Below are 230,686 nucleotides of genomic sequence, written 5' to 3'. Positions count from 1 at the left end.
CATCGTCATCGAACATTACGATGCGATTGGCGAGCTGCCTCACTTTACTCCAGACCTCGATGCCGATCTTCCGCAGAGCATCGTTGACTTGCGCAGCCGCGTGTGTCAGGCGGACGGCCTCCTGATTGCCTGCCCCGAATACGCGCGCGGCATACCCGGATCGTTCAAGAACATGCTCGATTGGCTGGTAGGCAGTCCGGATTTCCCGGGAAAGCCCGTCGCGCTGTTCAATACCTCGCCGAGAGCATCCGCGGCGCAAGCCGCCTTGAAGCTGGTCCTGGAAACGATGTCGGCCACGATCATCCACGATGCTTGCGCCACGCTGCACTTGCCGGGCAAGCAGGCCGACCCGCTTGCCATCGCACATGATCCCGTGAGCAGTGCAACACTGCGGCAAGCGATTCAGGCAATCGTAGAACATCTTCAGGCCGCGGCGGCGCCAACTTGTACTCCATGGGCAGAGCAATAATACGCCACGTCAATTTTTCACTTTTGATCATGGGTTTAGATATCAGACTGTCGGCATTAACGCGTCAACTTCGTTGATGTCCGCTTCAGGTTCGACAGACGGGGCAAAACAAGCATGGAAAAGACCGACCGGCGTTCCACGATGCAGACATTCCCATATGGCGCGTCCGCCGACCGGCAAGCGGATCTGTACCTTCCCGCAACACCACGGCCGCCCGTTGTTTGCCTGCTGCACGGTGGGTTTTGGCGGATGCCTTATGGTCGTGATCAGATGACCGCCATCGCTAGCGACTTGGTGGCACACGGTCTTGCCGTCTGGAATATAGAATACCGCCGGCTGGGTACGCCTCAGTCCGGGTGACCGGCAACAATGGACGATGTTGCCGCTGGCATCGACTACCTGGCGGACCTTTGTGTCGGAGGCGTTGACGTCGATCTTGACCGCGTCATCGTGATCGGCCACTCTGCCGGTGGCCATCTCGCATTGTGGGGTGCTGGGCGCAGTCACGCTCGAAACACCTCATTGCCAGGAGTTCATATACGGGCTGTCGTCGGATTGGCACCTGTTGCTGACCTTGCCGAGGCTTACGTCCGAAAGGTTGGAGGTGAAGCAGTGGTAGAACTGCTTGGTGGCCCCCCGGGACAGTATCCGGACCGACTTCGTGCAGCATCGCCGATGGAGATGCTCCCCTTGCGCGTCAGACAGCTCATTCTTCATGGCACTGCCGATGATGCGGTCCCCATCGAGCTTTCACGAGGCTACGCAAGGGCAGCAGAGGCAGCAGGTGACACTGTAGAGATCCTCGAATTGCCGGGTACGGGTCACATGGAATACCTTGATCCAGATAGCGATGCCCATGCGATCCTTCGTCGCTGGCTGTTGGCGTCCATGAGCGAGGCCTGATCGCGGGTAAGCGCTGTCGAACAACAGCTTTCAGCGGACGGCGTCCACGCCGCCACTGAACAGGAACGTTAGACCTCATCTACGGATTTTCCGCGACTCTAGATTTATCCCCTGCGCTCGGACGGGAATTGGGCGAACACCCCATACGCAAGTTTAACGTACATTACAAGCCGAATTCTGAGACGCGCCCTGCCTAAATTGCTCGGCTAGCAGTTCTGCCGCCTCGGCAGCGAAAGCTGTCTTGAAGACTTGAGGGACAAGCAAATTGAATTCGACGTCGGGCATTATCGGCAATTCTTTACGACCACGAAAAGTCGTTACGTTCGCCGGCACTGCCGAAGCATTGAGGCACGCCACGCCAAGCCCCGCTGATAGCGCCGATTGGAGTCCTCCGACTCCTGATGTGGAATGCGCAACGAAATGGGTCACACTACTATCCCTAAGCTTCGCAAGCATGTACCGCTGAAGCGAACAGGTGTCAGGCAGCGCAATCAATGGCAGCGGCTCGGGTTCTCGCAATGCAAACGAAGGCGCCGCGACCCATGCCAGGCGCTCACGTCGAATCGGAATACATTTATAAGAACTATCGCGCCTAGCCGAATCGATCATCGGTTGCCCCACAATCCGCATCGACAGACCGATATCAAATTCCCCAGAACCCGATTCCTGTTCGATCTGCACGCTCTTACGTACTGAAACATGCAACCGCAACGCTGGATATTGATCATGGAGCCGCTTTAAAATCGTCGCGAGCCCTGCTGGTTCAAAATAATCGGTGATTGCCAACCTAAGCTCACCGGCTAGCGAGATGCCTTGCATGTCCAGGTAGGCGGCATCGCTTAGTGACAATATTCCGCGGGCATGACCGAGAAGGCGCTCCCCCACTGGGGTCAAGGTCGTACCATTTTTTCCGCGCAAGAAAAGTGTTAGCCCGCAGGATTCTTCGAGCTTGCGGATTTGTTCGCTCACTGCCGACTGTGAGCGGGACAAACGCACTGCAGCCGCGGATAAGCTCCTGGCTTCGGCAACCGTTGCCAAAGTGTGCAAAAGCTCGAGGTCAAAGCGGCGCATGTCTATCCATTTGTTTTATCGATGGATGCCATCATATCTTCCCGCTTTTCAGCTGGAAAGCTTTATTGCAAACTCAAGGTCCCTTCACAACAGCTTCGAGGTTGACATGCCAGGCATTATGCTCAGAGTATCAGGTCGTGAGAATCACGATCAAACCGGACGTTTCGCAGAAGAACTGACCAGCCTAACGTGCTCAGTGCTTGACAAGGAGCCAAGCCAGACGATGGTGATGATCCAGTACTTTCCTCACGAACATTGGTTTATCGGTCGGCGTTCATTGGCAGAACTGGGCAAAAATTCATTCCGGCTTGAAGTGACGATTACTGACGAAACCAACACAAAATCGCAGAAGGCCGTGTTCCATCGAGCTGCATTCGAGCTGTTGTCACGGATGATAGGAAACATTCACCCGCATTCCAATGTGCACATCATCGATTGCCGGGCCACTGCCTATGGGTATGGCGGCGTGACGCAAGAGTATCGGCATCAGCGTGCGATGATCGCTAGTGTCCGCGCCGATGCCAACGCCGGAGCCTTTCATGGCGCAGATAGCAACGCGAATGTCGATAGCGTCACAATGAGCGAAGCAGTCGCCGATCGGAGCGTTCAGCGATGATCACCGTACTCGTATCGTTTAACCTTGCGCCTGGTACGACTCGTGTCCGCGCGCTCGACATGTACCGCAGGAGCGCGAACAAATGGGCAAAAAATGTTGATCTTATCGAGAAGTATTATTACTTTGATGAGGAAAGCCTACTGGGTGGCGGCGTCTACATTTGGAAGAGTTTCGAGGCAGCGCATCGGTGGCATGGACCTGATTACGTGGCGATGGTCGAGTCGGTGTATGGCAATCCGCCACTGATCCAGATATTTGACACACTCATTCACATCGAGCCGGATACCAAGCGAATTGTCGATTTTTGAGACTGAAGCGAACACGCGGCCAACTGTCGCCATGAAAAGAGTGGCGTGCTTGAACTTAGATTTGAAGGCCCGCTTTCGGGGCGGACTGTGTGAGAACGCGCTCCCGATATCAAAGAGAGTTTTTCTGAAGCGTGAATACTTCATCAGGCGCGCCCGGGAGAACAAGGCTCTGCGTTGCCATAGTTGGCCGCATACAGTAGCGCCTTTGCTGGGTTTGTCTTCAACACGCTAAGAGAGAGTGTCGCAACTGCGGCAGTCGCCTCGGCGATCGTGCTGGCAAGAAGCTGGCTGCCAACGCCTTGACCTTGCAGGTCTGGACTAAGTTGAATTTGAATTAGTTGCCATTGAGTTCCATCGCGCAAGAGCTTAAGCAAACCAACCGGTGCCGCGCCTCGCAGCAACACGTCAGCGCAGTCAAATCGATACATGATGCGTACGCGATGATCGGCCTCACTGGCACTGAGGCCGGACGCAGCCAGGTGTTGATCCATCGTCTGACAGCGTGGCGTCAGCAGGAACGGGATGTCATCGAGACGGGCGCGACGGCGGACGATATGCATGACTTCAAAAATGATGATGGGACAACTTGCGTGTCCGCTCCATGGAAGAGTTGGGCGCCTATAGTAAACAAGATCTCGGAGCTGACACGTCAAGGCGCTCAGCGAGATGACGCGCCTCAGCTGCACTCTTGAAGTCGAGCACGACGATGACACGGCGACTCGGATTCATATGCTCTCCCATGAAAATCTGGCCTTCCCCCAACGTCCCCCATACTTCAGGGGGCAGCCAAGGTCCATGCCGGAGCGCAAATTGAAGCTCTGCCTCAGAAAAATAGCATCTTTCATAAGCGTTACCTTACCAAGCGCCCGTACCGACGACAATGCCATCGAGGCAGTGCCCGCAACAAGGATCGATGCACGCATCGCTGTCTTGGCGCTCTCTGCTGGTACATCCCTATCTCCAACTTCAGTCAGCGTGGACTATCTGCACTCCAATGGGGCGACTTTAAGAACCATTCATCCAAATTCCACAGATTCTCCATGATGCATCGTTATAGTCCACCGCTGATCCATCTCTCGTCAGCGCGTTCGTCCCATATGCAAGCCATGACAGTCATCGAGAGGCACGGTGCAGTCGGGATGCACCGGACATTACCTGAAAAATAGAGAAGACATGAAATCAGAAGCGATCACCGCATCGGAATCCCTAGACGAAACCACCCCCTCCACACTGAAGAAAATTTTCTCAATTGCCGTTTTGGCGCATGTGACCATCTGGATCATATTGCCGTTATTATTTCAACGCAATATTGCGCTCGACATGGCGGAGGGTTTGGCCTGGGGGAAAGAATGGCAACTTGGCTATGAGAAAGATCCACCATTATTTCCGTGGGTGATACAGACCATTACCTCTTGGTCAAACAGAGGGATATGGATCAGCTATCTTGCAGGGCAACTGTGCGTTGCCACTGTTTTCTTCGCCGTGTGGCAACTGGGGCGGCGAGTTGCCACTGAGATGCAGGCACTGGTCGGTGCGTTGTTGCTGGAAGGCATTTATTATCTCAGCCTTCCTGTTTTGGAATTGAATGACATCATATTGCAGATGCCATTTTCTGCCCTGTTTGCCTGGCTGCTACATAAGGCGATCCAGGATAATCAGCTGAGATACTGGATGCTGGCAGGACTGGTTTCCAGCTTGGGCTTGTTGTCGCGCTATTCTATGGGGGCATATATCGTACCCATTGCCATATTTGTTCTTATTCACCCGACTTCCCGCGACCGTCTAAGGTCGAAAGGACCGTGGTTGCTTGCATTGACATCCGCACTGGTATTTGCTCCACATGTATACTGGATCATTGAAAGCGACTTTATTTCAATAAAATATGTCGGGAAGCGGGCGCCTGAAATTCCACACGCATTTACTTTTATCAAAGAATACTTTTCATTCATCGGTGCGCAGTTTTTGGCACTGTCACCTATGCTGCTAGTGGCATCATTTTTTTGGAGGTGGCGCTCGTCCCGTATCTGTTTAAGGGCGCGATGGCACGACTTTGACTTTTGCTATATTGCTGTTCTAGCTCTGGGACCAATTATTTTTTCCTTGTTGCTGTCATTGCTTGCACAGCGGCCACTGCGGGCCATGTGGGGTGCACCGCTGTGGCTCTTTACGGGAATTTTTATTGTTCTTATTTTTCAGCCAATTTTAACAAAAAAACGTTTTCGCCATTTTATCCGTGCCTGGATTGTGCTATTGGTATTTCCCGCATCGTTCTTTGTCGCCGAGAAAATATATGGAACTGATATCACCGGGAATGAGCAGGCCGTTAACTTTCCTGGCGAAAATTTTGGCAGTTCGATAAATAACAGGTGGAGCACAATAACGAAAAAACCATTGAAATATGTCGTAGGAAGTACATGGAATGCAGGAAATGTGGCATTTTACGCAAAGGACCGCCCTTCCGTCATTTTCTCTCATGCGGATCTCCATGTAAGCCCCTGGGCAAAGGCCGAGGAAATCAAAAGGGCCGGAGCTGTCATCGTGTGGAATATGCGCGAGGAAGGTTTTGCGCTGCCTCACTATCTTGCCAGCAGATTTCCAGATGCAATTGTTCAGCCAGCGGTGACTGTGAAAGGAAAACGTTACCATCATTTTGGAGTCGCCTACATTTTGCCACAGTGACTTCTAAAAGGCTTGCGTACTCTGACCAGCTGGCAGGGTTCGTCCTTGACCTCTTTGCATGATGGTCAGGGTGCGGAATTTGCTGTCGCTGGCTAATTGGCCAGCGACAAAGAGCGTAGCGTACAGGCCCGCCGTAGAGTGCAGCTGCGGTGGTCGATAATGTACCGCACTACCTCGCGCTTCAGCGCGAGGCCGCCCCCACTTTTCAAGGTGCGCAAGCAAAATTCTCTGCTTTCTCGGGATCGCCATTGCCGCGGTAGCGCGCCACTTGCGGGTAAGGGCAAAGCGGACGGGTTCGGCCCGGCCATGGCGTGCCCGGTCCCGCGCTTGCCTCAAGACGGTCCGGCGCACGGCCGTGCTCCACCCAGTCCACCATCGCCGCCAGAGAATCGAACTCCGTCGTGGCCGGACCTCCCGAGCAGTGGCACATCCCGGGCACGGGAAACACCCGCGCGAACTCGCCGGCCCGGCCATGCTCGCGCCGGTTCAACTGGTCGTACCAGTCCAGCGTGTCCGCCAGCGAAAACACCGGATCGGATTCCCCGTGCGGGACCATCAGACGGCCGTGGCGCGCCTTGAAAGACGTCAGGTCAGTCGAGCGCGCGGAGATGTCTTCCCAAGCCGAGTGCCGGAATGGCGCCACCACCGCCTGAACCTTTGCCGCCGCACTGTCGAAGTCAAGTCCCATCTGAAAGTCCGCCAGAGCCTGCGGTCCCGGCGGCAACATCACGGGCGGCGTGCTGAACACCGAGGCCAGCGCCTGGCCGCCCAGCACCACGTTAAGCGGCGGCACCTGGCCATCCTCCGAGCCGATCTTCCATACGCGCCATGCCGGACTGTCGATCCCGGACGGCCAGAACCAGCGGTTGTAGAGGGCCTGGCCGGCGCTGCCCAACGGCCCGCGCATCGATTCAACCAGCGCATCGATCTGCGTCTGGCTCAGGCAGTCGCTCGTCGCGCCGCCGGCCGGACAGATCTTTCCGCGCAGCTGCGCCAGTACCTTCTGGTCGGTGCAGCGATCCACGTCGGCGACCATGCCGTCGCGCAGACCATCGTCGGCGTCGCAGGCATCGAGGATCGCCTCGCGCACCAGCTTGAGCTGCACACCGTTGAAGGCAGTGTGCAAGCGCGAAACGTCGAAGCCGGCGGCGCCGGGCGTCTGGATAACACGGCTGAAGGCGCGCGTATCCCAGGCCTCCGCCAAGGCCGCCTTGGGCAGCGCAAAGCCCGGCGCGGAAGCGATGATGCCGTCGAAAACTTCAGGGTAGCGCTGGGCGAACGCCATGCCCTCCTGCCCGCCCTTGGAACAGCCGACAAAATAGTTATAGCGCGGCTTCTGTCCGTAGTAATGGCGAACCAGCCAAAGACCGGCGTCGGCGCTGCGCTTGAGCGACGCGTGGCCGTAGTCACTGCGCGCGGTCGGGTCCGAACCGAACACCATTTGTCCGCCGCGCAGCGGGTCGTTGTTGCTGGCGTTGTCGTGGCCGGAGTCCTGGCTCAGCACCGCGTAACGCCGTTCGATGGCTGTGTCGTCGGCGCCGTACAGCTTGCCGGTGGCGTCGCCGATGTCGCCATTGCTGCCGCCGCCGCCCTGGAACAGGAAACGGTTGTTCCAGTCCGACGGTAGCCGCAGGCGGAAACGAATGGCGTAACGCTGGCCGTCAGCCTGGCGCGCCGGCGTCTCGGCGATCAATTCGCAGTGGGCCGGCAGTTTAGCCATGCGCGTGCCGCCCTGCTCCAGGCGGATTTCCTGGGGCTCGCCCTCGGGGTGATAGATGGCCTGCCGCACGCGGAAGGTGGTGGACGGCGGCGCCTTGTCGCCCATCGCCAGGCAGCGTTGCTCGAAGCTGGCGCCGTAGGACGGCGCGGTGGCGATGGCGCCCAGGCAGGCGAGCAGCACCGCGGCGGCAGGCGGGCATTGTTTATATCGAACGAAGCAGCGTGTCATGTTGTCATCCCGATTTGATTAACTTGATAAAAACGAAGCCGGACGGCGGACACACCATTCAGCGTGGTCCCTTCCACCGTGCCGACGTCAGTGCGCTTGATGGCGTGGCGTCAGGATTCGATGTGGCCGATTAAAAAAGCCACCGTCTTGGCGATGGCGCGCTGGGCTTCCGGGCTGGTGTCGGCCATCGTCTGGTGCACGTGCGGCATACCCTCGTACGCATCCAGCGTCACCGCGACGCCGCCAGCGGCCATTGCCTGGTACAAGCGCACAGAGTCCGACAGCAAGACCTCGCGCAAACCGCATTGCACCAGGGTCGGCGGGTAGCTTTTGCTGTAGTCGCCATACACCGGCGAGGCGTACGGATTGCGCCGCTCGCCAGCGTCGACATAGGCGTCACGGCTCGGCCGCAACGCCTCCGTCGAGACGATGGGATCGGCGGCGGCCAGGGTGAGCAGGGTGTCGCCCTGAAAGTCGAGATCGGTCCAAGGCGACCACAGCGCGGCGGCGGCCGGCAGTGGTATCTTGCGGTCGAGCATGCGCAGCAAGGCGCCCGCCAGCAGGCCGCCGCCGGCAGAGTCGCCGAAGCAGCCGATCCGGCGCGGCGCATAGCCATCGGCGTAGAGTGCGGAGAACACCTTGCCCACGTCGCCGGTCGTGCGCTCCCACTTCGCGCGCGGCGCCGTGGTGTAGTCGATCGAGACGACGCAAAAGCCCGTCGCCAGCGCCATTTGCGCCGGTGCCAGCAGCGTCGAGCCGGCAGTGCCGAGCGTGTAGGCACCACCGTGGGCATAGACGATCAGGCAGTCCCGGCGCCGCACATGCGGCGGTTCCAGCCATATCACCGGCACGCCGCCGAGCGTACCCTTGCGCGATCGCACGCCGGTGGCGGCGACGCGCTCGCGGCTCATCTCCTCGAACATCGCCGCCAGGCGCTGGCGCAAAGCGTCCCAGGCTTCCACATCGTCCGGCGACGGCAGCGCCGGTTTGGGGAAGGCCGCCAGGTCGGCGAACATCCTGGGCCAGCCATCCGACACGGTCGGGGGCAGCGGTATCGGCCCCGGCAGCGACGAGACTGGCGCCGCCGCCCGGGCAGCCCCGTGTGCCGCAACGGCGGCCGCCAGCGCGCCGCACGCGCTTAAAAAGGCGCGCCGTGGCGCGGTGTGCATGGACCTGGAATCGGACTTGAAATTAAACTCGCTCATTCTGTTACTCCTTGACGGTAGGTGTGGCGGCGCGCCCGTTTTGCGACCTCTTGTCGGGTAATTGGCCGAGCGCGGATTCCAGTACGCTTTTCATGCGCGCATAGCCCTGGTTGTTCGGATGGACGCCATCGTTCGAAAAGTCCGCGCGAAACGCGCCATCCGGCGCCGCCAGCACCGCATGGTAGTCGACGTAGACCAGGCCCTCGCTGAGCGCCAGCGCCTTGAGCCAGCGGTTTAACGCCTCGATACGCGCCGGCGTGCCGGGGGTGGGCCGCCAGGGCATGCTGGCCGCCGGCGGGATGCTCGCCAGCAGCACGGCTATCCCCTGACGCTTGGCGATCGCCACCATGGCCTCGATGTTGTCCTGATAGCGCCGCGCCGAAGTGGGACCGGTATTGCCGGCGATATCGTTAGTGCCTGCCATGAGATGGACGAAACGGGGACGCAGCGCCGCCACGTCGGCGGCAAAGCGCAACAGGATCTGCGGCGAAGTCTGCCCCGCGATGCCGCGATTGAGCCAGCGGTCGCCGAACACCCGGGCCGCCGACTCGGACCACAACTCGGTAATCGAGTCGCCCAGGAAAACGCCGTCGATGGCGGCGCCGGCCGCCGTCACGGCGGCGTTGGCGGCGGCGTAGCGGCACAGGTCCGGCCAGTCGAGCTGGCGCCGCATCTCCTCGGCCCGAGCCCGTTGCGCCATGATCGGTCCGGCGATCAGACGCTCCAGTTCCGCGGGACGCATGGCGCCGGGCTCGATGAACATGTCGACCAGCGCGCGCGGCACGTCGGGTAGCGCCGGCAAGCCGGCGCAAGGCGCCTCAAGCATGCCTTGCGTGTTCGGGGGTGGCGTCGCGGCGGCCGCCGGCAGCGCGCAGCACAGCGCGGCGACAGCGACAGCCAGGCGCCTACGCGCCAGAGTTGCAAAGTGAATCGTCATGATGATCCTTGTTAAATAATGTGCAGACAAAATCGATGAAATTGCGCCGCCAGACCCGCCATGCATGCGCGCCGTCGACTACTTGCCAAGTGTGCGCGACGCCGCGCGCGGCCAGCCAGTCGACGAAGCCACGCACGTCGTCGATCAAAAAGTCGTCGCGCCCACAACTGACTAGCAGGCGCGGCATCGCCGCCGGCGACGTCGCCTGCCTCAGGCAGGCCTCGAAATCGCCTTCGAACATGAAGGTGGCGGGACTGAACGCGCCCACATGGGAGAACCGGTGCGGTGCGTTCAGACCGACGAACAGCGCCTGCGCACCGCCCATCGACAACCCGCCAACCGCCCTGCCCCGTCGGTCGGCGTCGACCGAATAGCTACGCTCGACAACTGGCAACACCTCGTCGAGCAGACTTGCGCCCAGCAGCTCGATGTTGCGCAGCGCTGCGCCGGCTGACGGCGGCGGCAGGTCGCTGGCCATGCCTGGATCGCAATGCCCGGACGGACACACCACCAGCATGGGCCGGCAACGGCCGTCGTGGATCAGCGCATCGAGCATGACGTCGGCGCGTCCGACGCTGAACCAGGCACCTGCGGCATCGCCCAAGCCATGCAGCAAATACAGCACCGGGTAGGCGCGTCCGGAACGCCGGTCGTAACCGGGCGGGGTGTAGACGTAGAACTCGCGGTCGCCGCCGATGGCGGCGGAACGGTAACTGTGGCGCGCCACCAGCCCGCGCGGCACGTCCCCCTGCTGCCACGGCAACGCAGCGGCGTCGGGCCGGCCGGGCAGCAACACCATGCTCTCCCCCAGGCCCGTGCTGGACGGCTTGATCCACGGGTTGGCGGGATCGAGCACGGACACGCCGTCGATAACGAGCCGGTAGCAATACAGGTCTGGCGGCAGCGCCGGGCTGCTGCCGCGCCAGATGCCGTCGGCAGCGCGGTCCAGCGGCAGCGGCGCCGCCAGCGCGTCGAGCTCGACCCGCACTTGACGGGCCGCTGGTGCCTCCACCTGGAAAATCAGCGAGCCGTCGCCGCCCACCTCGGGCGAACGGATGGCTGGCCGAAAGACTTTACTTAGCATGCGCTGGACTCCGTTGGTTGGATATTGTTGAATGCGCGGTCACGTTCAATAGAAGGTGTAGCCGACACGCAGGCCGAAGGTGCGCCGCGGCATGTACGACGCGATACTGAGCGCCAGGATCTGCGTGTTGCTGGTGTAGACCTGGCGGTCCTCGGCGTTGTAGACGTGGGCGTTGACGTTCCAGCGCCTGTCCTGGCTTTGCCAGTCGAGGTTGAGGTCGGTCTTGCTGTAGGCCTTGCGGTAGCCGAGCAGCGGATCGGTGCTGGACAGGCTGTCGATGACCGAATGGCTGCCGCTCTGCCAATACGTCTGGATCGACGGCGTCCACTGCCCGTTGGCGCCCAGCTCGATAGTATGGGCGTAGCGCAGGCGCGCGCTGATCTTGGGCGCGTTGGGCAAGCGGCGGCCGCTGTTGTCGAGCGGGGCGGTGTTGATCGGCGTCGGCGCGAAGTTGTTGTACAACACGTCGACGGCGTTGGCGTTGTCGATACCCGGCGCAACGGTGCCAAACTTGGCGTCGAGCAGGGTAAGGAAGCCCTGCAGATGGTCCTGGCGCGTGACCCTCCAGTCCAGCTCGGCCTCGATGCCGCGCACGCGCGCCGTGGCGGCATTACCGGTCACGACGGTGTTGTTGCCCGACAGATTCTTGCCAATGGTGCTCACCTGCAGGTCCTTGTAATCCATACTGAAGGCCGTCAGGTTCAGGCCCAATGTGTCGCCGCGCAGCCGGCCACGCCAGCCCGCCTCGAAACTGGTCAGGGTCTCCGGCTTGTAGGTCAGGTACGGGGTCGCCACGTTTGGCGTGACGCCGCCGCCGCGATAGCCGGTCGACACGGTGGCGTACAACATGTCGGTTTTGCTCAGGTCGAACTCGGAGGTCACCTTGTAGCTGGTGTTGCGCGAGCTGGTGGTGCCGGAGGCGTTGACCGCCGGGCCGAACGGTACGCCGCACGGCAGGTTGGCCGCCAGCGCTTGCATGGTCCCGTACAGGCAAGCCTGGGTATCGGTGTCGGTCAGCGCCGTGTCGCGCGTGCCTCGCAGGCCCAGGGTCATGCGCCAGACATCGGAAACGCTGTAGGTGGCCTGGCCGAAGGCCGCCCTGGAGGTGTTCTTCAACGCGTTGTTGCGCACTGCCGCGTCGAGGTTGCCATAGCCGGACGGCAGGTTGCCGGCGCCAGGGGCGAAGGCGAGACCTGGCGGCAGCACGCTGGCCAGCGGCGCCGGCAGCGCGTTGCCGATACGCACCCCGTAGAGTCCGTTCTGCTCGTCGCGGTAGTCGTACAGGCCGCCGACCAGTTTGAGGCGGTCGCTCTCGTAATTGACATTCAGCTCGTGGCTACGGGTGATAGTCTTGTTGTCCTTGTTGTAGAGGCTGAAGATGCCGGAGTTGAGATCGACGCCGTTGTTGACCAGCTTGGTCAAGCCGGCCAGGTAGGTCACCGTCCAATCGTCGTTGACGGCCCACACCAGTGACGAGCGCAGCCCCGTCTGGGCCAGATCCTTGCGGATGCCGGTGCCGGCGCCACCGCCGCCGATGCCGCCAACGTTGGTGTCGACCGGCACGGTGACACGCTTGCCCAGAGTGCCGGCGGCGATGTTGGCGTCGGGGAAGTAGTTATAGGCGACGCTGTGGACCGCCGCGATCGTGCCCTTGTCCTCCAGCTTGCTCAACGACACATTCCATTTCAGGCTGTCACCCAATTGCCAGGCCGCCGCCAGGCGCGCGCTCGACAGGTCGACCTTGCCGTAGCGGCTGGAGACCGCCCTGCCCGGCTCGTCACCGTCACTGGTACGCCGCAGTACGGAAGCGCGCAGAAGCAGCGTCTCGGATACCGGCACGTTCACCACAGCGCGCGCGGTCACGTCGTTGTGGTCGCCATAGTTGACGTCGCCGAACAGTTGCGGGCGGGCGGTCGGGCGCGCGGTGATCACATTGACCACGCCGACGGTGGCGTTGCGGCCGTACACCGTACCCTGCGGGCCCCGCAGTGCCTCGATTCGGCCGACATCGTACAGCCCAAGGCTCAACACTTGATAGTTCGGTTCGTAGATGCCGTCGACGTGGACCGCGACCGTCGAGTAGCCGCCGAAGGAGGCGTTGCTGCCTATGCCCCGCATGGAGAAGCCGTTGCTGGCAACGGCCATGTTGGGCACCGACGAGGCGATGTCGGTCAGCGAAGTGATGCCCTGGGCGTCGAGCGCCTTCTGGCTGACCACGCTGACCGCGAGCGGCGCCTTCGACAGCACTTCCGAACGACGCTGGGCTGTGATGGTCACCGCTTCGAGTGTGCCGGTGTCGCTTGCCTTGTCGGCGGTGGCCTCCTGCGCGTGGACGCCAGCAGCGTGCACCAGCATGGCGCACGCCAGGGAAAGGGGGGTGAGTTGAAACTTCATCTGGTCTCCTTGATTTTTTTAGGTTCCGAGCTTGTCTTCATACTCGATGCGCCGTCGCCTCGGTCGTACCGGGCTTTGATGACTAGCAATCTGAACGTCGCTTTTGCGCAATCGATTGCTCACTATCGCATTTCTGTGGATTGGCTGCAATAACTTAATTATTTTTTGCCGAAAACTGACATTTTCAAGCATTTAAAGCTTTTCTAGTGACATTGCCGCTGAGAACGTGTATATAGACAGAGCCATTTTGCGCAATCGGTTGCTTTTTCATCGACCGGACGCGAGGTGAAGGTGGACGACGCCCGGTGTAAGATGCCCGGCGAGCAACCATCGCATTTTTTAAATAGTTATCGGGATTCACAATGACTGACAAGAAGCAGCCGGACGACAGCGTGGCCTCCCCTTTCCAGCGGCCGTCGCGCACACAGATGGAGGACATCGCGCGGATGGCCGGTGTGTCGCGCTCGACCGTGTCGCGGGTGTTGTCCGGGACCGGGCGCATCGGCGAGGAAACCCGCAAGCGCATCACCGAACTGGCCAAAACGAGCAATTACAGCATCGACGCCAGCGCCAGGAACCTGCGCTTGAATCAAAACCGCACCATCTCGGTGGTGGTGCCGTACGACCCGGTCGAGCAATTGCCGCTGTCGGAACCGTTCTTTCTCACATTGATCGGCAGCATCGCCGACGCCCTGACCGCGTGCGGCATGGACATGCTGCTGTCGCGGGTGTCGGCCGACCGGCTCGATCTGGCGGCGGAGGCGTACAAGGGTGGGCGGTGCCTCGGCTTTATCCTGATCGGCCAGTGGGGGCATCATGACCAATTGACGGCGATGGCCGTGCAAGGCCTGCCCTTCGTGGTGTGGGGCGCGCGGCTGCCCGGGCAATTGTACGGCTCGGTGGGCGGCGACGACGTGCAGGGGGGCTTCCTGGCGACGTCGCATTTGCTGGACGCGGGCGCGCGGCGCATCGCTTTCCTGGGCGACACGGCACTGCCCGAGATCAGCCAGCGCCACACCGGCTATCTGCAAGCTCACCACGCGCGCGGGCTGGTCCCCGCCGCCGACCTGACCCTGGCAGCCAACCAGTCGCGCGAATCGGTGGTCGCCGTGATTGCCGAGCGCTATCCCCGCGACGGCGGGTTCGACGGCATTTTCGCCTCCACCGACCCGATGGCGATGAACGCGATCGGTGCGCTGGCGGCGCTCGGCAAAAAAGTGCCGGACGACGTGCGCATCATCGGCTACGACGACATCATCACCGCCTCCAATTTTCAGCCTCCACTTAGCTCCGTGCGCACGCCGATGATCGACGCAGGCAAAGCGCTGGTCGACAGTTTGCTCGCGCAATTGTCGGGTGCGCCGCCGCGGCAGCGGCAGCTTGCATCGTCGCTGGTGATAAGGGAGAGCAGCGGCACTGGTCCCCCCGCTGCAAGGTAACCGTTCGCGGCCGCTTGCATCACGATTTTCCCGCAGCTTCGCTTGGGTTCTATCGCATTGGCGACGCGGCCGCTGCCTCGGGTAGCCGCGTCTTACCATCCATCGATGCCACCTGAGCTTAGGGTACCGGAGCAGTCCAAGGAACTGATTTACCGCCGTGTGGGGAAACTACTGGATCGACTGCTACTGGAGGTGTGCACTGAAAAGGCGCGAGCCACCATCCGGAATGAAGGAACTTCAGGCTCGGCTGCGGCGTTACATGCTTTTTTGACATCCGGAACCATAGAACTCAATCAGAGCAAGGAAACCACCTCTGCGTTCGGGGAAATCCGACGTTATGCGGACGGGAAGAAAATCTCAGGCACCCTGCAGGGAAAGTAGCTGCTCGCCAGCCACGATGATGGCCGATGCCGGCCAGAAGCAGACGTACAGAAAGTGAATCTATGGGAATAACTGAAATCGATGTGCTACGAGCGCTAGAGTCTGACGGCTCCGTATGGACTGAGTATTTCGTGCTGAACTCGCTAGTGATAGCGCGAAGAAACGCAAAAGGAGCGCTGATGGCAAGGCTCATCGACGACAACGAACTCTACGCCGCTACAAAAGCTTTTCTCGTCGCACGTGGGCACGCGGTCGCAAAGGCTGGGAACTTGCCGCCAGCTCTGGAGTAGTTGCGATGGTCTAGACTTCTTTCGGCCAAATGCAGGCCTTCACAAAAGTGAGCAGAACGCCCATCAAGATGTTGTACACTTTCCTAAAAACTATTAAACGCTATAGGCTTATATGATGACTCAGGCTCCCGTTGCACTTGTTACCGGCTCGACTTCGGGCATCGGTGTGGCAATTGCCCGCAGGCTTGCGAGCGAAGGATATTCAGTCGTATTGCATTCGCGCAATTCGGTAGAGGCCGGACAGCTACTAGCACTCGAACTCGGATCGGCAATTTATGTGCAAGCTGATTTGGCCGATGATGATGACAGAGTGCGACTGATCCGCGAAGCAATAGGGGCATGGGGGCGGCTGGATGTTCTGGTTAATAACGCAGGGATCTGCCGTGTTATTCCGCACGCAGATTTGGGTGCCGCGACGCCCGATGTGTGGCATGAACTCTACGAAGTGAACGTGGTTGCTCCTTTCCGTTTGATAGCTGAGGCTGAAGCAGCATTGCGTGATTCGAAACGCCACGGTCGTCCCGGCTGCATAGTCAACATCAGCTCACATGCTGGCGTCCGCCCGAAGGGCGCATCGATTCCATATTCAGCCACGAAGGCGGCCTTAAATCATATGACACGGCTACTCGCTGTTTCACTTGCGCCCGACATCCGAGTAAATGCCGTCGCCCCCGGGTTGGTCGATACACCACTTACCGCAGATTGGACTCAGGCGCAGCAACTTTGGAAGGATCGCTCGCCGATGCGACGAGCTGCTAGCCCAGCGGACATTGCGCAAGCCGTTGCGATGTTGGTTGCATCGGACTATCTCACTGGTGAAATCCTGCTATCAGATGGTGGATTGAATCTTACGTAGTGTGCTCGTTAGGAGTGCTCCGCCGTGTCAAGTTTAATTATTAGTCCGCTTTTAAGACGACAACAATCGGCTAGAAGAGGAAGTACAGTTCTTGAAAAATGCTGTTTGAACCTATACCCACAATGAACATTCGTAAAGCTGCAACCGACGACCTGGAACGTATCGTCGAGCTATTGGCACAACTAGGATATGCAAACGAAGTCGAGCAAGTCGAAAGATACTTACGTGAACTACGTCAAAGTTCGTCGGGCGAGGTATTTGTAGCGCAGGATGGCAGAAATGTTGTCGGAGTTGCGGTAGTGCATACCATAAAGCCGTTACATGTTCGAGGCACCTGGGGTCTCCTATCCGCTTTGGTAGTGGACGACGAACGCAGGAGTTCAGGCGTCGGAGCAAGCCTATTAATTGCTGCGGAAGCGTTTGCGTTGCAGCATGGTTGTTCACAGCTTGAATTGTCCAGCAGCAGTGCTCGTACCCGAGCGCATCTGTTTTATGAGCGTAACGGCTACCAAGAAAAACGCCTGCGTTTCGTTAAAATCTTGGTATAGCCTGCAATGGCCGCTTTGGGGCCAGGCTATGTGAAAACGCAGAAAAATTCTGGTCCTTCAAAAAAATCGGCCTCTCAAAACGCGCGCAACGCCGTTTTCTCGGTGCTGGGAATGGTAATCCTACCCACGAATATTTTAAGATTTGGAGTTTTCACACAGCCTGGGGCGATAGCGGTCGGCATCGGAGGTCTGGAGAGTCGTGCAGATTGTGTCAAACTTTATTGTTAGCCCACAGCAATCAAACTCGTCCGCATCCAAATCAACGTCATGCGCGCTTTCAACCTGATCCGATATGAATTGCACTGGGCCGCTCTCGTACGTTCTTGCGGCAAGTTGCCAGCCCTGCTGCAACGACTGCGTCAATCCGTTTAGCCGAGATCGCCAATGAAGAACGGTCTGATTGACATTTGGGATCGGGCCGTGCAGGTATTGCATCAACGTTTCGGTGTTCGAGTCTTGAAACGAAACTTTCGCTGAACGGCATTAGCCCAGAAAGGTGATTTTTCAGGTGTTTTTTTGCGGCACGGGGGATTCGCACTTTGCTGCCATTGAATCGAAGTCCGGTACCTAGAGGTAACATGCAGAGCGCTCGATGCCTGGCTGAAAAGTATCACGCTATGGACTTATGCAATAGACGCATTGTCCGTTGTCCGGCCTCGTCCAGGCAGGTCCGAAGCGGATTTTTCATACTTTTTTCATACCAAACAAAAAAGGCCTACACTAGATTAGTGTAAGCCTTTGATATCAAACGAATTCTTGGTGGGAAGTGCAAGTTTCGAACTTGCGACCCCTGCAGTGTGAATGCAGTTCCAGCACGTTTTTGCAGTGCTCTCATAGGGGGAATTTTCTGCTGGCCGCTATTAAATGGCACTGGATTGCACCCGATTACACCCGGAATTACACCCACTTTCTTATGATCCCAGAAGGACCTATGCGCTTGCGTAATATTGTGCCAGTAATAAAAGGGCATGCTGTCGCTAAAGTGGCAAACATCATACGGGCGTGGGATATGAACCTTCTATCGGCGGGGATTGTGGCTCTCACCTTGTGCTCATGCAGTACAGCAGGTCTGCGAGAACCTGCAGCTATTATCGGCGTGAACAGCTTCGCTATCGCCGCTCGCTACGGCACGCCCGCTAGGGTCTGTCTGACTGAACTTAATTAAGGTTGGATAGTCATAGGGCGATGAGCCGAACTGACCTTACTGAAAAGCAGTCGCGCAAACTTGCGCCCCATCTGCCATCCAACCCCCATCACGGTCACGTGTATGTCGAGCATCGGCACGTGATCAATGGCATCCTATGGCGCTTGCGCACAGGCGCCCCTTGGCGCGACATTCCGCCACGCTACGGTCCTTGGCAGACCTGCTATGAGCGCTTTGTTCGTTGGTCGAGGAATGGCACTTGGCAGCGACTTCTCCGGGTCATGCAGGCTGCAGCCGACGAGGCTGGCCTGGTGGACTGGGCTGGTGCTGCGCTCGACGCTACACACATCAAGGCCCAGCGCAGTGCTGTCGGGGCGCGAAAGACGCTGCCAGCAGCCGAAAAAAGGGGGCCATAACTGACGAGTGGCTGGGGCGTTCACGCGGGGGCATCACCAGCAAAATCCATGTCTGTGTCGATGGGCACGGTTTGCCGCTGTCCGCTCTTGTCACGGCCGGCCAGCGTAGCGACGCGGCCCACGTCGGACAGTTGCTCGGTGCGATTGATGTGCCTCGTCCGGGCCGTGGTCGCCCCCGGAAAAGGCCGTCGAGCGCGCAATTAACCGCCTGAAAGATTTCCGCGCCGTCGCAACTCGCTACGACAAACGCGGACACAACTATCTGGCAGTCGTGATTATCGCAACAATGATTCTATGGCTCCTCTGAAATCAGTCAGACAGACCCTAGCCGACACCGAGTAGAGATGAGAGCTGTTCTACAGTGCGAACTTGGGGCCGATATCAGACGAATTCTCTCAAATATGGAAATATAACTATTAGTTAAAATGCAATGACAAATTGGAAAGGTTGCTTGACAATATTTCGCCAATGCAAGATTGATTAAAAAAAATATTAAAAGATGAACTAATTTTTTTGACAACTAATTTGTATATTCAACTAAAAATATCCCCAAATTCCGCAAAAAACTGATCTTTCCTGCAAAGACTGCTTTTTAGCACTTTGCTTTTTAGCATCTAGGCTGACTCACATGCATATTCACAACAAAAAGTGTCGTTTTTTAGCATCAATGATGAAATATTTTTTAACTACTATTAGTTACAATTTAGAGCGAAACTCGCTAAAACGCAAGCTATTATCAGTATTATTTTCCCTGAAAATAATTAAAAAAAATTACATTTAATTATCACTATGGATATAGTTTACTAAGTCCAACTATTAGTTAGACGACATGTTATTACGTACTGATCCGGCACGTATGACCATCAAAAACTATCATCATAGGGAAGAAAATGAATCACTCTGCCTACCGTTTCACTTTATCTGGCGTCCATGCCGGTTCCTCATTCTACAAAAGTATGGCTAGCGCTGCGTTTTGCTCGTTGGCCGCTTTAGCTCCGGCTGCGCATGCCGATGTAATCGATTTCGAAGGACTCGGTAATGACTTGATTTTTAGTGGCGACAGCTTCGAACAACACGGCTTACGTCTCGGCGGTACCGATGCAAATGGTGCCAGCGGATCGCTGGTGGGCGCCATCATTGACGGTAGCGACAGCGATTTTTGCAGCAGGCTCGCTTGTCCAACCGGCAATGCCGGCAACTACTATGGCGGCTTGAACGATGGCATACTCGGCATTCATAGCATGCAAGGCGGTGGCACCTTCAAGGTGCAGAGCTTCGATGCCAGTTTTATCATCAGCGACATCAAAGCACCGGCCGGGCGCATGATAGTGCAGGGTTTCTATGGCAATGGCTCAACGCTGTCGCAAACTTTCGATTTGCCACAACCCACCGTTTTTTTGGGCACTCTCTTTCACCCTTTTCGACAATACTATTTTAATAGCGCCATGAGCGCGCTCGACTTCACCGGCATGCAAATATCCGCCCTCAGTTGCGACACGACGGGCGCGTGCGGTTTCGGCAATAACCAGGGACAGTTTGGCCTTGACAACCTTAACTTCAGCATCAGCGCGGTGCCGGAACCATCGACCTACGCAATGCTCTTGCTGGGTCTGGTAAGCATCGCCGCTGTCGCCCGCCGCCGCGCCTGATCCCGCCTCCCCCCATACACTGAGGATAATCCATGCAATTACGCCCTGTCTGCCTTGCCATCGTCATGCTGCTTTGCAGCATCTCCAGCGTCCAAGCCGCCCCGTTGGGCGGCGATGACGTGCGCCGTCCTTACATCGTGCAATTGAAAGCGGAACCACTAGCCACCTACACCGGAGACATCAATGGTTTGCCCGCCACCAAGCCTGCTCCCGGCGAACACCTAGATATCAATAGCAGCAATGCACAGCAATATACCCGCTACCTCGAAAGCAAACTCCAGGCAGTACAGGCCATCGTGGCCGACGCGCCTGTGCAATATCAATACGTGACCGTGCTGAACGGCTTTGCCGCCATGCTGACGGATGCCGAAGTACTGCAATTGAAAGCCAGCGCAGACGTGGCTAGCATCAAGGCCGATGCGGAGCACACGTCGCAAACGGTGAGCACGCCCACCTTCCTAGGACTGGACCAATCCGATGGCCTGTGGAGTAAGCTAGGCGGCCGCGCGCGCGCGGGGGAAGATATCGTTGTCGGCATAATCGATACTGGCGTCTGGCCGGAAAATCCCGCCTTTGCCGACCGCATCGACGCCAATGGCGCGCCGACCTTCGACCCAGCCGCTACCCTGACCTACGGCGCACCGCCAGTCAGCTGGAAAGGCATATGCCAGACGGGAGAGGGATTTACGGTCGAGCATTGCAATAACAAGCTAATAGGTGCGCGCTATTTCGACAGTACCTTCCGCGCGCGGATGCCTGCCATGCATTGGAGCGACTTCCGCTCTCCCCGAGATTCACTGAGCGGCCCGGTCGGCAACGGCGGCCACGGCACCCACACCGCCACCACTGCGGCCGGCAATAGCCTCGCTGGCAGCGGCCTTTTAAATCTTTCAGGCATGGCACCACGCGCGCGGATCGCTGCTTACAAGGTATGCTGGACTTACCCAACGGCGGCGGTTAGCGGCAAAAATACGTGCTATCAAGGCGACTCTGTCGCTGCAATCGAGCAAGCCATCATCGATGGCGTGCATGTACTAAACCTCTCGATCAGTGGTGGAGAAAAAATTGATGACATTGTGGAGCTGGCCTTCTTGCGTGCGGCTAGCGCTGGCGTGTTTGTCGCCGCTTCAGCCGGCAACAGCGGGCCGTCCAACGAAGTCGCGCATGTCAGCCCCTGGCTGATGACAGTGGCGGCATCCACGCATGATCGGAGTACTGGCAACGCCAGCGTGCTGCTTGCTGATGGCAAAAAATATCAGGGCGCATCCGGCAATGTCACCGCACTGCCCCGGCAAGCGCTGATACGCGCCGAAGACGCAGGCCTGCCTGGCGCCGATGCAGTCAAGCTGGCGTTCTGCTACAGTACCGCGGAAAATGCCGGGGTGGCCTTGCTCGACCCGGCCAAGGCGGCGGGGAAGGTGGTGGTCTGCGCGCGCGGCGGGAATGCCCGTCTGGACAAAAGTTATGCTGTTCGAGAAGCCAGCGGCGTGGGCATGGTGATGGTTGACAATGGCCTCGGTCTGGTGACGGAAGTGCATGCTGTTCCAACTGTGCACGTGACTGCCGCAGACGGCGCACTGATTCGCACTTATGCGGCGACCGCCAACGCCGCTGCGGCCATGTCGGTGGCCAGCTTCGGCAAAAACTTGTCGGCCTCGCCCGTTGTCGCCGATTTTTCTTCGCGGGGACCGAACCGGTACGACGGCAATGTGCTCAAGCCCGATCTCACTGCCCCCGGTGTTGATATACTGGCTGGCCACACGCCAGTCCTGACGAACGGCGAGCATGATGAGGTCGTTGCTGGCACCCTCGTGCCGCCAGCCAGCTGGCAGTTCTTACAAGGTACCTCCATGGCCAGTCCCCACGTAGCCGGCCTGGCCGCCTTGCTGCGCCAACAGCACCCTACCTGGTCTCCTGCTGCCATCAAGTCGGCATTGATGACCACAGCCAGCGCCACACAACCCGATACTCAAGAGCGCGACGCGCGCGGCATCCTCCCATTAGGCCAGGGTGCTGGTCACGTAGTGCCCAACCTGGCTTCGGATCCCGGCCTAGTGTATGACATCACACCAGCACAGTACGAAAAATATGTCTGCGACATGGGTGTCGGCCTTGGCTGCACCACTGTCGTCGCCAATGTGGGCTTGAACCTGAACTTGCCGTCGATTTCCGTGAATAATGTGTATATTCGGCAAACCGTCACGCGCACGGTGAGCAATGTGGGCGCGTCGGCGGCAATATACACGGCCAGCGCGGCATTGAGCGGCTATGACGTGGTGGTTGCACCGGCCAGTCTGAGTCTGCAGCCGGGCGAAAGTAAATCCTTCGATGTGACCCTGACGCGCACCAGCGCACCAACCGATGCCTGGCAATTCGGAGCACTGGAGTGGACCGACGGCCAACACAAGGTACGTAGCCCCTTGGTGGCCCGCTCGCGCTTGCTGGAAGTGCCGGCCTTGATCAGCTCGGACAAGCCGTCAGCCACGCGCCTGGTAGGGTTAACCAGCGCCATCAGCGGCCGGATGACGGCCGCCATTGCCGGATTCAGCGAAGTTAAACGCACTCGCCTGACTCTCACCCAGGGGGTTCAAGCTGACCTGAAGGAGGTCGACCATATTGTTAGCGCATGCGTCAATAAAAGCGCGGGAACGTTACTGGTGCCATTTTCCATCGGCGCCGACACGGCCGCAGTGCGCTTTGAAACGTTTGACCGCGATACTGGCCTCGGCTTTGGCAATAACGTCTACATATTTATTCTAGACAGCAATGGAGTGCGCCACAGCTTTAGTAGCAAGGCAGACAGCAATCAAAGTGTGACGATGAGCAATCCGGTGCCCGGCAACTACAACGTTTGCCTAGTTGGCAATATCATTTTTGATCGTGTCTCCACCAACCTGTTCCTGTCCCAGGCCATCGTCAAACGCGGTGATGCGGGCGGCAACCTGAAGGCGGGTGCACCGGGCCAGACTTACCCGGCTGGAAAAGCGACCGTGGGCCTGAGCTGGTCTGGCCTCGACGCTGGAAAACGATATATGGGCGCGGTGCAATGGCTGGACAACAAAGGCGTCGTGGCTGGCACCACCGTGCTGGCCGTCGAGCCTAAGAATGCGCCCATCATCCCTTAATCTCGATGCGCACCCCAATGCCTGACCGCCATCGCGATAGTTCGTCATGAAGTAGGCGGCACGCCATCGAAAGCGTGCCGCAGTTTTACGCTTTATCCATTCAATCGCTTTGCCACTGTCCAGTCCTAAAATAGGTTGACAGTATTGATTGCTGCACAAACGCCCGATGCACCGCATCGGGCGTTTTGTACTTCAAGGCCGTGTGTGGTCGTTCCTGGTTGTATATCCGCACCGATTGCGCCACCATTTTGCTCGCCTGTTTCAGGTCTGCAGGTCGATTCAGCAAGAACTCGCCTTTCAGAATGCCGTTGATACGTTCGGCCAGCGCATTCTGATAGCAGTCGTAGCCGTCGGTCATGGCGCAAGTCAGTCCATGACGACGATGAATTTCTTGATAGTAAGTAGAGCAGTACTGGATGCCCCTGTCTGAATGATGGATCAGCGGCGTCTTGCGCTGTCGTGCTCGCAGGGCCATCTTCAAGGCCTCGCTGACCTCTTCGGTTTGCAGGCTTGCGTGCACGTGATAGCCCACGATCTTGCGCGAATACGCATCCGTCACCAAGCTCAGATAGACGAATTTTCCGGCGGTCGGGAGATACGTGATATCGGCCACCCACACCTGCTCCGGCCGCGTGGCGAGCACTTGTCCCGGCCCCTCCTTGAGCAAATTGGGATGGCGCTGGAAGCGGTGATGGCTATTCGTGGTCTTATGATAGGCTCGCTGTGGTTGCACCAGCAGCCGCACCTGGCGCAAGATGTCAAAGAATCCATCGCGTCCCAATTTGATTTTTGCACCGGAAAAGGCTGCACCGAGCATGCTGTGCAGCTTGCGCGTGCCGATGCGTGGCTGGCGCAGGCGTATCGGCTGCACCAGCTTGACGACAGCTTGCGCCCTGTCCAGGCAATGTCGCTCGCGCTGACGGCGCTGGTAATACGCTTGGCGGCTGATGCCGACACAGCGGCAGGCCCGTTCGACGCTTAATCCTTCGACTTGCTTGCGCGCGATGACCTGCCCAAAGGCTTTTTTACCGGCACCCCGTATTCGTCACGCAGGACGTCGAGAACCGCCTCGAACAGCGCGGATTTCTGTTTTTCTTCCTTGAGCTGACGTTCCAGTTCCTTGATGCGTTGCTCTGGCGTCAGTGGCTTGCTCGGCTTGTCTGTCATGGTCGCTCTCCGTTGGCTTCGGCCCCTGGGATGCGTCCAATCCTGCAGGCCGTGTTTGCGACACCATACCAAAACTGTCGACCGACCCTGTATTCCGTAGCGCGTTTGCGCCTGCTTGTACGTCAGCTCGCCTTTTTCAACCTGCTCGACAACGCTCAATTTAAGTGTCAACTTATTTCAGGACGGTCACACCCATAAAAAAAGCCGCCTATCGATGATTGGCGGCTTTTTCTAAGTGCTTAAAATTAAAGCAAATTCTGGTGGGAAGTGCAAGTTTCGAACTTGCGACCCCTGCAGTGTGAATGCAGTGCTCTACCCCTGAGCTAACCTCCCGAAGCGAGGCGAATTATCGCATACGTGTTGCGGCATCTGCAAGGGCTGGCGACAGGAAATTTGCCACGCCCCCGTTTTTTCCTCAGGCGGCCGCTGGCGGCGACGTGACGGCGGTCCAGATGCACTGGCCTTTGGCGGCCTTGTCGAGGCCGGCGATGGTGGCTTCGTGGGCGGCCAGTTCGTCGGCCGTGGCGCTCTGGAAGATGACTTCGGCCAGGGGCACGATTTCCAGGGCGGCGCCGTCGGCGGCCACTTCCACTTCTTCTTCCATGCTCAGGCTGTTCTGCCCGCGCGTCATGGCCAGGTAGACGTCGGCCAGCAATTCGGAGTCGAGCAGCGCGCCGTGCAGTTTGCGGTGGGCGTTCGAGACGCCGTAGCGGTCGCACAGCGCGTCGAGCGAGTTGCGCTTGCCGGGATGCATTTCCTTCGCCTGCACGAGGGTGTCGATCACGCCATGCACTTGCTCGTGGACGGGCGGCAGGTTCAGGCGCTTGAATTCCGCGTTCAGGAAGCCGATATCGAACGGGGCGTTGTGGATGATCAGTTCGGCACCGGCGATAAACGCGCGGAATTCTTCCGCGATTTCCGCGAATTTCGGCTTGTCGCTGAGGAATTCCGTCGTCAAGCCGTGGACGGCCAACGCGCCCTCTTCCGAGTCGCGCTCGGGATTGATGTAATGGTGAAAATTATTACCCGTCAACATGCGGTTGTTCAGTTCGACCGCCCCGATCTCCAGGATGCGGTCGCCCGTGCGCGGGTTCAGGCCGGTGGTTTCAGTATCGAGAACAATTTGACGCATGGCAGATTCAGTCGTAAAGGCAAAAAGCGAAGGGCACAGTATAGCAAACCTGTGCCCTTCGATTACTCCCTGCCCGCTGTTTCGCTACAGGAATTTTAAACCATCAGGCGCGTACGGTTTCCACGCCCAGGTTGGCCAGCTGATCGGCGCGCTCGTTGCCCGGATGGCCATTGTGGCCGCGCACCCAGCGCCATTCCACTTCATGCACGGCCTGGGCCGTATCGAGCGCCTGCCACAGGTCGACGTTCTTTACGGGCGCCTTGGACGCCGTTTTCCAGCCGCGCGCCTTCCAGCCGTGGATCCATTCGCTGATGCCCTTCTGGACGTACTGGCTATCGGTATACATCACCACCTGGCAGGGACGTTTGAGCGCCGTCAAGGCTTCGATGACGGCCTTCAATTCCATACGGTTATTCGTCGTATTCAGTTCCCCGCCGTAAATTTCTTTCTTGGCGCCATCGGCCACCATCAGCGCACCCCAGCCGCCCGTGCCGGGATTGCCCTTGCATGCGCCATCGGCGTAAATTTCTACCTTATCCATCTTGCTGTTCCCGCCTTTTATTCGTGACCGGTGCGCCTGCGGGCGCCGTCGCCGGTTTCTTGGTCCACGCCGGACCGATCAAGCGCATCCCTTTGACGCGCTTGATCGCCTGCACTATATACACTGCGCCCAGATATGGCCACCAGCGCGCGCCGGCCTTGTCCATGAAGGCGTTGCGGCGCAGCCATTTTTCTGTCTTGCAGGCAGGCGCGTAGCAGCCGAAGTGACTTTGGCTGACGCCCATGTTCAGCAATTTTAACCAGTCTTTCATGCGCGGCATAGAGATCAGTTCGCCGGCTTGCGGCAGATAATGACGGCCCGTGACCCGTCCCAGGCCCTGGCGCATGCCCCACAGGCTGGCCGGATTGAAGCCGCAGACGATCACGCGCCCTTCCGGGATCAGCACGCGTTCGACTTCGCGCAAGACCTGGTGCGGCTCGGCGGCAAATTCGAGTACGTGCGGCAAGACCACCAGGTCCAGGCTTTGCGAGTCGAACGGCAGCTCGTCGAAGGCCGACACGAGGGTCAAACGGCTTTCCTGCGGCGGGCGCGACGGCAGGCGCGCATCGAGCAGCCATTTGTTCGGCATGCGGCTGGCCGCCAGCGCGTCGATCTGGGGCAAGCCGATCTGCACGGCGTTAAAACCGAAGATGTCGACGGTCAGGCTGTCGAGGCATTGCTGTTCCCAGGCGCGCACGTACAGACCGGCGGGCGTCTGCAGCCAGCCGTCAAGCGCTATAATGGATTTTTCGGATGCCGCACTGTCCATTCAGTTTTCTCTCTTGCTCATGACATATTCCCCTGAACACGCTTTATCGGTACTTGCCGTGCCTGCCTTTGCCGACAATTACCTGTGGCTGATCCATGACGGCCGTCACGCCGCCGTGGTCGACCCCGGCGATGCGACGGTCATCCTCGATGCGCTGCAAGCCCATCAGTTGACCTTGTCCGCCATTTTACTCACGCATCACCACGCCGACCACACGGGTGGCGTGCCTGAATTGTTGCAGCATTTCGCCGTGCCCGTCTTCGGCCCGCGCAATGAGGCTATCACAGCCATCACGGAACCGCTTGCCGAAGGCGATGTCGCCTACGTGCCCGAACTGGGCTTGCAACTGACCGTCATCGACGTGCCCGGCCATACGAAGGGGCATATCGCCTACGTGCGCCAGCGCGACGAGCGCAACGGCGCGCCGTGGCTGTTTTCCGGCGACACCTTGTTTGCGGGCGGCTGCGGCCGCCTGTTCGAAGGCACGCCGGGCCAGATGGCCGACTCGCTGGGCAAGCTGGCCGCTTTGCCCGGCGATACCGAGGTATTTTGCGCGCATGAGTACACCTTGTCCAATCTGCGCTTCGCCAACGCCGTCGAGCCAGGCAATCAGGCCTTGCAGGAACGCATCGCCATCGACACGGAAAAGCGCCAGCAGGGTTTGTCGACCGTGCCGTCGACCATTGCCCTGGAAAAGGCCACGAACCCCTTCCTGCGCTACCGCGAACCGGCGATTCTGACCAGCCTGAAAGTGGAAGGCAAGCTGACGGCGGACGCCTCGCCCGTGGAAGCGTTCGCCGCGCTACGGATGTGGAAAAACAGCTTTTAAGTCCACCCTTCCACCCAAAAAAAAATCCCGGCCGATGCTTGTATGCACCGCCGGGATTTTTTTTTGATCTATTTGACCAGGATCAGATTTCTTCGTACAGCGGCAAGGTCAGGAACTCGGCGAACGATTCCGACGTCGACATTTCCTCGAAAATCTGGCCGGCGCGCACATAGGTCGGGCCATTGCCGCCTGGCGCATCGCGCTGCACCTTGGCCAGCTCTTCCGGGATCATGGCGCGCACCATCTCGGCCGTCACCTTGCGGCCGTCTTCCAGCACGCCCTTGCTGGAACGAATCCACTGCCACACTTGCGAGCGGCTGATCTCGGCCGTGGCCGCGTCTTCCATCAGGTTGTGAATAGGTACGCAACCGTTGCCGGCCAGCCAGCTGCCCAGGTAATGGATGCCCACGTTGATGTTGTAGCGCAAGCCCGCTTCCGTGATCGGCGCTTCCGGCTGGAAGTTCAGCAGATCCGATGCTGTCACGTCGATGTCGGGACGCTGTTTCTCGATCTGATTCGGCTTGTCTCCCAGCACTTTGGTGAACTCGCCCATGGCCAGCTCGACCAGGCCCGGATGGGCAACCCAGCCGCCGTCGTAGCCGTCGGTGGCGTCGCGCGCCTTGTCGTTGCGCACGCCACCCATGGCGATGTCGTTCTTTTCCGGATCGTTCTTGATCGGGATCAAGGCCGCCATGCCGCCAATGGCTGGCGCACCGCGTTTATGGCAGGTTTTCAGCAGCAGCAAGGCGTAGGCGCGCATGAACGGCGCCGTCATCGTGACTTTCGCGCGGTCGGCCAGGCAGAAATCCTTGTCCAGCTTGAATTTCTTGATACACGAGAAGATGTAATCCCAGCGGCCCGCGTTCAGGCCGGAGCTGTGTTCTTTCAGTTCGTACAGGATTTCATCCATTTCAAATGCCGCCAGAATGGTTTCGATCAGGACCGTCGCCTTGATCGTGCCTTGTGGCAAGCCCAATTCGTTTTGCGTCATGACGAAGATATCGTTCCACAGGCGCGCTTCCAGGTGCGATTCCATCTTCGGCAGGTAGAAATACGGGCCGGCGCCACGTGCCAGCTGTTCCTTGGCGTTATGGAACATGAACAGGGCGAAATCGAAAATACCGCCGGAAATACGCTTGCCGTCGACCAGCACGTGCTTTTCATCGAGGTGCCAGCCGCGTGGACGCACGACGAGTGTCGCGATCTTGTCGTTCAGCTTGTACGACTTGCCATTTTGCTCCAGCGAAATCGTCTTGCGCACGGCGTCGAACATATTGATCTGGCCCGTCAGCTGGTTGTCCCAGTTCGGCGTGTTCGAGTCTTCGAAGTCCGTCATGTAGCTGTCCGCGCCGGAGTTGAAGGCGTTGATGACCATCTTGCGCTCGACGGGACCGGTGATTTCCACGCGGCGGCATTCCAGGGCCTTCGGGATCGGCGCGATCTTCCAGTCGCCGTCACGGATATGTGCAGTTTCTGGCAGGAAATCAGGACGCTCGCCCGCGTCGAGGCGCTTGGCCCGTTCCACGCGCACGGCAAGCAATTCCTGGCGGCGCGGCTCGAAGGCGCGCGTCAGTTTGGCCACCAGCGCCAGCGCTGCGGGCGTCAAGATCTGTTCGTAGCCGGGCTTGATTTCCCCCGTAATTTGCATGCCTTCGGGAAGGGCGATCGTGTTCTGCGTCATGAAGTTCTCCGGTTTTTAGTAAATATAAGCAAAGGTAATCTGGTGATCCAAGTATAAGCGGAACGACTGCGCTGGCAAGCCGGACAGAGGCGCAAAAACACTCTGCCAGACGGCTCGTTTGTTCTATAGTATTGCACTATAAGGCATGGAAACGAGATTAAAAATCACTTCATCTATGCGTTTTTATCACAAGTGATGGCATTGCGGGAGCACAACATGGGCCAGTTCAGACAAATATCAACTTTCGTGGAAGTCGTCGCCAAGGGCAGCCTGTCGGCCGCCGCGCGCGCGGAGGGGATCGCCCCGGCCATGATCGGCCGCCGCCTCGATGCGCTGGAGCAGCGCCTGGGCGTCAAATTACTGCAGCGCACGACGCGCAAGCTGGCCTTGACGAATGAAGGCGCCGCCTTCCTGGAAGATTGCCAGCGCATTCTGGGCGAACTGGAAGAGGCGGAAGCGGCCGTGGCCGAGCGCAGCGTGAAGGCCAGCGGCCATTTGCTCATTTCCGCGCCGGCCGGTTTCGGCCGTCAGCACGTGGCGCCCCTGATCCCCTCGTTCGTGGCCGAGCACCGCGACGTGACGGTGTCGCTGAACCTGAACGACCGCCTCGTCGACCTGATCGGCGAAGGCATCGACGTGGCCATCCGCATCGCCAGCCTGTCCGATTCGTCTCTGGTGAGCACCAAGCTGGCGGACAACCAGCGCGTGCTGGTCGGCTCGCCCGCCTACCTGAAACGGGCCGGCACGCCGCGCATCCCGGCCGACTTGACAAAGCACAATTGCCTGGCGATCAGCAGCGAAGGCAGCCAGCGAGGCTGGACCTTCCGCGAAAACGGCAAGAACGTGATTTTAAAGGTGGCCGGCAATATGGTTTGCAACGATGGCGAAGTGCTGCACGACTGGGCCCTGGCCGGCAAGGGCCTGGCCTGGCGCTCGATGTGGGAAGTGGGCGCGGAAATCGCTTCGGGCCAGCTGGTGACGGTGCTGGACCAGTTCGCCGCGCCAGGCAATGACATTTACGCCGTGTTCGCCCAGCGCCGCCACTTGCCGCTGCGCATACGGGCGTTCGTGGATTTTTTAAGGCACTCGTACTCACAGCCTGACTACTGGCGCGAAAGGGCAATCTAGTCACTGCCGGCTGGACTGGAAGAACGCGGCTGAGCATAGGTTTGTGTAGGTCGCTGTAGCTCGGCATAGGCGTAGATCGGCTTAGCGCAGCGTAAGCCGACCTACGCGGTGACGCGAAGCATGCCAAAAGAGCCACGTAGCCCACGCAAAACCGGTGCCTCACAGAAATTCAGGCGAAAAAAAATCCTCGGAGACCGAGGATTTCTTTATTTCGTTTGATCCAGCGTATTAGATTGGCTGAATGTTCGAAGCTTGCTTGCCTTTAGGGCCAGCGGTCACTTCAAAAGAAACGCGTTGGTTCTCTTGCAGGGACTTGAAGCCGTTCGACTGGATAGCCGAGAAGTGAGCGAACAGATCTTCGCCGCCTTCGTCAGGGGTAATAAAGCCGAAACCCTTCGAATCATTGAACCATTTTACGATGCCAGTTGCCATTACAATTTCCTATTTCAGTTAAGTTGGGCTTGCGCCCGTTATATCGTTTGAAGCAAGAAAGAAATGACAGACAAACTGCACTACTACCTCGAATCCAACGATGCCCAATTATACCAACAAAACTGAGAAAAACCATTCTTTCGCAAAATAAACTTGCGAACACTACTTTAATAGCCAAATCCCCGTCTTGCGGCGCCCTGTACCAGCGGCATGGAGACACTATATCCTAATCTGCGACGCGGGTGCTTTGCGTTGCATCAAATGAATCATTGCAACCACATCTCTATAGCGCTGTCGCTCACACGCTGAAATGGGTGGCGCCCACATCGCGCGCGGCCCAGTCCAGCAGCGCCGCCACCTGTGCCTGCACGGCGGGCCAATCCGCCACCGCCAGCTCAGGGGCATTGAGCATGGCGCGTACCAGCTGTTCGATGCGGCGGCACTCCTGGCCCAGCGCGGCAAAGCCGAAGGTGGCAGCCGAACCGGCCACCGCGTGCAGCGCGCGGTGCAGCTGCGTCAACGGCTCCAGACGGGGGCCTTCGCTGTCGCAGCGGCCGCTTGCCTGCGTGATCGCCAGCATCAGGGCCGGGATGCCGGCCGCATATTTTTCGTTCAGGGCGCGCAAACGCGCGCGAAAATCCGGGTCGATCAAGGTTGCCATCGCAATACTCGCCTGAGTGGCTTACTTGGTGCCGAAGATGCGGTCGCCGGCGTCGCCCAGGCCCGGCACGATGTAAGCGTGGTCATCCAGGTGCGAATCGAGCGCGGCGCAGAACATCTTGACGTTCGGATGCGCGTTCTGGAACACGGTCACGCCTTCCGGTGCGGCAACCAGGGCCAGGAAGATGATCTGTTCGTCCGTCACGCCGCGCTTTTTCAGCACGTCGACGGCGTACACGGCCGAATTGCCGGTCGCCACCATCGGGTCGCACAGGATGAAAGTACGCTCGTTCAAGTCCGGCAGGCGCACCAGATATTCCACGGGCATGTGCGTGGCCGGGTCGCGGTACACGCCGATGTGGCCCACGCGCGCCGATGGCACCAGGTTCAGCAGGCCATCGCTCATGCCGATGCCGGCGCGCAGGATGGGCACGATGGCCAGTTTCTTGCCTGCAATGACGGGCGCGTCGATGGTGACGAGCGGGGTCTTGATTTCGCGCGTGGTCAGCGGCAGGTCGCGCGTGATTTCATAGCCCATCAGCAAGGTGATTTCCTTGAGCAATTCACGGAAGGTGCGCGTCGACGTGTCGTGTTCGCGCATGTGGCTCAGTTTGTGCTGGATCAATGGGTGATCGGTAATGAACAAATTCGGGAAGCGTGGATCTTGTTTCATCTTGTTTTTCTTTCTCTGCTCTCTGGCGCGGCGGCAAGCATCGCCGCAGGCGCGCTGTGTATCGATAAAATGATGGATTGCAGCATTATCCCAGCCCCCAGCCCCCCTGTGGCCGGAATTTTCGAAATAATTGCGTGCCCAGGCTGGCGCGAACTCAGTACTCGCGCAAGGCGCGCGCCAGGATGGCCGCGCAATCGGTGCCTGCCGGCAAGCGCCCGTACGCCCCGCCCGGCGCCTGCGCCAGGCGCGAGTGCAGGAATGCCTGCGCGACAAACGGTGGCGCATGGCGCAGCAACAAGGCCGCCTGCACGGCCAGCACGATGCGTTCGGATAAGTGCCGGGCGCCAAACTCGTCCGTTTGCGGTCCGTCCAGGTCGGCCAGCAGGCGCGCCCGATAGTTGGCGAACATGGCATCGTCATCGCCGGCCAGCGCCAGCTCGGCCGCCAAGGCGTCGCGCGCGGCCGGCGACTTGCCGAAGGCGCGCAAGACGTCGAGACACATGACGTTGCCCGAACCTTCCCAGATCGAATTGACGGGCAGTTCGCGGTACAGGCGCGCCAGCGGCGCGTCTTCCACATAGCCGGTGCCGCCCAGCACCTCCATGGCCTCGAAGCCGAAGCCTGGCCCGCGCTTGCAGATCCAGTACTTGCCGGCCGGCGTGAGCACGCGCGCCAGCAGCGCTTGCCCTGGCTCGTCCTTTTCATCGAAACAGCGGGCCAGGCGCAGCGCGAAGGCCGTGGCGGCCTCGGATTCGAGCGCCAGGTCGGCCAGCACGTTTTGCATCAGGGGCTGCTCGGCCAGCGGCTTGCCGAACACGGCCCGCTGGCGCGCATGGTGCAGCGCCTGCGTCAAGGCGGCGCGCATGATGCCGGTACTGCCCAGCACGCAATCGAGGCGCGTGTGGCTGGCCATTTCCAGGATGGTGGGAATGCCCCGCCCCGCCTGTCCCACCAGCCAGCCGTAGGCATTCGTGAATTCCACTTCCGACGAGGCGTTCGAGCGATTGCCCAGCTTATCCTTCAGGCGCTGCACGCGGATGGCGTTGCGGCTGCCGTCGGGCAGGTAGCGGGGCAGGAAAAAGCACGACAATCCCCCCTCGTCCGCCTGCGCCAGGATCAGATGCGCGTCGCACTGGGGCGCCGAGAAAAACCATTTGTGGCCGACGATGCGCCAGGCGTCGCCCGCCTCGGCGCCGAACAGGGCTTGCGCCTCGTCCGGCGGCACGGGCACGGCGCGCGTGGTGTTGCTGCGCACGTCGGAACCACCCTGCTTTTCCGTCATGCCCATGCCGACCAGGGCGCCGCGTTTCTGCTCCACCGGCAGGGAGCGGGGATCGTAGTCGCGCGAGAGGATTTTCGGCAGCCAGCGCTGCGCGATCTGCGGCAGGTTCAACGCCTGGCGCAAGGCCGGCACCGAGGCATACGTCATCGTCACGGGACACTGCGTGCCGTTTTCCACCTGCCCCACTAATAGATAGGCCGCCGCGCGTGCCACCTGGGCACCGGGGCCGGGCGACGCCCAGGGCGACGCGTGCGCGCCCGCGCCGACGAGGATGGCCATCAGCTCATGCCAGGCAGGATGGAACAGCACCTCGTCGATGCGGCGCCCGGCCCGGTCGAACTGCTGCAGCTCGGGCGTGTGGAGATTGGCCAGGCGCGCCAGCGCATACGTCTCGGCGCGGCCCAGCCTGTCGCCCAGCGCGTCGAGCTCCTGCAGCGCCGCGCCGCCGCCCTCGCGCAACAGCGCCTCGATCAGCGCCGGGTCGCAGGCGAACAGATTGACGTTTTCAAACGGCGTGGCCTGGTTGAAAACTTCATGCGTGTCAAAGGCATTCATGGGCGTCACCTCCGATTTGTTATCATGGCGCCCTTGCCGTCGCTGGCGCACCGTCAACACCGTCTGCCAGCCAGACTAGCGCAAAGCGCATGGCGGGGCAAGCGCGCCAGTGGAAGCAAGCGCAGATAAATGTTTCCATGTGGAATGAAAATGCCTGCGCAGGTCGCGCGGCATGATTTTTTTCATACAAGGCAGGAATATTTACAAAACCTGAAGCAATGTTGCTCTATTTCATGTAATCGGGTGCTTTTCAATGATACATTTCGTGTGGATCGCGTTCCGATAGCCGCCCTTCCGGCCCCTATGGCACCCGTCACGCACGATGCACTCTTTCCGTTGGCGCCCTGCCCTGCAGCGAGCGCCGGCACTGATAACAAAAAGGTAAAAGCCAGCACGATGTTTTCCAGTACCCCATCCGCCGCCCACCGCGAGGCCCGCCACGAGTTGGACAACCTCATGGAAGAGGCAGGCGACGTCGTGTTCCGGCTCAATACGGACGGCCTGATCCTGTTCGCCAGCAGGCGCGCGGCCACCCTGTTTGGCGCACCCTCGGGTCTGTCCGGCCATTTGCTGCTGCCGCTGGCCACCGAAGCGTCGCGCGCGGCCCTGCAAGCGGCGCTGGAAGACGCCCTGGAAGAACCGGGTCGCCTGGAAGTGCGCCTGCAAACCCCGGACCAGGAAATCTGGTTCGAACTGCGCCTGTCCTCATATATGAACGCGGCCGGCATCGCCGAATTGCTGGTGGTCGGACGCGACACGTCGGCCCAGCACAATACGGAAGAACGGCTGCGCCACATGGCCACGCACGATGCGCTCACGGGCTTGCCGAACCGCTTGCTGCTGTCGGACCGCATCCGCATGGTGATCGCCCAAGCCGCCCGTTCGGGCCAGGGTTTTTCCGTCGCCACCATCGGCCTCGATGGCTTTAAAAAGGTCAACGATGGCCTGGGCCACCCGGTCGGCGACGCCGTGCTGCGCCTGGCCGCGGCGCGCCTGCGCAAGACCCTGCGCGACAGCGACACCCTGGCGCGCGTGGGCGGCGATGAATTCGTCGCCGTGCTGCCCGGCAGCGCCACCGACGCGCAGATCAAGCTGGTGACAGGCCGCCTGCTGGCCACCCTGCAGGCGCCGTTCGAAGTCGATGGCCACACGATCTACGTGGGCGCGTCCGTCGGCGTGGCGATCTATCCGCTGCACGCGGAAGATGAGGTGCGCCTGGTGGCGCTGGCCGATGCGGCCATGTCGCGCGCCAAGGAAACGGGCAAGGCCCGCTGCCTGGTCTACAGCCCGCGTTTGAACGGCCCGTCGGAACACGATATTTCGCTGGAAGCGGCCATGTTCCACGCCGTGCGCGAAGGCGAGTTTTTACTCTTTTACCAGCCCATCGTCGATGCGCACACGCGGCAGATCCAGGGCTTCGAAACCCTGATGCGCTGGAAGCACCCGACCCTGGGCCTGGTGCCGCCCGTGCGCTTCATCCCGATTGCCGAAGCCAATGGCCTGATCAACCTGCTGGGCGCCTGGGCGCTGAAGGCGGCCTGCGTGCAGCTCAAGCAGTTCCAGGAAGTGGCCAGGCGGCCGCTGTACATCTCCGTCAACATCAGCCCGCGCCAGTTCCGCAACGACAAATTCCTCGACGTGCTCGATGACGCCATCGCGTTTTCGGGACTCTCCGGCGAACACTTGGTGCTGGAAATCACGGAAGGCACCCTGATGATCGATCCCGTGCATGCGGAAACCATCCTCGTCAAGATGACGGAGCGCCGCGCGCGCATCGCCATCGACGATTTCGGCACCGGCTACTCCTCGCTCGCGTATCTGAAGCGCTTCCCGATTTCCGTGCTGAAGATCGACCGCACCTTCATCAAGGACTTGCCCGAATCGAGCAAGGATGCGGCCATCTGCAACACCATTCTCGACCTGGCCAAGCATTTGAACCTGTCCGTGGTGGCCGAGGGCGTGGAAACCGAGGAGCAGATGCACTTCATTGAGTCGCGCGGCTGCCAGTATGTGCAAGGCTACCTGACGGGCAAACCGATGCCGGCCCACGCCGCGCTATCGGCCTTGAGCGACAAAACCTATGCGGCGCTGGTGCCTGTGCCGTCTGCCAATGAACCGCGCGGAGGGGTGCAATGAATCCAGGTCATTTCACGGCGCCGACACAGCTCGGCAAAAACACCCTGGACCTGCTGTGGGCGCGCACGCGCCAGCAGGGCGACATGCCCGGCTTCGCCAAAGCCATCAGCGCCATCCTGGGCGCCATGCGCGGCGAGGATGACCACGAATTCGACATCACGCAAACGGTGTTGTCCGACCCTGTCCTCACGCACAAGGTGCTCAGGCTGGCCAACAGCGGCATGTATTCGGCCTTCGGCCAGCGCGTCAACACGGTGTCGAAGGCCGTGCTGGTGCTGGGCATCGACGCCATCGGCCACCTGGCGCTGGGCCTGAAACTGATCGAGGAGCTGTCACAGGCCTCGCCCGACTCCGTCAGCGCCCACGTGGAAATGGAAAAGGCCGTGCTGGCCGGGATGGTGGCGCAGCAGGTGGCCACCAGCGCCGGCAGCCTGCAGGCGGAGCAGGCCGTCGTCTGCTCGATGCTGCACACCCTGGGCCGCATGATGGTAACGTTCTATATGACGGATTTCTGGGCGCGCATGCAGGCGCACGCGGGCCCCGGCAACGAGGCCGCCGCCGCGCGCGAAATCCTCGGCCTGTCGCTGCCGGAGGTGGGCTATGCCACGGCCGCCCACTGGGGCTTGCCGCAGCATCTGATCAACGGCATGCGCCCGATGGAACCGTCGCCGGACGACTCGCCCGTCAGCGGCGCCGACTGGATGGCAGGCTTGTCGACCATGGCGGCGCGCTGCGCCGACTCGCTGTGGCATGACGACGCGGCCGGCGCGGCGCAGGTGCATGCACTGATCGACGACTACGCGGGCACCCTGGGCATCACCGCCACCGACCTGGTGGCGGCGGTCGACAAGGCGAAAGCCATGGCGGCGGCCGACCTGTCGATCGCCCCCCTGTCGAAACCGGCCGAACGGCGCGCGCGCCAGCTGGCATCGACGCGCATGCGCGCCGAAGGCAACCGCGTGCTGATCGGCGGCCTGGCCGACCTGCGCGGCGCCATCGGCAGCGCCAGTCCGGGCCAGATGGTGTCGATGGCCCTCGAAACGCTGCACCAGGGTTTTGATTTTTCACGCTCGGTGGCGTTCGTGCGCAACCACAGGGATCATCTGTATTCGGCGCGCATCAGCATGGGCGAAGGCATGGCCGACCTGCAGGATCTGATGGTATTTGGCGACGCGTATGAGCCAAACGTCTTCCATGCGGCCCTCAATAGCGACCGCGTGATCTTCATCGACAACGCGCGCGACCCGAAATTCGCCGCCAAGCTGCCGCAATGGTGGAAGGCCACGCTGTCGGAAGCGCGCAGCTTCGTCGTGCTGCCGCTGTCGGCCAACGGCCACCCCACGGGCTTTTTATATGGCGACTGGGACGACAGCTTCCCGCCGATTCAATTGAACCAGACGGAATTCAACCTGATCAACGATATCCGGGCGTTATTGGTGCAGTCGGTGGAGATGCGGCACCAATTGGAATTGGTGGCAAATAAAGTGGCTTGAGGCGCTTGCTACCGGATTGACGTGGCGCGGCCACGCCAATCCGGTAAGAGTCCATTATTTCAACTTCGGCGTCGATACCGACACATCGCCGCACTGCGCGCGGTGCATCAGGGCGTGGTCGATCAGCACCAGCGCCAGCATGGCTTCGGCGATCGGCGTGGCGCGGATGCCCACGCACGGGTCGTGGCGGCCGAACGTTTCCACCATCACGGGATTGCCCTCTTTATCGATCGAACGGCGCGGCGTGCGGATCGACGACGTCGGCTTGATGGCGATCGACACGCTGATATCCTGCCCCGTCGAGATGCCGCCCAGTACGCCGCCGGCGTTATTGCCGATAAAGCCTTCCGGCGTCAGCTCGTCGCCATGCTCGGAACCCTTTTGCGCCACCGAATCGAAACCGGCGCCGATTTCCACGCCCTTGACGGCATTGATGCCCATCATGGCGTAGGCGATGTCGGCGTCGAGCTTGTCGTAGATGGGCTGGCCCAGTCCCACCGGCACGTTTTGCGCGATCACGTCGATGCGCGCGCCGATGGAATCGCCGTCGCGGCGCAACTGGTCCATGGCCTCTTCCATGCGCGCGATCAGGTCCGCGTCGCCGCTGGCGGCAAAGAACGGGTTCGCATGCACGTGCTCCCACGACTGGAACGGCACGGCGATGTCGCCCAGCTGGCTCATGCAGCCCTTGAACGTGGTGCCGTACTGCTGCAGCAGCCATTTCTTGGCGATCGCCGCCGCGCCCACGACGGGCGCCGTCAGGCGCGCCGACGAGCGTCCGCCGCCGCGCGGATCGCGCACGCCGTATTTATGCCAGTAGGTATAGTCGGCGTGGCCGGGGCGGAAACTTTCCGCGATGTTGCCGTAATCCTTGCTGCGCTGGTCTTCATTGCGGATCAGCAGCGCGATGGGCGTCCCCGTCGTCACACCCTGGTACACGCCGGAGAGGATTTCCACCGTATCGGATTCCTGGCGCTGCGTCACGTGGCGCGAGGTGCCCGGCTTGCGGCGGTCCAGTTCGGGCTGGATATCGGCTTCCGACAGGACCAGGCCTGGAGGGCAGCCATCGATCACGCAGCCGATGGCCGGACCATGCGATTCGCCGAAAGTGGTAACAGTAAACAGCTTGCCAAAAGAATTGCCGGACATAGTAGGAAGTGTGAGGACTGGAAAACCTAATTCTACCAGCCTGCGGGGCATGCCATGCCGCTAATGCCGCGGCAAGCCCCGATATTGCCCCGCCAAAATCGCCATTTTTAAATCCCGTGTATTTTTTTCATATAAAAAACACCAAATATGAGTTGCAATCATGCAATACAAGAAATATTGCTCCACAGAATAGATTTAAAAAAACATTTTGCTTGTTAAATAGCTATATACTTGGATGATGGGCGATCAGAAAATGGGCGAGCCTCGGAGACACTTGAGTGCTGCTTTTTCGATGCGCCCTGAGTGCATCAGAAATGGCCAGGGCTAGGCGCGCCGCCGAAGACAGTACGCAAGTACGGCGAGGCGGTGCAACAACGCCATGGGCATTTCTGATGTGCTCACATTCCGTACTGAGTCATCTTGGAGAAGCTATACATGCCCGCACCGATCATCCCCCTTGACGCCAACAAGGACGATCACGACGACCTGGTATTCCTCGATGAGCAACCAGCGGCGCCGCTGGCCGTCGCACCGCGCAGCGTCTGGCGGGTGATGATCATCGACGACGATGAAGACGTTCACTCCACCACCACCTTCGCCCTGGGCAACCTGGAAATGCAGCACCGCCCCCTGGAATTCGTGCATGCTTACTCGGCCGGCCAGGCGCGCGAGCTGCTCAAGCATGAAGACGACATCGCCGTCATCCTGCTCGACGTGGTGATGGAGCAGGATGACGCGGGCCTGCACCTGGTGCGCTACATCCGCGAAACCCTGAAAATGACGGACGTGCGCATCATCCTGCGCACGGGCCAGCCCGGCTATGCGCCGGAAATCGACGCCATCCGCGATTTCGACATCAACGACTACAAGACCAAGTCCGAACTGACGCGCATCAAGCTGTTTACGACGGTGACGGCGGCCATCCGTTCGTACGAGCAGATCCGTTCGATCAGCAGCAGCCGGCGCGGCCTGGACCGTATCGTCCACGCCAGCACGCAACTGATGGCGCTGCATGGCGTGCAGAATTTCTCGGCCGGCGTGCTGGCGCAGATCGCCGACCTGCTGGGCATCCGCGCCGACGGCGTGCTGTGCGTGCAGGATTTGCAGGACAATGGCAGCAAGGAGCTGCTCGTCTCGGCCTGCACGGGCAGCTTTTCCAGCTTGCCGCACAGCGCCCTGTGCGGCCTGCAAAACCCCCGCGTGATGGCCGCCATCGAACATACCTTGGCGCAGCGGCGCAATGTGTACGCGCACGACTACGCCACGCTGTATTTCGCGGGCAAGGCCAGCCGCGATGCGGCCGCCTACCTGGTGCTGCCACGCCCCCTTTCCGCCATCGATGAAAGCCTGCTGGAAGTATTCTGCAGCAATGTCGCCGTGGGCCTGGACAACGTGGAACTCGTGTCGCACCTGCACAATGCCGCCTTCTATGACCAATTGTCGAAGCTGCCGAACCGCACGCGCCTGGTCGAAATCCTCGACGCCGCCCTGGCCGGTCCCGCGCGCGACGACGCCACCCTGTCGCTGGTCGATCTCGACCATTTTGCCGAGACCAACGACGCGCTGGGGCACCAGTTCGGCGACATGCTGCTGGTGGCCGTGGCAGGACGCCTGCAAACCCAGCTGGGACCGCAACTGACGGTGGCGCGCCTGGGCGGCGACATTTTCTGCGTGCTGGGCGACTCGTCGCAAGTCAACCCGGCCAATATCCTGGCCCTGTTCCAGGCGCCGTTCAGCATCGATGGCCAGGACGTGCAATTGTCCGCCACCCTGGGCCTGGTGCGGCTGGGCGAACATGCGGGCACGGGCGCCGATGCGCTGAAGGATGCCGACATCGCCCTGAAACGGGCGAAAAGCCAGCAGCGCGCCGGCCACTTCTATTTTTCGCGCAGCATGGGTATCGAAATCCGCGAGCGCGTGCGCATGATGCATGCGCTGCGCACCGCCTTTAGCCAGGGCCAGCTGTTTGTCGTGTATCAACCGCAGATCGACCTGACCACGCGCCGCCCCGTGGGCGCCGAAGCGCTGCTGCGCTGGCAGACGCCGGACGGCAAGTTCATCTCGCCCGACCGCTTCATCCCCATCGCCGAGTATTCCGGCATCATCATCGACCTCGGTGAATGGGTGCTGCGCACAGCCTGCCGCGAACTGGTGCTGCTGCGCGAGCAGGGCCACCGCAATTTCGTCATGTCCGTCAACGTGTCGCAAGTGCAGTTCCGCCACCCGCTGTTCCTGGAAATGCTGCGCGCGGCACTGGAAGAGACGCAGGCGCCGCCCGAGTTCATCGAGCTGGAAATCACGGAATCGATGGCCATGGAAGAGCCCGATTTATTGATCAAGATGTTGTGGCAGATCAAGCAGACGGGCGTGAGCATCGCCATCGATGACTTCGGCACGGGTTTTTCTTCCCTATCCTATTTGCAGCGGCTGCAGGTCGACCGCCTGAAGATCGACCGCGCGTTTGTGACGGAAATCACGGGATCGGCGCGTGGCAGCAGCATCGCCGAGATGGTCATCCAGCTGGGCCGCAACCTGGGCCTGGCCGTGATCGCCGAAGGCGTGGAAGACGAGCGACAGGCGCAAATCCTGCAGGCGCTGGGCTGCCCGATGGCGCAAGGTTTCCTGTTCGCCCGCCCCATGACGGCCACGGCGCTGGGCAGCTGGCTGAACAATGAGGCGCTGCAGGGCGCCGCCTAGGCGCCACTGTGACGAGTCCATGCAAAACGCCGGCGGTGCCGGCGTTGTTTTTACTGCAGGAGCAAAGCTTAATCGGTGGTTTCGGCCGGCCAGTCGCGGATGTACGCCTTGAGCATCTGGTTTTCAAAGCTTTGCGCTTCGAGCACGGCACGCGCCACGTCGTAGAAGGAAATGACGCCCAGCAAGGTCTTGGCATTCATGACGGGCAGGTAGCGCGCGTGCTTTTCCAGCATGATGCGGCGCACTTCATTGACTTCCGTATCCGGGGTCACGGTGATCGGGTGGTCATCCATGTGCTTGCGCACGGTGCCGCCGCCGATCTGGCCTGCGTTTTCATGCAGCGCGTTCAACACTTCGCGGAAGGTCAGCATGCCGACCAGGTCGCCAAATTCCATGACCACCAGCGAACCGATGTCTTTTTCAGCCATGGTATTGGCCGCGTCAAGCAGGGGCTGGTCAGGCGTGACCGTGTAGAGGATATTGCCCTTGACTTGGAGAATTTCAGATACTTTCATATTGGCCGTCCTGTCCGCGTGATTGGTATTTTAGTTATTCTAGCCCTTACTGCGACTGTAGCCTATGCCTGCGGAAAAATCCAGCCTTGCGCGCAATCAAATCGAGGGGGATTGTCAGGCAAGAAAAACGTAGCGAGCGGATGCGCGGCGCGGCCGAGAAGCGCAGCGGTACGCGAGTACCGTGAGCATCGCCGGCCGTGCCCCGCGACGCGCAGTAGTTTTTCACGCCCTGCGGCGGAACCAGCCGGCTATCGACAGGCGCTCGCGCGCCGTCGGCAACACTTCGTGCAGCATCTCGCCCGACATGAACATCGCCATGCGCCCCGCCTGCGGCGCGATATCGATGTGCTCGCCGCCCTGCGGGTGCAGGCGCAGCGCGCCGCCGTGTTCGGGCAGCCAGTCATCGTTCAGGTACAGCACGACGGACACGGTGCGCTTGTCGTCGTCGCGGAAACGGTCCAGATGAGCCCGGTAAAAGGCGCCCGGCGCGTACAGGGCGAAATGGCTTTCGTACTCGTCCAGTCCCAGGAACAGCTCGCGGTTGAGCATGCAGCGCAGCGTTTCCATGTGTTCCAGGTAGCGGTCGCAAGCGGCTGAGCGGCCCGTTTCCAGCCATTCGATATGGTCGCCGCGGATGTCCGGCTGCAGCAGCGGTGCATGGCCGCTGCCCACGCCGGCACCCTTCATCTTGCCGCTGAGCATGGATTGCACGCATTCGGCGGCCAGCTGGCGGCTCAGTTCAGGGGAGATAAAATGCTCTTGCATGAGCCAGCCTGCGTGGCACAGGCCGTCGACGATAGAAGGTCCGGGCACGGCAAGGGCGCCGTCGAACGATATTGCGGGCATAAAATCTTTCTTGGTGGACATGCGATGAGAGTTCGCCTGAAGCCCAGGATTTCGCTGGCACGTAGCCGCCTTCCCTGCGGCGCGGCGCACGCGCACAGGTCAAACAGCCCGAATATCGCTGATCCGATATCCTACCACCGCCGCACCGTGCCGGTCACTTTTTTTACACTGCAGGTTACACGCGCCACCCGCCAGCACGGCGCCATGCGCCCTGCACAGGAGCCCTTTTGCTCCGCTGCAAATCAGGTTACGATCTTGCCACTATAAAACTTGGCGGAGACACCATGAGCGGCCCGAAATACCCCGGTTTCGATACTTTATCCCTGCATGCGGGCGCAGCGCCCGACCCGGCGACGGGCGCGCGCGCCACGCCCATCCATTTCACCTCTTCGTTCGCCTTCAAGAGCTCGGAACATGCGGCCTCGCTGTTCAATATGGAGCGGGCCGGCCACGTCTACTCGCGCATCTCGAATCCAACCAACGCCGTGCTGGAAGAACGCATCGCCGCACTCGAAGGGGGCGTGGCCGGCCTCGCCACGGCCAGCGGCCAGGCCGCCATGCACCTGGGCTTGTCCACCATCGCCGGCGCCGGTTCGCACATCGTCGCCTCGCGCGCCCTGTACGGCGGCTCGCACAACCTGCTGGCCTATACCTTGAAACGCTTCGGCATCGAGACGACCTTTGTCGACCCGCGCGACGCGGATGCCTGGCGCGCCGCCATCCGCCCGAATACGAAAGTACTCTTCGCCGAAACCCTGGGCAATCCCGGCCTCGACGTGCTGGACATCCCCCGGATCGCCGCCCTGGCGCACGAACATCACTTGCCGCTGATGCTCGATTCGACGTTTACCACGCCGTATCTGCTGCGCCCCTTCGAGCACGGCGCCGACCTGGTGTTCCACTCGGCCACCAAGTTTTTATGCGGCCATGGCACGGCCATCGGCGGCCTGCTCGTCGATGGCGGCACCTTCGACTGGCAGGCGGCCTACGACAAGTCGGGCCGCTTCGCCGAACTGTGCGAACCGTATGACGGCTTCCACGGCATGGTCTTCGCCGAAGAGTCGACGGTGGCGCCGTTCGCCCTGCGCGCGCGGCGCGAAGGCTTGCGCGATTTCGGCGCCGTCATGAGCCCGCACAATGCCTTCGCCATCTTGCAAGGCATCGAAACCCTGGGCTTGCGCATGGACCGCCACGTGGCCAACACGCGCAAGATCATCGACTTTTTGCTGGCCAATCCGGCCGTGGAATCCGTCTCCTACCCCGAACTGCCCTCGCATCCCGATTACGAACTGGCGAAAACGCTGCTGCCGAAAGGCGCGGGCGGCGTGTTCACCTTCCGCCTGCGCGGCGACCGCGCGGCCGGCCAGCGCTTCGTCGACAGCCTGAAGATCTTTTCGCACCTGGCCAACGTGGGCGACGCCAAATCGCTCGTCATCCATCCCGCCTCCACCACGCACTTCCGCGTGCCCGACGATCAACTGGCGCAGGCGGGCATCACGCAGGGCACCATGCGTTTGTCCGTCGGCCTGGAAGACGCGGATGACTTGATCGAAGACCTGGCCCGCGGCCTGAAACTGTCGCAGAAAGGCGCATGAGATGCTGCTCACCATCGACAATACCGTCGCCTACTGCTACACGGGCGGCAAACCCTTCAAGCCGGGCCAGCCGACGGCCGTCTTCATCCACGGCGCGCAGAACGACCATTCCGTGTGGGCCCTGCAGACGCGCTATTTCGCCCATCACGGCTGGAACGTGCTGGCCGTCGACTTGCCGGGCCATGGCCGCAGCGGCGGCGCGGCGAAAGCCAGCGTCGAGGAACTGGCGCGCTGGATACTGGCCGTGCTGGACGCGGCCGGCGCGCCCAAGGCCATGCTGATCGGCCACAGCATGGGTTCATTGATCGCTCTGGAAGCGACATTCCTGGCGCCGGAGCGCGTCAGCCACCTGGCCATGCTCGGTTCCACCTACCCGATGAAGGTCTCGCCCGCGCTGCTGGAAACGTCGCTGCACGACGAACAGGCGGCCATTGACATGGTCAATATCTGGTCGCACTCGTCGATCGCGCAAAAGCCGTCGTTTCCCGGCCCCGGCTTCTATGCCATGGGCGGCGCGCGGCGCTTGAAACAGCGCATCGCCGCCCTCAACCCCGATCACGTGTTTCACACGGATTTTTATGCGTGCAATGCCTACGCGAACGGAGAAATCGCCGCCGCTTCGGTACACTGCCCCACTTTATTCATTTTCGGCGCACGCGACATGATGACGCCACCCAAATCGACCAAGCTGCTCACGTCTGCCATCGCGCATGGCACGGTGGTGCAGGTCGACAGCGGGCACGAATTGATGGCCGAGCAGCCGGACGCCGTGCTCGACGCGCTGTTTGCGTTTGCGCAGGCAGCGTGAGTGCATGTTTTTTTAGGATAGATGGATGATGTTGCTGAATACCCTGTTTGACGAATTGACTGGCCGCGGCAGCGGCACGGAAGCGGAGCGGCACGAACGCTATACATGGCTGGAACAGCTGCGCTTCACCAACCCGCTGGCGGACGAAGGCGGCCCCATGGCCGGCATTCCGTACTACCAATGGTGCCGGCTGCCGCAGGCGCTCGTCGTGGCGGGCCAGCACACGGATCTGCTGGTCGGCACCACGAGCTCCCAGTACCTGGTCTTCGAGGGCCGCCACGCGGCGGCCTTCGCGGCCGAACTGGGCCTGCAATACGACGCAAACAACCGCATCGACCGCCCCGGCGGCATCGATGCACTGCTCGATGCCTATGAAGAGCAGGAGGACGGCAGCTGGGCGACCTTGCCGAATGAACCGCCGGCGTCATCGCTGGCCGGCTGGGACGACGTGTACTTCCGCGTGCGCGATCTGAGCGACGGCAGGACCATCCAGAGCGTGACCACCATCGCCTACGAGAGCAGCCGCTTCCCTGGCTACACCCTGCTGGGCACGACCTTTGTGGGCGTCGGCGCCATCGTCCACGACGACGAAACGGCGCAGTATATGCAGCAAATCTTCGCCGACTGGGCCATCCAGCGCGATTGCGCCGCCACCTGCCCGGCTTCGTCCACGCCCTGGCCCCACGCGCCGCGCCAGGTGCCGCCCGAGACGTTCGGCACCGCGTTCGACTTTGGCCGCAACCTGACTTACCTCGATGCCCTGCTGGCCGCCTATGTCCGCGCGCAGGCACAGGCGGAAAACGACGGTGGCGACGCGGCCTACTGGGCCTGCGCGGCCGCCAGCACGGCGTACCAGGTCTTCTCGCTGCGCTACACGGCAGGCCTGCCCTTGCCCGACGTGGAGCCGGCGCTGGAAGCGGCCGTCGCCGCCTGCGAAACGGCGCGCGCGGCCCTGGCCAAGGCCTACGATGACGACGCCATGCCCGCCTTCGATTTCGAACAATTGACGGACTATGCGCGCACCCTGCAGCTGCTGGGCGCGACCCTGCTGTTCGGCCGCCACGACCTGGCCAGGCGTCTGGCCGCCCTGCAGACGGCCTTCGATGGCGAAGATGGCGTGTATGAAGCGCTGCTGTCCTTCATCGATCCGCAGCGTCCCGCCGTCGATGAATGGTATTTCGCCGAGCCCTATACCGCCCTGTACGACTGTCTCGACGCGGACGATCCCGTGCAGCGGCTCGAGCACCTGCAGCACTACCTGGCCAGCTGGCATGGCGCGCTGGTGCGCGAAGACTGGTTCAACGGCCATTTGCGCGCGCAGGGACTGGGCGGCTACTACGGCTTGTGGGCCTTCGAGGCGGCCGCCGTGGCAAAGCAGCTGGGACTCGATCGCGGCGCGCTCGCGCACTGGGTCATGCCGCCGTCGCCCTGACTACCCCGTTCACTTTCAGATACATATTCATGATCAATACCGCAGCCCTGTTCAGCACCGCCTTTTTATCCAGCCAGACCGGCTTCGACACCGACGCCATCACGGGCCTGGCCGAATGGCGGCTCGATACCCCCATGCTGTTCAAGCTGCTCATCGGCGCCGAGGCGCAAGCCGTCGCCTGGCCCATCTATGGCGATGGCGAAGACTGCGCCTGCGTGCTGGCCGCGCCGATGGCGCAGGCGCAGGCCAGCTGGCAAGCCTTGTGCGCCCTGATGGACAGGCCGCGCGACGCCGCGTCCATCGTCGCGCGCAGCGCCATCAGCGCCCTGCTGGCCGGTGGCCAGGCGTGGCTGGTGTTTGACTGCGTGCAGCTGATCGCGCACGATATCGACACGCCGGAATACGCCGCCGCGCTCGACGCCCTGCGCGCCGAGGCGCAAGCCCTGCACCTTGCCCTGCAACGCGGCGACCGGCAAGCGCTGGCACCCCTGCTGGCCGCCGGCGCCGCATCGCCCGCCATTGGCTACTGGTCGGTCACGGCCGTCGCGCAGCTGGCCGATGTCGAGGAACTCGATGCAGACGCTGTCCCCTTCCTGCAAGGCCTGGAAGTGGTGGGCTGGGAGGAAGACGCGTTGTGTTATGAAGTGAGCGCCCCCGGCGAACCGGAGGTCACCGGCCTGGTCACGCCCTATGGCCGCTGGATCGTGCCCCTGTCGCGGCGCTATGTCGACCTGGGCACTTACTACGCGGACGATGGCTGGCTCACCTTTGCCACGACGGACGCCCCCGAGGCGCACGGCGTGCTGGACCTCAATGGCACGGTGGTGCTGCCGCCCGCCCCCGGCGCCCTGTATGTGATCAGCCCCCACCTGGTGCAGCAGATCGATGCAGACGGCGCCAGCCGCTTGTTGCGCCTGCCCGATGGCGCGCTGCTCATCGACAGGGTGGACAATATGTGCCAGCGCGAAGATGGATTGATCGACATCGAGCGCCAGACGCACGATGACGAACGCAATGTGCACGGCGTGGTCGACAAGATGGGCAAGGTGGTGGTGCCGCCCGCCTACAGCTCCGTGCAGGATTTCGGCACGAAAAAGAAGATCGCCATCGTCAGCCAGCGCATCGACGGGCGCTTCCTGTTTGGCCTGGTCAATAGCCAGGGCGAGCTGCTGGCGCCCTGCCAGTACGAAGCCATCGACTGCGCCACCACCTCGTCGCCGCCCAAGCTGCGCAAGAACCTGATCTTCGCCATCGATGCGCAAGGCCTGGCCTGCATGCTGACCCTGGATGGAAAACAGGCGTTCACGCCCTTGTACTCACCGGCCCACCATCTGCGCGGCGTGGCCGTGCAAAGCGACTTTTTATATGTGGTCAAGGATGGCATGGCCTGGAGCATGGATTTCACGGGCCAGTTGCTGGAGCAGTTCGACACCGTGGACAACTTCAAGGCGGCCATCACGGCGCAATTGAGCGAGGCCATGGGGCTGGGCAAGAAAAAATCCGTCAAGCGCCGCAGCTTTACGCCGGCGCAAATCCTGGCAAAGGCCGACCGCGCGCAGTTGCGCGCCATGGCCGCCCTGCTCTTGCAAGGCGATGCGGACCTGGCCGCGCGCTGCGTGGACATCACGCTCGAAGAGCTGGCGGAGGACGATCCGGAAGAGGAATACGAAGGCGACTCGCCCGAAGCGGCCTGTTTCTTCCTGCTCTGGTCCACGGCCTCCCACACGCTGGGCCACGGTACCACCCTGGACTGGAAAGCCGTCGATGAAGTGCCGCGCATCGCCCAGCATATCGAGCTGCCCGCGCTGCGCGATTTTTCGTGGCCAGAGCGCGAGGATGGCGACGCGATGGCCGAGGGCCTGGCCGCCATCGCCGCCCACCTGGCGCCGCACCAGCTGCGCCTGGTCAACATGCACGGCGGCGAGGACACATATTATCTGGGCGTGGTGCGGGCGCAGGATGCGGCAGCGTTCAACAAGGTGGCGCTGCAGGCAGCCTTGCGGCCCGTAGTGTACTAAGAGTAAGAGCCGCTCAGTTGCATTTGACGACCCCGAAATGCTGCGCCAAAGTCAATCCCAGCCCCTGCTCCACGGCGTTTTCCACTTGCGCCGCCAGGGCTGCGGCTTCTTCCGCCGCCTTGATGTCGCGCTCGTTGGTGGAGCCGGCCGGATAGCCGGAATTGACGCGCATGCCGCCGAAAACGAAGAGCCGGTAGACGTCGGCCAGGCTGATGCGGTTGACGTTGCCCAGCAAGACCCAGTGGTCGGAACTATCGGCCACGCGCTTGCCCCACTGCACCCGCACGGCGCCCTCCACGTTGACTCGTCCGACCCAGCCCTGCTGCACCATCTTGTCGAGCAGGGTTTCCATCTCCTCGAAGCCCAGGCGCGTGCTGCGGCGGATCTCGGCCGCGCCCACCAGGGCCGAATCGCCGCAGTGGCACGCCTGGTGCAGCACTTTCAGGATGGCGACGGCGTCGACAAATTCGCTGCCCGGCGCTGCCTCGTACCACCAGCGCTCGTATTTCACGACGGGCAAGGCGGCCACCAGCAAGGCGCCCACGAGGGTGATCATCCAGCTCAGGTAAATCCACACGAGGAACAGCGGCAAGGCGGCCAGCGCGCCATAGATGCGCGAATAGGTGGGGAATTCCTGGATGAATTCGCCGAAGCCACGCTTGGCCACCTCGAACGCCAGCGCCGCCAGCAAGCCGCCCCAGGCCGCGTCGCGCCAGTCCACGTCGCGGTTCGGCACGGCGATGTACAACAGGGTAAATGCCAGCATGGTCAGGCCGACCGACACCAGGGTATAAAACACGGTGCCGAGGAAGGGCACGGCGCCCACCACGCCGCTGGTAGCGATGAAGACGCGCGACGTCACCGTCAGCGACACGCCCACCAGCAGCGGCCCCAGGGTGACGATGGCCCAGTAAACAAGTAAACGTTTGGTCCAGCGGCGCTCCTGGCGCACGCGCCAGATGCGGTTGAAGACGCGCTCGATCAAGCCCATCATGCCCACCGAGGTGACGATCAGGGCGCCCGCGCCGATGGCCGACAGGCGCGTGGCCTTCGAGGCGAATGTGGTCAGGTAGTCGAGGATGGTGTTCGATATCCCCTTGGGCATCACGCTTTGCACGAAATAGTCTTCCAGCGCGTGGCGGAAGGTATTAAACAGGGGGAAAGTGGTGAAGATGGCCAGTGCCAAGGTCAGCAGCGGCACCAGCGCGAACACGGTGGCGAACGTCAGGCTGCCGGCCACTTGCGGCAGGCTTTCCTCGCGCACGCGGCGGCGCGCGAACTGCAGCAGGTCGCGCGTTTCGGACCACGTCAGGCCGCGCACGACGGCCAGTCCCATGCTCAGGGCGCGCCACAGGTAATGAAAGATGGGGAGTATATATTTTGAAAACATGTGCAAAATCAGAACGGCGCCATGACAGCAGTCGTATCAGGCTGTAAAGCGCCCTATAATACCAATGATGAAGCCAACCAATCTGATTATTCTCGTATTGTTTTATTCACGCCATGGCGCCACGCGCCAGTTGGCCGAGCTGATAGCCCAGGGAGTGGAAAGCGTGCCTGGCTGCGATGCGCGCCTGCGCACCGTGCCCGCCGTCTCCACCGTCAGCGAAGCGACGGCGCCCGAAGTGCCGCTGGACGGCGCGCCCTACGTGGAACTGGAAGACTTGCAGGAATGCGCGGGCCTGGCCCTGGGCTCGCCCACGCGCTTCGGCAACATGGCTGCCGCCATGAAGTACTTCTGGGATGGCACGGCCAGCGACTGGCTGGCCGGCAGCCTGTCCGGCAAGCCCGCCTGCGTGTTCACGTCCACGGGCAGCCTGCACGGCGGCCAGGAATCGACCCTGCTGTCGATGATGATCCCCCTCTTCCACCACGGCATGCTGGTCATGGGCCTGCCCTACACGCATGCCGAACTGATGACGACGTCCACGGGCGGCTCGCCCTACGGCGCCACGCACTGGTCGGGCATCGACGGCGACAAGGCCTTGAGCGACGATGAAAAGCGCCTGGCCATCGCCCTGGGCCGGCGCCTGGCGGAAAACGCCGCGAAACTGGCGGGCGCCTGATGCACGGCGCTCTGCACAAGTATTTTCACTGGGGCGCCATCGCCAGCCTGGTCACTCTGATCGTCTGGTGCCTGGCATGGGAAACCGTCGTCGCGCCGCTGAAGCCGGACGGCTCCTGGGTGGCCCTGAAAGCGGCGCCCCTGCTCATTCCCCTGTACGGCGTCATCAAGCGCGACGTCTACACCCTGCAATGGTCGTCGATGGTGATCCTGCTGTATTTTACGGAGGGCGTGGTGCGCGGCTACAGCGACACGAACCCCACTTCGGCCCTGATGGCCTGGGGCGAGGCGGCCATCGTCTGCATCTATTTTGTCTGCGCCGTGCTGTATCTGCGCCCTTATAAGAAGGCGGCCAAGCGCATGGCCAGGGAACTGCTGGAAAAAGTGAATAAAGTGAGCATCAAGAAATGAGCGACAAGCCTATGACTGACCAAGCCGATTTCCTCGCCGCCTGCCGAGAGCTGCTGGGCGACACCTACGTCCTCACCCAGGATGCCGACACGGCGCCCTTCCTCACCGACTGGCGCGACCGTTTTACGGGCAAGGCCCTGGCCGTGCTGCGGCCCGCCACGGTGGAGCAAGTGGCAGCCATCCTGCGCGCCTGCGCGCAATGGCAGGTTCCCGTCGTGCCGCAGGGCGGCAATACGGGCCTGGTCCTGGGCAGCATCCCCGACGACGCGGGCACGGCCATCGTGCTGTCGCTGGCGCGCCTGAACAGCATCCGCGCGCTCGATCCCGTCAACCGCACCATCACGGTGGACGCGGGCTGCATCCTGCAAACCATCCAGGAAGCGGCCAGCGCCGCCGGCTGCCTGTTCCCCCTGTCGCTGGCGGCCGAGGGCAGTTGCACCATCGGCGGAAATCTGGCGACGAACGCGGGCGGCACGGCCGTGCTGCGCTACGGCAACACGCGCGAGCTGTGCCTGGGCCTGGAAGTGGTCACGCCGCAGGGCGAGATCTGGAGCGGCTTGCGCGGCCTGCGCAAGGATAATACGGGCTACGATTTGCGCGACCTGTACATCGGCGCCGAGGGCACCCTGGGCGTGATCACGGGCGCCGTGATGAAACTGTATCCGCAGCCGAAAGCCTGCATCACGGCGCTGGCCGCCATGCCCTCGCCCGCCCACGCCTTGCGCTTGTTAAGCCTGATGCAAGACCATTGCGGCGCCAGCCTGACGGGTTTTGAACTGATGTCGCAGTATTGTCTGCAACTGGTGGCCGAGCAGTTCCCGCAGCTGCCGCGCCCCTTCGCCGAAGCGCATGGGCAATCGCATGGGCAATATGTGCTGCTCGAATTATCGAGCAGCCAGTCCGAGGCGCACGCTGTGGAATTGCTGGAAGCGAGCATCGGCGCGGCCCTGGAAGACGAATTGATCGAAGACGCCGTCGTCGCCAGTTCCGTGGCGCAGTCCGAGGGACTGTGGCAGCTGCGCGAACACATCCCGCTGGCGCAGGCGCAGGCGGGCAAGAACATCAAGCACGATATCTCGCTGCCGATTTCCCGCATCGCCGACTTCATCTCCGTCACGGATGCGGCCCTTGAATCAGCCTTCCCCGGCTGCCAGCTCGTGTGCTTCGGCCATCTGGGTGACGGCAACCTGCATTACAACGTGGCGCCACCCGCCGGCATGACGGATCGCGACTTCCTGGCCAACCAGGACGCCATCAACCGCATCGTGCACGACCAGGTCCATGGCTTTGGCGGCTCGATATCGGCCGAACACGGCATCGGCGCGCTGAAAAAAGCGGATCTCGCCCGCTACAAGTCGCCGCTGGAACTGCAGCTGATGCGCGCCGTGAAGCAGGCGCTGGACCCGCAAAACATCATGAATCCAGGGAAGGTATTGTGAAGCCGTCGTCCCTGCTGCTCATGGCCATGCTGGCCGGTTCCGCCGGTGCGCAGGACGTCTACAAATGCGTGCAGGATGGCCAGACCAGCTATAGCGCAACGCCGTGCGCGGGCGGCCAGCTGCAGATCATGGAAGTCCCCACGCCCCCTCCTGCCGTCGACAAGGGCGCTGCCACGCGCCAGGAGCGCGTGGCCAGCCAGATGGAAGCGGCGCGCAAGAAGCGCGAAAACCTGGAAGACCAGGCGCGCGAACGGGCCGCCAAACAGAAGGAAATGCACGAGAAGCACTGCGCCCAGCTGCGCCTGGAGCAGAAATGGACGGCGCAGGACGCCGTCGGCGCCGGTGACAAGACCCGCGATGCGGCGCAACTGAAAGCGCGGCGCGCCGGCGAACGCCTGGCCGTCGAATGCCTGCATTGAGTGCACCGGCAGCACATCCTGCGGGTGCGCGCCTGCTGTCGCGCTGGCTGCTGCTGGGCGAATGGCGCGCCCATCCCGTGCGCGCCTTTGTCGCCATTCTGGCCATCGCCATCGGCGTGTCGCTGGGCTTTGCCATCCACCTGATCAACGCGGCCGCCTTCAATGAATTTTCCACGGCCGTCAAAAGCCTGTCCGGCCAAGCCGACGTGCAGGTGGCCGGGCGCGAAGCGCTGTTCGACGAAGCCATCTACCCGTGGCTGGCGCAGCGCGACGGCGTGGCCGTCGCTTCGCCCGTGCTGGAACTGCAGGCCGCGGTGGCAGGCAAGAAGGACGGCGGCCCGCTGCATATCCTGGCGCTCGACGTCTTCCGCGCCGGCTTCATCTCGCCCGACCTGATAGGCGCGCCGGCCGAAGGCCAGCCTTTCGACACCCTGGCCGACGACGCCATCTTTTTATCGCCGGCCGCCTTGCGCTGGCTGGCTGTGGCCGAAGGCGGCCAGGTCGCGCTGCAATCGGGCACGGGCACGGTGCCGCTGCGCGTGGCCGGTTCGCTGCAGCGCGCGCGCGCCGGCCAGCGCATCGCCGTGATGGATATCGGCGCGGCGCAATGGCGCTTCAACAAGCTGGGCAAGCTGTCGCGCATCGACTTGAAACTGCGCCAGGGCGTCAATCGCGACGCCTTCCAGGCCGATCTGTCTCGCGCGCTGGAGGCGCGGTATCCGGGGCGCTTCCAGGTGGGCCAGCCCAATGACGAGAACCAGAATAGCCGCAACAATAACCTGAGCCGCGCGTACCGGGTCAACCTGACGGTGCTCGCCCTCGTCGCCCTGTTTACTGGGGCGTTCCTCGTCTTTTCCACGCAGGCGCTGTCCGTCATCCGCCGCCGCGGCCAGTTCGCGCTGCTGCGCGTGCTGGGCATGGAGCGGGGCGCGCTGCTGCGCCAGGTGCTGCTGGAAGGCGCCAGCCTGGGCATCGTGGGCGCCGCGTTGGGCATCGCTGGCGGCTATGCCATGGCCGCCGTCGCCCTGCGCTTTTTCGGCGGCGACCTGGGCGCCGGCTATTTCGCGGGCGTGCAGCCACAAGTGCAGTTCACGCCCGTTGCCGCTGGCGTGTATTTCGCGCTGGGCCTGGGAGTCGCCTTGCTGGGCTGCGCCGCGCCCGCGCTGGAAGCGGCGCGCGCGGCCCCCGCCATCGCCCTGAAATCGGGCAGCGAGGAAGTCGTGACGACGCGCCTGGCGAAAACCTGGCCCGCGCTGGCTTGCCTGCTGCTGGCCGGCGCCCTGACATTCCTGCCGCCCGTATTCGAACTGCCCCTGTTCGGCTATCTGTCCATCGCCCTGCTGCTGATCGGCGCCATCGCGCTGATGCCGCAATTGGCGGCCGTCGTCTTCCGCTTCCTGCAGCGCGCATGGCTGCGCACGGATATCAGCTTGCACTCGCCCGTGCGCAGCCTGACGCTGGCCCGCCTGGCGAACGCCTCGGGTCAGGCCGGCATCGCGCTCGGCGGCGTGCTGTCAAGTTTCAGCCTGATGGTGGCGATGGCCATCATGGTGTCGAGTTTCCGCGTTTCCGTCGACGACTGGCTGCTGCAGATCTTGCCGGCCGACGTGTATGCGCGCACGGCCGCCAGCGGCGGGACGGCCGGTTTGAACCCGCGCGAACAGGCCAGCATCACCGCCTTGCCCGAGGTGGCCAGGGTGGATTTCCAGCGCGTGCGCTCGCTGTCGCTGGCGCCCGACCGCCCGAACGTGGCGCTGCTGGCGCGCCCCATCCATTTGCCCGATCCGGGCAAGAGCATGGTGCTGGTGGGCGACACCCTGCCCGTGCCAGATGGCGACAGACCCGTGTGGCTGTCCGAGGCGGCGGCCGATCTGTACAACGTCAAACCGGGCCAGCGGATAGCCCTGCCGCTGGCCGGCGGCCTGCACCAGTTCTTTGTCGCCGGCATCTGGCGCGACTATGCGCGCTCGTCCGGCGCCATCCAGATGCCGCTGGACGACTACCGCGCGCTGACGGGCGACCTCGATGTCAGCGACGCGGCCCTGTGGCTGGCCAAGGACGCCACCGGCGACGCGCTGCAGCGAAGCCTGAAAAGCCTGCCCTTCGGCGCCAGCCTGGAAGTATCGAATCCGTCGGCCATCCGCGCCCTGAGCCTGCAGATCTTCGACCGCAGCTTCGCCGTCACGTATCTATTGGAAGCGATCGCCATCGTCATCGGCCTGTTCGGTGTGGCCGCCACGTTTTCCGCGCAGACGCTGGCGCGCGCGCGCGAATTCGGCATGCTGCGCCACGTGGGCGTGACAAAGGGGCAGATCCTGTCCATCCTCGCGCTCGAAGGCGGCGCGCTGACGGCGCTGGGCATCGCCACCGGTTTTATTTTGGGCCTGTTGATCAGCTTTGTGCTGGTCTTCATCGTCAATCCGCAATCGTTCCACTGGACCATGCAACTGCATCTGCCGTGGCCATTGATCGCCACCGTGGCCGCCGCCCTGCTGACGGCGGCCGCCGCCACGGCGCTGATCGCGGGCCGCCAGGCGCTGTCCGCTGGCCCCATCCGCGCCGTCAGGGAGGACTGGTAATGCGCCGTGTTTTCATCTTGTTCGTGGCGCTGGCCATCCCTGCGCTGGCCGCGCCGCCCGCCTTCGCCCCCGTCACGCCGCTGCCGGCCGGCCAGACCCTGCGCCTGCCGCACGACTTCGGCGCCCATCCCGCGTATAAAACGGAATGGTGGTACGCCACGGGCTGGGTCAAGACCGCCGCCGGGGAACAACTGGGCTACCAGGTGACCTTCTTCCGCAGCGCCACGGCCACCGATGCCGATAATCCCAGCGCGTTTGCGCCGAAACAGCTGATCATCGGCCACGCGGCCCTGTCCGACCCCATGGTGGGCAAGCTGCTGCACGACGAAAAAAGCGCGCGCGAAGGTTTTGGCCTGGCCTACGCCAAGGTGGGCGACACGGACGTGAAACTCGATGACTGGCGCATGCAGCGGCAAACGGACGGCAGCTACCGGGTCAGCCTGGCCGCGCGCGAATTCAACTTGCAGCTGACCCTCGCGCCCACCCAGCCCGTGCTGCTGCAAGGCGAAGGCGGCTACTCGCGCAAGGGCGCGCGGCCCGCGCAATCGAGCTACTACTACAGCGAGCCGCAGCTGCGCACGACGGGTACCATCGCGCGCGCGGGCGGCAAGCCGGAAGCCGTGACGGGCGCCACCTGGCTCGATCACGAGTGGTCCAGCCAGGTGCTCGATGCGGACGCCAGCGGCTGGAACTGGATAGGCGCCAACCTCGACGACGGCGGCGCCCTGATGGCCTTCCAGATCCGCAGCAAGACAGGTGCTAAACTATGGGCGCACGCGACATGGCGCGATGCGTCCGGTAAGATGACGCAGTTCGCCCCCGGCGACGTCGATTTCACGCCCACGCAGCTGTGGCGCTCGCCCCGCACGCAGGCCGAATACCCGGTCGCCACCGAGATTCGCACTGGCGCCACGCGCTGGCAGATCAAGCCGCTGCAAGCGGACCAGGAGCTCGATTCGCGCCGCTCGACGGGGGCGGTGTACTGGGAAGGCGCCGTGACGGTGGAGCGCGACGGCCAGCCGGCGGGCCGCGCCTACCTGGAAATGACGGGCTACGTGCAGCCGATGAAGTTGTAAGCAATACAAAATACAGTACCTACCAAGCGAAAAACAATGACAACCAGCACAGAAACAGGCAGCACCAGCAGCACCGCAAGCGCAGCAACTCTTGACACCGGCACCAGCCGCGAACTGAAAAAAGGCAGCCTGGCCGCCTTCAAGGGCTTGATGCCCTTTTTGACGCCGTACCGCAAGCAGTTTTTCCTGGCCGGTATCGCGCTGGTGGTGGCCGCCGCCTCGACCCTGGCCATTCCCGCCGCCTTCAAGCAGATGATCGACCTCGGTTTCGGCGGCGCGGCCGGCTCGAAGAGCATCCAGCACGTCGACCTGGTCTTCCTCGCCCTGTTCGGCGTGGCGTCCATCCTGGCGCTGGCCACGGCCGCGCGCTTTTACACGGTGTCATGGCTGGGCGAGCGCGTCACGGCCGACATCCGCAGCGCCGTGTACCGCCACGTCGTCACGCAAAGCCCCGCCTTCTTTGAAACGACGCAGACGGGTGAAGTGCTGTCGCGCATCACCACCGACACGACCCTGATCCAGGCCGTGGTCGGCACCAGCATCTCCATGGCGCTGCGCAATGTGCTGCTGTTCCTGGGCGGCCTGGTGATGCTGTTCGTCACCAGCGCCAAACTGGCCGGCATCATCATCGGCCTCTTGATCCTCGTCGTCGTGCCCATCATCGTGTTTGGCCGCCGCGTGCGCAAGCTGTCGCGCGACTCGCAGGACCGCATCGCCGACGCGTCGGCCATGGCCGGCGAAATCCTCAACGCCATGCCCACCGTGCAAGCGTTCACGCACGAGAAAATCGAATCGAAACGCTTCGGCGACTCCGTCGAAGGCGCCTTCATGACGGCCATGCGCCGCATCCGCGCCCGCGCCTTGCTCACCATGATCGCCATCCTGCTGGTCTTCGGCACCATCGTGTTCGTGCTGTGGCTGGGCGCGCGCGCCGTGCTGGAAGGCTCGATGACGGGCGGAGATCTGGGCCAGTTCATCCTGTACGCGTCCATCGTGGCCGGCGCCATCGGCGCCCTGTCCGAAGTGATGGGCGAAGCGCAGCGCGCCGCCGGCGCCACCGAGCGCCTGCTGGAACTGATGGCCGTCAAGTCGGAAATCGAGTCTCCGGCCACGCCCCTGCCGCTGCCCGCGCGCGCCGCCACTGGCGCTTCGCTGTCCCTGGACGATGTCATGTTCTCGTATCCATCGCGCCCGGACACCCACGCGCTGGACCATGTGAGCCTCGACATCGGCGCCGGTGAAACGGTGGCCGTCGTGGGTCCGTCCGGCGCCGGCAAGACCACCCTGTTCCAGCTGTTCCTGCGTTTTTATGACCCGCAAAGCGGCAGCATCCGCCTCGACGGCGTCGACATCAAGCAACTGGACTTGCACACCCTGCGCGACGCCATCGGCATCGTGCCGCAGGATACCGTGATCTTCTCGGCCGACGCCATGGAAAACATCCGCTACGGCCGCGCCGGCGCCAGCGACGAGGAAGTCATCGCGGCCGCGAAAATGGCGGCCGCCCACGAATTCATCGAACGCCTGCCCAACGGCTATAAGTCCTTCCTCGGCGAGCGGGGCGTGCGCCTGTCCGGCGGCCAGCGCCAGCGCATCGCCATCGCCCGCGCCCTGCTGAAAAACCCGCCGCTGCTGCTGCTCGACGAAGCGACCAGCGCGCTGGATGCGGAATCGGAACGCCTCGTGCAAAAGGCGCTCGAAGCGGCCATGGTCGGCCGCACCACGGTCATTATCGCGCACCGCCTGGCCACCGTGCAGCGGGCCGACCGCATCATCGTCATGGAAGACGGCAAGATCGTCGAGACGGGCACGCATGCCTCGCTCGTCGCATTGGGGGGCATCTACGCCAATTTGGCGGCCCTGCAATTCCATCACGTACAGCTCAATCAAGCGGAATAATCATGAACGCACTTTTCCACGCCAACCTGGGCATCACCGATTTCTGGACCTTTTTACTGGGCACCATCTTCATCGTCATCCTGCCCGGCCCCAATTCCATGTATGTGCTGTCGGTCGCCGCCCAGCGCGGCGTGCGGCCCGCCTACCAGGGCGCCTTCGGCATCTTCGCCGGCGACCTGATATTGATGGTGCTGTCGGCCTGCGGCGTGGCCTCGCTGCTCAAAGCCAGCCCGGCCCTGTTCTACGTGGTGAAATACATCGGCGCGGCCTACCTGGGCTGGATCGGCCTGCAAATGCTGATCGGATGCTGGCGCAAGCTGCGCGCGCCCAGCGCCGCCGAAGGTGAGGCGGCGGCTGTCCCTGCCCCCGTCAAGGAAAGCGATCCATTCCGCAAGGCCCTGATCATCAGCCTGATGAACCCGAAAGCCATCCTGTTCTTCATTTCGTTTTTCATCCAGTTCGTCGACCCGGCTTTCCCGAATCCCGTGCTGTCCTTCATCGGCCTGGGCCTGATCTGCCAGGTGATCAGCTTCAGCTACCTGACGGCCATCATCTTTGTCGGCGCGCGACTGGCCGAGACCTTCCGTCGCCGTCGCCGCCTGTCGGCCGGCATGGGCGGCGGCGTGGGCGCCATGTTCATCGGCTTCGGCGCAAAACTGGCCACCGCCACCCTGTAAGGAATTACCGTGAACGAGCTTGAGCTGCGCCAGCGCTGCCACACCGTCCTGCCGGGCCAGCGCCAGCCCACGCCAGCGGCCACCTTCGCCGCCATGGCCGCCTGGTGCGAGGCCAACGACATCGCGCACGACACCTATGGCGAAGGCGCGCTGATCGAACAGTTCGAGCACAAGATCGCCAGCCTGCTCGGCTTCGAGGCGGCCGTGTTCTGCATCACGGGCACCATGACGCAGGTGACCGCCCTGCGCCTGGCGTGCCAGGACCGCGGCTCGCGCCTGGTGGCGCTGCATCCCACTTCGCACATCCTGCGCCACGAGCGGGGCAACCATGAATTGCTCGATCACTTCAAGGGCTTGATGATCGGCGACCCGCACCGCCCGTGGACGGTGGACGACTTGCGTGCCGTGCCCGATGCGCTGGGCGCCGTGCAGCTCGAACTGCCGATGCGCGAACTCGGCGGCCAGTGCCCGTCGTGGGAAGAGCTGAACGAGATCAAACGGCACTGCCGCGAGCACAATATTCACCTGCACATGGATGGCGCGCGCCTGTGGGAAGCGCAAGCGGGTTTTGGCCAATCCCTGCCCGCCATCTGCGACGGATTCGATTCCGTCTATGTGTCGCTGTACAAGGGCATCGGCGGCCTCGGTGGCGCCATGCTGGCCGGCAGCCGCTCGTTCGTCGAACGGGCGCGCGAATGGTTCCGCCGCCAGGGTGGCAACATCGTGCACCGCACGCCCTGGGTGGTGGCCGCCGCGATGCAGTTCGACGCGCGCCTCGCCGCCATGCCACAGTATTTCGCGCGCACGCAGTGGCTGTACGCGCTGCTGCGCGACTTCCCGGCCATTGCCGTCAACCCCGCCAGCCCGCAGGCGAACATGCTGCACCTGCACCTGCCCGTCTCGCGCGAAAAGGCCCTCGCCATCCGCAACCAGGTGGCCGCGGAACATGGCATCTGGCTGTTCGGCCGCGCCAGCCACGCGGCCCTTCCCGGGCACAGCGTGGTGGAATGGTATGTGGGGGATCAGTTGCTGGAACTGCCGGACGACAGCGTGCGGCATGCCTTGCACCTGCTGGATCAGGCCATGCGCGCCACGGATTAATCGGCCATCGCGACACCAAAAAAAAGCGCCCGAAGGCGCTTTTTTCATTTCATGGCGGCCGGGTCGGCCGCCACTACCTGCTTAGAACTTGTAGTTGTAAGCGAGACCGATCAACTGCATGCGGGTCTTGAACAGGCCCTTGGTAGTTTCACCGTTGCCGGTGCAGCCAGTCTTGACAGGCGAGCAGTCATTTGTGTAGTTGACGTCAGCATCCTTGAAGTCGATATAGCTGTAGGCCAGGTCGATCGAGGAATTGGCGTTCAACTTCCAGTTCGCGCCGACCGAGTACTGCATGCGGTCGCTGTCCGGCAAGGCCGGGTGGCGCAATTCGGCGCTGCGCACTGGCGCCTGGTCGTGGGCGATACCGGCGCGCAGCATCAGGCTTTCGCTATATTTATAGTTGGTGCCCAGCGAGACGCGATAGGTGTCTTTCCAGTTCTGGCGGATACGCTCGGCGCCTTCGGCCGTCGGCGGAAACTGGATGTCCAGGTTCTGCAGGCGCGAAGTACGGGTCCAGGTGACGTCGCCCATCAAGGCCCAACGATCATCCATCTGGTGGAAGGCGTTGATCGACAGGGTTTCCGGCGTGCGCAGTTCGACCAGCGCCTCGGAATTTACCTTGTTCGAGGCCTTGGCGATAAAGGCGTTCACGGCAGGATTGCTCGTCACTTGCGAGAAGTCCCAGATGGTGCTGCCCTTGAGCTTGTGCGAAATCGACGAGCGGTAAGCGATACCGAAACGCGTGCCTTCGTTCAACTGATACAGATAGCCAAGGTTGAAGCCGAAGCCCCAGTCGTGGCCATCCATCGACGCATGGCCATCATTAATCTGTCCCTGCAGCGCATTTCTCGCGGAAACAAACGCTGCCGTGCCCTGCGTTTTCAGGATATTGCCAAGGAAAGCAGCCGAAGCGCTAGGCGCAAACTTGCCCAGGAAGGCAACCGAACCCGGCACGTCCACTCCCTGGCCCAGCTCCGCCTTCATGTATTCGGCCGTCACGCCGAAACCGAACGAGTGATGCTGGTCCAGCTTGAACGACACGGAAGGATTGAGGGCGATGGCTTCGAGCTTGATATTGGTGATCGCATAACGGCCATACCAGTCATTGCCGTAGTCGAGCTTGGCGCCGTAGGGCACGAACAAGCCGGCACCGACGGTCCACTGATCATTGATCTTTTTGCTGGCATACAGCGCAGGCGCGACCACCGCATCCGGCGCATAGTCCTTGGTTGCGCTGAACGGCTTGTGATTGTCAGGAACGGGAGCGAAGAAAGACTTCGAACCCGCATCCGTGTAGGTCGAATGCGGCACGACGATGGTGCCGCCGCCCACGAACTGCGTGCCTTCCAGGCGCGACAGGCCGGCCGGGTTGTAGAAAATGGTCGAGGCGTCAGCCGCCTCGGCGCCGCTGGCATCGGCCGTGCCCTGGGCGGAAACGCTTTGCGAGCCGAAACGGTAGCCCGATGCCTGGGCGGTGGAAGCGAAGCCGGCGCATGCGACGGCGATGAGGAGGGGCAGATATTTATGTTTCAAGTTAGTCTCTCTTTATTATATGAAGTGTCTTCGTCACATTGTCTCGGGTAGCTCAACCTCACCCGTCCTGCACTGTTCTTGCCGCCGTGAACTCCCTCACTGACGGCATGAGCGAAGCATATAATATTTTTTAGAAAAAAGCGAACGTTCGCTCTTTTTATGAAACGGCGTTGTTTTTCCCACCCATCACGACGTTTTACGATGCCAGCGCAGGTGCTGGAAGCGGTATCAGGAAGCGCTGGTGCATCAGCGACAGAATCTGTTCGGCGGGCACGGGGCGCGAGATGAAATAGCCCTGCACCTCGTTGCATTGCAGCGCGCGCAGGATGTCGAGCTGCTCGCGCGTCTCCACCCCTTCGGCCACCACGCTCATGCCCAGCGCATGCGCCATCGACAGGATGGCGCGCACGAACACTTCGCCCTGCTCCGAGCGGCCCAGCTCCATGGTGAAGGCGCGGTCGATCTTCAAACCGTCCATGGCGAACTTCTGCAGCTGCGACAGCGAGGAGTAACCGGTGCCAAAATCGTCGACCAGCAGGCGCACGCCCAGCGCGCGGATGGCGGACAACTGCTCCACGGCACGGTTCTGCTCATCCATCATGGCCGATTCCGTGATTTCCACCTCGATCAGCCGCGCATCGATGCGGTGGCGCGCCAGCGCCGACGCCAGCACCTGGTGCACGTCGCCCCGTCCGAACTGGCGCGCCGAGACGTTGATGGACACGGGCACCAGTTCCAGTCCACTGGCCTGCCAGCGCGCCATCTGCAGGCATACCTTTTCGATGACGACTTCGCCCAGCTGGGAAATCAGGCCGCTGCTCTCGGCCACGGGAATGAATTCCAGCGGCGGCACCATGCCGTGCAGCGGATGGTGCCAGCGCACCAGCGCCTCCATGCTGCACAGCTGCCCGCTCATGGCGTCGACCCGCGGCTGGTAGACGACGAGGAACTGGTCCTGCTCCAGCGCCGCCACCAGGCTTTGCTCCAGTTCGCGGCGGTTGCGGATGGTTTCGAACAATTCCGGCTGGAAGAAGCGGTGATGGCCCTTGCCCGCCACTTTCACCGCATACATGGCGATGTCGGCGTTCTTCAGCAGCACTTCCGTCTCGGCCCCATCGCGCGGATACAGACTGATGCCGATCGAGGCGCCCATCTTGTGGCGTTCGCTGCCCAAATAGAACGGCTCGTCGAAGGCGATGGCGATGCGCTGCGCCACCTGCTCGGCGCGGCTGTCGTCCTCCACCGGGTCGAGCACGACGACGAATTCGTCGCCGCCCAGGCGCACCACGTGGTCGCCCGGCCGCAGCACGGCCTTCAGGCGCAGGGAGGCGGCGCGCAGCACCTTGTCGCCCTCGGCGTGGCCTTGCGTGTCATTGATGTCCTTGAAGCCGTCCAGGTCGATGAACAGCAGCGCCAGCATGTGCCGCGCGATGGCGGCGCGGCCCAGGGCGCCGGGCAGGAATTGCTGCAACCAGTAGCGGTTGGGCAAGCCCGTCAAGCCATCCTCGTTGGCCAGGCGGCGCAAGTCGCGCTCGTGCTCCTTGGCCGTGCTGATGTCTTGCAGGGTGACGGCCAGACGGTCGCCGCTGCGCACGAGGCGCCGGCGTATCCAGCGCAGCTTGAACGGGTTACCTTCCGGCAACTCGATCTCTTCTTCCGAAAAGCCGGACTGCATGGCGGCCCGGTAATTATGGATCAGGTCGCGGAAATACGGCTCGTGGGCGCGCGACTGCAGGCGCATGCCCAGCAACTGCTCGCGGCGCACGCCAAAGTAGCCGGCGCCCGGCTCGTTGCAGTCGACGATTTCGAAATCGAGGATGCTGCCGTCCGCGCCGCGCAGGGCGGCAATGATATAAAAACCGTCGCTCGTGCCTTCGGTGGCCATGCGGTAGGCATTGCGCACGCCTTCGGACTGATGGTGGCGCCACGCCAGGCGCAGCGACAGCACGGTGGCGACGGCGGCAAAGGCCAGCAGCAGCACGGTGACGGCCAGGGCGATGCCGATATAAATGGTGCGCGTTTCCTCGTAGGGGTGCAGCATTTCGCCATCCGACAGCCCGACCACGGCCGTAAACGGATAGGCTTTCAGCGCTTGCCAGCCCACGTAGCGGCTTTGCTTGTCGGAAAAAGCGATCCTGCCGCCCGAATGCAGGGCACCACTGTCCGTTTCCAGGAAGCTGGTGTCGAGAAACGGCGTGCCCTGGCCGCTCTGCATGGGCAGCACGCGCGAGCCGAGGCGCGTGCTGAACAGCTCGCCCTCCTCGCCCACCATGGCCGACATGCCGAACTTGCCGAAATTGACGCTGTTGTAGAATTCGGAAAAATAGCTGGAATGGATGGAGATCAGCAGCACGCCGTCGAAATTGCCATCTTCGTCTTCCAGCCGGCGCGTGAAATGCACGAGGCTTTCGTCGGCGCCCGGCGTGGCCTCGCTGGCGGCATTCCACCTTCCCAGCGCGATGCGCAGCGCGCTGGAATTGCTGCGCCAGTGGCGCAGCAGGAAATCGCTGCGCTCGTTGACGCGCAGGCGCTGCAGCGGCGCCGTGGCCGTCACGGGGTGGCCCTTGCGGTCGAGGATGGCGACGATGGCAAATTGCGGCAAGGCATACATGCCCTGCGTCTTCAACTGGTCGAGACGCAGCTGGCCGCGCGAATTCTCCCACTCATACTTGAGCTGCAAGGTCAGCTGGTCCATCTGTTCCAGGGTGCGCAGCAGGTACTGGCCATACGCTTTCGACAGCGAAGAGACGCTGTCGAGCGCCTGCTGCTGCGCCACCTTCTTTTCCGCCTCCAGCTGCAGCAAGGTGGCCGTCCACAGCACCGCGCACAGGACCAGCCCCAGCAAGGGCCAGGCCAGGATCAGGCGCAGGTTAGCCTTGAGAAAATCGGCCCTGCTCATCTCCACCACGGCGGCGTTATTATTATTTACAAATTGTCGCAAGAACATGGTGCAGCATCTGCCGTTTCTATGTATTTCTTTAAGGACACACAAATTACCACAGAGTCATGTTTGCAGGTGAGACGGCAGCGTAATTATGTGTGCGGGCCGCAGCCCGCCTGTCGCGCCTGCGTTACAATCACCATCCTTACCGTTGGAGAAATACATGCAGCAATATCAAGATTTGATCAAGACCGTGCTCGAAACGGGCAGCTGGCAAGACAACCGCACGGGCATCCGCACCCTGAGCGTGCCGGGCGCCATGATGCGTTTCGACTTGGCCAACGGCAATTTTCCTGCCGTGACGACCAAGAAACTGGCTTTCAAATCCGTGATCGGCGAATTATGCGCCTTCCTGCGCGCTTCGCGCAACGCGGCCGAGTTCCGCGCGCTGGGCTGCAAGGTATGGGACCAGAACGCCAATGAAAACGCGCAATGGCTGGCCAACCCCTACCGTGAAGGCGAGGATGATCTGGGTCCCGTGTACGGCGTGCAATGGCGGCAATGGCCGGCCTATAAACTGCTGGACGCCGACCAGCCGGCGCAAATCGCCGACGCGCAAGCGAACGGTTTTACCCTGGTCGCCCCCATCGTCGAAGACGGCGTGCAAAAAGTATTGCTGTACAAGGCCGTCGACCAGTTGCGCGAATGTCTGGACACCATCATGACGAATCCCGGCAGCCGGCGCATCCTGTTCCACGGCTGGAACCCTGCCGTGCTGGACGCCGTCGCCCTGCCCGCCTGCCATTTGCTGTATCAGTTCATCCCGAACGCCAGCACGCGCGAAATCTCGCTGTGCTTATATGTGCGCAGCAACGATATCGGCCTGGGCACGCCGTTCAACATCGCCGAAGGCGCGGCCCTGCTGCACCTGGTGGCGCGCCTGACCGGTTACACGCCGCGCTGGTTCACCTACTTCATCGGCGACGCGCACATCTATGAAAACCACCTCGACATGGTGGAAGAGCAATTGAAGCGCACGCCCTTCCCCGCGCCCCGTTTCGTCATTTCCGACCGCGTGCCCGACTATGCGAAGACGGGCAAGTACGAGCCTGAATGGCTGGAAAAGATCGAGCCGTCGGATTTCTCGCTGGAAGGCTATGAACACCATGCGCCCATCAAGGCGGCGATGGCCGTCTGATGGCGGTCACACCGCTGGCAGCCCTGCACCGCAAGCTGTTTGACGAAACGGATGGCGTCAAGTTTTCCAAGCTGAAAGACCGGCTGCTGACAAAGCATGGGGCCGGCGAACGGCTGGCCGTGCTCAGCATCCTCATCTGCTACGCCAAAGAAGGCCAGCTGCTGCACTGGCGCGCCTTCCTGATGACGGATATCGTGCAGCTGGCGGAAGCCCATGAACATGCGGCATTTTTCGTCTGGGCATTGGAACAACCCGAGCTGGCGTACCGTGCCGTCGATGGCATGCTGAAAAGCATCGGCAAGGAGGCCTACGCGCCGCTGGTGGCGCTGGCGGAATCCGGTGCCACGCGCCTGGAAGTGCGCGCCAAGGCGATCAAGAGCCTGGCCGTCTTCAGCCGCCAACCCTTCGATGCGGGCTTGCCCCACGATCCCGGCCACTGGAAGGCGGAGCAGCTGCGGCTGGACGCCGTGCTGGCCTGGCAGCGCGATGGCTGCCCGGATGGCGCAGGCCATGCGGCGCCGGCCACGCATGCGGCGCTGGACGAGCCGCGCACGCCGCTGGAAAAAGCGGCGGCCAAACTGGAGAAAAAGCTGGCCGCCAGGCGCAGGAAAGAGCAGGACCTGGCGCAGCCATCGAACTGGCTGGTCATCGCCAGCGCCGCCGACATGGCCACCATCGCGCAGCACTGGGCCTTGCCGGAGCACTACCGACGCTTCCTCGCTTGCCATTCGCCGCTGCGCGTGTTTATCGACAGCCAGCAGTATTTCCAGGGTTTGCACCTGTACGGCGCGGCCGACCTGGTCAAGGCACAGCACGGCTACGCCTGGAATCCCGTCACGCAAGAATCCATCGCCGGCTGGCCGGACCAGTATCTGGTGATCGCCGACGCGGGCGCCGATCCCTATTGCCTGGACCTCGGTGCCGTCGCCAATGGCGACGCACCCGTGTACCATGCGCAACATGGCATGGGCACATGGCGCTTCGAGCGCCATGCGGACGGTTTCATCGACTTCCTGAACGAGATCGCGACAGCGGCCTAGCCTGGTTCGCCTCCCGGCCCGCCCGGGCCGGGGCCGGGACCGCCTGGACCGCCGGGCCCGCGTCCGCCAGGCGGACCGAAGCGCGGTTCGCGCTCGCCCTCTTTCGCCGCCGACGTGGCGCCGCCCAGGCGGTACGACAGCCCCACATAAATCATGCGTCCATCGAAGCGCCGCGTGCTCGTCTCGCGCAGGGAAGCGCTGTTGATGACGGTTTCCATCTTGTTGCTGCTGAACACATCGGTCACGTTCATGACCAAGCTCAACTGCGGCGTCACCGTGTGGCGCCAGCTCATATTCAAGGTGTTGTTCGGCGAACGATAACCCTGTCCCGACAGCATCTTGCCTTGCATTTGCAGGGCCAGCTGCAGCTGGTTCCTGGTGTCGAACTGGTAATTGAGGCGCGCGCGGCCGCTCAAGGCATTCGCCGTGCGCGTGCTGCGGTTGCCCAGGTCGTCCGAACTCGTCTGCTGGCTACGCGCCAGGTTGCCGCTCGTGTTCAGGGTCAGTGACGGCGTCAGCTTGCCGCTGACGCTAAATTCCAGGCCGCTCGAATGGCTGCCTTCGCCGTTTTCGCGCGTCGTCAGCAGCACATTGTCGCTGATAAAGTAGCGGTAATCGACGATGGCGTCCGTGTCGCGCCGGTGGTAGGCGCGCAAGCTGCTTTCCAGGCCGGCGATCTTCGTTTCATAACCGATCTCGAACGAATCCGTCTGCGTGGGTTTGAGCTTCGGGTTGCCGGCCGACACGTTGAATTCGTCGCGGTAGACCACGTAGGGATTCAGGTCGCCCGCGTTCGGGCGGCGGATGCGGTGCGCATAGCTGAAGCGCAGGTTGCTCTCGTCACTGACTTTATAGGTGGCGAACAGGCTGGGAATATAGTTGACGTAATTGTTGCTCGCCTCGACGCCGCTGGTAATCTGGCGCACGTTCAAGTCCGTGTATTCGGCGCGCAAACCGGCCAGCGCGCCCCAGCGCTCGCTCAGGCGCACCTGGTAGGAACCGTACAGCGCGATAGTGCGCTCGTCCATCTCGAAACGGTTGCTGCGCATGGGATTGACGGTCTCGACCAGGCTGGCAGGGTTGATCTCCGTGTACAGGGTGTCGAAACTGCTCTTGTTATCGGCCACCTTGTAGCCCAGCTTGGCCGTGCAGCCCGCCAGCGGACGCTCATAGTCGCCGCTGAAGTCGACGATGCGGTTGCCCGTCTCGCTGTGCTGGCGCGCGCGGCTGTCGAAGGTGTTCACGGGGGCAATCGCGTAGGTATTCGCGTAATCGCTGTCGCTCTCGTTGGTGGAAGACGACACGCGCAAGTCGATTTTCAGGGTTTCGCCCGGCAATTCTCCCTTGTGGTCGTAGCGCCCGCCCCAGCTGACATTGCGGCTGTCGCCATTGCGCACGGTGCTGCGCACATAGTCGACTATGGTGCCGCCCGTGCTGTCGCCATTGAGGTAACGGTCGAGCGAGCGCTGGTCGTTGCTGCGGCCGTTGTATGACACGCTGGCGGCCAGGGTGTCTTTCGCGTTCAGGTTGTAATTGACGGTGCCGTGCAAGCCCAGCGAGTCATTCAAGCCATTGCTGGTGGAGCGCTGGCTGCTGGGGGAGAAAGCGCCCGTGCCACGCTCCAGGCGTTCACGACTGACCTCGCCCACCGAATTGCGGCCGTCATGGCGCACATTGATGCCGCCCTGGTAGCCCCACGGCCCTTCATTGTAGGTGCCGGAGACGGAGCTGTTGTAGCGCCCGGCGATGCCCGCATTCGCGTTGACGGTGGCAAAGCCGCCCGGCTTGCGGTTGCGCCGCATGACCAGGTTCAGGATGGGGCCGCCGCCCGCTTCATTGCCGAACTGGGCGCCGGGATTGTTGATCACTTCCACGGATTCGATATCGTCGGCCGCCATGGCATTCAGGGTGGCACCGCGCGAATCGCCCTGCAACATGGCCGACGGCTTGCCATCGATCAAGATCTGCACATTGCTGCTGCCCCGCAAGGACACGGAACCGTCGGGGTCGACGGCCACGGACGGCACGTTATTCAAGGCATCGGCCGCCGTGCCATTGGTGCTGCCCACATCGGACTTGACGTCATAGACTTGCCGGTCGATGCGGCCCGTGGGACGTTCGGCCGTCACGCTGACGGTCGCGGGCGCGTCAAGCGCTGGCGCCTTGGCCGATACGGGTGCTGGTGCTGGTGCGGGCTTGACGACGGTATCGCCGGTGACAGTTTGCGCCTGGACAGCGGCGCCGGAAACGAGCAGGCTGCCGCCCGCCAGGCAATGGAAAAGAAGTTTATGCATATGGCTAACAATAATCGAGACGCTACGGATGAGGCACTACGCCGCAGCGTGAGAGCACATTGCAAGCATGCCATGACCCCGATACGCAAAGCAAATGCGAACCATTGTTATTTACTTCAATTTACAAATCTCTTGCGCTTGTGGCATTACAGCCGCATCCGATGCTCCCGCCCTGCCTTGACGCTACCTCAGCAAGCCATTGCCCCGCGCCAGTGTCAGCCAGCCCGGATACTCCGTCATCAATAAATCATACAGTTCCGCATCGCTGTGCTCGTCGGGCGAGCTGACGGAAAAGTAATTGGCGTTGTCGACCAGGCGCCCCTGCAATTCGTCGAGCTTTTCCAGGAAGGGGAAGTCGGAATCGGCGAAGGCGGCGAGGAATTTGCTCTTCGATTTGCGCCCCTTGCCGATGCCCATGAATTGCCAGAAGATCGGCTCATTGCTGGCCCAGCGCAATTGCTTCTCCGTCGTCGCCTGGTCGCTCGTGCCGCCATCCGTGACGAACATGACGTAGACGGGCAACTCGGCCGCGACGGGCCGCGTGCGCTCGCCACCGCGGGCATCGGGAAAATAAAACGCGCGGATCGCCTGCATGGCCGCGCCGTAGCGCGTGTCGCCTTCCAGCGGATGGCGCTGTATGGCCTGGCCCACGTAAGTATTGCAGTTGCTCAAGGCCATCGGTGCCGGATGGTGGACGTTCTTGCCGAACAGGAAAACATCGATCTCGCCATCGTCGTCGAACTTGCAGCCCAGCGCCAGGATGCGCTCGGCAAAGCGCTGCACCAGCCCCTCTTTATACAGCCGCCCCATGGACCCGGAAATATCGAGGCATAAACACACCTTGGCCCGGTGCTCCGACAAACCCACTTTTTGCAAGGACACGCCGGCCTGCTTGACGAGGCTCACCAGTTGCGGCGCTTCCCGTTCGACCCGTTTTTCCAGGTTGATCTTCGCCTGCATGACGGCCGATGCCGATGCCGCCGCAGGAGCGGCAGAGGCGGCAGGAGAGGCCTGGTCGACTTCGCCGCCGAAGTGGCGCACCAGCGCGTCCAGGCCGCCATTGAAGCCTTGCCCCACGGCCATGCAGCGCCAGCCGCCATCCTTGCGGTAGATTTCCGCCAGCATGACGGCTTTTTCTTGTGCGAAATCACTACCGGCGAAGGCGAAGCGGGCCAGTTCGCGCCCGCCCACCTGCAGGCGCACGTGGCCGGATTGCAGCTGCGACATCACGCCGCCGCCATCGATGGAAGCCGTCACGACGAGGCGGTCTATGCCGGCCGGCAAGCGCGCCAGTTGCAAGGGAAACTCGGCCACGTCGCCGCCGCTGCCCGCGCGCGCTTCCACGCCGCCGCACGGCGTGCGCGGCTGGTTGAAAAAGGTCATGTAGCGCTCGTCGGACAGCTTGCCGGCCGCATCGAGGCCGAAACAGGCCACGTCCAGCGCCAGGCCCTGCGCGGCGACGACTATCTGCAGCACGCCGTCGGGAACGAGATTGGCCAGCGGCAGGCGCTGACCCTTGCTCAAGGTTTCCATCAATGTCTCCTGGTATCAAGCGATGTAGCGGCGCGGATTGTCCGCATTGCAATCCTCTTCGTCTTCCTTGTCCTCGCCCTTGAAGACGACGGGACCGTTGAAGGCCAGCTGCAGGTTCTCGCCCTGCCAGCTCAGCCACGGCGTCGCTTCGCTGCCGGGCTCCGAGGTCTTGCCCGAGGGTTCCAGAATGATGCTGTCCGGCGTGATGCGCGCCATGCCGATCACATAGGTGTAGACCGTGTCGTCCTCGGCCGCCTTGGACAAGCGAAAATCGAAGTCGCACTCGACGATCTGCTGGCCGTATTGCATGACCATCTTCGGCCGCATGGAGGCGACGGACACGGCGCCGTTGGCCACCGCCGAATACACGCTGAAGACGAGGCCCACCGTGCCGCCGTAATGCTGCGCCAGCGCGGGATTGACTTCCACCGTTTCCGTGGCCGGCTCCTTGCCCGACGCGCCCGCCACGTCGCCCAGATGGCGCACGAAGGGCATGGCGTCAAAGTTGCCAGGCGTATCGGGCGCCTGGATGAAGCGCATCTGGCCGTTCGGCAAGAGAATGCCGACTCTTAAATCGAGGTCGTCGTTATCGTCGTCGCCATCGCCGTTGTCGACCCAGGTGGCCTTGACGGTCAGTTTGCTCGGCGCGCCGGCGCCCTTTTCCAGCGACACCTTGTGCGTCTGGCCCGCCTTGGTCAGCGAGATTTTCGACAGGGAAATTTTTGGCGACGGTGCCGGCTCCGCTACCGCCGGCGCCACTTCGCCGCCGAAATGGGCGACCAGTGCGTCCAGCCCGCCATTGAAGCCCTGGCCCACGGCCATGAAGCGCCAGCTCCCGTCCTTGCGGTAGAACTCGCCCAGCATGACGGCTTTTTCTTGCGCAAAATCCGCGCCCGCATACGTGTAGCGGGCCAGCTCGCGCCCGCCGTCCAGCAGCCGCAGGTAGCCGCTATCCAGCTGCGCCATGGTGGCCGCGCCATCGATGGCGGCCGTGACGACGAGGCGTTCGATGGAGGCAGGCAAACGATCGAGCTGATAGCTGAATCCGGCCGCATCGCCTGACGGCGCCGCCGCTTCCACGCCGCCGCACGGCGTGCGCGGCTGGTTGAAGAAAGTCATGTAGCGGTCGTCGGACAGCTTGCCGGCGGCATCGAGGCCGAAACAGGCAAAGTCCAGCGGCACGCCGGCGCTGGCCAGACCCAGTTGCACGACATTGCCCGTGACGAGGCCGGACAGCGCCAGGCGCTGCCCCTTGATCAGGTTTTCCATGGGATTATGTATTCAGGTGTGGGAGCTTCGGACAACGGCTCAGGGCAAGGCGCGTCGTCCGAAGACAGTACGAATAGTACAGAACATGCATGGCGGCGCAACGCCGCCATGGGCCGTTTTCCGGAGCTCTTAAGCGTTAATGCCGAACGAGCGTGCCAGAGGTCCCAGGCCGCCTTTAAATCCCTGGCCGATGGCCTTGAATTTCCATTCGCTGCCGGCGCGGTAGATTTCGCCGAAGATCATGGCCGCTTCCGTCGAGCCGTCTTCCGACAGGTCGTAGCGGGCGATTTCCGCGCCATTGTCGCCGTTCAGGCAGCGGATGTAGGCCTTGCCGACCATGCCGAAGTTTTGCTTGCGGTTTTCCGCATCGTGGATGGTGACGGCCACGGCGATCTTGTCGATGTCGGCCGGCACGTTGGCCAGGTCGACGGCGACTTTCTCGTCATCGCCATCGCCGCCGCCCGTCGTGTTGTCGCCCGCGTGGACGATGGAACCGTCAGCCGACTTCAGGTTGTTATAAAAAATGAAATCGGCATCGGAACGGGCCTTGCCATCCGTTTTCAGCAGGAAGGCACTGCCGTCCAGGTCAAACGCGGCGCCATCGGTGGCGCGCGGGTCCCAGCCCAGGCCAATCACGATTTTCTTCAAGCCAGGAGCTTCCTTGCTCAGGTTGACATTGCCGCCTTTTTGCAGACTGATCGCCATGGTAAATCCTCTTTAATGTGGGGTTGCATTCGGTGTTTCAGGTCACGTCGCCGGCACGCCGGCTTGATGAGCCATGAGCCTACCATAAAGTTCCTGCTTGCCAGCCGCGCACTATTGAAAATAATGCCATACGGAAAAGATGGTGCCGCTGCCCCGATGCGTGAAATGACGGATAATGCCGCTCGACAAAAATTTTCACCATCCTGTACCAGGCTTGTCCTTGAACAATACAACGATACGACTCGACTGCATCCCCGGCACCTTGTGCGACGAACGCCTGTGGTCGCGCCTGTCGCCTGCCCTGGGCGACGCCTTTGATCTACGGCACGTACCGCTGCACCAGGCGCGCACGCGCACGCAAATGCAGCAGATGATCGCCAGCCATAGCGCCCCGCAAGCCCATCTGGTGGGTTTTTCGCTGGGCGCCTACCTGGCGCTCGAACACGCGCTGGCGCATCCGCAGCGTGTGAAATCCCTCACTTTGATCGCCAATTCGGCCAAAGGTTTGCTGCCGGCGGAAGTCGAAGCGCGCCGGCGCATCGTCGCCATGCTCGAGCGCAATGCCTATGCGGGCATCACGCGCCAGCGCCTGCGCGAACTGCTGCACCCGTCGCACCTGGACGACGCCGCCATCACGGGGCTGATCCAGCGGATGGGGCTGGACCTGGGCAAGGACGTACTGCTGGCGCAATTTCTCACCACGATGGACCGCCCCGACCTGATGGCGCGCCTGCCGGAGCTCGATTGTCCCGTGCTGATCGTGGGCGCCGAAGACGACAAGCTCGTCGATCCGGACGATCTGCGCGCCATGGCAAGCCGTCTGCCGCAAGCCACCCTGCACCTGCTAAAAGACAACACGGGCCACATGATTCCGCTGGAAGCGCCAGGCGCGCTGGCGCAAGCCATGCGTGCGCATCTGGAGGCTGCCGACAATTTCAACGATAATGACGGGCATCGGGCCATGCCCCCACCTATTTCACAGAACCAATGAGCTTACTGACCATCATCGTCGCCACCGACCAGCAAGGCGGCATCGGCATCGACAACACGCTGCCGTGGAAACTGCCGGAAGACCTGGCGCATTTCAAGCGCCTGACGACGGGCCACCCCATCCTGATGGGCCGCAAGACCTTCGATTCCATCGGCCGTGCGCTGCCGAACCGCCGCAACATCGTCATCACGCGCAATCCGGACTGGCGCCATGAGGGCGTGGAAGCGGCGCCATCGCTGGAAGCGGCCATCGCCCTGCTGGGCGGCGCCGAAGGCTATGTCATCGGCGGCGCCGACATCTACCGGCAATCGCTGGCCCTGGCGCAGCGTTTGATCGTCACGGAAATCGGCCAGACGTTCGGCTGCGACGCGTTTTTCCCCGCCGTGGACCATGCCGTGTGGCAAGAAACCGCGCGCGAAGCGCATGTGTCGGAGAAATCCGGCCTGCCTTACGCCTTTGTCACGCTGCAACGCAAAGCCTGATAAGGTTATATTGATAGCCAGAATGTTGCTGTAATACCCCTGTCACACCGTTGCGTCACGCTAGCGCAAGCTGGCGACGCCGTGGTGCGATATTTTTTTCCCGCAGACGCCGCATTTCTGCGAGAATCCCGTTCTTATTTTTTTTCTGCGGCTGCCGGGTTGTCCTACCGCCTGACCGTCGCGCCCTAGTCCGCCCCTTCACATTTGTCAGGGGCGGCTTGCTTTTTTGGAGACATGCATGAAATTTCGTTTCCCCATCGTCATCATTGACGAGGATTTCCGTTCTGAAAATACGTCCGGCCTGGGTATTCGCGCCCTTGCCGCCGCAATGGAAAAAGAAGGCATGGAAGTGCTGGGCGTGACCAGCTACGGCGATTTGTCGCAATTTGCCCAGCAACAATCGCGCGCGTCGGCCTTCGTGCTGTCGATCGACGATGAAGAATTCGGCGGCGGTTCCATCGAGGAAACCGATCATGCCTTGAAATCGCTGCGCGCCTTCGTCGAGGAAATCCGCTACAAGAACGCCGACATTCCTATTTACCTGTATGGCGAAACGCGCACCTCGCGCCACATCCCCAACGACATCCTGCGCGAACTGCATGGTTTCATCCACATGTTCGAAGATACGCCGGAATTCGTCGCGCGCCACATCATCCGCGAAGCGAAATCCTACCTGGACGGCCTGTCGCCGCCGTTCTTCCGCGCGCTGGTGCACTACGCCAACGACGGTTCCTACTCGTGGCACTGCCCCGGCCACTCGGGCGGCGTGGCCTTCCTGAAGTCGCCGATCGGCCAGATGTTCCACCAGTTCTTCGGTGAAAACATGCTGCGCGCCGACGTCTGCAACGCCGTCGAGGAACTGGGCCAGCTGCTCGACCATACCGGTCCTGTCGCCGCGTCCGAACGCAATGCGGCGCGCATCTTCAATGCCGACCATTGCTATTTCGTTACCAACGGCACGTCGACGTCGAACAAGATGGTGTGGCACTCGACCGTGGCGCCGGGCGACATCGTCGTCGTCGACCGCAACTGCCACAAGTCGATCTTGCATTCGATCATCATGTGCGGCGCCATTCCCGTATTCCTGATGCCGACGCGCAATCACCTGGGCATCATCGGCCCCATCCCGCTGCATGAATTCACGCCAGAAAGCATTGCCCGCAAGATCGAGGCGAATCCGTTCGCGCGCGAAGCGAAGAACAAGAAGCCGCGCATCCTGACCATCACGCAATCGACCTACGATGGCGTGATCTACAACGTGGAAACCCTGCGCGAAATGCTGGACGGCAAGATCGACACCCTGCACTTCGATGAAGCATGGCTGCCGCACGCCACCTTCCACGATTTCTACAAGAATATGCACGCCATCGGCAAGGACCGTCCGCGCGCCAAGGAATCGATGATCTTCTCGACCCAGTCCACGCACAAATTGCTGGCCGGCCTGTCGCAGGCCTCGCAAATCCTCGTGCGCGAATCGGACACGGTCAAGCTGGACCAGGACGCCTTCAACGAGGCTTACCTGATGCACACCTCGACCTCGCCGCAATATTCCATCATCGCCTCGTGCGACGTGGCCGCGGCCATGATGGAAGCGCCGGGCGGCACGGCCCTGGTGGAAGAGTCGATCATGGAAGCGCTCGATTTCCGCCGCGCCATGAAGAAGATCGACCAGGAATGGGGCCAGGACTGGTGGTTCCAGGTGTGGGGTCCGTCCAGCTTCAACGACGAAGGCATGGGCCAGCAGGAAGACTGGATGATACGCGCCGAGGATGACTGGCACGGCTTCGGCGACCTGGCTCCCGGCTTCAACATGCTCGACCCGATCAAGGCGACCATCGTCAACCCGGGCCTGTCGCTGGACGGCCAGTTCGGCGACACGGGCATCCCCGCGTCCATCGTCACCAAATACCTGGCCGAGCACGGCGTCATCATTGAAAAATGCGGCCTGTACTCGTTCTTCATCATGTTTACCATCGGCATCACCAAGGGCCGCTGGAATACCTTGCTGACCGCGTTGCAACAGTTCAAGGACGACTACGACAAGAACCAGCCGATGTGGCGCATCCTGCCGGAATTCGCGGCGGCCAACCCACGCTACGAAAAAATGGGCTTGCGCGACCTGTGCCAGCAAATCCACGATTTCTACAAGGCCTACGACGTGGCCCGTCTGACGACGGAAATGTATCTGTCGGACATGATCCCGGCCATGAAACCGTCGGACGCGTTCGCCAAGATGGCGCACCGCGAAATCGAGCGCGTGGCCATCGACGAGCTGGAAGGCCGCATCACGTCCATCCTGCTGACGCCGTATCCACCGGGCATTCCGCTCCTGATCCCGGGCGAGCGCTTCAACAAGACCATCGTCGACTACCTGCGCTTCGCGCGCGACTTCAACGAGCGCTTCCCCGGCTTCGAGACGGATGTGCATGGCCTCGTGAAACGCGAGGTCGATGGCAAGCGCGGCTATTTTGTAGATTGCGTCAAATTGGATGAGAACGTCTAAAAACGTCGACGTTCGTTGAACTTCATTAAATAGCGCCATCTGATGCAGATCAGGTGGCGTTTTTCATTGTTAGCCACCGCGCACGCTTGCGCCAGATCAAACGGCTCGGGTATCGGGCTTCTAAGATGGGCCACTCGCGTACTGGGATGGCCCGTATATGGCGCTCAAGGTGTGGCTGGAAATCGTGCAGCAGGCGGCGGCTGGCAGTGGCGCCTTGCTGATGACGGCCTTGAAGCAGGCTCAGGTAACTGTGGCCCGGCGGCATGATGGCGACGACGATGGCGCGGGCATCGTGCTGTTTGCCGAGGCCGATGGGGCGCTGCTGCAAGCGCTGCCGGCGCTGTGCCGCCATGCCCGCGTGCTGGCCATTGCCGCCTGCGGGCAGCCCCCCAGCTGCGCGCAACAGCGGGCCCTGATGGCCGCTGGCGCGCTCGATGTGCTGCTGTGGCCGAAAGGCGCCGTCGATGCGGGCCAGGTGCTGGCGCGCCTGCAGCGCTGGCAGGCCGTGGCGCAGTTGCTGGCGTCGGGCACCGTGCGCCAGCAACTGGTGGGCGACAGCGCAGCCTGGAGCGCCTTGCTGCACCAGGTGGTGGAAATGGCCACCTTCAGCCAGGCGTCGATACTGATCACGGGCGAGACGGGCACGGGCAAAGATTTACTGGCGCAACTGGTCCACCGACTGGGCAACTGCGGCGGCGACTTCACCATCCTCGACTGCACCACCCTGTCGCCAGACCTGGCCGGCAGCGAACTGTTCGGCCATGAACGGGGCGCGTTTACGGGTGCGGCGGCCGCGCGCGACGGCGCTTTCGCCCTGGCCGATGGCGGCGTGCTGTTTCTCGATGAGGTGGGCGAATTGCCGCTGCCGCTGCAGGCGCAGTTGCTGCGCGCCATACAGGAACGCAAATACAAGCGCGTGGGCGGCAATACCTGGCAGCCGACGCAGTTTCGCCTCGTCTGCGCCACCAACCGCGAGCTGGAAGACGAGGTGGCGCGCGGCGCCTTTCGCGCCGACCTGTATTACCGCATCGCCGGCTGGCGTTGCCAAACCCCGCCCCTGCGCGAGCGCCAGGACGACATCCTGCCGCTGGCCCGGCATTTCCTCGCCGAGCTGGCCCAGCAGCCGCCGCCCCCGCTGGACGCCGCCGTGCGCGAATACCTGCTGCTGCGCGACTATCCGGGCAATGTGCGCGAGTTGCGCCAGACCGTCACGCGCCTCTGGCACCGCCATTGCGGCCCCGGCCCCATCACCATCGGCGCCCTGCCCCCCGATGAACGGCTGCAGGCGCCGCACTGGCCCGACCGGCATTTCGAGGCGGCCGTGCGGCGCGCCCTGGCGCAGGGCTGCAAGCTGTCGCACATCACGCGCTGCGCCACCGACATGGCCATCCGCCTGGTGCTGGCGGAGGAGCATGGCAACAACCAGCGCGCCGCCGCCCGCCTGGGCGTGACCGACCGCGCCCTGCAGATACGCCGCAAGGCGGCTGCCTGTTCGGCGCAGACGGGGGCGAGCACCACGCCGGCCGCGCTGTAAGCCACCTCACGCCAGCCGCGCCAGCCGCAAAAAATTGCCGCCCGTGATCAACGCCGCGTCCAGTGGCGGCAAGCCCAGGAGCTCGATCTTGTGCAACTCCAGCCCCGGATGCAGCCAGGGGCCATCCGAACCGAACAGGACCTTGTGCGGTCCCGCGCGGCGCACGGCCTGCAGCAGCAAGTCGAAGCGGCGCACGCCGGAACTGTCCGTATGGATGTTACGGTGGCGCGCCAGATGGTCGATCAGCGCCAGCTGTGCCGCCCAGTCATCGCTGAAGCTGCCCAGGTGAGGCAGGATGAGCGACGTCGGGATACTGCTGCGCCAGCAGTTCGGCCACCGCCACCTCGCCGGCCGGGTCGTACAGCACGGGCAAGCCGAAGAAGCGGGCCGCGTCGCACACTTCGCCGCTGATGCGCGCGTCAAACCGGTGCGCCTTGATGCCGACAAAGCCGTAGCGTTCGACGGCCGTGCGCACCAGGTCCATGATGCGGCCCCGGTCGCGCCGCGCATGCACGAAGGCAAAGCCATAAAAACGCTGCGGCTCGGACGCGACCAGGCGCGCCACGCCATGGTTGGCGATCGCGTAATCGGAGTGAAAGGTGGCGAACAGCACGCTGCGGGCGATGCCGGCCGCCTGCGCACGCCGCAGATAGGCCTGCAGCGGCGCATCGCTGTCCCACGGCCCGCTCAGGCCGTCGCCAGGTCCCGCATGGCAATGGCTATCGATGATCATCCCGTCACGCTATTGCCAGTCGCCCATGACGACGATGCGGTTGCCGCGCCGGCGCCAGCGCCCGCTCTCATCCTCGCTCTGCGGCGCGGCCGAACGAAAATGCGGCAGCTGCTGGTGCAAGGCCCGCGTCAACGCGCTTTCCACGGCGCGCGCGCTGCCGTCGCCGTCGGCCGCCAGGCGCGCCGCCTGCCCCGCGATGCGCACGAAGCGGCGCGCCAGTTCCAGTTCGCGGTCGGCAGGCGCCTCGGCTTCCAGCTCCAGTTCCAGCGCACTGCTGGCGGCGCGCCCCAGGGCCGAGCCCAGCGCCGTGCCCACGCCCGGTATCGGAATCATCGAGCCCAGCGCGCCGCCGACAAAGGGCAAGGCCGTCTTGGCCATCGCCTTCAAGGCGCCGCCCAAGGGCTTGGCCACCTTGGCAATCGTCGAGCCCACCTTCTTGACGCCCTTCCACACGCTTTTGAAGACATTGCCGAGAAACTGCTCCAGTTCCTCCTCGCTGGCCACTTCCAGCAGTTCCATGGCCAGTTGCAATTCCTCCTCTTCGCTGAAGACGGCCGGTGTGCGGCCCTTGCCGGGCCAGTCCTGGCCGAATTCCAGCACTTCAAACGCGGCGCCGGCCCGTTGCCGGCATTGCGCGCATTCGCATTCGAGTTGGTGCATGATGTTCTCCTTCCCAGTCAACCAGCTGCTATCGTCAGGCCCACATTTCACCGAGCACGGCCAGTTCCAGCTCGCGCCGCTGGTTGGTCAGCACGCCGCGCTGGTTGGCGAACATGTCGTCGTGGATGCGCTGCTCAATGCGCCGCCGCTGGGCCGCCGATGACAGGTGCGCCACGTACACCTGATGCCCGCTCACGTCGACGCCCATCATCTGGCCGCACAGGCGGTGCTGCAGCAGGCGCCGGTGCAGGTCGTCCGTCTGCCCGCTGTAGGCGCGGCGCCGTCCGCCCGCATCGAACTCGATCACATACAGGCCCGGGCCGCGGCCATTCGGATCGCGCAGCGCATTGGCCAGCGTCCCCAGCGCCTGGTAGGTCAAGGCGGCCGCTTCCGGCACCCGGCCCATGGTGCCGGCCAGGGTCGGCGGGATTTCGCCCTGCTGCTGGTCGTCGTCCTGCCCCTGGTCGGCTCCCTGATCCTGCCCCGGGTCCAGGCCCTGCTGGTCGTCGAACACGGGATAGGGTGCCGGATAAATCGTGGGATAGATGGCCGGGTAGCCGCCCCAGCCCCGGTAGCGCGGCGGCAGATAGGGCAAGGGCTGGGGAGGAAAGCGGGGCGGGCGGCGGCCCTGCCCTTGGTAGCGCGGCGGCGCAGGACGACGCTGTCCGCGCAAGGGCGGCCGCGCGCGCAGTCCGCCGCCACGCATGCCGCCGCGCGCACCACCGGCTTGCCAGCGCTCGCCCTCCCATTCGGCCTCGTCCTCCCCTTGCCACTCCTGCGACCATTCCCCCAGCCATTCCTGCTCGCCGGCGGCGGCTGGCTGCCCCGCAAAGGACAGCATTTCAAACGCTTCGTTCATATCGCCTCCTGATGTGATGTTCAAGCAAGTCCATCGCCTGCTCCAGTTGCCGGGGCGTCTGGTCGGCCCGCAGCAGAAAAGTCAGTGCGCCGGCACCATCGCCCGCTTGCGCCAGCGCCAGTACGCCCGCGGCACGCAAGGCCGCCTGCAAATGGGCGCGCCCGGGCAGGCGCTGCACGGGAAAGCTGCCACCCCGGCAGGCGATGCCGGCCGCCGCCATCCCCGAGCGCCATTGCGCCACCCGCTGCGCCAGCCTGGCGCGCAGGGCGTCGCCATGCTGCGCATTGAGCGTCAGCGCGCGCCGCCCCGCCGCCAGCACGGCCGCCGATGGCGGACTGGCATGCACGCGCGTCTGACTGTGCGCCGCGAAGCGCCGCAACAGGGCGCCGCTGCCGGCCAGCACGGCCAGCGGCACGCCGAATCCCTTGGCCAGCGAGGCGCCGACGATGAGGTGGCCGCCTGCCTTGTCGCAGCCGCCCGACAAGCCATGCAACGGCGCAGAGCCGCCGCCTTGCGCACCGGCCACGCCCAGCACCTGCGTGTCGTCGAGCAACAGATAACCGCCTCCCTGCCGCGCCAGGGCCGCGTAGCCAGCCAGCGGCAAGACCTGTTCGCTGCCCGGTACATAGCCGTCGGCCAGGATCAATGGCCGCAGCCCCTGCCGGCCCCAGGCCGCGACCAGGCGCCGTAGCACCGCCATCTCGCCGCTGGGAAACAATCGCAGCGGCAAGCCCAGCGCCTGCGCCCGCTCTGCGCCCCAGCGCGCGATGGCATAGCTGCCGCCATCGACGAGGATCACCAGCCGCTCGGCAGCGAGCATGCCGAACAGGTCCCAGAACAGGTGCAAGGTTGACGGCAGCACGCAAGCCGCTTCGCAACCTTGCAGGGCCGCCAGGCTGGCTGCCAGCGCCAGCGCGCCGGGCGGCTCCTGCAGCGCGGCCGGCTGGCCCAGGGTCAGGCTGCTCCACGGCGCCAGCGAGGCCGCCGGATGGCGCATGCCCAGATACAGGGCACTGGTAAAGTCGAGCATGCACGCGCCTCGCCCCCGCCCTAGACGCTGCGCAACTGCTGGCTCAGGCGCTGGCGCAGCAACACCGAGGGCATCGTCGCCTCGACCACGGGGTCGCTGCTGTCGACGGACAGGTCGACCCCGGTGGCGGCGCGGTAGCCATGGATATAGCCCTGCACTTGCGGACGCCAGAAGCGCGCCCAGTTGAACGCCTGGGTCGGCTCATAGATGTCGCTCCAGTTGCCATAGCGCACGGAGAGCAGCAACTGTTCGCCAAAGATGGCCAGGTTACGGAAATGCATCACGCTCGTATCCGTCCAGCCCTGCAGTTTCTTCATGGCATCGACCCGGTCCATCCACGGTTCCGGATACGCCACCATCACGCGCGTCGGTAAAAATTCGCGGAACTCGGGCCGCGCCAGCATCCATTGCTGCATCAGCATCTCGATGCGCGCCGTCGACGGCAAGTCGCCGAACTGGTTGTGCGCGCCCTGCGACAGGATCAGGTGGATTTCCTTCAGGGCATTCAGCACGGGGAAGGCGTCCGCTTTTACCGTGGTGTCGTCGTCCTGCTTGTAGAACGAGGTCAACAGGCGCAGCAAATGATGGAACGCTTCGAGGAACTTGGAGCGGCTATCGGCCGGCCGGAAGTGCTGAACCGCCTTGCCATCGAGACGCACGCCGTAATGGTGGTCATATTCATAATTGCGGCGCACCACGGTCAGGCGGTGCTGCTCATCCTGCGTGTAGCCCCACAGCAAGTTATTCAGGGGCCGCAACATGTCGATTTCCGTGTTCGACAGGGGGTCGAGGCCGCCGCCGGCGGCGCGCAGGTTCTGGAAGCGCTGCGTGATGGCATTCATGGTCTGCACCAGCATGCCCTCCTCATGCCAGTACGACCAGATCAGTTCCAGCAGGCAAGGATTGGCCAGCTTTTCCTGGATGATGCCGAAGCATAGGTCGACTTCGCCTTCCTGGCCGCGCGGGATGCTGATGGGAATGTCGGGCAGCTTGCGGCGGATCACGGCCAGGTAGGGCAAGGTCTGGAAGCCGTCGATGTTTTCCAGATAATCGTTGCGCAGCACGGTTTCCAGGTCGCGTCCCTGGGGGATGTCGCGCCGGTCCAGGTAGGCGTTGTCCTCGGCGGGATTGAAGGCCAGCGGCTGGTTCAGCACGCCACAATTGACCATCACGAACGCTTCCGTCGCCACCTTCAGCACGCGGTAGGAATCGGCATCCGAGAACGGCAGCGCGCGGCGCTGCTTGAGCTGCTGGAACATATCGGCTTTCTTCACGAAGCGTTCCTGCTCGAAGGCGCGCACATTGGCCAGGTCGCCGCAAAACAGGCTGTCCATGAAATGCAGGTAATTCGTAAACGACATCGCCTCGGTGCTGTTGCGTATCAGGGTCCACAGCGGCAAGTCTTCCGTCGGCTCCGTTTCCGTGCGCGTCAGCGACACGCCCACGTTGCCCGAGATGGGTTGCGGCTGGCGCTCTTCCGTCTCGTACTCCGCGTCCAGGGCCAACATGGCGTTCGGACTGAGCCCCTCGGGCACGGGCAAGGCGCTGCGTAGTTCAGGCCGCTGCGACAACATCATCTGCGCCATGAAACGGTGCATGCCGGCGCGCCGCACTTGTGTGGAAAAGGCATTCGGCGTGCCGCGCATGGGCACCCATGGCGCGGCGGCCAGCACCTGCACCTGGTCGCGGCCGTCGGCGCTCTGATCGCCGTCAAACGAGACGGTGGCGACGGCCCGGTCGCCCACCCTGCCGAACTGACAGTCGCTGGGATGGCAGTCCGGCGTTTCGAAGGCCAGCGCCACCTGTGGGTTGAGGTGCGGCTTGAAGCACAGCACGGCGCTGCAGCCTGCCTGCACCGTCACGCACTGGGGCGCGGTGGTGGGGAAATTGCCATACAGCCCCACGTAACTGCCCGTCGTCAGGTCGGAAAACACGGTGCAGCCATTGCCGTCGGTCCAGCGCACGCCCACCAGCATGGCAGGATCCGCCACCCAGGTGGCGGGATTAAAATTATGACAATCCGCATCAAGCCCCCGGTACAGGCTGACGGCCGCATTGACGACCATGACCCCGCTATCCTGTTCGTGCACGGTAACGGCGATGCTGCCCCCCTGCTGTTTCGGACCCGCCTGGCCCGCCACCCCGCCTTTGTCACTCCTGTTGTTCCTCATCTTGCTACTCATGTCATTCTCCTCAATGGATAATCAAACGGGATGCCAGGGGCGCCAGCGCCCTGCAGGGCTGGCGGCCATGCCGTACGACGTCGGCGCACAGCTCCGATGTGTCCAGGGTGCTGCGCAAGGCCCAGTGGGTCAGCAGACGTCCCAGCAGCTCGCTTTCGTCTTCCGGATTCAGGCTGCCACTGGCGCGCGCCTGGCCCAGGACGGCGAACACCAGGGTCGGCGTCGCCTGGTACATCTGCCCCGGCGCCAGGTTCCAGCTGCGAAACAGCCGCGCCAGCATCGCCGGCTGGCGCGTGTGCACGGCCATGGCTTCGACCAGCGAGCCGCCGCGCAAGGCGGGCGGCCGGTGCTGCACCAGCAAGCCCACCAGCGCGGCCATGCTGGCCTGCAACTGTTCCAGCAACCGCTGCCGGGCTGGCGGCAGGCCGGCCAGCGGGTAGTACGACAGCCACAGCTGTTCCAGCCGGTCCCACTGCGGATGCGGATACAGGGCCCGTCCCATGGCGCAGCTCAGGCGCACCCGCAGCCATGGCACCGGATGGGGATCGTCGATATTGAGACGGAAGACAAACACGCGCGGCAGGCTGACCACGCCGATCAAGCCCAGGGTGGCGGCCACGCCGACCCGCGCCAGCGACCAGAAATCGGCCACGATCTCGGAGATCCACCGTTCCCACAACTGCCACACGTGCACCAGGCCGCTGCCGCCATGCTGCATCGCTTGCAGCACGGGCCGCAAGGACGCCACCAGGTCCAGCAGGGCCGCGCCCTGGTGGCCCACCTCGTGCACCAGCGACGAGGCGATACTGCTGCCGATCATGCGTTCGCGCGGCAGGCGGATGATGGCCACGGGATTGTCGCCGCCGCCCGGCAGGCGCGTGCGCGCGCGGCGGATGGCCGCGCCGGGGCCCCGGTCCAGGTAGCAGATCACGGGCGGCGCCTGGTAGACATTGCCGGGCAGCGCCAGCGCGTCGGCGGCGACGATGTCCAGTCCGGCCAGCCACACGCCGGTATTGTGTTCGCTGCGCTGCGTGATGACCTCGTTGAACAGGTCGAACTGGGTCAGCGCGGCATTGAATTTCAGGCGCAGGAAGGTGAAGCGGCGCTGCGCCTCGGCGGCGGTGGCCATGCCGGCGCCATCGGACTGCTCGCGCCGCAGCCACCACTGGAACTGGGCCACCATGCGCCGCAACTCGCGCCGGCCCTGCACCAACTGGCTTTCGATGGCCGACTGGGCGCTGGGCATCAGGGCGGCCGCCAGCACCGTCGGCTCGATCAGCGCGAACGGTTCCAGCCGCGCCAGCCGCGTCAGCAGCGAGCGCGCCTCCTGCGCCAGCATCCAGGCAGCGTAAGCGCCGATGGCCATGATGTCAGACGCCGTACAGGACGATTTTGTGGCCCTGGCGCGCCCAGCGCCCGCTGGATGGACGCATGCCCGATGCCGGACGCGCGCCGGCCGGCGCCATGGCGCCCGCGCCACTGCCATTCTGCGTGGCGACCTGACTGGCCGCGCGGCCCAGCAGGCCAGGCGCGAACTGGCGCGCCGCCGCGCTGGCCGCTGCCTGGGCGATGGCGCGCGGGTCGCCATTGCCGCGCGCTTGCGCGGCGCGGTTGACCGTGTCGGCGGCCAGACGCACGAATTGCTTGGCGCCCTCGAATTCGCGGTCTTCGTTCGACGACGCTTCCCCTTCCAGCCCCAGTGCGCTGCCGGCTGCCGACGCCAGGCCGCTGCCGATCTTGGCCCCCAGCGGCCCCCCGAAATAACCGCCGATGGCGCCGCCGGCCAGGGGAATGGCCTTTTTCGCCACGCCCTTGAGCACGCCGCCGATGGCTTGCCCCACGGGCGACTTGATGATGCCGCCCGCCACCGAAGCGGCCTTGCGCAGGAAGTTGCCGAGAAACTGTTCCAGTTCGGCTTCATTGCTGACCGACAACAATTCATTGGCCAGCTCCATCTCCTCGGCCTCGGAAAACATGGCGTTCGCGCCGCCCTCGCCGCTCCACTCGCCCTGGCCAAACTCGAACTGTTCCGCTTCAAAGCCGGACATCTCCTGCCCGTATTCCAGGGTCGTACGATCTATGTCATGCATGATGAGCTCCTCAAAGTTAACACCTCGGTTGACACCTCAGTTCGGATTACCTTGCCGGACAGCCAGGCCATCCGGCTAACAATCGAGCACGACGATGTGCCCGCCCTCGCGGCGCCAGCGGCCAGCGTCCCGTCCTGGCGTGTGCGCCGCCTGCCTGAGCAAGCCTGGCGCCACGCTGCGGGCCACTTGCAGCAAGGCGGTTTCCACCCGCGCCCTGGGCGCGCGCGCAGCCATGGCGCCGTCCTGCGCCAGCGCCGTATTGACGGCATCGATCAGATGCACGACCTGGCGCGCCAGTTCAAATTCCTTGTCTTCCGGACTCAATCCTTCCAGTTCCATGCCGAAGATGCCCGCGGCGCGGCGCTTGAGCGCCTGCGGCGAACCACCATGCAGGGGCAGCAACGGCGCCACCACCTTGCCCAGCAACTGACGCAGCGGCCCTTCCAGCGGCGTGCCGCGCACTTGCTGGCCCGCCGCCGTGGCGCCCAGCTGGCGCGCCAGGAAAGCATCGAATTGGGCCGGCCCCTGCAGTTCCAGCAAGCGCGCCGCCAGTGCCAACGCATCTTCCTGCTGCAGGGGCGGCGTGACCGGCGCGTCAGGCAATTCCATTTCGGGACGATAGGCAAGCAGACGGCTGGTCATGACAGGCTCCGGTAGACAGGCGGGCGGGTGCCCATGCCTCCCTGATGCAAGGGCTATGCCAGCCACAGACAGAGGAGAAAACGGGGGAGGCGGCGAACGGCGTTTCGCCGATAGCGTAAAAACCATGGTTTCCGGCGAAGCGGATTTCGTTATCGGGATGAGCTTTCAAGCAAGCTTAATTGGCAGGAATGATTACGTCGCCTATCCGCCACAACGCCTGCGATTCGCAAAAATTATTTTCCATTTTCAAAAAACAAAGTTCGCGCTACCACGCCGAAAACACCGCCAACACCCTGCCAACGCGCAGCAAAAATAAACGTGACCAACACGTAAATAGTTAATTGAAAACAGGATTTTGGTCGGCAGGCCCTACAATTAACGGGCTAGAATTCTATTGCTTGAGAGAAACTAAATGACTGACCCTACTTTGCGCCGTTTGCTGGCCACCACCTTACTCAGCCTGCTTGCCGCCTGCGGCGGCGGCGGCGACAGCAAGACCGGCGCGGCCCAGAACCCGAACCTGTCGGCCGTGCCGCCGGCGACCACCGCCCCCGGCACCACGCCCGGCGACACCATTACGCCGCCGCCCCTGACCACGCCACCGGCCAATCAGACGGCCACCTTCACGCGCCAGGAGGCGTCGCGTTTCCTGGGCCGCGCCACGTTCGGGCCGAACATGGCGGCCATCGATGCGCTTGCCGCCAGCGACAGCGACGCCTGGTTCCGCGCACAGTTTTCCAAGCCGCAAACGTTGCATCGCAAATATATCGACGCCATGCTGGCGGCGCAGGCCGCCGGCGGGCAAAAAGTGGGGTTTACGGGGGTATATGAAACGTTCTGGCAGCAGGGCATCCGCGGCGACGATCAATTGCGCCAGCGCATGGCCTTTGCCCTGTCCGAAATCTTCGTTATTTCCATGCAGAACGAGTCCGTGCGACCGCAGGTGCGTGGCGTGGCCAGTTACTACGACATGTTGGGCCAGCATGCTTTTGGCAACTTCCGCGACTTGCTGGAAGGCGTGGCCCTGCATCCGATGATGGGACTGTACCTGTCCCACCTGCGCAACCAGAAGGAAACGGCAACGCGCACGCCCGATGAAAACTTCGCCCGCGAAGTGATGCAGCTGTTCACCATCGGCCTGTACCAGCTAAATCCGGATGGCAGCCTGAAACTGTCCGGTGGCAAGCCCATCGACACCTACACGCGCGACGACGTGGCGGGCCTGGCCCGCGTCTTTACGGGCTGGAGTTGGGCCGGTCCGGACCAGAGCGCCGCGCGCTTCTATGGCGGCACGGCCGATCCCGACCGCGACTGGAAGCCGATGCAGAACTACGCGGCCTTTCACTCCAGCGGCGACAAGCGTTTCCTGGGCCAGAGCATCTCCGGCGCCAGCAGCGGGCAGGCCGACCTGACACTGGCGCTCGATACCCTGTTCAACCATCCCAATACGGGGCCGTTCTTTGCCCGCCAGCTGATCCAGCGCCTGGTCAGCAGCAATCCCAGTGCCGCCTACGTGGGCCGCGTTGCCGCCGCGTTTGCCAACAATGGCAGCGGCGTGCGCGGCGACATGCAAGCCGTCATCCGCGCCGTGCTGCTCGACCCGGAGGCGCTGGCCCCAAGCGGCACCACTTTGCGTACAGGCAAGCTGCGCGAGCCACTGCTGCGCCTGGCCGGCTGGATGCGCGCCTTCGATGCAAAAGCGGCCAGCGGCCGCTACAGCCTGTATTACCTCGACGCCCCCTTGAGCGGCCTGGGCCAGAGTCCCTTGAATCCGCCGTCCGTGTTCAGTTTTTTCCGCCCCGCCTATACGCCGCCCAATTCGGCCCTGGCCGGCGCGGGCCTGGTGGCGCCGGAACTGCAAATCACGGCGGAACCGTCGGTGACCGGCTACCTGAACTTCATGCAGGAAGCCATCAATAGCGGTGTGGGCGAAAACCGTGAAGTCAAGCCCGATTACACGCGTGAACTGGCGCTGGCCAACGACGCGGGCGCCCTGCTCGACCGCATCGACCTGCTCCTGCTGCATGGCAGCATGCCCGCCAGGCTGCGCGGGCAAATCCTGGCCGCCGTCAATGGCGTCAGCATCCCCTCGGCCACGGCCACCAATGCCGCGCAAGTCGCCACGGCCCAGGCCAACCGCGTCAAGCTGGCCATTTTCCTGAGCATGGCCTCGCCGGCCTACCTGGTGCAAAAATAGGATGAATCACATGCAAAACTTTTCCCGCCGCCGCTTCCTCGGTTCCATGCTGAGCCTGGCAGGCAGCACGGCCGCCCCCTTCGCCCTGAACCTGGCCGCCATGGGCAATGCCGCCGCGCAAACGGCTGGCGACTACAAGGCCATGGTGTGCCTGTTCATGGCAGGCGGCAACGACGCCTTCAACACGGTGCTGGCCACCGATCCCACGTCATGGAATGAATACACGCGCCTGCGCAACACGGGCGGCGCCGATTCCATCCACCTGCCCGGCGTGGGCGAGACGGGCGGCGTCCTGCCAGTCGTGCCCGCCACCGCGCAAACGGGGCGCGCCTTCGCCCTGCACCCCCAGTTGGCGCCCCTGAAAGACCTGTTCGACAATGGCCGCGCCGCCATCGTCGCCAATGTGGGCACCCTGATCCAGCCCGCCACCCTGGCACAGTACAAGGCCGGCAGCGTGGCCTTGCCGCCCAAGCTGTTCTCGCACAACGACCAGCAATCGACGTGGCAATCGGGTTCGCCGGAAGGCGCCAGCGTGGGCTGGGGCGGCCGGGTGGCCGACGTGGCCGGCGCGCTCAATACGCATGCCATGTTCACGGCCATCTCGGCGGCCGGCAACACCGTCTTCCTCAGCGGGCGCCAGGTGCGCCAGTTCCAGGTGGGACAGGCCGGCGCCGTACCCATCCGCGGCTTGAGCGGCAGCCTGTATGGCAGCACGGGCGGCGCGGGCGCGCTGCAAGCCATCATCAACGAGGCGGGCAGCGACCTGATCGAGCAGGAACACGTGGCCGTCGTGCAGCGCGCCATTTCCAGCCAAAGCATCCTCAGCGGCGCCATGCTGCCGGCCGGCGCGGGCGGCGTGCCCAATCCCCCGCCCTACATCAATCCGAACACGGGCGCATCCGGCGTCAATCCCCTGGCCGTGCAATTGCAGACGGTGGCGCGCATCATCGGCGGGCGCGGCGCCCTGGGTGCGAAACGGCAAGTGTTTTATGTGACCTTGGGCAGTTTCGACACGCATGACCGGCAAAAAGTGCTGCATGCCGACCTGATGGCGCGCCTGGCGCACGCGCTGGCGTATTTCGACGCCACCCTGGCCACCCTGCAAGGCGCGGACATGCGGCGCCAGGTGACGACGTTTACGGCGTCGGACTTCGGCCGCACCTTCAGCAGCAACGGCGACGGCACGGATCACGGCTGGGGTGCCCACCACTTTGTCGTGGGCGGCGCCGTGAAGGGCCGCGACATCTACGGCGCCTTTCCCGTCACGGGCCTGGGCCATGCGCTGGACGTGGGGTCCGGCGCCCTGCTGCCGACCACCTCCGTCGACCAGTACGGCGCCACCCTGGCCAAGTGGTTCGGCGTGGCCGACAGCCAGCTGGCCGAGGTGTTCCCGAATATCGGCAACTTCAGCCGGCGCGACCTGGGTTTCATGACGACAACTTAACCGTTCACGGCGATGACCAGGGTGGCGACATAGCCATCCGTGGCATTGCCCGTCACCGTGGCCATTTGCAGGCTGGTGCCGTCGGCAAAGACATTGTCGGTGGCGTAGCTGATCTGCGCCAGGTTGCGCACGCTGGCCGTGTAGCCGCTGGCCGTGTAGGCTTCGTTTAACGTTGCCATCGGGAAGGTGAACTGCGACGTCTTGAGGCGGTTCGCCGCGCTGGCCGCCTTGGCCAGGCTGGGATAGACCTCGAAGTGCACATGCGGCATGCGTCCCGCGTAGCAGCCGGGAAAGATGGTCGTGAAGACAAGGTTGCCGGCGCTATCCGTTTCCTGCACGCCGCGCAAATAATTCTGCGCCGTCACGCCGCTCGAATACAGCGAATACAGGCCCTCGCGGTCGCAATGCCACAGATAGACGGCGTAGCCGGCCAGGCTGGCGCAGCCGCCGCTGGCGTTGAGCAACTGTAACTTGATCGTCAGCGGCACGCCTGCCGCCACGCCAGTGGCGCCATTGAAACTGGCGCGGATATCGCCGCGCACGACGCCCGACTGGTTCAGCACATTGATGATGCTGCCGCCGTTCGTGTTCGTGCCGTCGGCCGGATACGGCCCGCCCGTTTCCTCGGGAACCACCGTGCAGGCGCCCGTGCCGGGCGTCGCGGCCGTCTCCGTGCCGGCGGTACCGGTGCTGGCGCCGCCGCTTGCCGTGCCGGCGGCATCCGACCCGCCGCCGCAGCTCATCAAAGGCAAGGTGGCGGCGCCGGCCAGCAGCCAGCGCATGACTTGCCGCCGTTCAAACCCGTGTCGCCGCATCATGTCGAGGTCGGATGCCAGGCCGTGATCATGTAATTCCATACATACTCCATCAAGTGGGGCAAGCCCGCCAAGGCGGGGCTCAGGCTGGCTGCCTGTGTCGCGTGGCGCGAAAGCGCATTCCTGGCAGCCAGGGCGAGCTTGCGTTCCATGGTTCAGGCCGTTGTATTGACCAGGTTGCCGCTGGCGGACAGGCTGCCGCCCGCGCTCGCCGCGCCCAGGCTGCCCGCCAGCGCCTGCAAGAAGCTGCTCAGTTTGCTACTGCCGCTGCCGCCTTCATCGCCGCCCAGCGCGTCGAGCAGGCTGGCAAAGCTGGACTGCAAGTCCGTCACGCTGCTGTCCGCGCTGTCGCCGGCGTCGCCGCCGGACGACGCGAGTTGTTGCAGCAGGCTTTGCAAGTCCGATTCGATATTGCCGGGGCCGCCGGCGCTGCCGTCGCTTTGCGCATGCAGGCTGCCCATCAGCTGGTGTAAAAAGGCGCCCAGCGCCTGGCCCACGTCGCCGCTGGCGCCACTTTCCGATGTGGCCGTATCACTGCCGCTATCGCTGGCATCGACCGTCACGCCGATCGATGACAAGGCGCTGGAAATGGCGTCGAGAAACGCGCCATCGTCGGGCTTTGGCGGCCGCGCGCCGTCCACGCCGCTGGTGTTGCTGACATTGCTGGAACTGCCGCCGCCCAGACGGCTGAACGCGTTCAGCTGGCTGGCGGCGCTGCTCGAACTCAAGGCACTGATGCTCATGTTCCATCTCCTGTGCTGCGATGATGGGCTGCTTGGGGGCGGCCGTCGTCCCGCCGCTGCGCCTGCTTGCGCTGTTCCGGCGTCAGCACGGCCAGCAATTGCTGCTCCAGCCGCGCCTGCTGCAAGCTGATCGTCGCCATGGCTTGCGCCGCCGTGCTGGCCAGCGCGCTGGCCTTCGCATCGTCGTAGGCGCTGGACCCGGCCAGCGCGCGCAACTGCGCATGGGCCTTGAAGGCGATCTTTTCCTGTTCCCGCAGCAAGGGCGCCTGGGCGTAGGTGGCGGCGAAAATCTTGTCTTGCTGCGCTTCACTCAGCTCGATGCCGCGCAGGAATGGCGGCAAGCCTGGCGCGCCAGGTCCGCCGGGTCCGTGAAGCAGGCCGGGCGGCGGCCCTTCCATGGCGCGCGCTGGCGGGCCGTCCGGTGCGGATGCTTGCTGGGCCAGCGCCAGCAGCGGCATGCCGCAGGCGGACAGCAGCAACAGGGAGACGGCGATACTCAGGTATTTCATCGGGCTTTCCTTTCGTGGCGATCAGCCCTGATTGTCGGCGTCTGGCGTGTAAAGCAACGTTAGGGCCGCGTAAAAGCGTGTAAAGGAAGGTGCGCAAATGTAAGCGGACGCATGTAAAAGCGGGTAAAAGCGTCCAGAACGGCCCCCGTTGACTGCTATCATCGGGCGATATTCACCCGAAAAAAGTGCAGGCATGAGCAAGGTTTTGTTAATCGATGACGACGTGGAACTGGTCGGCATGTTCCAGGAATACCTGACGCAGGAAGGTTTTGACGCCCGCGCCGTGCATGACGGCGAAAGCGGCGCGGCCGAAGCGCTGACGGGCCTGTATGCCATCGCCATCCTCGACGTCATGATGCCGCGCATGAATGGCCTGGAAACCCTGCGCCGCATCCGCGCCGGCAGCAACCTGCCCATTTTGATGCTGACGGCGCGCGGCGACGATACGGACCGTATCGTGGGGCTGGAGCTGGGCGCCGACGATTACGTGACGAAGCCGTGCACGCCGCGCGAGCTGACGGCGCGCATCCGCGCCATCCTGCGCCGTTCGCAAGCCGTGCCGCAGGATACGTCGGGCCTGGCGCCGCTGACCGTGGGCCAGTTGACGATGTGGCCCGAGCAGCGCCGCGCCGCCTGGGCCGGCATGCAGCTGGAACTGACGAGCACCGAATTCAACCTGCTGGAAGTGCTGGTGCGCCATGCGGGCAAGCCCGTGAGCAAGAATCAGTTGTCGGAACTGGGCCTCGGACGGCCCATGGCCCGCTTCGACCGCAATATCGACGTGCACTTGAGCAGCCTGCGCCGCAAGCTCGGCAGCCTGACCGATGGCCGCTCCTGCCTGCAGACCGTGTACCGTCTCGGCTATCAGCTGATCAAGGAGTAAGCGTGGGCCGTCTGTTCTGGAAGTTTTTTCTGTGCATCATGCTGGCGCAAGTGACGGCCACCATCGGCATCGGCGGCACCTTCTGGCTGAAAAACCGCGCGGCGCAGCAGGAGCGGGCCCTCGACATCGACACCAGCCCGCCCGCGCAAATGATCATCGAGGCCGCCAGCGCCACCCTGGAAGCGGGCGGCAGCGGGGCCTTGCGGCAATTCCTGGGCAAGCTCGAACGCATGCGCGTGTTTGCCGTCGATGCCAAAGGACAAGAACTGATGGGCCGCACGGTGCATCCCGCCATGCTGGCCAAGGCGCGCGCCATGCTGGAGCAAAGCCAGGCCCATCCCGTGGTGCGTGACGTGGCCGGCAGCGGCGGCCAGCGCTACCTGCTGTTCCTGCCCTCGTCCGAACGCTTCCGCAATGCCGAAGCGGGCGCCGCGCGCGACACGCTCAATGCCGTCACCCTGAGCGGCCCGCGCGCCATGGGACCCGCTCCACGGACCCACGACGCGGGCGCCCCGCCGCCACGCGGCGAATTCGGCCACGGCATGCCGCCCGGTCCGCGCATGGACAGCCCCTACCGCACCTTCATCCCCCTGGCCGCCGCCATCGCCGCCAGCCTGCTGTTCGCCTTCTTGCTGGCCTGGTATTTTGCGCGCCCCATCCGCGACCTGCGGCAAGCGTTCGAGGCCGCCTCGCACGGCAACCTGGCGCCGCGCTTTCACGCCAGCGGCAAGCGCGGCGATGAATTGACGGACCTGGGACGCGATTTCGACCGCATGACGGGCCGTTTGCGCAGCCTCATGGATAGCCAGACGCGTTTGCTGCATGACGTCTCGCACGAGCTGCGCTCGCCGCTGGCGCGCCTGCAGGCCGCCATCGGCCTGGCGCACCAGCAGCCGGAAAAGATGGCCGCCTCGATGCAGCGCATCGAACGCGAAAGCGTACGCATGGATAAACTGATCGGTGAACTGCTGACCCTGTCGCGGCTGGAAGCGGGCGCCGTGCAAGCGGGCGCCGTGCAAGCGAGCGCCGGGCACGCGCATAGCGAAGACGTCGGCATCGCCGACCTCGTGCACGACATCGTGGACGACGCCCGCTATGAGGCTAGGACGCGCCTGCTGGGCATCGACGTGGCGGGCGACGCGGCCACGGCCGACGCCATCGTCACGGGCCAGCCGGAACTGCTGGCGCGCGCCGTGGAAAACGTGGTGCGCAATGCCGTCAAGCACAGCCCCGATGGCGGCACGGTGGACGTGGAGCTGTCGCGCCAGCATGACTGGTTGCGCATCGCCGTGCTGGACCGGGGCCCCGGCGTGGCCAGCGCCGACCTGACCAGCATCTTTCAACCGTTCTTCCGCGCCAGCAATACCCAGCACAGCACGGACGGTCATGGCCTGGGCCTGGCCATCTCCCAGCACGTCATCAACGCCCATGGCGGCCGCATCGCGGCCAGCTTGCGCAGCGGCGGCGGCCTGTGCGTGGAAATGCTGTTGCCCGTCAAAACGCCAGGCTGACCTGTCGGCGAGCCTGGCGCTTCTTATGCCCGGAGATGCCGTCAGGCCTGCGTATCGATGATGCTGCCCAGGGTCGACGCGCTTGACTTGGCCGGGCTCGTCGCCGTATCGGCGCCGCTGGCCGGCTGAGAATCTTGCTGCGCCGCCTTCTGTGCGGCGGCCGCCTGTAACTGGGCAATTTGCGCCTGCAAGGCCTGAATTTGCTGCGCCAGCTGCTGCTGCAGCTTTTGCGACGCTTCCGTCTGCTCACCCTTCTGCGATTCCGTCAACTGCTTTTGCGCCGCCGTGATCTGCTTTTGCAGCGCCGCGATCTGCGCACTGCTGCCCGAACTGGCGCTACTGGCCGCGCCGACTGTGCCGACTGCGCCGCCTGAACCGATTGCCGCTACCATGATGCCTCCTCAGTGTTTCGATACCAAGGTTAACGGCAGGCAGGGGCGCGGGTGTAGTGCGGCGGGTGTAAAGGCAGGTAAAGACGGCCGCCGGCACCCACCCTTGCTCCTCGGCACAAAAAGCTGGCACACTGGCATGTCCCGAGACACACCTTGATCGGATCGCCATGCCCTTGTTGCCCGCCCTGCCCGACCTCGTGCTCCGCCAGCGCTGCGGCGTGATCGAATTTCCCGTCCACCACATGCGTGGCGGCACGTCGACGGGCCTGGTTCTGCATGCGGCCTGCGTGCCACCGGACCTGGCACTGCGCGAGGAATTGCTGCGCCACCTGATGGGCACGCCCCAGTCCGGCCCGTTGCCAGGCAACCGGCAGATCACGGGCCTGGGACGCGGCGCGCCCACCAGCAACAAAGTCTTCCTCGCCGAGGTGGAACGGCATGCGGGCCGGCCGCGCCTGGTCAGCACCCTGGCGCAGCTGGCGGGCGAGCATGCGCATATCGACTGGAGCGTGAACTGCGGCAATATGTCGTCGGCCTTGCAACTGTGGGGCCTGGACAGCGGCGTGATCGAGGCCCTGGCGATCGGCGCGCACGATATCGATATCCGCAACACCAACACGGGCGTCATCACCACCTCGCGCATGGCGCGCGAACTCGATGGCAGCTTTACGGCGAGCAGCATTCCCGGCGTGGCCGGCAGCTTCCCCCGCGTCGACCTGTTCCTGCAGCGGCCCGCAGGCGCCAAGACAGGCAAATTACTACCAACAGGAAATGTACAAGACCAGGTGCATGGCTATGACGTCTCGTGCGTGGACGTGGCCGTGCCCATGGTCATCGCGCTGGCGAGCCAGTTCGGCAAGACGGCGCAGGAACCGGTACGCGAACTGGAGGCGGACACGGCTTTCATGCAGGCCATCCGCCAGGTGTGGAGCGCGGCGGGACTGTTGATGGGCTTGCGGCGGCGCGATGGCGCATCGATGACACTGGAAGAACTGGAACGCAGCGAAACCATCCCCAAGTTCTGCATCGTGGGCGCGGCGGCGCGCGAGGGACATATTGCGGTACGCTACTTTACGCCGCAGGCGGGCCACGCCTCGCTGGCCGTCTCGGGCGGCTGCTGCCTGGCGGCGGCGTGCTTGATACAAGGAACGGTGGCGCATGGCCTGGCGCATGGCTTGCCGCCCGTCGGGCCGGCAGACAGGGATATCGAGGTCGGCATCGAAAACCCGGCCGGCATCCTGGACACCACCATCGTGGCGCGTCAAGATCCGGCCGGACACATCGCCATCCACGGCGCGGCGTACCGGCGCAGCGCGCAAATCCTGCTGCGCGGCCATGTGCCGCTCTACCAGGCTTCCGCCGCGCTGAAAGCCTGGCTGCTGAAACAGATTTAAAACAAGGCCAGGGGCGGCACCCCGCCCCGGCAATCCATCAGGTCTTCGGCAATGTCACGCCGACCTGGCCCTGGTACTTGCCGCCGCGGTCCTTGTACGAGGTTTCGCACACTTCATCGGATTCGAAGAACAGCACTTGCGCCACGCCTTCGTTGGCGTAGATTTTCGCCGGCAACGGTGTCGTGTTCGAAAACTCCAGCGTCACATAGCCTTCCCACTCCGGTTCGAACGGGGTGACGTTGACGATGATGCCGCAGCGCGCATACGTGCTCTTGCCCAGGCAAATCGTCAATACATTGCGGGGAATGCGGAAATACTCGACGGTACGGGCCAGCGCGAACGAATTCGGCGGAATGATGCAATAGCCCTTGCCCGACACGTCGACGAAGTTATTGGCGTCAAAATCCTTCGGATCGACGATGGTGGTGTTGATGTTGGTAAACAACTTGAACTCGTCGGCGCAACGGATGTCATAGCCATAGCTGGACGTGCCGTAGGAAACGATGCGGTTGCCGTCGCGTTCCTTGACCTGGCCCGGTTCGAACGGCTCGATCATGCCCGTTGTTTCCGCCATGCGGCGTATCCATTTATCGCTTTTAATCGTCATCGCAGGGGTATCTTTCTAGAATATCGGAATGGCTGGAGCCGCACGCCTGCTGCAGGCGCGGCCCGGATGGCAGGATTTTACGCGAAAATCCGCCCCAGTTGGCCCCCTTCCCCTGAAAATCCTTGGCGTCAGGCTATTGTTTCGCCAGCAAGGCAGTGATCATCTCGCGCACCACTTGCGCCGTCAGTTCCGGGTTTTCCATGGGAAACAGATGGCCGCCCGGCACCTGGCGGAAAAACTTGCCGACCAGCTTGCGTGTGGCCTTCAACCCCGCCTGGCGGCACTCCACCGATTCCGTGCCGCCAATAAACCCGATGGGCACGGGAAAGCCATCCTTGACGAGGCCCCCGATGTGGTGCGGCAAGCTGCGATAGACCTGCGTTTCCACTTCGCGCGTAAAACGCAGCTGCACCCCGTCCGGATGCGGCATCAGGCCGCTGTCTATGTAATCGCGCAATACTTGCGGCGCCCAGATGGCGAACATGTCCTTGGCCGCGAAGTGTTCATAGGCGGCTTGCGCACTTGGCCACAGCTTGCGCCGCCGGGCGGAAAAACGCGACGGGGAAAACCGCTCGCCCAGCGCCGTGTTGCGCGCCAGGCGCACCAGCAAGGCGCGCCAGCCCGCCACCACGGGCGAATCGAGCAAGACCACGCAGCGCACCAGGTCGGGCCGCTGCTTGGCCACCATCACGCTGAGCATGCCGCCGAGCGAATGGCCGACGAGGATCACGGGCGCACTGTAGCGGCGCTCCAGGTCATCGATGTACTCGCGCACCAGCTCGGGCCAGCCCGTGCTGACGGGGTACGCGGGGTCGTGCGCATGCATGTCGAGCGCCTGCACGGTGTAATGCTGGCCCAGCAAGCCGAACAGCTTGCGGTAGGTGCCGGCAGGATAACTGTTGGCGTGGGCAAAGTGCAGTTGCGGGAGGGTCATCGTGGGACGGGGCCGGTGAATGCGATGGACAATTGTAATGGCATGCCGGCAAGACGGATCAGAGGAAGGCCTCTAATTGCGGGCGCGCCGGCGCCATGCCGGGCACGAACGCCGCCAGCACTTCGCCCAGCTCGGCGTTGGAATCCACCACGCAAAAAGCATCGTCGAACGCATAATCGCGATTCATGTGGTTGCGCACGATGATGCATTCCAGTCCGGCCGCATTGGCGGCGCGCAAGCCGCGCGGCGAATCTTCCACGGCCACGCAGTCGGCGGCGGCCAGGCCCAGGCGCTGCAAGCCCAGCTGATAGCCGTCGGGCGCCGGCTTGCTCTCGCCATACATTTCACGCGTCAGCACGAAGTCGAAGTGGCGCAACAAACCCGTGGCCGCATGGCTGATCCGGAAATGCTGCTCGTAGGCGCTCGTCACCACGCCCATCGCCACATGCGGGCGCAGCGCGGCCAGCACGGGCTCGATGCCGGGCATGGCCAGCCGACGCGCCTGGCGCAGGCGTTCGCTGAACAGCCGGGTGCGTTCGACCCGCAGGCGCTCGACCAGTTCGATGGCGTGGCCCTGTCCCAGCAGCACATGCCAGGCGCCGTAGTTATTGTCCAGGAACCAGTCAAAGAATTGCTTGGGCGTCAGGTCTATGCCGTAGGGCAAGAGCAAGTCGCGGTTGCTTTCATAAAACAGCTGTTCGGTGTCGACCAGCACGCCATCGTTGTCCCACAGCACGCCCTGGATGGTTTTCATGGCTTGTTGTCGTTAGAAAACTTACTTGAAGAAGATGTCGTAGGACAACTTGACGATCAGCAGCACCAGCAGCACGAGGAACAGGATGCGCACGAAGGCGGCGCCGCGGCGCACGGCGATCCAGGTACCCGTCAGGGCGCCCAGGATATTGCACACGGCCATCGGTGCGGCTACCGCATACACCACGTGGCCGGCGGGAATGAAGAAGGCCAGCGCGGCCACGTTGGTGGCGATATTCACCAGTTTCGAGCAGGCCGATGCAAGGATGAAATCGAAGCCGAAGACGCGGATGAACAGGAAAATCAGGAAACTGCCCGTGCCCGGCCCGAACAGGCCGTCATAAAAGCCGATGGCGCCGCCGATGACGATGGCAAGGATGCGTTCGCGTCCACCGATGGGGCGCGCCTCGCGCGTCGTGCCGAAATCCTTCTTGATGAAGGTGTAGATGGCCATGATGATGATCAATACCAGCACCATCGGGCGCACTACCTGCTGCGGTACATACGATACGGCGGCCGCGCCGATGAAGGACATGACGAAGGCGCTGGCCACGGCCGGCAGCACCAGCAGCCAGGGGATATGCACCTTGCCGACAAACGAGCGGGCGGCAAACGTGGTGCCGCAGGCGGACGCCAGCTTATTCGTGCCCAGCAAGGAAGTCGACGCCATGTTCGGCATCAGGTTGAACAGGGCCGGCAGCTGTATCAGCCCGCCCCCGCCCACGGCGGCATCGATCAGGCCGGCAAAGAAGGCAAATAAACACAGCAGCGAGATGGTCAGCATGATAGGCAATGAGGAATGGGCGACAGCGGCAGTATAGGCGCCGTGGATTTTTCCGGATGCAACTTCAAATTGCGGAAAACGCAATCAGGCGTAACGCTTGACGGAATGCGCCCCGTGCGGTCTACTGGCCTCTTTTGCCGGGAGCCGCGCAATGTCGATGAAACTGATGTGGGAGATCCGCGCCTTTTGCACCGTGGTCGAGAAGCGCAGCTTCATCCACGCGGCGCGCATGCTGGGCAGGTCGCCATCGGCCGTCACGCGCGCCATCCAGTTCCTCGAAGACGCCATCGGCGCCGAGCTGATCCTGCGTACGCAAAAGCAGTTCACCCTGACGACGGCCGGCGAAACGTATTACGCGTCGGCCAAGCACTTGCTGGAAACGCAGGCCGAAGCGGAAGACCAATTGGCGGAATTGAGCAACTCGCCGCAAGGCTGGGTGCGCCTCTCGGCGCCGGAAATCCTGTCGCTGGGCTTCCTGCCGAAGGTGGTGGCCCAGTTTTCGCGCGACTACCCGAACGTGTCGGTGGACATCCATTTCTCGGATAAATCCATCGACCCCATCCAGGAAAAGCTGGATTTCGCCATCCGTGGCGCCTTTCCCCAGTCCAGCGAGCTGATCGGCTACCCCCTGTGGAATTACCGCCGCTACATGTACGCCTCGCCCGACTATATCGATCGCATGGGCGCGCCCGACGAGCCGGAGGAGCTGGCCGGCCACGACATCATCATGCACTCGGCGCCCCGCATCCTGCGCGACTGGCATTTTGTCTCCGCCACGCGCAACGTGCGCTACCAGGTGCAGCCGCGCTTCCGCTTCACCTCCGGCATCGCCACCTTCCAGGCGGCCCTGGAAGGCGCCGGCATCGTGCGCCTGGCCAGCTGGCTGGCGGAACCGGCCGTGGCCAACGGCACCCTGCGCAGGGTCTGCACGGCGTACCGGCTGACGTCATCGAAGGAGCTGGACCCCAGCATCCACGCCGTGTATAGCACGTCGAGGATGGCTAAGGGGGCGCGGCTGTTCTTGGAATATGTAAAGAAAAGGGGGATGGAGATACCGGATGAAAGAGAAAGTTAGGGTCTATTGCGCCACGATGGCATCGCTGTACACGGCGAACTGCGCGCCGTCGAAGACAAAGACGGCCACCTCGCGCATGGCAGCGTACAGCAGCGCCAGCAAGGCCGGCCCCACAGGCGCCTGCGCGGTCGCGGTCGCCGCGCTGAACGTCAATGCACCACTGCACAACTCGCCGTCTTATTGGCCCTGGCAGCATCCGCCACCTGTAAGGCACTCCGCCTGACATCTCCCCACAAACACAATATTAGAAAAATGCCCACCAGCGGAAAAATAAAGTGCAGGACTTCATACTTTTTTGCGAAACAGGACAGTCTTCGCCAGCGCAACGCTTCTTTCGCCATAGCCCCACCGCGCCGTAGCCACACGATCAAAATAATAAGGAGGCTGCCTAACCATTGCCTGAGATTCGGCAGAAAACTCTGTGTCAGCACTTCCGAAAGGACGAGCGACAATAACATCCCGGTAGTCATTGACACTGCATGCGAGATGCCATGTATGACAGGCACTAGTACTTTCTGCCTTAAAAAATGCCCCCATTCTGCAGTCAACAACATCGTGCATGACACCAGGAACAGGACAAGACTGAACAGCGGCGAGGGAATAGCCATGTAATGCGCAATAAATTCCCCTTGTAACGACTTGGCCATGTCGCTGACAAGCTGATCGCTCGTGAATTGCAATCCAAACAAGAGCAAGCCAGTAAACAAGCCACTCGCAATGCCAATACCCGTATGCTGTATCGCCTGCGCCAACGCTGGTGAAATCATCTCCACATGACATAACCATTGATTCGACTGAATCGAACGCAAGCGCCGGTAAAGGTCGTCGACTTTCGTCAGCAAACGCTCGAAGCGATTGCATTCATCGCACATGATCGGCCTCCTGTCCCGTATCCGATGAGGTGTATTACTTTATCGGCCATGCCAGTACCGCGGCCGGCTGGTCCGGTACCGCGTCACCTCGATATTGTCCCCAAACGCCAGTACCACCGCCCCCTCCTCATCCGTGCGCAGGCGCGCAATGCCCATCTCGCCATAGCGCGCATATACCTGCGCCTTCGGATGTTTATAGCGGTTCCTGTGTCCCACCTGGAAAATCGCCAGGGCCGGATGCACGGCCGCCAGGAACGCCGGCGTCGATGACGTGCCGCTGCCGTGGTGCGGCGACAGCAAGACGTCGGCCGCCAGTTCGCCGTCGCCAGAGCGCGCCAGCAATTGCGCTTCCTGCGCCGCTTCGATGTCGCCGGCCAGCAAGATGGCATGCTTGCCAGCCGTGATCTTCACGGTGCAGCTGCGGGCGTTCGGTTTCAGGGCAATGTCCGTATGGCTGGCGGGCAGCGGGTGCAGCATGGCGAAGTGCACGCCTTCCCACGTCCAGCGCTGGCCCGCCATGCAGTGCAGATAGGGCCGGTGCGACTCGCGCCGGGCCTCGACGGCCGGGTGGCCATCGAACAGCGACGAGGCCAGCCAGCCCACGTCCACATTTTCCAGCAGGGATACGGCGCCGCCCGCGTGATCGAGGTCGCTGTGGGAAATGATCACGCCGTCGAGTTTGGCGATGCCGCGCGCGCGCAAATAGGGCACGATGACCCGGCTGGCGCCATCGGCATCGAGGCTGTAGGCGGGACCCGTGTCGTACAGCAGGCGGTGACCGTGGGTTTCCACCAGCACGGCCATGCCTTGTCCCACGTCAAAGGCCGTGACCCACATCTGGCCCGGCGGCGGGCTCGATGGCAAGGCCGTCAGCAGCGGCAGCCAGCCCAGCATGCCGGCCCAGCGGTGCGGCCAGCCGCGCGGCGCCAGCAGCCAGGCCGTGCCGAACAATGCCCAGCAAAAACTCCACATGGGCGGCGCGGGCGCCGTCCAGACGGCAAAGCGGCGCGCACCCAACCAGTCCAGCACCTGCGCCAGCATCTGCACGATGGCGTGCGCCAGCAACAGCAATCCGTCGGACAGCGGCGCCGGCAGCAGGCTGCCCGCCAGCGACAGGGGCGTGACGACCAGGCTGATGACGGGGATGGCCAGCGCATTGGCGACGGGAGACACCAGCGACACTTGCGAGAACAGCAACATCGTCAACGGTACCAGCCCCACCGTCACCACATACTGCGTGTGGGCGCCCAGCGCCACGGCCGCGCGCAGGCGGCGCCAGCGTCCCGCCTGCCGCGGCATGGGTGCCGTGGTGCGGCCCGCCGTCGCGTACAGCATGGTGGCGACGGCGCCGAACGATAGCCAGAAGCCGGGCCACAGCACGGCCCACGGGTCGAGCAGCACCACCACGCCCAGCACCAGGCACAGGATATGCACGATGCTGGTGATGCGTCCCAGCCACAAGGCCAGCGCCACCACCAGCAACATATACAAGGTGCGCTGCGCGGGCACGCCGAAGCCGGCCAGCAGCACATACACAAATGCCGCCAGCGCGCCGGCCAGCGCCGCCACTTTTTGCGCAGGCAACCGCAAGGGCAGTTGCCAATCGGTAAAAAACGAGCGCCGCCACAGCGCGCCCGCGGCCAGCGCGAACAGGCCCGCGATCATGGTGATGTGCAGGCCAGAAATGGAAATCAAGTGGCTCACGCCCGTGCGATTGAACACTTGCCAGTCCGACTGGGGAATGGCGCGCTGGTCGCCCACCACCAGCGCCACGATCACGCCCGCATACTGTTTTCCGTCCAGACTGCGCAGGATGCGCGCGCGCAGCGCCGCGCGGCTCGCCTCCACCACATTGCCGAAGCCGGGCACGAAGGCGGCCAGGCGGACGTTCGGTGTATCGGCGCGCGGCTGCGGCCGCACATAGCCCGTGGCACGCACGCCCTGCTCCAGCAGCCACGCCTCGTAATCAAACCCCATGGGATTCGCATTACCGTGCGGACGCTGCAGCCGCACCGTGAGGCGCCAGCGCTCGCCCGGCTGCACGTCGCCCACCTCGTTCGTCACCTCATCGCGAAAACCCGCGTACCAGGACAGCGCGATCAAGGGCGGCACCTTCGCCCCAACCGCCTTCTCCACGGCAAAATTGAAACGTACGCCCTGCTCGAAACGGTACGGCAGGCTGGCGATGGTGCCCGTGACAACAATATCCTGCCCTTCATCGGCCAGCGCCAGCTGCGGCGCCATGGCGGCCTGGGCCAGCCAGGCGGCCCAATAAAAACCCAATCCCACACCAGCGGCAAGCGCAACAACGCAGCACCAGCGCGCGTGGCGGCGCAGCGCCAGACTAACCGTGAACCCTGAGCCAGCGATCAACCACAGCAGCACGCCAGCATGCGGCGGCACGCTGGCCTGCGTCTGCAACCAGGCGGCGCCAGCGGCAAAGCCGAGTATCAGGGTGCGCATGAGAAAGCCAAATCCGCTCGCTGCGAAAGGGACTCAGTTACTGTGATCGTTTTCGACTCGTTGCCACCTGATCTGGCGCAATGGTGCGCGGATAAGAACGCGCATGCGCGCCATCCGGCGCCACCGCAGGCGAAACTTTCCGCATGCTAAGATGGCCATCCGGCGCCCTGGCGCCACGACTTTGCGGACCTTGCATGACGACACTGACAGCGGCCGAAACCTATTTGCAGGATTTTCATCAACGGCAAGTCGGCGTGACGAGCGCCGCGTTTGCCCATCTGCAGGCCAGTTCCCCTACCGGCAGCTGGGCCTCTTCCTATGAAGTGCTGACCAGTCTGATACCAACCCTGGACACGCCATTGAGCGTGCTCGACCTGGCCTGCGGCGACGGTCATCTGCTGGGTTTGCTGGCGGCCAGGCGGCAACCTGACCTGCAATTGCTCGGCGTCGACATGAGCGAGGCGGAACTGGCCGCCGCGCGCGCCGCCCTGCCCACCTCCGTGCGGCTGCTGCCGGGACGCGGCCAGGCGCTGGACCTGCCATCGGCCAGCGTCGATTATCTCGTCTCGCACATGGCGCTGATGCTGATGGACGACATCGAACAAGTCGTGCGCGAAATGCGCCGCGTGCTGCGTCCCGGAGGCCAGTTCGGGGCCATCGTCGGCCGCACTTTCCTGCTGGGCGAAGTGAACGACGTTTTCCTGCGCGTGTTCAAACCGATCGCCAGCGACGCGCTGCCGCCGCTGCGCTTCGGCGACCGTCGCGCGGGATCGGAAGCGGGCTGGCGCGAGCTGCTCGACGCCGGTTTCGCAGACGTCACGTTTGAGGACATCGACGTGCCCTGGACGCCCACGCCGGGCGAACTATGGGCCGCCCTGCTGGACACCTACGATATCGACCGCCTGGACGATGAGGCCAGGCGGCGCCTGCAAACCGCCTTCCTCAATGCGATAAACGGCTTGCTGCGCGAAGACGGCAAGGTCGCCACCGGCTGGGGCCTGCGCCTGGTGCGCGCACGGGCCGCCTGAACCTGCCAGTGCCATGGCTGCCGCCACCGCCCGCCCCCATCGACGGTATAATCGGCCTCGCTTACTTCAACACCCAGGCACGACATGACTTCCTCCGCACTTCCTCCCGACACTTCCACCGACATTTCCGACAGCACCGAAGACAATAACGACGCCACCCTGGTCGCGGAACTGGGGGAACTGGCCGAGCATATCCGCCTGGTCAAGATGGAAGGCCGCGTCTTCGTGCGCTTTTCCGGCGTGGTCAAGGCGGGCCACCTGGTGGTGCCGTATGCGCTGGTGCCCGCGCAGGGCGTGCTGGCGCGGCCGGCCAAGTGGCGCAAGATGGACCGCGAGACCAAGCTGGCCCTGGTGCGCGAACGGGCCAGCGCGGCCATCTTCGAGGAACTGCGCCAGCACGTGATCGATTTCGTCGCCGATATCGCGGGCCTGAGCGAAGACGTGGACACGGACCCGATGGTCTTCCTGCATACGCTGGCCGACATGCAGACGTCGGAGCCGGCCGGCATGGTGTTCGACCGCATCCGCCAGCGCTTCAATCACGCCATCGAGCGCCAGCAGGAAGAACAGCATGCGGCGCGCACGCGCCAGAGCATCAACCTGGCCGAATATCCCGCCTCGTTCGAGATGGCGCGCCGCCTGCCGCGCCGCTTCATCGCCCTGCTGGGTCCCACCAATTCCGGCAAGACGCACCGCGCCATGGAAGCGCTGGTCAAGGCGAAAAGCGGCATCTACCTGGCGCCCTTGCGCTTGCTGGCCCTGGAAAACTACGAACGCCTGCAGGAAACCGCGCCGCATGGCAAGCCGCTGGCCGTGAGCCTGATCACGGGCGAGGAGCGCCGGGTCGTCGATGGCGCCACGCACGTGGCCAGCACGGTGGAAATGCTGGACACGAAAACCGTCGTCGACGTGGCCGTCATCGATGAAATCCAGATGCTGGCCGACCCGGACCGGGGCGCCGCGTGGACGGCGGCCGTCTGCGGCGCCCCCGCCCACACCGTCTACCTGGTGGGCGCGCCCGAAGCGCGGCGCGCCATCGAGGCGCTGGCCGAACGCCTGGACTGCCCGCTGGATGTACACGTACTCAAACGCATGGCGCCCCTGTCGATGGAGCCGACGGCCGTGCGCAAGGTGCGCAACCTGCGCCGCGGCGACGCCGTCATCGCGTTTTCGCGCCGCGAAGTGCTGATGTGGCGCGACATGATCACGGAAACGGGCCTGTCCGTGGCCACCGTCTACGGCAACCTGTCGCCCGAGGTGCGGCGCGCGCAGGCGCAGCGCTTCCGCGACGGCACGGCCGACATCGTCGTCGGCACGGATGCGCTGGCGATGGGCCTGAACATGCCGATCGCGCGCATCGTCATGACCACCTGCGTCAAATACAATGGCCGCGAAGAGGAAGAGATTTCGGCCGCGCTGGCGCGCCAGATCGCCGGGCGCGCGGGCCGCTACGGCGTGCATGAAGAAGGCCTCGTGGCCGGCTACGACAACGAGACGCATGAAGTGATGCGCGCGCTGCTGAAGGAAAAACTGCATCCGCTGAACACCAGCGGCTTTGCCGTGGCACCGTCGCTGGAACACCTGCACCGCATTTCGTCGGTGACGGGCGAGCTGTCGCTGTCAAAACTGCTGCGCCGCTTCATCCACAACATCGACGTGCCGGACGGCTTCTTCTTCCCCCGCATCACGGAAGACCAGAAGGAACGCGCCGTCTGGCTCGACACCCTGCCCCTGTCCGTGGCCGACAAGTTCACCCTGTCGCTGGTGCCGATTTCCAGCAAGGTGCCATCCTTGCAAACGGCGTGGGAGCACTGGTCGAAGAATCTGTCGCAGGGAAAAACGAGCACTCTGCGCCAGCACGCCTACGGCGGCGGCACGCAGAATTTGCAGCAGGTGGAGGACACCTGCCGCTACTATTCCGCGTATGCCTGGCTCAGCTACCGCTTGCCCGACTTCTTCCCCGATATCGCCGTGGCGCAAAACCTGTCGCGCGATGCGTCCGAGCGCGTCGACTCCATCCTGCGCGCGCACAATGCGGCCTCGCGCGGACGCTCGAAGAAGTTCAAATAGGTGTCAGCGCAATTCCCAGAACCACACTTCGGCGCAGGTCCAGTAGCACTCGCTGCCGCACACCTGCACGCCGGCCGATGGCAGCAGGATGTCGATATGCCCGCCCGCGCCGCCCAGGTAGCCGGGAATGCGGAAGAAGGCGACGAGGCCCTTGCGCTGGCCGATGCCGGCGATGGCCGCATCCCGGCTGAATTTTTCGGGCGCGCCAAACATCGAGGGGCTGGCCAGCATGTGCGCCAGCTTGGCCTGTCCCGGCTCGATCAGCGCGCCCTTGAATGGCCCCTTGAGGATGGCCATGCGGCCTTTGACCTGGACGCCGGCCTTGATCAGGGCCAGGCTGACGCGGATGGCGCAGGTATTGGCAAAGCTGTCCTTGCCGATCAAGTCTTCCCAGCCGATTTCGCCGAACAGGGTGGCCTGGTCGACGGCGGCCACGCTCGAATAATTCTCTCGCAGCTTGATGAATGCAGGTTTCACGTCAGCCTCCCGTGGGTGATGGAGTGGGACAGGGAAAACGCCGCGCCAGGATGGCGACGACCAGGGCCGATGCGTCGCCCTGGCGGGCACGGGCCGGCAGCTTTTTCAGTTCAACGATGACTTGCGCGTCGATTTCCACCGTTTTCAAACGGCCCGTGTCGCACCACCGTCGGCCCTGCGCCGCATCGGCCACGCCGGCCAGATAGCCTTTCGCATAACGCTGACCGAGAAGGAAAGCGGGATCTGGCGCCTTCCCCGCCGGCGGCCCCTCCTGATAAGCCGCGATCAGCTGGTCGGCGCTCAGGCGTGGCGCCGGCGCGTAAATGCTGCCCTGCGCACGCGCGCTCGGCAGGCACAGGCACAGCGCAACGACGAGCAAGGGTGAATGCATGGCCAACCCGGATCAGTGGGGAACGTCTGGCCGATTGTAGGAGCATGCGGCAGGCCCGCACTGAGCGAGGTCAAGCACAGACATGAGGAAAGCCGGCCAGCCGCAATTGATGGGCGTGCCTGGAGGCGGCAGCCCCGATGACGACGATGACTGACCTGGAACAAACATGCGCTGGCTGTACTCTACCGCCGCCGTCAACGACGGCCTATCCTGACCATACGCCCGATGCGAGAGACGCCGCCGGCGCCACTGCATTGCCCTGAGCACACCTTGCTGCGCAGCTTACCGGCCTCATTTATTACCAGGATGACCACTATGACCGCTGAGGACATCAAGAACTTTTCCGCCGTCGCTGCCGCGATCATTGCGCTAATTGGCAGCCTGATAACCTTGTTTCTTGTTTGGAAAAAGGAAAAACAATTTGAAAAGCAGCGGCAACAATTTTCATTGCAACTACAGAATGCTGAACTGGCGCATGCAAAGAAACTGCAGGATGAACGACATGATTTTGAAAAGAAAAAGCAGATACTGCTCGAAGCGCAGAACAAACTAAACCATTTGCACGCTCAACAACTACAACAACAGAAGGCCGAACTGGATGCCTGGAAAACCGGCTATGAAATCGAGATAAAAGCAAGAAATGACGCGCTGCGCAAGCTCAGAACGGCAGTCATCGCGCTGTTTGACCACTTCCAGAATATGCTGCAGCTCGCATTGCGGGCGGACGACCAGGAAATCCTCGGGGTGCTGGCCAAGTGTGTCCAGGCACTCGCCAACCTGGATAAGGCTATCGATGCGGCAAAGAGTATCGTGCGCAATGATATCGAAGCCGAAAAACTGCACCGATTGCACATCATCAAGCGATTTTTTCTCAGGGTGATTCTGGACTTAACAAGAAGAAAAACAGAGCGCCTGTCGCAAGCGCCGGCGCTGCGAAAAATGGAATCGCGTCTGAAAAAACGCAAGGAGGTGACGATGCTTTATCTTCAATCCGTCATGGAAGAGCGGCCCAGGGCGCCGGGTATCGGCGCCTCGAAATGACGTGCCACCCCATGCATTCACATCCGGGCCGCAGGGCAGAATTTTAACGCACGCGTAAACAGCACCGGCGATCCTGCGGCGCCAGGCACCGCAGCCCCCTTACGGCTTGGCGCCCGCGTAATGCAGCTTCAGCACCAGGCCATTGTGGTCGTCGGCCATGTAGATATCGCCATCCTGGCCCTGCTTGACGTCGACGGGCGCGCCCCTGCCCTGCTTGCCCTTGCGCTCCCAGTTGCTGATCAAGTCGACGGACTTGCCCAGCGGCGCGCCGGCCTTGTCGGGCAGCAGCGCCACCAGGCGGTGGCCGTTGGCGCGGTAGCCGTGGTAGCCGATGATCAGGCTGTTCTTGTACAGTGCCGGGAAGCGGCTGGCCGTGTAAAAGGTCATGCCCAGCGGCGCGGCGTGGCCGGGCAGCAGGCGCTGCGGCGCCGCGTATTGGGCGTCGCAAGCCGTCTTCGGATATTCGGGACTGGCCACATTGTCGTCGTAGCAGTAGGGCCAGCCATAGTGCCGGTCTGCCTTGATCAAATTGAGTTCTTCATGCGGCAGGTTTTCGTCGCTTTTCAGTTGCGGCATGGCGGCCTGGATGGCGTCGCGCGCGTTTTCCGCCTGCCACAGCTCGCCCGTGGCAGGATGGAAGGCCAGCGCCATCGAATTGCGCAAGCCGCGCGCATGCGTGCGCCAGCTCGTCACCGTGCCGGCCGGCCACGCCATCGTGTATTCACGGATGGCGCCCAAGGCTTCCGGGCCTTCGGCCGAAGGACAAGCCTTTGCCGGATCGGGCGCCTTGCCATCGTTTTCGCAATGGTCGGTGCTCGAGCCCACGTTCACGTACAGGTCGCCCTTGGGACTGAAGCGCATGTTCGTCAGCAGGTGCAAGCCCAAGCCCGGCAGGCGCGGCGTCTTGGCCTTGCCGCCGATGATATCGGTGAGCGCGCGCGATGGGTCGCGCAAGTCGAAGCGGAAGATGCGCCCCACTTCGCCCACGTAGACCATGCCGTCCGGTCCCTGCACGATGCCGTTCGGGCGATCGAGCTTGTCGAGCAGGAGCTTGCGCTCGTAGCCGGCGCCGGCCGCCTTGGGCTGCAACAGCCACAATTTACCCTGCTTCGGCGCCCAACCCGCCATGTCCGTGACGAGGATATCGCCATTCGTCAGCGGCAGCACGCCACGGGGGAATTTCAGTCCGTCGGCCAGCACGGCCACGCAAAAGCCGGGCGGCGTGGTGACGTCGAGGCGCGGCATGCCGTCGCACTGGGCACCGGCCGCCGCGAAGGCTGGCGCAAACGTGCCGGTAAGGCAGGCTGCCAGGGCGCCCGCGAGCATTTTCTTGTTCATGGTCTCATTCCATCAGGGGTAATCGGGGCATCACGGCGCGCGCATTGGCGCTGGTGGCAAACGCCACTTGGGCGATATCAAGGCCGCGCAGCTCGGCCAGCACGGCGCCGATGCGCGGCAATTCTTCGGGGCTGTTGCGGCCAGGGTGTATCCAGGCCGGGGAAATATCGGGCGCGTCCGTCTCCAGCACGATGGCATCCAAAGGCAGGTCCGTGGCCATGCGGCGTATCTGCAGCGCGCGGGTAAACGTCATGGCGCCGCCGAAACCGAGCTTGAAACCGAGGTCGATATAGCCCTGCGCCTGCTGGAAGCTGCCATTGAACGCATGCGCGATGCCGCCGTTCGGGCGGATCTGGCGCGCGTGCTTGAGGACGATGTCCTGCGAACGGCGCACGTGGGTCAGCACGGGCAGATCGAAGTCGCGGGCGATTTTCAGCTGCTCGCGCAAAAAATGCTCCTGCTTGGCGCGCATGGCCGGTTCGCACAGCATGGGGATGAAGAAATCGAGGCCGATCTCGCCGATGGCGACGAAATTCGGATCGGCGATGGCGGCCTGCACGGCCTCGCGCAGGGCGATCAAATCATCCTCGGTGGCGTGCGGCACGTAGATCGGATGGATGCCCAGCGCGTAGCAGGCGTTGGGCGCCGCTGCCGCCAGGTCGCGCACGATCGCGAAATTGGCCCGTTCGACGGCGGGAATGACGATCATCGCCACGCCTTGAGCGCTGGAGCGCGCCGCCACCTGCAGCGATTCGCCGCCGAATTCGTGCGCGTCGAGGTGGCAGTGCGTGTCGATCCACGGCATGGCTAGTCTCCCTAGTATTGGTACGGCTGCAGTCCTTCGTCCGTCAGGCGCAGCACGCGGTCGCAGCGCTTGGCCAGTTCGATATCGTGCGTGACGATGACGAAGGCCGTGCCCAGGGTGCGCGACAGTTCCAGCATCAGGTCGAAAATCTGTTCGGCCGTGGCGTGATCGAGGTTGCCCGTCGGTTCATCGGCCAGCACGCAGGCCGGCTGCGTGACGAGGGCGCGGGCCAGGGCCACGCGCTGGCGTTCGCCGCCCGACAACTCGCCCGGCGTGTGCGTGACGCGCTTGGCCAGGTTCACGCGCGTGAGAATCTGCTGCGCCAGCTCGGTGGCGGGCGCGCGCTTCATGCGCCGTATCATCAGGGGCATGGCGACGTTGTCCAGCGCCGAAAACTCGGGCAGCAGGTGGTGGAACTGGTAGACGAAACCCAGCGAGGCGTTGCGCAAGTCGCCGCGCGCCTTTTCGCTGAGATTGGCGAAGTCCTTGCCCAGCAGGGTCACCTTGCCGCTGGTGGGCGTATCGAGGCCGCCCAGCAAATGCAGCAGGGTCGACTTGCCAGAGCCGGACGCGCCGACGATGGCGACGCGCTCGCCGCGGTGGACGTCGATGTCGATGCCGGCCAGCACCTGCACCTTGTAGCTGCCCTGCGTAAAAGTCTTGCCCAGGCCGCGGCAGGAAAGCACGGCGGAATCGGCGGAAGCGCCGTTGGAGGCGGGTTTGTTCAGATCGGTCATGGTAGTCGTCAGTGGTTTATTCATAGCGCAGGGCTTCCGCGGGTTTGACGCGGGCAGCCCACCAGCTTGGGTACAGGGTCGCCAAAAAGGCGAGGATCACGGCCAGCACGCCGATCTTGGTGACGTCGGGCCAGCGCAGGTCGGACGGCACGGTGCTGATGAAATAGATGTCCTTGGAGAGGAACTGCACGCCCAGCAGGTGCTCAATGAAGGGCACGATGACGTCGATGTTCATGGCCACCAGCACGCCGCCGCCCACACCCAATATTGTGCCCAGGATGCCCACCAGCGCGCCCTGGATCATGAAGATCTTCATGATGGAACGGGGCGAGGCGCCCAGGGTGCGCAGAATCGCGATATCGGCCTGCTTGTCCGTCACCGTCATCACCAGGGTCGACACGAGGTTGAAGGCGGCCACCGCGATGATCAGGGTCAGGATGATGAACATCATGCGCTTTTCCGTCTGCACGGCGGCGAACCAGTTGGCGTTCAGCTTGGACCAGTCGCGCAGCCACAGGTCGCCAGGCATGGATTTTTTCAATTCTGCTGCCACTTGCGGCGCCTGGTTCATGTCGGCCAGGCGCAGGCGCAGGCCGGACGGGCCATTGATGCGCAGCAAACGCTGGCCGTCTTCGATATTGATGAAGGCAAGGCCGGCGTCGAATTCATTGTGGCCCGCCTGGAAGATGCCGCTGACGGTGAAGCTGCGCATGCGCGGCAGCACGCCGGCCGGCGTGACCTGGCCCTGCGCCAGCATCAGGGTGACTTTTTCGCCCAGGTTGACGCGCAGGGCGCGCGCCAGCTCGATGCCCAGCACGATATTGAAGGTGCCCGGCTGCAGCGCCTTGAAGCTGCCCATGCGCGTCTGGCCGGCCACGTCGGAAACGTTCGGCTCTTCCTCCGGCAGCACGCCGCGCACGATGGCGGGGCGCAGCGCATCGTCGCGCAGCAGCATGCCCTGCGTTTCCACGAACGGCGCGGCGCCTTTCACGGCCGGATTTTTAAAGGCCTGCGCCGCCTCGGCGCGCCAGTCCGGCATGCTGCCGCTGTTGTCGAACACTTCCACGTGGGCCAGCACGGACAGCATGCGGTCCGTCACTTCCTTCTGGAAGCCGTTCATCACCGACAGCACGACGATCAGCGCCGCCACGCCCAGGCCGATGCCGGCCATGGAAATGAGCGAGATGAAGGAGATAAAACTGTTGCGGCCACTGCGCTTGCCGGCCCGCGTGTAGCGCAGGCCAACCAGCCATTCGAAGGGAATATTTTTTAACATGCTTGTGATGTGATTGATTCTTGTGTAAGCGACATGCCACCGTGCTGACCCAACGGCGAAGTGCCGGGGTCGGAACCTGAGGGTCCGACCCCAGGTTCTGCCTTAGGGGTAATTTTCTTACTCATAGCGCAGCGCCTCGGCCGGCTTGACGCGCGCGGCGCGCCAGCTCGGGTAGATGGTCGCCACCAGCGCCAGGCCAAAGGCGATCAGGCCGATCTGCGCCACGTCCAGCCAATGCACGTCCGACGGCACGGCGCTGATCTGGTAGATTTCCTTCGAGATGAAGTGCAGGCCGAAGATGCCTTCGATGAAGGGCACGATGACGCCCACGTTCAGCGCCAGCACGACGCCGCCGATGACGCCCAAGGCACTCCCCAGCAAGCCCACCAGCGCGCCCTGGATCATGAAGATCTTCATGATGGAGAACGGCGAGGCGCCCAGGGTGCGCAAAATGGCGATGTCGGCCTGCTTGTCGGTGACCGACATGACCAGGGTCGAGACCAGATTGAACGCGGCCACGGCGATGATCATGCTGAGGATGATGAACATCATGTTCTTCTGGCTTTGCACCAGCGCATACCAGCTGGCGCTGGCGCGCGACCAGTCGCGCATCCACAGCTGGCCCGGCATCGACGCCTTCAGTTCGCGCGCCACCTGCGGCGCCTGGTTCATGTCGTGCAGACGCAGACGCAGGCCGGACGGGCCGTCGAGCTGCAGCAGCTGCTCGGCGTCCTGCATGTTGACGAAGGCCAGGCTGCCATCGAGTTCATTGTGGCCCGCCTCGAAGATGCCGGCCACCTTGAGCACGCGCATGCGCGGCATGACGATGCCGTTGGCCGGGTCGCCCGCCCTTGGCTCGCGTTCCAGCATCAGCGTGACGTTCTGCCCCACTTTCACGTCGAGCGCCTTGGCCAGGTCGATGCCCAGCACGATGTTGTAGGAACCTGGCGTGAGATCCTTGAAACTTCCCTGCTTCATCTGGGAAGCCACGCTGGAGACGGTGGATTCCTGCTGCGGCAGCACGCCGCGCACGACGGACGGGCGCATGGTTTCGTCGTTGAGCAGCATGCCCTGGGTTTCCACGAACGGCGACACGGCTTTCACCTGCGGGTTGGCGTAGGCGGCGCGCTCCTGCGCCTGCCAGTTGGGCATGGAGCCGCTGGTGTCGAACACCTCGACGTGGGCCAGCACCGACATCAAGCGGTCGGTGACTTCCTTCTGGAAGCCGTTCATGACGGATAGGACGACGATCAGGGCGGCCACGCCCAGGCCGATGCCGGCCACGGAAATGAGGGAAATGAAGGAAATGAAGCTGTTGCGGCCACTGCGTTTCCCGGCGCGCGTATAGCGCACGCCGACCTGCCACTCGAAAGGAAATTGTTTGATGATGCTCATGCGCTCCCGCGACAACGATGATATGCGAGCGCGCAGTGTGCCACACAATGGGCATTTCATGCATCATCTCTGCGTGAATCAGCGCACCAGGGCGCTATTTTGCCTCCTGCGCCAGGCCGAAAACCCGCAACAGCTGGCCCGCCAGCGCATATTGCCGCATCTGCGCCAGGGTCAAACGGTGCAGCTGGTCGATCCGGCGCTGCTGTATCGTGAAGTAGCTGTCGCGCGTCTGGATGACCTGCTGCAGGTTGCGCCGGCCCGCCTCGTACTGGATGGTCCCGCCGCGCACGACGATGGCCATCTTCTTTTCCTGCTCGTCGAGCAGGGCCAGGGTACGCTGCGCATTGGCGATACGCGGCACCATGCTGGCCAGGTCGGCGCGCGTGCCCTGCTCGGCGCGCGCCACATCCGCCTCGGCCGCCTGGGCGCGGCTGATGCTCTCGTCGCGCTGCGCCAGGCTGCCCCCGCCGAGCGGGATTTCCCAGGAGACGCCTACCGACCAGCCCCGCTGCTGGATGGTCGACGGCGGCGGCGTGGTCTTGTTGTTGAGCAGATGGCTGACATTCAGGTCGATTTTGGGGGCCAGGGTGGCCGCCACGCCGCGCACGCGCAGCTGGGCCGCGGCGGCCCGCTCGCGCGCGGCGCGCAACTGCGCCTGCTGCGTATCGGCATTCTCCAATGCCTGCGCCGGCAGCGGCGCAAAGGCGAAATCGGCAAACTGCGCCACCGGCTCGAAAGCCAGCGCCTCGAGCTTGACGCGCGCCGCCTGCTGGTCCGTCAGCAAGCCGTCGTGCACCAGTTCCGCGTCCAGCTGCGAACTTTGCGCCAGTTCGCGGTCTACTTCCGACGATTTGCCCAATTCCGCCTGGCGCGTCACCTGCCGCACCAGCTGCGTCACGTCGCGCAAACGCTCCTGCGACTGCTGCAGGCTGCGTTCCAGGCGCTGCATGTCGAAATACGCCTCGGCCAGCTTTTCCGCGCTTTCCGCGCGCGCCCGCTCCACGTCGAAGGCGGCGCCCGCCATGTCGCGTTCGGCCGCATCAAGTTCGGCGCGGTCGGCGCCGCCGTTGTAGACGTTCCAGCGCACGCTCGCTTCCACCTGGTGCGTGCGGCGCTCGACCTCCAGGGTGCCATCGAGGTCCTTGCTGCGTCCCCGCGTCGCCTGCAGCGCCGCAGTCGGGAACAGGCGCGAACGGGCCTGCCTGTAGCGCGCTTCGGTGGTGGCCAGCGCCGCCTGCGCCGCGATCACCTGCGGGTCGCGCGGCACGGCGCGCGCCAGCAAGGCGGGCAAGCCGCGCGTGGACTGCGCCTGAAACGTGGCCGGTGGCGCCGGTTGGGCCACCGCGTTCGCGCAGGCGAACGCCATGCAAAGCAAGAAGGCACGCATCACCGCTCCTGCAAGGAAGACTGCAAGCCGCGCAGCACGGGCTTGAACACATATTGCAGCACCGAACGGCGCCCCGTCAGGATGCCCACGTCGACGGGCATGCCGGGGGTGACGGGCAATACCTTGCCGTGCGCCGTCAGCTGGCTGCGGTCCGTGCTCAGTTGCACCTCGAAATACGGTTCGTTGCGTTCGTCGGGAATCGCATCGGCCCCCACGCGCACCACCTGCGCCTGCATGCGGCCGTACGTGGTGGCGTCGTACGCCAGCACGTTCGCCGAAGCGCTCTGCCCCACGTGGATGAAACCGATGTCCGACGGTTTCACGCGCACGGAAATGAGCATTTCCGAATCGGCGGGCACGATTTCCAGGATAGGCTTGCCCGGCTGCGCCACGCCGCCCACGGTTGCCACCAGCACGCGGTTGACGACGCCGTCGACGGGCGCCGTCACGTCGCGCCGGCTCACCTGGTCCTGCTGGCCTTTCACGGTGCTGGCCAGCGCGCCCGCCTTGGTTTCATATTCGCTGCGCTGCGCGCCCCACTGGCCGCGCATGCGCGCTTCCACTTCGCCCGCCTGCGCCTGCGCCTCGGCCAGGGTGGCCGCCAGGCGCGGCACGGACGCGCGCAGGCCGTCGAGTTCCGTGCGCTGCTGCTGCACGCGCTGCTGCGCATTCAGGTAGTCGCCGCGCGAACCGGCGCCCTCCTTGAACAGGCGCTCCTCGATCGACAGGCTTTCCAGGGCGATTTTCAGACCTGTATCGAGTTGGGCGATGCGGCTGTGCGCCTCGGCCAGCTCGCCGCGGCGGCGCGTCACGCCTTCGCGCGCGGCCGCCGTGGCCGACGCGAATTCGCGCTGGCCGTCGCGCCACAACTGCGTTTCCTTGGCGATCAGCTCGGGCGCTTCTTTCTGCCACTCGGGCGCGAACCGGGGAGTAGCACCGGACAGCAGCGCATCGAGGCGCGCCCTGCCCGCCAGCGCCGCCAGCCGATTCTGCACGCTGGCGCCCAGGTTGGCTTCGTACTGGGCCGTGTCCAGGCGCAGCAGCAATTCGCCGCGGCGCACGCGCTGGCCCGGCTTCACCAGCATTTCGCGCACGATGCCCCCTTCCAGGCTTTGCACTTCCTGCAGGTGCGATGGCGGGGTGATGGCGCCACGGCCATGCACGGACACGTCGAGCTGGGCGAACGTGGCCCAGGCCAGCACCAGCACCAGCAGCACGGCGATCAGGGCCAGCATGCGGATGACGATGCGCTGCGGCTCCCTTTCCGGGTCCGGATGGGCCGCCGGCAGAGGGCGGGCGTTCGGGGCATTCAGGGCGCTCATGCCGCCACTCCCTGTTCCACCGCAGGCTTGGCCACCTGGCTGTTCAAGACGCGCATGACCTCATCGCGCGGACCGTCGGCCACGATGCGCCCCTTGTCGAAAACGATCAGGCGGTCCACCAGCGCCAGCATGGCCATGCGGTGCGTGACGAGCACGATGGTCGTGTTCTTTAATGTACGCAGACGGGCGATCAGGCGCTGCTCCGTGGCCGGATCGAACATGCTGCTCGGTTCATCGAGCAGCAGCATCGGCGGCTTCGCGAGCAAGGCGCGTGCCATGGCCACGGCTTGGCGCTGGCCGCCGGACAGGCGTTCGCCCCGTTCGCCCACTTCCGTCGCCACGCCGTTGGGCAGCTGGGTGATGATGTCGTCGAGGCAGGCCAGGCGGATGGCGTCGAGCAGGCTGGCGTCGTCCGGCTGGCTGCGCCCCAGTTCGATGTTCTCGCGCAGGCTGCCGTGGAACAGGGTCACGTCCTGCGGCACGTAGCCGATCTGGCGGCGCAGGCTCAAGGGCTCCAGCTGGGTGCTGGCCAGGTCATCGAACAGCACGCTGCCGCTTTGCGGACCATATTGATTCAGCAGCAGTCGCAGCAGGGTGCTCTTGCCGGAACCGAGCTTGCCGATCACGCCGACCCGTTCACCGGGACGGATGTGCAGGTTCAGTTTATCGAGCAGCGGCGGCGAATTCGGGTAGGCAAAGCCCACGTCGCGAAACTCGATGCGCCCGGACAGGGGCGGCGCCTGCAGGCTGGCCGCGTCATCGTCGGTCGGCGCTTCCATGATTTTATTGAGGGCGTGATACGACAATTTGGTCTGCTCCCAGCGCATGATCAGGCCCGCGATCTGGCTCACGGGCGCCAGGGCGCGGCCCGTCAGCATGCTCACGGCGATGATCTGGCCCAGGGTCAGCAGGTGTTCGCCCATCAGCAAGGCGCCCGTGGCCACCACGGCCACGCCGGACAGGGCCAGCACGGCCGTGTTGATGTAATTGACCCTGCTGACGATTTCGCGCGTCTCGACGCTGTTGGCGGCGATGGCCACCGTCAGGCTTTCCCATTTGCGCCGGCTCCATGCTTCGGCGCCCAGCGCCTTGATGGTGTCGAGGCCATTCATGGTTTCAAACAGGTGCGCCGTGCGCTGCGCGCTTTCCTGCATCGAGGCGGCCACGTGGCGCGCCAGGGCCGCGCGCGAGGCGAAGGCCACCAGCAGCAAAATCGGGATGACGGCCAGGGGCACGAGCACGAGCCAGCCCCCAACCAGGGCGATCACCAGCAGGAACAGCAGCAGGAAGGGCAAGTCGCCCAGGGTCGTCAGGGTCGTCGAGGCGAAGAATTCGCGCACGGACTCGAAATCGCGCACGGTATTGGCCAGGGTGCCGCCCGAGGCGGGCCGGCTGGCCGCGCGCAGGCGCAAGCACTGGGCGAAGATGTTCGACGACAGCGCCACGTCCATGCGGCGCGATGCCGTTTCCACCAGTTCGCCGCGCAGCAGGCGCAGGGTTAGCTCGAAACCCGTCAGCGTCACGACGGCGATCGTCAGCACCCACAGGCTGGCCGTGGCATTGTTCGGGATCACGCGGTCATACACGGCCATCGCATAGAACGGCACCAGCGCGCCGATGACGTTCAGCACCAGGGTGCCCAGCAAGACCCAGCGGAAGACCCAGCGGTTACGGTTGAAGACATCCCAGAACCAGCGTCCCGCCACCGGCATGCTATAGAGCAAGCTGCGCTGGTCGAAAAACATCACGGGCCGCACGGCCACCCAGCGTCCATCGGGCACTTCCCGCGCCAGCGCGGCGGCGTCAAACCAGGCACTGCCTTCAATGCCGGGCACGTGGCATTCATATTTGCCGTCGGCAATCGCCAGTACCACCAGCGCCTGCCCTTCCCCGTTGAGCAGCAAGGCCGGCATTTCCGTGGGACGGCGCGGCTTGTCTATTGGCAACGCGGTGCCGGCCAGGCTGGCCTGCGCCAGCGCCTGTTCGAGAAAGTCAGCCGCGGCCGGTGCAGCCTGGGCCGCCACGCTGGCGCGCAGGCGCTCGGCCTGCACGGCCGCGCCGAAAAAGCGCGCCAGGAAGACGATGGCCTCGGCGATGACATCGGTGGACATGCCGGCGGAAGCGGTGGAAGTGTCGGGGGGTGGGGTCATGATGAATTCACAATAAAACGCTGCGGCGCGCCGGTCGGGCGCGCCGCAGCGGGATCCTATCGCTTGCGCGACGGGCGAGGATTAATGAAGCGCGGCAGCGCCCTTGCGGCGGCGCGCCATGAAGCCCAGCAGGCCCAGACCCGCGACCAGCATGGCCCAGGTCTGCGCTTCCGGCACCGGCGACACGCTGAGCAGGGTTTGCGAGGCCGGGTTGACGCTCGTCAAGCTCGTGTAGTTGTACAGGTTCTGGATGGCGCCATTGCCCGTGGCCACGCCCAGCATGGTGTTGGCCTGGCTGACGACGGCGTTGCTCAGGTTTTTGAAACGCAGCTCGCCCGTCAGCAGGTTCGTGTTGTCGTTATTTAATTCCCACAGGGCCAGCTGGAAGGCGGCGGCGCTGTTGGCGCTGGTCGACACATTCGCGATAGACGAGGCGTAATAGCCTTCATACAGGCGCTTGACGGAATCGCTGGCGGCAAAGGCGCCGCTGCTGTAGCTGTTCGAACTGTTGCTCAGTGCGACATGGGGATCGAGGCAAAACACCAGGAAAGTGTTGCTGTCGTACTTGACTTCCCACAAGGTCGGCGAGATGGCGCTGCCCGAGCCGAAGGCGCCGCCGGCAGCCGTAAACAGGCTGACGCTGTGCGAATCGACGACTTGCAGATTGGAGGCGGCCAGGGCGCTGCCACTGGCAAGGGCGAACGTGGCTGCGGCGATGGCGCCGCGAACGAGCAGGTGCATGGATTGTTTCATCGTGGTTTCCCTATTTCTATTGTCAAATGTAAAAAAGCATGAAAAGCGCCGGCGCCCCGTGACGGACGCGCCGGTGCGGCATTGCCGGGCAGGCTCATGGGCCGGCAAGTGACGTCAGGCAGCCATTTCCTGGGGCTGGGTCGTTGCGTGGGCCATGGCGCGGCGCAAGAGATCGGCCATTTCGCACTGGGCCTGGGCCTGTGCTTCGGCGGCAGGGCCTGCGGCGGCCGGCGCGGCGGCCACCGTGGTCACCGTGCCATCCTGGCCCAGCACCACGTCGAGCGTGCTGTCGTCGCGCAGCAGGTCGGCCATGCTCGGCAAGGTGATGCCGGCCTTGGCCGCATCCTTGGCGTCGACGTTGAAATACACGTCCGTCATGTCAACCGACTTTCCATCGGCCAGGGTGGCGCTGCTGCGCTCGAGGTGCAGATTGCTGTTGGCGTCGAGGAACGGCAGTTCCGTGTAGCTGACCGTCAGGCTGGCCACGCCGGCGTCATGCAGCGACATCAGCTCGCCATCGTCCGTCACGCCATTGCTGTTGGCGTCGCGCCAGATGCGCAGTTCGGCGAACTTGTCGTCATGCGCATCGACCACGCCGTCGTGGTTGGAGTCATAGCTGGACAGCTTGGCGAAGCCCGTGCCCTTCTCGTTGCCGCCGAATAACTCGGCGACATTGTCAATCTTGCCATTGCCATTGCTGTCGATGGCCAGCAAGCCGTCCTGGGCCGAGACCCAGCCCGTCTGGATGGCGCTGCCCGTGCCCAGCAGGTCGAAGCTGCCGTGGAAGTCGGCGCGGGCGATCGTGTGCACGCCGTCACCGTTGAGGTCGATGACGATGGGCGTGATGGCCGCATCCCAGCTCATGTCGTTCTGGCCCGACGCCAGTTTCAGGATGTCCGTGTAGACCACGTTGGACGTCGTGCCATTGCTGTTGACGTCCGAATCGATGTTATCGTTCGTGCCCACGTTCTTTGCGCCCCAGCGCCACGTATCCATGGCGTAGCCGGCGTGATACACGCCCGACTTGTCGAACTTGAGCGAATAGCTGCCCGGATCGAGGTTGCTGAACAGATAGTTGCCGTTGGCATTCGTGTAGGTCGTGGCCAGCAGCACGCCGCTGCCCGAGTACAGCTGCACCTTGATGTTGGCGATGCCCGCCTCGTTGTAGTCTTGCACGCCGTCATGGTCGGCGTCGCGCCACACCTTGTCGCCCAGGCTGGCCTTGCGGTAAATGCCCGCGTCCCAGCTCATGTCGTTCTGGCCGGCGGCCAGGTTGATCAGGGACGAGCGCCCTGTGCTGACATCGACGTCGGAATCGGCCGTATCGCTGCCGACATTCGCCTTGGTGTAATAAAAGCCCGATGGACGGATGACTTCCACCTTGTAGCTGCCGGCCGCCAGTGCGCTGAACAGGTAATTGCCGCCGGCATTCGTCGTCGTCGTGGCGATGACCTGGTTGTACGCATTGAGCAGGTTGACCTTCACGCCCGCCACGCCCAGTTCGCCCGTATCCTGCACGCCGTTGTAGTTATTGTCTTCCCACACACGGTCGCCGATGGAGGCCGTGTTGAGTTTGACCAGGCCAGCATCCCAGTCCAGCTGCACGTCGCCCGATTTCAGAGTGACCCATGCGGTGGTCAGGCCGGTGGCCGGATTGACGTCCGAATCGGTGGCATAACCGCCGATATCGGCCTTAGTGAAGCCGTAACCGGCCGGCGGCACGAAGCCCAGGTAGTAATTGCCGGGGACCAGGTTGCTGAACAGATAATTGCCGCTGGCATCCGTGGTGGCGCTGGCCACGACGGCGCCTTGCGCGTTGTACAGGTTGACTTTCACGCCGCACACGCCCGCCTCGCCCGCATCCTGCGTGCCGTTGCCATTCGCATCGAACCAGACGCGGTCGCCGATGGACGCCGCCTTGTACAGGCCGGCATCGATATCCTTGTAGTTCTGGCCGGCAACGACCGTCACCTGGCCGCTGTTGCCCAGCGTATTGATGTCGCTGTCGAGCGCGTCGCTGCTGCCCGCATCCTTGACCGTGGTCAAATAGCCCGCGGGGGCGACGACGGCGATGGAGTAGGTGCCAGGATCGACGCTGAAATTGTAATAGCCGGTAGCGTCCGTCAGGGTCGAGCCGATCACGCTGCCGGCCGCGTTTTTCAGCTGCACGGTGACGCCGCCGATGCCGGACTCGCCCGCGTCCTGCACGCCGTTGGCATTCTTGTCTTCCCAGACGAAGTCGCCCAGGTGGGCCATCGGCACCTTGAAGGTCAGGTAATGGGGCGCCAGGCTCAGGTCTTGCGCATTGCAGCCGGCCGTGCCGCCGTCATCGCGCACCTTGAAACCGAGGTCGAAGTCGCCGGCGACCGTCTGGCTCGGCACGAAGACCAGGTGGCCCGCGCGGATGTCATCGATGGAAATCTCCGTGCCCACGGCAACGGCCACGCCATTCAACAGGACCTGGCCCGCCGTGGTGGTATTCGTGATGACGATGGACTTGAAGCCGTCGTGCTCGACGTCGTCGTGGAAGCCGAAATCGCCTTCGCTGAGCACCACGTTGTTGCCGTTGAGTAAAGTGAACGTCTTGTCGGACGCGTCGGGCGCGTCGTTGACGGGGTCGATGATGACTTGCAGGCTCAGCTGGACGAGATCGCCATTGCCCTTGTCGATCGTCACTTCGATGGTGGAGAAGCTGCCGTTGTAGTTGGCGGCCCAGTCGCCGGGACGCACGTACACGGTGTCCGCATCGAGCATGCCGAACAGCGGCGTGTTGACGGTCGACTCCGTATCATCGGGCAAGAGCACGGTGAAATTCTTGATGTTCAGTTCGCCTTGCACCGAGTAGCCTGCCTGGATCAGCAGGTCGCGGATATCGAAATTCTTGTTAATGTCTTCGCAGACGTGGACCGTGGTCGACAGGTTGTAAGTAGTCATGCTGCCTCCTGACGGCATGCCACGGCGGCGGCAGGAGCGGAAATACGGGGGGCCAGGGCGCGATCAGCCTGGCCGCGCAAAGCGGCGAATGTATACATAGGTGGGCTTCCAAGAAGGGACTTGTTTAAAAAATGGAGCCGGCAGATCTTGTATACAATTTCGAGGGACACATGAGCCAGACGACGCAACCACGCAGCAGGGGGTGATTGTCTTTCCGATATTTAAGTTGTCGCGATTATATCCATAATCTTTTCAAAAGCAAATTAATTTCCCTCAATATCAATAAAATTTTTATAATTTTTTTCACATTGCCAGCGCCGCCGGCGTGGCCAGCGCGGGCCTGAAAACAGATGCGCCTTCTCGGCCCGCACCACAATCGCCTACAATCTCGGGATGAATCAACTTACCCTCGTCTTGCCCTTCGCCTTGCCCAACGCCGAACTGGCTGCCGACCTGCTCAAGGTCTTGCAGGCGCCCGCGCTGGCGGCGCTGCTGTCGCGCACCTCCACTTGCAATTTAGAAACTTTTGACAACGCCAACCGCCTGCTGCCGCATGAAGCGTGGCTGGCGCATGCGCTGGGCCTGTCGCCCGCGCCCAACGGCGCGGCGGCGCAGGCTGCCTTCGCGGCCCAGGCCATGCGCGGCTATGGCCTGGTGCCGGAAGCGGGCGACCGTTATTTCCTGCTGCATCCGGCCCACCTGGCCATCGCCCGCAGCCACATCAGCCTGGAAGACTTGCGCCAGCTCAAGCTGAGCGAAGCGGACGGCCGCGCCCTGTTCGACATCGCAGCCCCGTATTTCGACGAGATCGGCCAGCCCCTGTCGTATGGCGACGCGGGCACCTGGTTCATGCGCGCAGATGGCTGGAGCGACTTGCAGTGCGCCACGCCGGACGCCGCCACCACGCAAGACCTGTCCGTCTGGATGCCGGAAGGCGAGCACGCGCGCGCCGCGCGCCGCCTGCAGAACGAAGTGCAGATGCTGTGGCATGAACATCCCGTCAACGCGGGGCGCGAAGAACGCGGCTTGAAAGCCATCAACTCGTTCTGGATCTGGGGCGGCAGCCTGGCCACGGCGCAAGCGCGGCGCTGCGCGGCCAGCCTGCATACCAAGGACGCGCCCGGCTGGCTGGCCGCGCTGGCGGAACCGGCGCGGCGCGATGCCAGTCCAAACAGTGTGCTGGCGGACCAATCCGACGCGATCGTCGTGCTGGGCGGCTTGACCGAAGCGGCGCAGGCGCAGGAATGGGGCATGTGGCTGCAGCAGCTGCAAGCGCTGGAAGCCCACTGGTTCGCCCCGCTGCTGGCGGCCCTCAAGGATGGCCGCCTGGGGCAGCTGCGCCTGGTGCTGAGCCACCGCGACGCCTGGCTGGACTGCAGCACCAGCAAGCATGCGCAGCGCAAATTCTGGCGCGCGATTACCCTGAACAAGTTGAAAGCATCATGACCCGTACCCGCATCGCCACCCGTCCCTGCCCCTACCGTGAATCCGAATTGCTGCGCCAAGGCGGCATCCACCCCGTGCTGGCCCGGCTGTACGCCTCGCGCGGCCTGTCCGACGCGAAAGAACTGTCGAGCGAACTGGCGGCCCTGATGCCGCCGTCCGGCTTGCTGCACATCGGCGCGGCCGGCGTCTTCCTGGCCGACGCGATTGCCGCCAAGAAGCGCATGGTCATCGTGGCCGACTACGATTGCGACGGCGCCACCGCCTGCGCCGTGGCCATCCGCGGCTTGCGCGCCATGGGCGCCGACGTCGACTTCATCGTGCCCAACCGTTTTGAATACGGCTACGGCCTGACGCCGGAAATCGTCGAGCTGACGGCCCGCGAAAAGTCGCCCGACATCATCATCACCGTCGACAACGGCATCGCCAGCATCGACGGCGTGGCCGAGGCCAACCGGCGCGGCATCCAGGTGGTCGTCACCGACCACCATTTGCCGGCCGACACCCTGCCCGACGCGGCCGTCATCGTCAACCCGAATCAGCCCGCCTGCGGTTTCCCCAGCAAACACCTGGCGGGGGTGGGCGTCGTGTTCTACGTCCTGCTGGCCTTGCGCGCGGAGCTGCGCCGCCGCGGCGTGTTCGATGCGCAAACGCAGCCCAAGCTCGACAACCTGCTCGACCTGGTGGCGCTGGGCACGGTGGCCGACGTCGTGCGCCTCGATACCAACAACCGCATCCTCGTCGCCCAAGGTCTCAAACGCATGCGCAAGGGCAATATGCACGCGGGCGTGGCCGCCCTGTTCCGCGTCGCGGGCCGCGAAGCGCGCAGCGCCACGCCGTTCGACCTGGGCTTCGCCCTGGGACCGCGCCTGAACGCGGCCGGGCGCCTGCAAGACATGTCGCTGGGTATCGAATGCCTGATCACGGACGACGAGGGCCGCGCCTGGGCGCTGGCCCAGCAACTGAACGACATCAACCTGAAGCGCCGCGAAATCGAAGCGGAAATGCAGGATGCGGCGCTGCTGCACCTCGATGCTTTCGAACCGGCCAACAGCAGCACCATCAGCGTCTTCGACGAGTCCTGGCACCAGGGCGTGATCGGCATCGTCGCTTCGCGCCTGAAGGAAAAATTCTATCGCCCGACCATCACGTTCGCGCCCGGCGCGGATGGCTGGATCAAGGGTTCGGGCCGCTCGATTCCCGGCTTCCATTTGCGCGACGCGCTCGACCTCGTGTCGAAACGGGCGCCGAGCCTGATCGACAAGTTCGGCGGCCACGCCATGGCGGCGGGGCTGACCATCCGCGCCGACGCCTTCGAGGCGTTTTCGCAAGCGTTCGAAGCCGTGGGCCAGGCCTGGCTCAGCCAGCAACAGCTGGAACGGGTGGTGGAAACGGACGGTCCGCTGGAAGACGCGTATTACACGACGGCCTTCATCGAGCTGATGGATGGCCAGGTGTGGGGCCAGGGCTTCGCCCCGCCCGTCTTCTGCGACGAATTTCGCGTCGTCAGCCAGCGCATCTTAAAAGAGCGCCATCTGAAACTGCTGCTGGAAAAGAACGGCGTGCGCTTCGACGCCATCTGGTTCGGCCACACGGACGCGCTGGGCGAGCGCACGCGGGTCGCCTTCCGGCTCGATGCGAATGAATACAATGGCACGACGAAAGTGCAGTTGATGGTAGAGCATGCCGAACCTGTCTGATGGCACCTGCCCAAACCTACTGCGCGTCGCGCTTTGCGGCCGGCGATGCTCACCGTGCCCAGGCACGGTTGCGCTTCTTGGCCACAAGGGGGCGCCGAGCCTCACTGCCGCTCGCTACGGTTTGGTCAGGTGCCGTGAGGTTTGTAGCCTTGTTGCTGTATCCCAAACTTCTGTGGAACAATGTCATATCAAATCATGAAGATGACCGACACAGGCGTCCACCGCTTGCAAGTTGCCGAACACCATGATAACTGGCCTGAACCATCTCACCCTATCCGTGCGCGACCTGGCGCGCAGCGTCGCCTTTTACCGCGATATGCTGGGCCTGCGCCTGCACGCGCGCTGGGACAGGGGCGCCTACCTGTCGGCCGGAGATTTGTGGCTGTGCCTGTCGCTGGATGGACAGGACACAGCCGCGCTGGCCAGCCCCGCCTACACGCACTATGCGTTTTCCATCGCGCAGCAAGACTTCGCCGCCTTTGCCGCCCGCCTGCGCGCCGCTGGCGTGCCCGAGTGGCAGCAAAACCGCAGCGCCGGCGATTCCCTGTATTTCCTCGACCCGGACGGCCACCGGCTGGAAGCCCATGCGGGCAGCCTGGCGCAGCGGCTGGCGGCCTGCCGCGCCGCGCCGTATCAAGGCATGGTGTTCGAAGATTGATGCTCGCCGCATCATATTCGATAAATTCATGAAATTCATTAAACCATCAGAAAATACAAGCACCGGTGCCCCGAAAAAACACCGTCTCCCATCGATATCCCTCTGACAAGCTTGTTTTTAATACTTAACCAAGCTGACAAGATTGCCTCCAGCAATAGGCAAATCCGCCACATTTCATGGCAAAAATAAAAATATTGATTGGAAATAGTTAACATTTATTTGGCAAATTCACTAGAATTGATAGCGCATCAGCTAATTCCTAATAATGCATGATCAGTTCTGAGGGCAAACCCGTCGAAAGGCGGGGACGCAAAGCCACCGGCCTACCGCGCGCAAGCGCCACGGCAGCGGGGCTGCCAATGCAGGGCCGGGACCGCCAGCGCGCGGCACCAGCCTGGAAGCATTGTCGAGATGTGGCCCTCGCCCAACTCGGAGAGTTTCGCCATGAAAAAAATCCTTCCCCCGCATCCCCGTCACGGGCGTTTGCTGCTGGGCGCCACTGCCGCCCTCCTGCTGGGCGCTTGCGGCCCCGGCCAGGAGACCTCGACGCCGCCCGCCGCCATCGCCACGGCCGCGACGCAGTTCACTGTCGAGGTGCCCGTCATCCCCGCCGCCGTCGGCGCGCTGGTGGCGCAACCGATGTTCCATGCGGCCCCGGCCCTGCTCGATGCGCCTGACGGACGTGACAGCGCCAACAGCAGCGGTTCGGCCCACTGGCGGCCGCACCGGCAAAACGTGCCCGGCGCCATGCGGGACATGACCACGCGCCGCCTGACGGCGCAACGCATCGCCGCCGCGGAACAGACGGCGCAGAACATCGCGCCGCTGCTGGACGGCGGCGCGGGCGACAGCGCCGCGCCCATGGCCGGCAGCAGCGTGGTGGCGACCTATTCTCCCGCGCAAATCCGCGCCGCCTACGACCTGCCCGCCCTGCCGGCGGCCGGCACGGCGCTGACGCCAGCCCAGGCGGCCCAGCTGGGCGCTGGCCAGACGATCTACATCGTCGACGCCATGCACAACCCGAACGCGGCGGCCGAACTGGCCATCTTCAACCAGAAATTCGGTTTGCCCGGCTGCACCACCAAGACCATCGCCACGAATGCCACCCTGCCCTTGCCGCCCGCCCCGGCCAGCGGCTGTGAATTTTCTGTTGTCTACAACACGCCATCGAGCACCATGACGGCCACCGCACCCGCGTATAACTCGGGCTGGGCCATGGAAATCGCACTCGACGTGCAGTGGGCGCACGCCACGGCGCCGCTGGCGCGCATCGTGCTGATCGAGGCGCCCGACGCGTCCATCAACAGCCTGCTGGGCGCCGTGCGCCTGGCCAACCTGATGGGACCCGGCGTCGTCTCGATGAGCTTTGGCGCTGCCGAAGGCAGCTGGACGGCTTCCGTCGACAGCGCCTTCACGGGCAAGAACATGAGCTACCTGGCCGCCACGGGCGATTCGGGCAGCGGCGTGTCCTGGCCGTCCGTGTCATCCAACGTGCTGGCCGTGGGCGGCACCACGCTCAGCTACAGCGGCAGCGGCGTACGCAGCGAAGCGGCCTGGTCCGGCACCGGTGGCGGCATCAGCGCCTACACGGCATTGCCCACTTACCAGACGGTCAGCGTGCCCGGCCTGACCAATCTGCTGCGCCGTAACGTGGCGGACGTGGCCTTCAATGCCGACCCCGCCACGGGCCAGTACACGGCCGTGATGACGCCGGGCAGCAGCACCGCCAGCTGGCTCAGCATCGGCGGCACCAGCCTGTCCACCCCGCAATGGGCCGGCCTGGTCGCCATCGCCAACGCCAGCCGCGCGCTGCAAGCGAAGACGGCGCTCGGCTTGCCGCACAGCATCTTGTACGGCCAGATCGCCACCGTGCCCGGCACCTTTGCCAGCAGCTTTGCCGACATCACGCGCGGCAGCAACGGCACGTGCAGCGTGTGCACGGCCAGGGTCGGCTACGATCCGCTGGGCGGCCTGGGCACGCCCAACGTGAAAAGCCTGCTGGCCAGCCTGTCGGGCACGCAGATCGCCCCGGCCGCCCCCGTGGTGGCGCCGGCCAGCATCAGCGGCGCGGCCGGCAAGCCGCTGTCGTTCACCGTCTCGGCCACCGCGTCGAATCCACTCAGCTACAGCATGCTGGGCGCGCCGGCCGGCATGAGCATCGCCGCCACGGGCGTGGTCAGCTGGACAGCCCCCGTCGCGGGCACGTATGCCGTGACCATGGTGGCCAAGGATACCGTCAGCGGCCTCAGTGGCCAGGGCGTGTACAGCATCGTCATTGCCCCCGTCGCGCCGCCCGTCGTCGGCGCCGGCGCCATCACGGGCAAGGTCGGCACGGCGCTGGCGTTCAACGTCAGCGTCACTGCCGCCAATCCCGTCAGCTACACGCTCGCCGGCGCGCCGGCCGGCATGAGCATCAGCAGCGCCGGACTGGTAAGCTGGGCCGCCCCCGTGGCCGGCACCTACGTCGTCACCGTGACGGCCAAGGACAGCAAGACTGGCCTGAGCGGCAAGGGTCTCTACACGGTGGCCATCGCCGCCCCGCTGCCACCCGTGGTCACCGTCGCCAGCGTCAGCGGCAAGCCGGGCGTGGCCCTGTCGTTCACGGCCACGACGGTGGCGCCCAACCCCGTCACCTACAGCCTGTCGGGCGCGCCGTCCGGCATGACCGTCAGCGCCGCCGGCGTCGTCAGCTGGGCCAAACCCGTGCTGGGCAGCTACAACGTGACCATCATCGCCAGGGACACCAAAACGGGCTTGACGGGCCAGGCCGTGGCGACGGTGAAAATCGCCGCCGCCGGTCCCACGATCAGCGCCGCCGCCATGACGGGCGTGGCCGGCAAGACCATGAGCGGCAGCATCGTGCTGACGGCGCCGGGCGCGAACGCGCTGTGGATCTCGATCAACGGCGCGCCGCTGGGCATGCAGTTCTCCATGAGCGGCATGACGATCACGGCCACCTGGCCGCAGCCGGCGGCCGGCAGCTATGCGCTGAAGGTCGTGGCGCTGGACAATAACGGCTTGACGGCGCAGCTGACCGTGCCGGTGACCGTCGCGGCCAGATAAACTGGCGCAGTCCGCCCGCCAACGGGGCGCACCGGGACTCCCGTCCTGGCGCGCCCCGTTTTTCATGCGCGCGGACCTTGCAACGAATCCATAAAAGGAGTATAAATAATCCATAAACAGAGTTTTAATGAAGGATACGCCATGAATCTCGCCTACGCCTACCCCAAGAGCCGCTTCGAGCCGGCCGTGCTCGTTGACCTGAATGCCAAAGCCGAGCGCGAGCGATTGTCGCAGGCGGCCTTGAAAGGGTTCTTCAAGCTGGCCGCCGCCTGGAAACTGCGCGACGACGATGCGCGCGAATTGCTGGGCGGCCTGTCCAGCAGCGCCTGGTACGAGTGGAAGAAGCACCCGGACCGCGTGCTGGAAGTGGACCGCATCACGCGCATTTCCTATTTGCTGGGCATCTACAAGGCCTTGCACATCCTGTACGGCGACAAGCTGGCCGACGAATGGGTGAGTTTGCCCAACAAGAATCCCATCTTCGGCGGCCGCACGCCCCTGTCGCAGATGCTGGCCGGCGGCTTGCTGGCCATGCAGACCGTGCGCAAGCTGCTCGACGCGCGCCGCGGAGGACTATGATCGTGCCTGCCGTCCCAAATACCTCCCTGCCGCCGCTGGCCGCCCTGCGCCAGATCGACACTTGCCGCCTGATTCCCTCGCGCTTCGCCGACATGGAAGACTCCGTGCTGGCGCCGCTGGCCGAGAACGACGACCACCTGCGCGAGCTGTTCGAACTCGATAACGCGACCAACGCGCGCCTGGTGGCCGAGTATGGTGGCGCGCCAGGAATTGGCGTGGACGAGCTGGTTTTTGGCGTGCCGCACTTTCGCATCATTAACGCCGCTTACACCTACGCCCGGCCGGAAGGGGCGCGTTTCAACGATGGCGAACGGGGCGCCTGGTATTGCGCCTTCGACATGAAAACGGCGCTGGCCGAGATCATTTTCCACAAAACCGTGGAATACCAGGAAATCGATTATTTCGACGACAGCGTCAGCTACCAGTCGCTGCTGGCCGATTTTTCCGCCAGTTTCCACGACTTGCGGGGACAGGAGCGCTATGCGGCCTGCCTCGACCCGGCCAGCTACATCGCCTCGCAAGACCTGGCCGCCATCCTGCTCGAAGCGGGCTCCATGGGCGTCATCTTCCCCAGCGTCCGGCACGCCAGCGGCACCAACCTGGCCTGCTTCCGCCCTGCCCTGGTCGGCAATGTTCGCAAAGGCGCCGCCTATCGGTTAACATGGCAGGGTACGCCGACGCCGCGCGTGGAAGCACTGTAAGCCACCCCGGCGCGCAACGGCACCCGACTCACCGCAACCTGATATTTCGCATGCAAACCAATCCTGAAAAAGACACCGAACTGCGCCTCAAAGTAAACAGCGAAACGGCCCGCCTGGCCTGGAGCGAGCTGGAAAAGCACTTCGCCCAGGGCAGCGTCGTCTGGGTCGCCAATGAACTGGACCTGGTCGAAGTGGCCGTGCGCATCTCGCACGACGACAAGGCCACCATCACGCAATGGATGGTCGATGGCAAGGTCGCCAAGGTGTCGGATCAGCAGGCGCTGGACTGGCAGGCAGCCGATGCCGCACTGTGGGCCGTCGTCGTCAGCCCGTTCATTCTGGTGCAGCAGGAAAAACCGACCAAACACTGACACTTGCAGGCTGCGCTCGGGCATCGGGCGCAGCGTGATAAGTTTGACAATGCGCCAGCCCGCGTCAGTGCCCGCCCCCCAGATACGCCGCGATCACCTTCGGATCGTTCTTCAGGCTCTCGGCCGGCCCGTGCACGGAAATGCTGCCGTTTTCCAGCACGTAGCCGTAGTCGGCCACGTTCAGGGCGGCGGCGGCGAATTGCTCGACCAGCAGCATGGTCACGCCTTCGGCCTTCAGGCGCGTGATGATGCGGAAGACTTCTTCCACCAGGATAGGCGCCAGGCCCATCGATGGCTCGTCCAGCAGGATCACTTCCGGGTTCAGCATCACGGCGCGGGCCATGGCCAGCATCTGCTGCTCGCCGCCCGACAAGGTGCCGGCCAGCTGGTCGCGCCGCTCCTTCAGGCGGGGGAACAGCTCCAGCGCCTTGTCCAGGTCACCCTTGATGTCGCCTTTCGGGCGCGCCCGCGTAAAGCGGGGGAAGGCGCCCAGCAGCAGGTTGTCCGTCACCGACATCGAGGCGAACACCCTCCTGCCCTCCGGCGAATGGGCCAGGCCGGCGCGCGCGATCTTGTGCGAATCGAGGCCCGTGACGTCCTTGCCGCCCAGGGTGACGCTGCCGGATTTGGGTTTGAGCATGCCGGAAATGGCGCGCATGGTGGTGGTCTTGCCGGCCCCGTTCGAGCCGATCAGGGTCACCAGCTTGCCCTTCGGGACGTCGAGCGAAATGCCGTGCAGGACTTCGACTTTGCCGTAGGCGGCGTGCAGATTTTGAATGGTCAGCATGGTCTTCCTCTCAGTGCGCCGCTGGCGCCAGGGTTTCGGCGCTGCCGCCCAGGTAGGCTTCGATCACCTTCGGATCGCTCTGGACAAGCGCGGGCGCGCCTTCGGCGATCTTCTGGCCGAAGTCCAGCACCGTCACCACGTCCGACAGCGCCATCACCACGTCCATGTGGTGCTCGATCAGGATGATGGTGATGCCGTGCTCGCGGATCTTGCGGATGATGGCCATCAGCTCCTTGATGTCGGGCGCCGTCAGGCCCGCCGCCGGCTCGTCGAGCAGCAGCAGGCGCGGATTGAGACCGAGCGCGCGGCCGATTTCCAGCAACCGCTGCTTGCCGTACGGCAGATTGCGCGCCTCTTCGTTGGCCAGGTCGGCCAGGCCGACGAATTCGAGGATGCTGGCGGCCCGCTCGCGCGCCGCCGTCTCCTCGCGCTTGTAGCGGGGCGTATGCAGCATCACGTCCAGCACGTTCGACTTGAAGGTGTTGTGCAGGCCGACCAGCACGTTTTCCGTCGCCGTCATTTCGCCGAACAGCTGCACGTTCTGGAAGGTGCGCGCCACGCCGCCCAGCGCGATCTCGGACGGCGTGCGGCCGGAGATCACGGCGCCGGCGAATTCCACCTTGCCCGCCGTCGGCTTGTAGATCCCCGTCAGCACGTTCATCATCGTGCTCTTGCCCGAGCCGTTCGGCCCGATCAAGCCATGCACGGAGCCTTGCGTGACGGTCAGGTCCACCTGGTTCAGCGCCTTCAGGCCGCCGAACTGCATCAGGGCCTGGTCCACGCGCAGCAGGGTCGCGCCCTGTTGCCCGCCCTGAGCATGGTCAAACGGCGCCACGCCGTGCGAGGCGACGGCTTGCACGTGGCGCCGGCCCTTGCCGATAAAGCTCATCAAAAAGCCGACGATGCCGTCCTGCAGGTAGTACACGACGAACAGGGTCATCAAACCGAAGATGGTCAAACGCCAGTCGACCATGTTCTCCAGCTTGTAGGAAAACGCGGCCAGGCCGATGGTGGCGACCAGTGGCACGAGCACGCCGCGCACGGTGGAGCGCTTTTTCGCCAGCATGAAGGCGGAGCCGATCACGCCCAGCACGGCGGCGGCCACGGCGATCTTGCGGAACAATTCGATGTCCGACAAGAGGCTGGGCAGCATGACGACGATCAGGGCGCCGATCAAGGCGCCCGAACGGGTCTTGCGTCCGCCCATGATGACGGCCAGCAGGAACAATATCGTCAGCTCGAAGTTGTAGGTATTGGGCGAGATGTATTCCTCCGAATACGCATACAGGCTGCCGGCCAGGCCCGCGAAACCGGCGCTGATGACGAAGGCATAGACCTTGTAGCGGTAGACGGACACGCCCATGCAGTCCGAGGCGATGGGACTGTCGCGCAAGGCTTCGAAGGCACGCCCCAGGTTCGATTTCAGGATGCGGTGCACGACGACGAGCGAGATCACCAGCAGCGCGGCGACCATGTAGTAGTACTCCACTTCCGTCAATTTATGGCCGAACAGGACGGGCTTGTGGATCTTGATGCCCATCGGCCCTTCCGTCAGGAAGCTCATTTCATTGATCAGGATTTGCACGATGGTGCCGAAGGCCAGGGTCACCATGGCCAGGTAGGGCCCCGTCACGCGCAGGGCCGGCAAGGCCAGGATGGCGCCGAAGACGGCCGCGCCGAAAATACTGGCGGGGATGGCCAGCCAGAACGGCGCGCCCAGCTTGAACACCAGCACGCCCGTGGCGTACGAGCCGATGCCGAACAGGCCCGCGTGGCCCAGCGACACCTGCCCTGTGTAGCCGACGACGATATCGAGGCCGAACAACAGGATGGCGTAGATCAGGATGGTCTCGGCCAGGTGGATGTAGTACGGGTTCGGAATGACGATGGGGAACAGCGCGAGCGCGGCCAGGCCTGCCGCGCTCAGCGCCAGCATGGTGATTTTCTTGTTCATGTGATCCTCAGACTTTCTTGATCGCGGCTTTGCCGAACAGGCCGGACGGCTTGACGGCCAGCACCAGCAGCAGGAGCAGCAGGCCAGGCACTTCCTTGTAGCCGGTGGAGATGTAGTAGCCGGTGGTAGTCTCGGCGATACCCAGGATCAGGCCGCCGACGATGGCGCCCACGCCCGACGTCAGGCCGCCGATGATGGCCACGGCAAACGCCTTCAAGCCCAGCGACGCGCCCATGGTGGCCCCCGTCAGTGTCAACGGCGCCACCAGCACGCCCGCAAAGGCGGCCGTGGCCGACGACAGCGCGTAGGAAAAGGTGATGACCATGCCCGTGTTGATGCCCATCAGGCCGGCCGCGTCGCGGTCGTTGGCCGTCGCCACGACGGCCTTGCCGTAGATCGATTTGCGGTTGAATACTTCCACGGCCAGCATGATGGCCAGCGCGCCGACGATAACGGCCACCTGCATCTGCTGCACATTGGCGCCGAATACCTGGAACGGCGCGGCCGACAGCGGCGACGGGAACATCAGGTCATCCTTGCCCCAGATATTTTCCGCCACGTTCTTGAAAATGATGGCCAGCGCGATGGTCGACATGATCCAGCCGAATTCGGACTTGATCTTGATGGCGGGCCGCACGCCTATCCATTCGACGAACACGCCCTGCAGGGCGCCGAAGACGATGACGATGGGGATCATCAGCAGATAGCTCATGTACGGGCCGCCGTGGATGGTGCCCACCAGGGAAAGGCCCACGAGCGCGCCCAGCATCAGGGATTCGCCCTGGCCGAAATTGAGGGTGCCGGAAGTGGCAAAGGTCAGCTGGTAGCCGAAGGCGATGACGGCATAGATCATGCCCAGCGCGATGCCGCTGAAGACGAGCTGCAGGAAGATTTCCATGGTATTCCCCGGAAGACGAAAGATGAAAAAATGGCCAGTCCTGATTCCTCAAGGCTGGCCATTTCGCGGCTAGAAGGTGAGAATCAGCCGGACTTATTTGGCAAGGACGACCTTGCCGTCCTTGACTTCGCCAAACACGGTCAGTTCGGCCGTGATCGCTTCATGGTTGGTCTTGCTGAACGGCTTGTTGTAGGTGGTGACGGCGCCTTCCACTTTTTCATTCAGGTTTTCCAGCGCGGCGCGCACTTTCGGACCATCCGTGCCGCCGGCCTGCTTGAAGGCCGCGGCCAGCAGGTAGATGGAATCGTAGCCCTGCGCGGCCGAGACGGCCGACGGCATGCGGCCGCCCGATGGCTTGTAGGCGGCCACATAGGCGTCGATGAAGGCCTTGCGCTTCGGCGTGCTGGCATCCTGGATGAAGGTTTGCGGCATGCGCGTGCCATTGCCGTTCTTGCCCGCGTTGTCGATAAAGTTACCCATGGCCAGGGTCCAGCTGCCGATCAGCGGCACTTTCCAGCCCAGTTTTTCCATGCCGTTGGCGATCTGCGCCAGTTCCGGGCCGATGCCGTAGGTCAGCACGACTTCCGCGCCCGCCTGCTTGGCTTTCAGCAACTGGGCCGTCATGTCGACGTCCTTGATGTTGTATTTTTCCACGACGACGGGCTTGATGCCCTTCTTGTCGAGCGCCTTTTCCAGGTCTTCGCGGCCCAGCTGGCCATAGTTGGTGGAGTCGGCCAGGATCGCCACTTTCTTGAACTTGCGGTTCTCGATGGCTTCATGCACGATCATGCCGGACTGGATGGTGTCATTGGCGGCATTGCGGAAGATGTAGTTTTCCGGCTGGTCGGCGAATTGCTTGGTGACGATGGAACCCGTCGCCACATTGTTCATGACGGGAATCTTCGCTTCCTGGTAGAAGCGCTGCGAAGCGAGGGCCACGCCCGTGTTGATGTAGCCGACGGTGGCGGCGACCTTTTCCTTGTTGATCAGCTCCTGGGCGATCTGCACGCCGCGTTCGTTCTTCGCTTCGTCATCGCGCTCGATCAGCAGCAGGGAACGGCCGAGCACGCCGCCCTTGGCATTGATTTCCGCGACGGCCAGCTTGACGCCGTCGCGCATCGATACGCCCATCGGCGCGGAACCGCCCGTGAACGGACCGGACACGCCGATCTTGATGGGGTCGGCTGCGACCGCCGCCTGCGAAAAACCCAAAACCAAACTTGCCACGAGCAATTTCTGTTTCAAATTCATTGTCATCTCCTGTGCTACAACGTTTTGAATGCCACTTATTTTTATAGTCGTACGCTGGATAACCGCCCCATCGATAAATCATTGTAGGTGAGTAAACATGCACCAGCAACAACTACATATGACGCGTCGCAACATGCGGAAAAGACGCAATTGCTGGCCTGCTGTCAGTCTTTTGTAAGGAAAATATGACGCAAATTGGCGCACCTGCGCCATGCGGCAACGGCCCTGCCGCCGATGCGGGGCCGCCACGCGACTTCAACTGCGAGCTGATCTGGCGCAATACCGGCACTGTCCAGCATGCTAACGTCAGCCATGCCAGCGCGTGCGCGCCGGTCCAATCAGCCGCTCCCACCGCATGGAGGCCCTATGCAGCGCCCGTCGAACTCGTCCATTCCCCCCCTGCTACTTGGCGTCGTCGCCAGCCTGCTGCTGGGCGGCTGCGCCACTGACCTGGCGCCCGTGCGCACCTTCGCCGAACAGACGCACAAGATGTCGACCCACTTCGAACCCATGCTGGAGGGCGGCGTCCACAGCTGCATGGACAAGGCCATGCGCAAGCGCCTGATCCTGGCGGAGCGTTTCGATGCGCAAGCGAGCGAACAGGCGGCGCGCGCCGATTGCGCCGCCATCGCGCAAGCCAGCGCGTCGGTCGCCAGCCTGAACGAGGTCCTGCTGCGCTACGCCCACACCCTGGCGGCGCTGGCCGATGACAAGCTGCCCGTCTACAAGGAAGAGCTTGGCGGACTCGGCGATGCGCTGGGCGGCCTGGCGCAGCCCGATGGCGGCGCGCCCCTGCTCGACGCGGACAAGCTGTCCAAGGTCGTCAAATTGAGCGAACACCTGAGCCGCCTGGCCACGCAGCGCCTGCAGAAATCGGCCTTGCGCGAACTGCTCGACGAGCAGGAAGCCGTCGATATCGTCAGCAATGCGCTCAGGGAGTATGCCCAGCGCAGCTACCGCGCCGGCCTGCAGGAGGAATTGCGCGACCTGGACCTGCTGCGCGGCGCCGTCGACAAGGCCGCGCCGCGCGAACCGCTGGCCTCCAACTACATCCGCACGCGCTTGCACCTGGAAGGCCGGCAATTGCAGGAAAGGGAAAAGATCGTCGCCGCATATGTGGCCGCCGTCGACACGCTGCAAGCGAGCGTGGCGGCGCTGCGGACCAATCTCGACCGCCTGCAGGCGCCCGAACTGGAACAGCAGCTGGCGCAGTTTTCACGCGACGTCGCCACGCTGCAGCGGCAGGCGGCGTTCTATGCGCCGGCCCGCTGGTAAATGGCAGGCCCACCGGAGAATCCCATGGCCCAACTGACCGAACTGACGAAAGACCAAAGCTACGCCATCGCCGACAGCCTGGCGCAAGCGTCAAGCCTGGTGCTGGAATTGCGCATCCGCGAACGGGAAGCGCTGGCGCCGGACGAGCGCGCGCTGCTGGAGCAATATGAAAACCACCTGGACCAGATGGTGGCCCTGTTTCGCGCATATGGCATTTACCTGACGGCCGAAGGCGCGGAGCAGGCGCGCGGCGAAATCGAGGGCGCCATCGCCAAGGGCAAGCTGCAGCTCAAGCGCGTCGCCGACGTGAAGGCGGCCATCGCCGCGGCGGCCAGGCTGGTCGACCTGGGCGCGGCCATCCTGTCGCGCGACCCGTTCGCCATCGGCGAGGCGGCGGCCAGCCTGCGGGCCAGGCCGAAGAGGGAAGAAGCGGCCTGAACGCCCGCCGTTTGCCGCCCTACTCGATGCTGAGCACGCCGTTGTCCGAACTCAGGTGCGTTCCTGCCCCTTCCTGCGTTTCGACCAGGCTCCTGGCAAAGGAGCTACCGGCCGGCACCGACGTCAGGGCGTAGTGCGCGCCCGGCTTCAGGCCTGTGGCCAGGATGGCCCCGCCGGCCAACGGCGAGGTCCAGTCCATGCGGGCAGCGGGCGCCACGTCGCGGTTGAACAGGACATGCAATTGCTCACCCAGCAACAAGGCTTCCGTGCCGGCAGTCGCGGCCAAACGCGAGGCGGCGGGTGCGCTGGCGACACCGGTGGCGCCGTCGTTATCGGCCACGGCCAGCACGTGCAGGAAATATTCGGGGGCGTTCAACGCGGGCGCCGCAGGCGCTGTCACTTCCAGGCGCCAGACGCCGACGTCGCTAACCGACAATTGCTGCTTGCTGATGCCCGCCGTCTGGTTACGCCACACGTAGTTGTCACCGTCCAGGCGCTGGCGCACCGTGAAACGGCAGTCCGGCGCGTTGGGGAGCGGCGCGCCGGTCTTGATATGGGATTGCGCGCAGCCACTGCCTCCCTCTTGCGCGCCGCCCACCTTGCGCACGCTGGCGTTGAGCGGCAGGATGGTTTGCGCCGTCAGCATGCCGCCGCCATTGCGGATGGTCAGGATGCGCACCTGGCCGGCAGTGAAGCCAAGCTGGTATTGACCATTGCCCAGTGCCGTCGTGCCTGGCGTACCGGAGGCGGGATCATTCGCCGTGTGCAGCAGAAAGGTCGCCGGCAAGGCCCGCTTGCTGCGCACGCTGTCAAAGACCACGGTCACCGGCTTGGCCCAGAACGATGGCGAGCGCAGGAACAGCACGTTGCGCACGAAACCGTTTGCCGTATCGAGCTTGCTGGCGGCATACGCCTTGCTCGCATTGCCGCTCGTATACGTATATTGCGGCGTATTTTCATAGCGGACGATGCCGTCGAGTGCATTCGGCCCCGCCGGTCCGATCTCTTCGATAGTCGGATAACCCTGTACCGGGGCATTAAACCATTGGCCGCCATCATTGCTGTATTCGTTGGTGCCGCGCGTGAAGCGTTCGCTCGGATCGAATACCAGCAAGGTGTTATGGGCTATGCTGCGCGTATAGTAATTCCACCAATGACTGCTGCCATATTCCTCATACAAGCCGGTGTCGAGCAGCAAGGGCGCTTTGTAATTGAGCGAAAAACTATTTTGATCAAAATGCTGATGATTTTCCGCGCTGAAGGAAGTCGACTTGAATTCCAGTAAAGTGGCATTGGCATAATCCCAGGAATCACGCATCAGCACCTGCCCCGAAGTCCTGAAATGGCGCGACAATTCCAGTGTATCGAGCGGTGCCGATGGCAAAGGCGCTGGCCAAAGCAAGCGTTCCATTATCAGAGAGGCATGTGAACTGCGCGATGACAGCACGTGCTCGCGATAAAATCGCCCAGCCACGCCATCATTGACGTCGCTGACCGCCCCCAGCGCCAGTTGCCCAATCAGGCTGCTGCCAACCGGCGTGTCGAAGTTATCGCCACTGGCGGGAAACGTACCATTGTCGCGCAGTCCATAAATATACGGATAGATCAGCTTTGCCTGCCAATCAGCCCGCAGCAAGGGATCCGCATCCGTCTGTTCCAGCGCGCTACGCCACAGCAGTAGGCGCTCGGGAATGCTCGATACGCCATAGGCAAAGCCCATATGGTGGCCGCCATCGACGGAAATCATCGCGCGCGCCGCCATGAATCCTTTTTCGTAGTGCGCATAGGAGGTCTCGAGCAGCGGCACGACCTCAGGATTCTCATCGGCGATGGCCAGCAAGGCGACCGTGACATTATTGACCGCGCTAAACGCATGCCCGCTGATATAGAAACCGGCAATGGATGGTTTTGATTCGCCGCGGTCCCAATTTTCATACACGGGCTTTTTCTGGCAATCAAAATTAGTGCTGGTAATGTTCAAGGGCTGATAGCCACACATCGAGACATACAGATTTTCACCGGCTTTTCCCGTATCAGCGGCGATCGTTTCCTTGATGCGCTGTGCCGTCAAGGCGCGATAGCTGCCAAAACCGACGGCATCAGGCACGGAACGCGCCCCCAGTTCCGCAAATAGCCAGTCATACAGGATTCCCATGGCGCCGACGCGCCCGCCCATCGACCATTCACCACCAGAAACGACTGGAGCAGCCAGCAATTTATCAAGGAAATTCAAGGCGCCATGCAAATACTTTTCATTGCCCGTCAGCTTGTATGCCATGGCCAGCATCTGCGCCGTTTCATAGATCGTCAGGCGACTGCCGCTGGCCACATTACATAACTCGGGAACAGCAACAGGGGGAACGGTGACGGGAGGAACCAGGGGGCAGGCTTCAATGACCGCGATGCGCCCATTGACCACGTCCATGAAGCTGTACCAGGCTTCATTGAGCGATGCATCCATGGCAGGCGCTTGCCACAATACGTTGCCGCCCACGTCGAGCAAACGGAAATTGCGCATGGTTTCATTGCGCCGCATGCCGATGCTGGTCATCTGGTCACTCGCCTGCCACTCAAGCGGTGGGGTGGCACTCGTGCCATCGACGGTTCCCCAGGCAGTAGGTACTGCGACACCATTCAGCTTCAGGTCGATTTTATGGGCCTGACTATTCCAGGAGAGTTGAATATTGGACCAGGCATTGGCGTTGATATCCAGCCTGGTAACGGAAAGATAGCGGCTCAAACCATTGACCTGAAAGCCAATCTGCAAACCAATCTTTTGACCATCCGCACTATCGTAGGAATCAACGTGACGAATAAAAAAGTGATTACGATTTTCAGCGAACTGATCAAAAATAGCCTGATTGACGAGATCGCGCGCGTCTTTAGGCTTGGGAAACAAATCCAGGCTGACCGTACCACCTGAGGCAGGAAAAACGGCGGGGGGATTCGGCAATTGCGGTTTCAGCGTATCAAAACTGGACTGATTGAGAAATAAGCGGGGGTGCCCCTGTTTGATGGGAGCCGGCAATTGCGCCTGCACGGGCGCTGAAATAATACCGAACGCGCTCAATACCGCACACCAGCTTCTCTTGCGCAACAGCCGCGTACCAGTCTGGCTGATTTTTCCCAGCGCTTTCCTTTGAATGCTCATCCATGCTCCGATCATTATCAAGTTGAAAAATATACCGCCATACTGGCACAGTCTTTTGCAAAAAACTTAATAATGATCATCAAATAACTAGCGCTTCAAAAAAGATCTAAAGAAGCACGATTTTCATCAGGAATTACCATTTCCTGCCAAAAAGGAATAATTCTGCTTGTCTATAAGTATTTCAAGTTCGCAATAATCAACGCGGCATTGTCAATATTTTACTTTTTTGAGAACGCGAGTCGTCTGCCTTCATGGCTCCGCGACCCGGTGCCCCATCGCATGCGTGGCCATCTTTAGGTACAGGTTTGCCTGCTCCTCGCTGTGCGCATAGCCCATGCGTCCTTCGCCCAGGGCGACGGATTTCTGCTGCAGCGCTTCCGGATAGTCCAGGTCGCAGGCGGCGTCCAGCCAATGGCGCGCCCGCGCTTCGTCGCTGTCCAGCAGTAGATTTGCCACGATGAACATGGCAGGCGCCACGCCGCGTTGCGCGGCCAGTTCCAGCCAGCGCAGCGCGGCGGCGCCGTCCTGCGGCCCGCCCATGCCGTTCTTGAACATCAAGCCCAGGTAATACGCGGCCGCGCCGCTGCCCTGCCCCGCCGCCTGTTCGAACAGGGTGCGCGCCTGCGGCTGGGTCGCCTCTCCCGCGCGCATCAGGACCTTGGCCCGGGCAGTGACGTCGGGCGCCGCCGCTGCCACGGGGGATGCCAGGGCGGCGGCCAGCAGCAGGTTTGCCAGCATCATTTCGACAGGTCGAGCTGGTACAGCGCAAAGCCCTTGCCGGCGCCATCGTCCGCTTTCCACTGCGTGACGTTCTCGATGCCGGCCGCCTTCGCCAGCTCGATCACGTTCGGCGCGGAGTGGAAGATCACCGGGCCTTGCGTCGCGGCCCTGGCGAAGGTCCAGCTGCGCGCCGAGCCGTTTTTCGCGCGCGTCAGGTTTTTCTGCTGCGTGACGTAGGCGATCAAGAGTTCGCGGTTGTTGTCGGGCGAAGCCACCACCGTTTTGCTGCCATCGAGGCCAGGGAAATTGCCGCCACCGCTGGCGCGGTAGTTGTTCGTCGCGATGAGGAATTCCTGCGTCGCGTCCACGGGCTTGCCCTTGTACGTGAGCGCCTTGATGCGCCGGCCCGGAGGTTGCGTGACGTCGATCTGGTAGCGCACGTCGGCGCTGGTGATGGCGTCGAAGTTATAGCTCGGGTGCGCCGTGTTGACCAGTTCCTGCGGCTCCGTCTTGTTGACATCGATGGTATTGAAGCGCCGCGCCGACTGTTCTAGCCAGGCCTTCAGCTCCGCGCCCGTCATCTTCACGCCATACAGCGCGTTCGGATACAGATACAGGTCGGCCGCGTTATTGAGCGCCACATTGCCCGCCTTGACGTCCGTGTAGTCGGACACGCCGGCCGAGCCGCTCTTGAACGGCGAGGACATCGACAGCACGGGCAGATGCGCGTACTGCGGCAGGTTCGCCTTCACATACGCGGCCAGGTAGCCCGCCTGCGCCTGGTTCACCACCTCGATGGCGCTGACGTCGCCCACGTCGGCGAAATACGTCGACATGCGGAAGTCGGTGGCGCCGACCGGCGTCTGCACGTAGGCGATGGTGGCCGCGTGTTCCTCGGCCACCAGCCTGGCGATGGCCGCATCGGGCTGGACGTAACTCTTGTCCGCGTTCTGGATGCCGCGCGCCTCCACCGTGGTGGCGCTCTTGTCGACCACCCACCGCTTGCCGTCGTGGCGCAGAGAGAGGCCGATCACGCCCAGGTGCTTGCCCCACAAATTGGCCATCACGGTGGGCACGCCATTGACCAATCCCCTGACCTTGTCGACACCGGGCAGATTAAACTGCGGCACCGTGCTGGCGGCGTTCGGGAACAGCTGGTGCGAATGGCCGATCAGCATGGCGTCCACGCCCGGCACTTGCGACAGGTAGTAATTGCCGTTTTCCATGGTGGGCGAATACGGGCTGCTATCCAAGCCGCCGTGCGAGATCGCCACCACCAGCTCGGCGCCCCTGGTGCGCATCTCGGGAATGAATTTTTCCGCCGTCTCGCGCACGCCCTGCGTGTAGACGCGGCCTTCGAGCCAGCGCTTGTCCCAGGCCATGATGGTGGGCGGCGCGAAGCTGATGATGCCCACCTTCACGGTGGCGGTGATGGCCTTGCCATCGGGGCCGGTGGCCGTGATCTGCTTGTCGATGATGTGATATGGCGCAAACAGGGGCTTGCCCGTCTTGACGCTGTAGACGTTGGCCAGCACTTGCGGGAACGCCGGGCCGGCGCAGCGCGGCTTGCTGGCGTCGACGCTGTCGACGTCAAACTGGTTGCCCGTCACCTGGCTCAAAAACGCCAGACCGTAGTTGAACTCGTGGTTGCCGATGCCGCCGCCGTCCACCTTCAGCAGATTCATGGCCTTGTAGATGGCCAGAGTCTGGTCGCAGGCCAGCGGTTTCACGAGGGCCTGGTAGTCGGCCAGCGCCGTGCCCTGGATGGTGTCGCCGTTGTCGAGCAAAAGGTTGTTCGGATACTGCGCGCGCGCCTGCGCGATCAGGGCAGCCGTGCGTTCCAGGCCGATCGAGGGCTCCGCCTGCAGCTTGTAGTAATCATAACTGAGTACATTCGCGTGCAAGTCCGTCGTCTCCAGCAGGGCCAGCGTGGCGCTGCTGCCGGCCGGCGCGGCCGATGGCGCCCGGGCAGGTCCCGTGGCGGCGGGCGGCAAGGCGCCGCAGCCGGCCAGCAGCAGCGGTAACAGGGCGAGACGGGGAAGTTGAAGCATGATGTATCCTGTGGAAAGACAATATCGCCAGCATCATACGCAGCACGGCAGCCATCATCAAGGCAAAAATATTGTCGCAAATACAGCAAAATCGCCATATTATTGCCCCGCGCGGCATCGATTCGGCGCCGCCGGCATCAGAAACCGGCCGCGCTCGCGTATAATTCAAGGTTTGATTTCACCATAGAAGACCAGAACATTATGGAAGCCGAACGCATCAATATCATCTCCGCCCTGCTCAATGACCTGACGGTCCGCGAAGCCGAACTTCGGAGGTATCTTTGACTTCACTGTCAAGTCGGAGAAACTAGAGCAAGTCAACGAAGAACTGGAAGATCCGACCGTCTGGAACGATCCCAAACGCGCCCAGGACCTCGGTAAAGAAAAGAAGGCGCTGGAAGCCATCGTCTTCACCCTGGCCAAGGCCGATGCCGACCTGCGCGACACCCGCGACCTGTTCGACATGGCCCGCGAAGAAGGCGACGACGAGACGCTCGAAGCGATCGAGCAGGACGTGCAGGAAATCCGCAAGGTCATCGAAAGCATGGAATTCCGCCGGATGTTCAACAATCCGATGGACCCGAACAACTGCTTCATCGACATCCAGGCCGGCGCCGGCGGTACGGAAGCCCAGGACTGGGCCTCGATGCTGCTGCGCCAGTACCTGCGCTATTGCGAACGCAAGGGCTTCAAGGTCGAAATCCTCGAGCAATCCGACGGCGAGGTGGCCGGCATCAAGACGGCCACCCTGAAGGTCGAGGGCGATCACGCCTACGGCTTCCTGCGCACGGAAACGGGCGTGCACCGTCTGGTGCGCAAGTCGCCATTCGACTCGGCTAACGGCCGCCACACCTCGTTTACGTCGCTGTTCGTGTATCCGGAAGTCGACGATTCGATCGAGATCGACGTCAACCCGGCCGATATCCGCGTCGACACCTACCGCGCGTCGGGCGCCGGCGGTCAGCACATCAACAAGACCGACTCCGCCGTCCGCATGACCCATGCGCCGACCGGCATCGTGGTGCAGTGCCAGAACGACCGTTCGCAGCACCGCAACCGCGCCGAAGCGATGGAAATGCTGAAAGCGAAACTGTACGAGCATGAACTGCGCAAGCGCATGAGCGAGCAGCAGAAGCTGGAAGACTCGAAGACGGACGTGGGCTGGGGTCACCAGATCCGCTCCTACGTGCTGGACCAGTCCCGCATCAAGGACTTGCGCACCGGTTTCGAGACGGGCAATACCAAGGGCGTGCTCGATGGCGACATCGACGACTTCATCTCCGCCTCGCTCAAGCAAGGCGTATAAGGATGAACGCATCCGCTCCGGCGCCGGCAAAGCAGGCCTTCCTGTTCGACATGGATGGCACGATCGTCGACAACATGGCCTTCCACACGACCTCGTGGCTGGCGTTCTTTGAACGCCACGGCCATGCGCTGGATGCGGACGCCTTTTTTCGCGACACGGCAGGACGGCAGGGCCACGAAATCATCGCCAAGTACCTGGGCGAGGATGCCGACCACGTCACCCTGCTGGCGGAAAAGGAAGTCGTCTACCGCGAACTGTACGGCCCGCACCTGGCCACGGTGGCCGGCTTCGACCGGCTGATCGCCGGCGCGCGCCAGGCCGGCGTAGCACTGGTGGTGGGCACGGCCGCGCCGGACGAGAACATCGCGTTCACGCTCGACGGCCTGGACCTGCGCCACCGCTTCGACGCCATCGTCGGTGCGGCCGACGTGGAACGGGGCAAGCCGCACCCGGACGTGTTCCTGAAAGGCGCGCTGCTGGCCGGCGCGCTGCCTGAGAACTGCATCGTCTTCGAAGACGCGCCCCTGGGCGTGGAAGCGGCGCGCCGTGCCGGCATGCGCGTCGTGGTACTCACCACCACCCTGCCGGCCGAGGCGTTTGCCGCATTCGACAACGTCATTGCCATCGTGCCGGATTTCTCCGCGCTCGACGTCGACGCACTGTTTGCCAGCATGGCGCCAGCGCTGGCACCACATCATCAATAATCACCAACGAAGAACACCATGACTACGGATATCCAAGAACAAGCCGCCGCCCCCGATGAAAACAAGATCATCGCCGAGCGCCGCGCCAAGCTGGCCACACTGCGCGAACAAGGCGTCGCCTTCCCGAACGATTTCCGCCCCGAGCACAAGGCGGCCGATCTGCACGCGCAATACGGCGGCAAGACGCGCGAAGAGCTGGAAGCCGAACCTGTCACCGTGGTGCTGGCCGGCCGCATGATGCTCAAGCGCGAAGCCGGCAAGAAAGCCGCTTTCGCCACCCTGCAAGACGCGTCCGGCCCGAAGGCCGACGGCCGCATCCAGATCTACGCCACCCTGGACCTGACCGGCGAAGCGGCCATGGCCGCCCTGCACCACTATGACCTGGGCGATATCCTGGGCGTGACGGGCACCCTGTTCAAGACCAAGACGGACGAACTGACCATCAAGGTCACGGAACTGCGCCTGATCACCAAGTCGCTGCGTCCGCTGCCGGACAAATTCCACGGCCTGGCCGACCAGGAAACGAAGTACCGCCAGCGCTACGTCGACCTGATCATGAACGAAGAGACGCGCCGCACCTTCAAGGCGCGCACCGCCGCCATCTCGTCGATCCGCCGCTTCATGGAAAAGAACGAGTTCATGGAAGTGGAAACGCCGATGCTGCACACGATTCCCGGCGGCGCGGCGGCCAAGCCGTTCATCACGCACCACAATGCGCTCGACATGCAGATGTTCCTGCGCATCGCGCCCGAGCTGTACCTGAAGCGCCTGGTCGTCGGCGGCTTCGACCGCGTGTTCGAGATCAACCGCAACTTCCGCAACGAAGGCGTGTCGATCCGTCACAACCCTGAATTCACGATGATGGAATTCTACGCGGCCTACACCGACTACAAATGGCTGATGGACTTCACGGAAGCCGTCATCCGCCAGGCCGCCATCGACGCGCACGGCACCGCCACCTTGACCTACGGCGGCCGCGAGCTGGACCTGGCCAAGCCGTTCCACCGCCTGACCATCGTCGAAGCGATCAACAAGTATGCGCCTGGCTACACCGCCGAGCAGTTGAACGATGCGGAATTCATCAAGGAAGAGCTGAAGAAATTCGGCGTCAAGCCGTTCGCCACGGCCGGCCTGGGCGCGCTGCAACTGGCGCTGTTCGAAGAGACGGCTGAAGCGCAGCTGTGGGAACCGACCTACATCATCGACTACCCGGTCGAAGTGTCGCCACTGGCGCGCGCTTCCGACACGGTGGCCGGCATCACCGAACGTTTTGAATTGTTCATGGTGGGCCGCGAAATCGCCAACGGCTTCTCCGAGTTGAACGACGCGGAAGACCAGTCGGCCCGCTTCCTGGCGCAAGTGGCAGCCAAGGACGCCGGCGATGAAGAGGCGATGTTCTACGACGCCGACTACATCCGCGCGCTGGAATACGGCATGCCGCCAGCCGGCGGCTGCGGCATCGGCATCGACCGCCTGATGATGATCATCACGGATTCGCCGAACATCCGCGACGTCCTCCTGTTCCCTCATCTGCGCCGCGAAGAGTGATGAACACCTGAAAAATCTACTGCGCGTCGCGATTTGCGGCCTGCGATGCTCACTGTGCTATAGCACAGTTGCGCTTCTTAGCCGCAACTCCCATCCGCTCGCTACGATTTTTCAGGCGTTCGATGCTTCAAGGCAAAAAAAGCCGCCTGGTCTCGCGATCAGGCGGCTTTTTTACTTATGCGGCCTGCTATCAGCCGGCCAGGGTCACGCGCTGGTGGCTGCGGCTGGCCTGCTGCGCCGCCAGCGCCGTGGCCAGCGCGCGCATGCCGTCGTCGCCGGTGGCGGCCGGCTGCCCTTCGCCGCGCATGGCGCGCTGGAAGGCGCGCACCGAGCGCACGTACAGGTTTTCATGCTCGACGGGGATGTCGACACTGCCGCCGTCGCGCGTCAGGCTAATGGTGCCGACGGGGCGCTGCGTCATGACGCCGGTGGCGAAGATCGTGCCCTTGGTGCCGATGATTTCCACGCCGGACAGCGAATACGGCGCGTTGAACGCGTCGTGCACCTGCACCAGGGTGCCGTTGTCGAATTCGATGACGGCCATCAGCCCCTCTTCCAGCCCGGCCACCGTCATGCCGCCGCTGGTGGCGCAGGCCGTGACGTGGCGAGGTTCCGAGTCCAGCAGGAAGCGCAGGGTGTCGACGTCGTGCACGAACATGTCGAGCGTGACGCCGCCCGATTCCGGCGCATCCAGGCGCCAGCCGCGCAGATGCTGCGGCAGGTTGTTCGCGTGCAGCACGCGGCAATACAGGGGCAGGCCGATCTCGCCGGCGCGTATCAGCTCGCGCACCTTGCCGTGGCTGGCGGCGTTGCGCAGGTGGTGGTTAATCCCCAGCACCACGCCCGCCTCGGCGCAACCGTCCACCATGCGGCGCGCGTCGTCCAGGTTCAGCGCCAGCGGCTTCTCGCACAGCACGTGCTTGCCCGCGCGCGCCGCCTGCAAGGTCTGCGCCATGTGCCACTCGTTGGTGGTGCTGATGTACACTGCGTCCGCGCCCGGATGGGCCAGCGCCGCATCGAGGTCGGTATAGCTGGCGGCGATGCCGAACTGCGCGGCAAAGGCGGCGCCGCGCGCGGCGTCGCGGCTGACCACGGCCAGCACTTCCGCGTCGCCTTGCTGGCGGATCGCGTCGACCATCCATTCGCGCGCCACGGTGCTGGCGCCGACCAAAATCCATCCGATTTTCTTCATTCGATTCTCCCGTTAAAAAGTGTGGCGCAGGCCGAGGTTCCAGGCCTGGTTGCCGGTGCCGTTGTCGGTGGCGTTGCCCACCACATAGGCTGCGCCGTTGCGGTTGTCGATATGCGCGTAGGCCGCGTACAAGGTGCTGCGTTTCGACAGCGCGTACGTGTAGCCGATGCCGACCTGGGAAGCGTCGCCGTTGGCGGCGCGCCGGTCGTCGCGCCGCACGTACGAGAACAGGACGCGGTGCGGGCCCACCGGCACGGTGGCGCCCAGCATCAGGTCCGCGCCGTCGACCGTGGCGGCGGCACCGGCCGTGCTCTTGCTGATGGCGACGGCGCCATGCGCCTTGACCACGCCGAAGTCCCAGGTGGCGCCCAGCACCGTGTTGCGCGCCCTGCCCGCCACCAGCGCGCTTGAAAGGGTGTTGGCGTCCTGGTGCGCCATGCGCAGATACAGCGGCCCGCTGGCATAGGTGGCCGCCGCGCCCGCGTAGCGCCGGGCCGACGCGTCGCCTGGCACCTCGCCGAAGCCGTACGCCAGTTCGCCGGAGAGTCCCCCGCGCACGGGCGAACTGTAGGTGATGCTGTTGTCGACCCGGCTGATGTAGCCGGCCGTGAAGACATTGCTCATCCTGCCCGCGAAGCCCAGGTAAAACGGGTCCAGCGCGCCCAGGCTGCTGTCGATGAAGGTGTACTGGCGGCCCAGTCGCAAGGTGCCCGCCGCGCCAGCGAGGCCGACGAAGGCCTGGCGCCCGAACAGCAGGCCGCCCTGGGCCGAGGCGCCCGTGTCGGCCAGGATGCCCGCATCCATCGTAAAGATCGCCGTCATGCCGCCGCCCAGCTCTTCGCTGCCCTTGAAACCGAGCCGTGAGCCGTTGGCGATGCCGCTCGTCAGCTTGAGCACCCTGCCGCCGGCGCCGCCGCTTTCGGACACCACGCCCAGGTCCATGATGCCGTACATGGCCACGTTCGACTGCGCCGAGCACAAGCCGCTGCCGGCGCAAATGATCATTGCCCCTGCTACCTTCTTCTTCATCTCTTTTCCTGTCAGTGGATACAGTGCTTAGCTCACCAGGTGGCGCGGACGCTCGCCGCGCAAACCCGTCAGCAGGTTGTCCACGGCCTGCTGCGCCATGGCGTAGCGCGTTTCGTGCGTGGCCGAGCCGATGTGCGGCAGCGCCACCACATTGGCCAGGCCCGGCAGCGGATTGTCCGGCGCCAGCGGTTCGCGCTCGAACACGTCGAGACCGGCGCCGTGGATGGTGCCCTGGCGCAGCGCCTCGATCAGCGCCGCCTCGTCGACGATGCGCCCGCGCGAACCGTTGATGAAGATGGCGCCGGGGCGCATCAGCGCAAATTCGCGCCGGCCCATCAGGCGTTCCGTCTGCGCCGTAAGCGGCAGCACCACGCAGACAAAGTCCGACCCGGCCAGCAAATCGTCGAGCGCCACCTGGCGCGCGCCCAGCGCCGCCTCCACCTCGGGCACGGCCTCGCCATTCACGTACAGCACCTGCATGCCGAACCCCAGCGCGGCGCGGCGGGCGACGGCGCGGCCGATGCGGCCCATGCCCAGCATGCCGATGGTCTTGCCATGCACGTTGACGCCGTACTGGCTCTCGCCCACGCTGCGCGTCCAGCGTCCCGCCTTGACGAATTCGGCCAGTTCGACGACGCGCCGTGCGCTGGCCAGGATCAGCGCGAAGATCGTGTCGGCCGTCGTTTCCGTCAGCACGTCCGGCGTATTGGCCAGCAGGATGCCCCGCTCGCGCAGGTAATCGACGTCGAACTGGTCGACGCCCACCGAAATGGTGGAAATGATGCGCAGCTGTTCGGCCGGGTCCAGCAATTCACGGTCCAGGCGCACGCTGGCGCCCAGCAAGCCGTGCGCGCCGCGGATGGCGGCGGCGAAGGCGGCGCGGTTGCCCGCATCGATCGCCTCGAAGTACGTCACCTCGCATTCTTCGCGCAGGCGCGCCAGCAGCGGCTCGGCCAGTTTTTTATACACAACCACATGTTTTTTCACGATTATTTCCCCTGTTCGGTTCAAGATGGGACCAGCGCGTCGAGCTGGGCGCGGGTCGGCAAGCCTTCCATGTCGCCGGCCACCTGGATGGCGAAGGCGCCGACCCGGTTGCCGCGCCTGACCGCCTGCGCCAGCGGCAAGCCTTCCAGCAAGGCGCTGACCAGACCGGCCGCGAAGCCGTCGCCGGCGCCCACCGTGTCGACCACGTTGGCCACGCGCTCGCCCGGCACCATGCCGCTGTCGCCATCGGCCGTGCGGTAATACGCCCCTTCGGCGCCCAGCTTGATGACCACCAGGCGCGCGCCCTGCCGCAGATAAAAGCCGGCGACGTCGTGCGGCAGATCGTGGCCGGTGAGAATTTTCCCCTCCCCCAGGCCGGGCAGCACCCAGTCGGCCTTGGCGGCGAGGCGGTTGATCTGTTCGACCATGACGGCTTGCGACGGCCACAGCGAGGGCCGCAGGTTGGGGTCGAACGACACGCTGCGGCCATGCCCACGCATGAAGTCGAGCGCCTGGCCGGCGAACGCCAGGCTGGTGTCGGACAGCGCCGCGGCCACGCCCGTGGCGTGCATGTGACGCGCGGACAGGAAATAAGCGGGGTCGAAATGCTCGGGCGCCAGCCGACTGGCGGCGGACCCCTTGCGGAAGTATTCGACCAGCGGATCGGCGCCGTTCTCGGCCTTTTCCTTGAGCAGGAAGGCGCTGGACTGGCCGGCGACGGTGACGACCCGGCTGCAGTCGACGCCTTCGGCCTGCACGCTGGCGCGGATGAAGCGGCCGAAGGAATCGTCGCCCACCCGGCTCAGCCAGCCGACCTTCAAGCCCAGGCGCGCCAGGCCGATGGCGACATTCGTCTCGGCGCCGGCCAGGCGGCGCGTGAAATGCGCCACGGCCGCCAGGTCGCCCGTTTGCTCGGCAACGAACATCGCCATCGCCTCGCCATAGGTGACGACGTCGAGCGCGTGCGCCCCTTGATTCAATTCTTGTTCCATCATGCGGCCTCCAGCATCTGAATGTAGCGGCCCGTTTCGGCCACGAGGTCGGCGCCCTCGAGCGGGAATTCGATGGCCCGCTGCACGCCCGGCGCAAAGTGCGCGAAGACGGCGCGCCAGGCCGGATCGGCCGGGGAGACGGCGCAGGCGGACAGCCGGCCCGCATCCTCCATGACGGCCTTGCAATGCACATAGCGCACGTACGGCGCCAGCTGGCGCGCCGCCTGCTGCGCGTCCTCGCCCACCCAGCGCCAGTTGCCGATGTCGAAGGTCAGCCCCACGGGCAGCCCGGCCTGGCCTGCCGCCGCCAGGAAGCGCGCCATGGGCGCCAGCTTGCCGCCATGGGCCGTCTGGTCGTTTTCCACCAGCAGCGCCACGGGCGCGGCCGCCAGCAGGGCATGCAAGGCCGGCAAGGCCGGCGCGGCCGGGTAATGGCCGAGCGACACCTTCAGGTAGCGCGCCCCCAGGCGCGCCGCCTCGTCCAGCATCTGCCGCAGCAGCGCGTGCTGCAGCACGCCGTCCTCGCCCCACAATTCGATAGGCGTGGAATACACCGAGTACAGGCCGCGCGCGGCCACCGCCGCGCCCATGCGCGCCAGGTCCGGCAAGTCGGAGGTGAACAGTTCGCGGCGGATCTCGATGCCGGCGCCGCCCGCATCGGCCACCACGTCGATGAAATGGCTTTGCCCCAGCTGTCTTACCCTGCTTGCGCCGTAGGCCGACGCGGCCACCAGGACGGGGCTCACTTGATCGCTCCCGCGCCGACGAACTGGCGCGCTTCGGGCGTTTGCGGATTGCTGAAAAAGGCTTCCGACGGCCCGCTTTCCCACACCAATCCCTGGTGCATGAAGACGGTGACGTCGGCCATGCGCCGCGCGAACTCCATCTCGTGCGTCACCAGCAGCATCGTCATGCCCGCCTGCGCCAGCTCTTCCATCACCTTCAGCACTTCCTGCGTCAGCTCCGGGTCGAGCGCCGACGTCACTTCGTCGAACAGCATCACCTGCGGCTCCATCGCCAGCGAACGGGCGATCGCCACGCGCTGCTGCTGACCGCCCGACAGCTGCTCGGGATAAGCATCGCGCTTGTGCTCCAGGCCCACCTGCTTGAGCACGCGCAGCGCCGTGGCGCGGCCCTGCGCGTCGGGTACCTTCTTGACGATGCGCGGCGCCAGCATGACGTTTTCTTCCACGGTCAGGTGGGGGAACAGATTGTAGCTCTGGAAGACCATGCCGACATCCTTGCGCAGGTCGAGCAGGTGCTCCTGGCGCGCCGTGAGCGTATGGCCGGCGACGACGATGCTGCCGCTGTCGATGGTTTCCAGGCCATTGATACAGCGCAGCATGGTGCTCTTGCCCGAGCCGCTGCGGCCGATCACGGCGATCACCTGGCCCCGCTCGACGGCGAACGACACGCCCTTGAGCACATGGTTGGCGCCGAAGCTCTTGCTGATATGGTCGATTTCAACGATGGGCATGGAATTTCCTTTCCAGTGAATGGCTGTAGCGCGACAGCGGATAGCACAGCGCGAAGTAGATCAGGGCGACGACGGGGAAGACGATGAAAGGCAGGAAGGTCGCGTTGCTGACCAGTTGCCCTGCGCGCGTCAGTTCCACCACGCCGATGATCGAGGTGATCGAGGTGTTCTTGATGATCTGCACCATGAAGCCCACCGTCGACGGCAGCGAATGGCGCAGCGCCTGCGGCAGGATCACGTAGCGCAGCTGCTGGTAGCGGTTCAGCGCCAGCGCGGCGGACGCTTCCCACTGCTGCCGCTGCACGCCTTCGATGCAGCCGCGCCAGATCTCGCCCAGGTAGGCGCTGGCAAAGATCGTCATGGCCGCGCCGGCCGCGATGATCGGCGACAGCTTGTAGCCGAACAGGGCCAGCCCGTAATAGGTGAGGAACAGCACGATCAGCACGGGCGTGCCCTGGACCAGCTGGATGTACAGGGCGCTGGCGAAACGCAGGAACGGGCTGCGCGCCGTGCGCAGCAGCGCCACCGCGAAGCCGGCGATGCCGCCCGTGATGAAGACGATCAGCGACAAGCCGATGGTCCAGCGCGTGGCCTCGAGCAGGAATTGCAGGTTATCCCAGGAAAAGTCACTGATCATGTCATGCTCCCATGCGCACCGCGCCCAGACGGCGGCGGCGTTTGAAGACGATCTGGCCCAGCACCCAGAAGCCGAAGCGGAACAGCAGGGCCAGCAGGATGTACAGCACCATCACGACGATGTAGATCTCGAAGCTGCGGAAGGTTTCCGCGTCGAGCAGGTGGGCGGCGGCGGTCAGCTCTTCGGCGGAAATGGCCGACACGACGCTCGAGGCGAGCATCATCAAGGTGAACTGGCTGGCCAGCGCCGGATAGACCTTTTCCAGCGCCGGCAGCAGCACCACGTGGCGCATCACCTGCCAGCGCGTCATGCCCAGCGCCTGCGCCGCTTCCAGCTGCGACGGATGCACGGCGCCGATGCCTGCGCGTACGATTTCCGCCGCGTAGGCGCCCAGGTTGACCGTCATGGCGACGAGCGCGGCGCCGTTGGCGTCGAGCTGCAGGCCCAGCGACGGCAAGCCGAAGTAGATGATGAACAGCTGCACCAGGAACGGCGTGCTGCGGATGATCTCGACATACGCGCGCACCACCGCGCGGGCATAGCCGGGACCGTTCTTCAGGATGACGGCGGCGCACACGCCCACCGCCAGCCCCAGCACCATAGACATGGCGCTCAGGCGTATCGTCAGCGCCGCACCCCACAGCAGGCGGTCCAGCGATTGCATGACGAGTTCGAAATGAAATTCATACGGCATACTCAACTCCTTGTCTACGTGCGCATCCCCGGCCGCGCCACCATGGTGGCGCGCCGTGCGGACAAGCACTCTCCCTGTGCGGGTTGCGGTATCAGAAGGTCGGCAGCGCCGGCAGCGGCGCGCCGCTCCATTTGCGCGCGATGGCGTCGAGTTCGCCGTTCAGCTTGACGTAGTAGATGAAGTTGTTGAGCCACTGGTGCAGCTCGAAGTCGCCGCGGCGCACGGCCATCGAATTGGGCTGCAGCGAGTAGGCGAAGCGGACCTCGATCTTGCCCGCGCCGCGCGTCTTGATGATGTCGAGCGCCATCGTGCTGGGGATCGAGACGGCGTCGACCTGCTTGCTGAGCAAGGCCTGGGTGACGGTGGCGTCATCCTCGAAGCGCACGATGCTGGTGCCGGCCGGGGCCATGCGGCTCAGCGCCGTGTCATTCGTGGTGCCGCGCGTCACGCCCACCTTCTTGCCCTTCAGGTCGGCCAGGGCCTTGAACTTGCCGCCGACCGGCGCGACGATGGCCAGCTCGAAGGCGCTGTAGGGCATGGTGAACATCAGGGTCTTGGCCCGTTCCGGCGTGGGCGCCAGTGTCGCCACGAGGAAATCGACCTTGCCCGATTCCAGCGACGGCACGCGCGACGGCGCCGTCAGCGGCACCACTTCCACGGGCAGGTTCAGATATTTGCCGATCAGGTTGGCGACGTCGACGTCATAGCCGACGGGTGCGCCCTTGGCGTCGATGCTGCCGAACGGCGGCGTGCCGCTGACCACGCCAATGGTCAGCTTGCCTTTCTTGATCAAGTCGCCAAGCGTCTGGGCGCCGGCGTCGGCCGCCGCGCCCAGGGCGCACGTGGCTGCCAGTGCGCAAGCCAGTATCTTCGAATAGAACAGTGTCGTCATCTTCATGTTTCCGTCTCCTGTGATCCCGGTACCGGCCTCGTCGAGGCACTTCCGGGAATAGTGTCAAATGGACGATTGATTTCGTCTCTTGCCGTATCACTCCAACTGCATGCCAACCATTGCCCTGCCTGACTATTCACGCCCCTTTCCAGTGTGATGAGATTCCATGAAACCGGTTCCATAGGTTGCCCAAAAAAAAGGGCAATGCCCTCTTCCCCGTCAATCGCCGTTCTTGCGTGCTGCGTTCCGCTGGGTGGAATGGCGCACGATCAGCTTGCCCGGCAACAGCACCTCGCGCGGCGGGCATTGCTCGCCCTGCAGGCGCGACAGCATGCACGTCATCGCCGAAAAACCGATCTCGTACGTCTGCTGCTCGATCGTGCTCAGGCCCGCCAGCGGCGACCATGGCAATTCGTCAAAGCCCAGCAAGCCCACGTCCTGCGGCATGCGCAGATCAAGACGCTGCAGCATCAGCGCCAGTTCCAGCGCCACCATGCCGTTCGACGCTAGCAGCGCCACGCGGCGGCCGCGCCACTGCGCCAGACATTGCCGCACCTGCGCGTCGATGGAAGGCCGGTCGTCCAGGTCCACCGCCAGCACTTCGCCCACGCAGCCGGGATGCTCGGCCATCACGGACTGGAAACCGTCGGCGCGCATCAGCCGCGAACTGACGCCCGTCAAGGGCGGCGCGACGAAGGCGATGGCGTCGAAACCCTGTTCGATCAGATGCGCCGTGGCGAGCCGGCCCGCCTGCACATTGTCCAGGCCCACCAGGTCGAAATCGACGCCCTCGATGCGGCGGTCGACCAGCACGATGGGCATGTCCGCCTGCTGCAAGTCGGACGACTCGATATTGCGCCCCTGGGTATTGACGATCAGCCCTTCCACGCTGTACGAGCGCAGCGCGGCCAGCGACTGCCGTTCGCGCTGCTCGTCATTGCCGGTATTACACAGAATCAAGGTATAGCCATGCTGCTGGCAAGCCGCCTCCACGCCTTGCAGCACGGCCACCGTGTAGGGATTGAGCATGTCGGCCACGACCATGCCGATCAGGCGCGTGCGGCCGCGCTTGAGGCCGCGCGCCATCTGGTTCGGCTGGTAGCCGAGGCGCGCGATGGTGCTTTCGATCTGCTGGCGGATGGTCTCGGACAAAGCGTCCAGTTCACCGCCGAGAAAGCGCGACACGCTCGTCTTCGACACGCCCGCCTCGCGGGCCACCTGGGCGATGGTCACGGGCCGTGCCGTCTCGCCGGAGACTGTTTTTTTATTGCCGCGTACTGAATCCAAGGTTGCTCTCCACTACCTGCTGATATGCATGTTTTTTATTTTGGAACCGGTTCCAAAGATAGCACCCGCAAATCGATGACGCAAGCGATTTGATTGCTTGTGGCGGCGAAGGAACACGATGGGTGCATGGATGGGAACGCGGATGAAAAAACGCCGCCCGCCCCCGGCAAATCCGGGGGACCGGCGGCGCTGCTTGAAAAACGGCTTACTGAATCACAGTATAGCAAGGCACGTAAGCCGTGCCCGCCAGCTTCATGCGGTGCTGCGCCACGAACGAGGCCAGCAGCGCATCCATCGGACCGGCGATGGATTTGTCACCGTGGATCTCGAAGTTGCCGTGCTCTTCGATCGAGCGGATGCCGTCATCCTTGACGTTGCCCGCCACCACACCGGAAAACGCGCGGCGCAGCTGGGCCGCCAGCAAGTGCGTGGGCTGGTTCTTGTGCAGGCTCAGGTTGCGCATGTTTTCATGCGTGGGCTGGAACGGTTTCTGGAACTCGTGGTCGATCTTCAGCAGCCAATTGAAGTAATACGCGTCGCTGTGCGCCTTGCGGAATTCGCGCACCTGGCGTATGCCTTCGAGCATCTCGCGCGCCACCAGTTCCGGGTCGTCGATGATGATCTTGTAGCGCTGCTGCGCTTCCGGGCCCAGCGTGTCGCTGATGAACTGGTTGATCTGCACGAAGTACTCGCGCGACGTTTCCGGACCCGTGAAGATCAGCGGGAACGGGATCTCGGCATTGTCCGGGTGCAACAAAATACCGAGAATGTACAGAATCTCTTCGGCCGTGCCGGCGCCGCCGGGGAACACGACGATGCCGTGGCCCGCGCGCACGAACGCTTCCAGGCGTTTTTCGATGTCCGGCATGATGACGAGGTCATTGACGATGGGGTTAGGCGACTCGGCCGCGATGATGCCCGGCTCCGTGATGCCCAGATAGCGGCCATTGTGCAGGCGCTGCTTGGCGTGGCCGATGGTGGCGCCCTTCATGGGGCCCTTCATGGCGCCGGGGCCGCAGCCGGTGCAGATGTCTAGGCCGCGCAAGCCCAGCTGGTAGCCCACTTCCTTCGAATAATTGTATTCGGCGCGGTTGATCGAGTGGCCGCCCCAGCACACGACCAGGTTCGGATTGAGCTGGGTTTGCAGCACGTTGGCGTTGCGCAGGATGTGGAAGACGGCGTCCGTCACGCCTTCCGTGCTCTGCAAATCGAATTTCGGGTTGCCCGTGACTTCATCGCTGACGAAGATGATGTCGCGCAGCACGGCAAACAAATGCTCGTGGATGCCCTTGATCATCTTGCCGTCGACAAAGGCGATGGCCGGCGCGCCCTTGATGTCGAGCTTGATGCCGCGCTCGCGCTGGATGATGGAGATTTCAAACGATTGGTAGCGCTCCAGCAGGGCGCGGCCATCGTCGATGGTGCTGCCGCAATTGAGGACCGCCAGCGCGCAGCGGCGGAAAGTGTTGTACAGGCCGCCCTGGCTGGTGTCGAGCAGTTTGTTGACTTCAGTCTTGGAGAGCACGTCCAGGCGGCCTTCCGGAGAAACCAGAGTATCGATAACGTCGTGTTCCATAATGCGAAAAATCCCTTTAAAAATCGATGCTCGAAGGTCTTGCAGCCTTAATATACGACAAGTCAGGCATGTTGTGCTGTGCCGCCACCAAATCAGCGGGGCCGCCCTTGCGTACAAACCGGTTTGACCAATATGAAACAGTCATTCTTGCTAATGCGAATCGAAATCTTCGCTCAGCGCAATTTGTAGATTAGAATGCCAGCCTATTGGAAATCCCGTGCGTGAGGTTCTTCATGAGAGTCCCCGCCGCCCGCAGGCTTCCATAAGTTCGTTGTATCGATTGACTATAATAATTTTTCAGGAGGAACCGCATGAGCGGTGCGACTACGCCCAACAAGGAAGCCGTTATTCCCGAGTTCAAGCAGATTATGGGCCATCCGAGCCCATTGTGGATGTTGTTCATGACTGAATTCTGGGAACGCTTCGCGTTCTACGGAGTTCGCTGGGCGCTGGTACTGTACATCGTTGCCCAGTTCCACGGCGGCGACGGTTCGGGACAGGCAGCGGCCAACCTTACCTACGGTTCCTTCCTCGCGCTGGTGTACGCCGGCGCCCTGTTCGGCGGCTACATCGCCGACCGGGTCATCGGTTACCAGCGCTCGATCTTGCTGGGCGCCATATTCATGGCCGCCGGCCTGTTCTGCATCTCGGTACCGAACCAGGACATCTTCAACCTGGGCCTGGCCACCATGATCGTCGGTAACGGCATGTTCAAGCCGAACATCTCGACCATGGTCGGCAAGCTGTACACGACGGCCGATCCGCGCCGCGACAGCGGTTTCACGATCTTCTACATGGGCATCAACATGGGCGCCATGGTTGCCCCCGTGTTCACCCAGTGGCTGGCCGAGTCGATCTTCGGCACCAGCGCCATGCCTTCGTACAAGATGGTCTTCATGGCTTCCGGCTTCGGCATGCTGATCAGCCTGGTATGGTTCTTCATCGGCCGCCGCGCCCTGAAGGGCATCGGCGCACCGGAAGCCGGTTCCGGCAACCCGATGCGCGTCGTCTGGGTGGCCGTCGGCTCCCTGTGCGTGATCCCGCTGATGTACTTCCTGCTGACCGTCGGCGCTGAAAAGCTGCAAATCGTCCTGACCGTGCTGTTCGTCGGCCTGGCCGTGATGCTGATGATCGAAGGCATACGCAATGGTAAAATTGCGCGCGACCGCGTCATCGCCATGCTGCTGATCTTCGTCTTCAACATCCTGTTCTGGATGTTCTTCGAACAGGCTGGCAGCTCGTTTACCTTCCTGGCCGACAAGATCGTCAACCGCGACCTGGGCTTCTGGATCTTCCCGACCGCCTACTTCCAGACCGTCAATTCGGTCGCCATCATCGTCTTCGCGCCGATCATCGCCGCCGTCTGGGTCTTCCTGGCGCGCCACAACGTCAATCCATCGATCCCGCGCAAATTCGGCCTGGGCTTGCTGGGCAACGCGCTGGCCTTCGGCCTGCTGATCTTCGCTCTGTCGAGCCTGGTTGGCGCCGACAACAAGATCCCGTTCTGGACTCTGACCACCGTGTACGTGCTGCAATCGATCGGCGAGCTGTGCCTGTCACCTATCGGCCTGTCGATGGTCACCAAGCTGGCGCCGGTGCGCCTGGTCGGCCTGGGCATGGGCGGCTGGTTCCTGTCGACCGGTATCGGCAACAACCTGTCGGGCATCTTCGCCAGCCACGTCAGCGGCGAAAGCGGCATGTCGGTGCAGTCGGCCCTGTCCGGCTACACCTTCGGCTTCTGGTCCCTGCTGGGCGCCGGCGTCGTGCTGTTCCTGATCGCACCGCTGATCAACAAACTGATGCACGGCGTGAAGTAAGCGTCTTCTCGTGACTCCGAACGGCGGCCTGCGGGCCGCCGTTTTTCATTCCAGCAGCCGTTTTCCCCTAGCCGGACGGTACAATACGGCCAGGGCCAGCGGCCATCCACCCACATTACTGAAAAATCCCATGTCCAGCATCTCCACCACCACGCCCCTCTCCGACGACGAATACGCCGAACTCGACACCCTGCTGGCCGCGCCCGCCCTGGCCGGCCGCGCCATGGACGTGTCGATGCTGGAAGGTTTTCTCACGGCCGTCGCCCTGAGCCCGAAACAGATCGCGGCTGAGCAATGGCTGCCCTGGGTGTGGGACAAGGCGGCCGGCAGCGCCTTGCCGGCACAGGACCGAGCGGCCAGCCTGGCGCAGCGCCACCACGCCTACATGGTCGAATGGCTGGCGAAAGACCCGGACAGCTTCGAGCCCATCTATGTGTGCGGCCCCGAATGGAGCGTGCCCGCCTGGTGCGCCGGGTTCATCCTTGGCACGAGCCTGGACAAGCCCCAGTGGGCGGCCCTGGCCGTCAGCCACCCGCAATACCTGGCGCCGTTCCAGCACCTGGCCACGGCCGGCGAACTCGATGACGATGCGGCCGAAACGGCCATGGATGGCGTGATTCCGTCCGTGATCGCCATCAACGCCGCGTGGGCGCGCCAGCGCCACCTGAAACAAAGCCAGCCCGGCGCCACCGTGCTGCGCGAGCTGCCGAAGACGGGCCGCAACGACCCATGCCACTGCGGCAGCGGCAAGAAGTACAAGAAATGCTGTGCCGATGCCGATAGCGCGGCGAACTAAGGCAGCACCTCCTTGCGCCAGCTGCTGACGGCCATCCTGCGCTTCCTGCTGCGCCACGCGCTGCAGTTCGCGCTGTTCATCGCCATCCTGCTGGCCGGCCGCCTGCTGCTGGCCGAATGGCGCGCCTACAGCGCCGGCAGCGAGGCCGTCGCCGCGCTCAGGCTGGCCGCCGACGGCGCCGATCATCATGGCGCCGGCCTGGCCGCCGCAGCCACGGCGAGGGTCAACGCCCTGCAGCACGCCTCCCAGGCAGCCATCGCCGCGCGCCTGGCGCAGGTGCAGGCGCAATTGAGCGCCTTGCGCGCGCGGCGGCAAGCGTCGCTGTTTACCCTTCCCCTGCCCGACACGCACACCCTGGCCCTGCATGCGCAGGACGAAGCGGTGCGCCGCGTGGAAATCGAAGTGCTGGCGCAGGAAGCCCGTTATCTGACCGCCCTGCAAGCGGCGGTCAAAGGCGAAGATGCGCGGCACACGCTCGCGCGCCTGCATGCGCAGCACGTCCAGGCTTACGCGGCGCTGCAAGAAAATGTGCGCCAGCGCCAGGAACTGGAAGCGCGGCACCCGCTGGCGGCGCGCTTGCCCGGCAGCGACGCTTACGCGCAGCTGTCGCGGCTCGAAGCCGAGGGCCAGCGCCTGCGCGACATCAACCTGCAAGCCTACCAGGCCTGGGCGGCGCAGCGCGCCCGTACCGGCGATGCCGCGCATGCCGCCCATCCCGCCCCATTCGCCATCGATGGCGCGGCGCTGGCCGGTGCGCTGGCGCCCGTACAAAAGGCGATTGCGGCCGGAGAGAGCCAGCTGGCGCGCAACTGGATCGCCCGCTGGCGCGCGCCCGTCATGGATGTGGCGCCCACGGCGGCCTTGCTGGTGCTGTCGGCCATCCTGCTGCCCGTCGCCATCAAGGCCTTCTTTTACTTCGTGCTGGCGCCCGTCGCCGCGCGTCTGCCGCCGCTGTCGATCGCGCGCGAACTGCACCTCGCGGGCAGCTCCCTGCCCCTGCCGCCGCAGGGCGAGTCGCGCATCTCCGCCGTCTCGCAGGGCTTGTTGCTGCAGCCAGGCCAGCACATGCTGATCCACCCCGAATACCTGCAATCGTCGCCCGTCAGCACGCATAAACGCACGCAGTGGCTGCTGGACTGGCGCTTTCCGTTCACCAGCCTGGCCGCCGGCATGGTGGCGCTGACCCGTCTGCACAGCGACGAGGAAGCGTGCGTGACGATATCCGCCAGCGACGACCCGCTGCTGGAAGTGGCCGTCGTCCACCTGCCCGCCGGCAGCGCATTGGTCTTCCAGCCGCGGGGACTCGTGGGCCTGGTCTGCGACTCGAATGAGCCGCTGGCCATATCGAGCCACTGGCGCCTGGGCAGCCTGCATGCCTGGCTCACCTTGCAGCTGCGCTTCATCGTCTTTCGCGGCCCAATCACTCTGATCGTGCGCGGCTGCCGCGGCGTGCGCCTGGAGCGGGCCGGCCAGGGGCGCTCCATCAGCCAGTCCGCCACCCTGGGTTTTACCACCGACGTGCTGTACTCGACGATGCGCAGCGAAACCTTCATCCCCTACCTGCGCGGCCAGCAGGCGCTGCTCAACGACCGCTTCGACGGCGACAACGGCGTCTACCTGTACGAAGAAACCCCGCGCCACGGCAAGCAGCCGGGCAAGGTGGGCAGCTGGTTCGAGGGGTGCACGGACGCGATCCTGAAAGTGTTCGGCATCTAGCCGAGGAAAACAAAATGAATGACTTCCTGTTTGCCGATTTTCTCGCCGACCACGCCACGTATGCGGCGCTGCAAGCGTACTGGCAGGCGCGCCTGGCCTTCCTCGACGGCCACTGCGGGCCGTATCTGCGCACGGCGTTTGCCAACGGCCAGCCATTTTATGACGGCAATCCGATCGTCAACCTGGCCGACCGCGACGCCGGCAAGGCAGCGCGCATCGTGCAGCAATGCCCGCATGAATTCGGCCACGACTACACGAGCTTCGAGCAAGCCATCGAGCTGGCCGACGGCGATGGGCACATCCCGGCGCGGGAAAAAATCATCGTGCTGACCTTGACGCTGGCAACGGCGCAGAGGGCCGAGGATGAACTGCGCGCCTGGTTTGCGCCTGCGTAGTGCTGCGCGCTACCAGAGGTAGGCCACGCGCACGCCGACATTGCGCTGCTCGCCGTAATTGCAGGCCCGCGCCGAGAAACACGAGGCGACATGGTATTTGTCGAACACGTTCTTCACCGTCATGCTCACGCTCAGGCCACGCCACGCGCTGCGCGCCTGCCCCAGGTCATAACGCAGCGACAGGTCGGCCAAGGTGAACGCCGGCACCTGGAAGGTATTCTCCGCATCCCCCCAGCTGGCGCCCACGTGGCGCACGCCGGCGCCGGCCGACAGGCCGCGCAAGCCGCCCGCGAAGGCGTAGTCGGCCCACGCGGAAGCCATCTGCCGGGGCACTTCATACGGCGATTTGCCCTGCACGTTCGTGCCCCACATGTCCGGATTTGCCTTCGTCACCTTCAGGGGATTGTAGGTGAGGGATGCCAGCAGTTTCAGCTGGCTGCTTGGCTGCGCCGCCACTTCCAGTTCGACGCCGCGCGAGCGTACCTCGCCCTGCTGGATGGAGAAATTCGGGTCGTCCGGGTCCGTCGTCAGCACGTTCTGGCGGTGCAGTTCGAATGCGGCGGCGGTCACTGACAGATGCGCGCCAGGCGCGTATTTCACGCCGACTTCCACTTGCCGGGCCGTTTCCGGCTCGAACGGACGCTCAAGGCGGTCGGCGCCGGAGACGGGCGAGAACGATTCGCTGTAACTGGCGTAAGGCGCCAGGCCGTTCGCCGCCAGGTAAGTGATGCCGGCGCGGCCCGTGAATGCACTGGGCTTGCGCAAGGTCGTGGCCGACGGCGATACCAGCAGATTGCGCTGTTCCTGGCGCGTCCAGTCCTGGCGCCCGCCCACGGTGAAAACCCATTGACGGTACTGCATGCGGTCTTGCAGGTACGCGCCCAGCTGCCGGTTATGCTCGCGGCGCAGGGCATCCGGCGCCAGCGCCGCCAGATCCAGCGCGCCGCCGTAAACGGGGCGGTGGATATCGATCTGCGGCCCATCGGCGATGTACGAGCTGAACGACGTACTGCTGCGGCTGTAATCGATGCCGGCAACGACCTCATGGCGCAGCGCGCCCGTCGCCACCTGGCCCGTCACACTGGTGTCGAGCGAGTACACGCCGCCCTTGCCGTCGCGCGTGTCGATTTCGCGGTTGGTGACCGCATGGTCGATCAAATTGCCATAACGAAACATATACTGTTCATGGTTATCCGCGTGCAGGTAGCGGAAGTTCTGCCGGATCGTCCATCCGCTGTCGAAGGTATGACGCGCCGCGTAGCCGGCCGACGCGACGCGCGTTTCCTCGTGGTCGAAGCCGGGCTCGCCCAGGAAGCGCGTCAGCGGCAGGCGGCCGTTGGGATTGCTGCCGTTCAAGGCCTCCCACTGCACGTTCGACGATTGCATGGCGCGATTCTGCTGGAAAAAGCCCAATAAAGTGATGCTGGTGCGGGCGCTCGGCGCCCACGTCAGGCTGGGCGCCAGATAGTAACGGTCGTCCTGCATGTAATCGATCTGCTGGTCCGCCTTGCGGGCCAGTCCCACCAGCCGGTACTGCAGGCTGCCGTCGTCCGCCAGCGTGCCGCCCACGTCGAGGGCCAGCTGCTTGCGCGCGTAACTGCCGAGCGACAGTTCGACCTGGTTCAGCTGGTCCGCCGCGGGGCGCTTGGCGACGAAATTGACGATGCCGCCCGGCGCTGTCTGGCCGTACAGCACGGACGAAGGGCCCTTCAGCACTTCCACGCGCTCGGCGCCATACGGCTCCACGCCGAAAAAGCCCAGCGTCCCCATCGGCATCAGGCGCATGCCGTCGAGGTAGAACGCGCCAGAGAACTGGCTGAAGCCGCGCACCGACAGGCTGTCGTCGGCGGGATTGGCGCCTGCCGTGTTGCTGCGCAAGCCGGCCGTGTACTGGATGGCGTCGTTCAGGGTGCGCACACCCTGGTCATCCATCCGGTCGCGCGTGATGACGGACACCGATTGCGGCACTTCCAGCAAGGATGCATCGGTCTTGGTGGCCGTGCTGCCCCGCCGCGCCACATAGCCGCTGAGCTTGCCCCACGGGTTTTCCTCTTCCACCTGCGCGCTGATGGTCACTGGCGCCATCGTCTGCACGCCGTCCGCCGCCGCGCCAGCAGCAGACGCGATGGCGGTGCGCAACGCATAACCGCCACCGGCCGTGCGCACGGCATCGAGCCCGGTGCCGGCCAGTGCCCGCGCCAGCGCTTCCTCCACCGTGTAGCTGCCGCTGACGCCACCGCTGCGCAGCCCTGCCGTCGTGGCCGAGCCAAAGGCGATCAGCAAACCCGCTTCACGCCCCAGCCGGTTCAATGTCGCTTCCAGCGGCCCGGCCGGGATGGCGTAATGGCGCAGCGCCTCGGCCTGCGCGACTGTTTGCGCCTGCGCCGGCGCGCCGGCCAGGCCGGCCAAGGCACCCAGGCACAGGGCGTGCACCAGGCGGGCCAGCGGCGTCATGGCCAGCAAGCGCGTGGATGGGAGGAATGTACTGCGGTTGATCATGGCATGCCTTCGTATCATGGGATGGGTGGAACGGGCCAACACCTGCGCCCTCACTTCCCTTGACAAGGCAGCGTGCAAAAACAGTCCATGTATTTTCAGTTTATTTTTTCGCCGCGCGCGGCCGCAAGGTGACCCAGTAGCGGGTCAGGTAATGCAGCTCGACGGGCAAGGCTTCCACCAACGCCAGCAGCACCCTGTCGGTATCGGCCAGCGGATAGGCGCCCGACACCAGCAGATGCGCGAGCGCCGGATCGCATCCCAGGTGGCCACGCCGGTGGCGCGACAACTCCAGCAGGAAATCGTCCAGGCGCAGGTGCGCGGCGACCAGCATGCCGTCGGCCCAGGCGCCCGCGCCGGCATCGAGCGCATGCGCCCCACCTACGCCGTCGCGCGTAAAACTGCCCTCCTCGCCCGCCTGCAGTATGCGTGACTGGGCCTGGGCCGCCACAGGCTGCAGCTCGACGGCGCCTTCCAGCACACCGACCTGCAGGTAGCCGTCGTGCTGGCGCACGATAAACCGCGTGCCCAGCGCCCGCGCCGTGCCGTCGACGGTGTGCACGAGGAAGGGCCGCCGCTGCGCATCGGGCGCCGTCTGCAGCAGCACCTCGCCACGCAGCAGGTGCACCGCGCGCGCTTTGGCGTCATAGCGCAGTTGGATGGCGCTATCGGTATTGAGCACCAGCGTGCCACCGTCCGGCAGGCGCACCGTGCGCCGCTCGCCCGTGGCCGTGCTGGCATCGGCGTTCCACGACTGCCACGCCGGTGTCTGGCGCAGCATGGCGGCGCTGCCGCCCGCCACCACCAGCGCCGTCAGCACGCGCACGGCGCGGCGCCGCTGTGCGCCTGCCGGCGCGGCCAGGGCGGCGCTGGCCAGCGGCGGCGGAATGCCGGCCAGCTGGCCGCTGACCGCCTCGATACGCTGCCAGGCACGTTCATGGTCGGCGTCCTCGGCGCGCCAGCGCCGCCACGCATTCAATTGTGCGGCAGTGGCGTCGCCGCCCTGCAGCGCCAGCCACCACTGCACTGCCCGTCGCGCCACGGCGGGCGCCACGCGTGCGGCAGCGGCCGCGCCGCCCAGAGGAATCAGCATCTCTTCATCCATCGTGCTGCTCCGGGAAAAAGCAGCGCAGGGCCGCCCTGGCCAGATGGCGCTTGACGGTGGACAAGGAGATTCCCAGCTCGGCCGCGACCTCCTGCTGCCCCATGCCGTCGAGCTGCACCAGCAGGAAGGCTTGCCGCGCCTGCGCGGGCAGCGCGGCCAGGCGCCGGTCCAGCTCCACCAGTCGTTCGAGGAACATCAGACGCACCTCGGGAGGCGGCGCCACCGGTTCCGGCATCAGGGCAAGGGCATCGAGGTAGGCCTGCTCGATGGCGCGCCGACGTACATGGTTGATCAGCAGGTTGCGGGCGATCGTCGTCAGATAGGCGCGCGGCTCCTGCACGCCCCGCATGCCCTGCGGTGCGAGCACGCGCAGGAAGGTGGCCTGCGCCAGGTCGGCCGCGTCGAAGGCGTTGCCCACCTTGCGCTGCAGCCAGCCGCGCAACCAGCCGTGGTGCTGGCGATACAGCATGGCGATGTCATCGAAGTCATGCAGGGAGACGGGGTCGGCGGACATGGAGCGGCGAGTCTGGCGGGCAGCGCAAACTTAATGAGAATTATTCTCAATTATAGGCAGAAGTGGGCAACTCGGCAAGATCAGTGCTGGCGATAGCGCTGGCATGGCACTGGCTTCCGAAGCCACTGCCGATGCCGGTGTTGCGATCCGCAGCGCCGATATCCCCCACCTGGCGGGCCGCCAAAATCCGCCGGGAGGAAGCGCGCTACGCCGCAATCGAATGCGACACCGTCAGCCACTCGCCCGGCTGCAAATTCGCCGCCGCCTCGCGCGTGGCAAGCACGCTGTCCGGGTCCAGGTCGGAGCGTTTCAGCTTGTAGGAATAGGCGAAATCGTCGGCATCGAATGCCTGCCCCGCCTTGACGTAATACTTGAAGCCGACAAAGGAGTCGGGATTGGTGACGACCGAATACTCAAGCGTGACATTGTTCATGGCGGGCCTCGTCGACGGTGGTGTAGCGTCCATTATGCGTCAATTCCGGCGGCAGCGACGCGGCGGATGATCCTTGCGGCAAGTCAACAGGCCTGCCAGCGGCCAGCGCTACAGTGGCCAAAGCCAACCACCGCGCGATTGCTGCCCATACTGCCATGCTCACCTTGTTCACGAAAATCAGAAACACCCTGGCGCCGCAGGCGGGCCTGCCGGCGGCGGCGCGCATGGAGCGGCTGTCGGACCGGCGCGGCCTGCCCGCGATTGACCCGGGCGCGCAAGCCGTCGTCAAGGCCTGCACGGCCTGGCTATGCGCGGCGCAGGACCATTCCAGCTCAAACGACGGCGGCGTCGCGCGCGACTACAGTCTGCTAACAGGGTGGTCGAGTTCCTACCCGGAGACCACCGGCTACATCATCCCCACCCTCATCGCGCTGGCGCAGCGCGCGGGCGATGAAGGCGGGGATGAGGCGCTGCACGGGCGCGCGCGCCGCATGCTCGATTGGTGCGTGGCCATCCAGTTCGCGGAAGGCGGTTTCCAGGGCGGGAAGATCGATTCGACGCCGCGCGTGCCCGTCACCTTCAACACGGGCCAGATCCTGCTTGGCCTGGCCGCCGGCGTGCACGTGTACGGCGCGGCATACCAGGATGCCATGCATCGCGCGGCAAGCTGGCTGCGCGACAGCCAGGATGCCGACGGCTGCTGGCGCCGGCATCCAACGCCGTTCGCCGGCGCGGGCGACAAGGCCTACGAAACGCACGTGGCATGGGGCCTGTTCGAAGCGGACCGCATCGCGCCGGGCCACGGCTATGGCGCGGCCGGCCTGCGCCAGGTCGACTGGGCATTGAGCAAACAGCGCCCCAACGGCTGGTTCGATTCGAACTGCCTGGACAATCCGCTGCTGCCCCTGACCCATACCATCGGCTACGTCTTGCGCGGCCTGCTCGAAGCGCAGCGCTTTTCGGCGCGCGCCGACTTGCTGGACGCCGCCGCCCGCACGGGAACGAGCGTCGCCAGGGCCGTGGCGGCCGACGGCTACCTGGCCGGCCGTCTTGGCCCCGACTTCCAGCCGGGAGCGAACTACGCCTGCCTCACGGGTTCCGCGCAGAACGCGCATTGTCTTTTCCTGCTGTACCGGCTCACGGGCGAGCGGCACTACCTCGACGCGGGGCGCCGCCTGAACCGCTACGTGCGGCGCGCGGTCAGCATCGACGGCCCCGCGCACGCACGCGGCGGCGTCAAGGGCTCGTTTCCCGTCGATGGCGACTACGGCGCCTGGGCTTACCTGAACTGGGCCGCCAAATTCTGCATCGACGCCAACCTGCTGGAGCTGGACCTGGATCGGGAAGCCGGCGATGCTTGAACAGGCCAGGCGCGCCGCCAGGGCCGCGCTGGGAGCGTGGCGCCGCGCCGCCGGCGCCCGGCACGTGCGCCACAACGCGCCCCACGTGACGCGCGCCGGCTTGGCCGCCGATCTTGCGCGGCTGGGCATCGCGCCGGGAGATACGCTGTTCGTGCATTCTTCACTGAAAAGCCTGGGCTACGTGGAAGGCGGCGCGCTGGCCGTGATAGCCGCCCTGCAGGACGCGGTCGGCCCGCAAGGCACCCTGCTGCTGCCCGCCTACTACCTGCCCGGCGGCACGCTGCGCGCCGCCTGCGCCATGCCGGACTATGTGTTCGACCCGCGCCGCCATGGCACGCACATGGGCCGGCTGCCGGAAGCGCTCCTCGCCAGCGCCGGTGTCCGGCGCAGCCTTCATCCGACGCACTCCGTCTGCGCGTGGGGCCGCCATGCCGCCGACCTCACCGAAGCGCACCACCGCGCGCCCTCGATCTTCGGCATGGGCTCGCCCTGGCAGCGCTTCATCGGCTGCGAGCAGGCGAAGGTGCTGGGGCTGGGCATTTCCATGGGGCCGGTGACGTTCTATCACGCGCTGGAAGACGCCATGGGCGACGCCTTTCCCGTGCCCGTGTGGGAAGATAGAACAGCGCTGCTGGCTTGCCGCGACCACGCTGGCCGGCGCTGGGAGGTGCCCGTGCGCCCTTTCGACCAGGCCGTCGCACGGCGCCGCATCGACCATCCCGGTCGCGGCGACCTGCGCGACTACTTTCACCGGGAATTCGACGCCGCCGGCCTGCGCGTCAACGGCCAGGTGGGCGATGCGGCGGCGTGGTGGATTCCGGCGCAGGGGTTTTATGACCACCTGCGCCAGCTGGCGTCCAACAACGTGACGATCTACGCGAGCGCGGCGCAACTGGCGGCGCGGCCCATCGGGCAAGCATAAAAAAACCGCCCGGTGCGATCCGGGCGGTTTTCATTGGCGTGCTTAAAACATCAAGCCTGCGGGCTGTTCGTCTTTTTCTCTCTGGCGACGACATACAGCAGCACGATGATGACGGCATACGGCAGCAGCGACAGCGCATCCGAGTGCAGGCCCGCGTAGAACGGATTGCCGTGCTCGGCCCAGTCGGCCATCATCTGGTCGAAGTGCGTCAGCACGCCGGCCGTGATGGCGATGATGATGCCGGCCAGCGCGCCGCCGGCGATGTAGCCGGACGCCAGCAGCACGCCCGAACTGCGGTCGCCCGCCAGCTGGCGCTCTTCTTCATTGAGCTTGGCGTTGTGTTCCAGCTTGTTGTTGCGGCGGTCCGCCAGCCAGCGCACCAGGCCGCCGACGAAGATCGGCAGGGTCGACGACAGCGGCAGGTACACGCCGACCGAAAACGCCAGCGACGGGATACCGGCCATCTCCAGCACCACGGCGATCATCACGCCAAACAGCACCAGGGTCCACGGTAGCTGCTGGTCGAGGATGCCCTTGATGATGTAGGACATCAGCACGGCCTTCGGCGCGTCGTATTTCTTCACTTCCGAGCCGTCCGGGCGCTTGCTGTAATGGCCATTGATGCCCGGGTCGACCAGGTAAGCGAGCTGGCCATCTTCCTTGACGAAATACTTGCCGACCGGGCCGCCCACGGTATCGGTCTTTTGCCAGACTTTATACGTGGTGTGGTCCGTCTCGGCTTGCGGGCCATGCAGCTCGCCCGTCACCGTCAGCTTCGATGCGTCGACCGTCAGGCCAGGCGCCACTTGCGCGGCCGGCACGTAGACGGTGCTCGCCTCGTTCAGCTTCAGCAGAATCGGACCGAGGATCAGCGCCGACGACAGCGCGCCCGCCAGGATCGCGTACTGCTGCAGGCGCGGCGTGGCGCCCACCAGGTAGCCGGTCTTCAAGTCTTGCGACGTGGTGCCCGCATTGCTGGCGGCGATGCAGACGATGGCGCCCACCGACAGGGCCGTCACATAGTAACGCCCGCCCGTCCAGCCCATGATCAGGAAGATCAGGCAGGTAAACAGCAAGGTGGCCACGGCCATGCCGGAGATCGGGTTCGACGAGGAGCCGATTTCGCCCGTCAGGCGCGACGACACGGTGGCGAACAGGAAGCCGAAGACGAGGATCAGCAGCGCGCCGAGGAAATTCATGTGCAGCGGCGTGGCGAAGGTGATCACGGCGATGATGGACAGGCAGCCGATGACGACCCATTTCAGGGGGATGTCCTGGTCCGTGCGCAGGGTGGAATCGGTCTTGACGCCCTTGCCGATGCCTTTCAGGCCGGCTGACAGGCTGCGCCAGATCATGGGCATGGCGCGCACCAGCGAAATCAGGCCGCCGGCGGCCACGGCGCCCGCGCCGATGTACAGCACGTAGGCGCTGCGCACGTCGTCGGCGCCCATTTCGCTGATCAACTTGGTGCCCGGCGAGAGCACGGTGGTCAGGCTGTCGCCGAAGAACTTGATCATCGGGATCAGGAGCAGGTACGACAAGACGCCGCCGGCCGCCATGGTGGCGGCGATGCGCGGGCCGATGATGTAGCCGACGCCCAGCAACTCAGGCGAGATTTCGGCGCCGATGGAGCCGCCCTTGAGCGGCGCGGCGAATTCCACGCCCGGCGTGTCCTTCCAGCCCTTGAACGAGATATTGAACACCTTGTACAGCAAGCCGACGGCGAAACCGCCGAAGATGATCTTCGCGCGGCGCTTGGCGTCCAGCGCGGCGGCCGAATCCTTCTCGATGCTTTCGCCGGCGGCGATGCGCGATTCTTCCGTGGCGGCCGCCTTCAGCACTTCGGCGCACGCCGTGCCTTCGGGGAATTTGAGTTCCTTGTGCTGGTCGACGATCATGGTGCGGCGCATGGGGATCATCATCAGGATGCCCAGCAGGCCGCCGAGGACACCGACCAGCATGACCCTGGAGATTTCCAGGTCGAAGCCGAGGATCAGGATGGCCGGCATGGTCACGCCCAGGCCGAAGGCCAGCGATTCGCCGGCCGAGCCGGCCGTTTGCGTGATGCTGTTTTCCAGGATCGACGAATCCTTGCCGCCCACCTTCTTGGCCAGGCCGAACAGGGTGATGGCGATCACGGCGACGGGGATCGAGGCGCTGACGGTCAGGCCCACTTTCAGCACCAGATACAGCGAGGAGGCGCCAAAGACCATCCCCAGGATGACGCCCATGAACAGGGCGCGGAAGGTCATCTCGGGCAGCTTCGCATCGGCCGGGATGTAGGGCTTCACGACGCTCGGTGTTGCATCTTTTGCCATGGATATTTCCTTAATTTTTAAAAATAAACAGCCCGGATCGACGCCCGGGCTATTTTCTTGAAGCCGAGACTATCGCACAGCCGCGTTTCGATGAAAAGGTTTTTTGCTCCCCGTCCCGGCGCCCCGCCCGCACGGGAGGCGCTGGCGCATTGGTCTATAATCGCTGCCACCGTGCCCCGCACGCTCACGTGAGACTGCCTTGACTGCCAAACGATCCGGATTCCCCTGGCCTTCCCGCCGCGCCACCGTGCGCGGCTTCATCATCGCCGGCTGCGCCGCGCTGGCCGCCGCCGTGCTGCTGGCCGCCTACCTGTTCCTGTACGTGCGCCCCCGCCTGCCCGACCTGGACGTCATCACGGACTACCAGCCGAAGATCCCGCTGCGCGTGTACACGGCCGACAATGTGCTGATCGGCGAATTCGGCGAAGAGCACCGCGACTTCGTGCCGATCGCGCAAGTGCCGGAAATGATGAAAAAAGCCTTGCTGGCCATCGAGGATGGCCGCTTCTACGAACACCACGGCATCGACTTCGTGCGCGCCGGCGGCGCCGTGCTGTCGAACCTGCGCCACGGCTTCGGCCACGGCGGCGGCTCCACCATCACCATGCAGGTGGCGCGCAACTTCTTCCTGACGCGCGAAAAGGTCGCTTCGCGCAAGCTCAATGAAATCATGCTGGCCCTGAAGATCGAAGCGGCCCTGTCGAAAGAGCAGATTCTCGAGCTGTACATGAACCAGATGTACCTGGGCCAGCGTTCGTTCGGCTTCGGCAGCGCGGCGCAGACCTACTTCGGCAAGCCGCTGAATGCGCTGTCGATCGCGGAAATGGCCATGCTGGCGGGCCTGCCGCAAAACCCCTCGCGCCACAACCCGATCAGCAATCCGAAAAAGGCGCACGCGCGCCAGCAGCTGGTCTTGAAACGCATGCGCGAACTCGATTACATCAGCGAAGGCCAGTACCGCCAGGCGCTGGCGCAGCCGCTGCATATCAACAGCCGCGGCAAGCAGGGTTTTGATACGCACGCCGAATACGTGGCCGAACTGGCGCGCCAGGCCGTGTATGCCCAATACAAGGAAGACAGCTACACCAAGGGCATCAGCGTCTACACGACGATTTTGAAGGCGGACCAGGATGCGGCCTATGCCTCGACGCGCCGCAACGTCATCGCCTACGACCAGCGCCACGGCTACCGCGGCCCGGAAACCTTCATCGACATGCCGCTTGAGGCCGAGCAGCGCGACGACGCCATCGATGCTGCGCTGCAAAAACGCCCGGACAGCGACGGCCTGATCGCCGCCGTCGTCACCCAAGTGGCCAGCGGCAAGGTGCTGGCCGACATCGGCGACGGCGACGCCAAGGCCATCACGGGCGAAGGCTTGCGTTTTGCCGCCCCCGCCCTGTCCGCCAAGGCGAGCGCCGGCATCAAGCTGCGCCCGGGCGCCGTGATCCGCATCAGCCAGGATGCCAAGGGCAACTGGGCCATCACGCAAGTGCCGCTGGTGGCCGCCGCCTTCGTTTCGCTGGACGCGGAAACGGGCGCCTACCATGCCATGGTGGGCGGCTTCGACTACAACCTGCAAAAGTTCAACCACGTCACGCAGGCCTGGCGCCAGCCCGGTTCGGCCATGAAGCCCTTCGTGTATTCGGCGGCGCTGGAAAAAGGCTTTTCGCCGGCCACTCTGATCAACGACGTGCCCCTGGAAATGCAGGCGGGCGGCAAGGTGTGGGCGCCGCAGAATGACGACTTCAAGTTCGACGGTCCGATCACCATGCGCTACGCGCTGGCGCAGTCGAAGAACGTGGCCTCGGTGCGCATCCTGCGTGCGCTGGGGGTGTCGTACACGCACGACTTCCTGGAAAAATTCGGCTTCGACCCGGCCCGCCAGCCCAGCAATCTGACCATGGCGCTGGGCACGGGTTCCGTCACGCCCGTACAGATGGCGGGCGCCTACGCCCTGTTCGCCAATGGCGGCCACCAGGTGGAACCGTATCTGATCGACCGCATCGTCGACGCCAGGGGCACGGTGCTGATGCAGACCAAGCCGCCCGCGCCAAACGACGACAAGACCCTGGCGCTGGACCCGCGCAACGCCTTCGTGATGGACAGCATGCTGCGCGAAGTCACGCGCACGGGCACGGGCGCGGCGGCGACGAAAAAACTGGGACGCAGCGACATCGCCGGCAAGACGGGTACCACCAGCGACGCCGTCGACGGCTGGTTCGCCGGCTACGGCGGCGGCATCGTGGCCGTGGCATGGATGGGCTATGACGAGCCCAAGTCCTTGGGCGGACGCGAATTCGGTTCGTCCCTGGCCATGCCGATCTGGATCGACTACATGCGCACCGCGCTCTCCACGCGCCCGCAGATCACGCGCGCCGTGCCGGCGGGCCTGAGCCAGGTCGACGGCGAGTGGCTGTACGATGAATTCATCGACATGAATGGCGTGAAAACGCTGGACATGGATGCAGAGACGCCGACGGATCCGGCGGCGCTGCCGGAGACGGTGCCGGTGGAGACGAACTAGCTTAAAAAATCAGGCCCCAACCGAAGGGCCGGGGTCGGACCCTGAGGGACTCGGCGTCCCCGTCCGACCCCGGATCTTGCTCTGGGGTTGAGAGTCTGGACTAAACACCGCTCATACTCAAATACCCGCGCACCGTACCGACGACGCTATCGGCGAAATCGTCGACATTGACCTTCGCCGCGCGGTACTTCCAGCGCTTCACGTACCAGTCCTGGAACAGGGCCAGGCAGTGCGCGGCCAGCAGGGTCGGATCGCCCTGCGGCTTCGGTTCGATTTCGCCGATGGTGGCGGCGATCAGGGTCTGCACATACAGTTCCGAATTCTTCGCCATGCTGCGCTGCTCCACCTGCAGCACGCGCGAATCCATGAAGACGAAATAAAACCACGGCTGCAGCACTTCGGACAGGTAGATCGACGAGCGTATCATCGCCTCCAGGCGGTCCAGCGGCGACTTCACGTCGGCAAACAGCAGCGGCAAGGCTTGCGTGGCGTGGCGCACCACGTCCTCGATCATTTCGGCCAGTTGGTCCTTGCTGGTGATGTAGCCATACAGGCCGCCCATCGACAGCCCCGTCTCGCGGCACAGGTCGCGCAAGCTCATGGCGCGGAAGCCCACGTCATTGGCCAGGCGGAAGGTGGCGACGAAGATGCGTTCAAGATTTTCCAGCGCCGGCTTGCGGCGCTTGACGCCAATGCGCTCCGCGTGGCGGTCAAGAATATATTCCCAGATGTTTTCGCCATTTAAAGGCGTCATCTGCTGAAACTGTTCAAAATTAAAATGGGTCGACAAGTGCATTCCCAAATAACGGTGTAGGAACGATATCCATGCCATGCCGGGACACGGCATGGCAAGACGGCGGAACGGCTGATGCGGCCCGATTATAGCTCAGGAAAACAACTGTGACTTTCCAACTTTGCAATAGGCGCAACAGCAACGCCAAATTCCCACAGTTATTGCGCTGCATCATGTAATTCAAATGCAATTTCAATCCAGCGGTGCTACATTCAAAAAACCGAGCGCTCGCTATTTTTAATGCATCGATAGAATGTGCAGGAGCGCGCGGATCATCGCTACAGCATCGACATTTCCATATTATTCAAATAACGGAGACAAAATGAAGACACGCTTCTGGCAATTGCTATCGACCCTGCTACTTTCCCTCGCCATCCTGCCCGGCAGCGCCAGCGCCGCCGGCTACACGCAAACGAAGTACCCGATCGTGCTCGTGCACGGCCTGTTCGGCTTCGACAAGCTCGGTCCCGTCGACTATTTTTATGGCGTCCCCGACGCCCTGCGCAGCGGCGGCGCGCAAGTGTATGTGACCACCGTGTCGGCCGCCAACAGCACGGAAGTGCGCGGCGAGCAGCTGCTGTCGCAGGTGCGGCAAATCCTCGCCGCCACGGGCGCGGCCAAGGTCAATCTGATCGGCCATAGCCACGGCGGCCCCACGGCACGCTATGTCGCCTCCGTGCGGCCCGATCTGGTGGCGTCCGTCACCAGCGTGGCCGGCGTCAACAAGGGTTCGAAGGTGGCCGACATCCTCAGCGGCGCCATTCCCAACACCAGCGGCGCGCTGGGCAACGCGCTCGCCTCCCTGATCGGCATTTTGTCGGGCAACAAGGGCCTGCCGCAAAACGCGGGCGCCTCGCTCACGTCCCTGTCCACGGCAGGCTCGCTGGCCTTCAACAGCCGCCACCCGCAAGGTATCCCGACCTCGGCCTGCGGCGAAGGCGCCTACCAGGTGCAAGGCGTGTATTACTTTTCGTGGAGCGGCGCGCAGCCGTACACGAATGTGCTCGACGTGGGCGACCCGGCCCTGGCGGCCATCAGCCTGGCCTTCGGCGGCGTCAAGAACGATGGCCTGGTCAGCAGCTGCTCCAGCCACCTGGGCAAGGTGATCCGCGACGACTACGCCATGAACCACCTCGATGAAGTCAACCAGTTCGTCGGCATCGTCAACCTGTTCGAGACGAACCCCGTCACCGTCTTCCGCCAGCAGGCCAACCGCCTGCAAGGCCTGGGACTGTAAGGAGGCGACGATGCGCACGAACGCGAAATGGATCATCGGCGCCAGCCTGGCAGCCCTGGCCCTGTACCTGGTGCTGCGCCCGGGCGAACCGCCCGCGCCGCCACCGGAAAAGGCGGAACCGGACCTGTTCGCGTTCGTGCGCTCGATGCAAGGCACGCGGCCCGACGGCAACGTGACGGTGGCCGCCGGCGACAAGCTGGTGGTCGACGCGGAACTGGCCCACCTCTTCGACTACTACCTGGCGGGCCTCGGTGAAAAACCGCTGGCCGCCATCCGCAGCCAGATCGAGGCGGAGCTGGACCGGCGCCTGACGCCCGTGCCCGCGCGCGACGCGAAGCGCCTGCTGGGCGCATATCTGGCCTACAAGCAGGCGCTGGTCGGCGCGGAACAGGCCTTGCCGGCGCAAGCCGATGCGGCCCTGGCGGCGCGCGCGCGCCTGCAAGCCATGCGCTCCCTGCGCGGCAATTATTTTACGCCCGAGGAAAGCGCGGGCCTGTTCGGCGCCAGCGACGCGTACGACGACGACGCCGTGGCGCGCATGGCGATACTCGCCGACACGACGCTCGATGAAGCGCAGCGCCAGGCGCAACTGGCCGCGCTGGACCAGAAGCTGTCGCCAGCCCAGCGCGCCGCGCGCGACGCGCCGCTGCAAGTGGTCAAGCTGGATGAATCCGTGAAGGCGCTGCGCGCCCAGGGCGGCGACGAGAATGCGGTCTACCGCCTGCGCGCCAGCACCTTCACGCCGGCGGCGGCGGCGCGCCTGGCGGAACTGGACCGCGAGGAATCGCAGTGGCAGCAGCGCGTGATCGCCTATCAAGCACAGAAAGCCAGCCTGCCCGGCGGCGCGCAGGATGCGGCAGCCGTGCAGCAGCTGCGCGACGCCAGTTTCACGCCGGAGGAACAGCGCCGCCTGGGCGCCTACGAATAGCCTTCAGGCCAGCCGCGCCAGCAAGGCCGCCGCCGCCATCACGTCCATCGTGTCGCGGCCCTGCCGGTAGCCGGCATGGACGGGGGCCAGCACGGCATGCGCGGCGGCGCGGCATCCCTGCGCCTGCAACACGGCCGCCAGGCTGGTGGCGCAGCGCAGCTCCCAGCCCGGCGCCTGCTGGTCCCTGGCCAGCAGCAACGCTTCATCCAGTTGCGCGCGCACCGCTTCCAGGCCGGCCGCATCGTCTTGCGCCAGCGCCCGCCAGCGATGGTGCGCGTCGCGGCGCAGCACTTCCGGCGCGCTCCACGGCGCCAGGCCCATGCGCGCGCGGCGCAGCGCCTCGCTATCGGCGGCCGCGTCGTGCAGGGTGGCCATCAAATCGACCTGTATCGGCCAGCTGCGCACCGAAGGCCAGGGAAAATCCGCCAGCGCCTCGCCCCCATCGAGCAGGCGCTGGTAGGCGGCGCCCCAGGCGCTCCAGTACAGCAAGCCATAGCGGGCCGCATGCTCGCACAGCAGGCAAGTCCAGGCATGCGCCAGTCCCCGCTGCCCGCACCACAGGGCGACGGGAATGGCATTGACGGCCAGCGCCACGCACAGCGTGACGCCATTGTGCTCGAAGCCCACCGCCACTGTCTCGCGCGCCAGCGCCAGGGCGTCGTCGGGGCGGCCCTGCATCCACAGGCAGCGCGCCAGCGTGCCGCGCAGGCAAACCTGCTGATCGGCCAGCAAGGCATTGTTGCAGCCCAGCCGCCCCGCGCCCTCGGGATGCGCGAGCACCATGCGCGCCAGCGCCGCCGACTGCGCGTAGCGTCCCTGCACATACTCGCCCACGGCCCGCATGCGCGCCAGCACCAGCCGCATCGCCGTGTCGTCGCGCGCCTCGCACAGGACGGCAAGCTCGGTGACGTAACTGTCGGCGCGCTGGAAATCGGCCAGCTTCAGGCTGCACAACCACATGCCGCAAATCGCCTCAAAGCGGCGATGGCCATCGTCCGTGCGCATGGCCAGCGCATAGCCGCGCTGGAATGAACGCAGCATGGTGCCCGTGATGCCCTGCGTATGCAACAGCAGGTGCGCCTGCAAGCCATGCAGCCGCATTTCGCTGTCAGTGTCGTCCACCGCATGCGTGGCCATGCGTTCGAGCGCCCGCTCCACGCGCACGCGGTATTCATCCATCAGCGACAGCTGATAGAACAGAGTTTGCGCGGCCAGGGTCAGCGCCACGCCCAGCGCCACGTCGCCCTCCTCGCCGAAGGCCCAGTCGATGGCGGCGCGCAGGTCGTCGACATGGCGGCCATAGCGCGCGCTCCAGTGGGCCGGCGGCATGCTGCCCCAGTCGGTGGCGATGCGCGCGGCCAGGCCCAGGCAATGGCGCGCATGGCGCAGCAGCACGACGCCCGCGCCACCGCCCGCCGACAGCTGCGCCGCGGCGTAGGCGCGCGTGGTGTCGAGCAGCCGGTAATACACGTGCTGGCGGCAAAACTCGATGCTGACGAGGGACTTCGCGGCCAGGTCGGCCACGGTGTCGAACACGTCGCAGCCCGCCACGGCGCTGGCCGACTCCAGGCGGAAGCGGCTCTTGAACACGCTCAGCGCCTGCAGCACCTGGCGCTCTTGCGCGTCGAGCAGGCCGTAGCTCCAGTCCAGGGTGGCGCGCAGGGTCTGGTGGCGCAGGGGCATGTTGCGCGCGCCGCGCGTGAGCAGGCGAAAGCGGTCATCGAGCTGGCGGCGCAATTCGTGCAGGCCGAAATGGCCGATGCGTCCGGCCGCCAGTTCCAGCGCCAGCGGGATGCCGTCGAGGCGCCGGCAGATGTCCACCACCACGGGCACGTCGGCGTCGGCCAGCACGAACGCATCGTCGACCGCCGCGCAGCGTTCGCAAAACAGCTGCACCGCGGCGAAGTGCCGGACCGCCGCCGCATCGGGCACGGCGTCGGCGGGCGGCAACTCCAGCGCGGGCAGGCGCTGCAACTGCTCGCTGGTCAGGCGCAGCGGCTCGCGGCTGGTGGCCAGCACGTGCAGCAGCGGCGCGCCCTTGAGCAAGGCGTCGGCCAGCGTGGCGGCCGCGCCGATCACGTGCTCGCAGTTATCGAGCACGATCAGCATGTGGCGCGGGCGCAGGTAGGCCAGCAGGAGCGGCATGGCGTCGCCGGCCGGCACCGCCACCCCGAGCGCCGTGGCCAGCGCCAGCGGCACCAGGCGGCCCTCTTCCAGCGGCGACAGGTCGACGAAACACACGCCGTCGGCATAGCGGCGCAGCACGCGCGTGGCCAGGACGACGGCCAGGGTGGTCTTGCCGATGCCGCCCGGACCGGCAATGCACAGCAGGCGCAATTGCAGCAACTGGTTGGCCATCGTTTGCAGCACTTCCGCGCGGCCCAGCATGCGCGTCAGCATGACGGGCAGGTTGTGGCGCGGCTCGGCGCCACCCGCACCGGGCGCCTGCCGGCCCGTGTGCGCCAACGGCGCCAGGAAGCCGTAGCCGCGCCCGGGAATGGTGGTGATGTAGCGCTGGCCATCGCGGCCATCGCCGAGCGCCTTGCGCAGCGCCGCCAGGTGCACGCGCAAGGTCGCGTCATCGACCACGGCATTGGGCCAGACGATGGCCAGCAGTTCATGCTTGTCGACGATGTCGCCGGCGCGCTCCAGCAGCGCCAGCAGCAAGTCCATGGCCCGGCTGCCCAGGCGCAGCGCGCGGTCGCCCTCGAACAGCAGGCGTTCTAGCGGCAAAAGGCGAAACGGGCCAAAGACATAGGCCGGGACAGGACTGTTTATCATTCTTGCGTGGGGGAGGTGGTGTTAAAGCACGCGGCTTGCAGTGGCCATATTCTACTGAGCATCCGCGCCAGGCCGCATGGCGCCATGTTGCGGCACCATTACACGGCCGGCGGACAGCAGCGCTGCCACCTCGGCCGCGGGCGCCGGAAGGTGCAGATAGAAGCCCTGCACCTGCGGGCAGTCCAGCCGCCGCAGCTGCGCCAGCTGTGCGCCGTTTTCCACGCCCTCGGCCAGCGCCTGCAAACCCAGGCCGCGTGCCAGCGCGATGGTCGAGGCGACGATCACCGTGTCGCTGTCTGCGCTGCCGCCGCCCACGTCGCGGAGGAAGGAGCGGTCGATCTTGATGGTGTGAATCGGCAGCATCCTGACATGGCTGAGGCCCGCATGGCCAGTACCATAATCGTCAAGCGAAATGGCCAGCCCCAGCGCGCGCAGCCGGCGCAATCCCTGCGTCGCCTGCGCCATGTCATCGATGCAGCAGCTCTCCGTCACTTCCAGCTCCAGCAGGCCGGGCGCAATGGCGTGGCGCCGCAGGCAGCCCAGCACGAAGTCGGGCAAGCCCGGCTGGCACAGCTGGCGCGCCGAGACATTCACCGCCACCGGCACCAAAGGCAGGCCCGCCGCGCGCCACTGCGCCAGCTGGCGGCAGGCCGCATCAATGCCCCAGTTGCCCAGCGCGACGATGGCGTCAGTGCGCTCGGCCAGGCCGATGAATTCGTTCGGGTAGACCAGGCCGTGGCGCGGATGGTGCCAGCGCAGCAGCGCTTCCAGGCCGACCAGGCGCAGTTGCGCCGTATCGAACTTGCCCTGGTAGTGAAAACAGAATTCGCCGTCGACGATGGCGCGGTCCAGGCGCGCCTGCAGCTCCCGGCTGCGCGCCGACGCCAGGGGCTGGCCGCTACGCCCAACGCGCACCTGCCACCGCGCCCGCCACAGCGCGACGCAGCCGCGCCAGAACCTTGCCAGGCGCGCCACTAGGCCAGCAGACGCGGCACGGCCGGCGCGCTGCGGCGCGGCAAGCTGTGCGCAGGGCCCTGCCGCAGGCGAAACACGCTGACCACCTGCAGCAGCTGCGCCGCCTCGCTCTCCAGCGATTGCGAGGCGGCCGCCGCCTCTTCCACCAGGGCGGCGTTCTGCTGCGTCACTTCATCCATCTGCACGACGGCCTGGCTGACCTGGCCGATACCCGTGCTTTGCTCGGCGCTGGCGGCCGTGATGTCGGCCACCATCTGGCTCACCCGGCCCACGGCCGCCACCACTTCCTGCATCGTGGCGCCCGCCTGCGCCACGAGGGCCGCGCCCGCGTCCACCTGCTGCGTGGAAGTGGCGATCAGGGCGCGGATATCGCGCGCCGCCGCCGCGCTGCGCTGCGCCAGGTTGCGCACTTCCGTCGCCACGACGGCAAAGCCGCGCCCCTGCTCACCGGCGCGCGCCGCTTCCACTGCCGCATTCAGGGCCAGGATATTCGTCTGAAAGGCCAGCATGTCGATCACGCCGATGATGTCGGCAATCTGCGCCGACGACGCGCTGATGGCGTCCATCGTATGGATCACCTGGCCCACGGCTTGCCCGCCGGCGCCGGCGATGGTCGCCGCCTCGACGGCCAGCACGCTGGCGTGGCGGGCATTGTCCGCGTTCTGCCGCACCGTCGAACTGAGTTCCTCCATGGCCGATGCGGTCTGTTCGAGCGAGCTGGCCTGCTCCTCGGTGCGCGAAGACAGGTCGATATTGCCGGCCGCGATCTGCGACGAGGCCGTGGCGATGGTATCGGTGCCGCCGCGTACCCGCTGCACGATCTCGAGCAGGTTGCCGTTCATGATGCACAGCGCGTCGAGCAGCTTGCCCGTTTCATCGCCGGCGTGGCGGCCGAAGGTCGACGTCAGGTCGCCGGCGGCCACCGTCTGCGCCACCGTCAAAGCGTGCCGCAATGGCTGGACGATGCTGCGCGTGACCAGCCAGGCCGTGACGAGCGAAAACAGCACGGCCAGCGCGCTCAGGGCCAGCATCATGTTGCGCGCCGTGACGTATTCGTCGTGCACCTGGGCGCCCGCCTCCTCCATCAGCTCATGCTGGTGCGCGATGAGGCTTTCCAGCGCCGCCATGTAGCGCAGCTGCTCGCCGCGCACCGCGCCAAGCAGCAAACTGGTCGCCTCGTCGCGCGCGCCCTGTTCCAGCAAGGCCAGTACCTTGTCGCGCCCGCCGTTGAACGCGACGCGCGCCTGCGTCACGGCCGCCATCAGCGCGCGGCCGCGCGGCGACAGCGCCACCTTGTCCAGCTGCGCCAGCGCCTGTTCCGTTTCGCCTCCCGCCCTGGCGATGGTGGCACGTTCCTGCGCCAGCTGCTGCGGCTCCGTCATCAGCAGCAGGTTGCGCGAGGAGCGCGCGATGATGTTGACCTGCTTGATGATGTCGTTGGCCAGCACGGTTTTCGGATATTTGTCGTCGATCACGTCGCGCATGCGCAGTTCCAGGCTGGACAAGTGCAGCATGCCCAGCACGGCGGTCGCCAGCAGCAGCAAGGTCAACAACGCAAAGGCGCAGCGCAGGCGCGTGCCGATTTTCATATTTGCCATCTTCATTCGCATCCTTCAGTGTGGTGCATCGGTCATCGCACCCGGCTCGCATGCAAGGCTGACGGCAATGGCTGCCGCCTGCCACGAATGGCCGGACGCAGCAGGCGGAAGGGGCAGCCGGGATGTGGCCGAGGCGGGAACAAGGGTGGTACGGCAGGCAGTGTGAGTTATCTCACAAGCAATGTCGCGTTAAGTTTTGAAAAGATTTGCTTAGATGGCAAAACAGCTATTTTTATAATGGTATCTTTTTAATAAGCACCGGCCGCAATGCGCGCATGCAAAAACGGCCGCGCGAGGCGGCCGTCCGTTAGCGCATGCTGGCGCCGTCAAACCGTCAGAAGACTTCCCACTCGTCGTCGCGCGGCGCGCTCTGGCGCGAGGACGGCACTGCGCGCAAGGCCGGGCGGCCTGCGGCGGGGCGCGATGCAGGAGCCGGACGCTTCGGCGCCGCGCTGGCCGCCACGGCGCGCGGGGCGGCAGGCTTTGCGTTCGCGCGCGCGGCAGGCGCCTGGGCGCCATCGAGCTTGAAGACGCTGACCACTTCGGCCAGCTGGCCCGATTGCTCCTGCAAGGATTCGGCCGCGGCGGCCGCCTCTTCCACCAGGGCCGCGTTCTGCTGCGTCACCTGGTCCATCTGGCCGATGGCCTGGTTGATCTGGTCGATGCCCGAGCTTTGCTCCTGCGTGGCCAGGCTGATTTCCGCCATGATGTCCGTCACGCGCTGCACGCTGGAGACGATTTCGGCCATCGTGCTGCCCGCCTCGGCCACCAGCTTGCTGCCAGCGTCGACCGCCACGACGGAGTCGCCGATGAGGGTCTTGATTTCCTTCGCGGCCGCCGCCGAGCGTTGCGCCAGATTGCGCACTTCCGTCGCCACCACGGCGAAACCGCGTCCCTGCTCGCCCGCGCGCGCCGCTTCCACGGCGGCATTCAGGGCCAGGATATTCGTCTGGAAGGCGATGCCGTCGATGACGGAAATGATGTCGACGATCTTGCGCGACGAGTCGTTGATGGCGTCCATGGTCTCGACCACCTTGCCCACCACGGCGCCGCCCTTCACGGCCACGCCCGAGGCGCTCAACGCCAGCTGGTTGGCTTGCTGGGCATTGTCGGCGTTCTGCCGCACCGTCGACGTCAGCTCTTCCATCGACGACGCCGTCTCTTCCAGCGAACTGGCTTGCTCTTCCGTGCGCGAGGACAGGTCCAGGTTGCCGCTGGCAATCTGCGACGACGCCGTGGCGATGGTCTCCGTGCCGCTGCGCACCTGGCCGACGATGTTGACCAGGCTGGAATTCATGTCTTTCAGCGCCTGCAGCAACTGGCCCGTCTCTTCCGTCGTATGCACCTCGATGTGGCTCGTCAGGTCGCCCGATGCCACCGTTTGCGCCACTTTCACGGCCGCATTGATCGGCTGCGTGATGGCGCGCGTGATGTAGGCGGCGCAGCCGATGCCCAGTGCGGAGGCCAGCAAGCCGAGGATGACCATCAGGCTTTCCGAGCGGATCACGGCCGCGCCGCCATCCTTGACGCTGGCGTCGGCCACGCCGTTATTGAGCTTGATGATCTCGTTGAGCGTGCCTTCGGCCTTGCCGAACAGCGCACGCGAATCCTGGTACCGCTTGTAAAAGCCTACGAACAGCTCTTTCTGCCGCGCTTCGTCGCGATTGTCGGCCAGCTGGCGCAAGATGGCGCGTACCTTGTCGTCGTCCGCCTTCCAGGCCGTCCACTCGCCCTGGAAGCGCTGCCACAGCACGGCTTCCTCGGGCGTTTGCGGCAGCGGATCGTACAGCTTGCGGCCCGCCTCGATGTTGTTCCAGGCGCGCGTGCGCAGCTGCAGCGCTTCCGCGAACTTGTCCTGTGCCTGGTAATTGTTTTCATAGATGGCGGCCGTCAGGGTGGCGGCGGCGACGGCCGTCTGGCCTTCGCTGATCATCATCAAGCCCTGAATCGACGGCAGGCGCACCACGCCGATTTCATTGACGGCGCGGCCCACGGTGGCGATGCCCGTATAGCCGCAGATGCCCACCACCAGCAAGGCCGCCATCATCACGGCGACGAGCGTCGCCAGCTTCCATTTGATCAGTAAATTCTTAAACATGGCTAGGTCCTTTATATAGTCACGAAGACTGCTGGCGAGGTTGGGGCTGGCATGTTCGAGTAAAACAGCTGACACTTGTATAAAGGTGGCGGGGGTGGGGCGTACGCTTCGTTACAATTGGCGAGATTTGATAATAGGAAGCATAGTGGAAAACGGGTGCGCTGACTGCTACATACTTGATACAAATCAATATTTATTTCCTGACTGTGGCGCGCCTTGCACAGTGGCATCGAAAAGCCGTCCAATGCCCTGCTTTGGTGCAACAAATCCCCACGCGCCCCTATTGGCTGCGCAGTTGATAGTCGTATAAGATGGTCAACACGCACACCACAGGTACAGCATGGCTTATCCTATCGAACACAAACTGGTGATCGGGGTCGCTTCCAGCGCCCTGTTCGACCTGGCCGAATCGCACCAGGTCTACCTCGACAACGGCCCCGAGGAATACCGCAAGTACCAGGAAACGCATATCGACACGGTCTTGCCGCGCGGCGTGGCCTTCCCCTTCATCCGCCGCTTCCTGAACATCAACAAGCACTATCCGCGCCAGTCGCCCGTGGAAGTGGTGCTGTTTTCGCGCAATTCGCCGGAAACGGGCTTGCGCGTCATGCACAGCATCGCCCACTACGGCCTCGATATTTCGCGCGCCGCCTTCATGACGGGCAAGTCGCCCTACCCTTACCTGCCCGCCTTCAACGCCTCGCTCTTCCTCAGCGCGAATGAGGACGACGTGCGCAGCGCGCTGGCCTGCGACTATCCGGCCGGCCTGGTGCTGCCGTCGCGCACGGAAGACGACGAGAACGATGAGGAACTGCGCGTGGCCTTCGATTTCGATGGCGTGATCGCCGACGACGAGGCGGAAACCGTTTTCAAGCGCAACAATGACGTCGACGAATTCCACGCCCATGAAACCCTGAACGTGGGCACGCCGCACCGCCCCGGCCCGCTGGCGGGCCTGTTCCAGAAGCTGGCTACCATGCAGCGCCTGGAAGAAAGGGCCCAGCGGCGCGATCCCGGCTATAAAAAGATCCTGCGCATCGCCATCATCACGGCGCGCAACGCGCCTTCGCACGAGCGCGTCGTGACGACCCTGAAAAGCTGGGGCGTGGCGGCCGACGAGACGTTTTTCCTCGGCGGCATGGACAAGTCGCGCGTACTGGCCGTGTTCAAGCCGCATATCTTCTTCGACGACCAGCTGAGCCACCTGAAATCGGCGGGTGGAACCATCCCCATGGTGCACGTCCCGTTCGGCATTGCGAATGTCCGCGCAGGATAAAACCTGCTGCGCGTCGTGCTTTGCGGCCTGCGATGCTCACCGTACTAAAGTACGGTTGCGCTTCTTAGCCACAAATCACTGCCGCTCACGACGGTTTTCTCAAGCGCGGAGATATAAGTGATGGTCTATAATCTCGCCTGTCGGCGCCGTCACTGGCGGCGCTGCGCGCACCACAGCCGTCCCACTCAACTGCCTCTGCCACTAGTGTCATCGCCTGCATGTCCTTAGACTTAACAAAAGCCCTCCCCAAGCCCGGCAACCGCTACGCGCTGCCCGCCCTGTATGGTTCATCCGACGCCTATGCCCTGGCGCTGGCCGCTTTGGCCTTGAAAGCGCGGGGCCAGATGCTGGCCGTGGTGGTGGCGCAGGCCAGCGACGGCCAGCGCCTGCTCGATGAAATCCCCTGGTTTGGCGGGAAAGAGCTGCGCTGCCACCTGCTGCCGGACTGGGAAACGTTGCCCTACGACGCCTTTTCGCCGCACCAGGACCTGGTCTCCGAGCGCCTGGCCACCCTGCACGAAATCCAGACGCGCCAGTGCGACGTGCTGATCGTGCCGGCCACCACGGCGCTGGTGCGCCTGGCGCCGCCATCGTTCCTGGCCGCCTACACCTTCTTCTTCAAGAAGGGCGAAAAGCTCGACGAAGCGCGACTGAAGTCGCAGCTGACCCTGGCCGGCTACAGCCACGTGTCGCAGGTGATGTCGCCCGGCGAATACTCGGTGCGCGGCGGCCTGCTCGACCTGTTCCCCATGGGGTCCGCCCTGCCCTACCGCCTGGACCTGTTCGGCGACACCATCGAGACCATCCGCACGTTTGATGCCGACACCCAGCGCTCGCTGTACCCCGTGCACGAAGTGCGGCTGCTGCCGGGCCGCGAATTTCCCATGGATGAAGCGGCCCGCACCACTTTCCGCAACCGCTGGCGCGAACAGTTCGAAGGCGATCCATCGCGCTCGGTCGTCTACAAGGACATCAGCAGCGGCATCGCCTCGGCCGGCATCGAATACTACCTGCCCCTGTTCTTCGAGCAGACGGCCACCCTGTTCGACTACCTGCCGCCCGACGCCTCGCTGGCCCTGGTGGGAGAGATCGACGCGGCCATCGGCCGCTTCTGGACCGATACCCAGTCGCGCTACCGCTTCCTGAAGGCCGACCGCGAGCGGCCGATTTTGCCGCCCGAAGCGCTGTTCCTGTCCGACGAACAGTTCTTCGGCCTGGCCAAGCCGTATCCGCGCCTGGCGATCACGAAATCGAACGATGCGCTGGCGTCCGAACTGTCGGCGCCCGTGCCGAACATCGCCGTCAACCGCCGCGCCGACGACCCGCTGGCCAACCTGCGCAGCTATCTGCTGCAATCGGGCCGCCGCGTGATGATCTGCGCCGAATCGAACGGCCGCCGCGAAACCCTGCAGCAGTATTTCACCGAATACGATCTGCACCTGACGCCGGTGGAAGGCAGCGACGGCTTCCTGCAGTCCGACGCCAAGCTGATGCTGGGCGTGGCGCCGCTGCACGCGGGCTTCGAACTGTTTACGCCCGAGGGCAACCTGGCCTTCATCACCGAGACGGAACTGTATGCCGGTTCCGGCCGCCGCGTCGGCACCAAGAAACAGGAAGGCGTGACGCAGGTCGAGTCGATGGTGCGCGACCTGTCGGAGCTGAAGATCGGCGACCCCGTGGTGCACATCAACCACGGCATCGGGCGCTACATGGGCCTGACCAGCATGGACCTGGGCGAAGGCGAGACGGAATTCCTGCATCTCGAATACGCGAAGGACACCAAGCTGTACGTGCCCGTGTCGCAGCTGCACGTCATTTCCCGCTATTCGGGCGCCTCGCCGGAAGACGCGCCGCTGCACTCGCTCGGCTCGGGCCAGTGGGAAAAGGCGAAGAAGCGCGCCGCCGAACAGGTGCGCGACACGGCCGCCGAGCTGCTCAACCTGTACGCGCGCCGCGCGCTGCGCCAGGGCCACTCCTTCGAATTCTCGTCGCACGACTACCAGCGCTTCGCCGACAGCTTCGGCTTCGACGAAACGCCGGACCAGGCCGAGGCCATCCACAACGTCATCAAGGACATGACGTCCGGTAAACCGATGGACCGCCTCGTGTGCGGCGACGTCGGCTTCGGCAAGACGGAAGTGGCGCTGCGCGCCGCCTTCATCGCCGTCATGGGCGGCAAGCAGGTGGCGATCCTGGCGCCCACCACCCTGCTGGCCGAGCAGCATGCGCAAACCTTTGCCGACCGCTTCGCCGACTGGCCCGTGCGCATCGCGGAATTGTCGCGTTTCCGCAGCGGCAAGGAGATCACGCAGGCGTTCAAGGGCATGGCCGACGGCACCATCGACATCGTCATCGGCACGCATAAACTGCTGTCCGATGACGTGAAATTCACGCGCCTGGGCCTCGTCATCATCGACGAGGAACACAGGTTCGGCGTGCGCCAGAAGGAAGCCTTGAAAGCGCTGCGCGCGGAAGTGGACGTGCTGACCCTGACGGCCACGCCGATCCCGCGCACCCTGGGCATGGCGCTGGAAGGCTTGCGCGACTTTTCCATCATCGCCACGGCGCCGCAAAAGCGCCTGGCCATCAAGACGTTCGTGCGCAGCGAAGGCGAAGCCATCATCCGCGAAGCGTGTCTGCGCGAACTCAAACGGGGCGGCCAGATCTACTTCCTGCACAACGAGGTGGAAACCATCCAGAACCGCCTGGCCATGCTGACGGAATTGCTGCCCGAGGCGCGCATCGCCGTGGCGCACGGCCAGATGCACGAGCGCGACCTGGAAAAGGTCATGCGCGACTTCGTTGCCCAGCGCTTCAACATCCTCCTGTGCACGACGATCATCGAGACGGGCATCGACGTGCCGACGGCGAACACCATCATCATGCACCGCGCCGACAAGTTCGGCCTGGCGCAGCTGCACCAGTTGCGCGGCCGGGTCGGGCGCTCGCATCACCAGGCCTACGCCTACCTGCTGGTGCACGACGTGCAGGGTCTCACGAAACTGGCGCAGCGCCGCCTGGACGCCATCCAGCAGATGGAAGAACTGGGCAGCGGCTTTTACCTGGCCATGCACGACCTGGAAATCCGCGGCGCCGGCGAGGTGCTGGGCGAGAGCCAGTCGGGCGAGATGACGGAAATCGGCTTCCAGCTGTATTCGGACATGCTCAACGAAGCCGTGCGCTCGCTGAAAGCCGGCAAGGAGCCGGACCTGGCCGCGCCGCTGGCGTCGACGACGGAAATCAACCTGCACGTGCCGGCCCTGCTGCCGGCCGATTTCTGCGGCGACGTGCACGAACGCCTGTCGATTTACAAACGCCTGGCCAACTGCGCCACGCAGGAGAAAATCGACGATATCCAGGAAGAGCTGATCGACCGCTTCGGCAAGCTGCCCGACGCCGTCAAGGCCCTGATCGAGACGCACCGCCTGCGCATCGCGGCGAAAACCGTGGGCATCGTCAAGATCGACGTGCATGGCGAGGCGGCCACCCTGCAATTCATGGCCAAGCCGCCCATCGATCCGATGCGCATCATCGACTTGATCCAGAAGAACCGCCATATCAAGCTGCATGGCCAGGACAAGCTGAAAATCACGGCCGCCATGCCGGACCTGGCCGCGCGCGTGACGCAGATCAAGACCACCATCAAGCAATTGACGGTGTAGACTATTTCTATCATTTTTGCAGGATAGCCCCATGACCACCACCACTTCCATCACCATGAATCTGATCCTGCAAGGCCTGGACGGCGACAGCGCCCGCCTCGAGCGCATCGCCGCGCTGGCCGCGCCCACGTCCATCACGCGCCTGGGACCGAACGCCGTGCGCTGCGAACAGATCGCCTACTCGCCCGCGCTGCGCCCCACCATCGAAGTGGCGGCCCAGGCGGCGCAGCTGGACGCCACCTACATGATGGGCCAGCGCGAGCTCAGCGAATTCAAGCTCGTGGCGATGGACATGGATTCGACCCTGATCACCATCGAATGCATCGATGAAATCGCCGACATGCAGGGCTTGAAACCGCAGGTGGCGGCCATCACGGAAGCGGCCATGCGCGGCGAACTCGATTTCGCCGCCAGCCTGAAGCAGCGCGTGGCCCTGCTCGAAGGCCTCGATGCGTCGGCCCTGCAGCGCGTCTACGATGAACGGTTAAAACTGTCGCCGGGCGCGGAAGCGATGCTGGCGGCCGTGCAAAAGGCCGGCCTGAAAACCCTGCTGGTGTCGGGCGGCTTTACCTTCTTCACGACGCGCCTGAAGGAACGCCTGGGCCTCGATTACACGCACGCGAACGAACTGGAAATCGTCGACGGCAAGCTGACGGGCAAAGTGTTGGGGGGCATCGTCGACGCCGAGGAAAAACGCCGCACCGTGGAGCGCGTGTGCGCGGAGCTGGGCATTTCCCCCGCACAGGCCATCGTCATGGGCGACGGCGCCAACGACTTGAAGATGATGGGCATCGCCGGCCTGTCCGTGGCCTTCCGCGCCAAGCCTGTGGTGCGCTCGCAAGCCGACGTGGCGCTGAACTTCGTGGGACTCGATGGCTTGCTCAACGTATTGACCTGAGTCAGGGACAAGGACGCGGCGCCAGACGGTGCGCGCGGGGCGGCATATTTTTGCTATATTGCAAACTTGTGATCAACCCGCCAACCCGTCGTGAAAGAACGCCGCATGCCGCCAACGCTGCCAGAAGAAATACAACGCCACCTCGATGTATTCGTCGCCGCCGCGCAAAATGCCTTCGGCGCCGACCTGGTCGCTGCCGTGCTGTTCGGCTCGGCCGCCGATGGCCAGGTGCGCGCCACCTCCGACGTCAACCTGCTGCTCCTGCTCAAGCGCTTTGCGCCGCCAGCGGCCGATGCGCTGCGCGGGCCCTTGCGCCTGGCGCACGCCGCCATCGATTTGCAGGTGATGTTTCTGCTCGAGGGCGAATTGACGCAGGCCGCCGACGCCTTCGCCGTCAAGTTCGCCGACATCATCGCGCGCCATCGGGTCTTGCTGGGCAATGATCCTTTCGCCAGCCTGCACACCAGCCGCGACGCCGTGCTGCGGCGGCTGCGGCAAGTGCTGCTGAACCAGCAGGTGCGCATGCGCGAACGGTATATGCTCGTGAGCCTGAATGAAGAACAGCTGGCCGGCGCCATCGCCGACGTAGCCGGCCCCCTGCGCTCGGCGGCCGCCTCGCTGGCGCAGCTGGAGGGCAAGCCTGCGCTGTCCGGCAAGCAGGCGCTCGAAACGTTTGTCGACCAGCTGGGCGAACCGGCCCTGCACGCGGCCCTGCAAGCGATGTCAAAGGCGCGCGAAACGGCGCGCCTGGCGCCGGGGCAGGCCCTGCCCGCCTTCACGGGCCTGATGGCCATTACCGCACGCCTGCGCGAACACGCGGAGCAGATGCAGTGAACGGCGTCAATCCGTTTGACTGGAGCGGTCCGTGGTTCCTGCTGGCCTATCTGATCTTCGGCCTGCTCGTGTACTACCTGGCGCGCGAGCTGCTGATCCGCCAGGAATTGCGCAATCCGCACGCCCAGCTGTCGCTGGCCGACGATCCCTACCGTATCGCCTTCCTGCGCGGCGGCGCGCTCGAAGCCGTGAAGATCGCCGCCATCGTGCTGGTCGACCGCGGCTTGCTGCGCGCCGATGGCCCGCTGCTGGAAACGGCCAGCGCCGACAGCCTGCGCTTCGCCAGCCATGACATCGAACGCGACGTGCTGCGGCTGTACCTGGGCCGCCAGGGCCACAGCAGGGAGCTGGCCGCGCAGGCCGAGATGCAGCCCTCGTGCCGCGCCTACCTGGACACCTTGACGCAGCAGGAATTGCTGGTCGGCCCGCCGCTGCTGCGCCGGCGCGAACGCATCACCTGGGTCGCGCACTGGCTGCTGCTGACGGTGGCCGCCGTCAAGGCCGTCATCGCCATCGGCCGCCAGCATTACAACCTGCTGTTCCTGGCGCTGCTGCTGGCGATCTTCCTGCTCATGCTGCGCGGCTTGCGCACCCAGTCGACCAGCTGGAGCACGCAGCGCTTGCTGACCGACCTGCGCATGCTGTTTGGCCGCCTGAACCTGCGCGCCTCGCGCCTGCAGGCAGGCGGCGGCAACGCCGACATGGCACTGTTGGCCGCCATCTTCGGCATCGGCGCCCTGCCGCCATCCGTGTACGCCTACGTCGCCGAGCTGTACCCGGTGCCGCGGCAAAACAGCGGTGGCGATTCGTCGTCCGGCAGCTCGGGCGACTCCTCGTCGGGTGGCGGCGACGGTGGCGGCGATGGCGGCGGCGGCAGCGGCTGTGGCGGTTGCGGTGGTGGCGGCGGCTGTGGCAGTTAGCCAGGTGGCCACGCGCGACCGCGTCGGCCTGGGCTGGCGCGGCGAACTGGCTGCCGGCATCCTGTCCAACCTGGCCCACATCGACGTGCTGGAAGTGATCGCCGACGATTACTACGGCGCCGCGCGCGCCCGCATCGCGGCCTTGCGCAGCCTGGCGCGCCAGGTGCCCGTCAGCCTGCACGGCGTCGGCATGGGCCTGGCGTCGACGATGCCCGCCGACCCGCGCCGCCTGCATGCGATGGCGCGCCTGATGAAGGAGGTGCCAGCCGAATCGTGGTCCGAGCACCTGTGTTTCGTGCGCGCCGGCGGCATCGAGATCGGCCACCTGGCGGCGCCGCCGCGCACGCCGTGCAGCGCCGCCGGCGCCATCGCCAATATCGCGCTGGCCACGCGCATCGTCGGCAGCGCGCCGCTGATGGAAAACATCGCCACCCTGGTCCAGCCGCCCGGCAGCACGCTGGACGAAGCCGAGTGGCTGGCGCGCATCATCCACGGCGCGCAAGTGCCGCTGCTGCTGGACCTGCACAACCTGTATGCGAACGCCGTCAATTTCGGTCATGACCCGGAGCAACTGCTGCAGCGCCTGCCCCTGGAGCGGGTCGGCGCCGTGCACCTGAGCGGCGGCCACTGGATCGCCGCGCCTGACGGCGGCCAGCGCCTGCTGGACGACCATCTGCACGACGTGCCGTCCGCCGTCTTCGACCTGTTGACCGTGCTGGCGCGCCATGCGCCGCAACCGTTGACGGTGATCGTCGAACGCGACGGCAATTACCCGTCGTTCGAGCACGTGCTGGGCCAGCTGGAATGGGCGCGCGCGGCCTTGCGCGCGGGGCGCAGCGCATGAGTTCACCCGCCCTGGAAACCTATCTGGCCAGGCTGTACACGGACGACGCCGTGCGTGCCGCCTTCCTGCTGGAACCCCGAGCGCAAGCCTTGCGGCATGGCTTGTCGCCGCAGGAAGCGGAGGCGATGGCGGCGATGGACCGCGTCGGCCTGCAGATGGCGGCGGCCAGCTATCGCGCCAAGCGGGCCGGGCGCGCCAAGCACGCCGTGCAGGCCACGCCAGCGCAGCGCTGGTGGCGCCGGCTGCTGCAAGCCTGGCGCTGAGCGCCCGCTACAGCTGCCACAGCCGCAGCGGCAGCAGCCCCCACCAGGCCAGCACCAGCAGCAGTTGCAAGACCGCCAGCAAGGCCACCCAATCCCATTTCGCCCATGAACCCGCCTCGGCCGCCGTGCCGCGGCTGCGCCAGCAGCGGGCCAGGCCGAACGCCGTCGCCAGCGGCAGCGCCCCCGTCACCAGCGCCAGCAACACGCTGGCGATGGTCACGTCGCCCAGGCGCAGATAGGACTGGAAATAGAAAAACGGCAGCGGCAGGAGCAGCGCCAGCAGCGACAGCAGTGGCGCGAACAGGTGGCCGCCCCGCCCCAGTCTGCGCAGCGCGGCGCGCCACACGCCCACCACCAGCACATACAGCAAGCCCGCCATGCCCAGGGCCAGGCTGCCCCACAACACCAGCATGCGCAGCATCGACGCGCGCTCATAGCTGCGCAAGCCGTCGCTGAGGATATGCTTGCCATCCTCCTGCATCAGCACGTGCGACGGCGTGCTGCGGTCGCTGGCGCGGAACAGCAAGCCGCCCACCGGTTCCAGTTCCTTCGGCTCGCCCTGGAACGGGATCAGGAACAGCGATTCGCCATCCCATTTCAGGCGCGTAAAGCCGAACACGGCGTCGACCCAGGCCATGCTGGCCATGGGGCTGGGTGACGGCACATACACGCCCTGCCAGTTTTCCACCGTGGGCGCGGGCGTGCCCTGCGGCGCTGGCGCGCGCAGCGGCAGTTCCAGGTCGCGCAGCAGCAGGCGGTTGAAACGTTCATAGTCTGCCTGCTCGGCGTCCGTGTTGAAGGCAACAAAAAAAGCGCTTTCCTGCTCCGGATACAGGCACAGCATGGCGCGGAAACCCACGGCCGTGCCAGGGTGGCAGGCGCCGACGACATTGTGGCGGTCGCGCACGGCCAGCGCCAAGCCATGGCCCGTTGCCAGGCCCGCCTGCGCCGCATCCGTGCCGGCCGGTTCGGACAAGGCGCCCATCAACGCCAGGTCGATGAAGCGCTCGCCCTGCAGCTTGCCATCGCCCATCAGGAATTGCGCCAGCTTGCCCATGTCGGCCGCCGTGGTGGTGAACTGCGCGGCCGGGCGCAGATACTGGGGCACGGCCGGCTGGGCCACGCCATGCTCGAAGTAGCCCATGGCCAGGCGCGGGTCCGCCTGCGCACCCGCCTGGGTAACGAAGGCAAACGTGCTGTCCGCCATGCCCAGCGGCCGCAGCAGCTGCGCATCGAGATAGCGCTCATACGGCTGGCCCGTGACTTTTTCGATCACCATGCCCAGCAAGCCATAAGCCATGTTGGAATACGCATAGCGGCTGCCGGGCCGGGCGCGCACGCGCAGCAGATTGCGCCCGCCGTCAAAAGCATCGGCCAGCGGCGTGTCCGGCGCCGGGTTCAGGCTGAACGCCTGCCAGAAGCGCACATTATCGAGGCCGGACGTATGCGCCAGCAGGTGGCGGATGCGCACGGGGTCGCTGGTTTGCCACGGGTTGTTCAGCGCCAGTTCCGGCAGCACCTGCTGCACGGGCGTGTCGAGCGTGAGCCGGTCTTCGCTGACCAGGCGCAAGACGCCCAGCGCCAGCGCCACCTTGCCCACGGAACCGACCTGCATGCGCGTGTCCGCCTGCATGGGCATGTGCTTGGCGGCATCGCGCAGGCCGGACGCGCCGACTTTGACTGTTCCATCGGGCAAGACTTCACTCCAGACGGCGCCTGCCAGGCCCTCGTCCTTCAAGCCGGCGGCGAATTCCGCCTCCAGGGTGGGGCCGGCGGCATGGGCCGCCGTGGCGCACAGCAGCAAGGCCGGCACGGCGCGCCGCAGCCAGGACATGGCGCGCGCGGCCAAGGCGGGATATCGATCTCGTTTCAACAATGTATTTCGCCTTTTTTCATGGACTGCGCTCCCGCGCCGCTTTGCTTGTTACAATTAAAAATTGAGCAACGACGGGAGCCTTCATGTCACAAGATATTATTTTAGATACCCAACTCCAGCAGACCAAAAACCTGGCCTGGTGGTTGTACCTGATACATGGCGCCAGCTTCGTGTTTTCGCTGGGCGCGTTTTCCTTCATTCCGCTCATCATCAATTATGTGAAGCGGGACGAGGCGGCCGGGACCTTCGTGTACAGCCATCACAGCTGGATGATCCGTTCCTTCTGGTGGTATATGGCCTGGATCGTCGTCGGCGCCATCCTGTGGATCACGCTGATCGGCATTCCGCTGGCCTTCGTCGTGTGGGGCGTGGCCTGGCTGTGGAAAGCCTATCGCCTGCTGCGCGGATTCATCGACCTGAACAACAACACGCCCGTCCCCATGTAAACGGTGCTTCGCGGCAAGCCAACGGCTTGCCGCTTCCTACATCGCCGCGAACGCCCGTTCGATATCGGCGATCAAGTCCTGCGGATCTTCCAGTCCCACATTCAGGCGCACCAGCTGGCCCGGCAACGGCCAGCCCTTGCGCATGGCGGCGATGCGGTACGGCATCACCAGGCTGTTCGCGCCGCCCCAGCTGTAGCCAATCTTGAACAACTGCAAGGCATCGACGAAGCGGTCCGTTTGCGCCTCCGTGTAGCGGGCATCGAACAGCACGGAAAACAGGCCGCCCGCGCCCGTGAAATCGCGCTGCCAGATGGCGTGGCCGGGGCAGTCCTCGAAAGCCGGATGCAGCACCGTGGCGATCTCGCTTCGCCCCTTGAGCCAGGCGGCCACCGTGCGCGCGCCCGCATCGTGGGCGTCGAAGCGCAGCTTCATGGTGGGCAAGCCGCGCAGCACCAGGTAGGCATCGTCCGCGCCCACGCCCATGCCCAGACGCATGTGCGCCTGCGCCAGGCGGTCGTGCAGCGCACGCTCGCGCGTAATGAGCGCCCCCATCAGCACGTCGGAGCCGCCCGACTGGTATTTCGTCAGCGCCTGCATGATGATGTCCACGCCCAGGTCGAAACCGCGCAGGGCCAGGCCGGCCGACCAGGTGTTGTCCAAGGCCACCAGCACGCCGCGCGCATGGGCGGCCGCGCAAATGGCGGGCAAGTCCGGCACTTCCATCGTCACGGAACCGGGCGCTTCCGTCCAGATGAGCTTGGTATTCGGCTGGATCAGCGCCGCGATGCCGGCGCCGATCAGCGGGTCGTAGTAGCGGGCCGTGATGCCGAAGTCCTGCGCCAGCCAGCGCCCCAGTTCGCGGTTCGGGTTGTAGATATTTTCCGGCAATAAAACGTCATCGCCCGTTTTCAGCAGCACAAAATCCGCCATGGCGATGACCGCCAGGCCCGACGGTGCCAGCAGGCAGTGATTGCCTCCTTCGATCTCGGCCAGCCGCGCTTCCAGGGTGAACGTGGTGGGCGTGCCGTGCAAGCCGTAGGTGTAGGCGTTCTTTTCTTTCCAGTCGCCCGAGCGCATGGCCGCCACATCCTTGAACAGCACGGTCGATGCGTGATGGATGGCATTCGGAAAGGCGGCAAAGCCTTGCGGCGCCTGGTAATCGCTGTGGATCAGCGCGGTCTGCGGAGATTTGGATGTGGTCATGGCGTCGGAAAATAAAAAAGACGGACTGCAATAATTGCGAGTCCGCCTTGATTGTAAGGGCTTATGCCCTTGCCTGCCGTACAGTTGTTACACCTGCTTACTCGGCAGCGCCCCACAGGTCGTGCGCATCGGCCGAGGTAATGGTCACGTCGACGAACTGGCCGACGGCCAGCTTGCGGTGCGGCTCGAACGGCGGCTTGACGTAGACGACGCCATCGATTTCCGGCGCGTCGGCGGACGAGCGGCCCACGCCGCCGGAACGGGTGACTTCATCGATGAGCACGCGCACGGTCTTGCCGACCTTGGCCTGCAGGCGCTTTTTCGAAATTTCTTCCTGCAGCAGCATGACGCGGCCGCGGCGCTCCTCGCGCAGCTCTTCCGGCACGGGGTTGGCGATGGCGTTGGCCGTCGCGCCTTCGACGGGCGAATAGGCGAAGCAGCCCAGGCGGTCGATCTGCGCTTCCTTGAGGAAGTCGAGCAAGTACTCGAACTCCGCTTCCGTCTCGCCCGGGAAACCGGCGATAAAGGTCGAGCGGATGGTCAGGTCCGGGTTGATGGCGCGCCAGGCCTGGATGCGGTCGAGGTTTTTCTCGCCGCTGGCCGGGCGCTTCATGCGTTTGAGCACGTCAGGGTGCGCATGCTGCATCGGAATGTCGAGGTAAGGCAGGATGTGGCCGCCGCTCATCATCGGGATGATCTGGTCCACGTGCGGGTATGGATACACATAGTGCAAGCGCACCCAGGCGCCGTAGGACTTGGCCAGCTCGCCCAGCGCTTCCGTCAGCTGCGTCATGTGCGTTTTCACGGGACGGCCATTCCAGAAGCCGGAACGGAATTTCACGTCCACGCCATACGCCGAGGTGTCTTGCGAAATGACCAGCAATTCCTTGACGCCGGCCTTGAACAGATTTTCCGCTTCGATCATCAATTCGCCGATCGGGCGCGAGACGAGGTCGCCGCGCATGGACGGGATGATGCAGAAGCTGCAACGGTGGTTGCAGCCTTCGGAAATTTTCAGGTAGGCATAGTGCTTCGGCGTCAGCTTGACGCCTTGCGGCGGCACCAGGTCGAGGAATGGCGCATGCGGTTTCGGCAGGTGGAAGTGGACGGAATCCATCACTTCGGCCAGCGCGTGCGGACCCGTGACGGACAGCACTTTCGGGTGCACCTTCATGATGATGTCGTCGCCGGCAGCATCTTTCTTGGCGCCCAGGCAGCCGGTGACGATCACTTTACCGTTTTCAGCCAGCGCTTCGCCGATGGCGTCGAGCGACTCTTGCACGGCGGCATCGATAAAACCGCAGGTATTGACGATCACCAGATCGGCGCCAGCGTAGGATTTCGCCGTTTCGTAGCCTTCGGCGCGCAGTTGGGTCAGGATTTGTTCGGAGTCGACCAGCGCTTTCGGGCAGCCGAGCGAGACAAAGCCCACTTTCGGCGCCGCACCTGGCATGGCCTGCATGGCCTCGGGCTGGGCGGAAGGAACGGGAATACGGTGAATTTCGGACATAGTTGGCAGCTGGAAAATGGTGAGGCGAATCGGCTATTGTACCCCGAGCCGCCCTTAGCTGTCAGCGCGGACTCCTTTTGCCAGCGCATCTGCAACGCTTCAACCGCAACTTTGTTCCGGCTACTGCCGTAATGGCAGTGCGCGAATAATATCCCGCCCCGCATCACCGGTATCAAGAAATTAAAAAATAATGCCACAAAGAAACTAATGACTGACATATAATTGTTTTTTAAAAAACTAAATCAATCTCATGTCTTTTTCCTTTTCCAATCTGACAGCGCGACGCTCGGCAGTCGCGGCTTGCGGTTTGACCGTATTGCTGCTGAGCGGTTGCGTCGTCAACACGTCGGTGCTTGACCCACTGAAAATGAGCGCACAGTCGGGAGAAACCCCGGTAGTCGTCAGCATCACGTCGAACACCAAGGATATTTACGGTTTCAACACGATCAAGTTACGCCGTGTGGTGGCGGGAGAGCAGCGCAGTGATTTCAAGCTGGTGTCCGCCAACCTGGTGATGAAAAAGGTCGAGAGCGCGATGGCAGGCGATACTTCCCTTTTCATTGGCGCACTACCGCCTGGCGATTATGAGTTTGTCGAATTGATCGACACCCGGGCCAACAAGCTCTTGCATGTGTACTCGACCATCGTGGGAAGCTTCAAAATAGAAGCGGGCAAATCGACGGATCTGGGTCGATTGATTGTGACACGCGGCAATTTCGGCGTGGAATACGGTCGTAGCGCCCAGGTGGCATCGAATGCGCAATTGATCCAGCGCTTTGCCCCCGACTACAGCGCCATGTTTGGCGCCGCTGCCAGCCTTGGCTGGAACACCCCGCGCCACGCGCAGGACAATGTCGAGCAAATTGCTCGCGCCCACCCTGCAGGGGCCGAGTGCGCCACTGAAATGCCCGATGGCCGGGTGGCTGCCGCCAGCCGCATGGGCGCCGTCCTGATCCGCTCGACGCAAGGGCTCTGGAATATCCTCAATGCGCAATCGGTGGAGTCGCTGTCTTGCGTATTTCCCGTTGACCTGCCCAATGCCGAGTTGATCGCGGTAGGCGAATCGGGCTCCCTGCTGCGCAAAGCGCGTGACAGCGACAAGCTGTTTCCTGTCGATACAGGCAACTTGCCACCCGGCAATCTGCTGCGCATCGGTGGCAACCCCAAGGATGGCTGGTACGTGATGCATCGCAAGGAAGGCGAATTGAACATTTTCCATGCGAATCAACTGGACGCTGGCGACTGGCGATCCGTGTACCATTCCACCTTGCCCGGATCGTGGCTGCATGGTCCAGGCTTATTGTGGACGTGGCAGGACGCGAACCGGATCGGCTATGCCCTGGAAAGCGGCTTGATCGGCGAACTCGATTACAGCACGGGCAAGTTGACCGAGCGCTTTAGTCCGCACAAGAAAAGCTTGACGCAGTTTATCCATCAAGCCAATGGCACGCATAGCGTTCTGGTAGCGGCTGGTCTGGGAGGACGGTTTCCCGACGCCTATGTTTCACGGGATCACGGCCAGAACTGGACGACCATCGTTTCGCCATTCAAAGTCCTGATGTCGCCCGTGGCGCCGCTCAATGACGGCAGATTGCTGATGGAGGCCGGCATGTATAACGACGGAGCACTGCTGGTCAGCAGCGACGAAGGGAAAACCTGGGGGCCGTATGCGCCATACAGCCTGCGCCAAGCTCCATTGATTTTCCCTTCCGGCCTGGCGCTCAATATCATGGAAGATTTCAAGGGTAACGTCAGCATCTACAGTTCCATGGACAATGCCAGGACATGGAAGCTGGAGCATTCCAACCAGGATCTGCTCTCCACGCTGCAACAACTGAAGCAATAAGCGCCTCAGGATTCAGCAACGGCGGCAGGCGGCAAGACCCCCGCAAAGCACAACGGCACAGGAATTCCTGTGCCGTTGTATGGCCCGCATCGGCTGCGTTTACTTCTTGTCCGTCGGCGGCACCGGCGGAACGAAGGGGAAGGTGCCGAACAGATTCTTGCTCTGGCTCTGCATCTGCTCCTGCATCTGCACGAACAGGCTCTTGCTCTGGTCGATGTAGTTGTTCATCATGCCTTGCATCATGGGACCCTGGACATTCATGAACTGGGTCCACATTTCCGGGCTGAATGGCTTGCCTTCGAAACTGCCGGCCGACGTGCCCGTGAATTTGTGCTGGATATCGGTGAACGCTTGCACGTTCTTTTCCAGGTAGGATCCCATCATGCCCTGCATGGCGTGGCCATAGTAGCGGATGATCTGCGACAACACGCTGCTCGAGAACATGGGCGCGCCGTTCGCTTCCTCTTCCAAAATGATTTGCAGCAAGATGCTGCGCGTCAGATCTTCATTGGATTTGGCATCGACGACGGTGAACACTTCATTGTCCAACACCAGCTGCTTGACGTCCGTCAAGGTGATGTAGGAACTGGTTTGCGTGTCATACAGACGGCGGTTGGGATATTTTTTAATCAGGCGGTCTATACTTTTTTTTGCACTACTCATCACAAGTTCCACTTATTGCGCCGCAGCGCATACTGAGTTAATCCGAAAAAAAAGCGAACGTGGGTCCGCTTTCGCACCTGCCTACGTTTTCCATTATAGAGTGGAAAACGGCTCCATTGCACATCAGGGTAGTAGATTCCCGCATTTATTGCAACGCAACTAAAAGTAGATTCCTGACAAGACCGGTGATTACGCCAATCTTGTCAGGCCAGAAGCTTTTGTAAACTAGTCCGCCCTGACTTTAACATACCGCCCCGGCGCCGGCTCGATTGCCGCGTGGCGTTTGTTGCCCGGCTTGCCCGGCACCTTCACCTGCGCACCGCCGTGTTCGGCCAGGAAGGCCGCCCATTCCGGCCACCAGCTGCCCACGTGCTCGGTCGCGCCTGCCATCCACTGCTCGGCCGTCAAGGGCTGGGCTTTCGCCGTGCGCGCGCCCTTGCCTGCGTCGTTGCTCCAGTAACTGCGCTTTTTCTTCGAGGCAGGATTGATCACGCCGGCGATGTGGCCCGAGGCGCCGAGGATGAAGCGGTTGGCTTTCGGTTTTTTCGGGTTCAGCAAGGCCGTGCTGGCATAGGCCGCGCCCCAGGGCACGATATGATCTTCGCGCGAACCGTAGATGAAAGCGGGCGCGTCGATGCTGCTCAGGTCGACCTTTTCACCGGCCACCGTCAGCTTGCCCGGCACTTTCAGGCTGTTTTCCAGGTAAGTGTTGCGCAGATACCAGCAGAACATGGGACCCGGCAAGCCCGTGCCATCGCCATTCCAGTACAGCAAGTCGAACGCGGGCGGCTCCTTGCCCTTCAGGTAATTCGACTGCACGTAGTTCCACACGAGGTCGTTCGGCCGCAGGCTCGAGAACGTGCTGCCCAGGTCGCGGCCCGTCATCAGGCCGCCCTTGGCCAGGGTTTGCTCGCGCAGTGCCACTTGCGGCTCGTCGATGAAGACGTCAAGCGCGCCCGCGTCGCAGAAGTCGAGGAAGGTGGTCAGCAGGGTCAGGCTGGCGGCCGGACTCTCGCCGCGCGCCTTGAGCACGGCCAGCGCCGTCGAGACGATGGTGCCGCCCACGCAAAAGCCGAACATATTGAGCTTGTCCTGGCCGGAAATGTCCTGCGTGACACGGATGGCTTCGATCACGCCTTGCTCCACGTAATCGTCCCACGTCAGGTGCTGCATGCTCAGGTCCGGATTGCGCCAGGACATGAGGAACACGGTATTGCCCTGCTCCACCGCATAGCGCACGAGCGAGTTTTCCGGCTGCAAGTCAAGGATATAGAATTTATTGATGCACGGCGGCACCATCAGCAGCGGCCGCTGGTGGACCGTGGGGGTGCTTGGCGTGTACTGGATCAGCTGGAACAAGGCGTTTTCAAATACCACCGTGCCCGGCGTGGTGGCCACGTTGCGGCCCACTTCGAAGGCCGATTCGTCCGATTGCGAGATGCGGCCCTTCTGCATGTCGGCCAGCATGTTGCTCAAGCCCTTGGCCAGGCTTTCACCCTTGGTCTCGATCAGGGTTTGCTGCGCGTCGGGGTTGGTGGCAAGAAAATTGGCGGGCGACATGGCGTCGACGATTTGCTGCACGGCAAACGCAATTTTTTGCTTCTGGTGCGGCGTCGCTTCCACGGCGTCGGCCATGGCGCTGAGAAACTCCGCGTTCAGCAAATAGGCGGCCGCATTGAAGGCCGACAGGGGGCTGGCGTGCCAGGCGGGCGCGGAAAAACGGCGGTCTTTCAACTCCGGCGCCTTGCCTGCCATAAAGTCGGCCCACAAGCCCGTCAGTTTGGCCACGTAGGCATTTTTCAGTTGCTCGATCGCTTCCGGCTTGATGCTGGCGCCCGCATCCTGCAAAATGCCGGCAATCGGATTGCCAGCGGGCTGCGGTACCATGTTGAACCACGTCTTCCACTGCTCAGGATTGCTGATCTGCGCCATCCATTCCTTGGTCATCATTTGAGGATCGGGCATATTCATAGATGTATGTAAGTCCATTCAAGAATTAATAAATAACTACTTCCGGGCCACCTGCATGCAAACTCTTACTGACTGCCACTACTCATGATGCTCATGACCGCTGTTGCCTGGATCTATGTCGTCGGCCTCATGGCGCTGACGGAACCGTCCATCGTCGCCGGGGTGATGACCTTCGTGCTGTACTGCGTCATCCCGCTGTCCATCCTATTCTATCTGACGGGCTCGCGGCGACGCAAACGCAAGGCTGAGCTAAAAGCGCGCGCTCTTGCCTCAGCAGACGATAAAACAAAAACGGCAGACACATAAGTGTCTGCCGTGCAGATTATTTGCGCCAGATCAAGCTGGCCTGTCTTCCCGTGACGCCATCGCGCCGGTACGAATAAAACTGCGCCGCATCGCTGACGGTGCAATACTCCCCACCCGCCACTTGCGCCACGCCATCGCGCAGCAACATGGTACGCGCCAGCGCATAGATGTCGGCCAGATACTTGCCCGGCTTGCCAGCGATGGCGACGAAGGAAGCGCTGAGCACTTGCCGCTCGGCATCGTCGCGCGCGCCGTCGCGGAACGCCTGCAGCACGTCCCGCCCCACTTCGAATTGCTGCGGACCGATGGCCGGCCCCAGCCAGGCGAGGATGTCCGTCGCGCCCTGCGACCGCATATTCTCCACCGTGCGCTGCAAGACGCCGTTGGCCAGGCCGCGCCAGCCCGCGTGGGCCGCACCGACGACCAGCCCATCCGTCGAACAAAACAATACCGGCAGGCAATCGGCCGTCATCACCACGCACACGGCGCCAGGCTGCGTTGCCACACTGGCGTCGGCGTCCGGCACGCAGCCGTCCAGCTTGCCGGCATCGGCCACGGCCACGCCATGCACCTGCGACAGCCAGGCAGGCTCGGATGGCAAGGCGCCCGCCAGCCGCGCGCGGTTGGTCGCCACATGCGCGGCCGCGTCGCCCACGTGCGTGCCCAGGTTCAAGCCACCGCCGCCCTGCCCGTCACCATACGGTCCCTGGCTGACGCCGCCCGCGCGCACGGTCGCCAGCGCGCCCACGTTCGCGGGCAGGCCGGGCCAATCGGGAGTGATAGAAGGCAAGGCAGCCGTCATCAGATCTGTTCCGGCTCGGGAATGCCGGCCGTGGCGATCAGTTGGGCGAAATCATCGGCCAGCGGCACGATCCACTCGCACGCTTCCAGGGTGCCCGGATGCACGAGACCCAGGCGGCGCGCCTGCAGCGCCTGGCGCGAGAAGACGGACACCAGGTGCTGCTTGCCGTACACGTAGTCACCGACCAGCGCGAAGCCCAGGTGCTGCATGTGCACGCGGATCTGGTGCGTGCGGCCAGTTTCCAGACGGCATTGCATCAGGCTCACGGGACGGCGGTCGAGTTCACCGCTGCCGATCAATTCATAGTGCGTGATGGCAGGCTTGGCGGTGAAGTTTTCCGACACGGCCATCTTGACCCGGTCGCGCGGGTGGCGCGCGATCGACGCATCGATGGTGCCCGCCTGTTTCGGCGTGCCCCACACGAGGGCGAAATACTCGCGCTTGACGGTGCGCGCCTGCAGCTGGCGCACCAGGTCCGTTTGCGAGGCCAGGGTCTTGCCGACGACCATCAGGCCGCTCGTATCCTTGTCCAGGCGGTGCACGATGCCGGCGCGCGGCACGCCGGCCAGTTGCGGACAGTGGTGCAGCAGGCCGTTGAGCAGGGTTCCCGACCAGTTGCCGGGGCCCGGATGCACGACCAGTCCGGCCGGTTTGTTGATGACGATGATATGCTCATCTTCGTGCACGATGTTCAATTCCATCGCTTCCGGCTTAAAAGCCTCGTCTTCCGGCGCGCTTTGCGGCAGAATGACGATCTTCTCGTCGCCATAGGCGGTCATGTTGCGTTTGGCAACTTTTCCATCGACGGTCACGAAACCGGCTTCCAGCCACAATTGCAGGCGGCTGCGCGAGTATTGCGGCACCAGTTGGGCGATGACTTTATCGAGGCGGTGGCCGCAGGCGTCCGGCGTCAGTTCCAATGTAATCGGGGCCATTTCCTCGAAGACGTCGTCGGCGGCAAAATCGCCGTCAAACGCCTCTTCGGCAGCATGGTCAGAAAGGGAGTCAAACGCGGGGTCAGCCAAATTAGGCTTCGGAGTTAATATCACAGCATTCCCATCGGCTATAATCAGCCTATTGTAAAATCTTGGTTAAAACCTTCTTGCAAAACGTCATGCAAAAAAAATTATCGTTGGTAGTCGCTTCAGTCGTTCTGCTCGGCATGTCCGCTTGCAGCTTGTTGCCTGAAAAAGTGGATGAGACCAAAAACTGGTCCGTTACGAAATTATACTCGGAGGCGCGTGAAGAAATGGCCGGGCAGCACTATGAAGCTGCAATCGGTCTGTTCCAGAAGCTGGAGGCTAACTATCCTTTCGGCAACTATGCTCTGCAAGCGCAGATGGAGATCGCTTACGCGTATTATAAGTCGGGAGACCAGGCTCAGGCACTGGCCGCCGTCGAACGCTTCATCAAGTTGCATCCGAACCACGCCAATGTGGACTATATGTACTACCTGCGGGGCCTGATCAGCTTTAACGACCAGATCAGCTTCCTGAACTTCCTGTACGAGCAAGATCCGACCGAGCGCGACCCGAAAGCGACGCGCGAAGCGTTTGCCGCCTTCAAGCAACTGGTCGACAAGTTCCCAAATAGCAAATATGCGCCCGATTCGCTGGCCCGCATGAACTATTTGATCGATGCCATGGCGAAATACGAAGTGCACGTGGCGCGCTATTACTACCGCCGCGGCGCCTACCTGGCGGCCGCCAACCGCGCGCAAACGACGGTCAGCGATTTCTCCGCCTCGCCCGCCATCGAGGAAGCGCTGTTCATCATGTACCGCTCGTACGACAAGCTGGGCTTGACCGACCTGCGCGACGATACCTTGCGCGTGCTGACCAAGAACTATCCGAACACGGCATTCCTCAGCCCGGAAGGGGTGAACAAGGAACGCAAGTGGTGGAAATTCTGGCAGTAAGATAAGAAAAAACCGGGCTAGCCCGGTTTTTTTCTTGCTTCAACCCCAAAAGCAAGAACCGGGGTCGTACCCTCATGGTACGACCCCAGCTTTTACAGCTGGGGGGCGTTACTGATTCATTCGCGCCTATTCGCCCACTTTGCGCCTAAATACCCAACTAGTATCGTTCGACGCTTCCGGCACGAAACCGTAGCCGTCGACGTCGAACTGTTTCAACTGCTCAGGATCGCGGATGTTATTGACGGCCGCGTAACGGGCCAGCATGCCGCGCGCGCGCTTGGCGTAGAACGAAATGATCTTATACTTGCCGTTCTTCCAATCCTCGAACACGGGGGCGATGACGGGCACGTCCAGCTGGCGCGGCTTGACGGATTTGAAATATTCTTCGGAAGCAAGATTAACCAGCACCTTGGCGCCCTGCTCCATGGCCGCGCGGTTCAGGCCGTTGGTGATGGTGTCGCCCCAGAACGCATACAAATCCTTGCCGCGCGTGGTCGACAGCCGCGTACCCATTTCCAGGCGGTGCGGGTGGATCAGGTCCAGCGGGCGCAGCAAGCCGTACAGGCCCGACAGGATGCGCACGCGCGACTGGGCATAGTCGAGCTGGGCCGGCTGCAGGCTGCGCGCCTCGAAACCGGCGTACACGTCGCCATTGAAGGCCATGATGGCCTGGCGCGCGTCGTCCAGCTGCGGCGTCCAGGAAGCGTAGCGGGCCACGTTCAGGGCCGACAAGGCGTCGGAAATGCCCATCAGGCTGCCCACTTCGGCCGGCGAAAACTGGCGCATGCGGGCGATGAGCTGGGCGGAATGGTCGAGAAAATCGGGGGTGCTGTGCAACGTGGTTGTTGGCGGCGTCTCCAGGTCGAGACTCTTGGCGGGCGAAAGCACGATCAACATAAATTATCACTACAGAATAGAATTGCCGACATGATACCTGCTCCACAAAAACTCGTCCTCGACACCAACGTCTGCCTCGACCTGTTCGTCTTCAACGACCCGCGCTGGGCACCTTTGCTGGCGGCCATGGAAAGCGGCGCCGTGCACGCCATCACGCGTGAAGATTGCCGCGCGGAATATCTGGTCGTCTTGCATTACAAACATCTGCCGCTCGACGAAGCCAGCCGCGCGGTGGCCGCCGCCCGCTTCGACGCCCACATCACGGTGGTGGCGCCGCCCGTCTCCGGCGTGCGCCTGCCCGTCTGCACGGACAAGGATGACCAGAAATTCCTCGAACTGGCGCGCGACGCCAATGCCGACATCCTCATCACCAAGGACAAGGCGCTGCTGAAACTGGCCCGCAAGACGGCCAAGGCCGGCATGTTCAAGATCATGGTGCCGGAAGGCTGGGCCTTGCCAGGCTGAGCCATCGAGGACTGCACGGAACGCCACGCGCTGCGCTAGAATGGGAAACGATTCCACTTTCCGCACCGCGACCCTACCGTTCATGAACAGCCCGTCCCTGCCCCACCTGACTCCCGCCCTGACCAGCCGCTTGCCTCTCGTGGGCACCACCGTGTTTACCCGCATGTCCAGCCTGGCGGCCCAGCATGGCGCCGTCAACCTGGGCCAGGGCTTTCCCGATTTCGATTGCGACCCGGCGCTGGTCGATCTGGTCAGCGACGCCATGCGCGCCGGCCACAACCAGTATCCGATGATGACGGGCGCCGCGCCCTTGCGCGAGGCGATTGCCGCCAAGATCGCCAGCGTGTACGGCCACAACTATGATGCGGGCACGGAAATCACCGTCACGGCCGGCGCCACGCAGGCGCTCACCACCGCCATCCTGTGCTGCGTGCATCCGGGCGACGAAGTCATCGTCATCGAACCGGCCTACGACAGCTATCTGCCCGCCATCGCCCTGGCCGGCGGCGTGCCCATGCTGGTGTCCATGCAAGTGGGTGAGCAAGGCTACAGCGTGCCGTGGGACAAGCTGGCCGCCGCCGTCAGCCCCAAGACGCGCTTGATCATCATCAATACGCCGCACAATCCGACAGGCACGATTTTGCGTCCGGCGGACGTGGCCGCGCTGGCCGACATCGTGCGCGGCACGCAAATCTTGATCCTCTCCGACGAGGTCTACGAGCACATGGTTTACGACGGCGTGCGCCATGAGTCGCTCGCGCGCAACGCGGAACTGGCGGCGCGCAGCTTCATCGTCTCCAGTTTCGGCAAGACGTATCACGTGACGGGCTGGAAGGTCGGCTATGTGGCGGCCCCGGCTGCCCTGACGGCGGAATTTCGCAAGGTGCACCAGTACAACGTATTCACCGTCAACACGCCGATGCAGCACGGCATCGCCGGCTACATGGCGGATCCGCAGCCCTGGCTGGACTTGCCCGCGTTTTACCAGCGCAAGCGCGACCTGTTCCGCGACGGCCTGGAGGGCAGCCGCTTTACCCTGCTGCCGGCCGACGGCACGTATTTCCAGTGCGTGCGCTACGATGCCATTTCGCAAGAGACCGAAGCGCAGTTCGTCGAATGGCTGACGACGGAAATCAAGGTGGCCGCCATTCCCGTGTCCGCGTTTTACGCGCAGGGCAAGGAGTCGGGCATCGTGCGCTTCTGCTTTGCCAAGCAAGACGAGACCTTGCGCCGGGCGCTGGAGCGCCTGCGCAGCATATAACCGAGCACTGAGCATGGCTTCGCCACGGCGGAGCAGAGGATGACAGCATGGTACAACGTCGCATCGGTCCGGCCGACCTGGTTCCCGGCGAACCCCTGCCCTGGGATTTGTTTCTGGCTGACCATAGTGCCGGCCCGCAACTGCGCAAGGGGCAGATCATCACGGATGGCGCGCAGCTGGGGCGGCTAATGCAGCTGGGCCTGTATGTGGGCGCGCCCGAGCAGCCGTCCGTCTTGCGCCTGCTCAATGAGGCGGCGCAGCGCCTGGAACGGCTGCTGCTGACCTTGCGCAGCGAAAACAATGCCGAGCGCGAGGTGCGCGACATCGCCCGTGAACTGCTGCGCGCGCTCGAACACGATGCCGACATCGCCCTGGCCAGCATCCTGCTCAACCAGATCGCCGGCAGCTACGCCGTGCGTCACTGCATCGAAACGGCCTTGCTGGCCATGCTGGTGGGGCGCAGCATGCACAAGTCCCACGATGAACTATTACTGATCGGCGCGGCCGCGCTGACGATGAACGTGGGCATGCTGCGCCACCACGACAGTTTCCAGGACCGGCGCGGCCCGCTGAATGACGACGAAATGCGTATCGTGCGCCAGCATCCCCAGGAAAGCGCGGAATTGCTGCGCTGCGCGGGCGTCGATGACGAGGAATGGCTGAGCTGCGTGCTCTTGCACCATGAAAACGACGATGGCAGCGGCTACCCGCAGGGGCGCACGGCCGATGAAATCCTGCAAAATGCCAAGCTGATCGGCCTGGCCGACCGCTATTGCGCCCGCGTCTCGGCGCGCAACTACCGCCGCTCCATCGTGCCCGACCAGGCACTGCAGCACATATTCCTCGACCAGGGCGTGCCCATCGACCCCTTGCTGGGCGAACAGTTCGTCAATTTGCTGGGAAAATATCCACCCGGCACCCTGGTCCGCCTGCGCAGCGGCGAACTGGGGGTGGTGATGCAACGGGGCGCCGCCCACGTGCATCCGCTCAGCGACCCGCTGGGCGCGCCGCTGTCCGCCGCCGAGCTGGCGCAACTGCCTGCGCGCGACACGGCCGACAGCCGCTACGCCATCGTGTCCTCACTGCACGAAGATGACGCGGGCCTGCATTTCAGCATGCGCAATGTGTGGGGCGACCAGGCGCGGCTGTAGGCTCGGCGGGCACCAGGCACAGCTCACTTCACGGCTTCGGCGGGCGGATGCCGGTGTACTGTGCGCTGACCAGTAGCCATTGCTTGTCAACAAGCCGCGCCACATAGCCGGCGCGCAGGGCGAACGTGCGGGCGGCCCCCTCCTGATTGACACGGTAGGACAGCCGTGCCGAAATGAGCGCCGTATCGCCAAACAGACGCACCACCGGCTCATCGACCTGGAGCAGAGGACTCGGCCGCTTCTGCTCCGGCGCATAAAACGAGAGCATTTTTTCACGCCCGTCCATCTCGCCGACCGGCGATATTTCCACATAGTTCTCGGCCGTGGTGGCTTTCAAGGCAACTTGATCAAAGTTATTCTGCGCCTGCGCATGGCGCTGCACCAAGGCCACCAGTTCGGCATCGGCGGGAGCCGCGTGCGCGCTGCCGATCACGCCGACAGCGCCAAGCAGGCAGGTGGAAAGAACATGTGGAAGGGTCAATTTCATGCGTATTCATCCTGATCGAGGTCATTGAGAAGCGTCCGTTGCCTGCTATGGCAGTATCGGACACTCGCTAGCGGGCGGCGCATCGCGAGAAAGCCCACTGTATGCTATCCCCTTGCCATTTTCTGACACCGGCCATTGCGACAAACCGCTCGATTCGTGGATTGAAACGCCATTTCGCCGGCGCGGGATGCGCATGGCGATGCCTCAGCTCGCGCCCGCAGGCGCATCCAGCAACTTCTGTTTCAGGTCGAGGTTGAGCGCCCACTGCTCCGCCACGGGAATGGCGCGCCGCGAACTGGTCTTGATGGAACCCTCTTGCGTCCACAGAAATGGATAAAAGTTCAGACATAGGTCGCCGGCCAAGGGTAATTCGTCAAAGCCAGCCGCATCGCCCGACTGCCGGCCGTAGAACTGCCGCAACCGGCTGGTAAAGGCCCATTCGACAAACGCCGTGAAGCCGATCTCCAGCGCTTCCCACTCCAGCGTCTCGGGGGCAAGGTAATACAGCTTGCCCTGGTCGGCCCCGAGCGCGCCGCCGTTGATGGCAAAAAAACCGCCGAGCACGTCATCGGCCACCAACAGAAAGCCCTCGGCCTTGCCTTCGTTCCACGAAACAATGTTCCGGCCCAGCTTGTCATGGCCCGAGCCCAATATCCGGAGCCAGCCGTCATCGACCAGGATGCCCCCGGTTTCATAGGCGATCGCGCCGAGGGGTGAACGCGTGGTGACTTGCAGGCTCAGCAGCACATCCTCCCGGCCGGCCGAGGGAGGCAGCAATTCCACCGGAATGTCGGCCTCGCTGGCCCATTGCCGGATCAGCGGAAACGCCGGGTCTTCCCTATCCAATAATTCATTCAATGTACGCATGTCAGCTGACCTTATCGATGACCGCTTCCGGCGGTCGGAATGTGCATGGCGACGCCGGCCCTGCCTGGCAGATGCCGCCCGGCACCCTTCATTTTGCGGACGTCAGATACGCCCGCAATCCATGCGTGAGCACGAAAGGAAACACGCTCGCGTGATCTTCATCCTCGAAGACGCGCAAACGGGTTTTCAAGCCGGGGAACTTGCGCGATTTCAGTTTCCCGTCAAACTCGCGCAAGTCCGCCAGCATGTCGGCCTCTTCCTCCAAACGCGAACGCTTCTTGCCCGCCGCCAGCTTTTCCAGGCCGCCGATGCCGAAGAACACGGAGGCGGGCAAGTCCTTGTGGCTGGCCGCATACGCCTGTTCCCGGTCGAACATGAGGCCGGCGTCGTACCACAGCGACGGGCTGCCGAGGATGTAATGCTCGAAGGTGCGCGGTTCCGTCAGCAGCAATTGCAAGCCCAGCAGGCTGCCGTAGGAATGGCCGATGAACACCTTGCGCTGCATGTTCACGCGATAGTTACTGGCGATAAAGGGGAACACCTCGCCCGAGATGAACTGGCCATACGCCTTCGCTTCGCCGAACGCCGGCTGCCGTCCCGGCATGTCCGAGCGGTAATCATGCTTGCGCGGCGTGGTGGGCGTGTAGTCGCGGCGGCGGCTGTACACCCCGCCATCGCCATTCGCGTACGACAAGCCGACCACGATGACCTCTTCCACCCCCGCATGCTTGTTCAGGCGCTGCGCGATATTGCGCACGACGGGAAACGCATAATTGGCGTCGGTGACGAACAGCACCGGGTAGCGCTTATTGCCCTGCCGATAGGAATCGGGCAAGGCGACATATAGCTGATAGTCGCGTTTGAGGGCTTGCGCGTGGATGTCGCGCACTTCCGTATTTTCAAGAACGTAGCTGGCGGGGGCGGCCAGGGCGCTGCCGGCCAGGCAGCACAGGGCGATGAGCAGATTCACAGGCTTCAAGCTGGTTTCTTTCAGTGAGGTAAAAGTTACTTCGCCGCAGACGCCGTCAGCTGCACCAGCTTGCGCTCGACAAAGGCCTGCAGCTGGGGCGACAGGGTTTGCAAGCCCTTGGCCCGCTCGAACGCCTGGCGCGCCTGGGTCGGGTGGTTGTCGGCTTGCAAGGCGATGCCGAGACCCATCCACCAGACGCTGTTGTCGGGTGCCGTCTGCAGGGCCTGCTGGTAGTGCTCGGACGCGTCGCGGTAGCGCTGCTCGCGCTGCAGCACGCCGGCCAGGAAGGCGTGGTATTCGCCGCTGTCACTGGCATACCGCAGACTGCGCATGAGGGTGTCGAGGGCCACCGCGCCGCCGCCGGTCTTATCCAGTTGCAAACGGGCCAGCATCATCGCCTGCGCCGGCTGTTTCGGGTCCAGCGCCAGGCTCAGCTGCAACTGGCGGGCCGCCTCGTCGGGACGCTGCGCTTCGAGCAGCAGGCGCACCAGGGTTTCGCGCGCGCCCTGGTGGCGCGGGTCCAGCTGCAGGGTCTGCTGCAAGGCCAGCATGGCGTCGGAGACGCGGCCATCCTGCAACTGGGCCAGCGCGCGCCGGTATTCGTTCTCCACGCGCTGCTGCGCCGTGACTTGCTTGCCATCGATGATGCGCTCGCTGGCGGCCGGTGCCGGCGTCTTCACCACGACCACAGGGGCAGGCTTGACGGGTTGTTCCGTGATGCGGCGCATTTCAGCATTACGCACCTTGGCTGGCGCGACCGTCTCCTCAGCCTCGAACACGGGTTCCGCTTCAACCGCCACGACGGGCACCGCTGCGGCGACCACCACTGGCACGGGAGCAACGGCCGCTGGCACGGGCGCCGGAACGGAAGTGCTGGCGACATTGACCAGCACGGGCGGCACCGCCGGGCGTTTCAGGTAGACCCAGCCCAGGGCGATGGCGGCGGCCGTCAAGCCGGCGGCGCCGCCGAAGACCAGCGCGCGCGAGACGCCCCGCTCGCGTTCGGGCACGGAGCGGATGCCGGCCGCGTCGCCGCGTCCATCGGGGGTGCCGCGCGCATCGAGGTCTTGCAACATCTTGTTAATCAGGCTCATCTACAGGCTCATCTTCGTCATCGGTTCAATAAAGTCCAGCTCACGCCGCAGGCGGCGGCCAGCACGCCGGCGCCGGCCAGCCACGGCCATGGCCGCTGCCACAAGCGGCGCGGCTTGCTGGCCAGCGTATCGCTGGCGGCCAGCGCCACGTGGCGGGCGCCCACTTGCTGGCGCCCTTCGCCATACGCCACCATCAGCGCCTTGTGCGCCATGATGTTGATCAGGCGGGGAATGCCGCCGGACGCCTTGTACAGCCGTGCCACGCCGCCACGGCTGAACAGGCGCGCGCCGTCGAAACCGGCCACGCGCAGGCGGTGCGCCACATAAAAATCCACGTCGTCGCGCGAGAGCGGACCCAGGTGGTAATGAAAGGTGATGCGCTGCGCCAGCTGGCGGATTTCCGGCAAGGCCAGCTTGACGTCCAGTTCCGGCTGGCCGAACAGCACGATTTGCAGCAGCTTGCGCTTTTCCGTTTCCAGGTTCGTCAGCAGCCGCAGCGCTTCGAGGCTGTCGACGGGAATCGCCTGCGCCTCGTCCAGGCACAGCAGCACGCGCTTGCCTTGCGCCGCCAGGTTGAGCAGGCGCAGGTTGAGGGACTTGAGCAGTTGATGTTGATCAGCATCTTTCTCCAGCAACACATCGAGATCGTCCGCCAGCGCCAGGATCAGCGAACGGGGCGGCAAGTTCGGATTCGGGATGTAGGCCGTGACGAAGTCCGGCCCCAGCGACTGCATGAACTTGCGGCACAAAAAGGTTTTACCAGTCCCCACCTCGCCAGTGATCTTGATGAAGCCCTCGCCATTGCGCGCCGCCACCAGCAAGGTGTTGAGCGCCTTTTGCGACTGCGGGCCGTTGAAGAAGAAACTGGTATCGGGCGTGAGGCCGAACGGCGCCTCGCGCAAGCCGAAATGGGCCTGGTACATTTAGCGCCGCTCCGACGGACGGCGCGGGTCGAGCGCCTCGATGCGCTTGCCCGAATCGAGCAAGTCCTCGTTCCAGCTATTGGCGCCATCGACGATGGTCGGCTTGATCAGCACCACCAGCTCGCGCTTCTGGATCACCTGCCCCGTGTTGCGGAACAGCGCGCCCAGCACGGGGATATCGCCCGCGCCCGGCACTTGCGAGCGGTCCGCCGTGGTGGCTTGGCGCATCAGGCCGCCGATGGCGACGATGCGGCCATCCTGGCTGCGCACCATGCTGTCCATCTCGGACGTGCTCGATGCGGCCAGCGGCAGTTTCAGCGAACCGGCGCTGCCCAGGTCGATTTCCTTGCTGATGGTCGACACCTGGCTGACGGACGGGTGCACATGCAGGATGATGTTGCCGTCCGCATCGATCTGCGGCGTGACGTCCAGCACCACGCCGGAAAAGAACGGCTGCAAGGTCACGTTGGGGCTGGTCGTCGCGCCGCTGGCCGTCGTATTCGTCGTGGTTGACACGCCCGTCACGTAAAACTCGTCCGTGCCGATCTTCAGCACGGCCTTCTGGTTATTCATGGTGGCGATACGCGGGCTCGACAGCACGTGCACGGAGCCTTGCGATTCCAGGAAGGAAATCATGGCGGCGAAATTGGCCGTCTGGAAAGCCAGGCCGAACATGGAGCCGGCCGAGGTCGCCGCCGAACTGAGGCCAAAGCCGCTGCTGGCCGTCAAGCCGCTGCCATTCGTCATGTTGGGCGGCTGGCCGCCGTTGAACGGCAGCGGCGCCAGGGTGCCGCCCGGCTGGATGAAGCCCGTCGAGATGCGGTTCGTATGGCCGCTCTTGATCGAGGCGAACGAGGCCCAGTTGATGCCCGTCTGCGTGTTGTCGTTGAGCTCGACTTCGAGGATTTTCGCTTCCAGGATCACCTGGCGGTCGACGGAGAGTTGCGTGGCCTTCAGATACATGTCGACATTGCGCAGCTCTTCCGGCATGGCGCGGATGACGATCACGCCCGACTGCGGGCTGAGCACCACTTGCCGCCCCCCTTCGCTGCTACCGACGATGGCTTCCAGCGCGGCCCGCAATTCCGGCCAGAAATCCGCCGTCGACGAGGTGGTCAAGTTGCTGCTGTCCAGGGTGCGGCCGCCCTGGCCGCCATTCGTTTGCTGATTCTGCTCGTTGTTGTTGCCCTGATTGTTATTGCCGCTATTGCCGCTATTGCCCGAGCCGCCCGAGTTGGTCGAACCGACCGAACCGACCGAGGTCGACGACACGCGCAGGTTGGAACTGCCGCGGCGCGCGCCCGTCAGGTAATTGACATGGAACAAACGCGTCTGCATGGTCAGGGGCTTGATGTAGATCTGCGTGCCCTCGACCTTGTAGTCATAGCCATACAGTTCGCGCACGGCGTCGAGCGCCTGGAACAGGGTCACGTCCTTCAGGTTGGCGGAAATCGTGCCGCCGATGTCAGGGTGAACCAGCATGTTGTAGCGCGTGCCGGCCACGATGGAGGTGAAGAACTGGCGCGCCGGCACATTGTTGAACGCCACGTTGAAGCGCTCGTCGAGCGCGGCGCGGGCCTTCGGCAATTGCTGGGCCAGGGCCGCCACGGGCGGCAGCAGCGCCGCTTCCACGGCGTCCGGCTGGGCCGCTGGCGCCGTCGTGGCCGCCGCGCCCTTGACGGCATCGGTGATCGCATTATAGGTGTCGCGCTTGACGGGCGCGACATTGCAGCCGCCCAGGCCCAGGCTGACGCTGATGACAGCCGCCATCGTACTGATCTTGAACATGCTCGCCTTGTGTTGATTGAGTTGCTTGGCCACTTCTTCTACTCCTGCTTGCGGTCGGTCTTGCGATCGGTCTGATTGTCGGTCTTGCTGCTCGGGTACAGCTTGAAGGTTTCCAGTGATTTACCACGCCGCAACAATACGGCCGTGTCGTGGATCTCCGTCACCACGGCGTCGCCCACCTTGCTGCCGACCTTGACCGTCTGGCCATCGATGACGGCCAGGCGGCGTCCGCCCGGCTGGGTGGAAATGAGCACCGATTGCAGCTGCGGCCGGGCCGCGACGACGGGCGCGGCGCTGGCGGGCGCCCACAGGGCCGCCGGCGGGCGCGTCGGGTCGTCCAGCGCCTGCGCCTGCGCGCCCGGCGATGCCAGGCCCAGCGCCAGCAATAGCGCCGGCAGCGCGGGGCCCAAGGTCAGAGTGCGATCCATGTGTCGTCCATGCTGAGGGTATGTAAGGTCAGGGTCAGGGTGGCGCCCGGGTAGCCGGTGGCGTCGAGGTGGGCGGCGCCCCAGAAGACGCGGGTCGGCATCGATTGCAGCGCCTGCATGTATTGCACCATGTCGGCATAACTGCCTTGCAGCACCACTTCCACGCCATGCTGGTGCAGCAGCGGCGCCGGGGCCGTCGCCTTGGCCGCCGCATCGCCGTTCGCGCTATCGGCCTGGCGCGCGCCCACGGCGCTCGATGGCAAGGTTTTCAACGACACCACGCGCAATCCCGCGTGCCGGCGCAGCAAGTGTTCGAGCAAGGTCACCATGCGCTCGGGCGCCACCAGCCCGTGCTGCTTCGCGCGCAGCGCCTGCGCCAGGGAGGCCGTTTCCGCCTGCAAGGCCAGCAGGCGCGTGCGCGCTTCCTGGTCGGGATCGGTGGCGTGGGCGAGCATGGTCAGCGCGATTTCCTTGTCGGTGGCGGTCAGCAGGCTTTGCTTTTGCGCAATGCTCGCCTCCAGCGCCGTGCGTTTCGCCAACAGGGGATTAAAGCTCATGAAATAAAACACGAACAGGATGGCGGCCGCGCCGGCGCCAAACACCATCAGCCGCTCGCGCAGGCTGAGGGCGTCGAAGGCGGTGGCCCATTTTTTCAGCAAGGGCAGCATCAGCGGGTTCCTCCGGCGACAGTTTCTGGCGGCTTGGTGGCGCGGTCGGCCGACTGCAGGCTGAACGCGACATAGGGCAGGCTGGCCGCCTTGCCCTCGGCGACGGCTGGTGGCGCGGGCTGGCCGATGTCGAGGCTGGCGAAGGTCTTGCCTTTCAGTACCTCCTGCTGGCCCAGGCGCGTGATGTAGGCGGGCAACAGCGACGCGTGCAGGGAGCGGCCCTGCAAGCCGAAGTCATTGCCGGCACCGGCGATGTCCACGCCCGTCAGCCATACGCCCTCGACCCTGGCCTGCGCCAGCGCGCGGAAATAGCCGGCATAGCCATGGGTATTGCCCAGCTTGCCGCTATCGAGCACGTTCGACGCATCCTGCAGCAACTGGCGCTGCGCCTCGACGGCCGCCAGCTCCTGCGCCAGGGCCGGATCTTTCTTGCGTGGCGGGAAATCGCGCAAGATCTGGTCGCGCTTCGCCTCGCCTTGCGCCAGCGCTGCCTTGACGCCCGCTTCGCGCTGCTCCAGGCCGCCTATTGTCCGCTGGGCCAGCATGCCCAGGACCAGCAAGACCAGCGCCAGGCCACCCAGGCCCAGGCTGGCCGTGCGCGCCGACATGTGGTGTTTTTTCAGTTCAAACTGGGGATTGAACAGATTGATCTGCTGGCTCATGCGCCCTTCCCTTCGTGCTTGCCCGGGTGCAGGCCAACCTCGCGCAAGCCGGCGCCGATGGCCAGGAAGTAGCGCGCCTGCATGGCGGGGTCGCGCAATTCGGCGGCCTGCGACAAGTCCAGCACCGTGGCCAGGTCCAGCTGCTCGACGGGCATGTAGAGATTGTCGGCCAGGTAGGAGTGCAAGCCGTCGGCCGCGCCCGTCATCAGCATCAAGCGGGCCAGCGAAATGAAATGGAACTGGCGGTCGAAGTGGTCGAACGAGCGCTGCAGTTCCAGGGTGACGCGGTCGTAATACTGGCTCGCGTCGGGCGACTGCAATTGCGTCGAGGTCACGTCGATGCGGCGCGCCTGGTACAGCTCGCCATTGAAGCTCATGGTCAGCAAGCCGCCGTCGCCATCGAAAAACAGCACGGCGATGCCGCGTCCCGGCGTTTCCAGCAAGGTGGCGATATTGCGCTGCGCCATCTCGGGGATATCGATCACGGACAGGCCGATCTTGCATTCGGCGTACAGCGCCTGGCGCCGCGACACGGCGCTGTTGCGCGCGGCGACGGCGAACACGCTGCTGCCCCGCTGGGTGCCGTTCGGGTCGCCGGGGATGTCGAACACGTCGATGGTGGCCTCGGCCAGGGGAAAGTCCAGCATGTCCTTCAGGCGCCAGCCCACGGCCGTCTTCAGCTCCTCGCGCGGCACGGCAGGCGCTTCCAGCGACAGCAGCTGGTATTCGCCGCCGGCCAGCACGGTGGTGCAGTGGCGCGCTGCCGCCTGCACGTCCTTGCCCAGTTTTTCCAGCACCTCGGCCGGCGCCGGCCGCGCGGCCGCCTGGTAGCTGGCGCCGCGCACGCGCGGCATGCCGTCGGCGGGACGTTCGACAACGACGGCGCTGACGCCTTCGCGGCCAAACGCCGTGGCCAGCCAGCCATCATACTTCTTTGCTCTTGCGAATAAACCCATGCGAACTATCCAGTGTAAGTGCCCTGCCCGCTCTTGTCGCGCAGTGTATGCATCCAGCCAATTTTAATTCATGAAGCCAACTTTATTGTGTAAAAACAATAAATTAGCGATCTTTTTTGCACGCAGTTGATCTTACTGCGACAGCACGGCTTGCAGGCGGCGCTGGACATAGTCCGCGTTGTTGCCCGCGTTAGGACAGATCGGCTCGACAGAGGCCGGCTGGTTGCACGCCGTGGCCGTGATGGTCCAGCTGGTCAAGCTGCCGGGCTGCGTGGCCGCGCTGCATTGCACGCTGACGCTGAACGACGACAGCGTCGTGCCCGCCGGCAAGCTGAAACTTGCCGGAGCGATGCATGCCGCGCCGGCCGTCAGGCCGGCGCTGATCTGTCTCTGCAGCCCCCATTCGAGGCCGGCGCGGGCGGCCTGTTCGGCGCGCACGCCCTGCACGTCCATCGCCGATTCCGTCTGCTGGAAGGTGGAGATATTCACCATCACGGCCGCCAGCGCGGCCAGCACCACCAGCAGGAAAATGGCCGTGACCAGGCTGAAACCGCGCATGCGGCCCGTGCGGTGGCGCAGCAAGCGCGTCATGGCGTATTCCTCGCCTGCACCTGTTGCACCAGGCGCAGCACGCCCGTATTGCTGTTCGCCGCACCCAGGCTCAGGTCGATATTCACCAGGCCCCGCTGCACATTGGCCAGCACGGTGTAACTGAAGACGCAGCCCGACACCTGGCGCGCCAGCAGCGCGCCATCCTTCAAGTCAGCCGCAACCGGCTGGGTGGCCTGGATCGCATAGCCCGCGTAACGGGTCAGGGTACCGGCCTTCAAATCGCACGCATAGGTGACGGGCGTCGACACCACCTGGAAACGGTTCGATGGCGACGGCAGCGGCGCCGGCGGCGTCGTGAAAGGATAGCTGCCCAGGGTGACGACATTGCCGGCCACGGCCGTGACCGGCGCGCGGTTGCATCCCGTCGTCGCGCTGCACGTATACGCATTGTTCGGCGCAAAAGCACCGCCCAGGTTGTAGACGACGATCTGATCGCCCACGCTGATCGCCTGGCGCGCGCCCAGCGCATCGACGGGCATGGCGCCGACGACGTTAAAAGCTGGTGAGGCGGGGGTGGTCTCGAAGCTCAGCACATTGCCCAGGCCGGACGGGTCGCTGTCGCTCAGGTAGCGCCCGCCCGTCTTGGTCAGCAGCAATTCCAGCAACAGGCCGTCGTTCGACACGCGCACGCTGTTGGGCAAGGCCAGGCGCACGTCGCGCGTCAGGCGGCGTGCCGCCGTATCGGCAGTGTCGGCCAGCGCCGCGCGCGCGGTGGTGTCGATATAGCCTTGCACGGGCACGCGGATGAAGACGGCGACCATGGCGCCGATGATGCCCGTGATGACGATCACGATGACCATCTCGACGAGGGTAAAGCCGCGCGCGCGGCGCCTGGCGTTGAGGATTGTTTTCATGGAATGCTGTTCGGCGCATAGCGCACGCGATAGCCGTCGAGCACGATCTTCTGGTCGGCATACGGCACGACCACCTGGATATGCAGGCTTTCCGTGGCAGGCAGGTTGTTCAGTGCTTGCTCGGTGATCGTCACCGAGGCAGTGTAATTCTGAGTCCAGGCGTTACCCTGAGCATCCGTCGTGTACTCCTTGGCCGTGCCATACGCGCTCACGTAATCGTTGACGTTGTCGAACGGCCGCCCCGCGCCGTTCGCCTCTTCCCCCGGGCCTTCCGGGATGGCGCAGCCGGCCGGGCTGGTCGCCGTTTCCGCGGCCGGGTCTTGCGGATCGCAATAGGTAAACCGCGCCAGCTGGATTTCTTCCAGCATGCCTTCGGCAATCGCCAGCGCCTGCTTGCGCAGCTGCGGATCGGCGCTGTGTTGCGTCGTCAGGCTCATCACGCCGAGGATGGCGGCCGAGGCCAGGCCGACGATGACGATGAACAGCACCAGTTCGATCAGGGTCACGCCGCGTTCACGCCGACGATGCTGGCTAATGGACATAGCCGGTCTCCCCTTCGACCATGACGTTGCGCGTCGTGCCGTCACCCTGGATGCTGATCTTCAGCCGCGCCGGGAAGGTCGATGACTTCGGGAACACATCGTCCTGCGCATATGGCTGGCCCAGCGCGTCGAAATAAAAACCCGCCGTATCGACGGGATCGGTGGACAGGGTCACGCCGGACGGACTGCCTTCGCACAGCCAATTGCTCCCCAGGCAATACTGCTGCGTCTCCTTGCTGCCGCTGTTCTTGCCCGCGGGCGGCACCACTTTCTGGTCAGCGCTGCAAACGGCATCGAAGCACAGGGCCACGCTGTTGGCATCGATGCGCACAAACACGGCACGGTTTTGCGCCACCGCAAGTTTTTGCCCGTAGCGCACGATATTCGTTACCTGGTCGGCAAAACCGCGCGCGTCAAAAGTGTCGCGCTGGAAAAACCGGTTGACGGCAAAGGTCGCCAGCAAGCCCGCCAGCACCAGCACGGCCACCAGCTCGATCAAGGTGAAGCCGCGTGGGCGGCACTGCAGCCTAGCCTGCGTTAGCGCCAGACGTTGCGGCAAGATGATCGATGGCAAGGACAATGGAGATACCCGTAAAAAAGCCCAACCGGCATAGCCTGGCGTTGGGCGGGCGGAAACATGGCGCGGCCGTGCCGGTTTGCCGGCACGGCATCTGCACGCCCGTATTAACTGCAGTTGGCCGGCGTCCCCAGGGCCGTCGCGTCAACCACCGCCGGCTGGACCGGTGTGGTGCCTGAGACAGCCACGGCAGCCGTATAGGTCACCTTGCAATTTGGATGTTTACTGTCAGGCAATACAGTCAACACGGTCGCCGTTGCAGCAGTGGTGGTGGTATCGTAGTCAAGCAGACCACCTGCCGCCGCGGCGATGCCGGGCGAAGCGATAGCCGGATAGCCGCTGACGCCCTTGACGTCCGTGCCTTCCATTGTGATGGCAACGGTGTCCGCAGGCGAACCCTTGACCAACCATTGTGCGTGGAACAGGGCCGAACCAGACTTCAAGGCGCCAGCGGCCGCCTGCATCTTGGCCACGCGCGCCTCGGTAGACATGTCGATGAATTTAGGAATCGCCGTGGCGGCCAGGATGCCGAGGATCACGATGACGACGATCAGTTCGATCAGGGTAAAACCTGCCTGGGCGCCGCTTTTCATACTACGTAAAGACTTGTTCATTGTTGCTTTCTCCAAAATCAAATAAAAAACTTCAAAACCAACGCCATGACACTGTCGCAGCACCGGACCAGGAAGCGCGTCAGTTGGCTGCTGAGCCCGGCGATTTCCACACCACAATATCGGGTTCCTGGACGAGCTTGTCAAGATCGGCATCCGCACCAGGCAAGGTTACCTTAAATTTCACTGCATCAACCCCTGTACTGGGAAAAATATTGCCATTACTAAACAAATAGATGATTTTTTGTTCTTTTTTCTCGTACAACCAATTCCCTGCTGGTAATTTTGCAAGGTCCGGCTGCGCGAACTCGCCCAGGTAGCTGGCCGGCTTGTCGGTCAGCCAGTCGAACGGGTTTTGCCGCGCCAGCGCCGGCAACTGGTCGCGCCGATCCGCCAGGTACAAATGCAACACCTGCACCCGCAAGCTGGTGCGCAAGACACCCAACATCTGCGCCACGGCCACCTGCTGCGCCTGTCGCTGGTAATAGCCGACGCGGTTCAGGAACACCGCCGTCAGGATGGCGAACATGCCCGCCACCACGGCCAGCTCGAACAGGGTGAAGCCGCGCTGGCGCAACGGTGTTGCCATCAGTGCAGGGCCGCCCGGCCCAGGTCCCAGATCGGCAGGAAGATGCCCAGCGCCAGCACCAGCACCATGGCGCCGAGGAAGACGATCAAGATCGGCTCGATCTGCGCCGACAGGGTTTTCAGCTCGTAATCGACTTCGCGCTCGTACATGTCGGCGATCTCGTCCATCAGGTCGTCGAGCGAACCGGATTCCTCGCCCACGGCGATCATCTGCAGCACCACGGGCGTGAACACGCCGGCCGCGACCGAGGTGCGCAAGATGCTTTCGCCCCGCTCGACGCCGTCGCGCATCTGCTCCACGCGCGCGCTCAGAAACGTGTTGTCGACCGTTTGCGACACCACCGTCAGCGCCTGCACGATGGGCACGCCGCTCGTGCTCGACAGGGCGAAGCTACGCGCGAAGCGGGCCATCGTGCCTTTCAGGATGATCTTGCCGGCGATCGGCAGGCGCAGCTTGGCGCGGTCCCATTTATACAGCCCCTCTTTCGTGCGCAGCCAGGCGCGCCAGCCGAAAAAGCCGCCCACAGCCAGCAGCAGCAAGATGGGCCAGTACGTCACCGTCAAGCGCGAGATACCGATCAGGATGCGCGTCATCAGTGGCAGTTCCGCGTGGAAGCTGGCGAACACCTTCTCGAACTGGGGAATGACGAAGATGTTCACCACCACCATGGCGGCGAGCATGGCGAAGACGACGAAGGTCGGGTAGCGCGTCGCCGTTTTCACGCGCGCGCGCATGTCGCGGTCGAATTCCAGGTGGTCAAACAGGCGCAAAAACACTTCATCGAGGCGCCCCGTCATTTCACCCACGCGCACCATCGACAGATAAAACGGCGTGAAGATGGTCGGGTGGCGCGCCATGGCGGCCGACAGTTCGCGGCCCGCGTCGAGCGACTCGCGCACATCCTTGATGATGCGCCCGAACGCGGGGCTGATGGCGGACTCCTGCAAGCCGGCCAGGCCGCGCATGATGGGCACGCCCGCTTTCAGCAGGGTGTACAGCTGGCGGCTGAACAGTTGCACGTCCATGGGCGTGACCTTTTTCTCGGTCAGCCTGGCCCACCAGCCCAGTTGGTTGTTGCCCGCCTTCGTCACCGTCTGTTTGGTGGCGCTGATGTCGACGGGCGTGCTGCCGCCCGCCATCAACTGGTCGGCCACGGCGCCGCTGTCGGCGCCTTCCATCACGCCGGTCAGCAATTCGCCACTGGCGCTGCGCGCCTTGTAGGAGAAAAACGGCACCTCAATCCTCGCTCTGGTTGCTGATGCGCATCGCTTCCATCACCGTCGTGCGGCCCTGGACCACCAGCTGCACGGCGTGGCGGCGCAGGGTTTCGCCCGCCATCTGCGCCGTCGCCACCTTCATGAAGTGGGAAGGATCGGCATGGTTGGCGGCATCGGCCACGGCGCGCGTGATTTCCAGCAATTCGTACACGCCCGTGCGGCCCCGGTAACCCATGCCATTGCAATGCGAACAGCCCTTGCCGTGGAAATACTGGTTGCGTTCGACCAGCTCGCCCAGTTCCAGGCGCAGCCATTCGTATTCGTTCGGCGTGGGCGCATACGGCGTGCTGCAGCTTTCGCAGATCACGCGCACCAGGCGCTGCGCCAGCACGGCTTGCAGCGAGCTGCCCACCATGTAGCGCGGCACGCCCATGTCCATCAGGCGCAGCGGCGTGCTGATGGCGTCGTTCGTATGCAGGGTCGACAGCACCAAATGACCCGTCATGGCGGCGCGCAAGCCGATCTGCGCCGTTTCCTGGTCGCGCATCTCGCCGACGAGCACGATGTCCGGGTCTTGCCGCAGGGCCGAGCGCAGCACCCTGGCAAAGTTCAGCTCGATCTTGTCATTGACTTGCACCTGGTTGATGCCGGGCAAGCGGTACTCGACGGGGTCTTCCACCGTGATGAGCTTTTTTTCCACCGAATTGAGCTCGGACAAGGCGCAATACAGAGTCGTCGTCTTGCCGCTGCCGGTCGGCCCCGTCACCAGCACGAGGCCGTTCGGACGGCTGACGATGGCGCGAAATTGCGCCACCAGCGCAGGCGGCATGCCGATGGCGTCCAGGCGCAAGGTCGTGCCGCCCTGGTTCAGCAGCCGCATCACCACCGATTCGCCGTACTGGGTCGGCATGGTGGAGATACGCACGTCGATGCGCTGGTTTTTCACGCGGATGGCGAAGCGGCCGTCCTGCGGCAGGCGCTTTTCGGAAATATCGAGGTCCGACATCAGTTTCAGGCGCAGCGCCAGCGAACTGGCGATCTTGCTGTCCGCTTCCGTCTGCAGGTGCAGCACGCCGTCGATGCGGAAACGGATCTGCAGCCGGCCTTCCTGCGGCTCGATGTGGATGTCCGAGGCGCGCACCTGGGTGGCATCCTCGAACACCGATTGCAGCAGCTTGACGATGGGCGCCTCTTCCAGGCCCGGATTGGCGGCCAGCGCGCCGAAGTCGACGGACACATCGCCCAGGTCCTGCTCCAGCTCGCGCGTCAGGGTGGAAATGTCTTCCGTGCGGCGGTAGATGCGGTCGATGGCGGCCAGCACTTCCGTTTCATTGACCACGGCCAGCTCGATCTGGCGCTTGACCAGGCGCGAGATTTCATCGTAGGCGAACAGGTCGGTCGGATCGGACATGCCGACCAGCAAGCCCTCGCGGCGGTCTTCCAGCACCAGCGCGCGGAAGCGCCGCGCCTGGGTTTCCGGCAGCAGCCGCACCAGTTCCGGATTGATGTTGAAAAACTTCAGGTTGATGTAGGGAATGTCGAGCTGGCGCGCCAGGGCGCCCGAAATCTGCTCTTCCGTGACGAAGCCGTGCTCGACAAAAACGCGGCCCAGCTTGCGCCCCGAGCGTTTCTGTTCCGTCAAGGCCTGGCCCAACTGTTCTTCCGTCAGCAATTTCTGCTGCACCAAAATCTCACCGAGCCGGACTTTCTCTGGCCTTGCCATGCTTGCTCCTCGACAAATTTTTCAAACGATGCACGCCAGCGGCGCGCGCAGGTATTTTATTCCAGAACCTGTTGTTTCTTAAAGAAAATACATTCCGTGGCTTGATTTTTGCGCATTTCAACACTCAGCAAGGAAACACTTGCCGCCCACCTGCGCCCGTGGCAATAATGGCGGTCGCACACCTTCTTGCCTGCCGACCATTGCCCCTATGAACGCCTGCGCCATCGAGTTTCACAACGTGCATCTGCAGCTGGCGGGCAGCGCCGTGCTGCGCGGCGTCGACCTGCAGGTGCGCGCGGGGGAACTGTTCGGTCTGGTCGGCGTGAATGGCGCGGGCAAGACGTCCCTGCTGAAATGCCTGCTCGACTTTTGCGCGCCGGAGCGGGGCGAGATCGCCATTTTCGGCCAGCCGCACCGCCACGGCGCGGCGCGCCAGCCCCTGTCGTTCTTGCCGGAACGTTTCCAGGCGCCCTATTACCTGACGGGCGGCGACTTCCTGCGCTACCTGTCGCGCCTGCACAATGTGCGCCCTGATGCGCAAGCCGTGCAGCGCGCCGTGGACGCGCTGGACCTGGCGCCGGACGCCTTGCTGCGCCCCGCGCGCACCTATTCGAAAGGCATGATGCAGAAACTGGGGTTGGCCGCCTGCCTGTTGTCAGGCAAGCCGCAACTGGTGCTCGATGAACCGATGAGCGGACTCGACCCGAAGGCGCGTGCGCAATTCAAGCGGGTGCTGCGGCAAGCGCGCGCGCAGGGCCGCGGCGCCCTGCTCACCTCGCATGCGCTGGCCGACGTGGAAGAATTGTGCGACCGCATGGCCATCCTGCATGCGGGACGCATCGTGTTTACGGGCACGCCCGCCGAATGCCGCGCACGCCATGGCGGTACGGCCGACGCCAGCCTGGAACAGGCTTTCCTCAATTGCATCGCGGCATGAACGCCGGCACGCAGGCATCCTGCCAGTACGCGCCATCGCCGCATGGCATGTACCTGCGCCATTTCGGCTTGCGCACGGCGCCGTTCGGCATCACGCCGGACCCGGCCTTCTTTTATACGGGCAATACGCGGGGCGAACTGCTCGCTGCGCTGCTGTATGCCGTCACGCAAGGCGAAGGCATCATCAAGCTGACGGGCGAAGTGGGCAGCGGCAAGACCATGTTGTGCCGCATGCTGGCCGAACGCCTGCCGCCCCAGGTCGACGTGCTGTACCTGCTCAATCCCCGCCTCGATCCGGATGAAGTCCTGCACGCCATCGCCGCCGAACTGGGCCTGGCGCTGGACGGCTGCCGCGCCGATGCCGTGCTGCGCGCCCTGCACGGCGAGCTGATCGCACGGCATGCGGCGGGGCGGCAAGTGGTGCTGCTGGCCGAGGAGGCGCAAGCGATGCCGGGCGCCACCCTGGAAGCGCTGCGCCTGCTGACGAACCTGGAAACGGCCAGCCACAAGCTGCTGCAGATCGTCCTGTTTGGCCAGCCGGAATTGCAGCACACCCTGGACTTGCCCCAGTTCCGCCAATTGAAGGAACGCATCACCCACAGTTTTACCGTGCCGCGCCTGCCGCAAGCCTTGCTGGGCGACTATCTGGCATGCCGCCTGGCCGCCGCCGGCCGCATGACGCCGCTTGTTTTTACCCCGGCCGCGCTACGCCGGCTGGCGCGCGCCGCGCAGGGCATCGTGCGCAGGGTCAATATCCTGGCCGACAAGGCCTTGCTGGCCGCGTTTGCCGACGATGCGCAGACAATCAGCGCGCGCCATGTGCGCCTGGCCATTGCCGACAGCCCCTTCCACCGCCCGCCCTGGCATGCGGGCAAGCTGCTGGCGGGCGCCTTGAGCGCGCTGATGCTGCTGCTGGCCGCCGCGCTGCTGTGGCAATGGCTGACGCCCGGGCACACAACAGGCATGACGGCTCCGACCGCGCACGCCAGCGCTGCCCCCGGCGCGTTCCGGCAAGCGCGTGGGGCTGCGCCAGTGCCAGCGCCATCCACGCTGCTTGACAGCAAGCTGGCCGAATCGCGCGACTGGCTGGCGCAGCAAGGGCCGCAGCAACTGGTGCTGCGCATCGCCAGCCTGCCCGCCAGCGAGACAGTCGCGGCGGAAACGTTCCTGCAGCAAGCGCAGCAAGCCATCGGCCTGCGCAACATCCACGTTTTTCGCCTGCCAGGCGCTGCGCCCGCGCGCGCAGCCGCACGCCTGGACATCGTCTACGGCAGCTTTGCCGATCGGGCCGGCGCCGAAGCCGTGTGGTCCAGGATCGCGCCCACATCGCCACAGAAAATATTGCTGAGCGACATAGACAGTATCCGCACGGAAATTAACTCCAAGGCGCCGGTACAAACGGCGCGTGGCGCCCCCTGACTTTATTTCGGCATATTGCCTCCCCGGCCCGCACAGCCGATTGCTTTTAGGCCATCATGCTGGGTAAAATTACAAAAGCACAACACGACTCCAAGGGCGAACTTTTCATGAATCAACACCCTATTCCTGTGCTGACCTCCTGGGTCGCCCTCGCCTGCGGCACCATGCTGGCTGGCTGCGCCACGCATCAAATGCCGCTGTCGCCGGCCCACATCCATGCCGCGCCCATCCCCGCCGGCAGCATTCCCGAACCGGTGCAGCAAAGCAGCGCGCTGGCCGCGCCCCTGCCCGCACCCAAGGTGGAAACCTACAGCGTCACCGTGCACAAGGTGCCCGTGCAATCGCTGCTGTTTGCGCTCGCGCGCGACGCGGGCATGAATGTCGACATCCACCCGCAGATCGAAGGCAGCGTCACCCTGAATGCGCTGAACCAGACCTTGCCGCAATTGCTGACGCGTATCAGCAAGCAAGTCGATATGCGCTACGAAATCGATGGCAAGAACCTGACGGTGTTGCCCGACGCGCCCGTCTGGCGCAATTACAAGGTCGATTACGTCAACATGGCGCGCAGCACCAACAGCAGCGTGAATATCGCCACGCAAATCTCCACGGCGGGCGGCGGCTCGAACAATGCCAGCAATCCCGTCGGCGGTACGCAAGGCAGCGGCAGCAATGGCAATAACAATTCGACCACCCTGGTGGTGAATCGTTCGGAAAATAATTTCTGGTACAGCCTGGAAAAGAATATCCGCGACCTGCTGCGCGAGACCACGCTCAACGACGTGCAGGTGGACCCGCTGGCGCAGCTGAACCAGCAATTGGCGAACATGCCCGGCCAGCAGGGGCAGCAAGGCCAACAGCAGAACCAGGCCGGCAATTTCCCTGCCAACGGCGCCACGGGCCAGTACGGCGCCCAGCCGCCTATGCAGTATGGCAATCCGAATGGTGGCCAAAATGCGCCGGGCCAGCAGCAGTCCAACCAGAACGCGAATCCAGCCCAGCAGCTGGACGCGAACGGCATGCCGCTGCTCAAACTGGCCAACAAGGGCAGCCCCTCGTCCGTCGTCGTCAACGTGGAAGGCGGCTTGATCGCCGTGCGGGCCACGGGGCGCCAGCACGAAAAGATCGCCGCATTCCTCGACGCGGTGTTGCACAGCGCCAAGCGGCAAGTATTGATCGAGGCGACCATCATCGAAGTGCGCCTGAGCAATGAATACCAGCAAGGCATCAACTGGTCGCGCCTGACGGGCAGCCTGCAGCTGCGGCAGGGGCAAGTGGGCACGTCGATACTGTCCAGTGGCGTCACGCCCAATGTCACGCCGGGCATCTTCCTTCTCAATTATGTGAAAGACAGTTTTGCCACCACCATCCAGCTGCTCGAATCGTTCGGCAAGGTGAAAGTGCTGTCCAGCCCGAAAATTAGCGTACTCAACAATCAAACGGCCATGCTGAAAGTGGTCGACAACAATGTCTTCTTTACCATCAAGGTGACACCCGCCGTGATCAGTTCGACGGGCACCATCACCACGCCGGCCACGTATGAGTCGAAACTGGAAACGGTGCCCGTCGGCTTCGTCATGAGCGTCACGCCGCAGATTTCCGACAGCGATGAAGTCACTCTGAACGTGCGCCCCACCATCACGCGCATCGTGGGCTACGTGCAAGACCCGAATCCGGCCCTGGCCACGGCGAACGTGCAAAGCCGGGTGCCCGTGATCCAGGCGCGCGAGTTGGAATCGATCATGAAAGTGGGCAATGGCCAGATCGCCGTGATGGGCGGCCTGATGCAGGATTCCATCGACAACGCCAAGGATGGCGTGCCGGGCCTGTCCAGCCTGCCTTTGGTGGGCAATTTGTTTACCTATCGCAATGAGGCAAGCAGCAAGACGGAACTGGTGATCTTCATGCGCCCCGTCGTGGTCAAGGATGCCAGCGTCGACGGCGATTACCGCGACTACCGCTACCTGCTTCCCGGCCAGGCGCCGCTCAACAGCCAGCCTTACACGGATGGCCCGCCGGCGCCGGCCGTCCAGCCGCAGGCCCGCCTGCAGGGAGACTTCCCATGAGCTTGCTGATGCAGGCGCTCAAGAAGGCCGAGCGCGCCAAGCAGAACAGCCTTCCCGACGAGGAACTGGAAAAGCCGTCCGAAGCCTACGACCAGGTGCTGGAACTGGCGCCGGCCGACGCCCTGCCGCCCCGTCCCGCGCCCGCCGCGCCGCCCGTGCAACCGCCCAGCACCTTGCGCCTGGAACCGCTGGCGGACGCGCCCGCGCCGCA

At 63.9% G+C, this 230,686-nt stretch carries 195 protein-coding genes, 1 tRNA gene, 2 pseudogenes and 1 riboswitch (1 of these 199 cut by a window edge); of the genes and pseudogenes, 84 read left to right on the top strand and 114 right to left on the bottom strand.

Going from position 1 to position 230,686, the window contains the following annotated elements; translation table 11 throughout:
• A protein-coding gene (locus tag GCN78_RS12905; RefSeq protein WP_152252069.1) for an NADPH-dependent FMN reductase crosses the window boundary here: on the top strand, nt 1–469 show its 3' portion. It extends 89 nt beyond the left edge of the window; the window shows 469 of its 558 coding nt (coding positions 90–558); the start codon falls outside the window, past its left edge; it ends in the stop codon at nt 467–469.
• A gap of 42 nt (nt 470–511) precedes the next feature.
• Here the strand turns inward: GCN78_RS12905 and GCN78_RS29315 are convergent, their stop codons facing one another.
• Entirely contained in the window at nt 512–946 is a 435-nt protein-coding gene (locus GCN78_RS29315; RefSeq protein WP_193316724.1) for a hypothetical protein, read from the bottom strand.
• On the opposite strand from GCN78_RS29315, the gene GCN78_RS30030 reads away from it, so the two are divergent.
• Nucleotides 839–1,372: an alpha/beta hydrolase family protein gene (locus tag GCN78_RS30030; RefSeq protein ID WP_152252068.1), complete on the top strand. Its 534-nt coding sequence runs from the start codon at nt 839–841 to the stop codon at nt 1,370–1,372. The genes GCN78_RS29315 and GCN78_RS30030 overlap by 108 nt on opposite strands.
• 153 nt (nt 1,373–1,525) lie before the next feature.
• Here the strand turns inward: GCN78_RS30030 and GCN78_RS12895 are convergent, their stop codons facing one another.
• Nucleotides 1,526–2,443, bottom strand: a complete 918-nt coding sequence (locus GCN78_RS12895; RefSeq protein ID WP_193316715.1) for a LysR family transcriptional regulator — start codon at nt 2,441–2,443, stop codon at nt 1,526–1,528.
• Here GCN78_RS12895 and GCN78_RS12890 point away from each other — a divergent pair.
• Both GCN78_RS12890 and GCN78_RS12885 read left to right on the top strand, forming a co-directional pair.
• Nucleotides 2,442–3,059 carry a tautomerase family protein gene (locus GCN78_RS12890; protein WP_226939609.1) on the top strand — a complete coding sequence of 206 codons (618 nt, stop codon included), beginning with the start codon at nt 2,442–2,444 and terminating at the stop codon, nt 3,057–3,059. The two genes, GCN78_RS12895 and GCN78_RS12890, sit on opposite strands and share 2 nt — an antisense overlap.
• Nucleotides 3,056–3,367: a monooxygenase gene (locus tag GCN78_RS12885; protein ID WP_152252066.1), complete on the top strand. Its 312-nt coding sequence runs from the start codon at nt 3,056–3,058 to the stop codon at nt 3,365–3,367. The genes GCN78_RS12890 and GCN78_RS12885 overlap by 4 nt, the downstream gene beginning before the upstream one ends.
• Before the next feature lie 143 nt (nt 3,368–3,510).
• Here GCN78_RS12885 and GCN78_RS12880 read toward each other — a convergent pair whose 3' ends face one another.
• Entirely contained in the window at nt 3,511–3,927 is a 417-nt protein-coding gene (locus GCN78_RS12880) for a GNAT family N-acetyltransferase (protein WP_152252065.1), read from the bottom strand.
• 613 nt (nt 3,928–4,540) lie between these two features.
• Here GCN78_RS12880 and GCN78_RS12875 point away from each other — a divergent pair.
• Complete coding sequence (locus GCN78_RS12875; RefSeq protein WP_152252064.1) at nt 4,541–6,046, top strand: glycosyltransferase family 39 protein; 1,506 nt, start codon at nt 4,541–4,543, stop codon at nt 6,044–6,046.
• Nucleotides 6,047–6,251: 205 nt separating this feature from the next.
• On the opposite strand, the gene GCN78_RS12870 is transcribed toward GCN78_RS12875, so the two are convergent.
• The 5 genes from GCN78_RS12870 to GCN78_RS12850 form a co-directional block, all read right to left on the bottom strand.
• Nucleotides 6,252–7,994 carry a tannase/feruloyl esterase family alpha/beta hydrolase gene (locus GCN78_RS12870; protein ID WP_152252063.1) on the bottom strand — a complete coding sequence of 581 codons (1,743 nt, stop codon included), beginning with the start codon at nt 7,992–7,994 and terminating at the stop codon, nt 6,252–6,254.
• A gap of 110 nt (nt 7,995–8,104) precedes the next feature.
• Nucleotides 8,105–9,199 carry an alpha/beta hydrolase fold domain-containing protein gene (locus GCN78_RS12865; RefSeq protein ID WP_152252062.1) on the bottom strand — a complete coding sequence of 365 codons (1,095 nt, stop codon included), beginning with the start codon at nt 9,197–9,199 and terminating at the stop codon, nt 8,105–8,107.
• Nucleotides 9,200–9,203: 4 nt separating this feature from the next.
• Entirely contained in the window at nt 9,204–10,136 is a 933-nt protein-coding gene (locus tag GCN78_RS12860) for a GDSL-type esterase/lipase family protein (protein WP_193316714.1), read from the bottom strand.
• Nucleotides 10,105–11,220: an alpha/beta hydrolase gene (locus tag GCN78_RS12855; protein WP_152252060.1), complete on the bottom strand. Its 1,116-nt coding sequence runs from the start codon at nt 11,218–11,220 to the stop codon at nt 10,105–10,107. The genes GCN78_RS12860 and GCN78_RS12855 overlap by 32 nt, the downstream gene beginning before the upstream one ends.
• 45 nt (nt 11,221–11,265) lie before the next feature.
• Nucleotides 11,266–13,614, bottom strand: coding sequence for a TonB-dependent receptor (locus tag GCN78_RS12850; RefSeq protein ID WP_152252059.1), 2,349 nt, complete (start codon nt 13,612–13,614; stop codon nt 11,266–11,268).
• 362 nt (nt 13,615–13,976) lie between these two features.
• Between GCN78_RS12850 and GCN78_RS12845 the strand changes: the two genes are divergently transcribed.
• From GCN78_RS12845 to GCN78_RS12820, 6 genes and pseudogenes are all read left to right on the top strand, one after another.
• The gene (locus GCN78_RS12845) at nt 13,977–15,053 is read left to right on the top strand and encodes a LacI family DNA-binding transcriptional regulator (RefSeq protein WP_226939608.1); all 1,077 of its coding nucleotides are present in this window, start codon (nt 13,977–13,979) and stop codon (nt 15,051–15,053) included.
• A 783-nt stretch (nt 15,054–15,836) separates the two neighbouring features.
• Nucleotides 15,837–16,580: an SDR family NAD(P)-dependent oxidoreductase gene (locus tag GCN78_RS12840; protein WP_152252058.1), complete on the top strand. Its 744-nt coding sequence runs from the start codon at nt 15,837–15,839 to the stop codon at nt 16,578–16,580.
• Nucleotides 16,581–16,702: 122 nt separating this feature from the next.
• The gene (locus GCN78_RS12835) at nt 16,703–17,128 is read left to right on the top strand and encodes a GNAT family N-acetyltransferase (protein ID WP_226939607.1); all 426 of its coding nucleotides are present in this window, start codon (nt 16,703–16,705) and stop codon (nt 17,126–17,128) included.
• 1,185 nt (nt 17,129–18,313) lie between these two features.
• Nucleotides 18,314–18,995: pseudogene (locus tag GCN78_RS12830) on the top strand (IS5 family transposase).
• Nucleotides 18,996–19,578: 583 nt separating this feature from the next.
• Entirely contained in the window at nt 19,579–20,337 is a 759-nt protein-coding gene (locus tag GCN78_RS29310; protein ID WP_226939606.1) for an NF038120 family PEP-CTERM protein, read from the top strand.
• Nucleotides 20,338–20,369: 32 nt separating this feature from the next.
• Nucleotides 20,370–23,462 (top strand): S8 family serine peptidase, encoded by a 3,093-nt coding sequence (locus tag GCN78_RS12820; RefSeq protein WP_152252056.1) that lies wholly within the window; start codon nt 20,370–20,372, stop codon nt 23,460–23,462.
• Nucleotides 23,463–23,562: 100 nt separating this feature from the next.
• Here GCN78_RS12820 and GCN78_RS12815 read toward each other — a convergent pair.
• The 5 genes from GCN78_RS12815 to GCN78_RS12795 form a co-directional block, all read right to left on the bottom strand.
• Nucleotides 23,563–24,800 (bottom strand): IS3 family transposase gene (locus tag GCN78_RS12815; protein WP_413465207.1). Its coding sequence is split into 2 segments (ribosomal slippage): nt 23,563–24,476 and nt 24,476–24,800, totalling 1,239 coding nucleotides; the frame shifts between segments, so codons are not numbered across the junction.
• An 87-nt stretch (nt 24,801–24,887) separates the two neighbouring features.
• Nucleotides 24,888–24,962, bottom strand: a tRNA-Val gene (locus tag GCN78_RS12810).
• Between the two features lie 82 nt (nt 24,963–25,044).
• Nucleotides 25,045–25,761, bottom strand: coding sequence for a DNA polymerase III subunit epsilon (dnaQ, locus tag GCN78_RS12805; RefSeq protein ID WP_152252055.1), 717 nt, complete (start codon nt 25,759–25,761; stop codon nt 25,045–25,047).
• Between the two features lie 103 nt (nt 25,762–25,864).
• Nucleotides 25,865–26,302, bottom strand: coding sequence for a ribonuclease HI (gene rnhA / locus GCN78_RS12800; protein ID WP_152252054.1), 438 nt, complete (start codon nt 26,300–26,302; stop codon nt 25,865–25,867).
• The gene (locus tag GCN78_RS12795) at nt 26,295–27,071 is read right to left on the bottom strand and encodes a class I SAM-dependent methyltransferase (RefSeq protein WP_152252053.1); all 777 of its coding nucleotides are present in this window, start codon (nt 27,069–27,071) and stop codon (nt 26,295–26,297) included. Before GCN78_RS12795 ends, rnhA begins: the two co-directional genes overlap by 8 nt.
• 19 nt (nt 27,072–27,090) lie before the next feature.
• Between GCN78_RS12795 and gloB the strand changes: the two genes are divergently transcribed.
• Complete coding sequence (gene gloB / locus GCN78_RS12790) at nt 27,091–27,900, top strand: hydroxyacylglutathione hydrolase (protein ID WP_152252052.1); 810 nt, start codon at nt 27,091–27,093, stop codon at nt 27,898–27,900.
• Nucleotides 27,901–27,982: 82 nt separating this feature from the next.
• On the opposite strand, the gene aceB is transcribed toward gloB, so the two are convergent.
• On the bottom strand, nt 27,983–29,581 hold the full coding sequence (gene aceB, locus GCN78_RS12785) for a malate synthase A (protein WP_152252051.1): 1,599 nt from the start codon (nt 29,579–29,581) through the stop codon (nt 27,983–27,985).
• Nucleotides 29,582–29,797: 216 nt separating this feature from the next.
• Between aceB and GCN78_RS12780 the strand changes: the two genes are divergently transcribed.
• Nucleotides 29,798–30,709, top strand: a complete 912-nt coding sequence (locus tag GCN78_RS12780) for a LysR family transcriptional regulator (RefSeq protein ID WP_152252050.1) — start codon at nt 29,798–29,800, stop codon at nt 30,707–30,709.
• Nucleotides 30,710–30,937: 228 nt separating this feature from the next.
• On the opposite strand, the gene GCN78_RS12775 is transcribed toward GCN78_RS12780, so the two are convergent.
• The 4 genes from GCN78_RS12775 to GCN78_RS12760 form a co-directional block, all read right to left on the bottom strand.
• Nucleotides 30,938–31,141, bottom strand: coding sequence for a cold-shock protein (locus GCN78_RS12775; RefSeq protein ID WP_010398811.1), 204 nt, complete (start codon nt 31,139–31,141; stop codon nt 30,938–30,940).
• A gap of 298 nt (nt 31,142–31,439) precedes the next feature.
• On the bottom strand, nt 31,440–31,802 hold the full coding sequence (locus GCN78_RS12770; protein ID WP_152252049.1) for an Hpt domain-containing protein: 363 nt from the start codon (nt 31,800–31,802) through the stop codon (nt 31,440–31,442).
• A gap of 21 nt (nt 31,803–31,823) precedes the next feature.
• Nucleotides 31,824–32,474 (bottom strand): uracil phosphoribosyltransferase, encoded by a 651-nt coding sequence (upp, locus tag GCN78_RS12765; RefSeq protein ID WP_046682928.1) that lies wholly within the window; start codon nt 32,472–32,474, stop codon nt 31,824–31,826.
• 154 nt (nt 32,475–32,628) lie between these two features.
• Complete coding sequence (locus GCN78_RS12760; RefSeq protein WP_152252048.1) at nt 32,629–34,311, bottom strand: isovaleryl-CoA dehydrogenase; 1,683 nt, start codon at nt 34,309–34,311, stop codon at nt 32,629–32,631.
• A 396-nt stretch (nt 34,312–34,707) separates the two neighbouring features.
• Here GCN78_RS12760 and GCN78_RS12755 point away from each other — a divergent pair, with 396 nt between their 5' ends.
• Together GCN78_RS12755 and GCN78_RS12750 are read left to right on the top strand one after the other, a co-directional pair.
• Complete coding sequence (locus tag GCN78_RS12755) at nt 34,708–36,447, top strand: putative bifunctional diguanylate cyclase/phosphodiesterase (RefSeq protein ID WP_152252047.1); 1,740 nt, start codon at nt 34,708–34,710, stop codon at nt 36,445–36,447.
• Nucleotides 36,444–37,940 carry an HDOD domain-containing protein gene (locus GCN78_RS12750; RefSeq protein ID WP_152252046.1) on the top strand — a complete coding sequence of 499 codons (1,497 nt, stop codon included), beginning with the start codon at nt 36,444–36,446 and terminating at the stop codon, nt 37,938–37,940. Before GCN78_RS12755 ends, GCN78_RS12750 begins: the two co-directional genes overlap by 4 nt.
• Nucleotides 37,941–37,994: 54 nt before the next feature.
• Here the strand turns inward: GCN78_RS12750 and aroC are convergent, their stop codons facing one another.
• The gene (aroC, locus tag GCN78_RS12745) at nt 37,995–39,089 is read right to left on the bottom strand and encodes a chorismate synthase (protein ID WP_152252045.1); all 1,095 of its coding nucleotides are present in this window, start codon (nt 39,087–39,089) and stop codon (nt 37,995–37,997) included.
• A gap of 435 nt (nt 39,090–39,524) precedes the next feature.
• Between aroC and GCN78_RS12740 the strand changes: the two genes are divergently transcribed.
• Nucleotides 39,525–41,786, top strand: coding sequence for a putative bifunctional diguanylate cyclase/phosphodiesterase (locus tag GCN78_RS12740; protein WP_152252044.1), 2,262 nt, complete (start codon nt 39,525–39,527; stop codon nt 41,784–41,786).
• Nucleotides 41,787–41,854: 68 nt separating this feature from the next.
• On the opposite strand, the gene GCN78_RS12735 is transcribed toward GCN78_RS12740, so the two are convergent.
• Together GCN78_RS12735 and GCN78_RS12730 are read right to left on the bottom strand one after the other, a co-directional pair.
• On the bottom strand, nt 41,855–42,301 hold the full coding sequence (locus GCN78_RS12735; RefSeq protein WP_010398828.1) for a CBS domain-containing protein: 447 nt from the start codon (nt 42,299–42,301) through the stop codon (nt 41,855–41,857).
• A gap of 222 nt (nt 42,302–42,523) precedes the next feature.
• Nucleotides 42,524–43,147, bottom strand: a complete 624-nt coding sequence (locus GCN78_RS12730; protein ID WP_152252043.1) for a 2OG-Fe(II) oxygenase — start codon at nt 43,145–43,147, stop codon at nt 42,524–42,526.
• A gap of 284 nt (nt 43,148–43,431) precedes the next feature.
• Here GCN78_RS12730 and GCN78_RS12725 point away from each other — a divergent pair, with 284 nt between their 5' ends.
• The 4 genes from GCN78_RS12725 to GCN78_RS12710 are packed head-to-tail and all read left to right on the top strand — an operon-like array spanning nt 43,432 to nt 49,000.
• On the top strand, nt 43,432–44,742 hold the full coding sequence (locus tag GCN78_RS12725; protein ID WP_152252042.1) for an O-acetylhomoserine aminocarboxypropyltransferase: 1,311 nt from the start codon (nt 43,432–43,434) through the stop codon (nt 44,740–44,742).
• A 1-nt stretch (nt 44,743) separates the two neighbouring features.
• Nucleotides 44,744–45,550 carry an alpha/beta fold hydrolase gene (locus GCN78_RS12720; protein WP_152252041.1) on the top strand — a complete coding sequence of 269 codons (807 nt, stop codon included), beginning with the start codon at nt 44,744–44,746 and terminating at the stop codon, nt 45,548–45,550.
• 25 nt (nt 45,551–45,575) lie between these two features.
• Nucleotides 45,576–46,982 carry a PoNe immunity protein domain-containing protein gene (locus GCN78_RS12715; RefSeq protein ID WP_152252040.1) on the top strand — a complete coding sequence of 469 codons (1,407 nt, stop codon included), beginning with the start codon at nt 45,576–45,578 and terminating at the stop codon, nt 46,980–46,982.
• Between the two features lie 29 nt (nt 46,983–47,011).
• The gene (locus GCN78_RS12710; protein ID WP_152252039.1) at nt 47,012–49,000 is read left to right on the top strand and encodes a DUF6630 family protein; all 1,989 of its coding nucleotides are present in this window, start codon (nt 47,012–47,014) and stop codon (nt 48,998–49,000) included.
• Between the two features lie 13 nt (nt 49,001–49,013).
• Here the strand turns inward: GCN78_RS12710 and GCN78_RS12705 are convergent, their stop codons facing one another.
• A complete protein-coding gene (locus GCN78_RS12705; RefSeq protein WP_226939605.1) occupies nt 49,014–50,390 on the bottom strand; it encodes a YihY family inner membrane protein in 1,377 nt (458 codons plus the stop codon).
• Nucleotides 50,391–50,457: 67 nt separating this feature from the next.
• Here GCN78_RS12705 and wrbA point away from each other — a divergent pair, with 67 nt between their 5' ends.
• From wrbA to GCN78_RS12660, 9 genes are read left to right on the top strand one after another with little or no spacing between them, the layout of a single operon-like run.
• Nucleotides 50,458–51,066, top strand: coding sequence for an NAD(P)H:quinone oxidoreductase (gene wrbA / locus GCN78_RS12700; protein ID WP_152252038.1), 609 nt, complete (start codon nt 50,458–50,460; stop codon nt 51,064–51,066).
• Nucleotides 51,066–51,476 carry a DUF2069 domain-containing protein gene (locus tag GCN78_RS12695; protein WP_152252037.1) on the top strand — a complete coding sequence of 137 codons (411 nt, stop codon included), beginning with the start codon at nt 51,066–51,068 and terminating at the stop codon, nt 51,474–51,476. Before wrbA ends, GCN78_RS12695 begins: the two co-directional genes overlap by 1 nt.
• 11 nt (nt 51,477–51,487) lie before the next feature.
• Nucleotides 51,488–52,915 (top strand): FAD-binding oxidoreductase, encoded by a 1,428-nt coding sequence (locus GCN78_RS12690; protein ID WP_226939604.1) that lies wholly within the window; start codon nt 51,488–51,490, stop codon nt 52,913–52,915.
• On the top strand, nt 52,912–53,334 hold the full coding sequence (locus GCN78_RS12685; RefSeq protein WP_152252035.1) for a DUF4124 domain-containing protein: 423 nt from the start codon (nt 52,912–52,914) through the stop codon (nt 53,332–53,334). Before GCN78_RS12690 ends, GCN78_RS12685 begins: the two co-directional genes overlap by 4 nt.
• Complete coding sequence (locus tag GCN78_RS12680; protein ID WP_152252034.1) at nt 53,322–55,913, top strand: FtsX-like permease family protein; 2,592 nt, start codon at nt 53,322–53,324, stop codon at nt 55,911–55,913. The genes GCN78_RS12685 and GCN78_RS12680 overlap by 13 nt, the downstream gene beginning before the upstream one ends.
• The gene (locus GCN78_RS12675) at nt 55,913–56,989 is read left to right on the top strand and encodes a lipocalin-like domain-containing protein (RefSeq protein ID WP_152252033.1); all 1,077 of its coding nucleotides are present in this window, start codon (nt 55,913–55,915) and stop codon (nt 56,987–56,989) included. The genes GCN78_RS12680 and GCN78_RS12675 overlap by 1 nt, the downstream gene beginning before the upstream one ends.
• 36 nt (nt 56,990–57,025) lie before the next feature.
• Nucleotides 57,026–58,888 (top strand): ABC transporter transmembrane domain-containing protein, encoded by a 1,863-nt coding sequence (locus tag GCN78_RS12670; protein ID WP_152252032.1) that lies wholly within the window; start codon nt 57,026–57,028, stop codon nt 58,886–58,888.
• Between the two features lie 2 nt (nt 58,889–58,890).
• Nucleotides 58,891–59,565: a leucine efflux protein LeuE gene (leuE, locus tag GCN78_RS12665; RefSeq protein WP_152252031.1), complete on the top strand. Its 675-nt coding sequence runs from the start codon at nt 58,891–58,893 to the stop codon at nt 59,563–59,565.
• Nucleotides 59,566–59,574: 9 nt separating this feature from the next.
• Entirely contained in the window at nt 59,575–60,666 is a 1,092-nt protein-coding gene (locus GCN78_RS12660) for a threonine aldolase family protein (protein WP_152252030.1), read from the top strand.
• An 81-nt stretch (nt 60,667–60,747) separates the two neighbouring features.
• Here GCN78_RS12660 and GCN78_RS12655 read toward each other — a convergent pair whose 3' ends face one another.
• Both GCN78_RS12655 and GCN78_RS12650 read right to left on the bottom strand, forming a co-directional pair.
• Nucleotides 60,748–62,199, bottom strand: coding sequence for an OmpP1/FadL family transporter (locus GCN78_RS12655; protein WP_152252029.1), 1,452 nt, complete (start codon nt 62,197–62,199; stop codon nt 60,748–60,750).
• A gap of 196 nt (nt 62,200–62,395) precedes the next feature.
• The gene (locus GCN78_RS12650) at nt 62,396–65,146 is read right to left on the bottom strand and encodes a bifunctional diguanylate cyclase/phosphodiesterase (RefSeq protein ID WP_152252028.1); all 2,751 of its coding nucleotides are present in this window, start codon (nt 65,144–65,146) and stop codon (nt 62,396–62,398) included.
• Between the two features lie 157 nt (nt 65,147–65,303).
• Here GCN78_RS12650 and GCN78_RS12645 point away from each other — a divergent pair, with 157 nt between their 5' ends.
• Together GCN78_RS12645 and GCN78_RS12640 are read left to right on the top strand one after the other, a co-directional pair.
• Nucleotides 65,304–66,278, top strand: coding sequence for a thymidylate synthase (locus GCN78_RS12645; protein WP_152252027.1), 975 nt, complete (start codon nt 65,304–65,306; stop codon nt 66,276–66,278).
• Nucleotides 66,278–67,318: an SMI1/KNR4 family protein gene (locus tag GCN78_RS12640; RefSeq protein ID WP_152252026.1), complete on the top strand. Its 1,041-nt coding sequence runs from the start codon at nt 66,278–66,280 to the stop codon at nt 67,316–67,318. Before GCN78_RS12645 ends, GCN78_RS12640 begins: the two co-directional genes overlap by 1 nt.
• On the opposite strand, the gene GCN78_RS12635 is transcribed toward GCN78_RS12640, so the two are convergent.
• The 4 genes from GCN78_RS12635 to GCN78_RS12620 form a co-directional block, all read right to left on the bottom strand.
• Complete coding sequence (locus GCN78_RS12635; RefSeq protein ID WP_152252025.1) at nt 67,315–69,612, bottom strand: outer membrane beta-barrel family protein; 2,298 nt, start codon at nt 69,610–69,612, stop codon at nt 67,315–67,317. The two genes, GCN78_RS12640 and GCN78_RS12635, sit on opposite strands and share 4 nt — an antisense overlap.
• Before the next feature lie 183 nt (nt 69,613–69,795).
• Nucleotides 69,796–71,145, bottom strand: a complete 1,350-nt coding sequence (locus tag GCN78_RS12630) for a VWA domain-containing protein (RefSeq protein ID WP_152252024.1) — start codon at nt 71,143–71,145, stop codon at nt 69,796–69,798.
• Between the two features lie 15 nt (nt 71,146–71,160).
• Complete coding sequence (locus GCN78_RS12625; protein WP_152252023.1) at nt 71,161–72,414, bottom strand: TerD family protein; 1,254 nt, start codon at nt 72,412–72,414, stop codon at nt 71,161–71,163.
• A 129-nt stretch (nt 72,415–72,543) separates the two neighbouring features.
• Nucleotides 72,544–73,119: a TerD family protein gene (locus GCN78_RS12620; RefSeq protein WP_034784423.1), complete on the bottom strand. Its 576-nt coding sequence runs from the start codon at nt 73,117–73,119 to the stop codon at nt 72,544–72,546.
• 220 nt (nt 73,120–73,339) lie between these two features.
• Between GCN78_RS12620 and GCN78_RS12615 the strand changes: the two genes are divergently transcribed.
• The 4 genes from GCN78_RS12615 to GCN78_RS12600 all read left to right on the top strand — a co-directional run bounded on the left by GCN78_RS12615 (nt 73,340) and on the right by GCN78_RS12600 (nt 78,629).
• Nucleotides 73,340–74,110 (top strand): alpha/beta fold hydrolase, encoded by a 771-nt coding sequence (locus GCN78_RS12615; protein ID WP_226939603.1) that lies wholly within the window; start codon nt 73,340–73,342, stop codon nt 74,108–74,110.
• Complete coding sequence (locus tag GCN78_RS12610; protein ID WP_152252021.1) at nt 74,107–74,592, top strand: dihydrofolate reductase; 486 nt, start codon at nt 74,107–74,109, stop codon at nt 74,590–74,592. Before GCN78_RS12615 ends, GCN78_RS12610 begins: the two co-directional genes overlap by 4 nt.
• 238 nt (nt 74,593–74,830) lie before the next feature.
• Nucleotides 74,831–77,095 (top strand): arginine/lysine/ornithine decarboxylase, encoded by a 2,265-nt coding sequence (locus GCN78_RS12605; RefSeq protein WP_034755510.1) that lies wholly within the window; start codon nt 74,831–74,833, stop codon nt 77,093–77,095.
• A 157-nt stretch (nt 77,096–77,252) separates the two neighbouring features.
• The gene (locus GCN78_RS12600) at nt 77,253–78,629 is read left to right on the top strand and encodes a sigma-54-dependent transcriptional regulator (RefSeq protein ID WP_226939602.1); all 1,377 of its coding nucleotides are present in this window, start codon (nt 77,253–77,255) and stop codon (nt 78,627–78,629) included.
• Nucleotides 78,630–78,635: 6 nt separating this feature from the next.
• On the opposite strand, the gene GCN78_RS29650 is transcribed toward GCN78_RS12600, so the two are convergent.
• From GCN78_RS29650 to GCN78_RS12560, 9 genes are all read right to left on the bottom strand, one after another.
• Nucleotides 78,636–78,875 (bottom strand): amidohydrolase family protein, encoded by a 240-nt coding sequence (locus GCN78_RS29650; protein WP_264372685.1) that lies wholly within the window; start codon nt 78,873–78,875, stop codon nt 78,636–78,638.
• 19 nt (nt 78,876–78,894) lie between these two features.
• On the bottom strand, nt 78,895–79,362 hold the full coding sequence (locus GCN78_RS29645; RefSeq protein ID WP_226939601.1) for an amidohydrolase: 468 nt from the start codon (nt 79,360–79,362) through the stop codon (nt 78,895–78,897).
• A 9-nt stretch (nt 79,363–79,371) separates the two neighbouring features.
• On the bottom strand, nt 79,372–80,022 hold the full coding sequence (locus GCN78_RS12590) for a hypothetical protein (RefSeq protein ID WP_152252020.1): 651 nt from the start codon (nt 80,020–80,022) through the stop codon (nt 79,372–79,374).
• Between the two features lie 34 nt (nt 80,023–80,056).
• On the bottom strand, nt 80,057–80,881 hold the full coding sequence (locus GCN78_RS12585; protein ID WP_152252019.1) for a hypothetical protein: 825 nt from the start codon (nt 80,879–80,881) through the stop codon (nt 80,057–80,059).
• A complete protein-coding gene (locus GCN78_RS12580; RefSeq protein WP_152252018.1) occupies nt 80,865–81,911 on the bottom strand; it encodes an aminotransferase class I/II-fold pyridoxal phosphate-dependent enzyme in 1,047 nt (348 codons plus the stop codon). Before GCN78_RS12580 ends, GCN78_RS12585 begins: the two co-directional genes overlap by 17 nt.
• Nucleotides 81,912–81,931: 20 nt before the next feature.
• The gene (locus GCN78_RS12575) at nt 81,932–84,094 is read right to left on the bottom strand and encodes a hypothetical protein (protein WP_152252017.1); all 2,163 of its coding nucleotides are present in this window, start codon (nt 84,092–84,094) and stop codon (nt 81,932–81,934) included.
• Between the two features lie 10 nt (nt 84,095–84,104).
• Nucleotides 84,105–85,460 (bottom strand): hypothetical protein, encoded by a 1,356-nt coding sequence (locus GCN78_RS12570; protein WP_152252016.1) that lies wholly within the window; start codon nt 85,458–85,460, stop codon nt 84,105–84,107.
• Nucleotides 85,461–85,464: 4 nt separating this feature from the next.
• On the bottom strand, nt 85,465–86,184 hold the full coding sequence (locus tag GCN78_RS12565) for a hypothetical protein (RefSeq protein WP_152252015.1): 720 nt from the start codon (nt 86,182–86,184) through the stop codon (nt 85,465–85,467).
• Between the two features lie 75 nt (nt 86,185–86,259).
• Entirely contained in the window at nt 86,260–86,826 is a 567-nt protein-coding gene (locus GCN78_RS12560) for a hypothetical protein (RefSeq protein WP_152252014.1), read from the bottom strand.
• 55 nt (nt 86,827–86,881) lie between these two features.
• Between GCN78_RS12560 and GCN78_RS12555 the strand changes: the two genes are divergently transcribed.
• From GCN78_RS12555 to GCN78_RS12545, 3 genes are all read left to right on the top strand, one after another.
• Nucleotides 86,882–87,142, top strand: a complete 261-nt coding sequence (locus GCN78_RS12555) for a hypothetical protein (RefSeq protein WP_152252013.1) — start codon at nt 86,882–86,884, stop codon at nt 87,140–87,142.
• 96 nt (nt 87,143–87,238) lie between these two features.
• Nucleotides 87,239–89,023: a DUF1800 domain-containing protein gene (locus GCN78_RS12550; RefSeq protein ID WP_152252012.1), complete on the top strand. Its 1,785-nt coding sequence runs from the start codon at nt 87,239–87,241 to the stop codon at nt 89,021–89,023.
• Nucleotide 89,024: 1 nt separating this feature from the next.
• Nucleotides 89,025–90,467 (top strand): DUF1501 domain-containing protein, encoded by a 1,443-nt coding sequence (locus tag GCN78_RS12545; RefSeq protein ID WP_152252011.1) that lies wholly within the window; start codon nt 89,025–89,027, stop codon nt 90,465–90,467.
• Here the strand turns inward: GCN78_RS12545 and GCN78_RS12540 are convergent.
• The 3 genes from GCN78_RS12540 to GCN78_RS12530 all read right to left on the bottom strand — a co-directional run bounded on the left by GCN78_RS12540 (nt 90,464) and on the right by GCN78_RS12530 (nt 92,534).
• Nucleotides 90,464–91,324 carry a dioxygenase family protein gene (locus GCN78_RS12540; RefSeq protein WP_152252010.1) on the bottom strand — a complete coding sequence of 287 codons (861 nt, stop codon included), beginning with the start codon at nt 91,322–91,324 and terminating at the stop codon, nt 90,464–90,466. The two genes, GCN78_RS12545 and GCN78_RS12540, sit on opposite strands and share 4 nt — an antisense overlap.
• A gap of 113 nt (nt 91,325–91,437) precedes the next feature.
• Complete coding sequence (locus GCN78_RS12535; RefSeq protein WP_152252009.1) at nt 91,438–92,025, bottom strand: peroxisomal biogenesis factor 19; 588 nt, start codon at nt 92,023–92,025, stop codon at nt 91,438–91,440.
• Nucleotides 92,022–92,534 carry a Spy/CpxP family protein refolding chaperone gene (locus GCN78_RS12530; protein WP_152252008.1) on the bottom strand — a complete coding sequence of 171 codons (513 nt, stop codon included), beginning with the start codon at nt 92,532–92,534 and terminating at the stop codon, nt 92,022–92,024. The genes GCN78_RS12535 and GCN78_RS12530 overlap by 4 nt, the downstream gene beginning before the upstream one ends.
• A gap of 193 nt (nt 92,535–92,727) precedes the next feature.
• Here GCN78_RS12530 and GCN78_RS12525 point away from each other — a divergent pair, with 193 nt between their 5' ends.
• Both GCN78_RS12525 and GCN78_RS12520 read left to right on the top strand, forming a co-directional pair.
• The gene (locus GCN78_RS12525; protein WP_152252007.1) at nt 92,728–93,417 is read left to right on the top strand and encodes a response regulator transcription factor; all 690 of its coding nucleotides are present in this window, start codon (nt 92,728–92,730) and stop codon (nt 93,415–93,417) included.
• Nucleotides 93,418–93,419: 2 nt separating this feature from the next.
• Nucleotides 93,420–94,928 carry an ATP-binding protein gene (locus GCN78_RS12520; RefSeq protein ID WP_152252006.1) on the top strand — a complete coding sequence of 503 codons (1,509 nt, stop codon included), beginning with the start codon at nt 93,420–93,422 and terminating at the stop codon, nt 94,926–94,928.
• Nucleotides 94,929–94,969: 41 nt separating this feature from the next.
• On the opposite strand, the gene GCN78_RS12515 is transcribed toward GCN78_RS12520, so the two are convergent.
• Complete coding sequence (locus GCN78_RS12515) at nt 94,970–95,320, bottom strand: FlxA-like family protein (protein WP_152252005.1); 351 nt, start codon at nt 95,318–95,320, stop codon at nt 94,970–94,972.
• Between the two features lie 167 nt (nt 95,321–95,487).
• On the opposite strand from GCN78_RS12515, the gene GCN78_RS12510 reads away from it, so the two are divergent.
• Nucleotides 95,488–96,714 carry a PrpF domain-containing protein gene (locus GCN78_RS12510; protein ID WP_152252004.1) on the top strand — a complete coding sequence of 409 codons (1,227 nt, stop codon included), beginning with the start codon at nt 95,488–95,490 and terminating at the stop codon, nt 96,712–96,714.
• A gap of 37 nt (nt 96,715–96,751) precedes the next feature.
• Here GCN78_RS12510 and dcd read toward each other — a convergent pair whose 3' ends face one another.
• The 4 genes from dcd to GCN78_RS12490 form a co-directional block, all read right to left on the bottom strand.
• Nucleotides 96,752–97,321 carry a dCTP deaminase gene (gene dcd / locus GCN78_RS12505; RefSeq protein ID WP_034755486.1) on the bottom strand — a complete coding sequence of 190 codons (570 nt, stop codon included), beginning with the start codon at nt 97,319–97,321 and terminating at the stop codon, nt 96,752–96,754.
• A gap of 133 nt (nt 97,322–97,454) precedes the next feature.
• A complete protein-coding gene (locus GCN78_RS12500) occupies nt 97,455–98,255 on the bottom strand; it encodes an alpha/beta fold hydrolase (RefSeq protein WP_152252003.1) in 801 nt (266 codons plus the stop codon).
• A gap of 58 nt (nt 98,256–98,313) precedes the next feature.
• Nucleotides 98,314–99,009, bottom strand: a complete 696-nt coding sequence (locus GCN78_RS12495; RefSeq protein ID WP_152252002.1) for an HAD family hydrolase — start codon at nt 99,007–99,009, stop codon at nt 98,314–98,316.
• A 21-nt stretch (nt 99,010–99,030) separates the two neighbouring features.
• Entirely contained in the window at nt 99,031–99,792 is a 762-nt protein-coding gene (locus GCN78_RS12490; RefSeq protein WP_152252001.1) for a sulfite exporter TauE/SafE family protein, read from the bottom strand.
• Nucleotides 99,793–99,943: 151 nt separating this feature from the next.
• Between GCN78_RS12490 and GCN78_RS12485 the strand changes: the two genes are divergently transcribed.
• On the top strand, nt 99,944–100,867 hold the full coding sequence (locus GCN78_RS12485) for a LysR family transcriptional regulator (RefSeq protein WP_152252000.1): 924 nt from the start codon (nt 99,944–99,946) through the stop codon (nt 100,865–100,867).
• Nucleotides 100,868–100,870: 3 nt separating this feature from the next.
• On the opposite strand, the gene GCN78_RS29305 is transcribed toward GCN78_RS12485, so the two are convergent.
• The 3 genes from GCN78_RS29305 to GCN78_RS12475 are packed head-to-tail and all read right to left on the bottom strand — an operon-like array spanning nt 100,871 to nt 104,202.
• A complete protein-coding gene (locus GCN78_RS29305) occupies nt 100,871–101,020 on the bottom strand; it encodes a hypothetical protein (RefSeq protein WP_193316713.1) in 150 nt (49 codons plus the stop codon).
• Nucleotides 101,017–101,739, bottom strand: a complete 723-nt coding sequence (locus tag GCN78_RS12480) for a hypothetical protein (protein ID WP_152251999.1) — start codon at nt 101,737–101,739, stop codon at nt 101,017–101,019. The genes GCN78_RS29305 and GCN78_RS12480 overlap by 4 nt, the downstream gene beginning before the upstream one ends.
• 39 nt (nt 101,740–101,778) lie before the next feature.
• The gene (locus GCN78_RS12475; RefSeq protein ID WP_152251998.1) at nt 101,779–104,202 is read right to left on the bottom strand and encodes a DNA internalization-related competence protein ComEC/Rec2; all 2,424 of its coding nucleotides are present in this window, start codon (nt 104,200–104,202) and stop codon (nt 101,779–101,781) included.
• A gap of 194 nt (nt 104,203–104,396) precedes the next feature.
• Here GCN78_RS12475 and GCN78_RS12470 point away from each other — a divergent pair, with 194 nt between their 5' ends.
• Together GCN78_RS12470 and GCN78_RS12465 are read left to right on the top strand one after the other, a co-directional pair.
• Nucleotides 104,397–105,230, top strand: coding sequence for a class I SAM-dependent methyltransferase (locus GCN78_RS12470; protein WP_152251997.1), 834 nt, complete (start codon nt 104,397–104,399; stop codon nt 105,228–105,230).
• Between the two features lie 84 nt (nt 105,231–105,314).
• Nucleotides 105,315–107,300 (top strand): helicase-related protein, encoded by a 1,986-nt coding sequence (locus GCN78_RS12465; protein WP_152251996.1) that lies wholly within the window; start codon nt 105,315–105,317, stop codon nt 107,298–107,300.
• 3 nt (nt 107,301–107,303) lie between these two features.
• On the opposite strand, the gene GCN78_RS12460 is transcribed toward GCN78_RS12465, so the two are convergent.
• Both GCN78_RS12460 and GCN78_RS12455 read right to left on the bottom strand, forming a co-directional pair.
• On the bottom strand, nt 107,304–107,777 hold the full coding sequence (locus GCN78_RS12460; protein WP_226939600.1) for a T6SS effector amidase Tae4 family protein: 474 nt from the start codon (nt 107,775–107,777) through the stop codon (nt 107,304–107,306).
• Between the two features lies 1 nt (nt 107,778).
• Complete coding sequence (locus GCN78_RS12455) at nt 107,779–108,168, bottom strand: Rap1a/Tai family immunity protein (protein ID WP_152251995.1); 390 nt, start codon at nt 108,166–108,168, stop codon at nt 107,779–107,781.
• A gap of 315 nt (nt 108,169–108,483) precedes the next feature.
• On the opposite strand from GCN78_RS12455, the gene GCN78_RS12450 reads away from it, so the two are divergent.
• Nucleotides 108,484–109,209 carry a hypothetical protein gene (locus GCN78_RS12450; protein ID WP_152251994.1) on the top strand — a complete coding sequence of 242 codons (726 nt, stop codon included), beginning with the start codon at nt 108,484–108,486 and terminating at the stop codon, nt 109,207–109,209.
• A gap of 99 nt (nt 109,210–109,308) precedes the next feature.
• Here the strand turns inward: GCN78_RS12450 and GCN78_RS12445 are convergent, their stop codons facing one another.
• The 10 genes from GCN78_RS12445 to GCN78_RS12400 all read right to left on the bottom strand — a co-directional run bounded on the left by GCN78_RS12445 (nt 109,309) and on the right by GCN78_RS12400 (nt 123,306).
• The gene (locus GCN78_RS12445) at nt 109,309–110,547 is read right to left on the bottom strand and encodes a PQQ-dependent sugar dehydrogenase (RefSeq protein WP_152251993.1); all 1,239 of its coding nucleotides are present in this window, start codon (nt 110,545–110,547) and stop codon (nt 109,309–109,311) included.
• Between the two features lie 4 nt (nt 110,548–110,551).
• Nucleotides 110,552–111,352, bottom strand: coding sequence for a TatD family hydrolase (locus GCN78_RS12440; RefSeq protein ID WP_152251992.1), 801 nt, complete (start codon nt 111,350–111,352; stop codon nt 110,552–110,554).
• An 11-nt stretch (nt 111,353–111,363) separates the two neighbouring features.
• Entirely contained in the window at nt 111,364–112,089 is a 726-nt protein-coding gene (lolD, locus tag GCN78_RS12435; protein ID WP_034788536.1) for a lipoprotein-releasing ABC transporter ATP-binding protein LolD, read from the bottom strand.
• A 16-nt stretch (nt 112,090–112,105) separates the two neighbouring features.
• On the bottom strand, nt 112,106–113,365 hold the full coding sequence (locus GCN78_RS12430; RefSeq protein ID WP_152251991.1) for a lipoprotein-releasing ABC transporter permease subunit: 1,260 nt from the start codon (nt 113,363–113,365) through the stop codon (nt 112,106–112,108).
• 117 nt (nt 113,366–113,482) lie between these two features.
• Complete coding sequence (locus GCN78_RS12425) at nt 113,483–114,760, bottom strand: lipoprotein-releasing ABC transporter permease subunit (RefSeq protein ID WP_152251990.1); 1,278 nt, start codon at nt 114,758–114,760, stop codon at nt 113,483–113,485.
• Between the two features lie 94 nt (nt 114,761–114,854).
• Nucleotides 114,855–116,147, bottom strand: coding sequence for a TolC family protein (locus GCN78_RS12420; RefSeq protein ID WP_226939599.1), 1,293 nt, complete (start codon nt 116,145–116,147; stop codon nt 114,855–114,857).
• Entirely contained in the window at nt 116,147–117,469 is a 1,323-nt protein-coding gene (locus GCN78_RS12415; protein ID WP_226939598.1) for an HlyD family type I secretion periplasmic adaptor subunit, read from the bottom strand. The genes GCN78_RS12420 and GCN78_RS12415 overlap by 1 nt, the downstream gene beginning before the upstream one ends.
• Nucleotides 117,466–119,619, bottom strand: a complete 2,154-nt coding sequence (locus GCN78_RS12410) for a type I secretion system permease/ATPase (protein WP_152251989.1) — start codon at nt 119,617–119,619, stop codon at nt 117,466–117,468. Before GCN78_RS12410 ends, GCN78_RS12415 begins: the two co-directional genes overlap by 4 nt.
• Nucleotides 119,620–119,700: 81 nt before the next feature.
• Nucleotides 119,701–120,372: a PEP-CTERM sorting domain-containing protein gene (locus GCN78_RS12405; protein WP_152251988.1), complete on the bottom strand. Its 672-nt coding sequence runs from the start codon at nt 120,370–120,372 to the stop codon at nt 119,701–119,703.
• A gap of 114 nt (nt 120,373–120,486) precedes the next feature.
• Nucleotides 120,487–123,306 (bottom strand): SdrD B-like domain-containing protein, encoded by a 2,820-nt coding sequence (locus GCN78_RS12400; RefSeq protein WP_193316712.1) that lies wholly within the window; start codon nt 123,304–123,306, stop codon nt 120,487–120,489.
• Between the two features lie 393 nt (nt 123,307–123,699).
• Between GCN78_RS12400 and GCN78_RS12395 the strand changes: the two genes are divergently transcribed.
• The 7 genes from GCN78_RS12395 (at nt 123,700) to GCN78_RS12365 (ending at nt 131,821) form a co-directional block, all read left to right on the top strand.
• Nucleotides 123,700–124,752, top strand: coding sequence for a hypothetical protein (locus GCN78_RS12395; RefSeq protein WP_152251986.1), 1,053 nt, complete (start codon nt 123,700–123,702; stop codon nt 124,750–124,752).
• Entirely contained in the window at nt 124,749–126,449 is a 1,701-nt protein-coding gene (recJ, locus tag GCN78_RS12390) for a single-stranded-DNA-specific exonuclease RecJ (protein ID WP_152251985.1), read from the top strand. Before GCN78_RS12395 ends, recJ begins: the two co-directional genes overlap by 4 nt.
• 244 nt (nt 126,450–126,693) lie before the next feature.
• A complete protein-coding gene (gene fos, locus GCN78_RS12385) occupies nt 126,694–127,107 on the top strand; it encodes a fosfomycin resistance glutathione transferase (protein WP_152251984.1) in 414 nt (137 codons plus the stop codon).
• A 274-nt stretch (nt 127,108–127,381) separates the two neighbouring features.
• Nucleotides 127,382–127,468: riboswitch (cyclic di-GMP riboswitch) on the top strand.
• Between the two features lie 83 nt (nt 127,469–127,551).
• Entirely contained in the window at nt 127,552–130,170 is a 2,619-nt protein-coding gene (locus tag GCN78_RS12380; RefSeq protein ID WP_152251983.1) for a S53 family peptidase, read from the top strand.
• 141 nt (nt 130,171–130,311) lie between these two features.
• Entirely contained in the window at nt 130,312–130,749 is a 438-nt protein-coding gene (locus tag GCN78_RS12375; protein WP_071076812.1) for an MbcA/ParS/Xre antitoxin family protein, read from the top strand.
• Nucleotides 130,750–130,751: 2 nt separating this feature from the next.
• Nucleotides 130,752–131,450: an RES family NAD+ phosphorylase gene (locus GCN78_RS12370; protein WP_413465206.1), complete on the top strand. Its 699-nt coding sequence runs from the start codon at nt 130,752–130,754 to the stop codon at nt 131,448–131,450.
• A gap of 50 nt (nt 131,451–131,500) precedes the next feature.
• Nucleotides 131,501–131,821, top strand: coding sequence for a DUF2288 domain-containing protein (locus GCN78_RS12365; RefSeq protein ID WP_152251981.1), 321 nt, complete (start codon nt 131,501–131,503; stop codon nt 131,819–131,821).
• A gap of 64 nt (nt 131,822–131,885) precedes the next feature.
• On the opposite strand, the gene GCN78_RS12360 is transcribed toward GCN78_RS12365, so the two are convergent.
• From GCN78_RS12360 to GCN78_RS12345, 4 genes are all read right to left on the bottom strand, one after another.
• Nucleotides 131,886–132,608 carry an ABC transporter ATP-binding protein gene (locus tag GCN78_RS12360; RefSeq protein ID WP_152251980.1) on the bottom strand — a complete coding sequence of 241 codons (723 nt, stop codon included), beginning with the start codon at nt 132,606–132,608 and terminating at the stop codon, nt 131,886–131,888.
• Nucleotides 132,609–132,618: 10 nt separating this feature from the next.
• Nucleotides 132,619–134,562, bottom strand: coding sequence for a branched-chain amino acid ABC transporter ATP-binding protein/permease (locus tag GCN78_RS12355; RefSeq protein WP_152251979.1), 1,944 nt, complete (start codon nt 134,560–134,562; stop codon nt 132,619–132,621).
• A gap of 7 nt (nt 134,563–134,569) precedes the next feature.
• Complete coding sequence (locus GCN78_RS12350) at nt 134,570–135,460, bottom strand: branched-chain amino acid ABC transporter permease (RefSeq protein ID WP_010398938.1); 891 nt, start codon at nt 135,458–135,460, stop codon at nt 134,570–134,572.
• Between the two features lie 93 nt (nt 135,461–135,553).
• Nucleotides 135,554–136,711 (bottom strand): ABC transporter substrate-binding protein, encoded by a 1,158-nt coding sequence (locus GCN78_RS12345; RefSeq protein ID WP_152251978.1) that lies wholly within the window; start codon nt 136,709–136,711, stop codon nt 135,554–135,556.
• A 366-nt stretch (nt 136,712–137,077) separates the two neighbouring features.
• Between GCN78_RS12345 and GCN78_RS12340 the strand changes: the two genes are divergently transcribed.
• On the top strand, nt 137,078–137,986 hold the full coding sequence (locus GCN78_RS12340) for a hypothetical protein (protein ID WP_152251977.1): 909 nt from the start codon (nt 137,078–137,080) through the stop codon (nt 137,984–137,986).
• Between the two features lie 24 nt (nt 137,987–138,010).
• On the top strand, nt 138,011–138,424 hold the full coding sequence (locus GCN78_RS12335; protein WP_152251976.1) for a hypothetical protein: 414 nt from the start codon (nt 138,011–138,013) through the stop codon (nt 138,422–138,424).
• 19 nt (nt 138,425–138,443) lie between these two features.
• On the opposite strand, the gene GCN78_RS12330 is transcribed toward GCN78_RS12335, so the two are convergent.
• The 3 genes from GCN78_RS12330 to GCN78_RS12320 form a co-directional block, all read right to left on the bottom strand.
• Entirely contained in the window at nt 138,444–141,575 is a 3,132-nt protein-coding gene (locus GCN78_RS12330; RefSeq protein WP_193316711.1) for a heparinase II/III domain-containing protein, read from the bottom strand.
• Nucleotides 141,576–141,824: 249 nt separating this feature from the next.
• Nucleotides 141,825–142,316: a tetratricopeptide repeat protein gene (locus tag GCN78_RS12325; RefSeq protein ID WP_152251974.1), complete on the bottom strand. Its 492-nt coding sequence runs from the start codon at nt 142,314–142,316 to the stop codon at nt 141,825–141,827.
• A complete protein-coding gene (locus tag GCN78_RS12320; RefSeq protein WP_152251973.1) occupies nt 142,313–144,346 on the bottom strand; it encodes a bifunctional 2',3'-cyclic-nucleotide 2'-phosphodiesterase/3'-nucleotidase in 2,034 nt (677 codons plus the stop codon). Before GCN78_RS12320 ends, GCN78_RS12325 begins: the two co-directional genes overlap by 4 nt.
• Nucleotides 144,347–144,547: 201 nt before the next feature.
• Between GCN78_RS12320 and prfB the strand changes: the two genes are divergently transcribed.
• The 3 genes from prfB to lysS all read left to right on the top strand — a co-directional run bounded on the left by prfB (nt 144,548) and on the right by lysS (nt 147,904).
• A protein-coding gene (gene prfB / locus GCN78_RS12315; RefSeq protein WP_139143151.1) for a peptide chain release factor 2 occupies nt 144,548–145,652 on the top strand; the annotation gives its coding sequence in 2 pieces (ribosomal slippage) (nt 144,548–144,628 and nt 144,630–145,652; 1,104 coding nt in all).
• 2 nt (nt 145,653–145,654) lie between these two features.
• Nucleotides 145,655–146,356, top strand: a complete 702-nt coding sequence (locus tag GCN78_RS12310) for an HAD family hydrolase (protein WP_152251972.1) — start codon at nt 145,655–145,657, stop codon at nt 146,354–146,356.
• A gap of 18 nt (nt 146,357–146,374) precedes the next feature.
• On the top strand, nt 146,375–147,904 hold the full coding sequence (gene lysS / locus GCN78_RS12305; RefSeq protein ID WP_152251971.1) for a lysine--tRNA ligase: 1,530 nt from the start codon (nt 146,375–146,377) through the stop codon (nt 147,902–147,904).
• A gap of 190 nt (nt 147,905–148,094) precedes the next feature.
• Here lysS and GCN78_RS12300 read toward each other — a convergent pair whose 3' ends face one another.
• The 11 genes from GCN78_RS12300 to ppnN form a co-directional block, all read right to left on the bottom strand.
• Nucleotides 148,095–149,096 (bottom strand): Gfo/Idh/MocA family protein, encoded by a 1,002-nt coding sequence (locus tag GCN78_RS12300; RefSeq protein WP_152251970.1) that lies wholly within the window; start codon nt 149,094–149,096, stop codon nt 148,095–148,097.
• Between the two features lie 12 nt (nt 149,097–149,108).
• Entirely contained in the window at nt 149,109–150,125 is a 1,017-nt protein-coding gene (locus GCN78_RS12295) for a porin (RefSeq protein WP_152251969.1), read from the bottom strand.
• Nucleotides 150,126–150,152: 27 nt separating this feature from the next.
• Nucleotides 150,153–151,112, bottom strand: a complete 960-nt coding sequence (locus GCN78_RS12290) for a 2-hydroxyacid dehydrogenase (protein ID WP_152251968.1) — start codon at nt 151,110–151,112, stop codon at nt 150,153–150,155.
• A 20-nt stretch (nt 151,113–151,132) separates the two neighbouring features.
• Nucleotides 151,133–152,107 (bottom strand): sugar kinase, encoded by a 975-nt coding sequence (locus GCN78_RS12285; protein ID WP_319633131.1) that lies wholly within the window; start codon nt 152,105–152,107, stop codon nt 151,133–151,135.
• Entirely contained in the window at nt 152,104–152,850 is a 747-nt protein-coding gene (locus GCN78_RS12280; RefSeq protein WP_152251967.1) for a sugar phosphate isomerase/epimerase family protein, read from the bottom strand. Before GCN78_RS12280 ends, GCN78_RS12285 begins: the two co-directional genes overlap by 4 nt.
• The gene (locus GCN78_RS12275; RefSeq protein ID WP_152251966.1) at nt 152,847–153,581 is read right to left on the bottom strand and encodes an amino acid ABC transporter ATP-binding protein; all 735 of its coding nucleotides are present in this window, start codon (nt 153,579–153,581) and stop codon (nt 152,847–152,849) included. Before GCN78_RS12275 ends, GCN78_RS12280 begins: the two co-directional genes overlap by 4 nt.
• Complete coding sequence (locus GCN78_RS12270) at nt 153,568–154,218, bottom strand: amino acid ABC transporter permease (protein WP_152251965.1); 651 nt, start codon at nt 154,216–154,218, stop codon at nt 153,568–153,570. The genes GCN78_RS12275 and GCN78_RS12270 overlap by 14 nt, the downstream gene beginning before the upstream one ends.
• Before the next feature lies 1 nt (nt 154,219).
• The gene (locus GCN78_RS12265; RefSeq protein ID WP_152251964.1) at nt 154,220–154,912 is read right to left on the bottom strand and encodes an amino acid ABC transporter permease; all 693 of its coding nucleotides are present in this window, start codon (nt 154,910–154,912) and stop codon (nt 154,220–154,222) included.
• A gap of 91 nt (nt 154,913–155,003) precedes the next feature.
• The gene (locus GCN78_RS12260; protein ID WP_152251963.1) at nt 155,004–155,810 is read right to left on the bottom strand and encodes a transporter substrate-binding domain-containing protein; all 807 of its coding nucleotides are present in this window, start codon (nt 155,808–155,810) and stop codon (nt 155,004–155,006) included.
• 213 nt (nt 155,811–156,023) lie between these two features.
• Nucleotides 156,024–157,091, bottom strand: coding sequence for a LacI family DNA-binding transcriptional regulator (locus GCN78_RS12255; RefSeq protein WP_152251962.1), 1,068 nt, complete (start codon nt 157,089–157,091; stop codon nt 156,024–156,026).
• A 205-nt stretch (nt 157,092–157,296) separates the two neighbouring features.
• Complete coding sequence (ppnN, locus tag GCN78_RS12250; RefSeq protein WP_152251961.1) at nt 157,297–158,667, bottom strand: nucleotide 5'-monophosphate nucleosidase PpnN; 1,371 nt, start codon at nt 158,665–158,667, stop codon at nt 157,297–157,299.
• Nucleotides 158,668–158,978: 311 nt separating this feature from the next.
• Here ppnN and GCN78_RS12245 point away from each other — a divergent pair, with 311 nt between their 5' ends.
• The 4 genes from GCN78_RS12245 to GCN78_RS12230 all read left to right on the top strand — a co-directional run bounded on the left by GCN78_RS12245 (nt 158,979) and on the right by GCN78_RS12230 (nt 163,391).
• Entirely contained in the window at nt 158,979–160,484 is a 1,506-nt protein-coding gene (locus GCN78_RS12245; protein WP_152251960.1) for a peptide MFS transporter, read from the top strand.
• A 130-nt stretch (nt 160,485–160,614) separates the two neighbouring features.
• Complete coding sequence (locus GCN78_RS12240) at nt 160,615–161,280, top strand: UPF0149 family protein (RefSeq protein WP_152251959.1); 666 nt, start codon at nt 160,615–160,617, stop codon at nt 161,278–161,280.
• Between the two features lie 12 nt (nt 161,281–161,292).
• A complete protein-coding gene (locus GCN78_RS12235; RefSeq protein WP_152251958.1) occupies nt 161,293–162,996 on the top strand; it encodes a hypothetical protein in 1,704 nt (567 codons plus the stop codon).
• A 14-nt stretch (nt 162,997–163,010) separates the two neighbouring features.
• The gene (locus tag GCN78_RS12230) at nt 163,011–163,391 is read left to right on the top strand and encodes a hypothetical protein (RefSeq protein WP_152251957.1); all 381 of its coding nucleotides are present in this window, start codon (nt 163,011–163,013) and stop codon (nt 163,389–163,391) included.
• 9 nt (nt 163,392–163,400) lie between these two features.
• Here the strand turns inward: GCN78_RS12230 and GCN78_RS12225 are convergent, their stop codons facing one another.
• The 4 genes from GCN78_RS12225 to GCN78_RS12210 all read right to left on the bottom strand — a co-directional run bounded on the left by GCN78_RS12225 (nt 163,401) and on the right by GCN78_RS12210 (nt 167,939).
• On the bottom strand, nt 163,401–165,890 hold the full coding sequence (locus GCN78_RS12225; RefSeq protein WP_226939597.1) for a TonB-dependent siderophore receptor: 2,490 nt from the start codon (nt 165,888–165,890) through the stop codon (nt 163,401–163,403).
• 100 nt (nt 165,891–165,990) lie between these two features.
• Nucleotides 165,991–166,992, bottom strand: a complete 1,002-nt coding sequence (locus GCN78_RS12220; protein ID WP_226939596.1) for a FecR domain-containing protein — start codon at nt 166,990–166,992, stop codon at nt 165,991–165,993.
• The gene (locus GCN78_RS12215; RefSeq protein WP_152251955.1) at nt 166,985–167,506 is read right to left on the bottom strand and encodes a sigma-70 family RNA polymerase sigma factor; all 522 of its coding nucleotides are present in this window, start codon (nt 167,504–167,506) and stop codon (nt 166,985–166,987) included. The genes GCN78_RS12220 and GCN78_RS12215 overlap by 8 nt, the downstream gene beginning before the upstream one ends.
• 205 nt (nt 167,507–167,711) lie before the next feature.
• Complete coding sequence (locus tag GCN78_RS12210) at nt 167,712–167,939, bottom strand: hypothetical protein (RefSeq protein WP_034755374.1); 228 nt, start codon at nt 167,937–167,939, stop codon at nt 167,712–167,714.
• 155 nt (nt 167,940–168,094) lie between these two features.
• Here GCN78_RS12210 and GCN78_RS12205 point away from each other — a divergent pair, with 155 nt between their 5' ends.
• Nucleotides 168,095–169,300, top strand: coding sequence for a hypothetical protein (locus GCN78_RS12205; protein ID WP_152251954.1), 1,206 nt, complete (start codon nt 168,095–168,097; stop codon nt 169,298–169,300).
• Entirely contained in the window at nt 169,293–170,222 is a 930-nt protein-coding gene (locus tag GCN78_RS12200) for an AAC(3) family N-acetyltransferase (protein WP_152251953.1), read from the top strand. Before GCN78_RS12205 ends, GCN78_RS12200 begins: the two co-directional genes overlap by 8 nt.
• Before the next feature lie 50 nt (nt 170,223–170,272).
• Here GCN78_RS12200 and GCN78_RS12195 read toward each other — a convergent pair whose 3' ends face one another.
• Complete coding sequence (locus GCN78_RS12195; protein WP_152251952.1) at nt 170,273–172,540, bottom strand: OPT family oligopeptide transporter; 2,268 nt, start codon at nt 172,538–172,540, stop codon at nt 170,273–170,275.
• Nucleotides 172,541–172,739: 199 nt separating this feature from the next.
• On the opposite strand from GCN78_RS12195, the gene GCN78_RS12190 reads away from it, so the two are divergent.
• Entirely contained in the window at nt 172,740–175,064 is a 2,325-nt protein-coding gene (locus GCN78_RS12190; RefSeq protein ID WP_226939595.1) for a penicillin-binding protein 1A, read from the top strand.
• A gap of 100 nt (nt 175,065–175,164) precedes the next feature.
• Here GCN78_RS12190 and GCN78_RS12185 read toward each other — a convergent pair whose 3' ends face one another.
• The gene (locus GCN78_RS12185; protein ID WP_226939594.1) at nt 175,165–175,818 is read right to left on the bottom strand and encodes a TetR/AcrR family transcriptional regulator; all 654 of its coding nucleotides are present in this window, start codon (nt 175,816–175,818) and stop codon (nt 175,165–175,167) included.
• 361 nt (nt 175,819–176,179) lie between these two features.
• Between GCN78_RS12185 and GCN78_RS12180 the strand changes: the two genes are divergently transcribed.
• The gene (locus tag GCN78_RS12180) at nt 176,180–177,094 is read left to right on the top strand and encodes a lipase family alpha/beta hydrolase (RefSeq protein ID WP_152251950.1); all 915 of its coding nucleotides are present in this window, start codon (nt 176,180–176,182) and stop codon (nt 177,092–177,094) included.
• Nucleotides 177,095–177,104: 10 nt separating this feature from the next.
• Entirely contained in the window at nt 177,105–178,022 is a 918-nt protein-coding gene (locus GCN78_RS12175) for a lipase secretion chaperone (RefSeq protein WP_152251949.1), read from the top strand.
• A gap of 3 nt (nt 178,023–178,025) precedes the next feature.
• Here GCN78_RS12175 and GCN78_RS12170 read toward each other — a convergent pair whose 3' ends face one another.
• The 4 genes from GCN78_RS12170 to GCN78_RS12155 all read right to left on the bottom strand — a co-directional run bounded on the left by GCN78_RS12170 (nt 178,026) and on the right by GCN78_RS12155 (nt 185,474).
• On the bottom strand, nt 178,026–180,755 hold the full coding sequence (locus GCN78_RS12170; RefSeq protein WP_193316710.1) for an ATP-binding protein: 2,730 nt from the start codon (nt 180,753–180,755) through the stop codon (nt 178,026–178,028).
• Nucleotides 180,756–180,854: 99 nt separating this feature from the next.
• On the bottom strand, nt 180,855–181,718 hold the full coding sequence (locus GCN78_RS12165; protein ID WP_193316709.1) for a putative bifunctional diguanylate cyclase/phosphodiesterase: 864 nt from the start codon (nt 181,716–181,718) through the stop codon (nt 180,855–180,857).
• A 59-nt stretch (nt 181,719–181,777) separates the two neighbouring features.
• Entirely contained in the window at nt 181,778–183,376 is a 1,599-nt protein-coding gene (locus tag GCN78_RS29985; protein WP_319633130.1) for a methyl-accepting chemotaxis protein, read from the bottom strand.
• A gap of 334 nt (nt 183,377–183,710) precedes the next feature.
• Nucleotides 183,711–185,474 carry a methyl-accepting chemotaxis protein gene (locus GCN78_RS12155; protein WP_152251945.1) on the bottom strand — a complete coding sequence of 588 codons (1,764 nt, stop codon included), beginning with the start codon at nt 185,472–185,474 and terminating at the stop codon, nt 183,711–183,713.
• Between the two features lie 340 nt (nt 185,475–185,814).
• Here GCN78_RS12155 and GCN78_RS12150 point away from each other — a divergent pair, with 340 nt between their 5' ends.
• The 7 genes from GCN78_RS12150 (at nt 185,815) to GCN78_RS12115 (ending at nt 194,171) form a co-directional block, all read left to right on the top strand.
• Nucleotides 185,815–186,750: a 5'-nucleotidase gene (locus GCN78_RS12150; protein ID WP_034782963.1), complete on the top strand. Its 936-nt coding sequence runs from the start codon at nt 185,815–185,817 to the stop codon at nt 186,748–186,750.
• A 218-nt stretch (nt 186,751–186,968) separates the two neighbouring features.
• Nucleotides 186,969–190,412, top strand: a complete 3,444-nt coding sequence (mfd, locus tag GCN78_RS12145; protein ID WP_152251944.1) for a transcription-repair coupling factor — start codon at nt 186,969–186,971, stop codon at nt 190,410–190,412.
• A 55-nt stretch (nt 190,413–190,467) separates the two neighbouring features.
• A complete protein-coding gene (serB, locus tag GCN78_RS12140; RefSeq protein ID WP_152252122.1) occupies nt 190,468–191,310 on the top strand; it encodes a phosphoserine phosphatase SerB in 843 nt (280 codons plus the stop codon).
• A 105-nt stretch (nt 191,311–191,415) separates the two neighbouring features.
• Entirely contained in the window at nt 191,416–192,144 is a 729-nt protein-coding gene (locus tag GCN78_RS12135; protein ID WP_152251943.1) for a nucleotidyltransferase domain-containing protein, read from the top strand.
• Nucleotides 192,141–193,064, top strand: coding sequence for a TIGR04222 domain-containing membrane protein (locus GCN78_RS12130; RefSeq protein WP_193316708.1), 924 nt, complete (start codon nt 192,141–192,143; stop codon nt 193,062–193,064). The genes GCN78_RS12135 and GCN78_RS12130 overlap by 4 nt, the downstream gene beginning before the upstream one ends.
• Nucleotides 193,054–193,908, top strand: coding sequence for an MbnB/TglH/ChrH family RiPP precursor modification enzyme (locus GCN78_RS12120; RefSeq protein WP_193316707.1), 855 nt, complete (start codon nt 193,054–193,056; stop codon nt 193,906–193,908). Before GCN78_RS12130 ends, GCN78_RS12120 begins: the two co-directional genes overlap by 11 nt.
• On the top strand, nt 193,905–194,171 hold the full coding sequence (locus GCN78_RS12115) for a hypothetical protein (protein ID WP_152251941.1): 267 nt from the start codon (nt 193,905–193,907) through the stop codon (nt 194,169–194,171). The genes GCN78_RS12120 and GCN78_RS12115 overlap by 4 nt, the downstream gene beginning before the upstream one ends.
• 7 nt (nt 194,172–194,178) lie before the next feature.
• On the opposite strand, the gene GCN78_RS12110 is transcribed toward GCN78_RS12115, so the two are convergent.
• Nucleotides 194,179–196,044 (bottom strand): serine hydrolase domain-containing protein, encoded by a 1,866-nt coding sequence (locus GCN78_RS12110; RefSeq protein ID WP_152251940.1) that lies wholly within the window; start codon nt 196,042–196,044, stop codon nt 194,179–194,181.
• A gap of 86 nt (nt 196,045–196,130) precedes the next feature.
• Between GCN78_RS12110 and GCN78_RS12105 the strand changes: the two genes are divergently transcribed.
• Complete coding sequence (locus GCN78_RS12105) at nt 196,131–196,493, top strand: DUF4870 family protein (RefSeq protein WP_152251939.1); 363 nt, start codon at nt 196,131–196,133, stop codon at nt 196,491–196,493.
• A 36-nt stretch (nt 196,494–196,529) separates the two neighbouring features.
• Here GCN78_RS12105 and GCN78_RS12100 read toward each other — a convergent pair whose 3' ends face one another.
• A complete protein-coding gene (locus GCN78_RS12100) occupies nt 196,530–197,696 on the bottom strand; it encodes a cystathionine beta-lyase (RefSeq protein WP_152251938.1) in 1,167 nt (388 codons plus the stop codon).
• A 97-nt stretch (nt 197,697–197,793) separates the two neighbouring features.
• On the bottom strand, nt 197,794–199,149 hold the full coding sequence (rimO, locus tag GCN78_RS12095) for a 30S ribosomal protein S12 methylthiotransferase RimO (RefSeq protein ID WP_170846336.1): 1,356 nt from the start codon (nt 199,147–199,149) through the stop codon (nt 197,794–197,796).
• 307 nt (nt 199,150–199,456) lie between these two features.
• Between rimO and GCN78_RS12090 the strand changes: the two genes are divergently transcribed.
• The gene (locus GCN78_RS12090) at nt 199,457–201,052 is read left to right on the top strand and encodes a sialidase family protein (protein ID WP_152251937.1); all 1,596 of its coding nucleotides are present in this window, start codon (nt 199,457–199,459) and stop codon (nt 201,050–201,052) included.
• A 99-nt stretch (nt 201,053–201,151) separates the two neighbouring features.
• Here the strand turns inward: GCN78_RS12090 and phaR are convergent, their stop codons facing one another.
• Together phaR and phaC are read right to left on the bottom strand one after the other, a co-directional pair.
• Complete coding sequence (gene phaR, locus GCN78_RS12085) at nt 201,152–201,715, bottom strand: polyhydroxyalkanoate synthesis repressor PhaR (RefSeq protein WP_010399000.1); 564 nt, start codon at nt 201,713–201,715, stop codon at nt 201,152–201,154.
• A 225-nt stretch (nt 201,716–201,940) separates the two neighbouring features.
• Nucleotides 201,941–203,665 carry a class I poly(R)-hydroxyalkanoic acid synthase gene (gene phaC, locus GCN78_RS12080; protein WP_152251936.1) on the bottom strand — a complete coding sequence of 575 codons (1,725 nt, stop codon included), beginning with the start codon at nt 203,663–203,665 and terminating at the stop codon, nt 201,941–201,943.
• A gap of 105 nt (nt 203,666–203,770) precedes the next feature.
• On the opposite strand from phaC, the gene GCN78_RS12075 reads away from it, so the two are divergent.
• Nucleotides 203,771–203,992, top strand: a complete 222-nt coding sequence (locus GCN78_RS12075) for a hypothetical protein (RefSeq protein ID WP_307789224.1) — start codon at nt 203,771–203,773, stop codon at nt 203,990–203,992.
• A 16-nt stretch (nt 203,993–204,008) separates the two neighbouring features.
• Here the strand turns inward: GCN78_RS12075 and pgeF are convergent, their stop codons facing one another.
• Both pgeF and GCN78_RS12065 read right to left on the bottom strand, forming a co-directional pair.
• Nucleotides 204,009–204,794, bottom strand: a complete 786-nt coding sequence (gene pgeF, locus GCN78_RS12070; RefSeq protein WP_152251935.1) for a peptidoglycan editing factor PgeF — start codon at nt 204,792–204,794, stop codon at nt 204,009–204,011.
• Complete coding sequence (locus tag GCN78_RS12065) at nt 204,794–205,819, bottom strand: RluA family pseudouridine synthase (RefSeq protein WP_152251934.1); 1,026 nt, start codon at nt 205,817–205,819, stop codon at nt 204,794–204,796. The genes pgeF and GCN78_RS12065 overlap by 1 nt, the downstream gene beginning before the upstream one ends.
• Before the next feature lie 89 nt (nt 205,820–205,908).
• Between GCN78_RS12065 and GCN78_RS12060 the strand changes: the two genes are divergently transcribed.
• Nucleotides 205,909–206,712 carry an outer membrane protein assembly factor BamD gene (locus tag GCN78_RS12060; protein ID WP_152251933.1) on the top strand — a complete coding sequence of 268 codons (804 nt, stop codon included), beginning with the start codon at nt 205,909–205,911 and terminating at the stop codon, nt 206,710–206,712.
• 126 nt (nt 206,713–206,838) lie between these two features.
• Here the strand turns inward: GCN78_RS12060 and yaaA are convergent, their stop codons facing one another.
• A complete protein-coding gene (gene yaaA, locus GCN78_RS12055; RefSeq protein ID WP_152251932.1) occupies nt 206,839–207,609 on the bottom strand; it encodes a peroxide stress protein YaaA in 771 nt (256 codons plus the stop codon).
• A gap of 30 nt (nt 207,610–207,639) precedes the next feature.
• Between yaaA and GCN78_RS12050 the strand changes: the two genes are divergently transcribed.
• The 3 genes from GCN78_RS12050 to GCN78_RS12040 all read left to right on the top strand — a co-directional run bounded on the left by GCN78_RS12050 (nt 207,640) and on the right by GCN78_RS12040 (nt 210,486).
• Nucleotides 207,640–208,074 (top strand): putative toxin-antitoxin system toxin component, PIN family, encoded by a 435-nt coding sequence (locus GCN78_RS12050; RefSeq protein ID WP_070281998.1) that lies wholly within the window; start codon nt 207,640–207,642, stop codon nt 208,072–208,074.
• A gap of 82 nt (nt 208,075–208,156) precedes the next feature.
• Nucleotides 208,157–209,335, top strand: coding sequence for a pyridoxal phosphate-dependent aminotransferase (locus tag GCN78_RS12045; RefSeq protein WP_152251931.1), 1,179 nt, complete (start codon nt 208,157–208,159; stop codon nt 209,333–209,335).
• 47 nt (nt 209,336–209,382) lie between these two features.
• Entirely contained in the window at nt 209,383–210,486 is a 1,104-nt protein-coding gene (locus GCN78_RS12040; protein WP_152251930.1) for an HD-GYP domain-containing protein, read from the top strand.
• Nucleotides 210,487–210,514: 28 nt separating this feature from the next.
• Here GCN78_RS12040 and GCN78_RS12035 read toward each other — a convergent pair whose 3' ends face one another.
• From GCN78_RS12035 to GCN78_RS11950, 18 genes are all read right to left on the bottom strand, one after another.
• A complete protein-coding gene (locus tag GCN78_RS12035) occupies nt 210,515–210,973 on the bottom strand; it encodes a nuclear transport factor 2 family protein (protein ID WP_152251929.1) in 459 nt (152 codons plus the stop codon).
• Between the two features lie 204 nt (nt 210,974–211,177).
• Nucleotides 211,178–211,840 (bottom strand): DUF2625 family protein, encoded by a 663-nt coding sequence (locus GCN78_RS12030; protein ID WP_152251928.1) that lies wholly within the window; start codon nt 211,838–211,840, stop codon nt 211,178–211,180.
• Between the two features lie 88 nt (nt 211,841–211,928).
• Nucleotides 211,929–212,810 carry an alpha/beta hydrolase gene (locus GCN78_RS12025; protein WP_226939615.1) on the bottom strand — a complete coding sequence of 294 codons (882 nt, stop codon included), beginning with the start codon at nt 212,808–212,810 and terminating at the stop codon, nt 211,929–211,931.
• A gap of 35 nt (nt 212,811–212,845) precedes the next feature.
• Nucleotides 212,846–213,904, bottom strand: a complete 1,059-nt coding sequence (locus GCN78_RS12020) for a tetratricopeptide repeat protein (RefSeq protein ID WP_152251927.1) — start codon at nt 213,902–213,904, stop codon at nt 212,846–212,848.
• A 17-nt stretch (nt 213,905–213,921) separates the two neighbouring features.
• Nucleotides 213,922–214,827: an ExeA family protein gene (locus GCN78_RS12015; protein WP_152251926.1), complete on the bottom strand. Its 906-nt coding sequence runs from the start codon at nt 214,825–214,827 to the stop codon at nt 213,922–213,924.
• Complete coding sequence (gene mshL / locus GCN78_RS12010) at nt 214,828–216,615, bottom strand: pilus (MSHA type) biogenesis protein MshL (protein WP_152251925.1); 1,788 nt, start codon at nt 216,613–216,615, stop codon at nt 214,828–214,830.
• Between the two features lie 38 nt (nt 216,616–216,653).
• On the bottom strand, nt 216,654–217,043 hold the full coding sequence (locus GCN78_RS12005; RefSeq protein ID WP_152251924.1) for an MSHA biogenesis protein MshK: 390 nt from the start codon (nt 217,041–217,043) through the stop codon (nt 216,654–216,656).
• Nucleotides 217,028–217,711 carry a type II secretion system protein GspM gene (gspM, locus tag GCN78_RS12000; RefSeq protein ID WP_152251923.1) on the bottom strand — a complete coding sequence of 228 codons (684 nt, stop codon included), beginning with the start codon at nt 217,709–217,711 and terminating at the stop codon, nt 217,028–217,030. Before gspM ends, GCN78_RS12005 begins: the two co-directional genes overlap by 16 nt.
• Nucleotides 217,711–218,373, bottom strand: a complete 663-nt coding sequence (locus tag GCN78_RS11995; RefSeq protein WP_152251922.1) for an MSHA biogenesis protein MshI — start codon at nt 218,371–218,373, stop codon at nt 217,711–217,713. Before GCN78_RS11995 ends, gspM begins: the two co-directional genes overlap by 1 nt.
• Nucleotides 218,370–219,329, bottom strand: a complete 960-nt coding sequence (locus GCN78_RS11990; protein ID WP_152251921.1) for a type IV pilus biogenesis protein PilM — start codon at nt 219,327–219,329, stop codon at nt 218,370–218,372. Before GCN78_RS11990 ends, GCN78_RS11995 begins: the two co-directional genes overlap by 4 nt.
• 132 nt (nt 219,330–219,461) lie before the next feature.
• Nucleotides 219,462–219,920 carry an agglutinin biogenesis protein MshP gene (locus GCN78_RS11985; RefSeq protein WP_152251920.1) on the bottom strand — a complete coding sequence of 153 codons (459 nt, stop codon included), beginning with the start codon at nt 219,918–219,920 and terminating at the stop codon, nt 219,462–219,464.
• Complete coding sequence (locus GCN78_RS11980; protein WP_152251919.1) at nt 219,917–220,795, bottom strand: prepilin-type N-terminal cleavage/methylation domain-containing protein; 879 nt, start codon at nt 220,793–220,795, stop codon at nt 219,917–219,919. Before GCN78_RS11980 ends, GCN78_RS11985 begins: the two co-directional genes overlap by 4 nt.
• Nucleotides 220,792–221,337, bottom strand: coding sequence for a type IV pilus modification PilV family protein (locus GCN78_RS11975; protein ID WP_152251918.1), 546 nt, complete (start codon nt 221,335–221,337; stop codon nt 220,792–220,794). The genes GCN78_RS11980 and GCN78_RS11975 overlap by 4 nt, the downstream gene beginning before the upstream one ends.
• Entirely contained in the window at nt 221,327–221,896 is a 570-nt protein-coding gene (locus GCN78_RS11970; protein ID WP_226939593.1) for a pilus assembly FimT family protein, read from the bottom strand. Before GCN78_RS11970 ends, GCN78_RS11975 begins: the two co-directional genes overlap by 11 nt.
• Nucleotides 221,897–222,021: 125 nt before the next feature.
• A complete protein-coding gene (locus GCN78_RS29980; RefSeq protein ID WP_319633129.1) occupies nt 222,022–222,528 on the bottom strand; it encodes a type II secretion system protein in 507 nt (168 codons plus the stop codon).
• Nucleotides 222,529–222,607: 79 nt separating this feature from the next.
• Nucleotides 222,608–223,114 (bottom strand): type II secretion system protein, encoded by a 507-nt coding sequence (locus GCN78_RS11960; RefSeq protein WP_152251917.1) that lies wholly within the window; start codon nt 223,112–223,114, stop codon nt 222,608–222,610.
• Complete coding sequence (locus GCN78_RS11955; protein ID WP_152251916.1) at nt 223,114–224,349, bottom strand: type II secretion system F family protein; 1,236 nt, start codon at nt 224,347–224,349, stop codon at nt 223,114–223,116. Before GCN78_RS11955 ends, GCN78_RS11960 begins: the two co-directional genes overlap by 1 nt.
• A gap of 1 nt (nt 224,350) precedes the next feature.
• Entirely contained in the window at nt 224,351–226,054 is a 1,704-nt protein-coding gene (locus GCN78_RS11950; protein WP_152251915.1) for a GspE/PulE family protein, read from the bottom strand.
• A 208-nt stretch (nt 226,055–226,262) separates the two neighbouring features.
• Here GCN78_RS11950 and GCN78_RS11945 point away from each other — a divergent pair, with 208 nt between their 5' ends.
• From GCN78_RS11945 to GCN78_RS11930, 4 genes and pseudogenes are all read left to right on the top strand, one after another.
• Nucleotides 226,263–226,991, top strand: coding sequence for an ABC transporter ATP-binding protein (locus tag GCN78_RS11945; RefSeq protein WP_152251914.1), 729 nt, complete (start codon nt 226,263–226,265; stop codon nt 226,989–226,991).
• A complete protein-coding gene (locus tag GCN78_RS11940; protein ID WP_226939592.1) occupies nt 226,988–228,409 on the top strand; it encodes an ExeA family protein in 1,422 nt (473 codons plus the stop codon). Before GCN78_RS11945 ends, GCN78_RS11940 begins: the two co-directional genes overlap by 4 nt.
• A gap of 107 nt (nt 228,410–228,516) precedes the next feature.
• Nucleotides 228,517–230,475 (top strand): pilus (MSHA type) biogenesis protein MshL, encoded by a 1,959-nt coding sequence (locus tag GCN78_RS11935; RefSeq protein WP_226939591.1) that lies wholly within the window; start codon nt 228,517–228,519, stop codon nt 230,473–230,475.
• Nucleotides 230,472–230,686 (top strand): annotated as a pseudogene (locus tag GCN78_RS11930) (tetratricopeptide repeat protein); the annotation flags it as partial. The gene GCN78_RS11935 and the pseudogene GCN78_RS11930, both read left to right, overlap by 4 nt.

The organism is Janthinobacterium rivuli (genome assembly GCF_009208735.1).
Taxonomy (GTDB): Bacteria; Pseudomonadota; Gammaproteobacteria; order Burkholderiales; family Burkholderiaceae_D; genus Janthinobacterium.
Note: the sequence above shows the minus strand (reverse complement) of the source record. Positions and strands in the feature narration are given on the sequence as shown.

What these genes read in the sequence shown, in the direction of transcription:
- GCN78_RS12345 (WP_152251978.1), bottom strand. Translation starts at nt 136,711, where the DNA reads ATGAATTTGAAACAGAAATTGCTCGTGGCAAGTTTGGTTTTGGGTTTT.
- GCN78_RS12600 (WP_226939602.1), top strand. Translation starts at nt 77,253, where the DNA reads ATGGCGCTCAAGGTGTGGCTGGAAATCGTGCAGCAGGCGGCGGCTGGC.
- GCN78_RS12150 (WP_034782963.1), top strand. Translation starts at nt 185,815, where the DNA reads ATGGCTTATCCTATCGAACACAAACTGGTGATCGGGGTCGCTTCCAGC.
- GCN78_RS12195 (WP_152251952.1), bottom strand. Translation starts at nt 172,540, where the DNA reads ATGGCAAAAGATGCAACACCGAGCGTCGTGAAGCCCTACATCCCGGCC.
- GCN78_RS12135 (WP_152251943.1), top strand. Translation starts at nt 191,416, where the DNA reads ATGCCGCCAACGCTGCCAGAAGAAATACAACGCCACCTCGATGTATTC.
- GCN78_RS12030 (WP_152251928.1), bottom strand. Translation starts at nt 211,840, where the DNA reads ATGCGTACATTGAATGAATTATTGGATAGGGAAGACCCGGCGTTTCCG.
- GCN78_RS12490 (WP_152252001.1), bottom strand. Translation starts at nt 99,792, where the DNA reads ATGCTGACCATCTCGCTGCTGTGTTTATTTGCCTTCTTTGCCGGCCTG.
- GCN78_RS11960 (WP_152251917.1), bottom strand. Translation starts at nt 223,114, where the DNA reads ATGGCAACACCGTTGCGCCAGCGCGGCTTCACCCTGTTCGAGCTGGCC.
- GCN78_RS12425 (WP_152251990.1), bottom strand. Translation starts at nt 114,760, where the DNA reads ATGAGCATCATCAAACAATTTCCTTTCGAGTGGCAGGTCGGCGTGCGC.
- GCN78_RS12210 (WP_034755374.1), bottom strand. Translation starts at nt 167,939, where the DNA reads ATGAACAATGTCACGCTTGAGTATTCGGTCGTCACCAATCCCGACTCC.
- GCN78_RS12450 (WP_152251994.1), top strand. Translation starts at nt 108,484, where the DNA reads ATGACCGCTGAGGACATCAAGAACTTTTCCGCCGTCGCTGCCGCGATC.
- GCN78_RS12035 (WP_152251929.1), bottom strand. Translation starts at nt 210,973, where the DNA reads ATGAAATTGACCCTTCCACATGTTCTTTCCACCTGCCTGCTTGGCGCT.
- lolD (WP_034788536.1), bottom strand. Translation starts at nt 112,089, where the DNA reads ATGACCGATCTGAACAAACCCGCCTCCAACGGCGCTTCCGCCGATTCC.
- GCN78_RS12760 (WP_152252048.1), bottom strand. Translation starts at nt 34,311, where the DNA reads ATGAATGCCTTTGACACGCATGAAGTTTTCAACCAGGCCACGCCGTTT.
- GCN78_RS12740 (WP_152252044.1), top strand. Translation starts at nt 39,525, where the DNA reads ATGCCCGCACCGATCATCCCCCTTGACGCCAACAAGGACGATCACGAC.
- GCN78_RS12200 (WP_152251953.1), top strand. Translation starts at nt 169,293, where the DNA reads ATGCTTGAACAGGCCAGGCGCGCCGCCAGGGCCGCGCTGGGAGCGTGG.
- GCN78_RS12555 (WP_152252013.1), top strand. Translation starts at nt 86,882, where the DNA reads ATGCCAGCCACAGACAGAGGAGAAAACGGGGGAGGCGGCGAACGGCGT.
- GCN78_RS12605 (WP_034755510.1), top strand. Translation starts at nt 74,831, where the DNA reads ATGAAATTTCGTTTCCCCATCGTCATCATTGACGAGGATTTCCGTTCT.
- GCN78_RS12115 (WP_152251941.1), top strand. Translation starts at nt 193,905, where the DNA reads ATGAGTTCACCCGCCCTGGAAACCTATCTGGCCAGGCTGTACACGGAC.
- GCN78_RS11985 (WP_152251920.1), bottom strand. Translation starts at nt 219,920, where the DNA reads ATGACGCGCTTGCTGCGCCACCGCACGGGCCGCATGCGCGGTTTCAGC.
- mfd (WP_152251944.1), top strand. Translation starts at nt 186,969, where the DNA reads ATGTCCTTAGACTTAACAAAAGCCCTCCCCAAGCCCGGCAACCGCTAC.
- GCN78_RS12075 (WP_307789224.1), top strand. Translation starts at nt 203,771, where the DNA reads ATGATGCTCATGACCGCTGTTGCCTGGATCTATGTCGTCGGCCTCATG.
- rimO (WP_170846336.1), bottom strand. Translation starts at nt 199,149, where the DNA reads ATGCCAGGTGCGGCGCCGAAAGTGGGCTTTGTCTCGCTCGGCTGCCCG.
- GCN78_RS12540 (WP_152252010.1), bottom strand. Translation starts at nt 91,324, where the DNA reads ATGGAATTACATGATCACGGCCTGGCATCCGACCTCGACATGATGCGG.
- GCN78_RS12840 (WP_152252058.1), top strand. Translation starts at nt 15,837, where the DNA reads ATGATGACTCAGGCTCCCGTTGCACTTGTTACCGGCTCGACTTCGGGC.
- GCN78_RS12835 (WP_226939607.1), top strand. Translation starts at nt 16,703, where the DNA reads ATGAACATTCGTAAAGCTGCAACCGACGACCTGGAACGTATCGTCGAG.
- GCN78_RS12845 (WP_226939608.1), top strand. Translation starts at nt 13,977, where the DNA reads ATGACTGACAAGAAGCAGCCGGACGACAGCGTGGCCTCCCCTTTCCAG.
- GCN78_RS12105 (WP_152251939.1), top strand. Translation starts at nt 196,131, where the DNA reads ATGTCACAAGATATTATTTTAGATACCCAACTCCAGCAGACCAAAAAC.
- GCN78_RS12205 (WP_152251954.1), top strand. Translation starts at nt 168,095, where the DNA reads ATGCTCACCTTGTTCACGAAAATCAGAAACACCCTGGCGCCGCAGGCG.
- GCN78_RS11945 (WP_152251914.1), top strand. Translation starts at nt 226,263, where the DNA reads ATGAACGCCTGCGCCATCGAGTTTCACAACGTGCATCTGCAGCTGGCG.
- phaC (WP_152251936.1), bottom strand. Translation starts at nt 203,665, where the DNA reads ATGATGACCAAGGAATGGATGGCGCAGATCAGCAATCCTGAGCAGTGG.
- GCN78_RS12265 (WP_152251964.1), bottom strand. Translation starts at nt 154,912, where the DNA reads ATGCCGTATGAATTTCATTTCGAACTCGTCATGCAATCGCTGGACCGC.
- GCN78_RS12015 (WP_152251926.1), bottom strand. Translation starts at nt 214,827, where the DNA reads ATGTACCAGGCCCATTTCGGCTTGCGCGAGGCGCCGTTCGGCCTCACG.
- GCN78_RS12415 (WP_226939598.1), bottom strand. Translation starts at nt 117,469, where the DNA reads ATGAGCGCCCTGAATGCCCCGAACGCCCGCCCTCTGCCGGCGGCCCAT.
- GCN78_RS12485 (WP_152252000.1), top strand. Translation starts at nt 99,944, where the DNA reads ATGTCGATGAAACTGATGTGGGAGATCCGCGCCTTTTGCACCGTGGTC.
- GCN78_RS12375 (WP_071076812.1), top strand. Translation starts at nt 130,312, where the DNA reads ATGAATCTCGCCTACGCCTACCCCAAGAGCCGCTTCGAGCCGGCCGTG.
- wrbA (WP_152252038.1), top strand. Translation starts at nt 50,458, where the DNA reads ATGAAGCCAACCAATCTGATTATTCTCGTATTGTTTTATTCACGCCAT.
- GCN78_RS12880 (WP_152252065.1), bottom strand. Translation starts at nt 3,927, where the DNA reads ATGCATATCGTCCGCCGTCGCGCCCGTCTCGATGACATCCCGTTCCTG.
- GCN78_RS12285 (WP_319633131.1), bottom strand. Translation starts at nt 152,107, where the DNA reads ATGATGGAACAAGAATTGAATCAAGGGGCGCACGCGCTCGACGTCGTC.
- GCN78_RS11935 (WP_226939591.1), top strand. Translation starts at nt 228,517, where the DNA reads ATGAATCAACACCCTATTCCTGTGCTGACCTCCTGGGTCGCCCTCGCC.
- GCN78_RS12675 (WP_152252033.1), top strand. Translation starts at nt 55,913, where the DNA reads ATGCGCCGTGTTTTCATCTTGTTCGTGGCGCTGGCCATCCCTGCGCTG.
- GCN78_RS12590 (WP_152252020.1), bottom strand. Translation starts at nt 80,022, where the DNA reads ATGCACCAACTCGAATGCGAATGCGCGCAATGCCGGCAACGGGCCGGC.
- pgeF (WP_152251935.1), bottom strand. Translation starts at nt 204,794, where the DNA reads ATGACGGCTGCCTTGCCTTCTATCACTCCCGATTGGCCCGGCCTGCCC.
- upp (WP_046682928.1), bottom strand. Translation starts at nt 32,474, where the DNA reads ATGAAACAAGATCCACGCTTCCCGAATTTGTTCATTACCGATCACCCA.
- GCN78_RS12400 (WP_193316712.1), bottom strand. Translation starts at nt 123,306, where the DNA reads ATGACTACTTACAACCTGTCGACCACGGTCCACGTCTGCGAAGACATT.
- GCN78_RS12565 (WP_152252015.1), bottom strand. Translation starts at nt 86,184, where the DNA reads ATGCATGACATAGATCGTACGACCCTGGAATACGGGCAGGAGATGTCC.
- GCN78_RS12755 (WP_152252047.1), top strand. Translation starts at nt 34,708, where the DNA reads ATGTTTTCCAGTACCCCATCCGCCGCCCACCGCGAGGCCCGCCACGAG.
- GCN78_RS12530 (WP_152252008.1), bottom strand. Translation starts at nt 92,534, where the DNA reads ATGAAATACCTGAGTATCGCCGTCTCCCTGTTGCTGCTGTCCGCCTGC.
- lysS (WP_152251971.1), top strand. Translation starts at nt 146,375, where the DNA reads ATGACTACGGATATCCAAGAACAAGCCGCCGCCCCCGATGAAAACAAG.
- GCN78_RS12300 (WP_152251970.1), bottom strand. Translation starts at nt 149,096, where the DNA reads ATGAAGAAAATCGGATGGATTTTGGTCGGCGCCAGCACCGTGGCGCGC.
- GCN78_RS12780 (WP_152252050.1), top strand. Translation starts at nt 29,798, where the DNA reads ATGGGCCAGTTCAGACAAATATCAACTTTCGTGGAAGTCGTCGCCAAG.
- GCN78_RS12270 (WP_152251965.1), bottom strand. Translation starts at nt 154,218, where the DNA reads ATGATCAGTGACTTTTCCTGGGATAACCTGCAATTCCTGCTCGAGGCC.
- yaaA (WP_152251932.1), bottom strand. Translation starts at nt 207,609, where the DNA reads ATGTTGATCGTGCTTTCGCCCGCCAAGAGTCTCGACCTGGAGACGCCG.
- GCN78_RS11975 (WP_152251918.1), bottom strand. Translation starts at nt 221,337, where the DNA reads ATGTCCATTAGCCAGCATCGTCGGCGTGAACGCGGCGTGACCCTGATC.
- GCN78_RS12060 (WP_152251933.1), top strand. Translation starts at nt 205,909, where the DNA reads ATGCAAAAAAAATTATCGTTGGTAGTCGCTTCAGTCGTTCTGCTCGGC.
- serB (WP_152252122.1), top strand. Translation starts at nt 190,468, where the DNA reads ATGAATCTGATCCTGCAAGGCCTGGACGGCGACAGCGCCCGCCTCGAG.
- GCN78_RS12720 (WP_152252041.1), top strand. Translation starts at nt 44,744, where the DNA reads ATGCTGCTCACCATCGACAATACCGTCGCCTACTGCTACACGGGCGGC.
- GCN78_RS12650 (WP_152252028.1), bottom strand. Translation starts at nt 65,146, where the DNA reads ATGTTCTTGCGACAATTTGTAAATAATAATAACGCCGCCGTGGTGGAG.
- GCN78_RS12445 (WP_152251993.1), bottom strand. Translation starts at nt 110,547, where the DNA reads ATGAACAAGAAAATGCTCGCGGGCGCCCTGGCAGCCTGCCTTACCGGC.
- GCN78_RS12050 (WP_070281998.1), top strand. Translation starts at nt 207,640, where the DNA reads ATGATACCTGCTCCACAAAAACTCGTCCTCGACACCAACGTCTGCCTC.
- GCN78_RS29645 (WP_226939601.1), bottom strand. Translation starts at nt 79,362, where the DNA reads ATGATCATCGATAGCCATTGCCATGCGGGACCTGGCGACGGCCTGAGC.
- GCN78_RS12575 (WP_152252017.1), bottom strand. Translation starts at nt 84,094, where the DNA reads ATGAGTAGCAAGATGAGGAACAACAGGAGTGACAAAGGCGGGGTGGCG.
- GCN78_RS12635 (WP_152252025.1), bottom strand. Translation starts at nt 69,612, where the DNA reads ATGCATAAACTTCTTTTCCATTGCCTGGCGGGCGGCAGCCTGCTCGTT.
- GCN78_RS12395 (WP_152251986.1), top strand. Translation starts at nt 123,700, where the DNA reads ATGAATCAACTTACCCTCGTCTTGCCCTTCGCCTTGCCCAACGCCGAA.
- GCN78_RS12260 (WP_152251963.1), bottom strand. Translation starts at nt 155,810, where the DNA reads ATGAAGATGACGACACTGTTCTATTCGAAGATACTGGCTTGCGCACTG.
- GCN78_RS12275 (WP_152251966.1), bottom strand. Translation starts at nt 153,581, where the DNA reads ATGCCCATCGTTGAAATCGACCATATCAGCAAGAGCTTCGGCGCCAAC.
- GCN78_RS12360 (WP_152251980.1), bottom strand. Translation starts at nt 132,608, where the DNA reads ATGCTGACCATTCAAAATCTGCACGCCGCCTACGGCAAAGTCGAAGTC.
- GCN78_RS12865 (WP_152252062.1), bottom strand. Translation starts at nt 9,199, where the DNA reads ATGAGCGAGTTTAATTTCAAGTCCGATTCCAGGTCCATGCACACCGCG.
- GCN78_RS12775 (WP_010398811.1), bottom strand. Translation starts at nt 31,141, where the DNA reads ATGGCAACTGGCATCGTAAAATGGTTCAATGATTCGAAGGGTTTCGGC.
- GCN78_RS12630 (WP_152252024.1), bottom strand. Translation starts at nt 71,145, where the DNA reads ATGGAAACCTTGAGCAAGGGTCAGCGCCTGCCGCTGGCCAATCTCGTT.
- GCN78_RS12545 (WP_152252011.1), top strand. Translation starts at nt 89,025, where the DNA reads ATGAATCACATGCAAAACTTTTCCCGCCGCCGCTTCCTCGGTTCCATG.
- GCN78_RS11990 (WP_152251921.1), bottom strand. Translation starts at nt 219,329, where the DNA reads ATGGGTTTATTCGCAAGAGCAAAGAAGTATGATGGCTGGCTGGCCACG.
- gloB (WP_152252052.1), top strand. Translation starts at nt 27,091, where the DNA reads ATGACATATTCCCCTGAACACGCTTTATCGGTACTTGCCGTGCCTGCC.
- GCN78_RS11950 (WP_152251915.1), bottom strand. Translation starts at nt 226,054, where the DNA reads ATGGCAAGGCCAGAGAAAGTCCGGCTCGGTGAGATTTTGGTGCAGCAG.
- gspM (WP_152251923.1), bottom strand. Translation starts at nt 217,711, where the DNA reads ATGCTGCCCTTGCTGAAAAAATGGGCCACCGCCTTCGACGCCCTCAGC.
- GCN78_RS12180 (WP_152251950.1), top strand. Translation starts at nt 176,180, where the DNA reads ATGAAGACACGCTTCTGGCAATTGCTATCGACCCTGCTACTTTCCCTC.
- GCN78_RS29985 (WP_319633130.1), bottom strand. Translation starts at nt 183,376, where the DNA reads ATGGCAAATATGAAAATCGGCACGCGCCTGCGCTGCGCCTTTGCGTTG.
- GCN78_RS12350 (WP_010398938.1), bottom strand. Translation starts at nt 135,460, where the DNA reads ATGGAAATCTTCCTGCAGCTCGTCTTCAGCGGCATCGCGCTGGGCATG.
- GCN78_RS12100 (WP_152251938.1), bottom strand. Translation starts at nt 197,696, where the DNA reads ATGACCACATCCAAATCTCCGCAGACCGCGCTGATCCACAGCGATTAC.
- leuE (WP_152252031.1), top strand. Translation starts at nt 58,891, where the DNA reads ATGAACGCACTTTTCCACGCCAACCTGGGCATCACCGATTTCTGGACC.
- GCN78_RS12045 (WP_152251931.1), top strand. Translation starts at nt 208,157, where the DNA reads ATGAACAGCCCGTCCCTGCCCCACCTGACTCCCGCCCTGACCAGCCGC.
- GCN78_RS12715 (WP_152252040.1), top strand. Translation starts at nt 45,576, where the DNA reads ATGATGTTGCTGAATACCCTGTTTGACGAATTGACTGGCCGCGGCAGC.
- GCN78_RS12885 (WP_152252066.1), top strand. Translation starts at nt 3,056, where the DNA reads ATGATCACCGTACTCGTATCGTTTAACCTTGCGCCTGGTACGACTCGT.
- GCN78_RS12705 (WP_226939605.1), bottom strand. Translation starts at nt 50,390, where the DNA reads ATGTTTTCAAAATATATACTCCCCATCTTTCATTACCTGTGGCGCGCC.
- GCN78_RS12040 (WP_152251930.1), top strand. Translation starts at nt 209,383, where the DNA reads ATGGTACAACGTCGCATCGGTCCGGCCGACCTGGTTCCCGGCGAACCC.
- GCN78_RS12870 (WP_152252063.1), bottom strand. Translation starts at nt 7,994, where the DNA reads ATGACACGCTGCTTCGTTCGATATAAACAATGCCCGCCTGCCGCCGCG.
- GCN78_RS12510 (WP_152252004.1), top strand. Translation starts at nt 95,488, where the DNA reads ATGCCCTTGTTGCCCGCCCTGCCCGACCTCGTGCTCCGCCAGCGCTGC.
- GCN78_RS12175 (WP_152251949.1), top strand. Translation starts at nt 177,105, where the DNA reads ATGCGCACGAACGCGAAATGGATCATCGGCGCCAGCCTGGCAGCCCTG.
- mshL (WP_152251925.1), bottom strand. Translation starts at nt 216,615, where the DNA reads ATGTTCAAGATCAGTACGATGGCGGCTGTCATCAGCGTCAGCCTGGGC.
- GCN78_RS12875 (WP_152252064.1), top strand. Translation starts at nt 4,541, where the DNA reads ATGAAATCAGAAGCGATCACCGCATCGGAATCCCTAGACGAAACCACC.
- GCN78_RS12670 (WP_152252032.1), top strand. Translation starts at nt 57,026, where the DNA reads ATGACAACCAGCACAGAAACAGGCAGCACCAGCAGCACCGCAAGCGCA.
- GCN78_RS12620 (WP_034784423.1), bottom strand. Translation starts at nt 73,119, where the DNA reads ATGGCGATCAGTCTGCAAAAAGGCGGCAATGTCAACCTGAGCAAGGAA.
- GCN78_RS12820 (WP_152252056.1), top strand. Translation starts at nt 20,370, where the DNA reads ATGCAATTACGCCCTGTCTGCCTTGCCATCGTCATGCTGCTTTGCAGC.
- GCN78_RS12730 (WP_152252043.1), bottom strand. Translation starts at nt 43,147, where the DNA reads ATGCCCGCAATATCGTTCGACGGCGCCCTTGCCGTGCCCGGACCTTCT.
- GCN78_RS12750 (WP_152252046.1), top strand. Translation starts at nt 36,444, where the DNA reads ATGAATCCAGGTCATTTCACGGCGCCGACACAGCTCGGCAAAAACACC.
- GCN78_RS12535 (WP_152252009.1), bottom strand. Translation starts at nt 92,025, where the DNA reads ATGAGCATCAGTGCCTTGAGTTCGAGCAGCGCCGCCAGCCAGCTGAAC.
- GCN78_RS12430 (WP_152251991.1), bottom strand. Translation starts at nt 113,365, where the DNA reads ATGTTAAAAAATATTCCCTTCGAATGGCTGGTTGGCCTGCGCTACACG.
- GCN78_RS12850 (WP_152252059.1), bottom strand. Translation starts at nt 13,614, where the DNA reads ATGAAGTTTCAACTCACCCCCCTTTCCCTGGCGTGCGCCATGCTGGTG.
- dcd (WP_034755486.1), bottom strand. Translation starts at nt 97,321, where the DNA reads ATGACGATTAAAAGCGATAAATGGATACGCCGCATGGCGGAAACAACG.
- GCN78_RS12570 (WP_152252016.1), bottom strand. Translation starts at nt 85,460, where the DNA reads ATGGCCATCGGCGCTTACGCTGCCTGGATGCTGGCGCAGGAGGCGCGC.
- GCN78_RS11980 (WP_152251919.1), bottom strand. Translation starts at nt 220,795, where the DNA reads ATGAAAACAATCCTCAACGCCAGGCGCCGCGCGCGCGGCTTTACCCTC.
- GCN78_RS12230 (WP_152251957.1), top strand. Translation starts at nt 163,011, where the DNA reads ATGAATGACTTCCTGTTTGCCGATTTTCTCGCCGACCACGCCACGTAT.
- GCN78_RS12380 (WP_152251983.1), top strand. Translation starts at nt 127,552, where the DNA reads ATGAAAAAAATCCTTCCCCCGCATCCCCGTCACGGGCGTTTGCTGCTG.
- GCN78_RS12215 (WP_152251955.1), bottom strand. Translation starts at nt 167,506, where the DNA reads ATGTCCGCCGACCCCGTCTCCCTGCATGACTTCGATGACATCGCCATG.
- aroC (WP_152252045.1), bottom strand. Translation starts at nt 39,089, where the DNA reads ATGTCCGGCAATTCTTTTGGCAAGCTGTTTACTGTTACCACTTTCGGC.
- phaR (WP_010399000.1), bottom strand. Translation starts at nt 201,715, where the DNA reads ATGAGTAGTGCAAAAAAAAGTATAGACCGCCTGATTAAAAAATATCCC.
- GCN78_RS12495 (WP_152252002.1), bottom strand. Translation starts at nt 99,009, where the DNA reads ATGAAAACCATCCAGGGCGTGCTGTGGGACAACGATGGCGTGCTGGTC.
- GCN78_RS12470 (WP_152251997.1), top strand. Translation starts at nt 104,397, where the DNA reads ATGACGACACTGACAGCGGCCGAAACCTATTTGCAGGATTTTCATCAA.
- GCN78_RS12325 (WP_152251974.1), bottom strand. Translation starts at nt 142,316, where the DNA reads ATGATGCTGGCAAACCTGCTGCTGGCCGCCGCCCTGGCATCCCCCGTG.
- GCN78_RS12465 (WP_152251996.1), top strand. Translation starts at nt 105,315, where the DNA reads ATGACTTCCTCCGCACTTCCTCCCGACACTTCCACCGACATTTCCGAC.
- GCN78_RS12185 (WP_226939594.1), bottom strand. Translation starts at nt 175,818, where the DNA reads ATGACGCCTTTAAATGGCGAAAACATCTGGGAATATATTCTTGACCGC.
- ppnN (WP_152251961.1), bottom strand. Translation starts at nt 158,667, where the DNA reads ATGGAACACGACGTTATCGATACTCTGGTTTCTCCGGAAGGCCGCCTG.
- GCN78_RS12455 (WP_152251995.1), bottom strand. Translation starts at nt 108,168, where the DNA reads ATGCATTCACCCTTGCTCGTCGTTGCGCTGTGCCTGTGCCTGCCGAGC.
- GCN78_RS12610 (WP_152252021.1), top strand. Translation starts at nt 74,107, where the DNA reads ATGAGCTTACTGACCATCATCGTCGCCACCGACCAGCAAGGCGGCATC.
- GCN78_RS12365 (WP_152251981.1), top strand. Translation starts at nt 131,501, where the DNA reads ATGCAAACCAATCCTGAAAAAGACACCGAACTGCGCCTCAAAGTAAAC.
- GCN78_RS12440 (WP_152251992.1), bottom strand. Translation starts at nt 111,352, where the DNA reads ATGCCGTGGATCGACACGCACTGCCACCTCGACGCGCACGAATTCGGC.
- GCN78_RS12710 (WP_152252039.1), top strand. Translation starts at nt 47,012, where the DNA reads ATGATCAATACCGCAGCCCTGTTCAGCACCGCCTTTTTATCCAGCCAG.
- GCN78_RS12245 (WP_152251960.1), top strand. Translation starts at nt 158,979, where the DNA reads ATGAGCGGTGCGACTACGCCCAACAAGGAAGCCGTTATTCCCGAGTTC.
- rnhA (WP_152252054.1), bottom strand. Translation starts at nt 26,302, where the DNA reads ATGGATAAGGTAGAAATTTACGCCGATGGCGCATGCAAGGGCAATCCC.
- GCN78_RS12735 (WP_010398828.1), bottom strand. Translation starts at nt 42,301, where the DNA reads ATGAAAGTATCTGAAATTCTCCAAGTCAAGGGCAATATCCTCTACACG.
- GCN78_RS12895 (WP_193316715.1), bottom strand. Translation starts at nt 2,443, where the DNA reads ATGCGCCGCTTTGACCTCGAGCTTTTGCACACTTTGGCAACGGTTGCC.
- fos (WP_152251984.1), top strand. Translation starts at nt 126,694, where the DNA reads ATGATAACTGGCCTGAACCATCTCACCCTATCCGTGCGCGACCTGGCG.
- GCN78_RS29310 (WP_226939606.1), top strand. Translation starts at nt 19,579, where the DNA reads ATGAATCACTCTGCCTACCGTTTCACTTTATCTGGCGTCCATGCCGGT.
- GCN78_RS12580 (WP_152252018.1), bottom strand. Translation starts at nt 81,911, where the DNA reads ATGCTCGACTTTACCAGTGCCCTGTATCTGGGCATGCGCCATCCGGCG.
- GCN78_RS29315 (WP_193316724.1), bottom strand. Translation starts at nt 946, where the DNA reads ATGGCCACCGGCAGAGTGGCCGATCACGATGACGCGGTCAAGATCGAC.
- GCN78_RS12475 (WP_152251998.1), bottom strand. Translation starts at nt 104,202, where the DNA reads ATGCGCACCCTGATACTCGGCTTTGCCGCTGGCGCCGCCTGGTTGCAG.
- GCN78_RS12500 (WP_152252003.1), bottom strand. Translation starts at nt 98,255, where the DNA reads ATGACCCTCCCGCAACTGCACTTTGCCCACGCCAACAGTTATCCTGCC.
- GCN78_RS12550 (WP_152252012.1), top strand. Translation starts at nt 87,239, where the DNA reads ATGACTGACCCTACTTTGCGCCGTTTGCTGGCCACCACCTTACTCAGC.
- GCN78_RS12795 (WP_152252053.1), bottom strand. Translation starts at nt 27,071, where the DNA reads ATGGACAGTGCGGCATCCGAAAAATCCATTATAGCGCTTGACGGCTGG.
- GCN78_RS11995 (WP_152251922.1), bottom strand. Translation starts at nt 218,373, where the DNA reads ATGAGCCAGCAGATCAATCTGTTCAATCCCCAGTTTGAACTGAAAAAA.
- GCN78_RS12335 (WP_152251976.1), top strand. Translation starts at nt 138,011, where the DNA reads ATGGCCCAACTGACCGAACTGACGAAAGACCAAAGCTACGCCATCGCC.
- GCN78_RS30030 (WP_152252068.1), top strand. Translation starts at nt 839, where the DNA reads ATGGACGATGTTGCCGCTGGCATCGACTACCTGGCGGACCTTTGTGTC.
- GCN78_RS12320 (WP_152251973.1), bottom strand. Translation starts at nt 144,346, where the DNA reads ATGCTTCAACTTCCCCGTCTCGCCCTGTTACCGCTGCTGCTGGCCGGC.
- GCN78_RS12625 (WP_152252023.1), bottom strand. Translation starts at nt 72,414, where the DNA reads ATGGAAAACCTGATCAAGGGGCAGCGCCTGGCGCTGTCCGGCCTCGTC.
- GCN78_RS12890 (WP_226939609.1), top strand. Translation starts at nt 2,442, where the DNA reads ATGTCTATCCATTTGTTTTATCGATGGATGCCATCATATCTTCCCGCT.
- GCN78_RS12560 (WP_152252014.1), bottom strand. Translation starts at nt 86,826, where the DNA reads ATGACCAGCCGTCTGCTTGCCTATCGTCCCGAAATGGAATTGCCTGAC.
- GCN78_RS12480 (WP_152251999.1), bottom strand. Translation starts at nt 101,739, where the DNA reads ATGTGCGATGAATGCAATCGCTTCGAGCGTTTGCTGACGAAAGTCGAC.
- GCN78_RS12310 (WP_152251972.1), top strand. Translation starts at nt 145,655, where the DNA reads ATGAACGCATCCGCTCCGGCGCCGGCAAAGCAGGCCTTCCTGTTCGAC.
- GCN78_RS12240 (WP_152251959.1), top strand. Translation starts at nt 160,615, where the DNA reads ATGTCCAGCATCTCCACCACCACGCCCCTCTCCGACGACGAATACGCC.
- GCN78_RS12155 (WP_152251945.1), bottom strand. Translation starts at nt 185,474, where the DNA reads ATGTTTAAGAATTTACTGATCAAATGGAAGCTGGCGACGCTCGTCGCC.
- GCN78_RS12330 (WP_193316711.1), bottom strand. Translation starts at nt 141,575, where the DNA reads ATGAGCATTCAAAGGAAAGCGCTGGGAAAAATCAGCCAGACTGGTACG.
- GCN78_RS12525 (WP_152252007.1), top strand. Translation starts at nt 92,728, where the DNA reads ATGAGCAAGGTTTTGTTAATCGATGACGACGTGGAACTGGTCGGCATG.
- GCN78_RS12005 (WP_152251924.1), bottom strand. Translation starts at nt 217,043, where the DNA reads ATGGATCGCACTCTGACCTTGGGCCCCGCGCTGCCGGCGCTATTGCTG.
- GCN78_RS12515 (WP_152252005.1), bottom strand. Translation starts at nt 95,320, where the DNA reads ATGGTAGCGGCAATCGGTTCAGGCGGCGCAGTCGGCACAGTCGGCGCG.
- GCN78_RS11940 (WP_226939592.1), top strand. Translation starts at nt 226,988, where the DNA reads ATGAACGCCGGCACGCAGGCATCCTGCCAGTACGCGCCATCGCCGCAT.
- GCN78_RS12020 (WP_152251927.1), bottom strand. Translation starts at nt 213,904, where the DNA reads ATGAGCCTGATTAACAAGATGTTGCAAGACCTCGATGCGCGCGGCACC.
- GCN78_RS12585 (WP_152252019.1), bottom strand. Translation starts at nt 80,881, where the DNA reads ATGAACGAAGCGTTTGAAATGCTGTCCTTTGCGGGGCAGCCAGCCGCC.
- GCN78_RS12695 (WP_152252037.1), top strand. Translation starts at nt 51,066, where the DNA reads ATGCACGGCGCTCTGCACAAGTATTTTCACTGGGGCGCCATCGCCAGC.
- GCN78_RS12405 (WP_152251988.1), bottom strand. Translation starts at nt 120,372, where the DNA reads ATGAAACAATCCATGCACCTGCTCGTTCGCGGCGCCATCGCCGCAGCC.
- GCN78_RS12640 (WP_152252026.1), top strand. Translation starts at nt 66,278, where the DNA reads ATGGCGGTCACACCGCTGGCAGCCCTGCACCGCAAGCTGTTTGACGAA.
- dnaQ (WP_152252055.1), bottom strand. Translation starts at nt 25,761, where the DNA reads ATGCGTCAAATTGTTCTCGATACTGAAACCACCGGCCTGAACCCGCGC.
- GCN78_RS12420 (WP_226939599.1), bottom strand. Translation starts at nt 116,147, where the DNA reads ATGCGTGCCTTCTTGCTTTGCATGGCGTTCGCCTGCGCGAACGCGGTG.
- GCN78_RS12410 (WP_152251989.1), bottom strand. Translation starts at nt 119,619, where the DNA reads ATGACCCCACCCCCCGACACTTCCACCGCTTCCGCCGGCATGTCCACC.
- GCN78_RS12690 (WP_226939604.1), top strand. Translation starts at nt 51,488, where the DNA reads ATGACTGACCAAGCCGATTTCCTCGCCGCCTGCCGAGAGCTGCTGGGC.
- GCN78_RS12645 (WP_152252027.1), top strand. Translation starts at nt 65,304, where the DNA reads ATGCAGCAATATCAAGATTTGATCAAGACCGTGCTCGAAACGGGCAGC.
- GCN78_RS12355 (WP_152251979.1), bottom strand. Translation starts at nt 134,562, where the DNA reads ATGAACAAGAAAATCACCATGCTGGCGCTGAGCGCGGCAGGCCTGGCC.
- aceB (WP_152252051.1), bottom strand. Translation starts at nt 29,581, where the DNA reads ATGACGCAGAACACGATCGCCCTTCCCGAAGGCATGCAAATTACGGGG.
- GCN78_RS12340 (WP_152251977.1), top strand. Translation starts at nt 137,078, where the DNA reads ATGCAGCGCCCGTCGAACTCGTCCATTCCCCCCCTGCTACTTGGCGTC.
- GCN78_RS12295 (WP_152251969.1), bottom strand. Translation starts at nt 150,125, where the DNA reads ATGAAGAAGAAGGTAGCAGGGGCAATGATCATTTGCGCCGGCAGCGGC.
- GCN78_RS12860 (WP_193316714.1), bottom strand. Translation starts at nt 10,136, where the DNA reads ATGACGATTCACTTTGCAACTCTGGCGCGTAGGCGCCTGGCTGTCGCT.
- GCN78_RS12725 (WP_152252042.1), top strand. Translation starts at nt 43,432, where the DNA reads ATGAGCGGCCCGAAATACCCCGGTTTCGATACTTTATCCCTGCATGCG.
- GCN78_RS12680 (WP_152252034.1), top strand. Translation starts at nt 53,322, where the DNA reads ATGCCTGCATTGAGTGCACCGGCAGCACATCCTGCGGGTGCGCGCCTG.
- GCN78_RS12225 (WP_226939597.1), bottom strand. Translation starts at nt 165,890, where the DNA reads ATGATCAACCGCAGTACATTCCTCCCATCCACGCGCTTGCTGGCCATG.
- GCN78_RS12090 (WP_152251937.1), top strand. Translation starts at nt 199,457, where the DNA reads ATGTCTTTTTCCTTTTCCAATCTGACAGCGCGACGCTCGGCAGTCGCG.
- GCN78_RS29980 (WP_319633129.1), bottom strand. Translation starts at nt 222,528, where the DNA reads ATGAACAAGTCTTTACGTAGTATGAAAAGCGGCGCCCAGGCAGGTTTT.
- recJ (WP_152251985.1), top strand. Translation starts at nt 124,749, where the DNA reads ATGACCCGTACCCGCATCGCCACCCGTCCCTGCCCCTACCGTGAATCC.
- GCN78_RS12770 (WP_152252049.1), bottom strand. Translation starts at nt 31,802, where the DNA reads ATGGCAACCTTGATCGACCCGGATTTTCGCGCGCGTTTGCGCGCCCTG.
- GCN78_RS12220 (WP_226939596.1), bottom strand. Translation starts at nt 166,992, where the DNA reads ATGGATGAAGAGATGCTGATTCCTCTGGGCGGCGCGGCCGCTGCCGCA.
- GCN78_RS12855 (WP_152252060.1), bottom strand. Translation starts at nt 11,220, where the DNA reads ATGCTAAGTAAAGTCTTTCGGCCAGCCATCCGTTCGCCCGAGGTGGGC.